Here is a 230,686-nt window from a genome sequence, read left to right as displayed (position 1 = left end):
TACATACTTCTTTAGCCGTCATGCTTTCTTTAAAAGAATCTGGTGCCAGCACAAACGTTTTCTCTCTCATCTTCTCACCCCATCGTGAATATTAAAGTAAAAATCCATACATGATTGTCGCTACAATTGCCATCGTTCCACCCACAATAGCTTCGTAAGGAATCAAGCCCATCCGTTGTTTAATGCTCATTTTCATGCTGTCTGCCGTGACGTGAAAATAGTTGCCCTGCGGCAAGGAATCAATGACTGTAGCTCCTGTATGCACCATCACAGCTGCAGCGAGTGGGGCCGTTCCCATGTTCAGAATGGCTTCCCCAAACGAGCCTGTCGCCAAAATAACGCCCGTCGAGGTGGACGCCGTAGCAGCTGCCATCAGAATGCCTGCAAGCGGTGCCAAAAATGTACCGGAAACTCCCGAAGCTTCAATCAGGCCAACCACCTGAGCAGACAAGTTGGAAGCAGAGATCAGACCCGCAATCCCGCCCGCACCGATCAAAATCAGCACAGTCGCCGTCATTTTATTTAAACCGGAGGCCGAATACTTTAAGATATTGCGCCCTTGCCCCATGGCCAGCATACCCACAATCCCAGCGATCGGCAAAATGTACATCGCATCCACCTTGAAACTCGAAAGTGCTTCAATACCGGAAATAGAACCAATCGGGTTAATCATCAGCAAAATAACAGCTACCAGCGGGGCTACAATCGCCCGTCCCAACGCTGGATATTTCGATGTATCGACGTCACTGTCCATGATATCCTGATCAGACACCTTCACACCTTTGGTTTTCAACATAGACGCCACCAAAACAGTCATGATTAAACCACATATCGCAGGAACCACACCCGCCAACATCACGTGGCTTAAATCCAGATTAAATCCGCGCGCCGCTGCAATCGTATTAGGATTGGGAGAGATGATGTTCCCCGCTTTTCCGCCTCCAGACAAAGCCAACAGGAGCGCCAGCTTGGAAATCCCCATTTTGTTACCGACCGACAATGCAATAGGTGCCACAATCAACACGGCAACGGGAATAAATACACCTACCGCCGTAATAATCATCGTCGCCAAGGCTAGTGCGAGTATCGCTTTACTGCCGCCGAACTTCTTTACAATAGCCTGCGCAATCGTCTCCGCTGCCCCGGATTCCATCATTACACCTGCCAATACACCTGCGGCAAGCACACGAATGACCGTCCCCATCACACTTTGCGTACCGCTTATTAACACGCTGATCGTCTGCTCCAGATTGGCTCCGCCCAATAAAGCGCCTACAATAGCTCCCAAAAATAAAGCGTAAACCGGATTCAGCTTTCTTAATATCAGAATAATTGCAATAGCCAGCCCTGCCAGAGCTCCTATCCAACTGATCGTCAATCCTTCCATCTGTCTAACCCCCCGGGTAATTTTTGATTACGCTTTCATTATATCGATTGCCGCACGTTAAAAATATTGAAGAACAGACGAAATTGATTGTGCATTTGAACAAAAAATCCGAACTTCAATTGGAACCTATAGATGAAATCAGTATTGAGTCTAGCATTATATATGAGAAGATCCGAACAGGATCTATGTCTTAAAATGCAATTTTCATTTTATGTATCGAGGCGTTACAAAACAAATTTAATGTATACGCTTGCAAATTTAAAATTTCAGATTATAATACCTGTATACAAGTATACTTGATTAATTGAGAAGGTGAAATGATGGTCGAATCAGAATTCCTATATCCCTCCAAATGGCTTTTAAAAGCCTCTGCTGGTGATCGCGTAACATCCGAGCTTAGAATGCGCATTATTTCTGGCGGGATTGAAAGCGGTACCATATTATCCGAAAATAAACTAGCTGCTGATTTCACTGTAAGTCGCTCACCCATTCGTGAAGCGTTAAAAATACTGGCATCCGAAAATATCATTCGATTAGAAAGAATGGGAGCCGTTGTTATTGGCCTATCAGAAAAAGAAATAGAAGAAATTTATGATGTCCGTCTGCTCATAGAATCCTTCGTATTTGAGCGTCTTGTAAAGATGGATACTAATGATTTGGCGAAGGAACTTAGTAAAATACTCGAAATGATGAAAGTCGCCGTTAAATATAGTGATGCTGATGAGTTTTCATATCAAGATGTCTTGTTCCATGAAACGATTATTCGTGCAGTCAATCATTCGCATATTCTGATGATCTGGAATAATTTAAAGCCTGTTATGGAAAGTCTCATTCTTTTGTCGATGCGTATGCGTTTCACTGAAAAGTATGAAGATTTTACACGGATTATAAACAATCACGAACTTTATATTGAAGCAATCAAAGTAAAAGATAGAGACCTCATGATCAAGTCTTTACATGAAAACTTTGATGATGTTCAAGGTAAAGTAGAAGACCTGTGGATGTCACAACAAATGCTATCTAAAGGAGTCGTGCAACAAAATGACTAACTATATGTTAGGTGTAGATATCGGAACCACAAGTACGAAAGCCGTTCTATTTAGCGAAAAAGGCGAAGTCATCCAACAAGAGAATATTGGATACCCGCTTTATACCCCGGATATAGCGACAGCTGAACAAAACCCAGAAGAGATTTTTCAGGCTGTTCTGCAAGCCACTTCAAATATCATGAAACATCACTCACAAAAAAAGCTATCGTTTGTTTCATTTAGCAGTGCCATGCATAGTGTCATTGCGATGGATGAAAATGACCGCCCACTGACGCCTTGTATTACATGGGCAGATAATCGCAGTGAAGCGTGGGCACATAAAATAAAAGATGAGCTGAATGGCCATGAAGTCTATAAACGAACAGGAACACCCATTCACCCCATGTCACCATTAACAAAAATAGCTTGGATTGTGAATGACCTTCCTGAAACCGCTGTCAAGGTTAAAAAGTATATCGGAATTAAAGAATATATTTTTAAAAAGTTCTTTGATCAATATGTAGTGGATTATTCCCTAGCTTCTGCCATGGGTATGATGAATCTAGAAAAATTAGATTGGGATGAAGAGGCATTAAAAATTGCTGGTATAACCCCTTCTCAATTATCTGAGCTCGTGCCAACAACCAGAATATTTACCAACTGTGATTCAGATTTAGCAAAAAAGATGGGGCTCGATCCACAAACATCGTTTGTCATTGGAGCTAGCGATGGAGTCCTTTCTAATCTAGGTGTAAATGCGATACGAAAAGGCGAAGTTGCCGTCACAATCGGGACAAGCGGTGCCATTCGAACCATTTTAGACAAGCCTCAAACAGACGAAAAGGGAAGAATATTTTGTTATGCCTTAACAGAAAAGCACTGGGTTATTGGGGGGCCGGTGAACAATGGCGGGATGGTCCTTCGCTGGATCCGCGACGAACTTGCCTCATCAGAAGTGGAAACAGCGAAAAGGCTAGGAATTGATCCATATGATGTACTAACCAAGATTGCTGAACGTGTAAGACCAGGATCTGACGGATTGTTATTCCATCCATACCTGGCTGGTGAACGTGCGCCATTATGGAACCCAGACGTACGTGGCTCATTCTTCGGTTTAACGATGTCACATAAGAAAGAACATATGATTCGCGCAGCCCTAGAAGGAGTCATTTACAATTTGTACACCGTATTTTTAGCATTAACCGAATGTATGGACGGTCCTGTGACCCGAATTCAAGCTACTGGAGGCTTCGCAAGATCAGATGTTTGGCGGCAAATGATGTCTGACATATTCTCATCTGAAGTCGTCGTTCCAGAAAGCTACGAAAGTTCTTGTCTAGGAGCTTGTATTTTAGGCTTGTATGCCACTGGACAAATCCAGTCCTTTGAAGTCGTTTCTGAAATGGTTGGCAGTACCAACAAACATACACCAAAAGAAGAAGCGACCAAGGAATATAGGAAATTGCTGCCGATTTTCATTAATCTATCCAGAGTATTAGAAGACGATTATACACGGATTTCCAATTATCAAAGAAGCTTAATTAAACACTAAAAAGATAAAAAGCAGGGGGTAATTACAATGCCATTAGTTATCGTAGCGATTGGAATTTTAGCATTATTAGTTTTAATAATGGGCTTCAAATTGAACACCTTTATTTCATTAATCATTGTATCGTTCGGCGTCGCTTTAGCACTTGGAATGCCATTAGAGGAAATTGTCAAAACCATCGAAGCCGGATTAGGCGGAACCCTTGGTCACTTAGCGTTAATCTTTGGACTTGGAGCGATGTTAGGTAAGTTGATCGCTGATTCTGGCGGTGCTCAACGAATTGCCATGACCCTCGTAGACAAATTTGGTGAAAAAAATATCCAATGGGCAGTCGTAGCTGCTTCATTCATTATCGGTGTGGCGTTATTTTTTGAAGTAGGATTAGTATTGTTAATTCCAATCATATTTGCCATTTCAAAAGAATTAAAGGTTTCTATCTTATATCTCGGGATTCCGATGGTTGCAGCTTTATCCGTAACACATGGTTTCTTACCTCCACATCCAGGACCAACAGTTATTGCTGGTGAATATGGCGCGAACCTTGGTGAGGTTTTACTTTACGGTTTCATTATTGCCATTCCAACCGTTATTTTAGCTGGACCTGTATTTACTAAGCTTGCCAAAAAACTCGTACCTGCATCATTTACGAAAACCGGTAATATTGCCTCTTTAGGTGAACAAAAAGTATTTAAATCCGAGGAAACTCCGGGATTTGGTATCAGTGTATTTACTGCAATGCTTCCTGTTATTTTAATGTCTATTGCTACGGTTATTACTTTGCTTCAAAAAACAATGGGATTTGAAGATAGCAGTTTACTAGCAGCGATCCGTTTTATTGGTGATGCATCAACTTCCATGTTAATTTCCTTACTGGTAGCTGTCTACACCATGGGAATAGCACGGAAAATTCCAATCAAAAATGTAATGGCATCTTGTACAACGGCTATTACTCATATTGGGATGATGCTCTTAATCATTGGGGGTGGCGGAGCCTTCAAACAAGTACTGATTAATGGCGGCGTAGGTGACTATGTAGCTGAATTATTCAATGGAACTACATTATCACCCATCTTACTTGCCTGGATTATCGCTGCAATATTACGAATTTCCTTAGGTTCTGCAACTGTTGCAGCTTTAACAACCGCTGGTTTAGTTATTCCGATGTTAGGACAATCCGACGTTAATCTTGCTTTAGTTGTGCTTGCAACGGGAGCGGGTAGTTTAATAGCTTCACATGTTAACGATGCTGGTTTCTGGATGTTTAAAGAATATTTTGGTTTAAGTATGAAAGAAACATTTGCAACATGGACATTGCTTGAGACTATCATTTCTGTAGCTGGATTAGGATTTATTTTAGTACTAAGTTTATTCGTATAAACCATGATTCCCGGGCGGTAGATCCCCCACTTATTTTCCTTAGAATTTTCTAAGCCTATAAGTGAGGATCTACGGCCTATTCATTTCAAATAAAAGGAGCAGAAAAAATGTCCAACACAATTGGTGTCATTGGTTTAGGGGTAATGGGCCGTAATATCGCCTTAAACATGGCTGGTAAGGGTGAGCAAGTCGCTGTCTATAACTATACGAGGGATTTAACGGATGATCTTGTTAAAAAAAGTGAAGGTCACTCTATTCATCCCTACTACGAAATTCAAGATTTTGTTTACTCCTTAAAAACTCCAAGAAAAATCTTCCTTATGGTAACAGCGGGCAAACCGGTCGATTCGGTAATAGGTACATTAGTACCCTTCCTTGAAGCAGGCGATGTGATTATGGACGGTGGTAACTCCCATTACAAAGATACGGAACGTAGATATGATGAATTGAAGTCAAAAGGAATCGGTTATTTAGGAATCGGTATTTCCGGCGGCGAAGTCGGGGCTTTAAATGGACCTTCGATCATGCCTGGTGGAGATAAAAACGTATATGAAAAAGCAGCTCCTATTCTAACAAAAATAGCAGCCCAAGTGGACGCAGACCCTTGCTGTGTTTATATGGGTCCAAAAGGGTCCGGTCACTTTGTAAAAATGGTACATAACGGAATCGAGTATGCAGATATGCAATTAATCGCAGAAACCTATACATTTTTAAGAAAAAGGTTACGTTTATCTGTGAATGAAATTGCTGATATCTTTGAAATATGGAATCAAGGGGAGCTGAAAAGTTATTTAATCCAAATCACAGCAGAGATTTTACGGAAAAAGGATGATGTAACAGGCTTACCACTAATCGATGTGATTCTTGATAAAACAGGGCAAAAGGGCACAGGTAAATGGACAAGCATTCAAGCAATTGACAATGGGATCCCATCATCCATTATTACAGAGTCATTGTTTGCCCGTTACATCTCCTCTTTAAAAGAAGAACGAGTTTATGCAGAAAATATTCTAACAGGACCAGGGATTGATCAGCGAAGTTTAAATAAAGATTTGTGGATTGAGTACATTAGACAAGCTTTTTATATGGGTAAAATTTGTGCCTACGCGCAAGGATTTATACAATATAAAATGACTTCTGAACTTTACGGATGGAATTTACCTTTAAAGGATATTGCCCTTATTTTCCGTGGTGGTTGCATCATTCGTGCCGAATTCTTAAACGTAATAAGCGAAACATATCAAGAACAGCCGAATTTGGCTAATCTATTAATCGCCCCGTATTTTGCCGAAAAGGTTAAAGAGTATCAAAAAGGATTACGAAAAGTTGTCTGTGAGGGTATTAATTCTGGCACTTCGTTTCCATGTTTAAGTGCTTCACTTACTTATTACGATAGTTACCGGACAGGCATTTCGAATGCTAACCTTTTGCAAGCACAAAGGGATTATTTTGGTGCCCATACTTATGAACGAAGTGATGTAGCAGGATTCTTTCACACAAACTGGCAGTGATCCATAGCCGTAGTAAATCTCCAGAGCCCTAATGAAGTGGTTCTTCCCTTCATTAGGGCTCTTATTTTGAATACATTTTCCCCACAATGCTCTTGTGTCTATATTATGTAACAGACGTTGAGATTCTGAAGGGCAAGGGGAATAAATAGAAGCTACATGACAAAACGATTAATACATGTGGTGATTCTTTATACGGACCAGAACTTTACCAAAGCGTCCTCCTTGCTGAACAGGAATTCTCTTTCCTGCGTACGTCCTTCTTAAATAAGTTTCGGCCTTCTGTAATGACTGTTCATCTGTCGGCATCCCGAAGAATGAGAACCAGCCTAATGTATGTTTTACCGCCTCGTCCACCGACATCATTACCGTTTGGGTTTCACGAGTAATCAGGGTTTGAAAAGAATAGCCATATATATTTAATAGTTGGATGATATATGCCATATCTGACGTTTGTACTAGGTCCTCTTTTATTCCGACTACAGGGCGCAATTCCTGAATCAGACTATGCTCCTTAGGCCCAGCACTCGTACTGATGTAACAAAACTGGCTGGCACAGGCGAGCGCCTTCTCTACCATTTCCCAACCGAAAATGGCTGGACACATGGATGCAAACACCAGATTAAATTTGTTTTGCCATCCGTTCGTCTCAATAGATAACTCCTCAAATTGTTCCCGCACGATTTTAATGTTTTCCTTTATCGATGGCTTAATACTCTCTTCCATTAAGGCTGTCAACGGTCCTGAAGGCTCAACGGCAGTAACATTTGCCCCTTCCTCTGCAAAAGGAATACTGAAGACACCCGAGGCAGCACCAATATCCAGGATAGAGGAGTCTTTAATGGTAAGTCCCTGTGTCCTTAGCCATCCCATAATTCTGGCTGTTCTCTTTATTCCCTCTTCATTAAATGCCTGCTTGTGGAAGCTTCTTGCCCTTGCCATATCATCAAACGAATGAGCCGGTACCGTTCCCGCTCTAAGCATTCGATTTACACCAGCTTCCGGATCGTTTATCCAAGCAGCCTTCCATACTTCGGGATCAAATAAAGACTGGGTCATTAATTAGACTTCCCTTCTACTAATTAGATTTTAAAGTCTACTAATATCTACACCTTGCTTCCGTATGGTGGTAAATATGAAACACCCTACAATCGACATTATAGACTTATTATATCTGCAATTCAATCAAAAAAATTTAAATGACTAAAAATTCATACCCTCACGCCGTGCGGCACAAGAACTTTCTCGACGAATGCCCTTATGCCTTCAAGCGTGTTTATATCCTCGGTCCGAAAATCTTTATCTCATTTTTGAACGATTGGACTAGTTGCTTCTGTTGTAGCTTTTGCCTCACCATGTCCTGCACCAAATAGGTTCAGTACCACCACGCCAATAACAATTAAAGCAATACCTGCGATACTTCCTGTATTGATTTTTTCTTTCCAAATCAATACTGAAATAAGCGTTGTAGCAACAGCCCCTACACCTGACCAGATGGCATAAGTCATATTTAAAGGAAGCGTCTTAAGGGATAGAGAGATAAAGAAGAAAGAGATCACAAACGCAACAATTGTGAATAGAGTCGGATACAATCTGGTAAAACCTTCTGAAGCTTTAAGCATTGAAGTTCCAATAAGTTCACCAACAATAGAGATTGCCAAGAAAAGATAAGCCATTATTCATTCTCCTTTATATATGTCTTCAATTCTTCCATCATTTTTTGCCTCATTTCCTCATTAGGAGGAGCAAGCCCAAACATTTCGGCAAACCACAAACCGTCTATAGCTAATCGGACTATCGTGGAACGAACGGGATCCAATTCGTCGTTTTCAATTTTGTTTTGGATATTCTCATACTCGTCCTGAAGTAACTTTAGCATTTGAGGGTTCGTAAACTGTGCTGCTGAAAGAGCGGTATACAGGTCACTTGCATTCCGATCGCCAGAAAATGATGTATTCATATAAGCGCGAGTCCATCTTCCTTTGGAATGCATATCGTTTTCTGCTCTCTCATTAAATTCGGAGACAAAGCTGGTCGATAGTTGCTCAACCATTCCCAAAACCAATTCATCCTTATTCGGAAAATGGTAAAGCAATCCTCCTTTACTTATTCCCGCTTTCTTAGCCACCGCTTCTAACGTTAACTTCTCTACTCCTTCTTCGTGCACAATCATGGAGGCCGCTTTAAGAATTAATTCTCTTTTTAATGTTTTTTTAGTTGTACTCATATTGATCACCCCTCTTTACTATACCGTCCAGACGGTTTTATTTCAAGTGGGTTAAAGTTATGGATTGGGTATGTAAGCCTAATTGAGTTGGATTAGGTTTTGATACGTTAGGTTTAAGCTAAATAAAAAGAAGCCTTGGGCGTATAACATTTCAGCCAAGACTTCGTCAAATAAACATCTACCCAGCCCAGACATTTGGGAAAATTTCGCATCTGTTGGGTTTTAAGTGCCACCTATAGCTTAACTCTGCACATATTGTCTCAGCCATTGGAGCGCGGGGCGTTCCGTGCCGTTCGAGTTCAGCAGATGTGTATTCGATATCCAGGTTTGCCCCTGAATGTATCCCCAGAGCGTAACTCCCTTCACCGCGGAATGCTTCCATAATACCGGAAATTTCTCCTTGTATCTGGCAAGCTGGGTGTTGTCGTCGCCAGTTATATCCAGTTCCGACACATAGATTGGCAATCCTGTTGCCGCCAGTTTGTTCAGTACAGTGTTCATCGTGTTAACTGAAACAGTGTCCATGCTAAACTGGTGGCATTGAATACCAATTCCGTCAATCAGGCCTCTGCTCTTGAGCTGATTAATAATATTGACATATTGGTCGGTTAACGAGGGATCGTTGATAATTCCATATTCATTAATCATCAGCTTGGCATTTGGAAAGGCTTGTCTTGCCTGTTGGAACGACCATATGACCCAATCCCATCCGGTCGATCCGTCACCGCCTATGGCATTGCGGAAGGATGGCTTCTGATGCAGGGGCTCATTCACCACATCTATAAACTCCGCATTCGGATAGCGTTGGCCTGCTGCTTTAATCCACTGGGTCACTTCCGCCTTCTGATCAGCAGCCGACAGTCCGCTAATCCAACCTGGCTCCTGAGCACCCCATACCAATGTATGGAACTTGAACGGGAAGCCATTGTTACGGGCATAATTGTAGGCGGTATCCGCCTGCGACCAGTTCATGTTGTTACGACTGCCTTCAACCGACCCCCATTTGGTCGAATTCTCTGGCGTCACCTGGTTCCAGTATGTTCCGAAACTTGCAGGGACACTTCCAGCAATGATATTCCCGAGGAATTTGTCACCGTTCGCCATACTGGCACTAGCCGGGTTTATCAGAACTGATGATAACAACACACCCGCCAACGCCAAGCTGCTTACCAACTTGCCCACTTTAAATTTCGACATACAATCTCCTCCTCATACGTATAGTTTTTTAATATCCTCGACTCTAAATAAATCGCTTACATTTACAATTATAAGAATGAAAGGTTATTATCCGCTACATGTAAAAGTAAAGATTTTACCCGAAAAACTTTACATCATTGCGGGGCGACTGAACACCTGATGCTCCTTTAACACATCGTTTCGGTTAAAATCTAGCCTCGTATCAAACGACAAAAAAGATTACTGCAAAAAGTGATATGCTCCCCTTACAGTAGCAAGTTTTATTATTTAACCTGTCTACTTTTTTGGAAGCATATCACTTTGGAGACTGCCCATTTAATAGTTTAAGAATTAAGGGCTCGTGCAATTGCATCTACATAACTTTGGCTAGCACGTTGGCTTACTTCTGCTTGCGGAACCATCCCCTCAAAGTTGTGGAATGTGCCGGGATACAGATGGAATTCAACGTCTACCCCAGCTTGGGCAAGGCGTGTCACATATTCAATCGTCTCATCTCGGAACAGATCGAGCTGGCCAATGCACGTATAGGTCGGCGGTAGCCCAGCCAAGCATTCCGCTCTCGACGGCACAGCGTATAGGGACACCTCGGTGTCTTCAGTACGATCCCCCAAGTACATGTTCCAAGCCGCCAAGTTGTTCTTCCGGTTCCATGGTGCGTTATCGGCCGTAATCTCATGACTTGACGCCGTAATACTACGGTCATCGATCATCGGATACAGCGGCATTTGGAAAATGAGGGCTGGCCCGCCTTTGTCACGGGCCATTAAAGCAAGTGCTGCGGTCAGACCGCCGCCCCCACTTGCTCCGGCAATTGCGACTCGATCTAAGTCGATGCCCAGCAGCTCAGCTTCATCGGTCATCCACGTCAAAGCGGCATAACAGTCATCGATGGCAGCTGGGTAGGGATGCTCGGGAGCAAGTCGGTAATCGACCGATACGACGACGCATTTGGCCGCCTGCACGAAGCGTTCGCACAAAGCATCGTCCATATCAGGATGCCCCATCACATAGCCTCCCCCGTGAATCCACAGCATGGCCGGAAGCCTAACGTCAGTTCGCTGGGCAGGTTCGTAGATTTTAACTAATATCTCGCCTGCTACGCTCGGAATCATCCGGCTTGTCGTGCGTACGTGCTTCGACTGCTCAATGGGAGGACTCGACAAATAGCTTCTACTCAGTTCTAAATTTTCTTCCAATTGAAATCCAGGAAATTGTGCAATTACCGACCTAAATTCTGGGTACAAACGATTTTCAAAATCCATGTGAATCACTCCTATGTTTGGTTTTTATAATCTTTTTTCCGTCTCCGCTTCCCACTGGGCTATTTCCTTCCGAACTCGGGGTGCTACCTCTGTTCCCAGCAGCTCAATGGCTCTCATCACCTCGGCATGCGGCATTGTACTTAACGGAACATACAGCATAAAGCGTGTAACACCTACATGTTTGCGAAGGTGAATGATCTTCTGGGCAACAGTCTCAGGATCGCCAACATACAGCGCACCTTCAAAGCTGCGCGCGGCATCGTAGCTAGAACGATCATAATGCGCCCAGCCCCGCTCCCTGCCTAATCTATTCATACCTGCCATCGTAGAAGGGAAATATGTATCTGCAGCTCGTTCATTATTCTCTCCAACAAATCCTATCGAGTGCGATCCAACCTTAAGCTGCGATTCGTCATGACCAGCGTGCGCTGCTGCCTTCTTATAAAGCTGTACAAGCGGTGCAAAATTCATCGGATTTCCACCAATGATCGCCAACATCAAGGGCAGCCCTAACAGACCTGCACGGATAGCAGAATCCTGCCTGCCCCCGCTGCCAACCCATATCGGTAAAGGATTCTGAACCGGCCGTGGATACACACCCAAATTGTTAATCGCTGGCCGATGTCCGCCTTTCCAGGTTACTTTTTCGGACTCCCGTATTTTAAGAAGCAATTCCAAATGTTGTTCAAACAGCTCATCATAGTCTTCCAAGTCATAGCCAAACAGTGGAAAAGATTCAATAAAGGAACCTCGGCCCGCCATAATCTCCGCACGTCCATTCGAAATACCATCCAGCGTAGCAAAATCCTGAAAAACGCGAACGGGATCAGCTGAAGAAAGCACTGTGACTGCACTGGTCAGCCGAATCCGTTTCGTCTGCGCTGCAGCCGCTGACAGCACAATTGCTGGTGAAGATGCCGAATAATCCTTCCGATGATGCTCACCTACCCCAAACACATCAAGTCCCACTTGATCAGCAAGGATAATTTCCTCGACAACTTCGCGCAATCGCTGTGCGTGACTTATCACTTCACCTGTCTGAACGTCAGGCTTTGTTTCTACAAACGAAGTAATACCTATCTCCATGGTCCATCTCTCCTATTCTAATAGCTTTCTTTGTATGACAATCAAATACCGATAAAATATCATACCGATCGGTAATATATTTTTCCCAGTAAATATAACTCATTAAAAAGAATACTGTCAATAAATATAGTAAAAATACTTTGTTTTATCCTCATACTGATATCTCCTTGGTGCGATAAACCAATCTGCATTTGACAATATAACAGGCTAATTATAAGATAATAACATACTAATTGGTACGCAAATAAAAAACTCTGACAATTATGATCAGAGCTATTGAGTTAAGAATAAAATTACGAGCAATGAGAGGTATTGATTATGGGACGAATCCGCGAATTTGACGAAGATAAAGTATTAGATGCAGCAATGCAAATATTTTGGGAGAAGGGATATGAAGCTACCTCGCTGAGTGATTTAACTTCCAGAATGGAAATTCAACGACCTAGTATATACTCCACTTTTGGAGGCAAAAAAGAATTGTTCGAAGCTGCGCTGCGCAAATACATGATGTCCCGTGCTTCTCTGATCCGAGCCAAGCTTCAAAGCAAACCATCTGTAAAAGAAGCATTTCGAGCTTTTTTTGAAGGTGTGGTCGATGAGGAATATACAGAAAACCCTAGAAAAGGATGCTTTTGCATCAATACAATGGTTGAACTTGCACCCCATGATGAGAAGTTTGAAATTCTTACAAGGGAACATCAAATGTACCTATCGGTTATATTTCAAGAAACCATTGAACGAGGTATACAATCAGGTGAGCTTGAGATCGGGCTCAATGCGAAGGCTGTATCACAGGCGCTAGTCGTATCGTTAATTGGACTAACCGTAATGATAAAGTCTCGTCCAGAACGATCATTTATTGATAACACGATAGAGGTGACACTTACACTTCTTAAGTAATTCGGAGTGAATTCAATTTTACCGAATGGGTGTATTCTCGACGCACATGTCCCTCAGCGCAACAAAGGCTGCCGGATACATTTTCTCGGCAGCCTTTGTTGCGCCCATATTACATACTTCTTCGCATTTACATGAGTTCAAAAGATTCTTTCACTGATCTTAATTTTGAATATATATACTTTATGATATATATTAATTCAAAACTAATGAAAAGGGAGTACATCTAATGTCATTTTTAATAAGAAACGCTAAGCCTGATGATTTAAACAATTTAACCGAGTTAATGTATGAATACATCGTTGGTTTTTATCAAAACCCTAGGCCACCTATCGAAAAAATTCATAATTTGATTCAAACCCTTTTTGAGCAGCAAAACGGTATACAATTTGTGGCGGAACAAAATGGAGAATTAATCGGCTTTGCTACATTATTCTTTACCTTTAGCACGATGAAAGCAGACAAAATCACCGTTATGAACGACCTATTTGTATTGGAACCATTTAGAGATACAGAAGTAGAATCACAGCTTTTTTTAGAATGTCAAAAGTACTCACAAAATCATGGGTATGCTCATATGACCTGGATAACTTCTACTGAGAATAAACGCGCTCAAATTTTCTTTAAAAAGATGGATGCTGTCCAAGGGAGAAATTGGGTTCACTTTTCATCGTAACAATACTTTTGATACGGTTTTCCGCGCTAACGGCAGTTCAAAGGGCACCCGATTGGGTGCCCTTTGTTCGTAACACATGTTTTCACGCATGCGGATATGGAAATGCCGATACAATTGAAGATAAGTAATTCTCCATGAAATTGTTCAACGTAGATCCATATGGGGTAAAGTTTGTTGGTCGTTAAATTGCGAAATAGCTCAGTCGACCAACACATCAGATGCCATACACAAGAAAATGGACGAGCCCTTCGTTAAACGCTCCAAGGATACGATTAGACAAACAGTAACATGGATATGTATTAGAGTAAGCCTGGATATAGAGTATACTAGATGAGTATAAGTTCGATACACGATGACATTATATATGTATTGGTATTCAAATACAGCGCAGAAGAGGTTGAAAATGAGTCAGAAGCATTTTACAGATTACGCATTAAGTGAAGAAATTGTAAGAGCGCTCAATAGCTTGGGCTATGAGACGCCAACAGAGATTCAAACGGAAGTTATTCCTGTTGCGCTTGAGAAGAAGGATCTTGTCGCCAAATCGCAAACAGGTAGCGGCAAAACAGCAGCATATGGTATTCCAATTTGTGAGCTAGTAGATTGGAATGAGAATAAGCCCCAAGCTTTAATCCTGACGCCAACCCGTGAACTCGCGTTACAGGTCACCGAAGACATCACGAATATTGGACGCTTTAAGCGGATAAAAGCAACACCCCTTTATGGAAAACATCCTTTTCATATCCAAAAGGCTGAGTTAAAACAAAGAACGCATGTGGCTGTAGGTACGCCAGGACGTGTACTGGACCATATCGAACGAGGCACGCTATCGTTAGATCGGATTGCCTACCTCGTGATTGATGAAGCTGACGAGATGCTGAATATGGGCTTTATCGAGCAAGTCCAGTCGATTATTCAAGCGCTGCCTAGTGACCGGGTTACAATGCTATTCTCCGCTACCTTCCCTGAGGATGTAGCCACACTGTCACGTAAATATATGAAAGATCCTGTTAGAATTGAGATTAAAGCGACTGGTATAACGACCGCCACAATTGATCACTCTCTTATTCAGGTGAAGGAGTCAGACAAGCTGGCACTACTGCAAGATCTGCTCATTGTTGAGAATCCTGACAGCTGCATTATTTTCTGTCGTACGCAGGAGAATGTAGATACATTATTCAGAGCATTGGCTGATCTCGAATATCCATGTGATCGCATTCATGGTGGCATGGAGCAAGACGAGCGATTTGAGGTAATGAATGCATTCAGAAGGGGTCAATTCCGTTACTTGATTGCGACAGATGTCGCCGCCAGAGGGATTGATATCACGAATATCACCCATGTCATTAACTACGATATTCCCCTTGAGAAGGAAAGCTATGTTCACCGCACAGGACGTACGGGACGTGCTGGAAAAACAGGGAAAGCCATTTCCCTCATCACTCCTAAGGATGGCAGAAGATTAGTTGATATTGAAGCATATATTGGATTCGCGATTCCGCAGGTAAAGGCCCCCTCAGAAGAGGCTGTTGATCTCCGTAGAGAAGATTTTGAGCAGAAACTGCATGTAAAAACCGCACTCAAAAAAGATAAGCGCGAGCAATTAAACCAACAGATTATGAAGCTGAACTTTAACGGCGGTAAGAAGAAAAAACTCAGAGCTGTCGACTTCGTGGGGACCATCGCTAAGCTTGACGGAGTCACCGCAGATGATATCGGAATCATTACGATTCTGGATTATGCGACAGATGTTGAGATTCTGAATGGTAAAGGTCCACTGGTGCTTGAAATTATGAAGAATACGACCGTAAAGGGTAAGCTGTTAAAGGTACGCAAAGGGAATAAGTAGAAGATACGCTGCATTAAAGAGGGTGAGGCAATCCCGCCCAGCATAGCCGATGGTTTTCGTTAGCTATACGGGCGGGATTGCCGAGTTTATCTCTTGATCATTTAATTCATCTTTCCATTTTTTCTGCAATGCAATTAATGCCCTTCTTCTGACATATTCGTGCTCATCATTCGAGAGCTTAGACAAAAGACTATTTACTTCATCCCTCATTCCTTTTACTTCACCTAATCCATAGGCTATTTGCCATCTGGCTTCGTAATCAGAGTATGTAATTGCACTGTAGGCTAAAGACAAAAATATTTTGGGTTGTACAATTAACAACTGCAATACATTCTCAACTTCATTATCCCTTGCCAGTGTATATAAGATCAGTTCATAAACTTCTGTCTGCCATTCAGCTAATGAAGTATGTTCTAACACTTCCTCAACAGCATTATAAAGCTTATCCCAATAAAGATAATTCGTTTCCCATTCTCCATGTTTTTCAGCTATGCTAGCTCCCCATTGTTTGAATGTTATGACTTGCTCTTGAAGAGTGCGGAATAAAGCATTTTCTCTATTATCATAAAACCCCATTTTCCATCTCCTTTTTTCTTTACAATCTATTTCCACTTTTTTGATAGGTATATTTCATCATTCTATTTATTTCCACAATAAAAATTCAAGCTCTATGAAATCAACAACGTTGGTGATAATTGTTCTGCTTTATCGTATTCTCTTAGAGAGTTGATTAATACTTAAAAAATTTTAGAAAAGGTGTCCCTTTCGGTCCTCTTCATTTGTTATACAGATATAGTTTTCTTTTTAATCAGAGGGGGTGCCTAAATCTTTGAATGAGGAAATCGAATATAGAATTAAACGGGTCCAAGCTGGCGAGATCCAGGATTACGCCTACATTGTAAAGGAGTATCAGCGTCAGATTTTTGTGTACTGCTGGCGGATATTAGGAAGTGAGCAAGAAGCGGAAGAGGCTGTACAGGATATTTTCGTTAGTGCTTTCGAGAAAATCAGTATGTACAAGCCCACAGTGGGCTTCTCCTCCTGGCTGTATAAAATGGCTTATCATCACTGCCTGAACCTGATTCGCAGGAAGAAATTACAGCGCAAATTTAAAATGACCCTGTTCACCTCAACTAACATGACTTCAGACAGTGCTGCGCAGGTTATGGAACGTCAGCTTTTCAGTGAACCGCTGAGCCGGGCATTGGACCAACTGAATGCAGAGGAGCGAAACCTGTTGGTGCTGCGCATCTTTGAAGAAAAATCGTTTGGAGAAATCAGGGAAATTATGAACAAAAGCGAGGAAGCGATCAAGAAAAAATACGGCAGAACAAAAACAAAGCTCAAAAAAATGATGGAGCCCATAGAGGAGGACCCAAAATGCGTGAATTACAAGACAGAACTCAGGAACAAGGCCTGAAATACACCGATCTAAAAGACAGAGGCTTAAAAAACATGGACATGCTGACAGAACCAGAGAGTGTCCTAAAAATCCAAGCTTTTGACGTCTCTGATAAAGTGATGGAACAGGTCTACCAAAAGGCGAAATCCAAAAAGGGACTCATTGTAAAAATGCGTCTTCAGCCGCGCATCACCGCTCCTATCATGATCTTGCTTTTTGTATTGAGCGCCTCTGTGACTGGATACGCCGCTTCGCAATATCTGGAATTCCGTAACAGTAAAGGCGATGTCGTATTAAATACCGCCAAAACACCAGCCGAAACGGACGCTTCCAAAACGTATACAACCACCTACACACAGTGGAACGAAGAGGTGACAGACCGTCTACAGCCTGGAGAGTATGCCGCCTATTACGTTAAGGACGATTCTATGAATCAACAAAATTCGTCTAATCCCGTCCTGTTTGCCTACAAACCGACTGAACTTTCTAGCTTCAGCAGTCTGCAGGATGAAATCAAGCGGACAGAAGCTCCGCTGTTGCATAGTCCCACTCATCTGCCGAATGGCTACCGGTTTGATTTCGGATACGTCTACCCAGTCGCTGCATATCCTGGGATGATGAACAAAGAGGAATATCGGGCTTTAACGGATAAACTGACGCAACAGGCTAAAGCTGCACCGAAAGGTGAAAATCTGTTTATTCAAAAGCTGAGCTGGGACAAGTCAGACTTCACCCTCGCCCGGTATGCGAGAGGAAATGACTATGTAAATATCGCCGTCACCAAATACGCTCCCGAAGTCACAAAGACGACCGTGATGCAAAATGAACAGGATTCGGCTGAGGAACTGATGATTAAAGGAACCAAGGCCTATTACATCAGAGCAAGCGAAACAAGCAAGCCCTTGGAGGTAGGAAAAAATCGACTGGGATGGCTCGATGAAAAAAGACGGTTACACTACAACATATCTGATAACCAGGACAGCCCGCTGAGCAAAGAAGACCTGGTAAAAATAGCTGAAGATTTGCTTAACGGTTCACCGCAATAGCTATAAAAGAAAAATTTTGAAGAGAGACCATCCCTTTTTTAAGGGTGGTCTCTCTTTGAAGAATAGTCCTTATACCTTTTCCTCACAAACTATTACGGCATGTTCCACAATCTTTTTACCTCAACTAATTCCTGATCATTGAATTCCATTCTGTATACGTCTGGTTTGGATGTGTGTAGTAAAAAATTCAAATCATACTGCTTGTCATAATACTCCATCATTAAAGTCATTACAGCTCCATGAGTGCCTAATGCGACTTTCTGTCCTCGGTAGATTTTTAGCAATTCCTTTAAGACTGTTATACTTCGGTTCTGACAAACTGCATTAGACTCTCCTCCCGTTAAAGCAAAGTTGGGATCAGAAAATGACTTATCTAACAAAGGGAATAATTCATCATCGGGGATTCGGTTATCTTCACTAGAAAAAATTCTTTCTTTAAGATCCTCGAATATTAAAACTTCTTGTCCTGAGCATTGAGCTAATTCTTGAATGGTTAGGATTGCCCGTTGATATGGACTTGAAACGAAAACCTCGATCCCCTCTCCTCTCAATAATTCAGTTATTTGAAAAGCATCTGACTTGCCTTTATCAGTCAAACCTCTTGTTCTTTCATTTCCTTCCGTCTTCGGTGATTCGCCATGTCTCACCATGTAAATGAAAGTTTTCATAGTAGCCTCCATGAAGAGCTGATGAATTTTTATTACATGATATTCGTGACTAACTGCCAAGTTACCTTTTGCTAGGGTGGTTTTCTCTTGTTTCTTATTGCATAAATTTTTCTTGAAGGTGACGTTACGTCATTTGCTATACTGACTGAGAACGACATGCTAGAGCAATCAATTGGATGTGAGCAATGGATGGACAAAGAGAACTATCTGACGACAGGACAGCTTGCCAAACGTACAGGGATAACGGTCAGGACACTGCGATATTACGACCAAATTGGACTTCTGAGTCCAGGAGGTCATCGCACTGGATCCATAAGACTGTACAACATGAAAGATATGGAAAGACTACAGCGAATTCAGATGTTGAAGTATCTAGGGTTATCGCTTCAAACAATAATGGACATTTTAGATGCAGAGTCGCCATCCAACGGAGAGATCAGACACTCGTTGCAAGCACAACTCGATGTTTTACAAAAGAAAATTGCTCATACAGAGCACGTAGTACATGCAATACGAGATGCTATGGAAATGTCGGCTTATGGCTCCGATTGGAACCATTTGGCGGATGTTATTCAAACCGTGCAGAGTGAGCAAAATTGGGGGGAGCAATATCGGACGGCGAACCGCCTGCAAACGCGGATACATCTTTACGACAAGTACAGTACAAATCCCCAAGGCTGGCATCGTTGGATCTTTGAACAACTGGAGGTCCAACCGGGAGCCCACATTCTCGAGTTGGGCTGCGGCGACGGGACCTTTTGGATAAGAAACGCCGAACGAATTCCAAGCAGCTGGCGTATCACGCTTACCGATATGTCAAGCGGGATGGTGGAAGAAGCACGTTGTCGCTTGGGAAGCAACAATCCGCAGTTTAAGTTTTTATCTGTTGACGCGCAACAGATCCCATTCCATGAAGAGCAATTCGATATGGTTATCGCTAACAACATGCTGTACCACGTGCCGGACATCCCTAGAGCAATCCGCGAGATGCACCGTATCTTAAAGCAAGGAGGTATAGTATGCACCTCTACAATGAGCACTCAACACCTACAAGAGGTCGAACACTTGGCGGTTTCGTTCGATCCTGAGCTTCATGTGTTGGATCATGCTATTAAACGGTTCCACCTGGATAACGGAGGGGACTTGCTGTCTTCTTGCTTTTCCGATCTTCGGTTGCTTCGATACGAGGACTGTCTGTTGGTCGACGAAGCGGAACCCCTGATCGAATATATAATCTCGACTCCGATGAACGCAAGAGAGCGACTTGTCGGAGCGGCTATTGACAAGTTTCGAGACCACGTCAATCGGCTTCTGCAGCAGAACGGAACTCTCGAAATGACTAAAGAGAACGGAATCTTTCTAGGGAGGAAATGAGATGAAGTCACTACAGTATCACCCAAGAGTACGGATTGTAAAAGAAGAGCTTCTATCGGATAACTGGTACATCTTAAATAAGGTCACATTCGAGTTTGAAAAAAATAATGGACAATGGGAGACACAATCCCGTGAAGTGTACGATCGCGGCAACGGCGCAACGATCCTGCTCTATAATCAGCACAAACAAACCGTTGTACTGACCAGACAGTTCCGGATGCCTACTTATAGGAACGGCAATGAAACTGGGATGCTTATCGAAACCTGTGCAGGACTACTCGATAAAGAAACACCGGAAGAAGGTATTCTTCGGGAGACGGAGGAGGAGACGGGATACCGTATCGACCGTGTGCAGAAAGTTGGCGAGGCCTATATGTCACCGGGCTCCGTAACCGAAATCCTGCACTTCTATGTAGCCGAGTATAGTGAAGATATGACAACGGGTGGCGGTGGTGGCCTTGAGGAGGAGCAGGAAAACATTGAAGTGATGGAACTCCCGTTTGCTCAAGTGCTAAACATGGTCGAAAGCGGTGAGATTCGTGACGCCAAGACGATAATGCTGCTCCAATACGCTCAGATCCAAGGTCTCTTGAAAGTGAAATCGAAACCGCTTCATATCCTTATCGCAGGCCCGTATCGATCTGGAACGAATGATGATCATGTATTAATTGAGAAGAACGTCAACTACATGAATGAAATTGCTCTTCAAGTTTACGAGGCTGGTCATATGCCGGTGCTGGGGGAGTGGTATGCTTTGCCCCTTATCGCGACAGCTGGTTCCACTGCTTTAGGAGACGAGACTTTTAACAGAATCTTTCATCCGTCTTCCATTCGCCTGCTTGATTGCTGTAACGCCGTGCTTCGGGTTGGAGGACCCTCTCAGGGTGCCGATGAAATGGTAAGGGTGGCGAAAGAGAAAGGATTGTTGATTTACGAACGGCTCGACGAACTTCCGTTGGTGTGATATATCCTCTTTGACCAGACCAAAGACAACTTGCCTCTGGGCATCCTCCACGGATCACCCGAAGAAACTCTCAATCAACTGAGACACTAAGGGAATTACGCAAATGTGTAACATCACTCATCGGCGGACGTCCAAACATGCGTCCATATTCCCGGCTGAACTGTGATGGGCTCTCATAGCCAACGCGAAAGCCTGCAGTGGCGGCTTCCAATCCCTCCGAGAGCAGTAAGCGGCGTGCAGTCTGCAATCGAATGGCCTTCTGATACTGCAGAGGACTTATAGCCGTTACCTTTTTAAAATGCTTGTGTAAGGAAGAGGCGCTCATGTTTACTTCCTTCGCCAATTCTTCGATCACAAGAGGCTTAGAGTAATCGCGGGTTATCAGATGGATCGCTTTGGAGATGCTATGTGCATAGCTACCAACTACGGCAAATTGCCTGATTAAAGCCCCCTGCTCACCTTGTAATACACGATAAAGGATCTCGTGCGTGATAAGCGGCGCAAGAAACTGAATATCCGCAGGCGTATCCGAAAGTCTGACAAGCCGAAGTAGCGCATCAAGCAGCAGAGGGTCAAATTGGCTCACCAGTATGCCGCGTCCAGTCTTTACGGTACATTGAGGAGGACTCTTCTTGATAATGTCCAGGATGACGTCTGGACTAATGGATAATTGAAGACTTAGATAAGGGAGCTCCGACGAGGCCTGAGTTATTTTACCAGTTACGGGAAGCTGAACTGATGTGACCATGTAAGTTGTTGGATCGTACACATAGTTTTCTCCAGCCAGCATTGCTGTCTTTGAGCCTTGTGCAACCACGTACAGGGAGGGCATATGGACCGTATGATTCAGCTCGGACACATCGCTTGCACGTCTGAAATAAAGTCCTGGCACAGACGAGACAAACGTACCATCCGAAGACGCATGTTGATGAATTAAATGAATCAGTTCTTGTAGATTCGTAGAAATATCAGAGGGGGGAGGAGACGAAATCATTCATGCTTCACCGTCCTTTCCGTTGAACGCTAATATTGATGTGCTAATTATATGCACGCCGAATAGGATTAGGCAAGAATTGGACTTGATCGGTCTACCTGTCTCAATCGAATTCTACTTAAAATTTACTTGCAAGGCCAACAAAGGGCCTAAGGCAAATCGATTAGAGGAAGAGGGATTGGGCTATGCATTTGGAAGGAAGAATAGAGAACAAAGTCGTCGTGATTACAGGTGCAAGCAGCGGAATTGGAGAAGCAACAGCACTGTTGCTTGCCGAGCGTGGGGCAAAAGTCGTGCTTGGAGCGCGCGGAGCGGATCGCCTTGAAGCGCTGGCGACACGCATTTCAAATGGAGGTGGCGAAGCTGTTTATGCACGCACTGACGTGAGACGGCGCGAGGATCTGTGCAACCTCGTTAATTTGGCTTGCGAACGGTACGGGAAGCTGGATGTTCTCGTCAGCAACGCTGGCGTTATGCCCATTTCCCCTCTCGAAGATCTGTGTGTCGAGGACTGGGAGGACATGATTGACGTCAACATTAAAGGCGTTTTGTACGGTATAGCCGCAGCGTTGCCTATCTTTCATAAGCAGGGTTCCGGACACTTCGTGAACATCGCTTCTGTAGCAGGACATAAGACTGTGCCGAACCAGTCGGTCTACTCCGGTACGAAGTTCGCTGTGCGCGCCATCTCAGAAGGGTTGCGCCAGGAGGCTGGTGACAAGCTGCGCGTGACCATCATTTCGCCTGGTATTGTGCAGACGAATTTCACGGAGGGTATGACCAATCCCGCATTGAGAGATCAACTCGCTGCCATCCGGGATAAACTAGCCATGACACCGGACGCGGTAGCCCGCGCAATTGGATTCGCAATTGAACAACCGGCCGATATTGATGTGAACGAAATCGTAATCCGTCCAACCGCACAAATGTAACATAAGTGCTTTACCCTGGAAGCTGATCATCCATGTAATAGAATCTGCCCGTTGGACCATCCTCCGGCAGGGTCGCCAGTCGGACCGCCATTTTCGCTACATCCTCCACCGACAGCTCTGTCTTTTCTCCGCCCATCTGCGTTTTAACCAAGCCGGGGTAGCAATCCGCTGCACCAGTTTATTGGACAACTGGAACTGAATAGAGCCTATAGCGGTCTACATAATTACTGTGATCACTGTAGCAGACACCGAAAATGCAGAAGGATTGCAAAATTTTGTATTGTTAAGCAAGCATTTTAGCGGTGGGGAATTCCTTCCCACCGCTTGGTGTTGTTATTTATTCAACTTTAAAATATATCGTAAGATTACTGCACATTTTATTAAAGAGTAGTGGGATGATCCAGTTACCAGCCATGCAAAAATTAACGATGAAGCGGTTCTTTTTCGCCCAGTCCCAGCACCTCCGTTGTGGAATCGTAAATTTCTTGGTAAAGCTCTGGGTTTTCCGCTAGTGACACCCCATAAGAAGGAATCATCTCTTTTATTTTTGGTTCCCACTCTTCCATATGTTGTGGGAAGCATTTTTCCAATACTTCCAGCATAACGTGAACAGCAGTAGAAGCACCCGGAGAAGCGCCGAGCAGTGCAGCTACCGAACCATCAGCGGCACTAACCACCTCCGTACCAAATTGAAGTGTTCCTTTACCGCCCTCCGTATCTTTGATCACCTGCACACGTTGACCCGCTACCACAATCCCCCAGTCCTCGATTTTGGCGTTCGGAATAAACTCGCGTAATTCTTCCAGACGCTTTTCATTCGATAACATTACTTGCTGGATCAGATATTTGGTCAATGCCATCTCTTTTGCGCCTGCGGCCAACATCGTGATGAGATTATTGGGTTTTACAGAACCGATCAAATCCAAATTTGAGCCCGTTTTCAAGAACTTCGGTGAGAAGCCAGCAAACGGCCCAAATAGCAGTGCTTTTTGGTTACCGATGTATCTTGTATCCAGATGCGGAACAGACATGGGAGGAGCACCAACCTTAGCTTTACCGTATACTTTTGCATGATGCTGGGCGACAATCTTAGGATTGTTACATACCATAAATAGTCCACTTACCGGGAATCCCCCGATATATTTGGACTCAGGAATACCAGTTCGTTGTAGCAAAGGTAGACTTCCACCCCCACCACCGATAAAGACAAATTTGGCATTATGGTATTCGATTTTACCGTTGTCCAGATTATGGACTTTGACTTTCCACGAGCCGTCGCTCGCACGTTTAATATCCTTAACACTATGTTTGTAATTGATCTCGACGTTTTTACTTTTTAAATGCTCAAACAACATGCGTGTTAAAGCACCAAAGTTGACATCTGTTCCAGAGTCGATTTTGGTTGCCGCGATTGGTTCATTCAATGTACGGCCTTCCATAATCAACGGAATCCATTCCTTCAGCTTTTCAGGGTCGTCGGAAAATTCCATGCCTTGAAACAGAGAAATAGTTGAAAGCGCTTTAAACCTTTTTTTCAAAAAAGATACATTTTTCTCTCCTGTTACCAAACTCATATGAGGTATTGGTTTGATAAAGTCCTGTGGATTACGAATCAAATTGCTGTTTACAAGAAAAGACCAAAACTGTCTTGAAAGCTGAAACTGCTCATTAATGTCTACAGCTTTACGAATATCTATAGATCCATCAGCTTTCTCGGATGTATAGTTCAGTTCGCACAGTGCAGCATGGCCTGTACCTGCATTATTCCATTCGTTAGAGCTTTCTTCTCCCGCGTTTGCGAGTTTCTCAAACACTTGAATTTCCCACTCCGGTGCTAACTCTTTCAGCAATGATCCCAGAGTCGCGCTCATGACTCCGGCACCAATTAAGATAATGTCTGTTTTTTTCTGAATGCTATTCATAAAAACCTTCCTTATCTCTTATATTTGCAAAAAAGAGCAGGCCCTCCTGCTTAGATGATACAAGAAGCAAGGCTCCACTCAGGAACATATCTTTTCTGTCTCTATTATAACTAAAATATAATCTTTTAAAAATTATATTGTCTATTATCTGATAATTATAAATCATTTCTGCTAAAAAGTGAGAATTTTCTTTGCAGAAATAATAAGAATTGATCACGCTGTATTATTTGAGCTTCACTTACTAGCAGTAATAACAGACACCAAAAAAGCGTTTAGAAGCAAATGATGTAGAGTACAGATTTCCAATGATCGAATCAACAGTCCATGTATATGAATAATTCGGTAAAATATGTCTTTACGGGATAGGCCCTTTCTAATTGCACTAACGTTTTCTGGAATGAGCTTCACGGTTTATAAATACTTCATCATAATATTCAAAACGGTCTGTTGTTGATTCTCCCAAACATAATCGGAGTTATCCATAATAAATGATTGAAAAGGGAGTTGCTCAATGATTTGCAATTCTAGCTCACGTCGATGTTCAAGGAACTGAATATATCCTTCGTACCCGTGCAAACCCTTCCTCTTTCCATAATCTTGATCCGTATGGTACCAAATCGCGAAATCTAACCATTCTTGAGATCTCATTGTTTTAACTCGCTCAATCGTCTCACGCACATTTGGTTGCTTCAAATAGAACAAAATTGGATTTAACTCCTGAATTTGCTCCGCAATCTGTAATACATGCTGAATAAAACGGTCTTCTCCAGCATCATGCCGGGCGAGTAATGCACACCCTGGATTCTGTAAAAAACAGCATTCGAGTATCATCAACTTTTCTTTTTCTCGCTGATCTTTAACAAAAGACTTCCAACGTTGAATCATCAACTCGCAATACTTTTCTACGGGTACTCCATCGTAGATTTCATAACGCCGGATTTCCTCATACAAACTAGAGGGAATTTCATTTTGGGCTGATTGCTGCGCAAGCGCATAGGCGATTAAAGCGTCGTTGCCATTCAAAGATACAAACGGATCAATGTAATGAAACACCTCGGAATAGATAGATCGGAGCCGATCAAGTTCTTCGTTTGGCATACATGCAACCGATTCATAATCAGCGGGATGTCGTAAGCCCCCTTCTAAAAATAGCTCCGATTCTATTTGATGTGTGTTCAACATGTCATGTATGTATCTAGATAATGTAGATTTGCCAGAGCCAGGTATACCTTCAACGATAACCAATTTCGTTTTCGTAGCTGGTAAATTGGCCATAGTATCACATCCTTATGAATTAAATGATTACCTTAAGGAGAATCCTATTGTCTCGTTATATCGGCCGACATTATATTTAACGGATCGGTGTATATTCCCCACTGAAATGAAAATGATAGCCGTTGTCTATGCGGATATATCCGAGAATACAATGACCTCTATCCCTGTATAAAACACTGGAGTAGTTCTTATTGTCTTTGTTACCTTCTGCGACCAAAATTTTGTTGTCATCACAACCTAGAACAATTCCGATATGATCGTGGGAATCATCCGATAGAAGCTTCTCATAAACGACAATATCACCACGTGCTGGCTCAAATCCATCTTGCTTATCGTGATAAAAAAATTCTGTTTCAGGCAGCTGGGCCCAATCCAACCACGCACCAACCCCAGCTAATCGATACATACAGTTCGGATATCGAATGGGCAGTAGAATTCCAACCTGCATACAACAGTAGTATACAAATGCAGCGCACCAATTTCCTTCCAGTACTTTATAAATATCAGAATCCGGCCAATACTTGCAAATTTCCCGATAACGTTCATCTTCCGGGACGCCAATAATGTTTTGTCCTGCAAACATTTCTGCAAAATCAGCCAGCATAAGACGACTGTCTTCAGCGTTACTGTTTATCGTTTCCGTATCAACGTTGAATCCCGCTTCCACATGTTCGACCGAAATCCCTAATTCAACAAACACATTTTGTAGTCTATGTATAGCCGCCTTAGATAAATTGTCACCAGTATTCTGTAAGTACATCTGCAATAAAATAGCATCTTTAATAATTTCTTCGCATGGTCCATGGACTTGATGCCTATCTTCTTGATAAAAGATCGACCTTAGAATGACAAGCTGCTCTTCGTCGGTAAAGAGTTGGGTGCTACGTATAATAGGTCTTACAGCATCTGCACTGTTGGGACCAGGGAAGTCCTTAATTCCGGTTTTATAAAAATAGAAACCGTGCAGCACCCCCGCGATTGCAGCGATCTCCACATCTTGTTCCCTTCTCATAGCAAGCATTGAAGCAAAATTGGATACCCCAGAAAGATGAACCCAAGCTTCCTGTTTCATGGAAGTATTCTCTGTAGTAACAAGCATTTCATGAACAAGACTACGAACACTTTCAAGCCGCTTAAACTTACTCTCATGAATCAAACTTTCGCCTCCCTACCCTGCCCACTTCAACTTCCCTTATCCCGACATCCTTAGAAAACTAATAAAAAGCACTGGGTCCTGAGGACTGACCCAATGCTTTTAGTAGATGACTATCTTCTAGTTACTTAATAATTACGTATTCCAGGTTAACCAGTTTTGCATAAGTAACAATTTGGTCTGTGGTTAGATTCAAGGAAACCACGGTATGGTGACCACCGCCGTTCTCAATCCATGCTTTAACCCCATCTTGGAAGTTTGGCTTCACGTTCCACAGTACACGGGCCACTGGAAGATTTGGAGCAGGAACTGTCGGTTCAAATGCAGTAACCTCATTGATCAGCAGTTTATAATGCGTGCCAAAGTCAGCCATGGAAACAACTACACCGTCTCCTGCCTTGCCGTCAAACACCAGACGGGCTGGATCTTCACGATCGCCGATACCTAACGGTGAAACGATGATTTTAGGCTTGTTGCTTGCCAACGTTGGGTCAACTTCAAGCATATGGGATTGAAGGATCGATTCCTGACCAGCCGCCAATTCATAGGTGTAGTCTTCCATAAAGCCAGTGGATTGGTTATGGCTCATTACTTTAAGCAGGCGATCGAGCGCTGCCGTCTTCCAGTCCCCTTCACCGGCGAAGCCGTATCCTTGTGCCATCAAACGTTGAACGGCAAGACCAGGAAGCTGTTTCATACCATAGAGGTCTTCGAAGTTCGTAGTGAAGGCAGTATAGCCGCCATGATCCAGGAACCGTTTAAGGGCAATTTCATAGCTTGCTTGCACTCTTACGCTGGCTTCCCAAGCTTCCTTGCTGTAAGTACCATAATCAAATTCATAGAGTTCGGAGTATTCTGCAAACAAAGCATCAATCTCTTCTTCTTTCACAGCATTGACGTACTGAACAAGGTCGCCAATTCCGAAGTAGTCAACGGTCCATCCAAATTGAATTTGAGCTTCGACCTTATCGCCTTCCGTAACGCCAACGTTACGCATGTTGTCGCCAAAACGGGCAACTTTGATATTGAAGCTTTCGTTATAAGCAACCGCTACATCCATCCACTCTGCGATTTGCTTCTGCACTTCTGCGCGTTCCCAGTAACCTACAACCACTTTATTCTGTTTCTTCAAGCGGGCATTGATAAATCCATATTCACGGTCACCGTGAGCTGCCTGATTGAGGTTCATGAAGTCCATGTCAATCGTAGCCCAAGGAATACTTTCATTGAACTGTGTAGCAAGATGAAGCAGCGGCTTTTGCAGCAATTTAGTACCACGAATCCACATTTTTGCAGGTGAGAAGGTATGCATCCACGTGATGACACCGGCAACCTCGTCGCGATAGTTGACTTCTTTCATAAGGCTAGTAATTTTGTCTGCACTAACCGCCAGATCCTGCAATACAAGCGGATAAGGCAGAACGCCACTCTTATTTAAGGCATCGGTCATTTCTTGTGCGTGTGCTTTAACTTCTGCTAATGCTTCTTCGCCATACAGATGTTGTGAACCTACGACAAACCAGAACTGTTTTGTACCTACTGTTGACATCATTCATCCTCTTTTCATAATTTTTTAGTTTATATTACTTTTGCCCGTAGTACGCGTCTTTCCCATGTTTGCGTAAATAGTGTTTATCTAGAATGCGTTGCGGCAATTCTTCAGCAAAATGATTCAATTCTCGTGCGAATAAATTCATTTTCGAAACTTCTTCCAACACGACGCTATTCATGACTGCCGATTTCGCATCTTTGCCCCAAGTAAAAGGAGCATGCCCCTTAAGAAGAACACCCGGCACTGCTAAAATATCCAGCCCGCGCTGCTCAAAAGTTTCGATGATGACACGGCCAGTTTCCGCTTCGTAACCACGATCAATCTCCTCTTGTGTCAAGAAACGGGCACAAGGAACAGAACCATAGAAGGTGTCTGCGTGAGTAGTCCCCATTACAGGTACATCCAGGCCTGCTTGAGCCCAAATCGTTGCCCAAGTCGAATGCGTGTGTACAATACCGCCGATCTCTGCATAATGCTTATAAAGTACGGCGTGAGTCGGTGTATCTGATGAAGGTCTCATTTCTCCTTCAACAACATTGCCATCAAAATCAACAACCACCATATCGCTAGGTTTCATCGTGTCATAACTAACACCACTAGGTTTGATAACGAATAAGCCGCTCTCACGATCAACAGCGCTTACGTTACCCCAGGTGTATTTCACGAGTCCATGTTTAGGCAAATCCAGATTGGCTTGATATACTTCTTCTTTCAGTTGCTCTAACACATCAATCCCTCCAGTTTTCCACTAGATTATCTACAGCAGCCTGTTCAATCGCTAGACCTTGTGTATAGCGTTCCATGAATGCTTCGAATCCCTTAACGTCGGAACTGTCAGGAGAAATTTCTTGCCCCTCAGCATCTCTAAATACTTTTTGGTCGAGGAAGTCTTCCAGACTTTCTTGTTGAGCCTTGTTCATCATGTAAGAAGCCAGAATAGCAATACCCCACGCCCCGCCTTCTCCAGCTGTTGACATCACTGATACCGGGACATTCATGGCAGCCGCAACGATTTTTTGTCCGACGATAGGGGTTTTAAATAAACCACCGTGAGCCAGTATGCTATCAATTGCGACATTTTCTTTCTTTGTCAAAATATCCATTCCGATTTTCAAAGCAGCAAACGCAGTGAAAAGATGAGTCCGCATGAAATTGGGCAAATTGAAACGGCTCTCAGGGGAGCGGACAAACAATGGCCGGCCTTTCTCTATTCCGGTGATATTCTCTCCTGACAAATATCCGTAGCTAAGTAAGCCGCCGCCATCTGGATCTGCTTCCAAAGCCTTGTTCAGCAACACACTGAATAATTGGTTTGGATCGGCCTTTTGCCCCATTGCCTCATAGAACTCACGGAACAATCCCAGCCAAGCATTGAGATCACTTGAACAGTTGTTGGCATGAACCATTCCGACCGGATTACCATTCGGTGTAGTCACCAGATCAATTTCCGGATATACCGCTGAAAGATCCTTCTCTAATACAAGCATAGCAAAAACCGAGGTTCCCACAGAGACGTTGCCAGTCCGTTTCCTCACACTATTCGTAGCGACCATCCCTGTTCCCGCATCACCTTCTGGAGGACAAAGCGGAATACCTGGTTGTAAATCTTCGGATTTATCTAAGATTTTGGCTCCCGCGGCGGTTAGTACACCTGCCTGCTCGCCTGAAATATAAACTTTAGGGAGAATTCCTTCTAACTTCCAATCGTAACCTTTGGCTGCAATGAGTTCATCGAACTGCTTAACCATCGATTCGTTATAATCATGTGTAGTCTCATCAATTGGGAATATGCCCGAAGCATCTCCGATGCCAATGGACTTATTGCCAGTCAGCAGCCAGTGAATATATCCAGCTAACGTCGTCATAAAATCAATCTGAGGGACATGTTGCTCTTCGTTCAATATAGCTTGATACAGGTGAGCAATACTCCATCGCTCAGGGATGTTGAATTGGAATTTATCAGTTAACACTTTTGCCGCAACACCGGTTGTCGCATTCCGCCAAGTTCGGAACGGAACAAGCAACTCACCTTTGCTGTCAAAAGCCATATATCCGTGCATCATTGCAGAGAATCCTATAGAACCAACGGTACGAAGAGTGATTCCATATTTTCGCTCAACTTCTTGCTTCATTTCACTATAAGCCTCTTGTAGACCCGTAATAATACTCTCTAAGTTGTACGTCCAATATCCGTCTACCAAGAGATTTTCCCACTCATAGCTTCCAGATGCGATTGTTTCAAAATGATGATCAATCAGCACTGCCTTGATACGTGTGGATCCAAATTCGATACCAAGTGAGGTTTCTCCCTTAGTAATCGCTTGTTTAATGTCTTGATCCATGCTCACGTGACTCCTCTCTCTGAACAACTGTTATAATCGCAATAATTGAAAGAAGGCGCTTTCTTTAATTTACAACCTTAGTATATTTTTTGTTCGTACATTTGTCAACACGAATACATAGTTATACCTACAAATATTCTTACGAATTGAATGTTTCTCTATTTTTCCTTTAGTATTACTGCATGTTGGGCAATGGATTATAATAAGTTCATAATTATGCTAAAATATGTACATACAAATATTATGGGTGGGTAAATTGGTATTAGTACAACCAGGAAAGAAGGAATAAAGTGAAACCAAAGTATCAGGTCATCCTTGAGGATATAAAAAGCAACATTCTATCAGGAGCATACAGCGTAGGAGAACAAATTCCAACAGAATCGGCTTTGCAGGATATGTATAAAGTTAGTCGCCAGACGGTACGAAAGGCAATTTTAGAACTATCCAACGAGGGCTTTTTAAGAAGTGAAAAAGGATCGGGCACCTATGTCAGCAACCAATTCCGATCAAAAACCGGCGGGAATTCCAGTAATAAAACCATCGGAGTCATCACGACCTATATTTCCGATTACATCTTCCCTTCTATTATTCGCGGGATTGAAGCTAGATTGAATGAAGATAATTATTCATTGCTATTAGCTAGTACAAATAATGATGTCGCACAGGAAAAGAAAGCTTTGGAGATGATGTTGTCCTTTGGTGTGGATGGCTTGATCATTGAGCCTACGAAGAGCAATCTATATAATCCCAATATCTCTTACTATTTGACGTTCAAGGAGCAGGATGTTCCGTTCATCATGATTAATGCTTATTATGAAGAGTTGGAAGTTCCCTTCTTTTGTCTCGATGACGTACAATCCAGCTATCTGGCAACAAAAGAATTGATTGCTAACGGACACACACACATTGGTATCATTGCCAAAATGGATGATTTACAAGGAAAGCATCGAATGAAGGGCTATATCAAAGCGCTTGGAGAAGCCAAATTACGGTTTCACCCAGAGCAAGTGCTCTCATTCTATACAGAGACGAAGCAGGACCTGTCCGCCAACTTAAAAAAATTCCTTACCGAACAAAGAGACGGGTTAACCGCAATTGTCTGCTATAACGACGAGGTAGGATTAGAAGTTGTACATGTATGCAGACAACTTGGGATATCTGTTCCCGAAGACATATCCATTATTGGTCAAGATAATTCCTATATTTCCAAAAATGCAAACATCAAGCTAACGACATTAACACACCCACAGGAACAAATGGGACGTGATGCCGCCGATTGGGTTATTAAGAAACTGCAAGGAAAGAAGGATCTACGCAACCACACCTATTATCAGCCCGTGTTAATTGAAGGGGAGACGGTAAAGAAGAAACTGAAGTAGATGGTGCTCACATTACCTCCAAATTATGAACCGCCAGTTTGCCATTAACATTAGGGTATGCTGGCTTGAATTTATGGCGGGAACGTAAGTTTTAATAAATTTCATACAATTGGAGGTAAACATGAATCTAAAAAGGATAAAATATTTTATAGATCTCGTTGAATGTAGAAACTTCACAGAAACAGCAAAGAAGAATTTTGTATCGCAAACTACGATTAGCCAACAAATTGCCTCACTTGAGAATGAGTTCAACATTCAGTTAATTGATAGAAAACAAATTCCGATTGAGCCCACCAAAGCGGGATGGCTGTTTTATGCAGAGGCCGTCGTGCTCTGGAAGCAATATAATCATATGAAAACAAGCATGGAAAATTTTCAAAAATATAATACCCAGCTATTGAGTATCGAATATGCTACAATCACAGATATCCAAAGCTTGTTAAAATTTATCCCTTCATTTAAAGAAAATCATCCAAAGATTAAACTTGAATTAAATAAAGTATTGCTAAAGGATATCGCTGAGTATCTGCAAAAAGGAATACATGACATAGCCATTGCCTTTGACTCAGAGTTTAAAGGGAAAGAGGAAATCCTAACCCATACATTATATAGCGGACGATACTGCGCGGCCGTAAGTAAACAACATCCCCTCTTCAGTTTTGAGTCCATCTCAAAGGAAGAATTATATAAGTATCCGCTTGTCATGCTGAATCCAATGGTTATTGGAGACTCCTATTATTTAATGATTCAACATGCCATGGAAGATGGTTACCAGCCCAACATCCTTAGAACCGCAGACGATGTCGAAACAAAGCTGTTTTATATCATCACAGAGAATTTAATTGGCTTTTTCCCAGATAACTATGATCTTGCTGACCTGAAAGAAGAGGTCCGACTCATTCCCATACAAGGTTCACACCATACTTTTAAAATCGAAATAGGCTACTTAAAAGATAATTCAAATCCGGTATTATACTCATTCCTACAACAAATACAAAATTCGTTTTAGCAATAGCCCATAAGTTTTTTGTATTATACTTTGTTATTTTTTTCACATAATATATAAGTATAGTTCATTTCAGCAAGGAGTGACGACAAACATGGGTAAGTTATTATTAACGGGTGTGGATGGCAATCTGGGCAGACAAGCGGCTGAATTTTTATTGAAATTAGTAGAAAAAGACCAAATTATTTTTTGTGCATATGATCCAGCATCTTTACAAGGGTATGCAGAACAAGGTATTGAAACGCATGTGACCAATTTCAATACAATAGACGGTCTTGCAGAAGCTTTTGCTAATGCAGATAAAATTGCTTTAATCTCCATGCCTTTTGTGGGGGTAAAACGCCAAAATGCACACAAAAACGTGGTCGATGCGGCGAAAGAAGCTGGAGTAAAACAAATCATCTATACTTCATTGGTTAACGCGGCGGATGAATCCAATCCAAGTGTTGAAAAACTGGACCATGTCTATACGGAAGATTATATCAAAAGTGTCGGGTTAGATTATATTTTCCTGCGTAATTCGCAATATGCGGAAGCTATGGTTACCAATTACTTCACCTATGTGAAGTCTGACGGCGTGTTGAAAAACAACCAGGGTGACGGCAAGATGGCCTATATCTCACGGAAAGATTGTGCAAAAGCTGTCGCTTATGCATTAGCAGCAAGCAATTATCATGAGGCGATATTAAATATAAATGGTCCTGAATTAATAACAATGTCCGACTTTATCGAGATTGGAAATAAAGTAACGGGTCATCATATTACCTACAAGCAGATCACGGATGAAGAAAACTACGCCATATTTGATGCCATGGGTGTTCCCAGAACAACGGATGGCAAATTTGCAGAGGACTCCGAAGCCCCCTTCTCTTCTGAAGGTATGGTTACCTTTGGACAAGCTATTCGCTTAGGAAAAATGGATATATTTACGGACGACTTTAAGAAGCTGACGGGCCAAGATCCCGTAACAGTGAAATATATGTTTGTACATGCGAATGAGTACCAAGTGGGTGAACGACACTCCAAAGATAATTAATCCAAGTCATAATCATGTTACGGAGAGATCGGAAGCTGATGTATGACCGAAGAGTAGGGCCGCGCGGCTCCCTGCATACTATCAACAAAGCGAAACTCTGGGTACCTGCACCAAGGAACCCAGAGTGTTTTGTAATCTAATTGGTCAAGTCTTTATGCAGTCTTGGATTAATGCCGGGAGCACCTTTAGTTCCCCATAGTCCAGCTATCATACAAACCAACCAATTCTAACTGAAAGAAGCTCTCTATATCTTGTTTTACTCTATAAGGTAAACTATTATCTGCACTGTAGAACTTAGCATCCCACTGAGGAAGTCAGTATTTTAATCATAAATACATCTTATATCGCAATGCTTCGCTCTCCTATCACTTATGGTACGGTTCACCGTAACTTATTAATTAGTTAAGCGATTCCCTCACTAATGAAAATTATCTTCGATTCTCGGCCACCTATGGATTTAGTTTTTCTTGCGACTGGACTATCGCTCCGATAAAAATTCCTAGGACATGGTTTATATTGTTCAACGAGTCTGTGTAGTTTAAATTTGTCTCTTTGTACACTTTATCGCTTTTCATGTGTTCAGCCTCCTGAATTCATCCGTTTTCTTAGTATCAAATGATATCTGGAATGGAAAAATCCTGTTAATATATTTTCATTACGAATCATCGTAATCTCTTCAATAGCAAAGTTGCTGCCGATCAGGTCCAGAATTTTTGAGTAATTGTAATACATTTGCACAGTTCCTTGTTCGTGCCCTGTACCGGAAATTTCTTCGCCAGTGAATTCCCTCGAATGGTTCGAATCATCTCCAGAGATTAAATCACAATAAAATAACCCCTCTTTTTCTAACACCCTTGCAGTCTCTCGTATACCCTCTTTAGCAATTTCGAAGTTCATGCTATCGAATACACCGTTACTGCCCGCAAATTGAAAAAAACCATCGTTCCAAGGCATCTTGGTAATACTGCCTGCTACAATTTTACTCTCTATATGATCAATGCCAGCGCTTGAAGCCCATTCGCGAGCTTTCGTTATCGCTTCATCCGACAAGTCAATTCCATAGGAATCCAAACCCATCTGCTTGCTGAAAATAATATGTCTTCCTATACCACAACCTACATCTAGGAATCTTGGTTGTGCTTGGTGAGTGTGGATGGTCTTGTAATCTTGGAGTCCCACTCGTTTTGTAATATATTTCGCAAAAAAACGTACCACTTCTTCATGGGGAAAAAAAACGTGATTTTCCCCGTTTTTATAAGAATTTTGCCATTCTTGTTTCTTGTTATCCACTTTAAATCTCCTCCGCTTTGATATGTAAGGTATTAATTGAATCACAAAATGCTCGGTGAGCTTTGAGTTCCTATTCCAAACAACTATCTAAATTTGATTATCGGAAAAAAGAGTGATATTCATAATACTGATAATTACTACTAACTCTTTCCACGTTCAATAACTCAGTCCAGACTGTTCTATATGAGAACTGGCTGCTACGCCAACAGCAACCTCCATCGAATGAGCTGTATGAGCTCGCATGACTTCTCCGATTGAACCTTATTAATTTGATGTAATTAATCAGCATGCCGCTAAGAATCATGAAAAAAACGTTATACTTACTTAATGATAAGGTAAGGTTTACCTATCCTTCATAACGGCGAAATGATAAAGAAGCCGGGGACAAGCTCGTTTATTATATAAATATAGGGTGTACTTGGCTTCCCGATCATTAACAAGCTGACGAAAGCGGATGATCACCGTCTGCGGCGAGGTTCAGGATGTAGTGGTGTTACTCCGGTCAATACGGTCTTCCCACATTAAATTCACCCTATTTATAATACAGTTCACCGCACTGTCTGAAACAGCAACGAAAAGACTGGATGTCAAAGACGACCAGTCCTTCGAGGTCACGTTAGTTTCCTTTTTAGAAAAGGATAGCTGCTGAATAACGCCCCCATATGCCCCCCTTCTACCAAATGTTGATCCCCATCTAGTACAAAAACACTGCTCGCCATGACATTGCCATCTCCCGCTTGACTATTGATTGTGCTCCAGGAGGTGTTAGTATCCCATAATTGTGTCAAAGAACTGCGATCCTTCTGTAGATACTGAATCGTGCTTTTTCCAATCCCTGCAATAAGGGCCACTTCAATACTTCTAGATTTTATGAGGTCTTGACACCTATTCAATTCATCTAGAAACAAATTCACAAAAAAAACTTGCTGTTACTTGTGGTACGGTTCGGCTCGTTGGTTGTAACGGCAACAAGAAAAGACTGAGTATCCTCTCAGTCTGCATTGTATCTATAATGATTTAAAAATCTCACCCTGCTTGACTGGCAGAGTAAAACGGGCAAGCCAACGTCGTCGGAGAAATATATCAGACGGCTTACGGGCGCTTGCCGACGCGAACGGCAACATTATCGACATTTTCTATGTCGGGACCCCGCAAAGGCTCATTCAGGTCTTCATCTCTTCCTGCGCCCGTCAATTCGTCCCCATCATGGTGCTGGGTGATTCTGCTCTCGACGGCGGTGATGGTCCTCTTTATCCGCTGATGACGGCCAGAATACGCGCCATTTCCTCGGCGCTACGGCAGACCGGGTCGCCCGCTCCTCGGAATCGATCCTGGACATCACAGGGCGGTCGCGCCGCCATTATCCCTTGATCCGCGCAGAATATGCGTCCGCACCTATCGTGAATAGCCCCCCTTTGACAGATATACGATTATTCGTTATCCGGGGAGGCCGGACCGGCCGGGGTCATCAAGCCTTGAACGGCGCCGAAGAACGGACGAATGGACTTGATCATGCCGTAGCCCATCCTCACGACCGGGACAAATTTCTGGATCATGCCGAACAGCCGCAGGCCGCCGAGCAGCGAGCCCATCATCGGCAGGAATGCCGACACCTTGGCGTCCGGCTTGCGGGAGCGCGAACGGACGGACGGTTTGCGCGCGCCGCTTCTCCGATTGCCGAGACGGACGCCCGGAGCATGCGAACCGGCTCTGCGTTTGGGAGATCGGGAGCCTTGCTTCCCGGAAGAAGCGCGTGGGGGGGGGCTCCAGCGCTGGCAAGTACCAACCCGCCGCAATTAACGTCGGTGATGTAGCCGACGTAAGTCTCTCCGCTGTGCAGGGTGACGCAGACCGGATGGCCCTGAAGCTTCTTAGCCCGTGCGCGCATCTCATTCGATTGTGCCATGGAAGTTCACCTCGCTCACTGATTATAATTCAGTTTACGCCAGGGGCGGGCTGCATGCTTGTGCAAATGGGGCATGCGCATGCCGAAAATCGCTTGATGGGCTCGCCGTCACCGGGGCATTAGTCTGCTCCAAACGTTGGAAGCAAAACTAGCCGGACCGTTAGTTCGACCGGTTATTGTGTTCTTTTACCCATTCATGCAACACTTCAAAGATCAAACTCAGTGTCATTCCATATTCCGTAGTCTTATAACAGACTTTAGGCGGTATTTCTGGATATACCGTCCGTTCAACAAGACTGTCAGTAACCAATTCCTTCAACGCTTCTGACAGCACCTTTTGAGAAGTGCCGCTTATTTTCCTATGGAGCTCATAATTAGAGCTCATAATAACGCTATTCGGTTTCCAGAGCCGCTCTCAATAAGGTGCTTTCTTATTGCTTCTCTAAGACGACGTATACTTTGAGTAACGGTAAGGTAACCATTAGCTAATCATCGAAAACAATATATGGGATAAGGCAAATGCTAATCTTGATAGACAATCGACAGGAACGCCCCATCAGTACGCAGGGCCATTTCCACTGATTGGAAATATAAAGTGCCTCCTTTTGCGGGATGGCCCATTCTTTGATCTCGCATCTTTTTTTGCAAATAGAACAAGTGGATCGATCCCTCCAAATTGCACTTTTGCTTACTTTAATATTCTCTTTTAATTACAAAAAACGAACCCCGAATTGTTCCAGCTAGTTTTGACTTCTGCCTAGCAAACTTAAACTTCCCTTCTAGCTCCTTTGGTACCTCCATCCCCTCAGAAAGCTTAAACCCAACGGCCCGCTTCTTAGTGTCATCAACCGTATACATAACGTTGACCTCAAGACCATCCTCATAAAAGACGTAAGCAAATTTAATATTTTCCACTTGAAAACGTGACGTTTCTAAAGGTTTGGCCGCAAACTCAATATCACGCTCTTTCAGAACTCGGTTCACATAATCAAGGGTCTCCTGACTTTCACTAGCTGGCACAACCGTAAATTCATGCTTGTATTTGTTCATAAAGTAACGGGCTTCATTAGCACGCAAACCAGCAAGCGCTTCTACTACAGGTGAAGACTCTAAACCAACCGTAGACACATTATTAAAATCAACGATATAGGACATTTCCACATCTCCTTTTATCTCATTATTCCCCAAAAAACTTGCCGCTATTTCTGTTACGGTTCTGGCGCTCACAACTTACTGGTACACATAAATCGTCACCGATCCAAAGGAATATTCTCTCCAACTTCCTTCTGTCTGAGGGAACATTGGGCGTTGGGAAGCATGTCAACTTGAACTCAGTTAGGGTATAATCGGCAGCAACAAATAAGAATCAAATTCATCCCCTGTATATAGGGTAATGTCTGCATCCCATACCCTGTCATCCCCCGTCTGAGTCAGCAGTGCGCAGCCACTTTGATTCTGACTTCCAATTTCCAGGAGCAATCGGTTCCCTTTAGCTACAACAATTGCACTATCCCATATCTCAATATCCAAGCAATAGACTTCTCCTGGAACCAGCTTTTGAAACTCATCGAAGGTGTAATAAGGCTTATACTCCGTAGATAATTCATCATCAGTTTTACGTAAGGAAGCGCGCAGCCAGCCCTGGCTAATTGGAAATTTCTCTGTTAGTGCTCCTGAGTTAACGACCTCATTGCCTAGTGAGTCAAAATTTCGCAAAGATACGAAAATGTCCATATCATCTGTAGTTGACGATGCCCACAAACGGAGTTTGATAGGCCCGAGAATTTCTGTTTCGTTATCAAACGGATCGGTTTCAAACAGAACACGCTTTGAATTGTTTTCCTCTCTCGAGAATTCTTTCACCATAAAAGGCTTCGCCCAGTGCTTTGACTCGCACTCCTTATCGCCTTCATAGCAAAGCTGGGCCTTGGCTTGCGGAGGCTCTTGCGAAAGCAAATTCGAGCTTGCATCAAGGTAAAAGCGGGTCCATTGGGTGCGCTTAAGCGGATACTCGTTCTCGTAGCGCCATGTGTAGTTATTGCCTCCGCGAGGAATGGCAAGCTTTACTTTCGGTTCTCTCATTATGCCAGTATCGATTCCTTTAAGCCAATAATCCAGAAATTTTTTCTGCAGTTCCCGACCCTGAGCGGTGTAAAATGCACCAACATGGCTCCCGATATGTACTTCAAGCCACTTGTGCTCTGATACCGCATTCTGAAAACCCAGGAAATTTCCACGGGTATGCATTCCGGCGCTAAACCAGTTGCTTGCGGATAATAAAGGCACCTCTACTTTACTCAAATCAGAAAATCGATTCGTCCACGATTGATCACGTAATGGATTGTTTTTTACCATCTCCGGGAAATCAGTGCGATTGGCTTGCAATTGTTCTTCCGAGAATTTTCCATCGGGATTGTATTGATGCGCCAAAACTCCGTTCTTCCACCAGAATGAAAGAAAACCGTTCGCCTGGATTCCGCCCGGATAACAGAATTCTGCATAATAATCTACTGTACCTTCCCAAGGTATGATACAAGCTAAATGAGGAGGTTGTTCGGATGCCACGGCCCATTGACTCATAGCCAAATAGGAGATGCCCAGCAGTCCTATCTTTCCATTGCTCCATGGTTGCGTTCCAGCCCATTCGATTGCATCATAATAATCCTTCTTCAAAGAATTTGATAATATATCCAGCTTTCCTGGAGAATTACCGATACCACGTTCATCTACTCGCAAGACAGTATAGCCTTGCGGCACCCAAAATTCAGGATTTGGTGTTTCCCAACTAATTAAGGGCCCTTTATCCTGCGAGTGTGTATATTCTATTGCGATTGTTGGATTAGCAGGAGCAAATTGAGAGAAATGAAGATCCTTTCCATAAGGACACATCGTCATGATTACTGGAAAACTCCCATCCACATTAGGCTGATAAAGATTTGCGGCGAGATAATTCCCGTCTCTCATAGGAATCTGTACTTCTTTCCAAGTAAGTTCATAAAAGTGATTACTTCTTTCGTTAATGTCGATAGGTAATGGATTCATAGCTTGCCTCCATTTGATAGTTTTTCTTCAAACCAGTCAATCAATAAGCAGCGTGCTTCTGTATCCTGTTCAATCGCATTGTGAACTTTAGGTCTCTTTCTGATTTCTTGCAAGGGGTTCACTCCCTTCAATAATTATTCAGAAAAGTTTTAGTACACGTGTACTAAAATCAGTATATTCCTGCAAATACAGCAACTCAACTCTGGTCTTTATTGGGAATGGCACTCTTGGCTGAGGATTTTCGCAAATTATCTCTCGAATTCTTCCGTATTCTTAATCAAGCTACTTATTTCGGCTTGAAGGAACAATTTATGATATAATGCTTTTGATTTCAAGTGCATAGCACAAACGCTCTAAAGGAGATAGAAATGGATATTAATTTAAGGGATAAGATCCTTGAGACTTCAATTGAATTATTTAATAAAAAAGGATATGCATATGTAACATTGAGGGATATTTCCGATGCGTTAAATATAAGTCCTGGTAATTTGACATACTATTTCAAAAAAAAACATGATCTTATGATTGGTGTTATGGCAATGCAGTATGAAGAATACCAAAACTTAAATTTCTCAGCGGAGGTTTCTATCGAAGGGCTGAATCAGCAGTTTTTAATTCTTAATGCATTCCGTAAAAAATATTTCTTTTATTTCTCCAGTTTTACAGAATTGCCTAAGTTGTATCCGGAGATAGCTAAAATGCAAATTAAGGTTGTTAATGATTTCTATACGCTTTTTACCAACATATTTAAGGGGTTTGTTAATAAAGGAATTATGAAAGAAGAATTATATGCTGGGCAATATGAAGATTTGTCTATTTCTTTACTATCGATAAATATGTATGGTACACAGGAAATAATTCTTCTCCAAAAATTTCTTCCAAATCCAAAAAACATCTTGTCCATCCTATGGAGCCTTATACTGCCTCATCTAACCAAAGAAGGAATGGCCATGTATTGTCGGATAACGCAGGTTGATAAAACTATCCCCCCCAAGCTATGCTACAAGCCAGATCAATCGGATGGAAGCTTGGAAGGCTCAACATGAGGCCGCCAAGGCATCTACTTGTAGTGGCAAGTTTTTGAATAAGGACCATCCCGATAAAAGGATGGCCTTTAGGACCGCTAATCTACTATTTTAATTGCCTCGATATAAAGTTCGATTCTCACTTCATTCCCGACAACAATCCCGCCTTTTTCCAGATGCGAGTTGAATGTCAAGCCAAATTCATTGCGTTCGATACTGGCTGTTGAATGAAATCCTACACGTTCCCGGCCACGAGGGTCTTTATTTAGTCCTTCAAAAACGGTATGAAAAGTGATGGGTTTTGTTACTCCATGCAAAGTTAGATTGCCCGTAAGCTCATATTGCCTTTCGCCAGCAAGGACGCAGCTGGTGCTTTGAAACGTAATGGTTGGATACTTGGCTGCATGAAGGAAGTCGTCGCTCTTCAGGTGTTCATCTCGTTGCGATTGGCGAGTTGTGATACTATTTGCGTCTATGGAAGCTTGAATACCCATGGTTGTTAAATCATTGGGGTCAAAATTCAAGCTCGCTTGGAAATGCTCGAATACTCCTTTGATTCTATTAATCATTAAATGCGTTACCGAAAACTCAACGGAGCTGTGGTCCGCATCCACTTCCCAATTGATATTGCTCATAAATAAATTCCACCTCTATGATAAGATTTGAGAAAGGTCGCCCTATCTCCAAAACACTGCGCTATTCGCATGCTCCTAATATACAAAAACGCTACTGACAACGGGATGTCAGTAGCGTTTTAGCATTTTTTCGGCTTCCTCGTAAATCCGATTTCGGACTGTACAAGAAGCATGGGGCTGTCTCATAAGGGGCGGCCTTTTATTTCGTTGCACCTTAGAAGCTAACTATAAGGAGAGTTGATTTCTGCCTAAAAGTTTATTTCCGAGAATCAAGAATAAACATAGATGCATCTTGTCCCATGAATATTTTACTTCCATTATAAAAAGTTTTGGATTGAATATCTCTATACCCTATTTTAGTCATAATGTCAGCCAGCTCTTCTTGATGAAACCCGTTGTGAACTATATCTGAAACTACTTTTTCATTTTTATTAAAATCTACGATTAGTAAATGTCCTCCCTCATTTAGAACATCAAATAATCTGGATAAAACGAATTCAACATCATGAATATGGAGCAGAACCTGAGCCATAAAAATATAGTCCGCATGAAGATCCGATAGACCTTCCTTTTCAAAATCAAAGCATATTGTATCTGCATTATGAATATGAAGATCAGTAATTTTTTGCTTTATTTGATTAATCATGTTTTGTGAAGTATCCAGAAAAAGCATAGAATTAAAATCGTTTAACAAGTTCATTCCGACAAGACCCGTTCCACACCCAAAATCAATAGCATTCTTACTATTAGCGTCAACTACATATTCACGAATGGCATCAGATGATGCCTTTGCAATTTGAATTCTTTCCGAAGTGTCATATATATTCGCTATCATTTCAAACTTATCCGTATTTCCCATAATTACCTCCCCAATCCGCCTTAATAAAATCCTGAATACAACCATATAGAATGATATTCTATCAAGCATTAGCATTTAGTCCACATTCTTATTCATGCTTATGGAAAAACAAAACCTCTGTATGAATGGAGGAGACAACCTTGGGGTGGTTCATGTACACCTTCTTCACGATTCGTCTTTGTCGAAATAATCATCTGGCAAATGTAGTTCTCGCAAACAGCCGATAAATTTTTCTCTGAAATTCGGATTTCTTCTATATTCCGGCCATACCGCCTTATAGTAAGGTAGCAACTTCTCATGTGGAATAATGTCCCAGTATAAAATCAAGTTATTCAGAACCTGCGGGCCGCCCCCCATCAGCATCTGTTCAATGATCTGCCAGCTTCCCAGCTTGTTTTCGCAATTGCGCGCGGCATAGATGGCAGTAGTTTGCATTGTGGGGTCCGCGTGACACAAGAAAGGCGCAAAGTTCTGGAGCGTAATCGCACCGTAATCTTCCAAGATATACCCTGCATAACGCAACGTTTCCGGGTCGCGAATCCTGTCAAGCCTTTGCAAGATCACTAGAATAAACTCCGTTAAATCCTCAGTTTTACTGGAAGCGTGCAGAATCTGTAAAGCTTGCAGAAAATCCTCATGTTCATCCGATTGCAACAGCTCCAGAAGATATTTTCTACCCGTGTCAAAGGAAGTTTTGCAGATGAGCCAAATGGCTGTGGTCCGATTTTTGGGGCTTTGCTCCGCAATATTTTTCAAAAAAGCAAGGGTTAGCTGAGAGACCTTCTTAAACTTGAACATTCCATCAAGCGCTTTGACTTGGATTTCTTCGTTTGGAGCGCTCTGATAAATCTGGATCAGTGCATTCTCATCACCCGGCATTCGACTGCCAAACCACCCGATATCATAATCCAGAATAATTTCATCCAGCCAGCGCTCGTACCAATCCAGAAAGCTGCCTTCATAGACAAAGAAAAAAGGATGATCGGGATGAAAATCGGAGGTGTACACAATCCTCCCCCTATATTTCCCTTCAAGTACGAGATACATGTCGTATTCGCAGCCTTGGGTACCTATGCACAACATGCCGCCCAACACCTGATTACAGGTATCGTCGTATTCCTCATCGGGAATGTGCTCGTCCCTGGTCAGGGGCTCAATCAGATGGTTCCATTCCTCTTTGGTCATCCCGGGATGCAGAACGGATTTGGCAAGGAGTGCCTGGCGCTCGGTATAGGAAGCTGCCTTTTCAATCGGATAAATCCCATAATAGGGGCCGGCGCCTCCGTTGCCGATTTTCGTTAAAAACAGCGCGTAAGGCTCAGGAAGTGTGACATGATTGTGGACTTGCCAGTCCGCCAGCTCTTTTGCTGTAAGCTTCTCTTTAACCCTATATTGATGTGAGGATGCTCCAAACACCGAGAAATCCGCGTCTTTGCGCATGGCTTGACTCAGTTTGTTTTTTATTCGATCCAGTTGCGTTTCTTTCTTCCCAAACCACATATTTGAACCCTCCTGTTGACCATGGCCAGGTTTCCTTTGTTTGCTTATCCAGCAATTTTATTATTTTTTCTATGGGTCGTACCTCTTTAAAATGATATGTATCTTTAATTAATCTTTCATTGTAGCTTCTATTAAGGTCCCCTGGACCACCTTAGATTACCATACAAAAAATGCATATGAAAGGAATCCATATGGGGGCCAACACGAATTTGTTAGGATACGGAAACTTGGCAAATTTAATGACAAAGAACGTGATCATTTTTATTCTTGTTAGAAAGTGATGGTGTGGGCTAGCCCCCTTTGACCACTCAATGGGGGCTTAAAGTTCACAGGGACACGATTATTCGTTATCTGGCGTGGCCGGACTGGCCGGGGGCATCAAGCCTTTAACGGCGCCGAGAAACGGACGAATGGACTTGATCATACCGTAGCCCATCTTCACGACCGGGACAAATTTCTGGATCATGCCGAACAGCCGCAGGCCGCCGCCGAGCATACTGCCAAGCCCTCCTGCGCCTGCAGTGGAGCCGCCAAGGCCGCCTAACAGCGAGCCCATCATCGGCAGGAATGCCGACACCTTGGCGTCCGGCTTGCGGGATCGCGAACGGCCAGACGGCTTACGCGCGCCGCTTTTCCGGTTGCCGAGACGGACGCCCGGGGCATGCGCACCAGCTCTGCGTTTGAGAGATCGGGAGTCTTGCTTCCCGGAAGAAGCGCGTGGGGGGACTCCGGCGCTGGCAAGTACTAACCCGCCATAATTAGCGTCGGTGATGTAGCCGACGTAAGTCTCTCCGCTGTGCAGGGTGACACAGACCGGACGGCCCTGAAACTTCTTAGCCCGTGCACGCATCTCTTTCGATTGTGCCATGGAAGTTCACCTCGCTCACTGATTATAATTCAGTTTACGCCAGGGGCGGGCTGCGTGCTTGTGCGAATGGGACATACGCACGCCAAAAACCGCTTGATGATTAGGCATTTTACAACTCTCCCTCAAGAAACGCGAACGCCCTTACTCCGCCGCTTCCGCCAGCCATGCTCGCATAGCCGGAGACTCCGCCCGATTCAAACGTAGGGCGATTTCGGTATTGATCTCATCCGGCGGCATAACCTCGACAAGGACACATACAGACTCTCGCGGTTGATTCAAGGCAAACGCGCCTTCATCATCGAGCATTTGCATCGCCAGCTCCATGGCCTTCAGCCTCGAATCAAATTCACGCTTCCATTCATCAGCTTCAAGCTCCGCAATAGAAGGACGCCTCATAAACAATTGTTTAACATCATCGAAGTCCTCATCCCTGAAACAACAATAGGGTGAATCGGTATAGGACCATTTGATGAGTTCCGCAATCGTTGACCCCGGCGTGTCACTTTCGTCTCCTTGCCTGGCCGCTTCCCTCTCCAAGGCCTCCCATGACCAGGCGGAGATGCTTGGCGCATGTCCCTCTCCAGAAGTGAATAGCGTGCAGTAATAGTAACGTTCACCATTTTCAAAAAGAGTGCGAAAGGACGTCCTAGCCACATCAGCAATTTCTGCCGCCAGCGCCTGTATTTCATGCGTCGGTTCCATGACAATCGCCCCTTAGCCCTATAAAATATATATCTTATTTCCATTATAAAAATTGTTCGTCCTAAATCTACCTACTTTTCGCCTGAATCCTGGAAATGTGTGCGATTAAGGTTCTAATTCAAGGTGCATCTTGGCTTCCGCCTCATCCCATGGCACCGAGTAACCCGCCCCTTTGGCGCAAAAGATAGAGGAGGATGTATACAGTGGGTCTGCCTCTTTGCGGTAGCCCATCCGCTCTATGACTTCCTCCGTATTATGGCAGCGGTCGTAGCCGCTGAACACGCAGCGGATACTGCCTCGTCCATGCGTAAAGGATGCAAATTCGGCACTGTAGTTCATGAAAGTCGATACAGGCACCCTGCCCGTGACCACCGCTTGCGTTCCGGTTGTCTGCGGCGGATTAAAAGTACCTGAAGCACGCTGAATATCGGACAGCACCCTGCCCATTTCATCGATAGCGACCTTGATTTTAAAATCGTAAAAGGGCTCCAGCAGCACGTTGTCCGCCTTCTCCAGACCCTGCCGTAGTGCTCGAAAGGCAGCCTCACGAAAATCGCCGCCATGGGTATGTTCTTTGTGCGCGCGGCCCCTCAGCAGCGTAATGTTCACGTCGGTGACCGGCATGCCGGTCAGCAGTCCGTGATGCTCCCGTTCATAGAGGTGATTCCGAATCAGATTCTGATAGCTGATATTCAGTTCATCGGCATGACACCTGCTATCGAACATGATGCCGTTGCCCCTTGCTCCCGGTTCAATCAGCAAATGCACTTCCGCATAATGCCTGAGCGGTTCGAAGTGGCCGTACCCTTTCACAGCCGATTGAATCGTTTCCTTATACAGGATTTCCGGTTGTCCAAAAGAGATAGCAAAGCCAAACCGCTCTCTAACAAGCTGCTCTAGCACTTCCAGTTGAATCAATCCCATGACGCGGATAGAAATCTCCTGCAATTTCTCATCCCAAACGACGTTCAGGGACGGCTCCTCCGCCTCCAGCGTGCGAAAAGTACCGAGCACCTTCTGTACATGTATCGAATTGTCGAATAATACCTTCGATTGTAACGTCGGCTCCGAGTCGTAAGCTAACTTGTCTGATATCGACCCAAGGCCTTGTCCGGCTTCGGCGGCGGACAAGCCGGCAACCGCAAACAAATCGCCAGCTTCCACTTGTTCCACCGGCTGCGACTTAAGGCCGTTAAACAAGAAGAGCCGCGTAACTTTTTCGTCATATTGAACCCCGCCGCTCTCGTAACTAAGCTGTTCTCTCACCTTCAGCCGACCACCCAGCGCCTTAATGAACGTGAGTCTCGCTCCGCCTGCATCGTGCCGAATTTTATAAACCCGCCCCTGGAACGAAGCATTCCCATCATAAGTGGTTGTCGTCAGCAGATGCAGCTGATCCAGAAATTCAATGACGCCTGTATCCTGAAGCGCAGAGCCGTAAGCACAGGGGAAGAGAAGACCCGCCGCTATCATCCTCTGCAAAGCCTCCAGCCAGAAGCCGCAATCCTCTCTCCCCTCTAGGAATGCTTCCAGCAAAGCTTCGTCCCGCTCCGCCATGTCCTCCCGCAGCGGCTCGCCGACTATGCCGTCAGCGAAGCTCTGTGTAATGCAGCATACTTCCCCCGTCAACTGCTGACGGATATCCGCCTCGGTTCTGCCTACATCCGCGCCGATCCGATCCGTCTTGTTGATAAAGAAGAACGTCGGAATCCGATGCTTGCGCAGCAGCTGCCAGACCGTCTCAGTATGGCCCTGAACACCTTCAACTGCGCTTACAATCAGGATGGCATAATCAATGACCTGAATCGCCCGCTCCATCTCCGGGGAGAAATCGACGTGTCCGGGTGTGTCTATTAAATAATAGCTGTCTCCTTTATATTCTATTACCGCCTGATCTGCGAACACCGTAATACCCCTTGCCCGCTCGATGTCGTGGCTGTCCAGAAACGCATCCTGATGATCCACCCGCCCCCGCGACCGGATACTGTTCGTATGGTACAGCAGCTGTTCCGCAAAAGTTGTCTTACCTGCGTCCACATGGGCGAACAGGCCAATCGTTAGTCGCTTCATAGAATCCCACTTTCAACGCTTCTTGTTAATACTGCTCATTTTATTAAAGCATAGAAATCGGGAGAGTGGGTAGGAGTTGGTTTTGAGATAGGATCTTTTTTCATAGACAGAGGATAAAGGCAACGAGTTACATTTATGTTGAGTGATTTCTCCAGATTATAAAATATAATTAATATACTATTAAAGGAAACTCCCTTCGAATCTACTCCAACTTGGAGAACTTCGCCTAACCATCATTCCCGACCTTATTATTGTTATAATCGTAAATAATTGACATCGTTTTATTTGCCACTTCACTACCGAGTGAGGCATACAATTTCTTATCGCCAATCACATAAAATTCTTCTTTAGCTCGCGTCGCTGCAACATTCATCATATTGGGATCAGAGACAGCCCATCTTGCTGCCCCACTGCTATCAGAGTCCGCTCCAAGAACAAAGTAGACGACTTTGGCTTCTTTCCCTTGAAAAGTATGAACTGTACCAATATTCGTTGTCTTCCCGTTTTCTCGTTTTGTGAATTTAATTTCATCTAAAACCTGGGCAAGCTTATAAGCCACATTTCTAAATGGGGTGATCACATAGATTTCATCCGCTAAATCCGGATCTTCCTGCAAACGTTTATCAATCATTCTTTTCAATAAGTCAGCTTGTTCCTTAACAAATTTATCATTTGCTTTACCGGTTGAATCATACCATTGTGATTTCCCTTGTGCCTCATCTGCTGATTTACCTTGTACCATCAACCCCTCATACGAAATTTCATTTGAAATCGTAAACATCGGATAGTTCGAGCGTCTGTGTACCCAAAGGGGTATGCCAATCCATTCATCCTCATTTTTTTGGAAACCATACTGACTTGTGGCATCCACAATGGTTTGAGTAGACGCATCAGCAGAAACAAATTTCTCATCGACTTCATAGTGTCTTCCAATTAAGGTTAAAACATTTGAACCTAGCGTCATTACGGGTTTTATTTGTGATGGATCCCCAACGACCATAACCTTTTTACTTCTAAAAATGGCACCAACACTAGCTTGTGGCAGTGCTTGACCCGCCTCGTCTATAAACAGATTACCTATTGAATCTTCATTAAGATTTTTAAACATTCGACCAAAACTAGCAAAAGTAGTGCTGACAACGGGGATCGTGAAATTCAACCAATTCCATGATTCTGAAATTAGCTGCTGTCCATTCTCTTTTCCCAAGTGTTCAGACTGCCTATTCCAAATAATTCTCGCGGCTTTTAAATTCCTTCTGTTTTCATACAGGAATTGCTTTCTAGCTTTTAAAGCTGAAATAAATAGCTCTGATTGTAATTTACGGAATTTCACTGTAAACCATGGATTAGACTTTTGCAGCTCATCATACGATTGTGAAAAATCTGGTACCTTAATGCCACTTTGATACTTGAGTTTTTCTAACAATACAATTTCTCGTTCCACTTTTTTAAAACCATTTTGTTGTTTGATCATCCATCGATCGAAGTTAGCTCTTGTGTCCTGAGTTTGTTTTTGAACATACTCACTTTTCGCAACATTTTCCCTTGACCTATTTTCGAGTCGCCTACGGTCATTTAACCATTTCGTTTTTTGTTTAGATAGATCATTTAAATGATCATTCGCATTATTCAGATCTTTGAAGTACTGCTCAACTTTTGCCTTATTAAATATTTTCTGAAGCCACAAAAAACTTGGCTTTTGAGAAGTAACTACGTCACAATTCCTTTTAGCTTGAGCTTGTAGATCAATTAGGTTTTCTATCTCAACAGAAGCATTTGACCAATCCTCTTGGAGATTTTCAATTTCTTGTCCCAGTCTTTCTAGTTCACGTCTCGCTTCTTCTTCCTGTGAGATTAAATCTGTTCGTTTCTTTTTTTCTTCTTGTTCAAATGCACACATTTGCTCTTTATGCTTGGTTTTTAATTTTCGAAGAGCATACATTTTCTCGCTATAGTCTTGCATTTTATCTCTTTCGATTTTTAATTCAGCATACAGACGGGAGAATTCTTGATATACACTTTCACCTGTATTCGCTTGATCATGATCCTCTAAATCTTTTTCGATTGCTTCAATGGTTAAAAGTAACTTGTTCATGTTTGTTGACGCGCCGCCCTCTAACGAGAACACACCCCAATTTTCCTCATGTAAAAACTCACTTTTAATCTCGCGATTCTGTCCAAAACCTTCACTGGTTAATTTAGAATTGGAAACCTCTTTAAAATAATCTGCTTCATCTAGTAGCTTTTGAAAATCGCCCGCAATCGTTTCTTTCTTTGGTAACTCCTTAACAATATTTTGGACCGCCCCATTGTTTGAACTTGCAACAACAATGTTTTTATCTGAAATGGAATGTGGTAAAACACCAAGCTTAAAATCTTTCCAATAAACCAGACTCCCTTTAATCCTTTTATCAGAAAGCTGCATAATTTCCGTTGCCTGTTGTACGACTAAATCAGCAAAAATATCTTTTAACAGTGTTGTTTTCCCTGTTCCTGGCGGGCCATTGACACTACGAATATCATTTTTATCATTTAAAGCAAGATTCACCGCAACCTGCTGCATAAATGAAAGCGCGAAACCAGGATTACTTGGGAACCGCCCGAGCGGATAGAACCTAGGTTGTAAAATAGTTGTCTCGAAAATTCGGGGGTTAAAATGAACGGACTCTTTATTGCCATCCAGATTGTGCCTATGTCCCGAAAAGCCATTAAAATATCGATCCAAATTTTTATTAGTGATTGTCTTTGCTTTGTTCAGATCTTCAATAAAGAACGAATGTAGATTTACATCTCCGTTATCCAGGTTTTTCACAAATGCATAGCGGAAATTTTCTGCGGAAATATGATATTTATGAAAAAGCTCAGAGATGGTGGTATGAAAACCTTCTTCAAATTTGCTGTTTAAATCTTCTCTAAATACGTTTTCAACTTTCAAAAAATCTTTCGGTAATTCACCATGTTGGCGGATATAACCACTCATTGTATAAAACAATTTGTCTGCTAGAAAATTCAATTCGTTATCAAAATAGATAGAGAAGGTGAATTTGTCAGATTTACTAACTTCCTCGTAGGTTTTAGCAATCTTGTATTTCTCCCTCAATAGTTCAACAACTTCTTGAAAATCAAAAATATCGAAATATAATGCTAAGCCCGATTTCTTAAAGAACTTATCTGATACATCTTGTTGTTCTTTTTGCTTCATTAAAAAGTCTGAAAAGAACTGATTCCAATCCTCTTCCATTGTATGTATGAGCTTTAGCGATTTGTCTTTTTTATTAATAGAACCTTCGGATAACTGCTCGATCGTAATCCAAGCATTTAAAATATCTTGCCGTTTATTCATGAGTCTCCCCCCATTATCATCTGTAATTACTATTATAAAGCTCTCACCCTGTCATCTAAAGACAAAAAGAAAAGCTCCCCAACTTAGAGAGCTTACCAATGTACCATTCAATTATATAAGATTTCACTGCTTTTAACAGTGTATTGTATTCCATTCTTATTCCAGCTCTGTCTTTGAGTTAATCTTAATGACATTGTGCATGTGCAGGTTTACTAAATGCTTGTCATTTCCTGTTGTTATTATTTTTCAGAACGCCCAACGAAGCGCTGAATATCTTCCCCAATCAAGGCCAGCGCATCTCTCCAGAACTCTGGTGAACGCACATCGATACCCATTAACTGCCCGGCATCTGCAACCATGGTGGTGCTGCTGGCGGCCAAGAAGGCTTGAAATTGCTCGGCGAATCCGCCTTCACGTTTCTTATACTGCGCGAATAGCCCTTTAGAGAACAACAGCCCAAACGAATACGGGAAATTCAGAAACTCATTGCCTGTCATATAATAACCAGCCTTGCTAACCCACTGGTAGGAATGAATAGAATCCGGGTCAATACTGCTTCCATAGGCCGCAGACATGGCATCCTGCATCAGGCTGTTCAGTTCTTCCACCGTTAGCGAGCCTGATTTCCTATGCTCATAAAGCTGGCTTTCAAACAGATAACGGGCATAGAAATCAACGATATAATAACCGGCATCCGAGAGGCTCCGCTCCAGGATCGGCAAGACTTCTCCTTCCGATGCACTCAGCAGTAACTCTTGATTAATCAGACCCTCACAAAAGATCGACGCCGTCTCGGCAATCGGAATCGGATAATCTATATTGACCATAGTCTTTCCGGCAAGACAGCTGCTATGGTAGGCATGACCAATCTCATGCGCCAGTACACCAACATCCATATAGCTCCCGGTGAAGCTGGTTATAATCCGGCTCTCTTGGATTGGTGCGATATCAATGCACATGCCAAAGTTCCCTTTTCCTGCCCGTGACTCCGCATCGATCCATCTGGAGATGAACACCTTGCGGGCGAACGCACCCAGTTCTGTACTGAACGAGTTAAACCCGGCAACAATAAGCTCTTGTGCCTCCGGGTAGCTAATTTTGACGGAAGAATCCTCGCCAACCGGAGCAAAGATATCATGGAAAGGGAGCGGTCCTGCGTGTCCCAGAAGCTTTGCTTTGTGAAGATAATACTGATGAAAGGCAGGCAGGCTCTCCTTAATCGCTTGCAGCATTGCTTCCAGCGTCTCCTGATCCATACGTGAGGTCTCCAGTACTTTATGCAGCGGCGATTTGTACCCTCTTAGCTCATAGATTCCTATCGCCTCTCCACACACCGCATTAAGACAAGCTGCACTCTGTTCGGCAACACTGCGGCAAGCCTTGGCTTCCGCTTCATATGCCGCCTGCCTAACCTGAGAATCATGGTCGTACACCAGATTGCGCAGCTCCGTCAAAAACAGCTGATGCGCTGCCCCTTTCATCTCCACCTCTACACGCAAGGTAGACTGTATCTTCATGTACAGCCTCTCCCACGCTTTGGCGCCGGTAAGCTGCATCCGGGCAATGACTGCCTCAGCTTCTTCACTGAGCAAATACCTTGACTGCTGCTGCAGCTGACGCAAATAAAAAGCATGCCGACCCACATACTCACCCGAACCAATAATAGTATCAAGCTCTTCCCCACTCATGCTTGCCAGCCATTTGCTGAAACTTGCTAGAGCTTCTTCGGAACCCGCGGCCATTTCTTCCAATACATCCATCTGATTTGCAGCTTCTGTATTCCCGTTGTCAATGCTGAATACCAGCTCTGCATAGCTGAATAAGCACAGATACACGCTCCTGAATGCATTATATTGCCTAAGAAAATCTTCCGTTAGAATCGCAGCCTTCTCTTGAGTGTGTAAATGAAGCTTTGCCCTCGCACCAAGTTTATCTGCAAGCTCTGCTGCATGTTTATAATCCTTTTGATATTTCTCCGACTGGAATGAGGAATACAGACTCTCCAAGTCCCATGTTAAGTTCATCGCCGTTAATCTCCTTATCGTAAACACAAGCGATGCTATACGTATCCCGGCAACCGGCCATATCGGACGTATAGCAGGCTGCGTTATATTTTATTGGGATAATTCGAATATTGTATTCTGCGGCTAAGACTTACATGTTTCCACCTCTTCCGGTACTATGTTAAGCAAAGTTAATGTCAAGTATAACACGCCCACTTATTCCCTAATATGTGATAAGTCGCTGACCAATCTTCTTCTTCACTCACACCAAAAAGCCCCGCATCCGCAGGACTCGTCTCATTTTATCTTATTCATACCCCTATGCGGTGATGGTCAGACCATCAGGTACTCCGCATTCTTTTCGCATTCTCGTCGCATTCAGCGCACTTGGTCGGCGGCCCCAATCCGAGAATTCGTAAGCGTACATCCTCTTTTCTGTTCAAGCTTACTGCAATAGCTTACGCAATAGGAGTACCATTAGGTATTTCAATATCCGGCTTCAATAGAATGACATCTCCTTTTTCCGGAACGCCTCCCAAAACTAATACCTCCGATTTGAATCCTGCAATACGCCGAGGAGGAAAATTAACGATCGCTATAATTTGCTTCCCTACCAATTCTTCAGCCTTATACCGCTTAGTTATTTGTGCGCTTGAGGATTTCATCCCGATCTCCGGTCCAAAATCAATCTTAAGCTTTATCGCAGGAATCTTTGCTTCTTCAAAAAACTCCGCTTCCTTAATCGTTCCGACACGAATATCTAGTGCTGCAAAATCATCGATCGTTGCCAACGTTTTGCCTCCTCCACTAAAGTCTTTAACCGCTCACGAAAATATCTCTCACGCTTTCCGGCAGAACTTAATGAGTTCCGCTCGGTGTTGCGTTTTACTGCGCTGGGCGGAACGGCTGCAGGAGTCGAATCCCTTCCTCAATGGATCCCTCCATCAGTTCTAAGAGCTGGGGCACCAGTTCCTGCATCCGGGGGGCGCTCAGGTGCCGATCGAGGGCATCCCGGTTTTCCCAGCGCTCGTAGATGATGAATGTGCCAGGCTGGCCTTCTACCTCGTGAGCCTCGTAGTCAATGTTGCCCAGGTCGTTGCGCGACGGGGTGACAGCAGCAGTCATGAATGCCTTCATCTCGGCTTCTCTCCCTGCCTTAGCTCTCGCCTCCCAGAGTACAGTAACGTAAGGGTTCTTTGTATCGTTCATACTAATTCCTCCTAATTTATAAATACTTCGTATTTTTTGCTTTACCGTTTTCTCAAATGGGGGAATTCCCCGTTTATGCTTGAAATTCCAGTGTATCAATGGCTTAGTTTAATGCTGTTATAATCGTCCAAAAGAACGATTAAAGCCTTGGCCCCCAAGAACATCTTGACGAACCACATCTAAACGACGTGTTTGGTATTCACCCAAAGCTTTTGTTATCGAATTCGGATACTGTTTAATGGAGTCCATAATGGCAACCGTATCATCAAGTGAGTCATTAAAGCCTGCGCCAGTCATTGGTGACATGGTATGAGCTGCATCGCCGATGATGGCTATTCTTCCTTTTGACAATATATTAGGGATGTATTCATTAACAGGTGCCCCGATTAAACTGCGGTCCTTAATCGCGATTTGCAAAATTGCATCATCTTCTTTATTCCAATTTGCTTGGCTGGTTTGTGATAGTTCTTCCAGTAGCGAATCCGGAATATCTCCACCGTATAAGGAATGCTGGGCAACCCCGTCCTTTAACACCCCTAACTCAGACAGCAATTGATTATGCGAATGATCAAACCAGCAAAAACCTATCCATCGCTGGCCAGGATTGGTCCCCCCCTCTATACCTGGCATCACCGCAGTTGTCAGTGTACCGGCAGCACTATTGTTGAAATAAGCGCTCGAAAGTTGCCGTTTTTTCCAGTCTTTCTTTGGCAGCAGCTCTTCGCCCACCTTCCCTACCCAAACCAGATAGCCAGCATAATCTGCAAATGGTTTATCAGGGTCTAAATAGCGGCGGACAATACTGCGATATCCATCTGCGCCAATTAAAAAATCACCTTTAAACGTCTTCTCCTCTTCACTGGTAGCCCAAGCAGATGATTCATTTTGCCCAACACTAACAATTCGTGTATTGTGCTGAAGGGTAATACCACGTTCTTTAGCAACCGCATTGCGCAAACGTTCTTGAATGGCTGACCAAGCTTCAACATTGTTGTTACCATTGGATGCCAAGTGTCTTAATTCTCGTTCAATTTCACTATTACTATAAGGCTTTGTGTGTAAACGAATAAAAGCACCATTTCTTAATGATGAATCTGCACGTTCAAGAATGGTAACTGTATAACCAGAACGAGATAACGCAAGCCCCATCATTAGACCACCTAAAGATCCACCTACAATAATGGCATGTTCAAACTTGTTTTGTGGCATATTTCATTCCCCCATTTTAGCTTTCTGTGCAAGAGGATTCGTTAAAATGCCCGTTACTGCAGTTTCATCTGGCTGCGGAGCATCCGGTCGAGGAGTTTGTCTGGGAGAATACGGACCAGTCGGGTCAGCAGTGCCGAATCGCGACCGACCGTATAGCGGGTGCGTGGCTTTCTTTCGTGGATTGCGCGTGATATCACTGCTGCCACTTTCTCAGGGCGGATACCGTCCTTTGCCCACGTTTCAGCCTGAGCCTTCACGGCGTCAAAAAGACGATCATGGCGTCGGTGCTGGTCCGGCGTCATCAACTTGGCCAGCCGCTCCGCTGTTGTAATCCCTTGCTCCGACAGGCCAGTGCTGACACCACCCGGAGTGATCATGATAACCTTGAATCCAAACGAGGACATCTCCCTGCGAAGACTGTCATTGATCGCTTCCATCGCATACTTCGCAGCCGAGTAAATTCCGAATCCGGGCATGGAGACCTTGCCGCCAACGGAGCCGATATTGACCACGCGTCCGCCGCTGTTCAATAACGCCGGGGTGAGTGCCTGAATAACCGCGACCTGTCCGATCACGCTGACTTCGATCTGGCGGCGCAATTCATCAAGCGGAACCATCTCGAGAGGCGCATTAACGGCGATGCCGGCATTGTTAACCACTGCCCGCAAAGGGCGACCAAGCGGATCTTTCTCCACCCGTTCGGCCAGCGTCTTTAGTGTGTCGATATTGGTAACATCGACGATCACCGGCTCGATATTTTTGCGTTTGATTTTGTCGGCGTCTTCCTGACGACGAACCCCCGCCAAAACGTGAAATCCTTCAGCGGCGAGCTGCTCCGCGGTAGCCCTACCGATACCGCTGGACGTACCTGTGACGACGACCAGTTCTTGAGTTTTGAATGACATAGTAACCCTCCTAGGTTTGATAAGATATGGATCACGATATAGCACCGCTATACTGGTATTATAGCACCGCTATACAAAGTTGTATATAGCGGTGCTATATATTTTCTAAAGTGTTGCCCTGCGGTCTGAACATCGTTTTAGTGGGTGTTGCGTGATGCACTCGGCGTACCACATTTCACTTATCACACAACACAATCCAAGAGAACTAATGCTCGCATCCTCCAAACATAAAAAGATCGCCATCCTCTGGAGGTCCAGGTTGGATAGGCGATCTTTCTTATGCGTCTTCTAAATTGGGGCTTTGCCTGGAGTCTCCAGGCTCTGTCATCGAATCCCTCATTTTGAATCGGCGTTCGGCCTTTGGATCAAAATGATCTGCATTACGCTTTCCCGAATGAGGTCAACGACGTCGGGTTGGGGTGGGGGTGCCTTACGAATCTGGGCCGTCACATAGAGCCAAGAGGCCGTATTGGCGGAAGCCCAGACCAGATCTGCCGCAGCCTTGGCTGACACAGCCAGTTTGCCTTCGGCGGCGACTCCCTGAATATTTTGCACTAGTGCTTGGTACGAATGATCTGCCGCCTCGATATGGGCGCCCTCGAGCAACCGCCCCATCATCGCCGCATAAATCCGAGGACGGGCTGCCGCGAAGCGGACATAGTCATCCCATCCTTGACGAAGAGCCATCTCTGGAATGGTGGACTCCACTGCGGCAATCTTGCTTTCAAATAACTGTTTGAATGCTTCCACTATAGCTGCACTTAGAAGTCCATCGGCATTTCCAAAATGGTGGTAGAGTGTAGGAGCCGTAACCTGCGCGATCGCAGTTACGGCTCGCGTCGAAAATTGGGCTCCACCCTCCTCTTCGAGTACCTTAAGAGCAGCTGCCAATATTTTGTCATATGTGTTCATACGTCCATTATAGCAGTGCTATATTCGTATGTCCATGACGAAGGTTGTACGTCTGTGACCATTATCCCTGTAGCCAAAAAAGGTACTGAGCATTTTTCTTTCAGATTAACTTCCTCATTGTACAGAAGAGATGGAGCTACTGTTGTGGATATTTTAGGTTTGGCAGAGCCAAACCTAGTAGTGAAATCGCAATAATATAGTTCGCCCTACTTGTGATAAGGTTCACCCCGATTAATCTTCACCGCCCGGTAAATCTGCTCTACCAGAACCAATCGCATCAGTTGATGCGGCAAGGTCATCCTTCCGAAGCTCAGCTTCTGCTGGGCACGGCGGAGGACTTCGTCAGAAAGGCCGTGACTGCCGCCAATGACGAAGACAACATGGCTTGTACCGTAGGTGCCGAGCTTGTCCAGTTCCTCTGCGAGTTCTTCCGAGCTCCACAGTTTGCCGTCGATGGCGAGTACAATGACGTGTGCTTCGCTTTTCACATGGGCTAGGATACGCTCGCCCTCTCGCTCCTTGACCTGTCGAACCTCCGCCTCGCTCAGTGTATCGGGAGCCTTTTCGTCCGCTACCTCGATCATTTGGAACTTGATGTATGGCCCTAGCCGTTTAGCATATTCCTGAATGCCCATGACCAAATACTTCTCTTTTAACTTGCCAACACCTATAAGCTGAATAAACAAATTCCATACCCCTATCTATGTCGAATGATAATGTAAAATCGCATTTACGATCCCTAACATGAAAAAATACCTTTAACATAGTTATTTTAGCACCTGATGCGCCTCTTACCTATCTATTTCCTCTCCACTACGAGCCTATTCCCTGTTCAGGTCATAGCGGATTATCCATTACGCTCTTCACAATGAAATGCCTATCCGTTTCGTATTCATCAAGACTCTGCATTAGCATCTGTCGATATTGGCTGATTTGTTCCGCTGTCGCTGACTCCCGTAATGATTCAAACAATGCTGTACATTTCTTGAAATTACGATCGTTACCCGACTGATCGGCTAGTTGCATCGCCCGCACAGTAAGTCCCACTGCATCCTGTAATCTATCGTACTCCCGATAGTACAAAGCCAAGTGATAGCAGTAGCTATAATAGTAAGATATGTTCTCTGCGTCTTCATAACTCCCGAATTCATCAATCTGCTCTGCAAACGTATGTAAAATATCCCCTACATCCAAATGATACATAAGCGCTGCCTGTAATATGGTATTCAGCCCCGGTAATATTTCCTCTAGATTATCCTGCAAAAAGGCTACGTATTCCTCGACAAGCTCTATATTTCCAGACAAAATATCTACTGCATATAAATTAGTTTTGGCTAAAAACCTGAATTCCTCGACAACCTGAATGTCTTCTTCCTCTAAATCCTCCATCCACCCCAGCTCAGCATACTTATAGATGCACTCCCTTGCCTGCTCATATGCACCCTGGTTCTGGTGAGCCATTCCACACATCAGGTGACTGAAACCAAAATAGTATATCAACGGACGTTCTAAATTGACATGCGGGATGGATAATTTCATTGCTTTATGATACTGCCGTTCTTCATAGATACGCTGTACACATTGGTACAAAATATCCGCCGTCTCCATCACCTTTTTCCAATTTTCAAAAGCCACAGCCATCTCTAACATTTCAACAATGATGTCCGGTTTAAGTGATTTCAGGATAGAAGTTCTCAAGAGTAGCCCCTCCTTGTATTTCCATTCATAACCAATTGTATAGAAAGTGAAAAAGGAGGTCAATATAAATAGTACTTAAAAGTACAGTTTTATATGTATTTATTTTGTATAAGATGGTCTGTAACGATATTCTCTCCTCTTCTAACCTTAAGTGGAGGTGATTACATGAGTTTACCAGAAAGTGTCGGAAACCGAATACGGGAGCTAAGAAAAGCTAAAGGATGGACACAGGAACAACTGGCAGAAGCAGCAGGACTTCATTACAGTTACATTGGTGGAGTAGAACGTGGAGATCGAAATATTTCATTGGAGACGTTGGAAAAAATAATTCTAGCATTAAACGTTCCAGCCTTTGAACTTTTTCAATTCGATGAAAATACGGATCGAAAACAGATCATAAATGAACTTATGTTACTCATAAATTCAAGAGAAACAACAGAGCTCGAAATTCTTACTACTATAACAAAAAATATTGTTGCTTTAGTTGAGTTACAACAAAAAAGAATTGAATAATTCTTTTCTACCTGACTTTTACACTTCATCTTCCATAAGCTTGTTATGAGGTGGTTAATATGACAAAATTACGGAATTCGGTTGGAGAAAGAATTAGAACGATTCGGAAGGCTAAGGGACTAACACAGCAACAACTTGCGGAACTTTCAGGATTAGATGATGCATATATTGGATCGGTAGAGCGTGGCGAAAGAAACTTTTCGATTGATACCTTGGAGAAAGTGTTAACTGCCTTAAACGTGTCTATCAGTGAATTAATGTTTTCCAAAGAACATATGACTGAAGACGAAACTATTCGGCAAGAGGCGATAGATGAGTTTGTTGCGTTGACCAGCAGATTGAATGAGGAGCAAATCGGCATTCTCAGACGGGTTAGTAAAGAAGTTTCACGTGCGTTTGAGTAAGGCCATATCATCTCAGAAAAGCTTAATTACAACCAAAAAAGAGCACCGCACAGGTGCCCTCCATAAATCTTCACAAAAATACTCAAGCGTACAACATAGAAAAGCTCACTTCATGTCCCAGTTGCTTTAGATAATTATAAATCTGCGAACGATGATGGAATACATGGGTCACGGTCTCAATCTGCCATTGGACCTGCAAATGTCCATGCTCCATATAGAAAGCTTTCGTCGAACGGTTCAGATAATCGTCTTCGCTAAGCGAAAGAATGTAAGCCTTATAAGCCTCGAAGTTTTCCCTGAAAGCCGCAGCTAAGCGCTCGGGATCTTCCACCCCGGACAGGCTGGTTTCAATGCTTCCCACTTCACCCTCAGACTTCTCCTGCATTATCGCAAGATCCGAAGCAGGAATAAGCACAAAGTGATGCACTAACTCCAGCAGCGAACGGAAATTATCCTGTGGACGAAAGCTCCAATCCTCTGGACGTATTTTACGGATTAAGGCTTCCCCTGTCCGTACTCCGGTCTCCAGCTCATTCAGCAAATGATCGCGAACTTGCAGTGTTCCACTCATATTCACATCTCTCCTTTGCCATTCTTATTCATATTTTGAGTATAGCCGAAGCCTCTGGGCGTGTATTGTAAAAATCGGACAACTTCCGTAAATCCTTAGCCGCGGTAAGCGGGGAATCTCCATAAAACCTGCGAAAATCACGGATTAGATGCGCTTGATCGAAAAAGCTGTGCTTCAATGCCAGCTCCGTCCAATCCAGACCCCCGCCGCCTTTGATACTGTGCAGAACGCTCTGGAAGCGGACGACTTCACTGAACTTTTTGGGGCTGATTCCGATCCACTGCCCAAACTTGCGGTTAAGCTGTCTTTCACTGATCGCCTCACACTCCGCAAGCTCCTTAACCCCCACACTCCCGCCGCTCACAAAGATGCGATGCAGCAAGTTTTTCATCAGGTCACAATCGCTTATCCTACGGCGCAGCAGAAGCTGGTTAAGATACTCATCCATTATGCGCACCCGTTCATTGAAATTCTGCGCTTCCATAATGCGCTCACCTATCACAGCGATGCTTTCGGGCCAGAGATCTTCCAAGCGATAATTACCACCTGTAAACAAATGAGTCGGCATACCGTGAAAATAATGTGCCCCACCGGGAAAAAATCGCACCGCAAAAATGCGTGTCTCGGACCCTGCTTGTCTGGCAGACACAAACGGTTGCGTAAATGTCCCACAGTACGAGAGTTCCTGACGCTTACTCACCGGGTCGTATTCAAATAGAATATCCGTACAGCCGTCAGGTAATACCCGCTCCATGGTTTCTTCATGCGGCAAGCTTAACAAAGCGGTGTCTTCGCACGAAGCTGCTAGATTCTCTTCTACCACCCTATTAGCCGGACCGGACTCCCAATAACAGGCCACGTAAGCTTTTAGCACAGCAGACGGCTTTTGTTCGATATAATACGTGGAGAGATCACTTCCATTGACTTGAAGCGGACGAAATAGTGAATGCAGCAAAGGGTCCATCCATCGTTCACTCCTGTCTCAGTACGTGGTGGGAATAAATATAGCTCTATGTATGGGGTATTTTTGCAAAAATTCTGGTATACAAAAAGGACGTTTCTGCCCGAAACGCCCGTGCTTGTTTTTAGACGACCAAAAACTCTGCTTTGTTCTCACATTCCTTGCACTTCACTGGAGGGTCCCAATCCGAAAATTTCGTTTCCTTGAGATCGACGACATCCGGTGCATCCTCGTATTCATCGACGAACATATCAATTGCCAGTTCCACATGCTCTTTACATACCACGTACATTCCAATTGCATCCCTTTCTGTTTGAAGCTCTTCCTGTTGTAAGTGTGCCAAAACTGCCTTCTTTTGTTCTACCACACTTGACGCGGAAAGGAAAGGGCTTGCTTTTTACCCCAAACGTCTGGTTGTAAAAATAAGAAAATTAGTGACATTAAGGTCCTCGTGAAAATGGGGATATTTCTCCAACATTTCGGCAGAAGGCTTGGGTTCGATCATCCCTTCCAACAGCAAACCCGCCTCAATAATGGTCTGTACATAGCTGCTCAGCGTACGGTGAAAGTACAAAATTTTTTCTTCCTGATCATAAGGGATCGCTTGCTCCAATGGGCCTTCGTTGAAATATTGATCCACTTTCCAATACAGCTTTTTTCCAGTCTCATCCTTCACCCAACCACTCTGCGGCGTCTGAAAGCACGGATGCAGAATAGAAAAAATAAAGCGGCCCCCTGGAACTAATAATCGCTGCATTTCGGCAATCGCCTGCTCATAATGGGCCAAGTCCTGTATGACCATATTGGACACGATCAGATCAAAGCTCTGGTCCCCGAACATCTCCAGCTTTTCCAGATTGCCATGGTGATATGTAATTCCCAACGCTGACGGCGTCCGCTCTTTGGCTAGCCTCAGCATCTCTGTCGAGTAATCGACAGCCTCTACCAACGCACCCGCCCTGGCCATTTTACGGCTTAGATAGCCTTCGCCACAGCCGGCATCCAGCACTTTTTTGCCCCCGAGAGGTCCCATACAGGCTTGTAATGCCGGGTTTAGCAGTACTTCGCGAGATCGATCTCCTTCCTCCGTGTACTTGGCAGTAAAGTTTCCTGCATGCATATCCCAGCGTCGAATGGCCTCTTCCGTGTCCCACTTATTCATATTCATCTCCTTCTTTCTTTTGTATTTACAAATCCGATGCTATACTACAATCCACGTAGGGCCATAGATTCTACACTCATTTCTGTATTTTTTCAATAATAACGCTTACAAAATTAAAATATCTAATTAACACATGATTTTTACATGAATTATACAGGTATTCCATATTCAAATAGTGTGGTAGTGTTTTATTGGAAAGCGCTTTCAAAAATAACTTTGTAAAGGGGCCTGTTATGTTAAAACGAAGACCCGTTTCATTGCTGTCGTTGACGCTTGCCATTACCCTGTTGTTATCTACGTTCGCATCCGTTGCCGCTGCTGCCGAATCTGACGGACAAGCACCACAAGCTGCGGCTGCGAGCAGCATGCAATCGTATGTGGAAGCCATGCAGCCTGGATGGAATTTAGGAAATTCTCTGGATGCTGTGGGGGCGGATGAGACAGCCTGGGGCAATCCGCGCATTACCCAGGCGTTGATCCAGCAAATTGCCGCCCAAGGATACAAAAGTATTCGTATTCCCGTCACCTGGGATAAGCACATTGGAGCAGCACCAAACTATACCGTTGAGTCTGCCTACATGAACCGTGTGGAAGAGGTTGTTCGCTGGGCACTGGATGCTAATCTGTACGTCATGATCAATGTCCATCATGATTCATGGACGTGGGTAAGCAATATGGAGCCCAAACATGATGAGGTGCTGGCTCGCTATAACGCATTATGGACACAAATTGCCCCACGCTTTAAAGACCAGCCTAACAAGCTGATGTTCGAAAGTATTAACGAACCCCGTTTCTCCGAAGGAGGGACTACGGATGAAGCGAAAATGAATCAGATGCTCCAAGAACTGAATGTATCCTTCCACAAAATTGTCCGCGCCTCTGGCGGTAAGAATGCCACTCGTCCCCTTGTTCTGCCTGGCTTGGACACCTCACCTGCTCAGGCCAAAATCAACGAGCTGTACAACACGATAACCAAGCTGAATGATCCCAATCTGATTGCCACCGTCCACTATTATGGTTATTGGCCTTTCAGTGTAAATATTGCGGGCCATACTACTTTTGATAAAGATACTAAAAACGATATCATCCAAACCTTTGATAACGTCTATAACACCTTTGTAGCCAAAGGTATTCCGGTTATTGTAGGTGAATTCGGTCTACTCGGCTTCGATAAAAATACAGGCGTTATTGAACAAGGCGAAAAGCTGAAATTCTTCGAGTATTTAACCTATTACATGAAAGAGAAGAAAATAACAGGTATGCTCTGGGATAATGGCCAGCATTTTAACCGCACAACGTACAAATGGTCTGATCCTGAACTCTTTAATGTTATTAAAGCCAGTCTAAAAGGGCGTTCCTCCAATGCAGACCGTGATCTCATTCACTTGAAGAAAGGCACCTCTGCTCAGGACACCAAGGTCACCTTAAACCTGAATGGCAATCAGCTGAAAACACTCAGTGTGGGCAGTAAGCAACTAACACAGAGCACCGACTATACGCTGAGCGGAGATACATTAACCTTAAAAGCCAGCTTGCTCACCAGCCTGACCACTTCCGGTAAATATGGGGAGAATGCCGTCATTACCGCTAAGTTTAACAAGGGGGCAGACTGGAACTTCAAAGTAGTCGTGTATGATACCCCAAAATTAAGCGCTGTCGAAGGGACTACACAAGCCTTTACCATTCCAACAGAATTCCACGGTAGCCAGCTCGCCACGATGGAAGCCGTTTATACCAATGGTGGCAATGCCGGTCCACAGGATTGGACGCCTTATAAAGAGTTTGGCAATACTTTTGCCCCTGCCTATGATGCCAATGGCATCAAGCTGCTACCTGAATTTTTTAATAGTGTAAAAGATGGTGAAGTCACGCTGAAGTTCCATTTTTGGAGCGGCGATGTGGTGACATACAAGATCACCAAGAGCGGAACCCGTGTAACGGGAACGACATCCTAATCAAAGGCTCAGCAGAAGATCGAAAAAAGGCGTTCCCGGAAATGAGCCGGTGAACGCCTTTTTTTATAGTTAAGCCTATAAGTTACCTTAGCCTTCCGGCTTATCTGTTAATTTTAACATCACCGTTTCTTCCTTGCCTGCCCGGTAAAAAGTAACTTTCAGCTCATCGCCAATCTTCTTGTTATCGTACAAGTAGCGACGTAAATCAAGGGTAGAGTTAATCGGTTCGCTATCAAACGCTGTAATGACATCGTTCAGCTTCAAGCCACCCTCCTTGGCAGGACCATGGGCCTCCAGAACGACTGCCCCATTTTTCACGCTGTCCGGCAACTTGAGCTCCTTGCGCTGAGTTTCATCCAGCGGTGCATATTCATTGTTGAGGTCCACCGTGTATACCCCCAGATAAGGGCGGGTGATCTTGCCGTCCTCAACCAGTTCATTCACCGTCTTCATTACCTCATTGGCGGGAATGGCGAAACCAAGTCCCTCAACACCAGTATCAGCGATTTTCATCGTATTGATGCCAATCACACGTCCGTCCAGATCGACCAGCGCTCCGCCGCTGTTTCCCTCATTAATCGCCGCATCGGTCTGGATCACATGCTGCTCCCAGTCATATACGCCATCCTGGTTAATGGAAATCGGAATGATGCGATTCGTATAACTCACAATACCGGAGGTAAGCGTGTCTCCCAGGCCAAGCGGATTGCCAATAGCAATGACCGTCTCACCCAGACGAAGTTTACTGGAGTCGCCGATATCCGCTACCGTGCTAATGCCTTTATCGTCAACTGCGAGTACAGCGATATCACTAATGCGATCCTTTCCGATCAGCTTTGCCTCTTTTCTGACACCGTCTACCGTTACAATATCCAGATCATCTGATCCTTCGACCACATGGTTATTCGTCATAATGAAGGCTTTGCCCGAACTCACTCGGAAAATGACACCCGATCCAAGTGCGGATTGTTCCGTGCTTTTACCATCTTCCTCTTTCAGATTCACGATGCTGACGACGGCTGGGCGCACCTTGGCTGCCGCCTGCACAATCCGATCATACGGATCACCCGCTGCTTGCCGCAAGGGATAGTGACTGGCTCCGGTTACCGCCGTAGTGGAGGGCAGGCCTGTAATAAAGCTGAACAGAAGCACAGCAACCACTGCACTGACTGCACCGCTAATGACAGCAGCTTGCACCGGACTTACTCCACGCTTCCTGTGTGGCCAACGTCCACGTCCTCCACGGCGCGCCTTAAATGCCATTTTTTTAGCCGCACGTGTGGATACCTTTGTTGAATAAAAATCGTCCTCAAACAAGCCCATGCTAATCCTCTCCCCTTCGTTGTCATGCACCGACACTCACTAAAAAATTAGGGCTATTCGGGCTTGCGCCAACCTATGCTACAGAGAACCTGCTCCGTTGAACATCTCAAATGGATTGAATATCCCTTATCATCGGAATCCAGCAACCAATCGTTCCGGCCTACTTATTAATCACCACAAATGGTGCCTTCCTAAGCAACCGAATCTCATAAATTAGCATACACGCCGAATCTGACCCCGAATAGAGGAAAAAAGAGGAATGATTTCCAAACCAATGGACTACAATAGTAACAAGTCTTCTATTCTATTACAAAATGATCGTCTCATAGAGACGTTCTGGCCTGTTCCCGTCCGCTTAAAGCTGCCTATACTTTCGATGAGAGCCTTCCTTCAGAAGGCTTTCCGTTGTTAGCTTTATTGTATCACAGCACCCAACAAAACCACAGGCAGAACCAAGCTCATTGCACGCCATTTCTAAAATATTTTTACAGGAGGAATATATGATGAATTCACATCGTTCGGCTATGGATGAAGTTCGCATGGCTGCCAAGCTTGCGGATTTGAAAGACGAGCATTACCGCAATACACTGGCGCTAAGTACATTGATTGAACTACTGGTGGACAAAGGCGTAGTGACCCGTGAAGAGGTAGAACGCAAAGCCGCCGAGCTGGACAGCTTTATGACTCACTTACCTTATCCCAAGGTGTAGGACGATCATAGTACGTATCGCACAATCGAAATTCACTGTCCTTGTAAAAACAGCCGCGGTCTTCCATCGCCCCACGTACAGTCAACTTCGCAAGTTCCATCATATTGTGGTCGCGGCTCAAATGTGCCAAATACGTTCGCTTCGTACGTCCTGTCAATAGCTCGCTAAGAATCGCGCCCGCCATCTCATTGGATAAATGACCGATATCACTGAGAATACGGCGCTTGATGTTCCACGGATAACGACCCATACGCAGCATTTCCACATCATGATTAGACTCCAGCACCAATACATCCGCGTCTGATATCGCCTGTTTCACTTTGTCGCTGACATAGCCAAGATCGGTCGCTACACTGAGCTTCTCTGCCCCATCATAAAAGCTATATCCTACAGGCTCAGCCGCATCATGGGATATGCCAAAAGACTCCACGCGTAATGACTCAAATTCCCGCGTTGCGCCTGTCTCCAATATTCTGCGGTTATCGTCTGCAATTTGCCCAACAGCATTGCTGATGGCAAACCATGTCTTCTCGTTAGCATATATAGGTAAATTATATTTACGCGCCATGGCGCCTAGTCCTTTAACATGATCGGAATGCTCATGCGTGACCAAAATACCATCCAACTCTTCTCCGCTCAGATCGCGTTCTTTCAGCAATTCGTCAATACGCTTCGCGCTGAGACCTGCGTCGATGAGCAATGTCGTGTCTTCGTTCCGCACAACGGTAGCGTTGCCGGTCGAACCGCTCGACAGCACGGTAAATGAAATCCCCATATCTGTTCAAGACCCTTCTGTATGTTCTGTCTTTGGACTAATGACATCTCCGTTCATCTGCACATAGTACACACCTTTCCCGTTGTCCATCATAAACCGCCACACGGGGGCAGCCACCTGGCTATCGGAGTTAAAGGTCTGTCCGTAATAACCGAGCCGGATATCCTTCACAATCGAGTCGCGCGGCAAATAACCGTCAATCAGCCTTGCCAGTGCTTTGGACGCAGGCAGCATTTTCTTTGCCTCATCCGAAGGCTGGAGATCGACCTTAATTTTGCGATACCCTGTAATTTTCTGATTGCTGTAAAACAGAGCCAGCTTCACATTAAATAGCGGCCACTTGCCCTGAACCAACGGATGGAGCACAAAAGCATCTGCTTGTCCGGATGCCAACTCCTCCTGAACATCCAGCGGATCATACTGAAAGTTATCGATATCCTTGATTTGTGGCTCCAATGCCTCAACTAGCGCGTCATGGGTGAATACCAGTTTGCTGTCCACCGGCTTCACCAGCTGCACACGATCATCCTTTTCTCCACTATGAACGTATGTGTAAGAAAGTTTAGGCAGCTGCGGGGTATCACCGGGAATCGGAGCCAGCACCTGAATGCTTTTCTCTTCCATTAAACGCTGCGTATTTTCATCCAATGAAGTAAAATCCAAATTCGGCCCTGCCGTTTCCTGCGCATCATGCCACAATTGGTAACCCAATACCACATTGAGCAGCAAAAATGTACAAATCAATACGTTTTTGGCGCGGCTCCAATCCATTCCCGTTCCCCCTTCCTGTCACCTCTTTGTCTCCCGGTCTGGCTTCGTTTGTGTTGCGTTGGATGCTATCGTTACAGGAACAGCATGAATCTCAGCAACAGAACCGTCACTGAGCGTAACGCGCCACTCAGGAGAAAGCTTCAATCCATCATTAATCAGCTCCGGCTGATATACAGGAGTCAGTTCTCTAATCGTCTTCCCTTTGCCTACAGTCTCCAGTTGCTTTTTCAAGGGCTCGCCGCCCGGCAGCATAACCTTCTTTGAGGATTGTTCTCCTCCCTTGAGATACAGCAACGAACGTTCATAGACAGAAGCCGTTTCCTGCTGGATTTGCAGCGAAATCGTACCAAAGCGGAACGATGGTGTGTCCAGCACTGGATAAGCACCATAATACTGCTGAAACATCACAGTTGTACGATTTTCATCACTGCTCTTCAATTTCAGCTGATACGAAGCATCCCAACCACCATGCTGATTCACAAAATCAACCGCGGCCAGCACATCCCTAATCGGACTGCTTCCACCCGCCCCCGGCGCACTGGGATCGGTATAGCTCATCCATCGTTGCTCCTGCTTGATTTGCAGACTACGCTTGCTGTCCGTATAAATTTGGGAGCCGTCCTTTTCCTGAATATTGCGCGTAATCCCCGGATCGAAAAACAAATTCCGCTGCATTTGCTCCGTCGTAAACAACCCGGCATACACCACAGGCTGTGTAGTTTCCAGGTCATTCACGGGAATGTAGTACTGATTATCCACCAGCTCGTACAACGGGGCATTTTTACCGAAATTCACATGCTGCCGGATGTCCTCTACCGTCATATCGAACTGGTTCGCCTCATACACCACATCGCCTCTGGCACTGAAAAAGAGCGCGTGCGGCTTGGCATTCTTTTCATCTATATAGATCCAGATGCGGTTAATCGTCTCTCCCTGAAACACCGAATCCGGCGTCAGACGCATGACCCGCTCCAGTAATGAAACCGGGACCCCGCCTGAAAAAGATAATTCGATGCCTTCATTTTCGCTGCGAATCCGCGCCCAGTCTGCCGATTGAATACTTCGACGTTGAAAGTTGTTAAAGCTTCGGCTTTCCAGCCGTGTATAAATTAAATCGTAAAAAGTAACACCCGGATAAAAAACGGTATGCTTCTTCTCACCTTGGTGAATGAGCATTTTATCAGGAAACACGAGGTTCTCAATCTTTTTCTCCTGTCCCATGCTTTCGGTTTTGACATAGTTCGTTTCTGAAGTGAGTACAGAATCACTGCCCGGAAGGCGGTAAATCAAAAAATAAGTCTGTATCAGGCTGGAAGCAACCAGCAAAATAAGCGTCCAGGACTTCAAACGTTCCTTCACTGTGCTTCCCTCCCTTCACTCGACATGGGTAGCGTAAAGGTCGTACAGGTTCCCTGACCATATTCCGACTCCAGAAAAATCTGGCCCCCATGCGCCTTTACAATTTCCCGGGCAATCGAAAGTCCCAACCCCGTGCCGCCCATATTGCGCGATCTCGCCTTGTCTACACGATAAAACCGTTCAAAAATCCGGTCCAGATCTTTTTTGGGAATACCAATCCCGGTGTCCTGTACCGAAATGGATAGCATCCCCTCACTATTGCGGCGAGCTTCAATCCGAATACTCCCGCCATCTGGCGTATATTTCAGCGCATTGGACATCAGGTTGTCCAACACCTGCTCAATTTGGTCCCGGTCGATCACGACCTTACCGATTCCCTGCTCTACGAACATCCCTGAGCGAATGTGCTTTTGCTTCATTTGAAAAGAAAACCGATCTGCGACCTCGTCCAGCATCTCCATCACATCTGCAGGCTGCATCCGCAAAGGTGCCTCATTGGAATCGAGCCGTGACAGATGCAGCAAATCCGTAACCAACCGGATCATACGCTCTGTCTCGTTGCGGATCACGCCCACGAAACGCTCCGCGAGCTGCGGTTCAGCCATCGCGCCGTCATCCAGCGCCTCAGCATAGCTGCGGATGGTCGTCAACGGAGTGCGCAGCTCATGTGATACATTCGCTACGAATTCCCGCCGTGTCGTCTCCATCTCCTCCTGCTCCGTCACGTCTTGGAGTACGGCAATCGTTCCCGTAATGCCAAATTCCCGCCGATGAATCGGCGTGAATGTCACACGGATGACGATGGGTTCATCCTGACCGGCTGGCTCCAGCTGCAAGAGCGTGGAGGCCGAAGAGCCGCTATACAGGGCCTCGGTTTCCTCCGGGTCGATCCCCAGCAGTACCGCGATATGCCTGCCGGTCATTTCGTTTTCGTTTACGCCCAGCATGGCGCTGGCCCGACGGTTGACCAGAATGACCCGGCCATTGTCATCAGTAGCGACCACACCGTCGCTCATATTGGTCAAGATGGAGGAGAGCTTCTCCTTCTCCTCTTCATTTTGGGACAGCGCCTCACGCAGACGGCCTGTCATATAGTTAAAGGCCACGCTGAGCCTGCCGATCTCGTCATCACCAAATACAGGCATCTGCTGGTCGAATTTGCCCTCGGCAACCTCCGTTGCATGACGTGTCATCACCTTAATCGGGTGCGTAATCGTGTGGGCCAATACCACGCCCAGCACAGCCGTCAACGCGAGCGCAATGAGCATACCTGAAAGAAACACATTGTTAATGCGTTTCATCGTATCGTAGAGCTCGCTCATCGAAGCGGCGATGTACACCGCGCCGACAATCTTGCCTTGGCTGATAACAGGCTTGGCGACGACCTTCTTGCGGACATTATCCTCGTCCACCATGTATTCCTCGTTATCACGGATACCTTGGAGTGCGCGGCTGACCACTGTCTGCGTGTTTTTGCGTCCGACATAATCGGCGTGTGAACCCTGAGAAGTAATTAACACTTTACCGCTGGCATCCAGCACCTGAATTTCCGCGCCGCTGAAATCAAACAAATTATTCACGCGTGCACGCAGGCTTTCCACGCTGTCTTCTTCCATTTTGCCGTCACTGCCACTCAGATCCTGCTCCGCCAGCACGGACAGCATCTCCGCCCGTGCTTGCAAATCCTGCGTAAAATTACTCGTGAGAGAGTTCTTCATCGAGCTGACAAAGTAGACCCCAATCAGCTGCATAGCCACCAAGATAAGCAGCACATAGATAATAATCAGCTTTGCATGAATGGTACGAAAGAAAGACAGCCATCTCATGCCCGCAGGCCACCTTTGCCCCCGCTCACAATATATCCAAGACCACGGCGTGTCAGGATGGTCTCCGGCTTGCTCGGGTTCTCCTCAATCTTCTCGCGCAACCTCCGAATGGTCACATCCACTGTCCGCACATCCCCGTAGTATTCGAAGCCCCACACCGCCTGGAGTAAATGCTCCCGCGTCATGACTTTTCCGGCATTCTTCGCCATGTAGTGCAATAGCTCATACTCACGGTGCGTCAGGTCAAGCGGTGTTCCGTTTTTGTAAGCTGTATACATATCCGTATCAAAAAAGAGGTCGCCCACGCGCAGCCCCTGCTTATCCTCCTGCGGTCGGCTTTCCGACGCGCCTGCCCCGCCGCGTTGCTGTCTGCGCATCTGTGCCTTCACCCGTGCCAGCAATTCCCGTGTGCTGAACGGTTTTGTCACATAATCGTCCGCGCCCAGCTCCAGCCCCAGCACTTTGTCGATTTCGCCGTCCTTGGCGGTCAGCATAATAATCGGCGTCTGGAGCTGATGCCCACGTACCTCGCGGCATACGTCCATGCCATCCATGCCCGGTAGCATCAGATCCAGCAGAATCAGGTCAGGCTGCTGCTTGACCGCGATATCCACCGCGCTGATTCCATCGAAGGCGCAAATCACCTGGTAGCCCTCTTTTTCCAAATTAAATTTTAAAATATCAGCGATTGGCTGTTCATCATCCACTACCAGAATCGTTCCCTGCATATAGCGTTCACCTCTCTTCACGGATCATAATTTATAATTAACTTACGTTTGTCAGTACCTATAAGATGTTTATTCTATTCTATCATACCCGTAAGCCATTCCATTACTTCTCTAGACCCTTTTCTTTAAGCAGAAAAAAACCATGCCTGCACCTAATGTTAAGCATGCAGAAAAACATGGCCTTTCCCTTTGATTCTCATAAATCATGTAACTCTCGATATAAACATCCAATCTATCTTAAATACGTCATTGGATTGCGTGGCGTATTATCTTTACGAATTTCAAAATGCAGATGCGTTCCGGTCGAGCGTCCTGTGTTCCCCATGACTCCAATCGATTCGCCTTGCTGAACCACCTGTCCTACATGAACGCCAATGCTGCTCAAATGCCCGTACACGGTTTGGTAGCCGTTGCCATGATCGATCATAATAACATTGCCGTATCCATTCTGCTGACCTGCAAATGATACCACGCCTTCATCTGATGCGTGAATGTCAGCACTACCGACCAAGTCCACACCCTCATGCATACGTCCCCAACGTGCGCCAAAGCTACTCGACATCGATGCGCCGGACACCGGCCAAGCGAACTGTCCTGAGCCTTCTCCCACGACCTTCGTTCCTCTAAGAACCACCTCAGTAACAGACGGCTGCAGCACCTTTTGACCGAGCCATTCCTCTTGCACGACCTCACCGTTCTCCTTGGTCAAACGATAGTCCATCTCTTTAAGACCTGCTTGTCCCGGTCTGACCACTTTGGTAACTCCTGCCTTCAGTTCATCGCTCTGGCGAATCTCAACCTCAGGCTCGATGGCAATCTGTTCGACGACCTTCTCTACTGTTCGCACCGTAACCGGAGCCTTCGGAGCAGTAAGCTTCAATTCGTCCCCAATTTGCAAATACAGCTCACGCGAGCCAGGGTTGTTCTGCTTAATCTCCCAAGCGGTCATATTAAATTTAGTTGCAATCGACGACAAAGAATCGCCTTCTTGCACTGTATACGTGATAGGAGCCTCACGCCCCTCAGTCAACACTTTGACTGCTTCTGCCTCCGTCAGCACCTTGTTCGGGTCTGCTTTCACAGGCTCGTACGCGATTTTCTCACGGATACCGGCAGACTCCAGCCATGCTTTAGGGGTTTTAGTACTAGCACTCGCATGGCTGCTGCCCACGGATGTTTTGCGAACCAGCCCCTTGATGCCTGTAGATGTACCCTCACCCACAGGTGTGTACTTCTTCTGTACTTGTTTTAAAGCCGCTTGTGCAGTCGCTTTGTCCTTTACAATGCCAACCGTCTGACCGTTGACCTTCACTTCTACCCCTTTGGCATACGCTGTCAGCATACCGTCCAGCTTCTTCAGCGTGGCCGCGCTGTCGATATCCGCTTTATATGCCTTCTCAATGCCTGTCGTTACCGCGCTCGTATTGAGCACCATATCGACGCCGGGATACTTGTCCTTATATTGTTTGCTCTTCGTTGCGTACAGCTGTTTAAGTTGTTGCTCATTCAAGATATTCCCGACCTCGACGCCTTTTACATACACTTTATAATAAGGAACTGTGTTAGCCCCGACATACTGATTACTCGCAAAAATAAGACTGCCTGCAATCACCACACCGCCTGCCGTCCAGCTCAACCATTTTCTCCGACCGCTCCACCACTTTGCTATTTTCCCCGCTTCCACAGCAGGCTTGTCTGCAACGTTTGAGTCTGCATTCCTGCTGTCTGGTGAATCCTGCTCCCTCAAAACCTTCATGACTCTCTCCTTTTCAGCATATCTTATCTCTATATAAATGCGTTCGTTATTGGTCTTTCACATTATGAACCTAGCCTGTATTCACAAGCATCTATGATATTAGTCGCTATCTACCATTGCATAGTTGCGTAAAAGGTTTCAAAAATTTAACCTTTTCACAACACTGTTTACTTTAACATAGCCTTTACAAAGAATTCAACTACACTCCAATTCCTTCCTGACACGCAAAAAAATCCGCGCATGGCGCGGATTCTATAGTCCTATTTTGAGCATAAACATTTCCCATGAATTCATCGTTTATTATTCAAGATTTTGCAAAATACTCATTTAAGCAAATCCATCAGCTTGTTATATTCCTCTTTGGTCAAATACTTCGCAAGCACCTGCTGAATATCCTGAAGCTCCTGCTCGGTGAGACCGCCTTCCATCGCAGCTGATATTTTCTGCATCTCCTCCGGCGGCAGCTTATTCATCAGAATCGCAAAAATTTCCTGCTTCTGTGCCGCTGGTAAGTTGTTCTTCTTCTCCGTCAAATGGTCGGGCGTAATCACTAAATCATGGCCTTCAATACTCGTTTCGGGTGTAGCTGTACCTTCTGCCTGCTTCCGTGACTCGTTGCCTGATGTTCCGGCCGACGTGGCCCCCTCCTGAGATACCTTGCCATTGGCTACGCCACCAGCCTCACTCCCGCTTTCTTCTAAGCCCTGTCCCATGACAGGCAACGCATCATCAGGCGGTGTTACACTTCCCGAGCCACTTCCCGTCGTCTTGTTCTTCCCCGTGTTTGTGCTTTGGTCCGTACCCGCACTGCCTTTTAGCCAACCCAATCCCCATATGGGCTGATGATCGAGCTGAATGTTAAACTGCCGCAGCAGCGATTGAACATAAGCATTAACGACTACACCTGTCACTGCCAGCGTTAGTGCGCTAACCAACACCACCGTCATTCCTTTTTTGAGCAGCCATCCAAGCCACCTCATATCCCGTTACCTCCTTATACGCATCCTGCCATGTGTGTATCATCATGAAGTGCATATAGATCAGTATTGACGAGATATGACGATTTTTAACCCATGGAATATGTAAAACTAGCACAATTCAATAGAAGATGCCACATTCTGATTGAATCAGCGCGTACGACGCACCCAGAAACGGAAAATGTCACTGCGGACATAATCCAGAGAATACAGCACCTGCCTGTTCATTTCATCATAGTGAAGCTGCTTCAATAGTAATACCGTGGCGTGCGGATGCTTCAGCAGACGTGTCATATGTGCGTCGTCATAGTTTGGAACGGTAAGCTCGGAATACGCTCCGACGATTCGCACCCCCGCCTTGAACTCAAGACTCTGAAAAAGCGAGCCTGAAAAAGAGTCACCTTCCAGAATGGGACCGGCTAATTTCTCTGGCATCCAGTTTATAGAGTGGGCTACAGCCTCTCCGTTGGCAGTTCGTGTACGCTCTAGGGCAATCATGGGCTCATTTTCGGAAAATCTCATCTGTTCGGCAATATCAGGAGGGCAAACCGAAATTCTCTGAATGGATTCCAGCTGCTCGTCTTCCCGTAACCCTGCCGAACGAATCATGTCCCCGATGCTGTACAGGCGGTCCAGCGAGCTTGGAATACTCGGCAGCGGACAAGTAGCAAACGTGCCACTCCCGTGTTTTACTAGTAGCTTACCTTCCGATTCCAGTTGGCGAATAGCTCCCCTTAGCGTCGTACGCGAGACACGAAACGATTGGGAAAGTGCAGTTTCCGACGGCAGCCGATCCCCCGGACCCATTTGATTAACCTTCATATATTCTTCTATAAGCTGCTTTATGTTCTCTTGTTTTGTTGACACCGTCCGAAGCCCAGCCTTTCTATTGTGTTAAGCCATATAAATCGGATTCGTAAAAGCAATCATCATCACGCAGTCTTCCATGCAGCCGTAAAGCTCGGCTCTTATCCAGCCCTTTCCTAGCGGATCTTGCAATGACAGCGTATATTCTCCTGTGTGAGCAGGGACCTGGATCTCGGAGCATATTCCATGACTACTTGTCAGCAGAAGACGAAGATTCTGAGGCTTGAGGTTATAATGGGATGCTCTTGCTTCCACATCCAATTGAACCGTCACCGATAGTGAATCCTCTACAGTCAGCTCTATACATTCGCCGATGTGATAACGATTTTCTTTGCCCTTAATCTGTGCCCACATCGTCAGTAACGGTCCCATCGTAACTGACACTGAACCGTGGCGAATCGCATCAACTGCCCGGCCTGCTAAACCTTCTCGCTCTTCTGCTTCATCATGAACACCCAAATACGTAACAGCCGGAAGCGCATCATCTGGTTTAGATACATGCCAGTCCCGACCGCTTACCGCAGTGATGCGATACCCCTGATTCAACAAATCGGTCCACATGGCAAACGCCCGCTGGCTATCCCGCTTAATAGATGGCATAAGCGTTGACCAGACCTCTATATAATCCACCTCATGCCAATCCTGAATCGTGTATTCCCAAAAGCACCCCGTGCAGATCGGACTTCCGATCCTGAACGGATGGGCAATCCCTGCAATGCCTCCCTGCTCATGCACCTGCCGAATCCCCTCATGGATGTCATCTGGTCCCAGCACACGCCAGTCGATAAAGCGGTCAACCCCAAGCGTCAGCATGTGCCCGTAAAAGGTCGTCCACTCCATCCCTGAAATGATGGGGAGACCGAACTGCCGCTGAACCCGTTCCTGATCCGCAAGTGCCGATTGCGTGTTGTGATCCGTCATAGCGATACATTCAAGCCCGAGATTGGCTGCACTTTGGGCCAGCTCCTCCAGTGTTTGCTTGCCGTCGCTGTGAAGCGTATGGGTGTGAAGCTCAGCTGGAATCCATTTAAGCATATGCTGCTTCCTCCCCCAATACATGAATTTGGTAGGCAAGCGTCTCGGTCACAACGGCATGCAGACTGACCGTAATCCGCCACATGCCTGGCGGATGATCTCCTGCAAGGAATCCGGGGGAAGCCGCAGACGAACCGAGCCAATGCTCCTGCTGCATCTCGGGACGGTGCGCATTTCCGCGGTGACGGAGAGGATCATCGACAGACAGCGTTAATAAATTTTGCAGCGGTATATACTTCTTCCATAGATCGGATGAATGCCCCGGCTCGTCGTATCCGTATTTGCTCATGCTTTCCTCAATGATTTCTCGTGCTTGCTCTTGATCCTCCAATAACTTGGGCGTGTAAGAGAAGTGAATACGGATCGTTTCAGTCGGCTGTGGAATATGAAAAGAGTACGTAATATGGCTCTGGGTGCAGGTTCTGTCGACCGTTCCTTCCACATACAGTAGTCTGCTCATGACTCCCCATCCTGGCTAGACGGTTCATCCACAACATGTCTCACCATATCATTCACAGTATGTACTTCATCACCCGACATGTCTTTGTCTGCCGCCCACAAAACACCCACGGGTTGAAGCCGCGTCAGCTCAATCACCCGGTCTGTACGAATACCTGGAAACTGCGGGAGATTATCTTCGTTTAACGTAAAAGCACACAGTCCGACCACTTCCATGCTGTCCGCACCGCCTTCCAGCAATACGGCTCTGATTTCAGCTATATCCTCAAGCACAGCCTCTCCAGACAGCTTGATCGTGGTGGAAAAGTGTGACTCTGCCCCCTCATAAGCGGCTCTAAAATCCCCGAGTCTCAGATCATGATGGCACGATGAATACCACTGCTCCGAGCCGTGAAGACGAAGCTGAACATCGACACAGGCATCCTCCTCACGCCGATTGAAGCCAGGCTTGAACCCTGGAGACAATTCTCTGCCTGAATCCCGCAAGGGACGTTTTGAAGTCTGGATAAACACATAGCTACGCTGGTGTGCAAGTGTAATGGAAGACGCTTGTGATGGCATTTCCAGCTCCTGCTGACGTTCCATCTCCCACCCAGTGACCTGATAGGCAAAAGGAAAACGGCTCATGACAGCCTCACGCGGCTCTTCCTCTGGTTTCCAATGGAAAGCAGGCGGCAGCATAAAACGATAGTCCGATGAAATGTCATCCTTAAAGTTTCCGTTGGTTGTTGCGGATTGGAGAACAGGATGCCCGCCCAGATCATAATTGCCATTAAACGCAGTCGTAATATGATGTGCCCCCTGGAAAACAGCTTCCAGAACATTGCCCTCTGCATCTAGCTCGACGCGGTACATCCATTCGATATCGGTGGTTCTTCCCCATTTGCTCATAAGCAGCGGCGCGGGCGTTCCCTCATCTTCATGGCTGAACATCATCTGGTATTCGATGACCGTCTTCCCCTCGTTCACTTCTATGGAATAGAACAAAACAAGCGGTGTATCCGTAAAGCGATTCTCATAAGGATGTGACAGATTACGGCCATATAAAAGCGGGGTATGGCGATAAATCAGCGATCTTGGAGAGGAATCAGCCACGCAGCGCAGTTCAACCCCGTCGATCCATGCTCGAGATACAAGCGGAGCCGATTCCAGTTCGCGGAATTCGGCATAGACCTCATAATCGCCTTCTTTTAGATATCCCAACAAACGGGTGTACACTCCCTGACTGCTACCATAGTACAAAATGACATCTTGATTATAGGCTTCATTCAGGTAGAGACGTACGAAGGCAGATTCTCGATCTGTCGCAGCCCAGTCACTGTCTGATCTGGCGAACAGATCAAGCTCCGCGTATCCGTCTTCTGGCATGGAAAATGTAAACCGGAATCCGTTTCCCGGACTGAGCTCAACCTCCGCCTTGTGTAAGGCAATCCGATAACCGCAATCCAGCAGATCCTTTTCCCACACTCGCCCACTAAACCCGGTAATTTGCACCTCTGCTTGGCTGTTCATCCCTGTAACCTCCTTAGTGTATAACGGCGGTCTAGCTGGCATCCGCATCCTTCACCATTGTCCGAATATAAAAGTAGCCCATAAAAGAACACAGTAGAAACATAAACACTGCCATTGCGCTGGCCGTATGCGTCTCCTGATAGCTGGAAAACACCTGCTGCATCGCAACACCCAGCACTTGTGGTGAGTTGGCACCGATCAGGAAGGGAGCCGTAAAGCTTCCCATGATTCCCATGAAAATGAAGGTCACCGCAACCCACATCGTTTTGTAGGAAAGGGGTAAAATAAAGCGCCCAAACAGCTGCATCGTGCTGGCTCCGGCATCTCTGGCACTTTCGACGACAGCGTTTGGAATGCTGGCAAGTGCCGAGCTGAGCAGCATGGTTGCGAACGGAATGTTGAACCACAAATTAGCCAGCACCAGCCCTTTGTAGTCATAAATAATCCTCGGAATCGTCTCAATGCCAAGCGGCAGCAAAAGACGTGTAGCCCAACCGTGATTACCATACATAGTAATGATCGCATACGTTGCAATTACACCGGGAACAAACATCGGAATAAAATACAACCGACCTATCCACTTCACGACAACCCCTTTACCGAATCTCAGATAAACCGCCAAAGCATAGCTGATGACCAGAGTAAGGGCCGTCGAGACTAACGTGACATTAATGGTATACATGATATTTCTACGCATGGCAGGTTCCGTGAACAGCCGAATATAGTTGGCCAGACCGTAGCCCGTTCCATATTGATCAATCAAGCTTTCCTTTACGGCATAGAGAATCGGAATAATAACGACGACCAGCAAAATGAGAAAAGACGGGATGACCAGGGCAAGCCCCAGCATCCCCCTTTTGGACAATGAACTCATGATCAACCGCCCGCTACTTCACTTTGCCAGCGTTTGTAGATTTCCTGCTGAAGCTCTCCGCTGTTAAAGCTGCGGTATCCAGAAGATACACTGTTAAATTTCTCTTGCAGCTCCGTTGGCATCAGATTCCACTTAATCCCCGGATAGCCGTACATTTTATTAATAACCACCGTTTGCGCTTCGGGCGTCAGTATATAATTCAAGAATTCCTGAGTTGCTTCTTTTTTGGAGGAAAGCGAAGGAACCATCAGATAAGAGGGTCCACCTGTAAAGGCAGGGTCGATCTGTGTCAGCTTCACCGTGTCTGGAAGCAGCCCTTTAGCCAGTTGCTCGAGCGCCATATCAGACCAGGCTGGAACCATGTCAACCTCTCCACTTGCTAAAATATCAAGCGTGCCTTGGTTCTTCTTAGGATAGACTCCTTTTTGGTACATTGAAGGGCCCAGTTCCTTGAGCAGTGAGAAGCCTTGATCCCATTTCTTCATATTTGCCGGATCATCACTGTTCATCGCCTCTGGTGGAAGGAAATTATAGATAACCGTGTTCACAAACGAGCTGCCTGACCCACCAGTGGACGGATCATTATAGGCAAACTTACCCGGATGCTGACGAATCCACGTGTACAGCTCGTCGGCTGTTTTCGGAGGTGTTGCTACTTTTGCACTGTTATAGGCAAGGACAACCGAAGAGGCACGGTATGGAATGGCCTGATTGTTGACTTGCTTGAGATACGTTTCATCAACATTCTTCAAATTTGGAACCTTGGCAGCATCCACCGTTTCCCACAGTTTCTCGCCTACCCCTTTGGTGATGTCATCCAGACTGCCTTCGTACAGGTCGATATCTGCATCGGTTTGTCCGCTTTTCTTGGCTGCGATCAGACGATCCAGTGTAGATGCGCCTCCGGTCCCTGCTGGCAAATACACCAGTTTGACCTTAACGTGATCATTTTTAGCTTCAAAGTCCTTGATTAACGTTTCCCACAGCTCTTTGACGTTCAGGGACCCTCCAGTGTACAAGGAAATTTCCGTCGTTCCCGTAGCCGCTCCCGCTTTTGTAGACTTGGCTTCCCCTGTAGCCGTGGCGGCATTACCGCCGTTTCCACAGCCAGCCAACAACGATAAACTAAGTACCCCTGCCAAAACCAGACCCATATTCTTTTTCCCAAACACGTTGTTGCCTCCTTTAGATAGTTGCACAAGTTCGCAGCATCACCAGATGATGCGTTCGTGATGGACATTGATGCGATATAGAGGTTGATCGTGAATCTTCACTGTGCTGATGGAAAAGTAACAATTTTACTGAAGCTGAAGCTGATGTGCTCTCCACTGCGCAGCTCGGCCGCTCGTTCACGCGGCACAAACATTTTCAGATGATGGGTACCGCTATCCAGCGAAACTTCCGCATAATGCCCGAGAATCATCACTTGTCTGATCGTTCCGGCTAGAGAACCATTTTCTTCCGTCGTCAGAACAATATCCTCTGGTCTTACACCAACCATGGATTCACCTGTGTATTCATGCTCTTGTGCAAACGGTATTCCGCTCACAGAGACACTGCGACCTGTGCTCACCCCCTTTAATAAATTAATACGGCCAATAAAACCCGCTACAAAAAGTGACTGTGGCTTGTCATAAATCTCCTGCGGTGAAGAGAGCTGCTCAATTCGGCCCGCATTCATAACGACGATTCGGTCAGAAATAGACAGCGCCTCCTCCTGATCATGGGTGACGAACACCATCGTCATCCCTGTCTGGGTCTGGATATCGCGCAGCTCCTCTCTCATCTCCATGCGCAATTTGGCATCAAGCGCGGAAAAAGGCTCGTCCAGCAGCAATACATCAGGCTTTAGCAGCAAAGCCCGAGCGAGTGCTACCCGCTGCTGCTGACCGCCCGAGAGCTGTCCCGGCGTTTTACGCTCTGCGCTCTCTAGCCGAACCAGCGCTAGCGCTTCCTTCACCTGACGGTCAATTTCTGTCTTCTTCACCTTTCGAATCTTCAACCCGAAAGCCAGGTTGTCATACACGGTCATATGCGGCCACAAATTATAACTTTGGAACACCATAGCCGTCGGACGCTTTTCGGGCGGCAGTTTGAGTACGCTTTTACCCTGAATCTGAATGTCGCCACTGTCCGGGTCCAAAAAGCCGCCAATGGAGCGAAGCACGGTTGTTTTACCACAGCCGGAAGGTCCCAGCAGTGTCACCAGCTCTCCCTTCATCACGTCAAGTGAAATGCCTTTGACTCCGTCTCCTGTCTTGAAGCGCTTAGTTAACTCTTGAATGGATAATTGAATGGGCATTAGCTTAGGCTCCTTTTTCAGGATTTTGCAAACTCCTCTTTTGACCAATTACGTTATTTCACCTGAAATCCGCCTGCCAGTACATCCGCACTTACAAAACGCTTGGCTGCCAATAGCAGAATGATCGTTGGCAGGGTAAGAATGACAGAGAAAACAGCGCCCGTTGTGCTCGGATAATCAGCAATGATGGAATACATGATGACTGGCATTGTTTTATAGTCCGGTGTTCCGACAAGGAGTGTCCCCTGTGCTTCATCTAGTGAAGCAAGAAAGGTAAAGATGGAGGCGACCACAATGCCGGGCAGCGCCATAGGAAAGGTGATTTTCCAAAACACCCGAAATGGTCCGGCTCCGGCATCCCGCGCTGACTCCTCCTGTGCACGATGTACGCTGCGGAAGGCAGAGGAAGGAATCCAGGTCATATACATGAGCGTGTTTACCATATGGATAAGCACAATGCCTGCAAAGGTGTTCATCAACCCGAATTGGTAGAATAGTACGGCAATGGACACATACAAACCCATTTTCGGAAAAGCATGCGTAAGCAGGAATGAGAAAAGAAACCACTTACTGAGCGGGAAAGAAATTCGTGCAAAGGCATAAGCAGCAGGAATACATACGATAATGGAGCAGACCGTAACGGTAATCGCAATCAGGAAGGATAGGGAAATCGAGCTGAGTACATCATCCTGGGTAAGTACAAACTTCCACCATTCCAGTGACAAGCTCTGCGGGAGCGGTGCAGGATACTGCCATTTTCCCGAAACCGCCAAAAGGAGAAGATTGGTCAGAGGCCCTAGGAAAAAAATGACGAAAATGACAAGCACGATGAATTCCACAATTTTGCGTGTGCCGAGTGAGCGAAGATACCAGTTCATAATTCATCCCTCTCAAGACGTCTAGACGTCCGAATCTCTTTTCTATTTGGATTATAGAGAGGGTTTGTTATCACAAATCGACAAGGAAGATAAGATTATGTAAAGGGGAAGATACCATTTAACACTTCACAGAATAAAAAAAGAGAGAGGCTGCTAACAGCCTCTCTCTTTGAACGTGTATCAATAGCTATATCATTCTTGTCCTACAAATAAATCGGAAGCACCTGATTTGTTTGATCGCGATTACGCCCAACCGAGAAAATAGCAATTGGGATACCTGTCAGATCAGACACGCGTTGTACGTAATTGCGTGTAGTCTCAGGCAGTTCCTCCAGCGTTTTCACACCAGTGATGTCTTCGCTCCAACCTGGCATTTCTTCATATACCGCTTCGCATTCCGCCAGCATTTTTAGGCTAGCCGGATAATGCGTAATCACCTCACCGCGGTACTTGTAACCTGTACAAATTTTCACTGTTTTCAGGCCAGTCAATACATCCAGCGAGTTCAGGGAAAGACCCGTTAACCCACTGACACGACGGGCATGACGCACAACAACGCTGTCAAACCAGCCAACACGACGAGCACGACCTGTAACCGTACCGTACTCATGACCTGTTTCACGAATGTAATCGCCGACTTCATCGTTCAGCTCAGTTGGGAAGGGTCCATCACCTACACGAGTGGTGTACGATTTAGCCACACCGATGACTTGTTGAATCTTGGACGGGCCTACACCGGAACCAATACATACGCCGCCAGCCGACGGGTTGGAGGACGTAACGTACGGATACGTACCTTGGTCGATATCGAGCATAACGCCTTGCGCACCCTCGAACAGTACCTTTTGATTTGCGTCAATCGCATCATTCAACACGACAGACGTATCTCCTACATAAGGACGGATAAATTCAGCATACTCCAGATACTGTTTCAGTATTTCTTCTACGTCCAATGGCTCGCCGCCGTATACTTGTTCAATCACTTGATTTTTTTCTTTCGTTTGGTGGCGCAGCTTCTTTTCGAATTCCTCTGCATCCAGCAAATCAGCAATACGAATACCGTTACGTGCAGCTTTATCCATATAAGCAGGGCCGATCCCTTTACGGGTAGTACCAATTTTGTTAGGACCTTTGCGGTCTTCTTCCAGCACATCCAGCGTCATATGGTACGGCATAATCACATGTGCACGGTCACTAATGACCAGATTTTTTGTGGAAAAGCCATTATCATGAATGTAAGTAATTTCTTCAATAAGAGCGGCTGGATTTACTACCATGCCGTTGCCAATAACACACTTTTTATCTTCATAAAAAACGCCGGATGGAATCAGGCTCAGCTTGTACTTTTTACCGTCAATGAGAATCGTATGACCAGCATTGTTTCCGCCTTGGTAACGGGCCACCACTTCAGCGCTTTCCGCCAGATAGTCCGTGATTTTACCTTTGCCTTCGTCTCCCCATTGTGTTCCCACAACGACTACAGTTGACATGTTTCATTCCTCCGTGGAGTGCCCACAGACACTCTGATTTTGAGCTGACACACTACGCATATCCGACTTCAATCGCCTGAGCGAGCAGATATGGAGCGTTCTCGGACAGCAGGAAAAAACGTCCGTCGCAGACATTCCGTAGGTTCGGAAAGCCCCGGGCGTATTGTTCTCCCCACTGCGTTGAAGCAGCACTATAAGTGTAACAGCACCATTTTTTAAAGTCAAATAAAAAGCGAACATTATATTACATGAAAATAGTATTGTTCGTAATTGAGAGTTTCATTCCTTATATGAAAATACGTGAACCCTATAAAAAAGGACCCTTTCGAGATCGCGAAATCCGCGTCGAAAGAGCCTTTTCTTATGATACTAATATGTTATCCGGCGAACGCATCCGAATGGGCACGCTCGTAATTAGCGAATTTATTATAATTTTTGAGAAAGACCAATTCTACCGTACCGACCGGGCCGTTACGCTGCTTGGCAATGATAATCTCAATAATATTCTTCTTTTCTGTTTCCTGATTATAGTAATCATCCCGGTACAGAAACGCCACGATATCAGCATCCTGCTCGATAGAACCCGATTCCCGCAAGTCACTCATCATCGGCCGCTTGTCTTGACGCTGCTCCACACCCCGACTCAGCTGGGAGAGGGCAATTACAGGCACTTCAAGCTCACGGGCGATTTGCTTCAATGTCCGTGAAATTTCGGATACCTCCTGTTGCCGGTTCTCGCCTGCTTTGCCTCGTCCGTGAATAAGCTGCAAGTAGTCGATTACGATCATGCCAAGTCCCTTTTCCGTCTTGAGACGGCGGCACTTGGCACGGATATCAGCCACAGTGATGCCGGGCGTATCATCGATATAGATTTCCGCCTCTGACAAGGCTGCAATGCCCATCGTCAGCTTCGCCCAATCGTCGTCGCCTTTAAATTCACCTGTCCGCATGACGTTCGCGTCCAGATTGGCCTCGGCGCAAATCATCCGCTGCACGAGCTGAGCGGCCGACATCTCCAGACTGAAGATGGCTACTGTCTCTTTTGCCCGAACTGCAACGTTTTGCGCAATATTCAGAGCGAACGCTGTTTTACCTACGGATGGACGGGCGGCCACAATGATCAAGTCATTGCGCTGGAAACCCGCCGTCATCTTGTCCAAATCAACAAACCCGGACGGAATCCCGGTCGTATTGCCCTTGTTCTGATGCAGCAATTCAACGCGGTCAAACACTTCCATCACGACATCGCGGATGGCAATAAAGCCACTACCTGAGCGCCCGTTGGATATCTCCATAATCTTGCGCTCAGCATCGCTCAGCATACCAGCGACATCTTCGCCACTGCTATAGCCTTCGCTCACAATCTGTGTAGCTGCACGAATCAAGCGACGAAGCATCGCTTTTTCTTCAATGATCTGGGCATAGTAATCCACGTTAGCCGCTGTTGGCACCCCGTGAGCCAGCTTCGCCAGATAACTGACACCGCCGATATCCTCTAGCTGTCCCTTGTCCTGAATTTTCGAGGTCAGCGTAACCAAGTCAATCGGCTGTCCGGATTCACCCAGCTCAATCATTGCTTCGTAAATCATCTGATGAGCCTTATCATAAAAGTCCTCGGTTTGCACCCGCTCCATTGCGGTAATCAGTGCTTCAGACTGGAGCAAAATAGACCCGATAACCGCCTGTTCAGCCTCCAGATTTTGCGGAGGAATCCGATCAAAAAATTCGCCGCCCATAATTATTCTTCAGTCACCTGTACTTTCAGCGTAGCTTTGACCTCAGGATGAAGCTTAACGGTCATTTGAGTCACGCCCAACGTACGAATCGGTTCTTCCAGCTCAATTTTGCGTTTGTCCAGCTTGATGCCAGTTTTAGCTACTGCCTCCGCGATTTGCTTGCTTGTAATCGCGCCGAACAGCCGTCCACCTTCACCAGCCTTCGCCTTGAGCTGAATCGTTGTCTCTTCCAGCTTTTTGCCGAGCGCTTGAGCCTCTTCCTTTTCCTCTTGCTTGCGCTTTTCCTCAGCAGCATTCTGATTTTCCAGCGTCTTCATATTTCCTTCTGTCGCTGGACGGGCAACACCACGCGGCAACAGGAAATTCGCTGCATAACCGTCCGACACTTCCTTAATTTGCCCCTTCTTGCCTTGGCCCTTCATATCTTTAATGAATATCACTTTCATTCAAATAACCCCTCTTCCCCATCAATTTCGGCCAGCACGTCGACCACTCTGCGCTTAGCTTCCTCCAGCGGGCAATCCAGCTGAACCGCCGCATTCGTCAGATGTCCTCCGCCGCCTAGCCGTTCCATGACGACCTGTACGTTCATGCGTCCGAGTGAACGGGCGCTGATCCCCACCAGGCCGTCAGGACGTTCACTGACCACAAAGGAGGCCAGTACATCCGTCATATTGAGTAATGAATCCGCCACCTGAGCAATCAGGAGCTGCGGTATTTTCTGTCCGGGCTCAGTTACCGCAATTGCGATATGCCCATATATCATTTTAGCATGCTTAATAATTTCCGCCTTAGCAATATATTCATCCAGGTCCTCTTTTAACATGCGCTGGATCATTACTGTATCTGCCCCACTACGCCGTAAAAAGCCGGCTGCCTCGAATGTACGCGAGCCTGTATGCAGGGAAAAATGCTTGGTATCCACCGTAATCCCCGCCAGCAGTGATGTTGCCTCCAGCGGTGTCAGTTGGACCTTCTCATGGATATATTGTAGCAGCTCGGTCACCAGCTCACAGGCCGATGACGCATATGGCTCCAAGTAGATCAGAACCGAATCGTTAATAAATTCCTCGCCCCGACGATGATGGTCGACAACCACCACCCGGCTGGCCGTTTGCACCAGACGCGGCTCAATCGTCATTGAGGCCTTATGCGTGTCCACCACGACCAGCAGACTGTGCTCAGTCATCAGCTGGAGCGACTGCTCTGGCGTCATGAGCGCTTGCGATAACTTCTCATCCTTGTTTACCTGCTCCATCATTCGGTCGATAGACGGATTGGATTTATCCAGTACGATATGTGCCTCTACATTGTAAAGTGCCGCAGCCTTCCACACACCGATGGCCGCTCCCAATGCATCCATGTCCGGTATTTTGTGTCCCATGATCAGGACGCGGTCGCTCTCCTGCATCAGGTCACGCAGCGCATGTGCAATGACTCGGGCACGCACCCTGGTACGCTTCTCGACAGCATTGGACTTGCCTCCATAAAAGGACAGGCGCTGTCCCGCCTTCACTGCTGCCTGATCGCCCCCACGTCCAAGCGCCATATCTAGACTGGATTGGGCCAGCTCGCCTAGCTCCTTGATGCTCTCTGCACCGAAGGACAAGCCAATACTCAGTGTCATTGGTACTTTTAAATCCGCCGTCATTTCCCTTACGGTATCCAGAATGACGAATCGACTTTGCTCCAGCTCCTGAAGCGCTTTATGATTTAGCATAATGAGATAACGCTCAGAAGATAATCGACGCAAATAAATATTGTACTGATTAGCCCAAGATGTAATCTCGCTTGACACCTTTGCAATAAGCGCGGTGCGTTGCTGATCGTCCATTCCCTGAGCAGCCTCGTCCATATTATCGAGCATGACGATACCGAGCGCCAACCGCTCGTTTTCATACTGCTTGCGTAGCACCGCCAACTCCGTGACTTCATACAAATATATCAGACGCTCATCGGGCACGATCAAAAACTGATAATGACGCTCATCATGCTGTAGCTCCACCTTCAGCTCACGAGCAGGCTCCTTTGTTTCCTTCTTGGTGCTTAGAGCACCTGCGAGTTGAGGAAACAAATCTTGAAGAGACTCACCAATCAGTGATTGCTCCTCGAACATCTCCCCGGCAAACCGATTGTGCCATTCTACCGTTCGATTTTCACTGTATAAAATGATGCCGAACGGCAATGCACTAATCGCTTCCCCTTCCACCCGCTTGATCCGGAAGGAAAGACCGCTGATATATTGATTCAGTTCCCGACGAAAATCCAATTCCGTCTTCAGCATCAGCCCGCCGAGCAAGAATGACAGCAGCAGTCCTATCACACCCAGTTCCCAGTTGTACATGGAAATACATATGACAAGCACCAGCAGCAGTAAAAACGCCCAGACCGTCTGATAGCCGTGCCAGCGTTTTTGTAGAAATTTAGGCATGACTGTTCACCCTATTTCTTTGATCTTGTAATAGCTTCACGCAGCGGAAAGGCCAAATCAATAATACCTATAATGCGGAGCGGCTGGAACACCAGAACGACGAGCGACAGCAGCAACGCAATCACCGGGCTCATTTTACGGCTATGCGTCCAGAAGTATACAAAACCAATCGTCTGGATAATAAAACATGCATGAATCAGCGGTAGCATACTAATGGAAACCATTTGAATCCAGCTGCTATCGGAAGACCCTGCTATCCATTCAATTACAATTGCCAGCAGATAATACCAGATCAGCGCGCGCGGTAGCCTCCACTCGCGAGCAGGCTTCATTTTGCGTACCGGTACATCGAGACTGCTCAATGCCGGACGTGCCAAAGCATGCGTAATCACCGCCAATATGAACGAGGTCATGATCAGCACATACGGAATTTTTCCAATCAGCATTGTACTGAGTTTCTGCGTATCCTCCGCTGTCCAATTCATGTTCGAAAACATCGGATTAGCACTCAAAACCTGCTGTACTATACTTGCCGATATCGCGGCCTGATCACGAAGGTACTGCGAAAGATCAAACCCAAAAGAATACGTAGCGATAAACAGAACAACCAACAACTCGGCTAAAATAATGCCCATTCCGGTCATCAACGCCTGAAAAGCAGGTCCTCCCTTTTTATAAATCCGTCCCATCATTATTGAAGGAATCAGAAAATAAATCGCAGGGAGCAGCGAATACACATCGAGTAGCGCTATAATTAACAGCACCGGTATGACGTGAACCAGAAATCCTTTGAAAGGCAGCGATGAAAACAATACAGCGCCAGGCACAATCAGCAAAAATACGGTAATGATTCTTAATGGTGTCAATAGAGTCAGCAGCAGAAGCAAATAAATGACGCTCCATGCTACAGTTGCCAAGCGGAATTTCAACGTTTTCACCTCTTACGCATATGTTCTTCCAGTGCGGAAATGTCCTGATACCAATCCTCCAGCTGGTGTCCTTCTTTTCTGTGCTTTCTTAGCTTGTCGATGAGTAGATCATCCAATTCACGGTAAGACACTCCAAGGCGCCTCCCCAAAATATAACTGCTCATCACCAAACTCGCCAAACAATCACCAATGCGGGCTGTACTGCCTTCCCACATCGCCTTAAACAGACGGGAGACTTGGTCAAGCACCTCTGTTTTAAGCCATTCAATAACCTTGGCTCGTTTAACTACATCCATTTCTTTAGGCATATGATGAAGAGTCACACCCCTCTGAAAAAGCTTTATTCTCCATTATAGCATATCCTATTCTGAAAATAACTGTTACCCCATAAGGTAAATCGTTATTTTCGGACCAGCTTTGCTGCTTATTTTAGCTTGAAGTATTAAGCGATTCCCTGGACACAAATTTTTCACAATACTCAATAATCTGGCTGCGACGTACAATGCCAATAAACCGTTCCATATCATCTACGACGGGCACAAAATTCTGTACCTTCGCCAAATTAATTAAATCCTCCATGTTCGCGTCAATGGATACGGGCTTCATCGTAACCCGCAACGGAACGTCCTTAAGCATAAACTTAGAAGCGTTTTCAAAGGTGATTTTCCCCTCGGACTCTTTCATATGCCACAACAGATCACCTTCTGTAACTGTACCTGTATATCTACCTTCTTTATCCAAAATAGGAACCGCTGTAAAACGGTGATATTCCATCCGTTCCAACGTTTGCCGTAAAGTAGCATCCGCCGTTACACAAGCAACTTCCTGTTTGGGAAGCAAGAAAAAAGCGATGTTCATGAGAAACGAATCCCCCTCAAAATCAAATATAAATCAATTGATTATTCACTGAATGTCCTGCTTGTCGGGAAGCCTCAGCGTCTGCGGGGTTGTATCGGAATCTAGCCAGTTCGCAATCATAAGTCTGGCATATTCAAGTTCCTGTTCATTAGCCCGGTCATAATACAGGCCCTTCTTCTTGAACCCTTCCCCCGTAATCGTAAAACTTGAAATTTGTGGATTCCCCTGCGAAATAGCCTGCTTGCCAAGCCCAGTAATAAAAGTAGGTTCCATATCGGTTTTGAAATTGGCTCCCATAATATCGAGCAGCTCCGGGATTTTGGTAATTCCGTTGATATTCAGCAGCTTATCGGCCATAGCGTTCAAGAAAATTTGCTGCCGTTTTGTACGGTTGAAGTCGCTATCTTCCCGATATCTAACATAATACATGGCTTCCTCACCATTATAAAGCGGCTTGCCCGCCTCAATACGGAACTTGATATGCAGCGGATTCTTATTCTCAATGGGCTTGTCGATGGGAAGCACAACTCCACCCACTGCGTTCACCGCCTCCTGAATACCCTGGAAATTAATCGTAGCATAATAATCGGCCTTATGCTCCATCAACTTCTCTACTGTAGCCATGGACATATCTGCGCCTCCGAACGCATAAGCATGCCCCAACTTATCAAAATCATCCTCGCCATCGCGATTCGGATCATGTCCGACAATTTGTACGTACGTATCCCTTGGAATGGAAATCAAAAGCACACGCGATTCTGCGGGCCGTACTACTGCATACATAACCGTATCCGAACGACCACGCGCCTTTTCATTTGGCCTTTCATCTGTACCCAGTAACAGCACCGAAAAGGGCTCCTTACGGTAAGCTACTGTCTCTTGCTGCTGCTGTTCACCGGATTGTCGCGGCTGATAGGATTTCTCCAGCTTGCTCTCCAACGTCGGTGATACAAACCAATCAAAAGCCACCAGTGTCAGCTGTTTGCGGAATAGGTAGCCTCCCACTGCAATCAAAAATAAAACAATACATGAAATATATAGAGCGGTAAACCTCTTTTTCTTTTTGGGCTTTCCACTGGTCCTTCTCTTATGTCTTCTCTCCATAACAGGTACCTTCCTTCTTTCCGTCACAAATCCCATCTCTTCATTAAACCGAATTGGTCCCACATGAAGCGAAAACTTCCCCTCAAAGCATAAAAGGTCTGCTACCCTGTTGTCAAAAGTATCATGGCGTGGTCAGCTTCTCAAATTCATGCCAAAAAAGGCTTCGACCTCACGGTCAAAGCCCCAATTCATGTTTATATTCGTATCCTATGTAGCTTTTCAAAATCATTTTCCCCCTTAATGCGGGGCCAGTTTCACCAAATTTTGCAGTCGCACCGGGAAAGAAGTCGACAGGGCAAAACCATAATCGAACAACCTCCGTGTCTGCTCAAAACGCTCCTCCTTGCTCGGTGCACCCAGCACCACAGCAACTAGCCGTCTTCCATGCTGCTCAGCTGTACCCGTGAAGCAGTATCCAGCATCGCTTGTGTATCCTGCTTTCAGTCCGTCCGTTCCCGCGTAAGAGTACGGTCCAGCCAAGGAAGGCAGCATCCAGTTCGTATTACTAATGTAGATGCCTTTATCCTTCAACTCCATCTGCGTACGGCTGGACGTTCTCAAAATCTCCGGGTGTGACGTAATCAAATAGGAGGCCAACTTCGCCGTGTCGCTTGCTGTCATTTTCGTTTCTCCCCGAATATCCTCAGGGTGATTCGGCCCCAATTCACTCTGCCCTGCTCCAGAGGCATTGCTGAAGCGACTATCGGATGACAACCCGATTTGGGCAGCTTTTCCATTCATACGCTTCACAAAAGCTGATTCATTCCCTGCTGAACGCTCCGCTAACGCGACAGCGGCATCATTCGCTGAATACACAACCATACTCTGGAACAATTCGGATACGGTCATCCTTTCACCATACCGGAGGGACAAATTCACACCGCCCACCGTACTCGCGTAACGGCTAATTCGCACTTCATCATTCCAGCCTAACCGTCCGGCCCGAATATCCTCCAGCACCAATAGCTCAGTCATGAGCTTGGACATATTTGCGGAAGGCATAGGCGTATCGCCGTTCACATCCATCAGTAATTCCCCAGTATGCATGTCCATCAGCACCGCAGCCTCTGCATCCACATTCGGCTTTCCGATCAACAGGCGGGGTCCAAGCGTAATAAAAATCAATATAATAAGTACCGGGACGACAATAGCCCAACGTAACCAATGTTTTTTCATCATCGTAATAACCTCCATACTTTATTAGACGATGAAAAATCCATTTTGTCTGCAATTTTTCGAAAAAAAGATACAATTTTTTTACCTTTTGTATTCCACGCCAAAATATCCGTCAATTCTGCTTTCAGGATGACGGATATTTTGCTTCCTAATTATATATTTTAGGCAAAGTGACAGGCTACAAAATGCTGATCGCCCGCATCGCGGTATACCGGAATCTCTGTTTTACAACGTGCTTCTGCCATAGGACAACGTGTATGAAACTTGCATCCTGAAGGCGGATTGGCCGGAGATGGGATGTCTCCTTTCAACACAATCCGTTGTCTCTTGATCGTGGGATCGGGAATCGGTACTGCCGATAGCAGCGCCTTTGTGTACGGATGAAGCGGATTACTGAACAGTTCCTCCTTGGAGGAAAGCTCTACCATTGAACCCAGATACATCACACCAATCCGGCTACACAGATGCTCGACTACACTTAGATCATGCGAGATGAACAGATAGGTCAATTGGCGTTCCTGCTGCAAATCACTTAACAAGTTAATAATCTGGGCCTGAATAGACACATCTAGAGCAGATACCGGCTCATCAGCCACAATAAAATCAGGATTCAAAATCAAAGCCCTTGCAATCCCGATCCGCTGACGCTGGCCGCCAGAGAACTCATGCGGATACCGATCATAATGATACGAGGATAGCCCACAAATATTCAGCGTTTCATTGACCTTCTTCCGCAGCTCACTACGATCAATCAGCCCGTGATCCAGCAACGCCTCACCAATGGCTTCACCGACCTTAATTCTCGGATTCAGTGAGCTAAAAGGGTCCTGAAAGACGATTTGCAACTTCGGACGAAGCGCACGAATCTGCTCTTTGTTTAACGCGTGCAAGTCTTCACCTTTGTATCGTACCGATCCCTCTGTCTTATCCATCAATCTAAGAATCGTGCGTCCAATCGTACTTTTGCCACAACCCGATTCTCCTACCAGACCGAAGGATTCACCCTTATGAATGTTAAAGGATACATCATCGACTGCTTTCACATGTCCGACAGTACGCTGAAAAATCCCGCCTGTGATCGGGAAATACTTTTTCAGCCCTTCCACTTGAATCAAAGGCTCGCTCATATCCGTTGCCCTCCTTCTTTCTCATATAGCCAGCAGGCAACCTTATGACCATTCTCCTTTTCATTCAAAGGAGGAGCCTGATCCTTGCAGATTTGCATACAGTGGAAGCACCGATCATGGAAATGACAATTTTCCCCCAACTCAATTGGGTTTGGAACCTGTCCTGGGATGGAATACAGTCGATCCATTTTCTGATTAATGACGGGCTTCGCCTTTAATAAGCCTTGAGTATATGGATGCTGCGGATTTTTAAACAGCTCAATGACAGGCGCCTCTTCAATGACGTTTCCAGCATACATAACGACCACATAATCAGCCATTTCTGCCACGACACCCAAGTCGTGCGTAATGAGCATAATGGACGTTTTAAGCTTATCCTTCAAATCCCGCATTAAATCCAGAATCTGTGCCTGAATCGTAACATCCAGTGCCGTTGTTGGTTCATCCGCAATCAATAACTTCGGATTACAGCTTAATGCGATGGCAATCATGATCCGCTGGCGCATACCGCCACTCAATTCATGAGGATAGGAATGAAATATTTCCTCTGAACGTGAAATCCCCACCAAATTAATCAGCTCAATTGCCCGAGCATGTGCTTCTCTTTTACTCATTAATGTATGCATCAGCAACGGCTCCGTGATCTGTTCCCCAATCGTAAGCACGGGATTCAGAGAAGACATCGGCTCCTGAAAAATAATCGAGATGTCATTGCCGCGAATTTGCTGCATTTGACCTTTATTGAGTTTTAGGAGGTCTTTGCCCTCAAACCAGATTTGTCCGTCTGAGGTGTGGGGAGAATCAATCAACCGCATCATCGTCATCGCAGTTACACTCTTACCGCAACCAGATTCTCCTACCACACAGAGCGTTTCACCCTCACGAATTTTAAAACTGACGTCATTGACCGCTTTGACAGTTCCGTTAGAGGTATGAAAGTGGGTTTTCAGGTTACGAAATTCAATCAAAGCATTTTCCATAAACGTTCGTCTCCTACTTCTTCATTTTAGGGTCCAGCGCATCACGCAAACCGTCGCCAATCAGGTTAATCGCTACAACTGTAATTAGAATACACATTCCCGGTGGGACCCATATCCAAGGCCGTTTGCGGAAGTCAATTAGGTTATTTGCAGCCGATATCATATTCCCCCACGAAGGTGTGGGCGGCACAACGCCGATTCCCAAGTAACTGAGCGCAGATTCTGTAATAATCGCACCCGCTACTCCAAGCGTAGCCGTAACAATAATGGTAGGAATGGTGTTCGGCAGCAAATGTCGGAATATTTTGCGACGGTCTCTCAAGCCTAGCGCTTCCGTCGCCTGCATGAACTCCTGTTCACGCAGCGTAAGAATCTGCCCCCTGACCAGACGGGACAAGCTAGTCCAGCTCAAGACCCCGATAATGAGCATCAGAAAATAAATGCGATTCGACGGATCGACTTTCAAATCCGACAGAACAGCACCTAAAATAATAAGCAGCGGTAATGTAGGGAGTGCCATGAAAATATCGGCAATCCGCATAATAACCGTATCCACGCCTTTACGATAAAACCCTGCCAGCGCACCCAACGTCGCTCCGATCATGACCGAAATAAACGTGGCGACCAGCCCCACCGTCAAGGAAATACGGCCTGCCAGCATTGTACGCAACAAAATATCTCTACCAAACTTATCTGTACCAAGCCAGTACTTAGCATTAGGCGATAAATTTTTGTCAGCTAGCTTGTAATCATCTAAATGATAAGGTGAAATCATCGGTCCAAAACTACAAATGATAACCATCAGAATTAATATAACGAGACCAGCCAAAGCCAGACGGTTTTGGTTAAAACGGCGAACGGCGATTCTCCATGGAGACGCTTCAGGACGGATCGCCGCCTTTTGATTCGTTTCAATCGTGACTGTTTCTGCGGACAATAGTATCCCTCCTACTTCAAGCGAATTCTTGGATCTGCCATGCCATACAATACATCAGAGAGCAAATTACCGATAAGCGTAAGTAACGCTAAGAAAATCGTGAAGCCCAACATAAACGGATAATCCCGCATACTAATCGACTCCAGATAGACCTGACCCACACCCGGCCACACAAATACTTTCTCCAGAATCATCGCCCCACCAAATAAGGCCGGAAGCTCGAAGCCGAGTAGTGTGATGGCTGGAATCAGTGCATTGCGCAGTGCGTGCTTGAAAATAACCGTACGTTCCTTCAAGCCTTTGGCGCGTGCGGTACGAATATAATCCTGACGAATGACCTCCAACATGCCTGTACGGAAATACCGGGTCAGACTTCCTGTGCTCAGCATCGTAAGTACGAGTGTCGGCAGGAACATATGCTTGAGAACATCCACCATATAAGCCCACGAGCCTGGCTCCATCCCTGCTGTGGTCATGCCCCCAACCGGGAGAATCCCCCACTCTAGGGCAAATATTTTGATGACCAATAGACCAATAAAAAATGAAGGCAGCGACATACATAAGAAAATGAATAATGTGACAAACTTATCGAATAACGAATATTGAAACTTGGCTGAAAATACTCCTGCAATAACCGCAATCAGCCAGCTAAAAATAAGACTAAAAAAAGCGATAATAAATGAGTTCCATACATAATTGCCAATGACCTTCGTTACCGGCTGCTTATGCTGTAATGAATCCCCCATATTCCCCTTTAACATATTACCGGCCCATATAAAATAGCGTTGGTACTCCGGTTTATCCAGCCCGTAGATATGTCGTAGCTGCTGCGCCTTTTCGGCCGTCATATTCGGGTTCTGCTTGGCTGTAATATAATCACCCGGCACCATGGCTGAAATCGCAAATACGATAATGGATATGCCAATAAGTGTGGGGATGAGTTGCAGCAGTCTTCGAATAATGTACTGCTTCATATTCATTCCTCCAGACGAATAAAGTGATATGCCCAGCTCGTGAGAGCTGAGCATACGATTGGCAACCCTTATTGAGCGATCTGAGCGTTATGCAGAGTGAACTCAAAATCTTTGTATGGCGTAATTTCTAAGCCAGATACACGTCCATTAACTGGCCACATATCTCTGCGTTGGTACATAAAAATAGTTGGTAGATCTTTGTTCAGCTCTTGATAGAGCTGTTTGTAAATCAATTTGCGTTTCTCTTGATCCAGTTCATGCTTACCAGCAAGCGTTAGTTCATCGACCTTCTTATTGGAATAGCCGATATCATTTTGTGCACCATTCGAAATAAAAGTCGTTGTATCCGGGTCTGGTGTTAAGCCCCAAGCCGCGAAGAACATATCAAACTTGCCTGTGTCCTTTTTATCCATAATGGCGTTAAAATCTAAAGTTTCGGAAGTCAGCTTGATGCCTAGCTCCTTATAGTTATTGGACATGATCGGTAGCAAGGCCTCTACTACTGGGTTATCAGCAGTCGCAGAGAAGTTAATGGTCAACTTTTCTCCGTCCTTTTCGCGAATTCCGTCAGCACCAACCTTCCAGCCTGCCTCATCCAGCAAAGCCTTCGCCTTAGCTGTATCAAATTCATATTTGTTGATACCTTCATCCGTATAAGACCAAGATTCTGTAGATTGTGGAATGTTAATAACATTCGCATATGGACCATACACGCCCTGCACAATCTCCTTACGGTTTAAGCCAATCGTTAGAGCCTGACGTACTTTAGGGTCCTTAAATTTCTTTTCCTTATGATTAAACGCAATATATCCATAGCCGTTTGTCGGCATAATATTCACGTCCAAGAAGCCCAACGCCTTTAATTCCTCTACATTGTCTTCAGTAACTGTGATGTTGTCCATGTCCGTTTCACCTGTTTGCAGCATAGACAGGTTTGTTTCTTCTGTTGTTGTTTTGAAAATAACTGACTTCACTTTTGGTGCGCCTTTGAAGTAGTTTGGATTCGCATCAAATACGACTTGTTGACCCGGGGAGAAGCTCTTCAGTACATACTGACCAGAGCCGATTGGCTTATTATTAAGCGCCTTGATGCTGTCCAGGTTACCCTTTTTGAATCCTTTTCCATAATAAGCTTCTGGCATGAAGTATTGCTCACCCAGAAAATCCTTTGTATACGCTGTTGCTTCTGTAACGGTTACCTCTACTGTGTTATCATCAATGACTTTGATACCAGAGATATCATTCGCCTTGCCATCGTGGTACTCTTTACCGCCTTTAATCTTAAAAGATAATACATCTGTTTCTCCGTCATAATTTGGATCATGCAGTACCTTGAGGACAAAAGCATAATCCTTCACTGTTACTGGGGTACCGTCACTATACTTCACGCCTGGTTTCAGATGGAATGTATATTTTAGACCATCCGGCGATACATCAACCTTGTCAGCCAAACTATTTTCATATGTACCATCCGCCTTCACCTGTAAGAAGGAATCAAATACTGTTCTGACTACATATAAATCGTAAGTCGTTTGCCAGAATAGCGGGTTAAATACCCCTTTAGGTGATGTCATACCTACTACAATGTTATCTTTCCGATTAGTGGCTCCCGGAGGATTTTGCGTGAGATCAGTCGCTTTGATAACGCCCTCCGTAACGGGTGCAGTTCCTTCATTTCCCTCTGTTTTATTATCCGCATTGCCTTGCTGTGGCTGTGCCTCATTAGCACCCCCGCTACATCCTGCAAACAGAACACCAACGATCGTAAGCACCATAAGCAAAGAAACCCATTTCTTCGTCTGCATCATCCTGTTAATCCCCCTTAGTCGGTTCTTTATTTAACAGCCTGTCTCATTCCTGCGGTGATTCGTTAAAGCTTGAGGTTTGAAAATGAAGTTTGCACATCCTCCTCACTGTCTTAATAGCGTAAACACGTGTTTTAGACCTCTGGTCAATTTCGTGCGCTAACAACCATTACATTTTTATTAAGATTTATCTTAAGTGTAAAATAATATCACGTCAATATCTTTTTTTATGTAATATAAAAATGCAAAATATCTATTTATGTAAAGTTTATGAATTTTACTTGTGGAAAATGACAAAAAAACAGGATTTCATGTAATATAAAATAACATTTCAGAAGGCCGAAATGTTTACTCTGGCGAGTTGGGGAGCTTGCAATTTCACAAGCCATTAAAAGGTATACTATGGTTTATGGGTAAACATGGATTGTATTATTAGTAAGTTACAATAGATGGCACTTGTTGTCAATATAAAAAATCACGAAAAAAGACGCTCCCGGGATCGGGAACGTCTCTTTTTTCCACCCACTACTATTCAGTAGTGTAAGGAAGCAATGCGATTTGACGGGAACGTTTAACAGCGATTGTCAACATACGTTGATATTTCGCACTTGTTCCAGTCACACGACGAGGAAGAATTTTTCCACGTTCGCTAATGAATTTTTTAAGCAGGTCTGTATCTTTATAGTCAATGTGAGTAATTTTGTTCACAGTGAAGAAACATACTTTACGACGTTTGTTGCGACCACCACGACGAGCTGGTCTTTTGTTATCGTCTCCGCCTTCTCTTTGTCTGAAGCCCATTCTTTGTCAGTCCTTTCCCAATTAAAATGGTAAATCATCATCCGAAATATCGATCGGTTTTCCGTCATCGGAAAAAGGATCCTGATTGTTTCGCGAGTTATTATTCCCGCGTCCACTATTGCTGTTACCGCCTCCGAAAGGAGACTCCTCACGCGCAGCTCCACCGCTATTGCCGCCACCGTTACCGCCATCGCGGTTAGATTCCAAGAAACGCACATTATCAGCTACAATTTCAGTCACGTATACACGTTTTCCTTCATTGTTCTCATAATTACGCACCTGAACACGGCCTTCAACAGCCGTTAAACGACCTTTGCGAAGATAGTTAGCGCATGTTTCAGCAAGCTGACGCCAGGTTACGATCGGCAAGAAATCCGCTTCCCGTTCGCCGCCTTGACTCGTAAACGGACGGTCTACAGCCAGGGTGAACTGGGTTACTGCTACACCAGATGGTGTATAGCGCAGCTCTGGATCTTTGGTCAAACGACCGATCAGAATGACACGGTTCAACAATCCAATCCCCTCCTTTGAGCGTTGTTCATTACATAATCACGTACAATAATTAAGCTACGTCGTTCGTAATGAGATAACGAATTACTTCGTCAGAAATTTTCATGATACGCTCAAGCTCAGTAACAACAGCAGGTTCTGCTGTGAAGTTTACCAGAACGAAAGAACCATCACGGAATTTCTTGATCTCATACGCAAGACGGCGTTTAGTTACATCGTGACTCGTAATTTCGCCACCGCCGTTAGAGATGATACCTTGGAATTTATCGACTGTCGCTTGAACAGCTTCTTGTTCAATGTCAGGACGAATAATATACATCGCTTCATATTTGCGCATTCTTTACACCTCCTTATGGACATAAGGCCCTCAATCTCAGTTGAGAGCAAGGAACGAGCCTAAGCTCGCACTAAAACAGTTTACCAAATCCAACAACTGAATGCAACCTACAAATTCAATACACAAGCCTAAAACGGCTAAAAACACTGCATATCATTAGCTTTATACAATTTTATAGAACATCAAAAATTTCGCATATATAAAGGAAATAATTTGATTCACTCACTATCTGTATACACGGTTTCGCATGTTTCTGTTCAAGACAGCGCACAATAACCGTTGCAGTCCAAATTCATTTATCTAAGGAGGCACCACCGTATGGGTGAAAAGACTGAGTTCGAACCAGGGGATAAGGTCCCAAACGACGGCGTATACATGGAGGTCGGAGAAAAGAGCTTCCATACTGAAATCCAAAACCCACAGCAAGTAACGCTGGAAAGAGGCGATTCTTTTCCCGAAACCGCCAACCATAATCGCAAATGGAAGAAAAAAACGAAAGCTCGTGTCCACTAATGTATATTTCCTCGGAATCCTGGCCATATTATGATTAGGCGGTACAACAGAGAGGTGTGGTTCCGTTGGACGACGTAGCCGGACAAACTGTTAGGAGATCCATACCGGGCATTAGAAGCGTTAGGTTTGTGTAAAAGGACACTGTCTTTTCAACACTGGTATTGCTGGTCAGTACACCGAGTTTCATGATGTGATTGGACAGATCGTATCCTGTTAAAAATGTATCGCCTACGATGGAGGACCTTTGTGGTCCTCCTTTGTTGCATTATCGGACTTTTTGCATATCCTGGTAAAATGCAGATTAATTCAGCTCCTTCTGCTAGAATATATCCAAGTACAAAGACCTACTATCTACGGAGGTTTAAAGATGAGCTATTCTCGAATATTAAAGTGGATATCAGGTATATTCGAATTGGTGCTTGCCGTACCGATTGTGGGGGGAGCTATTGTCATGGGGACCGGCTACTCGGCTCTGGGATTTATGCTTGTCCTGCATGCAGTAACACTTATCCTGTCGTTACGCAATCAGGAGGCGATCTACGGCTCTGTATGGGGAGTACTCACTTCTTTGCTGGCCTGGATACCCTTTGTAGGCTGGGCTCTCCATTTGATTGCAGCGATCCTTCTGATGATCTCTGGCTCAAAAAAAACAAAACGCTATCATTACCCGCCTAACCAGCTATAACAAAAGAGTGCTCCTACCGGCAATGTTTCTCTGCTGTCAGGAGCATTTTTTGCTGTAACGATATCTCTCAGAAGGAACAAACTAACCCTTGTCTTTTACAAGGTCGAGCTGTATGTCTCCCCTTTCTCGCAGACACAGCAATTCATCGAACAGGAAAGTAAGTCCGCTTTTGTCTCTCCAGTTTCTGATGATGTCCGATACTACCTCCATCAAATCACGCCGAATCCCCTCTGCCAGTTGTAATCCTGCACTGTCACCATCAATGAACAAATGTGTGTGTGCCAGCTGCTCCAACTTGCGTACCTGACGCAGACATAGCACACCATTGTCCAGATAGAAGAAGTAGCATCCTTTATATAGAACCCCTTCGAATATCTCATACATATGCGGCAAATCATACGGCCCGTATACCATCGAAGCCCACTCCAATGCCAACGATTTACTCATACATCGTTTCCCCTTTCCTAATGAAAATAAAGTTATCCTTCTTTCCAAGTAATATGGAGCAAAAGTATGTAAACCTAAAACCAATAAAACTTAATAAGTACTACTTTATTAGTAATATAATATAAAAAATAGTACTACTCGGTGAGTAGTATGTCAATAGGATATACGAAAAAAGTTTTACGATATAGGTAGTGTAGGATATAATACAAATAACTAATTTAGTAATTTTGTAACCCACAATATTTTCTTAAGGAGGCTCATTAACGTGAGTCAAATTCATTTTAAATTGAGTGAAACACTAGAAATGATTGGAGCTACACGTAACAAGATCGCGGTGGAGTCGAAAACAAGACCTGCTACAATTCTTGATTTAGCAAGTGGCGATACAAAAACCATTAAGTTGGAAACCTTGGTTAATATCTTAAATGCGATAAACGAAATCGCCCGTAGCCACGGCTTGGAACAAACATTTGGTATTGAAGATATCATTCAGTACGTCCCTCAAAGCACAGAAAATACGCGCTAATCCACTTTGGGATAGCGCGTACTTTTTTTAAAAATATGATTCTTACCTTTCAAAAAGCATAAATCCCTTCTAAGTTCTTTACTTCGTGGACACGTTAGCCGCATATATACCTTCAAAATATCTCCCATAAACAAAAAATCTCCTACGTCACAGACGTAAGAGATTGGTTTATTAAATGAAGTTAGTGGCGGAAAGAGTGGGAGTCGAACCCACGCACGCCTTGCGACGCCTAACTGATTTCGAGTCAGCCCCCTTAGACCTCTTGGGTACCTTTCCGCAGCAAGGATAATTATATCATCATTGCAACTGTGACGCAAGCTGATTCTGGTTCATCGCCATGCATCTTTCTTGGCTCAATTCGCTTCCGTGTTTTAATCGTCGGCGTTGGCCTTTGATCGCAGCACTTTCTTCATATTCTTTTCGAACTTGGCACGCGGAATCAGCACACTATGCTGGCAACCGACACATTTGATTCGAATATCCATCCCCATGCGGATAATTTCCATTTCATTCGTTCCACACGGATGAGGCTTCTTCATCTGTACAATGTCCCCTAGTTCAAATGACTTACGCTCCACCCTTCTCTCCCCCTTTTATTCCTTGCTCATCTTCTTTTTCTAGGGTTATCGCCGTCTCCAAGGCGGCCTGACGATGTTCCTCATCCTCTAGGGCCTTCTTGATGTTATTCTGAATATCGCGCTCTACCACGGCCCCTGTATTTGGCATACATTCTGCCACAACACGCACAATATACTCTGAGGTAGTCATGGACTGAACCCCTAACACATCTGGTATATTAAGTATCTGTACATTGGACTCCTCAATGCCTTCGATTGCCTGTTTTACCAAACCAACTGCTTCCTCCAGACTACGCTCGGCCTTCATTGGCACATCCACTACCGCCAACGCGTTGGACATGGAGAAGTTTGTTACCGTTGTAATTGAGCCGTTCGGTAAAATGTACACCTCACCTTTCCAGCTCACCAGTCTGGTTGTGCGCAGCCCGATCATTTCCACCGTACCCTTGAAAGTACCTGTCTGAATGACGTCTCCTACGGCAAATTGATCTTCAAAAATAATGAAGAATCCAGTAATTACATCCTTAACCAGGCTCTGTGCCCCAAAACCAACGGCCAATCCAAGCACTCCAGCTCCAGCAATCAGAGGACCAAGATTAATGCCCATTTGAGAAAGCACCAGCATAATCAAGATGAAATTGAATACAATATTGGTTACATTTTTTAGCAATTCCCCAACGGTCGTTAACCGCCTTGTATTCAATCGGAATCTGCCGTTATCTCCCTTTTGTTGCATTGACTTATCTATAATTTTATTAATAACTCGAATAAAGATACGTGTAATAATGAAAATAATTGCAATTTTCAAAATCACAAACAAAAAGGTCGACCACATCTCACCATCTGTAATGAATTTCCATACGATATCCTTCAAGTGGATAGCACCCTTCACTACCTCTTCTGTGCCTGAATCGCCCTCCAGCCAATGCATAAAGGTCATCCTGTACTCCTCCTTAAAAAAGGGAACTACTCTTCCTGCTTCCCGAATTCTATTTCCTAACTATATAAGCTTATCTACTGACTTCAAACATATGGCTATGAATAATCTACTTCCTTCGAGTATAAAAGCACAAGTTTATCCATATACTAGCTACTATCTTGAGAATAAATGTTACCCGCAGGCTAATTGTTATTCTCCAAGGTACAGCGAGCGCAACCTTCACACTCCATTACAGAGCGAAAGGAAGATTCCATGACTCATCCATCTGACTTCATTCCGGAGCAAGAACCCCTAAGCTTAAAAATATCACACACAGACCCCGGGATCCAATCAGCCATCATCCATCGTCTGCTGTTCCATCTGCATCAGGCGCCGAGTCTGCAAAATATCGTCATTATTTGCATCGGCACCGACCGTTCTACTGGAGATTGCCTGGGTCCGCTCGTAGGTACGCATTTATCACGCTACAAAAGCCCTCTGTTTAACCTATACGGTACATTAGAGGAGCCTGTACATGCTATGAACCTGCAAACGACGCTGAATGGCATACAAGCCCGATATGAACAGCCTTATATCATTGGTATAGATGCATGTCTTGGACAAACCTCCAGCGTTGGATGCATTCAGGTTTCAGATGGTCCTCTCAAGCCTGGAGCAGGTGTAAATAAAGAATTACCGCCGGTCGGCGATATCCATTTAACTGGTATCGTTAACGTCGGCGGCTTCATGGAATACTTCGTGCTGCAAAATACGAGACTAAATTTGGTAATGAAATTATCAGATATCATTGCTGGCAGCCTATACTCCGCAATTAAGGAGTGGCATTACCGTTCTGTCCTGCTTGCTGCGCAAGAGTAACGGCTTCTTTTTCTTCAGGTGATAAGGAATAGGTGGATTGTCCCGCTTCTAGAGGCTTGGCATACACATATGAGCCATCTCGGTTATAAATGCCGGTTAATACCATACCATCCTGATTGTCGTCTACAATAGCCAGGGAAAAGCTTAAATCGCTTCCTCTCTCACCAAAGGCATTATAGCGTTTGATACCTATATGTCCCTTCAAGCCAGCCAGTTTACTACGTAATGATTTCATACTTGCACGATGGGTTTCCTGCTCATCCTCAATCGTATCCATCTGTACCTTCAAATCAATCAGCAGCGTTTCCAAATTCTCGACACCGCTGCCTGCCATCATGGTTTCATACTTTCGCCGCATCTTCTTCAGCTTTGCACCCTGCACGATAATAACAATCAACAGGATGAGCAAAATAAGCACGATCCCTGCAACGATTCCGGCAAGCTGTTCCATGATTAGTCCATTCAATTCAGCCATATGCTTGCTTCTACTCCTCTACCTCAAAAATCATGTTACTGCATACTTATATTTTATACGTTTGAGAACAGCGAAACAAATAACACAAGGCTATTAGTTTATCCATCAAAACCATTCTAATTCCTGCAATTCCAGACAAAGCAAAGACATATCTCACTTTCCATTTTACTCAAGGAGACATGTCCATATTTCAACAAACTACTGTAATAGCTCCAGTAATCTTTCCAAATCCTGCTGGCTGTAATAATTCAATTCAATTTTGCCTTTATCCTTATTGTGCTTGATCTTTACAGTTGTTTTAAAGCGTTCACGCAGGGACTCTTCCATATGGTCAATATAGGGGTCCTTTTTTCGTACCTTTGTTTTGGCTTTCGCCTCACCAGGCTTATGATCCAACTGCTGTACAGCTTCCTCCAGTTCGCGAACACTCCACTGCTGTTCAATACATTGCTGTGCTAACTGTTTCACCATGTCTGGATCTTTGAGCCCAACAATAGCTCTAGCATGTCCCATAGACAATGTTCCACGTGAAACATGATCTTTAACTTCTTCAGGCAATGCGAGCAAGCGAAGGAAATTGGCAATATGAGAACGTGATTTTCCCACTTTCATGGACAACTCTTCCTGAGTTAAAGAAAACTGATCCATTAATCCCTGATAAGCTACTGCCACTTCCATTGCATTCAAATTCTCACGCTGTAAATTCTCAATCAGGGCAATCTCCATCACCTGCTGATCCGTAAAATTGCGAACAACTACAGGTATAGTCGGATTCCCACAAAATTGAGAAGCCCGAAAACGTCTTTCCCCGGCTATGATTTCATATCCTCGCAATACACTACGTGCAATAATAGGTTGGATAACACCGTGCTGACGAATGGATTCGGCTAATTCCTTAATGGACTCTTCATCAAACGTTTTTCGAGGCTGGTACGGATTCGCACGCAACTGGCTGAGCGGAATGTCAACAACCTTATCCTCTTCATTGACTGTAAGGGAGGGAATGAGTGCATCAAGTCCTTTTCCCAACCGTTTACTCATAAGATACCACTTCCTTTGCCAACTCAATATATACCTCTGCCCCACGGGAACGGGGATCATACGTAATAATGGACTGGCCATGTGATGGTGCTTCGCTGAGTCTCACATTGCGTGGAATAATCGTCTGATAAACCTTGCTTTGAAAATACTTTTTCACTTCTTCAATCACCTGAATACCCAAGTTCGTGCGAGCATCAAACATGGTTAACAGCACACCTTCAATTTGCAATGAGGTGTTCAGATGTTTTTGCACTAATCGCACGGTATTCAACAATTGACTTAATCCTTCCAATGCGTAATATTCACACTGGATTGGAATAATGACTGAATCGGAAGCCGTCAATGAATTGAGCGTCAAAATACCCAGCGATGGCGGGCAATCAATTAATATATAATCATAATTATGCTTAACGAGTTGAAGCGATCTTTTTAATCTCAATTCACGAGAAATGGTCGGTACCAGTTCAATTTCCGCGCCTGCTAACTGAATGGTTGCCGGAATAATATCTAATCCTTCAACCTGTGTACTGACAATAGCTTCGCTAGGATCAACCTCGTTAATGAGTACATCATAAATGCAATTTGCCACATCCGCCTTATTGATACCCACACCGCTGGTTGTATTACCTTGCGGGTCGATATCCACGAGCAATACCCTTTTGCCGAGGGAAGCAAGTCCGGCGCCCAAATTAACGGAAGTAGTTGTTTTGCCTACTCCGCCCTTTTGATTGGCTACGGCTATTATTTTTGACACTTCATTCACCTCATAATTTAATCGGAATCCTGCTACACTCCATGATTGCTAAATGCTCTATGGAGACGTTACTTAGTCCTTAACTTACGGATAACGGCAATTTCAGAATAGAATTGAGTATGCTGCGGTTTTATTCGGCGTTAGACAGAAAAAGCGGCAATTGCTGCCGCCTGTACGCTTCATCCCTTACTTACGTTTGGGAATTTGAATGACAATCTCATAGTGATCCTCATGATCAGATTCCTTGGTTTTGATATCCAAGCCTGAGCCAGACACCATATCAATGGATTGACGTATCGTATTCAGCGCAAGCCGGACATCCTTGGTAAAGGAAATCCGCTTCGATTTCTTATTGGTGGATACTTGTTTATAAAAGGCAACTCGTGCCTCTGTCTGCTTCACATTGAGTTCTTTGGCAATGACTTCATCTAAAACCTTGTACTGTAGTTCTTCGGTCTCTAATGACAATAATGCACGAGCATGACGCTCGGACACCTTCCGTTCCATTAGAGCCTCTTTCACTCTCTCCGGCAGATGAAGCAGCCGTATCTTGTTAGCAATAGTGGATTGGCTTTTACCAAGTCGTTGAGCGAGGCTTTCCTGGGTGAGCTGATGTAGATCAATCAGCTTTTGGTAAGCTACAGCCTCTTCAATCGCAGTTAATCCTTCCCGTTGAAGATTCTCAATCAACGCGATGGATGCAGCTTGTGAATCATTAAACTCACGAACAATGGCTGGAATAGTTTCCATACCCAGCTTGGTGACAGCTCTCCAACGACGTTCCCCTGCTATAATCTCATATTGTCCATTACGGAAACGAACGACAATCGGTTGAATTACACCATGCGTCTTAATGGTCTGGCATAGCTCATCAATCTTCTCGTCGTCAAATATGGTACGGGGCTGATAAGGACTGCTGACAATATCCCGAACTGGAATTTGTTTTATTTCGTCCCCAGTAGATCGCTCCGTCAAACCAAATAGCTTGGAAAATTGTTCTTTCATTCCGTATAATACCACCTAATTTCATAATAGCACCATACTAACAGCGCTTCGTGAAAAACAGTTCCTTACGCGGATCGTAGACCCTTTTATATGAAACAGCACCGTAAGCGGGTACACTCCACGTACTCCCCTGACATTTGTTGTCCCACTCCCCTATATGTATATCTGAATTCATGGGTACAGGAGCAGTCAACTTACATTAAAACGATTATCTCTATTCTATCACTTTTCCAGCCATAATCCTATCGTCTCTACCAGCTTTTCGGAAGGATAAGAGAATAAATTGTGCATCCTCTTTGATAACTATCATCCATCTTCCTCCCCAAATGTAAACAAGGACGCAGTTAGCAAAGAGTCTTTTATGGAAAGAGTCTATCAGCCATAAAAAAAGTGAATGTTTCACGTGAAACATTCACTTTCTTTCAAACATTTACACTAACGGCGTCTTCAAAGGAGTACCCGGCTTACGTGGATATCTTCGTGGTGTCGCCGCTCTTTTTTCAATAATAATCATATGTCTGGCTGCATCTTCAACAGGTAGCTGGAAGGCCTGAACATGTTTGATTTTTCCCTTTAGCTCTTTCAAGCTGTAGGAAGCTTCCTTGATTTCCTCTGTAGGATCACTGCCCTTCATCGCGGCAAAGTGTCCTCCTTCACGGACAAACGGCAAACAAAATTCATTCAATACTGCGAGACGAGCAACCGCTCTGGCTGTCACTAGATCATAACTATCGCGGTATCCTGGTTTACGCCCCAATTCCTCTGCCCTGCTATGAATCAGTTCAACATTTTCCAGACCCAACTGTTCTACCACATGTGCCAAGAATTGTATACGTTTATTCAACGAGTCTACAATAGTCAACTGAATCTGCGGAAAGCATATTTTCAAAGGAATGCCCGGAAAACCTGCACCTGATCCAATATCAGCTAGGCTTTCCACGTCTTTTAACGGTACATAAAAGGCCAGGGAAAGAGAATCATAAAAATGCTTGGTGTACACTGCATCACGCTCAGTAATACCCGTCAGGTTCATTTTTTCATTCCACTCAACCAGCACACGGTAATATGTTTCAAACTGCTCTAACTGACTGTCATTAATCACAATACTATGCTCTGCCAGCCGCTGCTTAAATTGCTGTTGTATCGCGTCCATTATGATCCCCTTGCTGCCGTTACGCGGTTATAATGCTCCAGATAAACCAGCAAAATGGAAATATCCGCAGGAGTTACACCCGAAATACGGGATGCTTGGCCAATCGACATCGGACGGATCTTTTCAAGTTTCTGCTTGGCTTCAATGGCCAGTCCTTGAACTTCACTGTATACAATATCCTCTGGGAGCTTCTTCTTCTCCATCTTTTGCAGACGCTCAACATGCATCAATTGCTTTTCAATGTAGCCCGCATACTTAATTTGGATTTCCACCTGCTCCTGTTCTTCCTCAGTTAGAGCTATAGGTGAAGGTGAGATTTGTGCTACTTGCGCATAACTGATCTCTGGTCGACGCAGCACCGTTAACAGATTACTGCCATCCTGTATTGGTGCAGATCCGCCTTGCTCCAGCATCTCATTTATATCAACCGGACGAACCTTCGCCAAGCGTAAACGTTCAATCTCTTGCTCTACCTTTTGCTTTTTATCCAAAAAGCGCTCGTATCGTTCATCCGTAATTAGGCCAATATCATGCCCGATCGGAGTCAATCGCAGGTCGGCGTTATCATGACGCAACAACAGACGATATTCTGCACGTGACGTCAGCAAGCGATACGGCTCATTCGTACCCTTCGTCACGAGATCGTCAATCAGAACCCCAATGTAGCCTTGCGAACGGTCCAATACGACAGGCTCTTTGCCCTGCACCTTGCGAGCTGCGTTAATACCTGCCATAATCCCTTGACCTGCAGCTTCTTCGTAACCGGAGGTACCGTTAATCTGACCTGCTGTGAACAAGCCTGGGACTTTCTTCGTTTCCAAAGTAGGCCATAACTGCGTAGGTACCATTGCATCATATTCGATAGCATAGCCATTGCGCATCATCTCTACCTTTTCCATCCCCGGAATCGAACGCAGCACAGCTAATTGCACATCCTCTGGCAAGCTGGTGGACAAGCCCTGAACATAATATTCAGATGTGTTTTTACCTTCAGGCTCCAAAAAGATTTGGTGCTTAGGCTTATCACTGAAACGTACCACCTTATCTTCAATAGATGGGCAATAACGTGGTCCCGTTCCTTCAATCAGACCAGAGAACATGGGTGCACGGTGCAAATTATCATTAATAATCTGATGCGTTTCTATTGAAGTATATGTCAGCCAGCAAGGAAGCTGTTCATTATCCGATGACTTCGTTTCATAGGAAAAGAACTTCGGTTGATCATCACCCGGTTGTATTTCCGTTTTGCTAAAATCAATCGTGTCCTTATGCACACGTGGCGGCGTTCCTGTCTTAAATCGAACTAGATCAAAACCCAGCTCTCTCAAATGCTCAGACAATCTCAACGAAGGCTGTTGATTATTTGGACCACTCTCGTACATCAGCTCGCCCATAATGATTTTTCCGCGCAGATAAGTGCCTGTGGTCAGGACAACTGCTTTACTTCGATACTCTGTGCCCGTCTTCGTAATTACACCTACGCAATGGTCGTCTTCCATAATCAGCTCTTCAACCATACCTTGGCGTAAGGTCAGATTCGGTTCCTTTTCCATCGTTTCCTTCATCGTATGCTGATAAGAGAACTTGTCTGCTTGTGCACGCAATGCATGAACCGCGGGACCTTTACCAGTATTCAACATTCTCATTTGGATAAACGTCTTATCGATATTCCGACCCATTTCGCCGCCCAGTGCATCAATTTCTCGCACCACATGCCCTTTTGCAGGACCGCCAATAGACGGGTTGCAGGGCATGAAAGCGACCATATCCAGGTTAATTGTGATCATCAACGTGCGACAGCCCATCCGTGCTGCTGCCAAGGCTGATTCTACGCCCGCATGGCCCGCGCCTACGACAATTACGTCATAGTCGCCTCCTTGGTAACCCATACCTTTCTTACCTCCTTATACATTCCGGTCTTCACGCCGAATATGCTCTTGTATATATAACGATAGTAGGCTTATATCAGCCATGCTTGAAAGTTCTATTTGCCCAGACAAAATTGTGAAAATATTTGATCTATTAGCGCATCATGCGCAGTATCGCCTACAATCTCACCCAAATGCTCCCATGCCAGCCTTACATCAATCTGGATCATGTCGATCGGAACAAATTGATCAGCGGCTTCATAGGCATCTACCAGCGATTGCCGCGCCTTCTTCAACAAAGCAATATGCCGTACGTTGCTGACATATGTCATATCCGCTGATTCCAGCTTGCCGCTAAAGAATAAATTCGATATAGCCTGCTCCAGTCGGTCCGCTCCCTCATTTTCCTTCACAGACATCGGTACGATAAGCTCTTCGGGAACATAACGCAGCAACAAATCCCGGTCTACTTGGGCCGGTAAGTCCATTTTATTCATAATGACAATCGCTTGTCTACCGCGGATTTGTTCCATTAATGCCATTTCATCCTCATGCAGTGGTTCGTTGGCGTTAATGACGATGAGCAGCAGATCCGCTTCACTAACCGCCGTTCTCGAACGTTCTACTCCGATCCGTTCCACTACATCCATCGTTTCACGAATCCCGGCTGTATCCAGCAGCTTGAGCGGAATACTATTAATCGTCACATATTCCTCAATAACGTCACGGGTTGTACCCGGAATATCGGTCACAATTGCCCGCTCGCCCTGAGCCAATGTGTTCAGCAGTGATGATTTTCCCACATTTGGTCTTCCAACAATCGCTGTGGTCAGCCCTTCACGTAAAATCTTTCCCTGCTCCGCCGTATGCAACAGCCGATCAATTTCCGTCATGACCTGACTGCTTTTATCCTTGATTAAGTCAGATGTAAAAGATTCAACATCATGCTCAGGATAATCAATGTTCACTTCAATATGAGCAAGTGTCTCCACCAAAACATGACGCAAGCGACGAATATTCTGGGACAGTTGTCCATCCACCTGCTTCAAAGCCACCGAAAAAGCTTTATCTGATTTGGAACGAATCAAGTCAATGACACCCTCCGCCTGACTCAGGTCAATACGACCATTCAAAAAAGCACGTTTCGTAAATTCACCTGGCTCAGCCAGACGTATATTTTGCAGCAATAGTAAATCCATCACCCGTTTGACGGCTACGACCCCGCCATGAGTGCTGATTTCTACGACATCTTCTGTCGTAAAAGAGCGCGGGGCCCGCATCACTGTAACTAAAACTTCCTCCACCTTTTCCTGGCTTTGAGGATCTATTATATGTCCATAATGTACCGTGTGAGTTGGAGCCTTGCTTAGAGGCGTTTTACTACGGAACAATGCCTCCACTTCCATGACCGCTTCTGGACCGCTGATCCGTACAACCGCAATGCCGCCCTCGCCGACAGCCGTTGCAATGGCAGCTATAGTATCGCTCAGCATAAAGTTTCTACCTCCTATCAAGTAGAAACGACATTGCCGTCCTTCATCAAGGACGGCAGCCGTTTCAGCGAGAAATATAAGAAAAAAAGCAATGGCTTCTGCATCTTGCAGAGAGCCATTGCGTCGGATTATTTTTTAGCAATGACAACGCGCCGATTGGGCTCGTCCCCCTTGCTGTATGTTCTAACCAGCGCATGCTGTTGGAGCTTGGCGTGAATCAGCTTCCGCTCCTGTGACGGCATTGGCTCCAGTACCACTTCCTTGCCATAACGAATAGCCTGGTTTGCCAACCGATCTGCCAAATCCTCCAGCGTTTTTTGCCGACGTGCACGAAATTGCTCGGCATCCAGCACAATTCGGATGAATTTGTCAGAATGACGGTTGGCAACGATATTCGTCAGGTACTGTAATGCATCCAATGTCTGTCCTCTGCGGCCGATCAACATACCGAGTGACGGACCGGAGATATCCAGTATACTTTCATCCTTGCGGTGGCGGACATCAACTTTAACGTCCAGTCCCATTCCTGCTGCTGTTTCACGGATGAAACGCACCGCCTCTTCATAAGGGTCTATATGTCCCGAGGGTGCTTCCATGTTCATCTGTGCTTCCTGTGCAACAGGCCCAGTTTCCTCTGATAAAGCCTGTCCCACGCTAGAAGGTGCTTGAGCCGATACATGAGGTTCAGCCGCGTGTGTGGTTTCAGGAGACGGCTCAGAGAGCAGCGTAAGCTCCACCTTCGCCTTCTTGACCCCGAGCCACCCCAGGAATCCTTTTGACGGCTGTTCCAACACGCTTACGGTTACCCGTTCACGGCTTACTCCCAGCTGGGAGAGTCCTTGTCTTACAGCATCTTCAACGGTTTTTCCTGATGTCACGACTTTGGTCATCTCGACTTTTTAGCCCCCTTCGTGTTTTTGCCACTTTTTTTCTTACTATTGGAGGAACCTGTTTTCGCGAGACTGGCTGTTTTCACATTCGCCAGTGCTGCTTCTTTATCCTTATTCCGATAAAGGAAATAGTTTTGAATGATCGTGTAAATATTACTGTAGAACCAGTACAACGGCAAAGCGGATGGGAAGTTGTACGACATGAACAGAATCAGCACCGGATAGACGTACAGCAAAAATTGCATTGGTCCCTGCTGCGGCGTCGGATTCATTTTCATCATCATCCAGGTTTGGACAAAAGTCGTAATCGCTGCCAAAATCGGCAGGATAAACAAGTGATCCGGTTTACCTAACTGGAGCCACAAGAAGTCATGATCCCGCAATGCCGAGTTATAATAAATGGCATTATAAAGCGCGATGAAAATTGGCATCTGTACTACCAAAGGAAGACAGCCAGCCATCGGGTTGACCTTATTTTCCTGGAACAACTTCATCGTCTCTTGCTGGACTTTTTCAGGCGTATCCTTGTACTTCGCTTGAATTTCTTTTAATTGCGGCTGAATGGCCTGCATAGCTTTGGAACTACGTACTTGCTTGAGTGTAAGCGGCAAAATAATGGTTCGCACGATAATCACCAGAATCAGTACGGCCAGGCCATACTCTCCAGAGAACCATTGGGCAAATGTATCTAACGCATACGAAAACCAGTAAACGACATATCTTTGCCAAAACGATCCATTGGCCAAGTCTGCCGTCGTGTAAGAATTGTGGGCCGTCTGAGCACATCCGGACAGCACAGCAACAAGTGCCAATAAGGCAATCAGGAGGAACCATTTTCCTCGTTGAGTCTTCAAACGCGACACTTCATAACCCCTTTCTTAACCAATCCATTCCAACGTAAATCATACCATATCCTGTAGGACAAAGATACTGACTATCGGCGTGAAGACTTGAGCAGCGAGGCTTTGCGTAGAACGTGCAGCACGCTTTTCTCCAGCTCTTGATACGACATTGTAACCGCACCCTTACGAACGATAAAAATCAGGTCAATCTGCTCCACCAATTCATGCTCATGATGGCGCACAATTTCCTTAACGATTCTCCGCATCCGGTTGCGAACTACTGCGTTGCCGATCTTCTTGCTGGCCGAAATTCCGACGCGGAACTGCTCTACCTCTCTGCGGCGGAACCAGTACACCACAAACTGATGGTTGGCAAAAGATTTGCCATGGCGGTATACGCGCCCAAAGTCCGCCCGGTTTCGTAGACGCAATTTTTTTTGCACGGCGCTTCTCCTTGCTCATCTCTTTTACACATGTCGGTAAGCTAACCTTTACCTTTTATATAGTAAGAAGTATGGACAACATTCCAACATGGTAATCTCGCTTATTTTATATCCGTTTTCAAAAGCTTCATCTAATATAGGACAGGATGCTGGACTTCTCCCTCTTCTTTCACTACATTTTTTACAACAATAAAAGAAGGAATCCGATCCCTGAATACCTCAATTATGAAAAAAAAGACCACCGTAGTGGTCTTTATGCACGCATTACGCACTCAATACTTTTCTACCTTTTTGGCGACGAGCTGCCAAAACTTTACGGCCATTCTTCGTGCTCATTCTTTTACGGAAGCCGTGAACTTTTTTACGTTTGCTGACATTCGGTCTGAAAGTCGGTCTCATTGTGCTGCACCTCCTTACAAGGAATACGTTTTATATGGAATATACCTAACGTAGCAATCTCCACAAAAAACACCTTTGTACATTTAACCACAAATAGCGGCCAAAGTCAATGTACTTGTGAATCCTCTCCCTCTTTTTCGCATTCAGGAAGCCTCTCCCCTTCCTCCCGCTCACTCACTTCACTCTTTTATCCCCTTACTTCATAAAACTTCTTTCACCTCTCCCTCCATCATCAGCATTCTATTTGTAGCTTTCGCTCCTCCAAAAACGTTTTTTTACATTTATTCATTCTGTAACTTGAATCCATCCTATTTTCAGATCGACGTTATCAGGTTCGTTCAAAAATAATGTCGGAAACGTTACCGGAAATTTTCAACAGAAAAATAAGCCTCTGTGACCAAAAGGCAACGGCTGTTATACACAGATCCACAAAAAGAACTGAATTGTGATTTAAATGGTCATAACCTGTGCATAACATTTTAGAGTAAAAAAGAGTTATTGTCGAAAACTGAACAAATTATAAACAATATCTTGTGTTGTGAATAAAAATTGTACACAACAGATTGAATTTGTGGATAAATAACCACCAGTCATTGAAATACAAGGCTTCTTTTGCTATGATGATATTACTTTTGAATGTGAATATGTTGTTTTACCCTCCATATTATCAACACCCTGTGGATAAAGTTGTGAACAAGTTCAATTTATCCATCTTTTTATTTTTGTGCGGATTCGGGATTCTGGGGATATATTCTACATTTTTCATTTGATTTCGACATATTGCAGTCCCGTTTTGGCCTGCGGGATCAAGAGAACGGATCGTGCCGCACATTCCCTCCTGAGAAATATCGCCTTTCTTCTGCTGATCAGCAGCGGAATTTCCATTAGCTATTTTTCAGGGTCATTTTGTGCTGCGTTCTCTCACCACACTGCCGCATGATTTAGGCGGCGGTATGTCTTTTTATGGCCTTCAACAACATTTTTGGGATTTAGGCGTTTTGCCGAAGCGCCGAGAGCAGCTCTCTGCAGCTTAATTCGGTAAAATGTCAGGATTTAAAAGGAGTGACGTCTGTGGACAGCCATACCTCTGAACTATGGCAGCAAATTCTATCCATCATACAAACCAAGCTGAGTAAGCCGAGTTACGACACTTGGTTTAAGGCTACCAAGGCAGCGAAACTAAATGACCACTCCATTGTGATTTCTGCACCGACAACTTTTGCCGTGGAATGGCTTGAAAGCCGCTATACCAAGCTAGTCGGAGCAACGGTTTATGAAATTTTGGGCAAACAACTAGAGGTCAAGTTCGTTATTGAAGAGAACAAGCCCGCCGAGGTCGACCTTCAGCAACAACCTCAGCAGCAGCCGGTCGTTCATGAAGAAGCTGTGTCCCATATGCTGAATCCCAAATATACATTCGATACATTCGTCATCGGATCGGGGAACCGTTTTGCCCATGCGGCATCGCTGGCCGTCGCCGAGGCGCCGGCAAAAGCTTACAATCCGCTGTTTTTATACGGTGGTGTGGGGCTGGGGAAAACGCATCTGATGCACGCTATCGGACACTATATTTTGGAGCACAATCCGACCAGCAAGGTCGTTTATTTATCGTCGGAGAAGTTTACGAATGAATTCATTAATGCCATCCGGGACAACCGCGGGGAAAGTTTCCGGAATAAATATCGCAACATTGATATTTTGCTCATTGATGATATTCAATTCATTGCGGGCAAGGAATCGACGCAGGAGGAATTTTTCCACACGTTCAACGCCCTTCATGAGGAACGCAAGCAGATTATAATCTCAAGCGATCGGCCGCCTAAAGAAATTCCAACGCTGGAAGAACGGCTGCGCTCTCGCTTTGAGTGGGGACTTATTACGGATATTCAACCGCCGGATCTGGAGACGAGAATTGCTATTCTTCGGAAAAAGGCGCGGGCGGAGAACCTGGATATTCCTAATGAGGCCATGATGTATATCGCTAATCAAATTGATACAAACATCCGTGAGCTGGAAGGGGCGCTTATTCGCGTTGTCGCTTATTCCTCCTTAACCAATCAGGATGTCACAAGTCATCTCGCGGCTGAGGCGTTGAAAGATATTATCCCGTCCAGTCGTCCAAAAATGATCACGATTCAGGATATACAGCATCAAGTCGGGGAATTTTACAACCTACGGCTGGAGGATTTTAAAGCGCGTAAGCGGACGAAGGCTGTAGCTTTTCCACGACAGATTGCCATGTACCTGTCTCGTGAGCTAACCGACTATTCTTTGCCAAAAATCGGCGAAGCCTTCGGTGGGCGTGATCATACGACTGTCATTCATGCGCACGAAAAAATCTCCAAATCCATTCAAGTGGATCAGGATCTGTTTAAAGTTATCAACAGCCTAATAGAAAAAATCAAAAATCCAACCTGAATAAGTTCAGAGCCTATACACAATTTATACACATGTGGATAGGCTTGATTTTATTAGGGTTACAGTGACTTATCCACATATTCAGTGCGCCTATTACTATTACTAATATATTTTAAAGATATACATCACCTAAATAAGGCCCGCGTCAACGCGTGCTTGAAGGATTAAAACCCGTAGGAGGAACTTATGAAGATCAGCATTCTGAAAAACGTTTTGAACGAGGCTATACAACATGTATCCAAAGCGATATCAAGTCGGACTACGATTCCAATTCTGAGTGGTATTAAGCTGGATGTGAATCACCAGGGAGTAACGCTGACCGCCAGCGATACAGACATCTCCATTCAATCCTTTATTCCGATGGAGGATGGTGACCAAACTGTTGTTCAGGTCGTACAACCCGGCAGTGTTGTGCTGCCTGCCAAATTCTTTGTCGAAATTATCAAAAAGTTGCCGTCGCAGGAGATCCATATGGAGGTAAAAGACCAATTTCAAACCTTTATCTCGTCTGGCGCAACTGAAATTCAGATTGTTGGCTTGGACCCTGAAGAATTCCCGGTGCTTCCCAACATTGAAGAAAATCAAGTCATCTCTGTTCCAGGAGATTTACTTAAAAATATGATTAAACAGACGGTATTCTCCATCTCCACCCACGAAACGACACCGATTTTAACTGGCGTGTTGTGGAATCTGGCTGAGGGTGAATTGAAGTTTGTGGCAACGGACCGCCACCGCCTTGCCACCCGTAGCGCTCATTTGGAGACGTCTGAAGGCTTGCGTTTTAGCAATGTTGTCATTGCGGGCAAAACGCTGAATGAGCTGAGCAGAATTATTCCAGATCAAAATATGCTTGTGGATATCGTAGTAGCGGACAATCAGGTATTATTCAAAGTAGATCGGGTGCTATTTTATTCCCGCATCTTGGACGGCACCTATCCTGATACTTCTAGAATTATTCCGACCTCCTACAAAACAGAACTGATTGTGGATACAAAAAGTTTAAGTGAGTCAATTGACCGTGCTTATTTGCTGTCCCGTGAGGAAAAAACGAATATTGTAAAAATGCAGTCGCTGGAAAATGGCGGTTTGGAGATTTCCTCTAGTTCCTCTGAGCTTGGCAAAGTGCGTGAGGAAGTAACTGTGTCCAAATTTGAGGGAGAGCCGCTCAAAATTTCGTTCAACTCTAAATACATGCTCGACGTGCTGAAGGTGATTGACAGCGAGCAACTGACGATTGCTTTTACCGGCATTATGAGCCCCATTATTTTAAAACCGGCTGATTCCAGCAATGCGCTGTATATCATCCTGCCATATCGCACAACCAACTGACGTTTAGCGTTAACCCACCCGAGGACAAGCGAAAGGATGAACAAGCCTTGAAACAGATATCTATACAAACTGAATACATTAAGCTCGATCAATTTTTAAAATTAGCCGATTGTGTATCCACAGGAGGCATGGCTAAAGCCCTGCTGCAAGAGGGACAAGTCCGTGTGAATGGTGAACCGGAAGAACGTCGTGGAAGAAAACTGTACCCGGGTGATACCGTAGAAGTAGAGGACAACGGAAGTTTCGAAGTTACAGCAGGAGCATGATCGCCTGGGTGGCAAGGACTCCTTTTAGGTACGGAGTAACAAGGGGGACCCTATGTGTTTGTGAACAACATTGTTTTGCAGCAGTATCGGAACTATGAACAGCTGGAGCTGAATGAATTTGGGCCCGTTAATTTGCTGATCGGACAAAATGCGCAGGGCAAAACGAATCTGGTAGAGGCGATTTTTGTACTGGCTTTAACCAAAAGTCATCGAACGTCCCGCGACAAGGAGTTAATCTCTTTCGGGGCTACTTCCACTCACCTAGCTGCGGATGTGGATAAAAAATACGGGAAAATCAGACTGGATCTCGCGTTATCCACACAAGGCAAAAAAGCAAAGATCAACGGACTGGAGCAGCGCAAACTGAGCGATTTTATCGGTTCGTTAAATGTGGTCATGTTTGCACCTGAGGATCTGGAAATTGTGAAAGGAACACCGGGGGTTCGCCGCCGGTTTCTTGACATGGAAATCGGACAGGTTGCGCCAGGATATCTGTATCATTTGCAGCAATATCAGAAAGTATTGGTTCAGCGAAACAACCTGCTCAAGCAAGCTTGGGGTAAGGATATGGCGTCAGTGCAGCTGATGCTGGAGGTATGGAATGAGCAACTTGTTGAGCATGGTGTTAAAATTGTTAAAAAGCGGAAACAATTTATAACAAAGCTACAAAAGTGGGCTCAGGCCATTCATGAAGGGATCGCAGGTGGGACAGAAGAGTTAAAATTAACCTATGTTCCCTCCTTCAGTGAGCCAGAGGAAGAAGATGAAGCTGTCTTATTGGAGCGATTTATGATAAAGTTATCCCAAATGAGGGAACAGGAAATCCGCCGTGGCATGACTTTGGCGGGACCCCATCGTGACGATTTGGCCTTTGCCATTAACGGCAGAGAAGTGCATACGTATGGCTCTCAGGGGCAGCAGCGGACGACGGCCCTGTCCTTGAAGTTGGCCGAAATAGAGTTAATTCATGAGGAAATTGGTGAATATCCTGTCTTGCTGCTGGATGATGTTTTGTCCGAGCTGGACCCCTATCGTCAGACCCAGCTGATCGAGACTTTCCAAAGCAAGGTACAGACCTTTATCACGGCAACCGGGGTTGAGACTTTGAACGCAGAACGACTCAAGGATGCCAATATTTATCACGTCCACGACGGGCATGTGGAACACTAAGGAGTGAGTGACCGCTATGTATATTCATCTGGGTGGAGAAAAAATCATCCGCTCGTCAGAGCTTGTGGCTATTTTCGATATCTCGATTGAAAAATCCTCTAAAATCTCCAAGCAATATGTGAACCACGCCCAACAGCAAAAGCATGTCGAGATGATTGGCGAAGAGGAAGCCAAGTCCATCGTAGTGACTCAGAATACGGTGTATTATTCCCCCATCTCCTCAACAACACTCAAAAAGCGGGCAAACCAGTTTGTTGCCAATGCTTAACCATAGAATCTATAGAAGTAGGTGAAAGGCATGTCTATGAATCAACCGTCTTATGATGCGGGCGAGATTCAGGTCCTCGAGGGCCTGGAAGCGGTTCGGAAACGTCCCGGGATGTATATTGGCTCCACGAGCGCCAAAGGTCTCCATCATCTGGTCTGGGAAGTTGTGGACAACAGCATTGACGAAGCGCTGGCGGGTTATTGTGACAGCATTCAAGTTGTGGTTCACGAAGATAACAGCGTTACCGTTACAGATAACGGACGCGGTATTCCGGTAAGCGAACACGCCAAAATGAAAAAATCTGCGCTGGAAGTCGTTATGACTGTACTTCACGCAGGTGGTAAATTCGGAGGCGGAGGGTACAAGGTATCCGGTGGTCTGCACGGGGTTGGTGTATCGGTAGTGAACGCTCTCTCCAGCAAAATGATTGTTCATGTTAAACGGGACGGACATCTGTATGAGCAGGAATATCACCGTGGTGCTCCGCAGTATGATGTCAGAGTCATCGGTGATACAGACGAGACGGGTACCCAAACGACCTTCTATCCGGACGATCAAATCTTTACAGAAACGACTGTATACGATTATGATACGCTCCAAACGCGGATTCGTGAGTTGGCTTTCCTGAACAAAGGCATTGCAATCAGCTTGACTGATGAACGGACGGGCGCCAGCGATACATTCCATTACGAGGGCGGAATCAGTGAATATGTACAATTCTTGAATCAAAAAAGAGAAGCGTTACATGAACAGCCGATTTATGTCGAAGGCTCGCGTGATATGATTCAAGTCGAGGTTGCTTTGCAATATAACGACAGCTATACCGAGAATATTTATTCTTTTGCTAACAACATCAATACCCATGAGGGCGGAACTCACGAATCAGGCTTCAAGAGTGCATTAACCCGGATTATTAACGATTATGCACGTAAAAATGGCTTGATTAAGGACAACAATGCCAACTTGACTGGTGATGATGTGCGTGAAGGATTGACGGCGATTATCTCCGTCAAAATTCCAGAACCACAGTTTGAGGGTCAGACCAAGACAAAGCTGGGGAACAGTGAGGTGCGAGGGATTGTCGAATCCCTATTCGCAGAGAAACTCCAGGAATTCCTAGAGGAAAATCCGTCTGTTTCCCGCCGTGTGGTTGACAAATCATTACAAGCAGCACGTGCCCGGGAAGCAGCGCGTAAAGCGCGTGAGCTTACACGTCGTAAAAGCGCGCTGGAAATCAGTTCGCTCCCAGGCAAGCTGGCGGATTGCTCCTCTAAGGATGCTTCGATTAGTGAACTGTACATCGTCGAAGGTGACTCAGCGGGGGGTTCGGCCAAGCAGGGTCGTGATCGTCACTTTCAAGCTATTTTGCCGATTCGCGGTAAAATCCTGAATGTCGAAAAGGCACGCTTGGACCGTATTTTGTCCAGTGATGAAATCCGGTCGATGGTAACAGCAATGGGCACAGGGATCGGAGACGACTTTGACATCGCCAAAGCCCGTTATCACAAGGTCATTATCATGACAGATGCGGATGTCGATGGTGCCCATATTCGTACGTTGTTGCTGACGTTCTTCTATCGGTACATGCGTAAAATCATTGATGCAGGCTATATTTATATTGCTCAGCCACCACTATTCAAAGTAGAGCGTAACAAAGTTGTACGTTATGCGAACTCCGAGGCGGAACGTGATGAGATCATCAGGGAATTTGGAGAAAACGCGAAGTACAATGTACAGCGCTATAAAGGTTTGGGTGAGATGAATGCGACCCAACTTTGGGAAACTACGATGGACCCTGAGAGTCGTACCATGCTTCAGGTAACTGTCAGTGACGCGATGCTGGCTGATACACTGTTCAATACCTTGATGGGTGATAATGTAGAACCTCGTCGTGACTTTATCCAAGAACATGCGAAGTACGTGAAAAATCTCGATTTTTAATGTGTGATGTTCTTTCCTAGTGGCTGTATTACGTGCTCATTAGGTAGTATTTTGTAGGAGTTCACAAGGGGCGCCCAAAGGGGCGTCCCTTTTCTTGTCATTAACCAGCCCGGGTGTATTTGAATATTTAATCTCATTGTTTTAGGCTTTTTTCTTAGAGCGTACGGCTTTACCCGTGGATGGAGAGTACCGTCCGTAGCCTACTGCATATCTGAATATTTTATGATAGAGGCTTTTGTTTGGAAGGGAAGAGAATACCTTGATTGCTGGTCTCGTGTTAACCTCCAGAATCCACGGATAATTTTGCTGATCCAGTCCCACATCTAATCCTATTTCCCTTAAACGTGGGTATCTTTTTTGCAACTGCCAGGCTACCCGTTCGCCCATTTTTGATAATTTTTGCTCCAGTCGTACAGATTCCTTTACATCCATGTATGGAGCGACCAGCTCATTGAAAAAGCGCGTTGTCCCACCGCTGTGATGATTGGTGACGACTTTGTCAGGAGCAGCTACGCGTCCTACAATAAGCGTTGTTTCCCATTGGTGTCTTAAGTTCATCTGGGTTAATACCCTCAGATCGAAAGGGCGTGCTTCATGCTGAAGAAGTGGAATTCCACGCTGGATCAGATATGGACGTTTTCGTATGCGGGAAGAAACCACTCTATGCAGATCTTCTAGACTTTCGAAGGTGAAGGTATCTACTTCATAGCGAAGCACATACCAAGTTCTCTCTTCGATGATTCCTTCTTCTGTCGGCGGAAGCGGTTCTGTCAGCCTCTCTGCCCGCATAACCCCTTTTCCATAAGTACCGTTATCAGGCTTAATATAGACAGTACCATACACGGCCAACATTTCGTTCAAGTGATCAAATGTGTACAACCGTGTTTCCGGTACATAAGCGGCCAATGTCGGATTGGGGAGAATGGCATTTGTTTTAGTCCACTTACTGGATACTCGCTGAATAGACAAGTAATCTCATCCCTTTCTTTTCGAAATATGAGTCATGTACTTGGAATCCGCAACACTTTGACAAAACAAGGGAAACTAAAGGACAAGTGCGTAAAACAATGATATAATAGAGAAATACGGCGTTTTTCGGAATTTTGCTAAGTGAACCCTGACCGTATACGTATTGTATGTGGAAAAGGCCCTTAGGGTGGGGGCTAATCCCCAGCTCTGGGGAATTTGTTATAATCAGGGCTTGTGAGTTGTACAAGAGAATAGCGATCTGCTACAGGCAGAGAGAGAATGACGAGGGATTTACGCTGTAAAGAGGACAGATGTGTTTAATTGTGCTCTTTTTGTGAAAGTAATATAATTATACAGATGAGGATTTCAGCCAAAATCCTGCGCAGAGAGCGGAGTGTATAGGCAGTATCTTGTTAGGCTTTTCACATAGAGAGCATTGTATTGAAGGATAAGAAGGAGGACCAGCATGGCGGATCAAAATAACTCGCAAATCATCAATAGGGATATCGGAGTGGAAATGCGCGAATCCTTTATGGATTATGCCATGAGTATTATTGTTAGCCGTGCCTTGCCTGATGTGCGGGACGGACTGAAGCCGGTACACCGTCGTATTTTGTACGCGATGTCCGAGCTGGGCATGTCGCCAGATAAGCCTTACAAAAAATCGGCAAGAATCGTCGGCGAAGTTATCGGTAAATATCACCCTCATGGTGATACGGCTGTATATGATACGATGGTGCGGATGGCGCAGGATTTTTCTTTGCGTTATATGTTGGTGGATGGACACGGTAACTTTGGCTCCGTGGATGGAGATATGGCGGCTGCGATGCGTTACACCGAAGCACGGTTGTCCAAGATTGCCATGGAAATGCTACGTGATTTGAACAAAGAGACCGTTGATTTTATGCCGAACTACGATGGTGAAGAGAGCGAGCCCGTCGTATTACCTGCACGTTATCCTAACTTGCTGGTGAATGGTGTCGGCGGAATTGCAGTCGGAATGGCTACCAATATTCCTCCGCATAACTTGGGAGAGGTTATCGATGGTGTACAAGCATTGATCGAAAACCCCGACATTACGCCGATGGAACTTATGGATTATATTCAAGGGCCCGATTTCCCGACAGCAGGTTATATTTTAGGACGCTCTGGTATCCGTCAGGCGTACCAGACTGGCCGCGGATCTGTGACCATGCGTGCGAAGACCACCATAGAAGAGATTGGCAATAAAGCACGGATTATCGTGCATGAGTTGCCTTACCAAGTGAATAAGGCTCGTCTGGTTGAGAAAATTGCCGAATTAGTACGTGACAAACGTATTGAAGGCATTACGGATCTTCGGGATGAATCGGACCGTACAGGTATGCGTGTCGTTATCGAGTTGCGTAGGGACGTGAACCCGAACGTCGTTCTGAATAATTTGTTTAAACATACGGCTATGCAGTCGAATTTCGGTATTAATATGCTTGCCATTGTAAACAACGAACCGAAGATTTTGAACCTGAAGGATGTCTTGTATCATTATCTCAAACATCAGGTCGAGGTTATTCGTCGCCGGACAGAATTTGATCTGAAAAAAGCCGAAGCCAGAGCACACATTCTGGAAGGCTTGCGCATTGCCCTTGACCATCTGGACGAAGTTATTGCTTTGATTCGTTCTTCCCAAACTGCAGAAGCAGCTCGTGAAGGACTGATTGAGCGTTTCTCGCTCACTCTTGAGCAGTCTCAGGCTATTCTCGATATGCGTCTGCAACGCTTAACCGGTTTGGAACGTGAGAAGATCGAGAACGAATATAACGAGCTAATACAAAAGATTGCGGAATACCGTGAGATTTTGGCGAACGAGCATCTGGTACTCAACATCATTAGCGAAGAGCTGAATGAACTTAAGGAACGCTTCGCTGATGACCGTCGCACTGAAATTACAGTGGGTGAAGAGAGTATTCTGGATGAGGATCTCATTCCGCGTGAAGATGTTATTATTACTGTAACCCATACGGGATATATCAAACGCCTTCCTGTTACTACCTATCGCAGTCAAAAACGCGGTGGTCGTGGTGTAGTGGGTATGGATACCAAAGATGAGGATTTCGTAGAGCATCTGTTCATTACGAATTCACATCATCATTTGTTATTCTTTACCGACAAGGGCAAGGTATATCGGATTAAGGCCTATGAGATTCCTGACCTTAGCCGGACAGCCCGGGGAACACCGATTATTAACCTGATTCAGATTGAACAGGGTGAGTCGATCAATGCGGTAATTCCAATCGAGGAATTTGTGGAGGATAGCTATCTATTCTTTGCGACCCAGCATGGAATCATAAAGAAGACACCACTTGACGACTATGCAAATATCCGCAAAGGTGGCTTGATTGCCATTAACTTGCGTGAAGATGACGCCCTGATCGAAGTGAAGCTGACGGACGGACAACAGGAAATGATTATTGGTACAGCACAAGGCATGTCTATCCGTTTCCCTGAAAGTGATGTACGGTCTATGGGCCGTAGCGCTACAGGGGTTAAAGGGATCAACCTTGATGAGAGTGATGCTGTAATTGGTATGGACATCGTAGATACCAGCCTGGATATCCTGATTGTAACGGCCAAAGGTTATGGCAAGCGTACCCCTGTTGTGGATTATCGTATCCAAAGCCGTGGAGGTAAGGGGATCAAGACGATTAATGTTACGGATAAAAATGGTCCGGTTGTCGGTCTCAAGGTTGTAAAAACCGAAGAGGATCTGATGATCATTACAGCTAGTGGCACCTTGATTCGGACTAGCATGGGGGAAATCTCCACGATGGGTCGGAATACACAAGGGGTAAGGCTGATTAATATTCGCGATGATGATTCGGTTGCAACTGTTTGTCGAGCGAACAAGAATGAGGAGCAGGATGAACTGCTTGAAGAATTATTAGAGGGTGGGGAAGCTGGAGAGGGCTCATCTCTATCATCTGTTGAACCAACTCTCGAAACGAATACAGAAGGTGCGGAAGGTAACGACCCAGAATCTTCTGAGGGCGAATAAGAGCCTGAATATATAAACAACAGTAGTTATTAAATTTCAGATGGAACAGACTCTCTGACTATTTGGTCGGGGAGTCTTTTTCTTTTTCTGGCTAACGAATTCAGACAAGTATGCTTTAAATGGCATAAAATGAATGTACAGGATCATTCCCAAGTAATATAATGACATCATAACTGGCAGCTGGAGCAGCTGTTGTGAGAACAGAGAGGTTGACCATGACAACTGTACCCGTATCCGAATTAAAAGCAGGACTTAGATTGCAAAGCGATGTATTTACAGAAATGGGAAGCTTGCTGCTACCGAAAGGGCGCATTCTGCTACCGCGTGACTTGGAGATTTTACAGGCGTTCCTGATCCAGCAAGTTGAGGTAGGGACGGATGATCTTACAAAATCCAGTAGCGAGTCTACGACTGTTCGATCTGGAACATCTGAATCGCAAGGACCTTCGTTAGATGGACGAGATGAATCTGAACAATTTCAGGATGAGTATGACAAAATGGTGATGCTCGTTAAGAATGCATTTCAATCGGTGCTCGTCTCTAATTTATCTATATATGAACTGCGAGGACAATTGGAGTCCTTACTGGTGCACATTCAGCGCTATAATGTAATGACCTATACTCCGCCCGCCATGATCGAAGTGGACTATATTTTTCACAACGCCGTGCTAACCTCCCTTACTTCCTATTCCATTGCACAATGGATCGGATTACCTCAAAAGGATTGGATGCAAGTGGCTTTTGCTGGATTGCTTCATGACATAGGGAACGCTAAAATGGACCCGGTCATTCTGTATAAGCCCTCCAAACTAACGTGGGAAGAGCAAGAAGAAATACGTCGCCATACATCATTAGGATACCAGTTGCTTAAAAATGTGAAAGCTATTAACGAAGGTGTGCGTTTGGCAGCTCTTCAGCATCATGAGAAAGTGGACGGTACTGGATATCCACTGCGTCTTAAAGGGGAACAAATCCACATCTACGCTAAAATCGTTGGAGTGGCTGATGTATTCCATGCTATGACTCTAGAGAAAACATACCGACCTGCCCAATCACCGTATCTGGTTCTAGAGCAAATCAAGTCAGAATCATTTGGAAAGCTGGACCCAAGTGTCGTACAAGTTTTTATTCATAAGTTAACCCAATTCAATAATGGAACCAAGGTGCGCCTCAATGATAACCGTACAGGGGAAATTATTTTCGCTGATCGAGATCATCCGACTCGGCCGTTGATTCAAGTAGATGGGGAAATCATTAACTTAATGCTGCAAAGAGAGCTTTATATCGAGTGTATTGTTACTTAACTAAGTATTTTTAAAATAACAGTTGCACAATATAAAGAAAGTATGATATATTATTTCTTGTCGCTTCAAGTGTTATCAAGAAGAGCGAAAAACACTTTTGAAAAAAGTGTTGACATAACTCTAGAAAATATGATACACTATAAAAGTTGCTGAGGGGTTGAAAGAAACGCCGATGCGGACATTGAATGTTTGATCTTTGAAAACTGAACAACGAGTGAGTAAAACGATTTTGTTCGCAAAATCAAACAAGAGATATTTTATCTCGTCAGTTTCAAAATGAGCTCATCGCTCTTTCTATAAACCAACTTCGGTTGGTCTTTAATGGAGAGTTTGATCCTGGCTCAGGACGAACGCTGGCGGCGTGCCTAATACATGCAAGTCGAGCGGGGTTGTTTAGAAGCTTGCTTCTAAACAACCTAGCGGCGGACGGGTGAGTAACACGTAGGCAACCTGCCCACAAGACAGGGATAACTACCGGAAACGGTAGCTAATACCCGATACATCCTTTTCCTGCATGGGAGAAGGAGGAAAGACGGAGCAATCTGTCACTTGTGGATGGGCCTGCGGCGCATTAGCTAGTTGGTGGGGTAAAGGCCTACCAAGGCGACGATGCGTAGCCGACCTGAGAGGGTGATCGGCCACACTGGGACTGAGACACGGCCCAGACTCCTACGGGAGGCAGCAGTAGGGAATCTTCCGCAATGGGCGAAAGCCTGACGGAGCAACGCCGCGTGAGTGATGAAGGTTTTCGGATCGTAAAGCTCTGTTGCCAGGGAAGAACGTCTTGTAGAGTAACTGCTACAAGAGTGACGGTACCTGAGAAGAAAGCCCCGGCTAACTACGTGCCAGCAGCCGCGGTAATACGTAGGGGGCAAGCGTTGTCCGGAATTATTGGGCGTAAAGCGCGCGCAGGCGGCTCTTTAAGTCTGGTGTTTAATCCCGAGGCTCAACTTCGGGTCGCACTGGAAACTGGGGAGCTTGAGTGCAGAAGAGGAGAGTGGAATTCCACGTGTAGCGGTGAAATGCGTAGATATGTGGAGGAACACCAGTGGCGAAGGCGACTCTCTGGGCTGTAACTGACGCTGAGGCGCGAAAGCGTGGGGAGCAAACAGGATTAGATACCCTGGTAGTCCACGCCGTAAACGATGAATGCTAGGTGTTAGGGGTTTCGATACCCTTGGTGCCGAAGTTAACACATTAAGCATTCCGCCTGGGGAGTACGGTCGCAAGACTGAAACTCAAAGGAATTGACGGGGACCCGCACAAGCAGTGGAGTATGTGGTTTAATTCGAAGCAACGCGAAGAACCTTACCAGGTCTTGACATCCCTCTGACCGGTCTAGAGATAGACCTTTCCTTCGGGACAGAGGAGACAGGTGGTGCATGGTTGTCGTCAGCTCGTGTCGTGAGATGTTGGGTTAAGTCCCGCAACGAGCGCAACCCTTATGCTTAGTTGCCAGCAGGTCAAGCTGGGCACTCTAAGCAGACTGCCGGTGACAAACCGGAGGAAGGTGGGGATGACGTCAAATCATCATGCCCCTTATGACCTGGGCTACACACGTACTACAATGGCCGGTACAACGGGAAGCGAAATCGCGAGGTGGAGCCAATCCTAGAAAAGCCGGTCTCAGTTCGGATTGTAGGCTGCAACTCGCCTACATGAAGTCGGAATTGCTAGTAATCGCGGATCAGCATGCCGCGGTGAATACGTTCCCGGGTCTTGTACACACCGCCCGTCACACCACGAGAGTTTACAACACCCGAAGTCGGTGGGGTAACCCGCAAGGGAGCCAGCCGCCGAAGGTGGGGTAGATGATTGGGGTGAAGTCGTAACAAGGTAGCCGTATCGGAAGGTGCGGCTGGATCACCTCCTTTCTATGGAGAATCGTTTCCTGCAATGGAAACATTCAAATAAGCAGGTACAATGTACCTGCGACCGGATATTCAATTCGGTTCATCACGTTCGTGTGAATGAAATGAATATCCTTAAATTACTCACTCGTTGCTCAGTTTTGAGAGCTCAAACTCTCAAGCTTCGACGAATGTTTCATTCACACATCTGTGTGGAACCGAAATATTCATCGGGTTTCGCTTCAATGAAGCGAATTGCACCTTGAAAACTGGATACCGAAACGAAATTGCGTTTTAGAATATTCCTTTAAGCTGATCTTGTGTAAACAAGTGAAATAAAGGTAGCTGCCTTGAATTTTATTCACACATTTGTGTTGAACCGAAATTCAAAGCAAATCGTATTTACCATGTAAATACTAGGTTAAGCTACAAAGAGCACACGGAGGATGCCTAGGCGCCAGGAGCCGACGAAGGACGTGGCGAACAACGATAAAGCCTCGGGGAGCTGTAAGCAAGCTTTGATCCGGGGATGTCCGAATGGGGAAACCCGGCTGTCTTCATCGACAGTCACTTTCTGCTGAATACATAGGCAGAATAGAGGCAGACCAGGGGAACTGAAACATCTAAGTACCCTGAGGAAGAGAAAACAATAGTGATTCCGTCAGTAGCGGCGAGCGAACGCGGATTAGCCCAAACCAAGGAGCTTGCTCCTTGGGGTTGTGGGACGTCTCACATGGAGTTACAAAGGAACCGGTTAGATGAAGAGGTCTGGAAAGGCCCGCCAGAGAAGGTAAAAGCCCTGTAGTTCAAAACTTGTTCTCTCCGAGACGGATCCCGAGTAGTGCGGGGCACGTGAAACCCCGTATGAATCCGGCAGGACCATCTGCCAAGGCTAAATACTCCCTGGCGACCGATAGTGAAGCAGTACCGTGAGGGAAAGGTGAAAAGCACCCCGGAAGGGGAGTGAAATAGATCCTGAAACCGTGTGCTTACAAGAAGTCAGAGCCCTATTTATGGGTGATGGCGTGCCTTTTGTAGAATGAACCGGCGAGTTACGTTCCCGTGCAAGGTTAAGGTGAAGAGCTGAAGCCGCAGCGAAAGCGAGTCTGAATAGGGCGATCTTGAGTACGTGGACGTAGACCCGAAACCGGGTGATCTACCCCTGTCCAGGGTGAAGGTGCGGTAACACGCACTGGAGGCCCGAACCCACGCATGTTGAAAAATGCGGGGATGAGGTGGGGGTAGCGGAGAAATTCCAATCGAACCCGGAGATAGCTGGTTCTCCCCGAAATAGCTTTAGGGCTAGCCTCGGAAAAAAGAATCGTGGAGGTAGAGCACTGATTGGGTGCGGGGCCCGCAAGGGTTACCAAGCTCAGTCAAACTCCGAATGCCATAGATTTAGTTCCGGGAGTCAGACAGTGAGTGCTAAGATCCATTGTCGAAAGGGAAACAGCCCAGACCATCAGCTAAGGTCCCCAAGTGTGTGTTAAGTGGGAAAGGATGTGGAGTTGCACAGACAACCAGGATGTTGGCTTAGAAGCAGCCACCATTGAAAGAGTGCGTAATAGCTCACTGGTCGAGTGACTCTGCGCCGAAAATGTAACGGGGCTAAACACACCACCGAAGCTATGGCTTGATGCTTGCATCAGGGGTAGGGGAGCGTTGAATGCGGGTTGAAGGTGTACCGTAAGGAGCGCTGGACTGCATTCAAGTGAGAATGCCGGTATGAGTAACGAAAAGATCTGTGAGAATCAGATCCGCCGAAAGCCTAAGGGTTCCTGAGGAAGGTTCGTCCGCTCAGGGTAAGTCGGGACCTAAGGCGAGGCCGATAGGCGTAGTCGAAGGACAACAGGTCGAAATTCCTGTACCACCGTAATCCGTTATGAGCGATGGGGTGACGCAGTAGGGTAGTGACGCGGACTGATGGATGTCCGTCTAAGCAGTGAGGCTGGTGTGTAGGCAAATCCGCACATCGTAAGGCTGGGCTGTGATGGGGAGCGAAAATTGTAGTAGCGAAGGTCATGATCTCAGACTGCCAAGAAAAGCCTCTAGCCAGGAGAAGGTGCCCGTACCGCAAACCGACACAGGTAGGCGAGAAGAGAATTCTAAGGCGCGCGGAAGAACTCTCGTTAAGGAACTCGGCAAAATGACCCCGTAACTTCGGGAGAAGGGGTGCCTCGGTAGGGTGAATAGCCCGAGGGGGCCGCAGTGAAAAGGCCCAAGCGACTGTTTAGCAAAAACACAGGTCTGTGCGAAGCCGCAAGGCGAAGTATACGGGCTGACGCCTGCCCGGTGCTGGAAGGTTAAGGGGAGTGGTAAGCCTTCGGGCGAAGCTATGAACCGAAGCCCCAGTAAACGGCGGCCGTAACTATAACGGTCCTAAGGTAGCGAAATTCCTTGTCAGGTAAATTCTGACCCGCACGAATGGCGTAACGACTTGGGCGCTGTCTCAACGAGAGATCCGGTGAAATTTTAATACCTGTGAAGATGCAGGTTACCCGCGACAAGACGGAAAGACCCCATGGAGCTTTACTGCAGCTTGATATTGAATTTGGGTACGATCTGTACAGGATAGGTGGGAGCCGTTGAATCTTGAGCGCCAGCTTGAGAGGAGGCATCCTTGGGATACCACCCTGATCGTATCTAGGTTCTAACTTGGTACCGTGATCCGGTGCGAGGACAGTGTCAGGTGGGCAGTTTGACTGGGGCGGTCGCCTCCTAAAGAGTAACGGAGGCGCCCCAAGGTTCCCTCAGAATGGTTGGAAATCATTCGAAGAGTGCAAAGGCAGAAGGGAGCTTGACTGCGAGACCTACAAGTCGAGCAGGGACGAAAGTCGGGCTTAGTGATCCGGTGGTACCGCATGGAAGGGCCATCGCTCAACGGATAAAAGCTACCCTGGGGATAACAGGCTTATCTCCCCCAAGAGTCCACATCGACGGGGAGGTTTGGCACCTCGATGTCGGCTCATCGCATCCTGGGGCTGAAGTAGGTCCCAAGGGTTGGGCTGTTCGCCCATTAAAGCGGTACGCGAGCTGGGTTCAGAACGTCGTGAGACAGTTCGGTCCCTATCTGTCGTGGGCGTAGGAAATTTGAGAGGAGCTGTCCTTAGTACGAGAGGACCGGGATGGACGTACCGCTGGTGTACCAGTTGTTCCGCCAGGAGCACCGCTGGGTAGCTATGTACGGAAGGGATAAGCGCTGAAAGCATCTAAGCGTGAAGCCCCCCTCAAGATGAGATTTCCCAATTAGTAAGACCCCTTGAAGACGACGAGGTAGATAGGTTGGGGGTGGAAGTGCAGTAATGCATGGAGCTGACCAATACTAATCGGTCGAGGGCTTATCCTAAAAATAAAACGCAAATAAGTTTCGGATCCAGTTTTCAGGGTGTAAGTTTTGTATTGTATAAGCTCAAGTAGCTTATATGAAACAAGCGAACACACAGCATTTGGCGATGCTGATTCCTGAAAAAGAATTTACGATGTAAATTCATGTTTGGTGGCGATAGCGGAGGGGTTCCACACGTACCCATCCCGAACACGACCGTTAAGCCCTCCAGCGCCGATGGTACTTGGACCGCAGGGTCCTGGGAGAGTAGGACGTCGCCAAGCAACAAGTAAAGAGGATCATGATCTCATTGAGATTATGGTTCTTTTTTGCATATACGTATACTTTAGAAATATCCTTACAAAAGGAAGGTAACATTTTTGTTACGGAATGTAAGAGTAAACCCTGTATAATATAGGTATTGAATCCCATACACACACGCTGCATTATTGCAGAATTATGCAAACTCCATCATAGGATTTTGTATAGTCAATCAGGCTGGTAAGGAGGGAAGATCATGCGGCGAAATAAATGGCTTGCTCTATTGGTGCTATTCAGTGTCGCTGTCGCGATTCTTACCGGGTGCGTGGAGGAGGAGCCTTCTTGGACATCGTTTGAGGGTGCTGCCAATGAGAAGACGTTTCCGGTTCCCAAAGAAGCTAGTAAAACCGATCGGGCCAGCAGTAATTCGGACATGGACTATGTTCGCTATGCACTGCCAGCATTGAAGGAAAGTGATAGTCTACCTGCTCCTTATCTAGAGGAGATTGCAGCTTGGGGCTGGACTGAGGAACCGAATTTATCCACCTCGAATCAGAAGGTGTTTCAGAAAAATAAACACATGGTGCATTTATCTGTGCATGATGGTTCTTTTACTGTATTGGTTCCAAAAGACAGAAAGGCTGTTGTGAAGAGCAAAAGCGTGGATCTTAATTAGGGACACGGTTTTCAACCGAGTAAGCAGCATAGGATTTATTGTAGATCATATTTTTAGTAAACTCATAGCGTATTGTATGCTGTGTATAATGATGAATGAAGAGATCGGATATGGGGAAGCACTCAGAACTGCAGTTGAGTAGGGGGTGGCTTCCTTTTATATATTTGCATGTTGATCAAATGCTCTACATGAATAACGAGGATAATGATGAGGAAAAGTTTACTTGATAAGCGAATATAACGATTACAGTTGTTAAGTCACAAAAAAAGGAGTAACCGGTTGAGGTTGCTCCTTTTTTATTGCTTCGGTCTATATGGGTGTAGGTTAGTTCAGACCTGAATTTTCTATCTGTACGGATAATGAGTGGTTAGATTTACTGTTGATAATATGAGGCATCTTCATCGGTAAACTTCAACATGCCGTCTTTTCTCTCGCCTGTAAGCCGACTGAGGATGTATAGACGCGGTGCAATAAGCCATAGATGCCAGAAGAGTAAGGATACAGTAAAGGCTGGTGGAGACCAGAGAATGAATACGGCTGATAAGCAGATACCGATCCAGAGGGTATGTATGTGCACACGACGAAAGATGCTATAGCCTATATACTGGTCTGTCATATAGCCTAGCCAAGGTAATTTACGATGGAATGCCCAGCGTTTGCGGAAGGATGTTCCGCCACCGATGTATAGGACAGATCGTGAGATTACGAAGTGTACCCATAAGGTTAGGAAAAAGGCAAGAGCAAACAAAAACACGCTAGTCCAGGAAAAGGCAAGAAGCAGAAAGAGAAGCATAATAATAGGTAATGTGATGTGACTCCATATTAGTTGACGCGGTATACTGATTTTTTTAATGAGCTTGTAGTGATAGTAGGTAGCTTTGGTTCCGGTTTCCTCTGTCATGCGAACAGTCCTTTCATTAATCTACTGCATCACAAGTGGCTTCCCGTCCACAGCCGGAAAAAGGGACGGTACTTCGCTCATGCCGCTTTAAATAAGCATTTAATCGTTTTTGTAGAAATACAGAATGATCAACATCCAGTGTTAGCTAGCCTACTCTATAATTACTGGAAAAGCTATCACTGATGAAGTGTTCAAGGGCTCCGATGAAAGGGTATCCATACATAAGAGCTTTTCTTATTATATCGGCATAGACGGCTGTTTTTTAAACATACGGGGTACAAACACCATAATGGCCCAGAAGGAATATATATAGAGTATATCGTCGAACTGGGCTATGAAAAGGTTTAAAATAGTAGAAAGTGCCCCATACTAATAGTAAAAGAAACAAGGTGGGATGGATATGCATGATCAAGGCGGCCACCGCTGCATTATATGCGGGCAGCACAAGCATGAAGGCATTTTTATCGTTTCCGAGTTTATCTGTGATACGTGTGAAGCTGAAATGGTGCACACGGATGCAACTGATGCCAAATATCATTTTTTTATTGATCAATTAAAGCAAATCTGGGTACAGAAAAATGCATAATATCCTTTGCTAATTAGTCTTTGAAGGATTGGCATTCCAAGGTCTGTCGATACGGGCCTTTTTTTCTGTGAGTAAAAGTAGGATTCCGCTTGATTTTACGATAAAATAAGGTAGATATAAAGCTTTGTTTGGAAGGATTGCAGAATGATGGGGAAAAAGGCGGTACATGCACCATTAATGGAAGCTCTAATACGTTACCGGACTCAGGGCAATGCTTCTTTCCATGTACCCGGTCATAAAAATGGACAAGTATATGAGCATGAAAATATTGCGTCTCTGTTGCAAGAAGTGATGTCTATTGATGCGACAGAAATTTCTGGACTGGATGATTTGCATCACCCAGAAGATGTGATTCGTGAAGGGCAGGGACTGGCTGCAAAGTGCTTTGGTGCTGAAGAGAGCTTTTGGCTAATTGGAGGAAGCACGGTCGGTAATTTGGCTATGATTTTAACTGTATGTACGGAGCCGGGAGATCTACTGCTGGTACAGAGAAATGTACACAAATCTGTCCTGAACGGTCTCATGCTGTCAGGGGCTAACGCGGTATTCCTGGATCCGGAAATAGATACACTAAGCGGACTGGCGGTTGCCCCAACGACGGATACAATAAAGGCTGCACTGAAGGCCTATCCTTCGGCTAAAGGGGTGTTACTTACACTACCTAATTACTATGGGATGGGGCATGACCTGACGGCAACGGCTAAGGCCTGTCATGCAGCCCATGTGCCGCTATTGGTAGATGAGGCACACGGTGCCCATTTTGGGTTGCATCCTCGTTTGCCAGCCTCTGCGCTGTCCTGCGGGGCTGATGTAGTCGTCCAGTCGACACATAAAATGCTTCCAGCCATGACCATGGGTGCCATGTTACATGTGCAGGGAGAGAGAATCCATCGGGAACTGCTTCGTCAGCGGTTGGCGATGGTGCAGAGCTCTAGCCCTTCTTATCCGTTAATGGCTTCACTGGATTTGGCAAGATGGTATATAGAGGCGTATGGAGCGGATGCTTTTACAGTGGGCTTAGCGGCGGCAGATGCTTTTAGAAAGGGGCTGGAGCAGCTCCCACGCTTTCGCTTGCTAGAACCTACACAGCAGGAACTAGAGGGGAAAGACGCTCACAGGGGAATCTCTGAGGTCCTAGAAAGGGATGAGGAGGGAATAAGCGGATATTCAACCCAGGACCCTTTTAAATTGGTGCTGTATGATACATGGGGGATACTGGATGGGTTTGGACTCAAGCATGAGTTGGAGACTTATGGATGTACTCCAGAGATGAGCGACGAAAAACATGTTGTTTTATTGTTTACGTTAGGCTCTACGCCTAAGGATGCGAGTCACCTGTTGCAGGCTCTTGTGCATATAGATAATGATATAAGATTTAAGGAGACGGCTGGTGAGCCGAGGGCAACGGAAAAAGAGCTGCAAAGACTCGAATTAGATTTTTCCACGTGGAACAATGATAGAATGAAGGGATACTCTAGTCCGGTGCTTTTTGGGCTTCGACCGATTAGCCCGGATCAGATAGAGAACGTGTCTGTAGACGATTCCGCTGGCAGGGTAGTGGCTGAAATGATTATCCCGTATCCTCCAGGTATTCCGCTGTTATATACAGGAGAAACGATCACAGAAGCGATTGCACTGCGGATGAGTCGTCTACGTGAGCTGGGAGCCAAGTGGCATGGGATAGCAGATGAAAGTATGCTTACAATTCGGGTATTCCGTTTACAATAAAGATTAGATACTAGAGACTTAACAAATACAGAAGACTGAATAAAAGAAGCATACGTAGCCTGTGGGTGACTTTTATTTTTCAGGCAGGAAAGCAGGGAATAACATGAATCGCAAAGGCATTTTTATCACACTGGAGGGGGGAGACGGCTCCGGTAAAACAACTATGATTCAACGGCTGGCGAAGTTTATGGAGGAAGAAGGCTATCCAGTCATCACGACGAGGGAGCCGGGTGGCATCGAAATTTCCGAAAAGATTCGCTCTATCATTTTGGACCCTGCTCATACCAGTATGGATGCTCGAACAGAGGCACTTTTATACGCGGCGGCGCGGCGTCAGCATTTGGTGGAGAAGGTAAAGCCGGCTATTGAACAGGGAGCTATCGTATTATGTGATCGTTTTGTGGATAGTAGCTTGGTCTATCAAGGATTTGCAAGAGGGATCGGAATTGAAGAGGTAGCTTCAATTAATCGCTTCGCGGTGGATGATTGGGAGCCGGATGCCACATTTTATCTGGATATTGAGCCCGAATTGGGATTGGCAAGAATTAATGCGTCACGAGGAGCAGAAATGGACCGTCTCGACATGGAGAGTATATCGTTTCACCATAAGGTGCGAGAGGCATATTTGGAGTTGGCTCGCAAATTTCCGGAGCGAATTACAATTGTTGATGCCTCTCCGGCGCCAGAGCAGGTAGAGCAAGTATTGAGGGATTTGCTGAAAAAGCGGTTTGTTCAGAATTTTAGCATATAATTGTCGAAGGATATACGGTAAAATTGAGCTAGGGACAAGGTTGTCTCTAATATGACTTGAAGGAGGAATACAGGATGAAGCTGATTATTGCGATTGTACAGGATAAGGACAGTAATAGATTATCCAGCGGACTGGTGAAAGCTAATTTCCGTGCTACCAAATTGGCGAGCACAGGAGGATTTCTGCGTGCAGGTAATACGACATTTATGATCGGTGTTGATGACAATCAGGTGGACTCATTAATGAACGTCATTCGCAGCAGTTGCAAGGTTCGTGAACAGCTGGTCACACCCGTTACCCCTATGAGCGGGACGACGGATTCCTATTTACCGTTACCTGTTGAAGTGCAGGTGGGTGGAGCGACGGTATTCGTGATGCCTGTAGACCGTTTCGAGCATTTCTGAATCTACACAATAGGGCCTATTCTGCCGATATGATAGGGGAATCGCCTGTATCTTCTCACATGATGGGAGTGAGGGCAGATCCACTAAAACGGCAGCGCTACAGCGTAGTCCCCGGAAAGCCGAAGAAACCCCGAGTTCTAGTTTGAACTGTTCATGAAGGGGGAAAGTGGAAGCATCCGGGGAGAAAGCAGGTTTATATGAAAATAAATCCGGGCTATCGCCCTTTACAAAGTACATTGTCTACAAATGAAATGAGTGCAAAGCCAATTCAGCCCAAGAGCTTCTCCGACGTTATGCAGCAAAATGGGGAGCAGGCTTCGCAGGAGGAATTGAATCGACGCTTTAAGGAAATACAAATGCAGGGAGATCGTCTTGCACGTTCAATGACGATTCGTGAGTTGAAGGCTTATAAGATGCTGGTTAAACGGTTTTTGGAAGATACAGTTCGGCGAGGCGTGTCCATGAAGGACACAAAGGGTTGGGATCGCCGGGGACGCAGCAAACGTTATAAGCTGATTGATGAAGTGGATGAGCTGTTGCTCAAAATGGCGGATGAGCTGCTTGAAACTGAACAAGGCAAGATTGAGCTTTTGCAAGGGGTCGGTGAGATCAGAGGATTGCTGATTAATCTCTCATTTTAATGCAGACTTATGTTATAAATGAATACAGACGGGCTGTTGCCACGAAGAAATAATCTGCTTGCTGATCATGCTGGCAGATTATTTTTGACTATGTATATGTGGGCAGACGTGATACGGAAATAGCAGCAGTTGCCCCGAAAAACGAGGATTTGAAGTTGGAATCATGAAAATAGCAACAAAGTTTGCCCGGAAGAACAACGGTTTGCTGAGGGATCACAGTTGTTTTCAGTGGAGAAAGTGAGGAAATATGTCTTTTCAACATATAATGGGCCAGGATGTAGCCAAAAAAATGCTGCAAAGTGCACTACGGAATCATACGGTCAACCATGCCTATGTTTTTAGCGGGCCGCCGGGAAGCGGGCAGATGAACATGGCGCAGATCTTTGCTAAGGCTTTATTTTGTGAGCGACAGACGGATGATGCATGTGGGGAGTGCTTGTCGTGCCGTAAGGTAGAGCACGGGAATCATCCAGATTTGCACATTGTAGAGCCGGATGGAGCTACGATTAAAATTGATCAGATTCGCGGGCTTCAACGTATATTTTCTTACAAATCTGAAAGCTCCAATCCGAAGGTATATATTATTCGACAGGCGGATACCATGACAGTGCAAGCTGCTAATAGCCTACTTAAATTTTTGGAGGAGCCCCAGATTCCAGTGGTCGGTATACTCATTTCTGAAAATGGACAGGCGTTGCTACCTACGATTCAATCACGGACGCAGCAGGTTCCTTTCCACGCTTTACAGCCGGAAGTGATGATGCAGGCGTTAATTGGGGAAGGCTATACGGCAGGGCTTGTCCGGTCGGTCGTTCATATTGCTTCAGGACTGGAATCATGTAGAGAAATTCTCCAGCAGAATTGGTTTGCAGAAATTAGAAACGTAGTGTTACAATTAGTGAAGGAGTCCATGAGTCGGGGGAGCTCGTCTATTATTCTGGCTCAACAGAAGATTTTTAAAACTGGACTTTCTGAACACCTGGATATTCTGTTTCATCTGTTTCATTTGTGGTTTAAGGATATGCTTCATTTCCGTTACGGAAGGCACGAAAGCATTGTTTTCATAGATCATTTGGAGTCCGTCTCCAAATTGGCAATCACCCGCAGCACGGAACAATGGGTCTCTTATATGGATTTGGCCGCGAATTGCAGGAAGAAGCTCCGTTTTCACGTCAACGGGCAATTATGCGTGGAGCAGCTTCTGATTGGGTTGTCCGATACAAGCGGTTCTATCACCGGCTAACAGGAAGGCGCGCTTGTTCCACTCTGCACAATCCGCGACGCCAGGTTCCCGGTTTGTGCGACAGTGAGACTTCAATTGCGGCCATTCGTACAATGTCGGCTTCAAATGAGGTTTAGTGGCATACAAGGGGGTTAATTTTTGTATAGTGTAGTGGGTGTCCGTTTCAAGAAGGCGGGCAAGACTTATTATTTTGATCCGTTGGACCTTCCAGTGGAGAAAGAAAACTGTGTCATTGTAGAGACCGCGCGCGGTATTGAATATGGCAAGGTTGTAGTGGGCAAAAAAGAGGTAAATGATTCGGATGTTGTCCTGCCCTTAAAAAAAGTCATTCGTATTGCTGGGGATGATGATGCTCTTGTTGTAGAAGAGAATAAATTGGCGGCCAAGGATGCATTCGGCACGTGTTTAAATAAAATTAAAGACCATGGCCTTAAAATGAAGCTGGTAGATGTAGAATTTACATTTGACCGCAATAAGATCATTTTTTATTTTACGGCAGAGGGTCGGGTGGATTTTCGAGAGCTTGTAAAGGACTTGGCCAGTATTTTTCGTACACGGATCGAGCTGCGGCAGATCGGCGTACGGGATGAGGCTAAAATGCTTGGCGGAATCGGACCTTGTGGACGTATTCTGTGTTGCTCCTCATGGCTGGGGGATTTTGAGCCGGTATCTATTAAGATGGCGAAGGATCAGAGTTTGTCGCTGAATCCGACGAAGATTTCCGGGTTGTGCGGGAGATTGATGTGCTGCCTCAAGTTTGAACATGATAACTACGAAAGCATGCGAGAAGAGCTACCTCAGGTGGGTAAGATGGTTATCACCTCTTTGGGAGAAGGTAAAGTCGTAGGTGTGAATGCAGGTCATCGCACGGTGCATGTTCAACTGTTTGAGATCAGTAAGGTCAAGGAACTTCCAATGGACGATGTAGTCGTCAAGTAAACCATTAGGTTGCTTCGGGGTGGAAACTTGGATAAATTAAATGTTTTTGCGCGTATTCACGAAATGGAAACCCAAATGGGACAGTTGCATAGCGATCTGGGTGAATTGAAACTGGCAGTAAAAGAGCTGCTGGAGGAAAATCAACGACTAACGATTGAAAACGAACAGGTGCGCAAGATGCTCAAACGTGAAACCTCTGGAGAAGAAAAGACGGCAAACAAGCCGAAGCTTCCTCCTCCGATCGTCATTAAGGATGAAGGGCAAACGGGTGAGGTCGTGGGCGAAGGCTACGACAATCTAGCAAGGCTGTATCATGAAGGATTTCATATATGCAACGTGTATTACGGACATTTGCGAACGGAAGGCGATTGCCTCTTCTGTCTGTCATTTTTGAATAAATAAAAACAAGCCGTAGGAGCAAGATGCCTACGGCTTTTTTGTAAGGAAGTATGAGTGAAAAGCGATTTTGGTTATAAAAGATGGGAGAGCATTATGGACGAAAATGAAAAGAAGTCTGAACGAATTGATGATTTACTTTCACATAATTTGCGCATTATCCAAAGTGATGAAGTATTCAGCTTCTCGATGGACGCGGTCTTGCTGGCACGTTTTGCTGGTATTCCACAGCGTGGAAAGATCCTGGATCTGTGTACTGGCAATGGGGTTGTCCCGCTGTTGCTAACGACACGAACAAAAGCGTCTATTGAAGGAATTGAGATTCAACCACGCTTGGCAGATATGGCTAGACGCAGTGTCAGCTTGAATGGATTAGAAGCAGCAATTCAGATTCGGGAAGGGGACCTACGTGAGCTGGTTCACATCACGGGACATGGTGTTTATGATGCGATTACCGTGAATCCCCCCTATATGCCGCTAAATGGTAGCGATATCAAGCTGAATCCTCACCAGGCAATTGCCCGTCATGAAGTGAACTGTACACTGGAAGAAGTCATTCAGGCATCCACCCGGCTTGTCCGTAATGGGGGAAAAGTATCCATGGTTCATCGCCCGCAGCGATTGGGTGAGATTATAACCTTAATGCGTAATCATAGTCTGGAACCCAAACGAATACGTTTTGTACACCCACGAGTTCATATGGAAGCCAATATGGTACTGGTTGAAGCATTACGTGACGGCAAACCAGAGGTTCGTCTGTTGCCTCCGCTCATTGTATATCAGGAAAATGGGAATTATACTCAGGAAATAAGAGATATTTATGGAGAAGTAAGCAAGGGGGATTCTGTGTGAAAGCAGCTGTACAAAAAAGCTTTAGTACCAGCGAAGAAGAACGGGGAAAGTTGTATCTTGTTGCAACACCCATTGGGAATCTGGACGATATGACCTTTAGGGCGATTAACACCTTAAAATCATGTAGTATTATCGCTGCCGAAGATACGCGGCAGACACGCAAACTGCTCACCCATTTCGAAATTACACCGGATATGCTCTTCAGTTATCATGAACATAATAAGGCTGCCAGTGGGCCTGAACTGATACGTTATATAATAGAAGGAAAAAATTTGGCACTGGTTAGCGATGCAGGTCTACCGGCCATTTCTGACCCTGGTTCGGATCTGGTCAAGCTGGCACTGGAAGCGGAAATTAGCGTCATTCCTATCCCAGGAGCAAATGCGGCACTATCGGCTTTAATTGCCTCAGGACTGGATACAGAAAGGTTCACCTTCGCTGGCTTTCCACCACGGGAGAAAAAGGATCTAGAGAAGCTGTTGCTATCGTTTCAGGTATCTCACGGCACAATTATTTTTTATGAATCGCCTCATCGCATTGTGAAGACATTGATGGTGTTGAAGGAAACATTAGGTTCACGCAAAGTGGTGCTTGCGCGTGAGCTGACCAAGCTGCATGAGGAATGGGTTCGGGGAACCGTGGAGCAATGCCTTGCTAGACTAGAGGGAAATCCACCGATTGGTGAATATTGCCTGGTGGTTGAAGGAAAAGACGAAGAGGAAGAGGAACAGGAACGTCAGGCGTGGTGGCAGTCCTTATCTTTGGAGTCCCACGTCGCACATTACGAGGCAGAGGGACTTACACGCAAGGATGCAATGAAGCGTACAGCCACAGATCGTTCAATCTCCAAGAGAGATGTTTACAACGCACTCTTATGAATATCTGTCTAAACAAAAAAGGGCCTTCCAACGGTTGGGTTCAAACCGTGGAAGGCAACAAGGAGTATATATGAAAAAGGTTAGAATTAACAATATCTGATAAGTCTATTATATACTAAAATTCTCAGTTTGTCACAGGTGTTGGGATTTCAGAAATGCAATCTTGGCAAACAATTTTCCCTTTGAAGTAAATTACGTTCTCAGCATTGCCGCAGAAGATACAAGCAGGCTCGTATTTTTTAAGCATGATGCGTTCGCCATCAACATAAATTTCCAAAGCGTCTTTCTCTCCGATTCCCAGGGTACGACGCAATTCGATTGGAATAACAACACGTCCGAGCTCGTCAACTTTTCTTACAATACCAGTGGATTTCATCATAATAAATCAGGCTCCTCTCGCCGTTTAAAATAATATAAGTGTCATGATTCGACAAAATTTTCTCTTTTCTGATATTTACTATACCAACGATTCCCAAAACAGTCAACCTTAAAAATGTAGTAACAGTCTGATTATGCAAAAGTATTTAGATTAAAGACCTTTACTCATGTGTATTGCCTTATCTTATTGATGATTTATTCAGTTTGTCGATTTGGAAATGTCGAAAAACTATAATTCGACATATTACGACAAAGAATGTCGAATGAGGGAAAACATTTAGGATTTTATTGTATTTTAATCCATTATTCCGAATATTAAAGGAGCTGATATCTTGCACCAGCCACTCAGTGAAGAAAAAGTTTTTAAAGACCCGGTACATAATTACATCCATGTTCAGGATACTGTGATATGGCGGTTGATCAACACGCCGGAGTTCCAACGTTTACGGCGCATACGGCAGTTAGGCACATCGTATCTTACGTTTCATGGAGCGGAGCATAGCCGTTTTTCACATTCATTGGGCGTATATGAGATTACGAGACGTATTATTTCTCAATTTGAACGTGGAGATTTCCCAGATTGGCCGAAGGAGGAAAGGCTGGTTGCTCTGTGTGCGGCCCTATTGCATGATGTGGGGCATGGCCCATTTTCTCATTCAATTGAGGAAGCCTTTCATATGAACCATGAGGATTGGACATGCCGCATTGTACTGGGAGACACGAAGATCAACGCCGTGCTACGGCAAGTCGACGACAAGCTTCCACAAAAGGTGGCTGCGGTTATAGCCAAAACGTATGATAAGCCAATCGTTGTCAACTTGGTAACCAGTCCGCTAGATGCTGACCGTATGGATTATTTGTTGCGGGATGCTCATTCGACAGGTGTCAACTACGGCACAATTGATTTGGATCGTATTTTACGACTGCTACGTCCTCATAATGGGAGAATTGTTGTGAAGGAATCAGGCATGCATGCAGTAGAAGATTATTTAATGTCACGCTACCAGATGTATTGGCAAATTTATTTTCATCCTGTAACACGCAGCTCGGAAATCCTTTTACGTAAAATTTTCAAGCGAGCAAAGGAATTGTTTAAAAACGGATATGAGTTTGGTTTTCTGCTGGACCCGCTGCCGGATCTGTTGAAAGGAGAGCTTACAGTAGAGCAATATCTGATGCTCGACGAGTCATTAATCCAGACCGTATTTAGCCAGTGGAAACGAGAAAAGGACGAGATTTTAAGTGATTTGAGCAGCCGTTTTATGGACCGTAGATTGTATAAATATGTAGAGATTGAAAATATGGATACAGATACCATTGACAGTATTAGAGAAGCTTTGAAAGAGGCTGGTTTGCACCCTGAATATGATTTTGAAATTGATTTTCCGACAGATCTTCCTTATGATGTGTTTCGGCAGGGTGGCTCGACGGACAACCAGATTTTACTGCTTGGACGTCAGGGCGAGGTGAGTGAAATATCCGAAGTTTCGGAAATTGTGCGCTCAATAAGTGGTATTCACCGAGGAAAATATCATATGTATTTTCCCCAGAATAAATTGAACGCGGTAAAAGACAGGCTTCCTGCCGAAATAAGGAATTATTTTGTCAAAGAATAGACAACTATATAGAAATGTAAGTAAAAAAAGGAGATGTAAACCTTGGATTTATTCGACACTCATACTCACTTGGATGCGCCACAATTTGACGAAGATCGTGAAGAAGTTATAGCACGTGCTGTCGAATCAGGAGTAACACGGATGATCAATATCGGATTTAATCGTGAGACCATTCCATCCACTATGAAATTGGCCGAGACGTATGATTTTATTTATGCGGCAGTTGGATGGCATCCGCAGGATGCTATTACAATGCAGGAGGGCGATCTAGAATGGATTGCATCGTTATGCAGTCATAAAAAGGTTGTAGCCATCGGAGAGATCGGTCTGGATTATTATTGGGATACATCACCGAAGGATGTGCAGCATCGGGTGTTTCGAAATCAAATTGGTCTGGCTCGTGAGCTCAAAATGCCCATTGTTATCCATAACCGGGATGCACATGAAGATATTGTTAAGATTTTGCGCGAGGAAAAAGCGAGTGAGATTGGCGGAGTCATGCACTCCTTTTCGGGTAGCTGGGAAACTGCCAAAATGGTGCTGGATATGGGATTTCACCTTTCCTTCGGTGGTCCAATAACGTTCAAAAATGCCAAGCAGCCAAAAGAGGTGCTCGCACAGGTGCCGCTGGACCGTCTGCTCATTGAAACTGATGCTCCCTATCTGACGCCTCATCCGTTTCGTGGGAAGCGAAATGAGTCTGCACATGTGAGACTGGTAGCAGAGGCTGCAGCCCAAATCAAAGGGATTACAGTGGAGGAATTAGTGTCAATAACGACCCAAAATGCCCTGGAACGATTTGACATTCAATGAAAAAGTGAAGAAATCGATCAAAATAAAGAGATAGACGAAGCTAATCATGAATTTGTTGCAGGAAACTCGAGAATATTACAATATTTTAACCGAATATTTTAAAAAATGTACTTGAAACCTGCTTTACAACATGCATAGAAACAGGATATCATCTTTTCAGTGAATTGTTGTTTGAATGTAAACATCAACAAGTCATTTCATGAACCAGTCTCGCTGAGTCCCTTTTACAGGGAACGGGGGAACCGATATGGCTTACAGTACGTCCGGCATATGTGCAAGAAGGGAACGTCTCTTCCGCCAGCCGGCTCGACCGAAATTCTTTCCCCGGATGGGATTGAATAGGTGGAGGAGCCGTATTTCGATTTCTTTCTGGGTCTTCGGGGTGAATGTGAAGGCGACCGCCATGAGCGGTTGACCCAAGCTAGGGCGACTCTCTACGTCCGAACCCGACAGCTAACCCCGTAAGCGTAACAAGAGAGAAGCCATCTCGTGCATGAGTTTTCCCGCATATTCACACATGCCGGAAGCCACGAAAGAGCTCTCTAGTCTCTTTCTCTGGCTTTTTTTGTTGTGAATAAAAGAAAATCTGTCATCATACTGTGGTTAAACAGGGGAGGACAGCATGCCGCGAAGACGGGTACATGGTGCAGGACAGTCGCAGTTTGGGCTTGTCTTGTAGAAAATCTGTTATAGTCACGTCAAATCTCAACTATGTCTTACTCCAGACGGCGGGCTATGTAAGGAGGACGGAGGAAATGGGCATTTTCCAAAAAAAGGATACCCATGAGTCACGCTCATCCAGCATGTCTTACGTATTGCGTTGGAAGCAAGAGAATGTGCGCCAGGCTGCTTTGGTTGCTATTTTTCTAATCGCGCTAACGATTATGATTTCAATTCTGATGTACACGCAATCTAAAAAACAAGTCTTTTTTGTCATCGATGGCAAGGCGTCTGCGGTAGAAACCCGGGAATCCAAGCTTCAAGATTTGCTGAGCGAGCATTCCATTTCACTTCAGCCGCATGATACAGTTTCCATGCCGCTAAATGGAGCAATACAGGATGGCGATCGCGTAGTCATTAAACGTGCCAATCAAGTCAAAGTATCTTCAGGCAATGAGACGAAAAAGCTGTACACAACAGAAAATACAGTAGAAGGTGCCATTCGTACCTCGGGCTATAAATTATCATCAACGGATAAAGTTTATCCTGCGTTGGATGCCTCTGTTTCGTCTAACATGGACATAAAAATCGTCCGTGTGAAGAAACAGCAGGTCGAACAGAAAAAACAGGTGCCTTATCAGGTCATCAAAACGGCCGATCCGAGTCTTTATAAAGGCGATAATCGGGTCATTCAAAGCGGCAAATCGGGTGTGGTCGTCCAGCACGTTCAAAAGGTATATCATGATGGAAAGTTGGTATCCAAACAGCTGGTTAACAAGGAAGTTGCACAGAACCGTGTGGATAAAGTCATTGCAGTAGGAACGAAGAAAAAACCGGTCGTTCTGGCTGCTTCCGTCGGTCCCAATGATGCCGTTAAGGCAACAACGGTTAGTTCGGGCAGTGCTGTCCGTAAAGCAGGCGTCAATTTTAAATATAGCAAAGTTTTACAAAATGTCTCCATGACGGCGTATTCCTCACAGGAGCCAGGTATCGGTACACGTACTGCATCCGGCGCACGTGTCACGGAAGGACGCACCATCGCGGTCGATCCGAGTGTAATTCCAATCGGCTGGTGGGTGTATATCGAAGGGGTGGGCTTCCGCCGTGCGGAGGATACCGGTGGCGCGATTAAAGGCCACAAAATCGATGTGTATTATGAGAGTTTGAGCCGAGCCAACCAATTTGGTCGTAAGCACGGTAAAACCGTTTATGTTATCGGACCGGTAAAGCCTGAAATCAACTAAAACAGGTTGTGTATGTTGAGGGCAATGCGATAGTATTAACAACATAGTTATGCCATGCTAAGAAGAGGATATCCTCTTCTTATTTTGTTTTCAAAAGCAGGGAAAGATAAATATAGCTTGCTGTGTAGCAGTGGAGGGAAACGCAAATGATCAAGGAAGTGATCGTGGTAGAGGGCCGGGATGATACGGTGGCCATTCGCCGCGCTGTTGAAGCGGATACGATAGAAACTGGCGGCTCAGCCATTAATAAAATGACGCTGCGTAAAATTGCATTGGCGCAGGAGCGGCGGGGGGTCATCATTTTAACCGATCCCGATCATGCAGGGGAGCGCATCCGTAAGATTATCGCTTCCAAGGTACCCGGCTGCAAGCAGGCCTTTATACCCGAGGCAGAAGCGACGCGTAAAGGAGATATTGGCGTGGAGAATGCCTCACCAGAAGCGATCAGACACGCTCTTGCACGGGTCCATACGACAGTGGAAGGCGCCGACCCGCTGATTGAGTGGGCGGACCTGATTGATGCTGGACTCATCACCCACCCCAATGCTGCTGCACGCCGTATGGCCTTAGGGAATGTGCTGGGTATTGGTTATTGTAACGGAAAGCAGCTACATAAACGGCTCTCTGTATTTCAGATCAGCCGCGAGGAATTTGCCGGGGCGCTGGCACAAATTGAAAGTGAAGGATTGTGATATCCGTATGACAGGGATTCAAGATATAGCAACACCGCGGCGTACGAAGGACATTATTCAACGGCACGGTTTTTCGTTCAAAAAGAGTTTGGGACAAAATTTCCTGATTGATCAGAATATTCTCAATAAGATTGTAAATGCTGCCGGATTGGATGAGACGAAGGGCGCACTTGAGATCGGTCCTGGGATTGGTGCTTTGACCGAGAAGCTGGCCCAATCGGCCAAGGCAGTTACCGCTGTCGAGATTGACCAGCGGCTACTGCCAATTCTCGAAGAAGTGTTGGCCCCTTACGAGCATGTGAAGGTACGTCATGGAGATGTGTTGAAGCTGGATTTGCGCGAGGTGTTCGCAACCGATTTTGCAGACGTGAGCAAAGTAAGTGTCGTGGCTAATCTGCCGTACTACGTTACTACACCGATTCTGATGAGGCTGCTGGAGGACAAGCTCCCTTTGGAGAATATCGTCGTTATGATCCAAAAAGAAGTGGCTGAGCGTATGGCTGCGTCTCCTGGAACGAAGGATTACGGCAGCCTGAGCATTGCGGTGCAATATTACAGCGAACCTGAATTAGTCTGTATTGTGCCGAATACAGTATTTATTCCCCAGCCGAATGTGGAGTCTGCAGTCATCCGGTTGCGTGTACGGGAAGCCCCTCCAGTGGAAGTGGTGGATGAGAAGCATTTTTTTGAAGTGGTTCATGCTGCTTTTGCCCAGCGTCGTAAAACCATTTCCAATAACTTAAAAAGCCGTTTCTTCACCAAAGAGAACAGGGACACGCTGGAGCCGTTGTTGCAACAAGCTGGTATTGAACCCTCCCGTCGAGGAGAAACGCTAAGTATTGAGGAATTTGCGCGTCTCAGCGCTGTGCTGTTGGAGGCAGGTATATCCTAAGCTGGAACCAAACTGTGCATTCACCCATACGATATAGGAGGGGTGATACAGTGTGATGAGTTTAGGAGACTTGGTCGTTCGGAAATCGTACGGCGGAGATGTCACGTTTCGTGTTGAGGACATCCAGCGGGATAAAGCGATCATTAAGGGAATAGAATTTCGGCTGCTGGCCGATTCCCCAGTGAACGATCTGGTCAGAGTGCCTGCAGACCAGATTAGCGGTAAGACTCAGCAGGCCCATATTAAGGCTGGTGAGTCTCTTAATCTGTTGCAACGGGCACGCCAGCAGCAAGCTGCTCGTAGTCAGGCAGCTCTGGTTGGGGACTGGAGTGATCCGGTCGAGTCAACGTATTTTGAAATGCCGGGAAAGGTTCTTCATCTGGATGGAGATCCCGGCTATTTGAAAAAATGTCTCAGTTTATATGAACAGCTCCGTGTTCCTGCAGAGGGACATCACGTTCACGAATCGGCAATGGCGGACACGTTGTACCGACTGCTTCCCCGTATCCGTCCGGATATCGTGGTCATTACCGGACATGACGGTGTGCTGAAGCAGCCACAGCCTTATGATTTGTACAGCTTGAAAAGTTATAAAAATTCGCAAAATTTTGTGGCGGCGATTCAGGTAGCAAGACAATATGAACGTCATCTGGATTCGCTGACGATTGTAGCGGGGGCGTGCCAGTCCCATTTTGAAGCGTTGCTACGTGCGGGAGCGAACTTTGCCAGCTCACCAGGGCGTATCCTGATTCACGCGCTGGACCCCGTTTACGTGGCTGCCAAGGCGGCCTTTACTTCGATCCGTGATACGGTCAACATGGGGGACCTGTTTCACCAGACAATCAGTGGCAGCCGCGGAGTGGGTGGAATTGAAACTAGGGGAAGCTATCGCATCGGCCTGCCGAAGCTTGAAAATTTGTCTACGCTTAAAGTAACGCCTTCCGCAATCTAGGATTCAAATGTGCCAATAGGATTAATCTGAACAAAAAGCCTCTGCTTTCAGAGGCTTTTTGTCATTTTTTATATAAATTATTCCTGTTCGCAAAAAATTAAATTGACAACTTATTTTTCGTGTTGTTATAATATTTAGCTTGATTTGACAATCCCTCTAAAATTCGTTATAATGGACAAGGAAAGAGGTGGTCGTTAGGCAATGGCTAAAAATACGCTGTTGGAAATCAAACGCAGTCTCGACGCACATGTAGGGCAAAAAATTTTGCTGCGGGCTAACGGCGGACGCCGTAAGACCGTCGAACGAACTGGTGTCTTGGAAGAAACGTACCCTTCTGTTTTTATCGTCAAGCTGGATCAGGAGCAACAGACGTTTAAACGTGTCTCCTACAGCTATGCTGACATTCTTACCGAGTCGGTGGAAGTCAGCGTATATGATCCCGACTCCCATACAAGTGTAGTCGAATATTTTGAAACACCTTAATTAATTTCGTGATTTATACCAGCTTCGCAGGTTTAACGACGGCTTCGTCATTTCAAATGACGGGGCCGTTTTGTATATACAGAGCAGGATGAAGCATGACATCTCTGCACATACTAAGCCGGGAATGATCTTCCTTATTCCATTGCCGAAGGAGGCGTATGTATGAGCCGAAGAAGACGGAGTGTCATGTCGGAGGAGCTAAAGTACGAGCTGGCCAAAGATCTTGGATTTTACGACACGGTCAAGGAAGAAGGCTGGGGAGGCATTAAAGCCAAGGATGCGGGCAATATGGTCAAGCGGGCTATCCAACTTGCCGAGCAGGCAGCTTCCCGCAAATCGTAGCCATCGGTGGTGCTGATGAAAAGCGGGGATATCCGGGATTAGACCGGGTCATCTCCGCTTTTTTGAACCTCATGACTTGACACGCTGAGTCTGATATAATATGTTAAGCTGTCTTGAGGGAAAAGTTGAAGGTGGGTGAACGCCTTGAAAATATATGAAAAAGCACCGGCGAAAATCAATTTAATGCTTGATGTTCTACGTAAGCGGGACGATGGTTATCACGAGGTCGAAATGATTATGACCATGGTCGATCTGTCTGACCGATTGACAATGTCCGAGTTACCGCGTGATACCATTATTATTTCAAGTCAAGCCGGGTACATACCATTGGATGAAAAGAACTTGGCTTTTCAGGCTGCGCGTCTGATCAAAGAACGTTATAACGTGTCTACGGGCGTCCACATCCATCTGGATAAGCATATCCCAGTGGCGGCAGGGTTGGCAGGTGGAAGTAGTGATGCTGCCGCAGCGCTGCGTGGACTGAACAAGCTATGGAAGCTTGGCATCTCGGATGCAGAGTTAAGGGTGCTGGGTGCTGAGCTGGGCTCAGATGTACCTTTCTGTATTACAGGGGGTACAGCTTTAGCGAGCGGACGCGGAGAACTGCTCAAGCCACTTCCGAATCCGCCACAATGCTGGGTGATCCTTGCGAAGCCGCCGATTAATGTGTCGACGGCTGAAGTGTATGGTCGTGTCAAAGCAGATCAGATTACGCACCACCCGTCTGCCCGCCAGATGGAGCATGCGATCCGTAACGCTTCTTTTACCGATGTATGCAACGCGCTGGGGAATGTACTGGAGGATGTAACACTAAAGCTGTATCCAGAGGTAGAGCATCTTAAAAGCTCCATGATCCGCTTAGGAGCAGACGGTGTGCTGATGTCAGGTAGTGGACCTACGGTGTTCGGACTGGTATCGAAGGAAGCCAAAGTGCCACGGATTTACAATGGACTAAGAGGGTTCTGTAAAGATGTGTATGCAGTACGACTTTTGACCTGATTTTAGATAATTTTTTCTTATTATAGTGGTAATTGTTGTACAAATACGTACGAAGATGATATATTTACTATTAAATATTCGGATTTTACTATATCACTTACATTCCGCCAGCAACCGGCCAGTCCGCCGGTGCTTTACTGTACAAAGCGGGCGGCAGGAGAATAGATCGCGAGGAATTGTTGTGAAAAAACTTAAAAGAAGCTCACGATTGGTGGAAATGACGCAATTTTTGTTGTCACGGCCGCATACGCTGGTGCCTCTTACTCATTTTGCGGATCGCTACGGGGCAGCTAAGTCGTCCATAAGCGAGGATCTGGCCATCATCAAGGAAGTATTTGAGGATGAGGGCACTGGCGAGCTTCTGACGCTGGCGGGAGCGGCAGGGGGCGTCAAACTGATCCCAAGGCTTTCCAAGCAGCATGCGCTTGCGTTTGCGAACGACCTGTGTGCACAACTGGAGCAGCCTGACCGCATATTACCAGGAGGATACCTGTATTTGTCCGATTTGCTGGGCCAACCTGCGATGATGAACGAAGCTGGTAAAATATTCGCGACCGCTTTTGCCAATCGTCAGATTGATGTGGTTATGACGGTGGAGACCAAGGGTATTCCACTTGCCTATGCAACCGGAGCACAGCTGAATTTGCCAGTCGTTCTCGTACGGCGTGATCATCAGGTGACAGAAGGCTCGGCTGTAAGTATTAATTATGTTTCAGGATCACAAAAGAGCCTGCATACGATGTCTTTATCCAGACGTGCAATGCGTGAGAAATCGCGTGTGCTCATTGTAGATGATTTTATGAAGGCCGGTGGCACGATTCAGGGGATGGTCGACTTGTTGGCTGAGTTCGATGCTGAGGTGGCCGGTGTAGGTGTGCTGGTAGAATCAGGCGAGGTGGAGAACGAAGAGCGCCTGCTGCACGATTATATTTCACTGGCGAATCTGACCGCAGTCGATTCTCGAAGCAAGCAAATTACAGTCAAGCTGGGCAATTATTTTGATGAGTGAACAGGGCAGTAAATTGTCACAATCCATCATAAAATACCTAAATATGTCGAAAAGAAATCTTTTCAAAAAAATTACCTGAATTTAGGATACGAATTGCCGAAAAAAAGAAGGATTTCGAACTGCTGTGTGGAATGTATACACCAAGTCCTATTTGGAAAAAGGTGGTGAAACACACATGCAGATTACGGATGTTAGACTCCGCCGAGTGAACTCAGAAGGAAGAATGAAGGCGATTGCATCCATTACGATTGATAATGAGTTTGTTGTTCATGACATCCGAGTTATCGACGGTAATAACGGGATGTTCGTAGCTATGCCAAGCAAACGAACTCCAGACGGAGAGTTTCGCGATATCGCTCACCCGATATCTTCAGGAACCCGTGAGAAGATCCAAGCTGCTGTATTGACTGAGTACGAACGTGCAGCTGTGGATGAAGAAGTTGCTATTGAAGAAGGCGCTTAATTCGCCTAAAGCAGGATTGGGGTACAAAAGAAAAAGAGAGCCACTAACTGTGGCTCTCTTTTCTTTTTGTCTGGAATGAGATATATTCTTTAGTGAGTTAACAGTCAGTTTTAAGGCAACTTGGAGCCATCCGGGCTGCCGAAGCGGCTTTTTCATAAGACAGGGACTAGGCAGCGATGCGTCCCGGGGATGAATGTCCAGCACAAGCTGGCCTGAAAAAATAGCCATTAACCAAAGGTTCGCCGTTATTTTTCAGGAGGATTGTGAAAAGTTAAGCAAAATCTGATCTGGGAATTAACGTTTTAGCCAAGGGGTAACTGTTATTTTCAGGATAGGAGGTTGGACTTGTTGGAAAGGTTGGCAGTCATTCTTGCCGCAGGGCAGGGAAAACGTATGAAATCCAAATTATATAAAGTTCTGCATCCGGTGTGCGGAAAACCGATGGTCGGGCATGTGCTCGACACGGTTCGTGAAATCGGTGTGTCCCGAAGTGTAGTCGTCGTGGGTCATGGAGCAGAGGCGGTACAGTCTTATTTGGGACCGTCGGCAGAATATGCGCTTCAGGCAGAGCAGTTGGGAACGGGCCATGCTGTCAAGCAAGCCAAGGACTTGCTCGGTCAGGAAAAAGGTACAACCATTGTCATTTGTGGGGATACTCCTTTGATCACAGCGGAAACGCTAGAGGGCTTGGTGCAACTGCACGAGAGCCGTGGGGCGGCTGCGACGATTCTGACCGCTGAGTTGGACGACCCGAAAGGATATGGACGAGTTATCCGTGATGCTTCCGGGGCCGTGCTCAAGATCGTGGAACAGAAAGATTGTTCACCTGAGGAAGATGCTGTCCGGGAGATCAATACGGGAACGTACTGCTTTGACAATGCCAAGCTGTTTGCAGCGCTGGACAAGGTAACGAACACCAATGCACAGCAGGAATATTATCTGACAGATGTCATTGGTATTTTGCATGGTGAAGGTGAGCAGGTTGAAGCGTATTTGACAGATGATGTGTCTGAATCCATCGGTGTTAACGACAGAGTCGCTTTGTCGGTAGCTGAGGGCTATATGCGTGAGCGCATCGTCCGCAAGCATATGCTGAATGGTGTCACTGTCATTGATCCGTCTTCTACCTATATCGGGAGCGAGGTTGTTATTGGTTCCGATACGGTACTGTACCCGAACACATGGCTGCATGGTCAAACACAAATCGGAGAAGATTGTGTGATTGGTCCACAGGCTGAGATTCAGAATACGATTATCCATTCAGGCGCAACGGTAAAACATTCGGTGTTGAACGAAGCGGAAGTGGGAAGCAGTACATCTGTGGGGCCGTTTGCTTATCTGCGTCCAGGCGCGAAGCTTGGCGAACATGTGAAAATTGGTGATTTTGTTGAGGTGAAAAATGCGACCATTGGAGATCATTCCAAGGTGTCTCATTTGAGCTATGTCGGTGATGCCAAGGTGGGTACAAACGTAAATATTGGCTGCGGGGCAATAACGGTCAATTATGATGGATATAATAAATCTATTACAGAAATTGAAGACGATGCCTTTATTGGCAGCAACGTGAATCTGATCGCCCCGATTAAGATTGGAAAAGGTGCTTATGTTGTAGCAGGCTCCACTGTAACACATGCTGTCCCTGATAACGATCTGGCCATTGCCAGACCACGTCAAGAGAACAAAGCCGGATATGCGGACAAAATCCGCGCACGTGCCAAAGCGAAGAAGAAAAGATCGGAATGATCTTAATCAGCAAGCTGTTGAATCTGTAATGAATGAACCAGCACGGAGGGTTTCTATTAATGACTTATTGCGATTCCAAACTCAAAATATTTACTTGTAACTCCAATCCGAAGTTAGCCCACCAGATTGCGGACTACATCGGCATCCCAATGGGGGAATCCCATACCACATCGTTTAGTGACGGTGAAATCCAGGTTAAGCTGTCGGAAAGCGTACGCGGCTGCCATGTGTATATTGTGCAGTCAACTTGTCTGCCGGTTAACGACAACTTGATGGAGTTATTGGTTATGATTGATGCACTTAAACGCGCTTCTGCCAAAAGTATCAATGTCGTTATGCCATATTACGGTTACGCTCGTCAGGATCGTAAAGCTCGTTCACGCGATCCGATTACAGCGAAACTTGTCGCTAACTTGATTGAAAAAGCGGGAGCTCACCGCGTGATCAGCATGGATTTGCATGCGATGCAGATTCAGGGATTCTTTGATATTCCAGTGGACCATATGCTGGGAGCGCCAATTCTGGCCCAATATTTCCGTTCCAAGCAAATTGAGAACCCGATTGTCGTTTCACCCGATCATGGCGGGGTTGTTCGTGCGCGTAAGCTGGCGGACTTCCTGAGTGCGCCGCTCGCTATTATTGATAAGCGTCGTCCAGAGCCAAATGTCAGTGAAGTGATGAACATCATCGGGAACATTGAGGGTAAAACGGCTATTTTAATTGATGATATCATTGATACAGCCGGAACGATTGTATTAGGGGCAAATGCGCTTAAAGAAGGCGGCGTAAAAGATGTGTATGCATGTTGTACACATGCTGTGCTTTCTGGTCCTGCGATGGAAAGACTGGAGAATTCGCCATTAAAAGAGGTGGTTGTGACGGATACGATCCCGATCGTTCACCCGAATCCGACAAGCAAGCTGAAGGTGTTGTCTGTGGCTCCATTAATGGGAGAAGCTATCATCCGTGTGCATGAAGAATTGTCGATCAGCAAACTGTTTGAAATCGAATAAGCGCTGGCTCATTAAAAAAGGGGTTGCCTTTTCCATATGGAAAAGGTAACCCCTATCAGCATGTCAGGCTAAAAGCCTGGGCGAGATATGAATGTGAAGCGTTGACGATTGTATAGTGTGTCCTCTATTTCGACGAAATGCTCATTAAAACGCGCAACGATGCCAATCTGAATATGTACATTCCCGTCATATATCTGGACAGGAACGGAATGTTTTAAATGATATAGAAAATGGCTGTCATATAAGAGGATATCACCTTGATTGAGCATACCGGCACGCACCTTCCTATTCAATACAACTATTTTACCAAAAAATACAGACTGCGAAAGAGGGTGTCAAGGTTATGAAGTGGATTGTAGGATTGGGCAACCCCGGTCCCCAATACGAGAAAACGAGACATAATGTCGGATTTATGGCATTGGATGCTCTTGCCTCACGTCATAACATCCAGATTAACCAAAGCAAATGCAAGGCGTTGATTGGAGAAGGCCACATTGGTGGCGTAAAAACCGTACTGATTAAGCCAATGACCTATATGAATCTATCAGGCGAGTCTCTACGTGCTTATATGGACTACTATAAGGCCGATATGGAAGATCTGGTTGTCGTGTACGATGATCTGGATACTGAAGTCGGTAAAATAAGATTGCGTTATCAAGGTAGCGCAGGCGGTCATAACGGCATTAAATCGATCATTCAGCATACCGGCACGCAGTCCTTCAATCGGATACGTATGGGCATTTCCCGCCCGGAACCTGGACATGCTATTGTCGATTATGTTCTGGGTACCTTTCCCAAGAAGGAAAAAGAATTACTGGCCGGAATGATCGAGGACACGTGCAACGCCTTAGAGCATAGCTTGAGTCATCCGTTTGAACGGACGATGGCTGAATTCAACAAGTAAGTTCAGACGCAGGCAGACGGGCTTAAATGGAAGATTGTTGGACATACTGAAAGGTATAGAAAACTTTCAGGAGGCATATACATTACATGATTGTTAATTATGTATGCAGACATTGTCGAACTTTCTTGGGACGAATTGATTCCGCGGCAATAACCGAAGAAAGGTTGGGCTTCCATTCCTTGACCCCTGCCGAACGTAGAGATATAATAGCGTATAATTCGGGTGGTGAAGTGACCGTCAAAGTCATTTGCGAGCATTGCAGTCAGGCATTGGAGAATAATCCTGAGCTGAGTCTGCTCGTTAATCCGCTCCAATAACAGGTATTCAACTGGTAGGATGTACCAGCTTGAGAGGTGAAGCGGCAATTCCGCTTATGGAGCCTTGGCAGCATTGCTGAGGCTTCTTTTTCGGTTTACATGTAACTATTTATAAGCATAAAGGGGTGCCTTTTTTGTTACAAGCACTTATTCAGGCTTTTACGAAGGATGCTGATTATGCATCCATTGCAGCAGGTATATCATCAGGAATGAAGGAACAACTGATATCAGGTTTATCAGGCTCTTCCCGACAGGTACTGATGGCCGCGCTTGCCGAAGATACCGGACGACCGTTAATGGTCATGACGCACAATATGTTTGCCGCTCAAAAAATAGCAGATGACTTACAGGAAGCGCTTTCTCCTGATCAGGTTTTATTGTATCCTGCTAATGAGCTGGTAGCTGCTGAAGCAGCAATATCCAGTCCAGAGACATTGTCCCAACGAATTGATGTATTGATACGCTGCGCCCAGGGTTTTCGTGGGATTGTTGTCGTGCCGTTTTCTGGTGTCCGACGTTTACTGCCAATTCCGGAAACATGGCGTGAGGCTCGTATTGAGCTGAAAGAAGGCGAAACGATTCAGCTGGAAGCGTTTTTGCTACATATGGTCGAGATGGGCTACCAGCGTGTAGAGCGTGTGGAATCACGTGGAGAGATGAGCGTACGCGGAGGAATTATTGATTTTTATCCAATGACAACCCGTTGGGGTTATCGTGTGGAGCTGTTTGACGATGAAATTGATTCGATCCGTAAGTTTGATCCGCAAGATCAGCGTTCGGTGGAGAAGGTTCAGGACGTTACCGTAACACCGTGTAAGGAAGTTATTGCGAATAACCAGCGTATGGACCAGGCGGCGGATGCCGCTGCTATTTTGTTGGAGGAACAACTGGGCAAAATGACGGATCGTCAAGCTAAGCAGCATCTGAAAGAAGAGATCCATCGTGAAATTGAGTTGCTGCGAGAGCATGTGTATTTTGACGAAATCTATAAATATATCTCCCTGCTGTATCCTGAACGTAAAACCCTAGCAGACTATATGCCGGAAGATACGATTCTGATTATTGATGAACCGGCACGTATGCTGGAAACAGCCAAGCAACTGGAACGAGATGAGTCAGAATGGAATCTGCATTTGCTTCAAAACGGTAAAACGTTACCGCAGCTAGAACTGTCAGATGACGCGGACAATCTGCTGTACAACCGGAGATTTCAGACGTTGTTTCTGTCGATTTTCCTCCGTCAGGTTCCTCATACCCAGCCACAAAATATTTTGAACTTCATCTGCCGAGGCATGCAGGATTTCCATGGCCAAATGAATGTGCTCAAGGCGGAGATGGATCGTTGGCGCAAAGCAGGCACACAGGTTATGATGCTGGCGAGTGGAGATGAACGTCTGGACCGGATGCGCAGAGTGCTTGAAGATTACGGTATTGATGAGCCGACGATGGCTATAGGCAATCTGCAAAGCGGTTTTGAAATGCCGTCTATTCATCTGGCAGTCATTACCGAGGGTGAAATGTTTTCCCAGAAGCAGCGGAAAGCTCGTAAGCAGGGTCGGCATGTGGACAATGCAGAACGGATTAAGAGCTATAGCGAGCTGAAGGTGGGCGACTACGTCGTACACCAAAATCACGGGATCGGGAAGTACATGGGGATCGGCACGCTGGAGGTTGGCGGTATCCATAAGGATTACATGCATGTCCTCTATGCGGGTGGAGATAAGCTGTCTGTGCCGATTGAACAAATTGATCTGATTCAGAAATATGTCGGCTCAGAGGACAAGGAACCCAAGATTTATAAACTGGGTGGCAATGAGTGGACACGGGTTAAAAGTAAGGTGCGCAGCTCGGTTCAGGATATTGCGGATGACTTGATCAAGCTATATGCAGAACGACAGTCGGCACCAGGGTTTGCTTTTGAAAAGGATTCACCTGAGCAACAAGAGTTTGAAGATATGTTCCCGTATGATGAGACACGTGACCAGATTCGGGCCATTGAAGAGATTAAGAAGGACATGGAGCAGAGTCGCCCGATGGATCGTTTGCTATGCGGTGATGTAGGTTACGGCAAAACTGAAGTTGCTATTCGTGCTGCTTTTAAGTCTGCTATTGAAGGTAAACAAGTAGCGGTGCTGGTACCGACGACAATTTTGGCACAACAACACTATGAGACGTTCCGTGAACGTTTTTCAGGGTATCCGTTCAATATTCAGGTATTGAGCCGTTTCCGCTCGCGCAAAGAGCAGAATGAGACGATTAAAGGGGTCCGGCAAGGCACGGTCGATATTGTCATTGGTACCCATCGTCTGTTGTCGCAGGATCTGGTGTTTAAGGACTTGGGAATGCTGATTGTCGATGAAGAACAGCGATTTGGCGTAACCCATAAGGAAAAGCTGAAGAAGCTGAAAACGAACGTAGATGTGCTGACGTTAACGGCAACACCTATTCCGCGTACGTTGCATATGTCCATGCTGGGTGTACGTGACTTGTCAGTCATTGAGACGCCACCGGAAAACCGTTTTCCAGTGCAAACCTATGTGGTTGAGCACAGCCAGACTCTAGTTCGTGAGGCCATTGAACGCGAGATGGCACGCGGAGGGCAGGTGTACTATCTGTATAATCGCGTGCAGGGCATTCAGGAGATGGCTGCAGAGATCAATGCGCTCGTACCGGAGGCCAAGGTGGGCGTGGGTCACGGACAGATGTCCGAAACCGAACTGGAGAAAACTATTTTGGATTTCCTGGATGGCGAATATGATGTACTGGTCAGCACGAGCATAATCGAAACCGGTGTGGATATTCCAAATGTGAATACACTCATTGTGCATGATGCCGATAAAATGGGGCTATCCCAGCTTTATCAGCTACGTGGGCGTGTAGGTCGTTCCAATCGGATTGCCTATGCTTACTTCACGTACCAGCGGGATAAGGTGCTCACGGAAGTGGCAGAGAAGCGCCTTCAGTCGATTAAAGAATTTACGGAGCTGGGCTCCGGGTTCAAGATTGCAATGCGCGATTTGTCCATCCGTGGAGCGGGTAACTTGCTTGGCGCTGAGCAGCATGGATTCATCGCATCCGTCGGTTTTGATCTTTACTCGCAGATGCTAGCTGAGGAAATTAATAAACGTAAAGTCAGCGTACTTGGAGAAGAGGATCAGTCCAATCGGAATTGGAGTACGTCGATTGATTTAGGCGTCGATGCTTACTTGCCGGGAGACTATATTTATGACAGCATCCAGAAGATTGAGATTTATAAAAAGGTTGCAGCGGTCAGCACCTTTGACGAGGCTTCTGAACTGGAAGATGAACTGGTCGACCGATTTGGCGATCTGCCAGAGGCTGTGCTTCATTTGCTAGCCGTGGCTCGTCTCAAGGTATATGGACGCATGTATGGCATCGAGTCCATAGTGCAACGGGATGACAATATAGTGCTGAAATTCCATGAAGGGCGTCAGCAGGCGGTACAGACTGCTAAACTTGCCGAGATTGGCAATCGCTTTGAAAGACGTGTACAATTTGAACAGGGCACTTCTATGAGCGCACGCATAAAGGGCAAAGGTCTAAATGATCCACAGTTGCTAGAACTGCTGGAACAATTTTTGAGTGCATTGAAAGAAGCATTCACATTGAAGGAGGAACTGCAAAATGCCACAACTAAATAAAAGAAAACCTTGGAGAATGCTCTCCTTGGGAATGGCAGCGCTGCTAGCTATATCCGTGCTGGCAGCATGTACGAAGCAAGCGGATGAGAACAAGGTCAAGGATGAACCGAAGGACAACAGCAAGGTTGTCGTGACCTATAAGGGTGGAACCATTACCGAAAATGAGTTCAACCAAGAAATCAGCATGATGAAATTCCTTTACCCGGAATATGAGGCTGCGTTAGCTTCGGATCAGGTACGGGAGCAAATTGTAAAGCAGGAAGTGGTGTACAAGCTTCTGGCGGCCAAAGCGGACGACAAAGCCAAGGAGCAGGGTGCCAAAGAAGGGAACGAACAGCTGGAGCAGTATAAAAAGTCAGTCGGAGAAGATAAGTTCAAGACATTTCTGAGTGATAAAAAACTGACCGAACAAGGTGTGAAAGATTACTTCACGCGTGTAATGACGGTAATCAACAGCGAAACCAACAAAGTAACAGATGATCAGCTAAAACAGGAATTTGAGAAAAATAAAGATCAATTCACAACAGCAACCGTGCGTCATGTATTAATTAACTTCGAAGATCCTAAAACGAAGAAACAGCGCAAAAAAGAGGATACCCTCAAGCTGGCCAAAGAAGTGAAGGCGAAGCTGGACGGAGGAGCGGATTTTGCGACGATTGCCAAGAAGTATTCAGAAGACCCAGGTTCTGCGTCTAACGGAGGCCTGTATGAGAATGCATCCGTAGCGCAATGGGTACCTGCATTTAAAGAGGCCGCTGAGACTCAGCCGATTAACAAAATCGGGGAGCCAGTGGAAACGGAATACGGATATCACGTGATCAAAGTGGAGTCCCGCAATGAGCCAACGTTTGATAAATTGAAAGACAACGAAAAGGCTGCCCTGAAAAATAAATTGGCCGGGGAAAGTATCCAAAACTTTACCGAAAATGATTTGACGAAGCTTGATTTGAAAATCAATCTGCCGAAGGTACCAGCTACGCAAGAGAAAAGCGGTGCAACTTCCGGTGCTGGTAGCACAACTACACCGGGCGCAGCAACAAACGGTACGGGCGATACCAATGCAGGAACAGCCAAAGATGGAGCTACAAACGAAGGTAAATAACTGAACATGCATAAGGAATTGGGAACAGATGAATACTATGGTCAGATATCACCATAAACACCATGACCGTGACGTTCTTCGTGACCGCTTCTGGGGGAGTGGAAGCGTCTTTCGATACCGTCAGTAGTTTACTAAATTCTTCTTGAGAAAGTGGGGCAACATGTGAAATGAAAGCTACTGGTATAGTTCGCCGTATTGATGACCTTGGGCGGGTAGTTATTCCAAAGGAAATTCGCCGCACCTTGAGAATTCGTGAAGGAGATCCGCTTGAGATTTTTGTGGATCGTGACGGAGAAGTCATTTTGAAAAAGTATTCACCTATTGGTGAACTTGGTGATTTCGCCAAAGAATATGCTGAGTCCCTGTTTGAAAGCACGGGCCATATTACAATGATTACCGATCGGGACACCATTATTACGGTGGCTGGAGGCTCTAAAAAAGAGTTTCTGGACAAGCCAATCGGTAGCATTATCGAAGGTAGTATGGATAATCGCAAAACTGTGCTGGAGACAGCCAGCGGCTCCTATGAGCTAACGCGAGACCACGAAGAAACACTCTCGTCCTTTGTGGCGGCTCCCATTGTTTCCGGTGGTGATCCCATTGGTTCCGTTGTATTGTTGAACAAGGACGAAAATGTAAAAATGTCCGAAATGGAGATCAAAATGGCTGAAACAGCCGCTGGCTTCCTGGGCAAACAAATGGAACAGTAACATCCCGTTTTACCCCTGTATGACGTACAGAATGGCGAAAGCCGTCCTGCGTTGTACAGGGTTTTTTTTCTTTCCGGGAGAAGAGGCGGTATAATAGGACTCGTGAAAGATGCATATTTCAGGTGGGAGTGAAGACGGAGAATGCAGGAAAATCGCGCCGCTTCGCGGCTGCTACGGGGTGCTGTCATTTTGACACTGGCAGCAGTAGCGAGCAAGCTGATCGGCACAGTGCAAAAAATCCCGCTGCAGAATATCGGCGGCGACGGCGTGTTTGGCATTTATAATACGGTTTATCCTTTTTATACGCTGTTCATTACCATTGCAGCTGCTGGATTTCCGGCTGCAATATCCAAATTTGTAGCTGAGTTTGAGGCAGTGGGAAACCGGGCAGCGGGGCAACGTGTTGCTCGGCTATCTTCGCTTGTCTTGGGTGTCTTTGGATTGATCTTGGGCGTGCTGATGTATACATGCGCGCCGCTCATTGGTCAATGGATCGACAATGCTCACGTTATTCCGTCGGTGAGGGCGGCGGCGTTTGCCTTTTTGTTCGTACCGGTTATGGCGGGATTGAGAGGATATTTTCAAGGTTTGCAAAATATGCTTCCGACTGCTATCTCCCAAGTGACGGAGCAGGCGATACGGGTAAGCGTGATGATTATGCTGTTGCTGCTCATGCTGTCGCAAGGAGCGGGGGCGGATATGATTGCCGCCGGAGCAGTGTTTGGTTCAGCAGCAGGTGGAGCAGCGGGATTGGTCGTCATGTTGCTATATTGGCGAAATCACAGGAAGAGGCTTAGAAGGCAAGGGACGGTCATGGCGACAGTGCAAGCACAAACTGGAGAGCTACACCCGGCGGAAAGCAACGGTGCCTTGCTAAAGGCGCTGCTGCGTTATGCCTTGCCTGTTTGCCTTGGAGCGCTAGCCGTTCCGTTAATTAGCCTGGTAGACACTTTTACCGTACCTCGCTTGTTAAAGCAGGAGGGTTTGGACGATACTGCGGTTATGGTGGCCTTTGGCGTGTATAACCGAGGTCTGCCGCTGGTACAGCTAGTCATGATGTTTGCTACCACACTGTCGGCATTATTCATTCCATCGCTGGCTGAGGCGCGGGTGACCGGCGGTACGGAGCTGGCACGTCGCCAGTGCGAGCAATCGCTGCGCTGGTTTTGGTTGCTGGGACTAGCCGCTGCGACAGGCCTGATCGTGCTGGCTGTGCCCGTCAATGTGATGCTGTATGCGGACGACACCGGCAGCGAGGTCATGCGCTGGATGGCGCTAACCGCCGTAGGCGGTACGCTCAGCATCATCTCGGCTGCGCTGCTGCAAGGGCTTGGCGCGGTTCGCGCGCCGGCTCTGGCGATGCTCGCGGCCGCAGTAGCCAAGGCGCTGCTAAACTGGCTGCTCGTGCCGCAGCTAGGCACGGCTGGAGCCGCCATTGCGGGGGCTGTCGCCTATCTGCTGGCGGCGGTGATCAACATCGTGCTGCTGGCTCGCTTGGTAGGCCTGCGTGGGAGCTGGTCCGCCAGCGTGCTCAAGCCGGCGGCACTGCTTATCGCCCTGGCTGGTGCGGCCGGGGCGGCGATGTGGGGCACCAGCGCTGTGCTGGGTGCCTTGGGATGGGCTGCCGGAGGTCGCGCCACGGCAGCCGCGGAGAGCCTGCTGGGCGTAGCAGCAGGCGCCGTTGTGTTCGTGATCGGCCTCGCACGCTTGAGGCTGATCACGGAAGCCGAGCTTGTGGCGGTGCCCAAGCTCGGACGCCCGCTGGCAGCCGTGCTGCGCAGGCTGCGTGTACTGGCTTAGCCCAGGCATAGGGCTTAGGGCGCGAAAGTGGCACAGCCATTTTATGAGCCTATACAACTTTGTGGTATAGTAAGTCCCAAAGCAAAGGAAGCGGAAGCGGGGGTAGGCCGTATATTTTTTCGAGCATGAACCTTGTTTCTGCGAAACGGAGGATTGGATATGAGCGTAACATTAACGGTCGTAGGTTTGGGCTCGGGAGATCCGGATCAGCTTACGATAGGGATATTGAACAAAATGCGGGGCGCTTCAGCGCTGTATCTGCGGACCAAGGAGCATCCTGCGGTTCAAGTGCTGAATGAGTTTGAAGTGGCTTTTGAGTCGTTTGACGAGGTATATGAGACAAAGGAGTCTTTTCCAGAGGTATACGAGGAAATTACCAGCCAATTGATTACGATGGTTGCTAAGGCGGTAGACGGAAGCGAAATCGTATATGCGGTTCCCGGTCATCCGATGGTGGCAGAAGCAGCGGTGCAGTTGCTTAAGGAGCGTTGTCCTGCGCAAGGGATTGAACTGAACATTCTGGGTGGCGAAAGTTTCCTGGATGAAGCTTTTGTGCGTCTTGGTTTTGATCCGATCGAGGGTTTCCAACTGTTGGATGCAGGTACACTGGATGCCAGCTGGCTCCAGCCTCAGTTGCATACGCTGATCGGACAGGTGTATGACACCTTCACGGCTTCTGATGTGAAGCTGTGCCTGATGGAGCGGTATCCTGACGATTATGAGGTGTACGTCGGTCACGCTCTTGGGGTGGAAGGCGAGGAAGCGGTGCACAAGGTGCCGCTGTACGAGCTAGATCGAGTAGAGGGCTACGGGAACCTATCCTTGGTATACATACCTCGCAGTGAAGATGAGGCACTGAAACGGCGTTCTTTTGACCGTTTACACGAGATTGTCGATATTTTACGCAGTCCGGAAGGCTGTCCATGGGATCGTGAACAGACACATCAGTCGATCCGCAAAAATCTGATCGAAGAAACGTATGAAGTCATTGAAACGATAGATGAGGACGACCCTGAGCATATGAAGGAAGAGCTGGGCGATCTGTTGTTGCAAATTTTACTGCATGCCCAAATGGAAGAGGAAGTCGGAACCTTCAATGTGTATGATGTTATCCAGGGGCTGAATGATAAGCTTATTTTCCGTCATCCACATGTATTTGGTGACAATCAAGCGAATGATGCGGAAGAAGCGCTGCAAAACTGGGAGCAGATGAAGGCTGAGGAAAAACGGCTTAAAGGCACGACGGCAGCAGACCCTTCCGTACTGGATGGGGTTCCACGTGATCTGCCTGCTCTTATGAAATCGTACAAGCTCCAGAAGAAAGCAGCTAAAGTAGGCTTTAACTGGGATAGCATTGAGGGCGTATTCGATAAATTGGACGAAGAAGTGGCTGAGCTGAAGGAAGCGGTTCGTGAAGGGCATGCCGTGGAAGCCCAGTTGCTGGAGTTAGGCGATGTATTATTTGTTGCAGTGAATGCAGCCCGGTTCATGGGAGTAGATCCGGAAGAGGCATTGTCCGCCACCAATCGCAAATTTGTCGACCGTTTCCAGTATATTGAGCAGAAATTACGCGAGCAGGGACGCCGTCCCGAAGACAGCAGCGTAGATGAAATGGAGGCTTACTGGCAGGAAGCGAAAAAGCTCCTTGGCAAAGCGTGATTCCACATATTCGCTTTTGGCTGCACAGAACAGTAAAATGAGACATATGCAGGGTTGAAAGAAGGCCCAGTTTGTGAAGACTTGCCAATGGGCAGAGTTTTGTAGTAGGATGTTGGCTTAACTGGGGTCGAATAAAAAAACGCCTGTCATTGCAGGATTTTTACGGACAAGCCAGAATAACTTGTAGTAATTCTGAAAATAACTGTAGCTTATAGTTAAGCGTGTTACAGTGACATTCAGGAGGGCTTCGGCCACAGTTGGACCTCACGTCTGCTCCATAAATGGACATGCAGCGTGATGATTATTTTTTGACATTTGGGAGGCTTTTATCTTATGAACAAGACAGATCTGATCAACAATATTTCCAGCAAAAGCGGTTTGAGCAAACGTGACGTTGAAGCTGTATTGAATGGCGTTCTTGGTGAAATTACAGATGCACTTGCTAGCGGTGACAAAGTGCAACTGATCGGCTTTGGTACTTTCGAAACACGCAAGCGTTCCAGCCGTACAGGCCGCAATCCACAAACCGGTAACACGATTGAAATTCCAGAATCGACCGTTCCTGCTTTTAAAGCCGGTAATAAGCTTAAAGAAGCCGTTAACTAATGCGTCTTGATAAATTCTTGAAAGTCTCGCGGCTGATTAAGCGGCGTACGGTAGCCAAGGACGTCTCCGAACAAGGGAGAGTGCTGGTGAACGGACGCGAAGCCAAGCCGAGCAGTGCGGTCAAAGTAGGCGATGAAATTACCGTCCAGTTTGGCCAGAAGCTGGTGACCGTGCGAGTGGAACGGCTCGCCGACACTACACGCAAGGACGAGGCTGCAAGTATGTACACTTTGGTAAAGGAAGAGCCTATTGCCAGGGACAATGGTTTGAACTGGTAAGCAGACATCTGATTTTCTCACAACTGTACATGAAAGCATTCCTTCATTATTTTATGAAGGAGTGCTTTTTTTTCTTTAGATGACGAGGTTTCGTCCATCATATGCTGATTAACAGCAAAAGCGGTTCTAAATCATACGGCCCCCTTCATAAGCTAAGAACAGAAGGAGGGGTACATGCCATGATTGAACAAGGGAAGTCCAAGCACCATGATCTGCGCATGCAAAGCCGCAAGCAACTCGATATTTCAGGCGTCAGCAATGTGGAGAGCTTTGACAGTGAAGAATTTTTGCTTCAGACCGAGCTGGGCCATCTCACCATTCGCGGACAACATTTACATATCAAAAACCTCAGTCTAGAAGAGGGGCTGTTGTCCATTGAAGGTTTGATTACTTCCCTCGTCTACCTGGAGCCCGGGGCCCCGGCCAAAAACGGAAAAAGCCTATTCGGCAAGCTCTTCAAATGAACCCTTACACACAATGGCTGACATTGACATGGATGCTGTTGTCGGGCATAGCCATGGGAGTGGTGTTTGACAGCTACCGGGTGCTGTCCATCCGCTTTCATTTTGCCCGCTGGAGCGTTCATATGTTGGACGTGCTGTACTGGGTGGCCTCGGCTTTGTTTATTTTCCGTGTGCTATACGCGAGTAATCGCGGTGAGCTGCGGTTTTATGTCTTTTTAGGACTACTTTTGGGGGTTTGGCTCTATTTTTGGGCCTTTAGTGTTACAACCCAACGTTTTGTGGTAATGTTATTAGAGATAGTTCGCAGACTGACGTTGATCGTGAACAGCATACTGCGCATCCTGATTGTTCTTCCGGTGTTAGCGCTGTATCGGCTGTTACGCAAGCTGGTCGGATGGACATGGACACTTATTGTGTTCCTGGGAAGGATGCTGATATACATCCTGATGCCGGTTTGGAAGCCGATCCTATGGCTGATCGGTCCGCTTAAAGCGCGCTGGAAGACTCCAGAGTTGCTCGTAAAGCTGGGTATCAGACTGAAAAACACAGCGAAAAGATGGTTTGGAAGGAGGTAGTATCATGCGTAATTCGTCTGTAGATCGCCATTCATCTTCTACGTCCAAGTCCAACGCGGGCGGGCGCAGGCGAATCATGATTTGGTTGCTATCGCTTGCCGCCTTTGGTAGTTGGGCAATTTTTACCTTTTTTTCTCAAGGCATGATTATGGCCGATCGAAGTGAACAGCTCACCCAGAAGGAAAAGCAGAAGCAAGCTGCTACACAAACGGAACAACAGCTTCAAACCGAAGTGAATCGTCTCAAGGACCCTGAGTACATTGGCGAGATTGCCAGAAGCAAGTACGGTCTTTACAAACCGGAAGAGACGCCAATCATCGAAGATCAGAAATAGGAACATTATCGGGCCAATGCTTAGTTGACCTTGGTTCCGCCATTTTGTATAATCAAATCACCACAGCGGGATTTTTTTGCAAAAAAATCGGTTGTATATTTTAAGGGAGGATCATTTTATTCTATGGCAATTGAAGTGGGCACCAAGTTAGAGGGCAAAGTGACAGGCATCACGCATTTTGGAGCATTTGTGGATTTGTCTGGAGGTGTCACGGGTCTCGTTCACATCTCGGAAATCGCCGATAACTATGTTAAGGATGTTAACGACCACCTGAAGATTAATGATGTTGTGACGGTGAAAGTCATTAATGTTGACAAAGATGGCAAAATCGGACTTTCCATTAAGCAAACGATTGACAAGCCGGCAAGTGAAGCCCGTCCCCCAAGAGCTCCAAGACCGGAGCGTACAGGAGGACCAGGCGGAGGCGACCGTTTCGGCGGTGGAGGTTCAGGTCCAAGTCAAGGACGCGGTGGTGGTGGCGGTGGTTTCAACCGCGATCGTGGAGGCCGTTCTTTCAAGCCTGCACCGGGTAAACCTTCATTTGAGGATAAAATGTCACGCTTCCTGAAAGATAGTGAGGAACGCATTTCGTCGCTGAAAAAGAACACCGAAGGTAAACGCGGAGGACGCGGCGCGAAGCGTGTTTAATTCACTTTGACAACCGTATCAATCATACACGGAAAACCGTACAGTCGAGAGACTGCTACGGTTTTTTTGCGTTCTACCGACAACAGATGCGATAAGCAGCGGCTGTCGGCGCTGAATCCAGTGGTTAGTCGTACGGGCATTTATGAGATTCGCAATTTTGGCGAAGAAGATAAGAGCTACGATGCTGGAAAGTGGATGTTTTTTTTGTCGTGAGGACATAATCGTCCGACAAACTCCAACGGTTTTCCGTCTATCTTCTGTGCAAATCGCTAGTCTGGGCATCAGGACGAACGACATCGAGAGGTCATGTAAAGAGTAGCGGGACGCTTCCTCCATCGGCTTCCATACGGGCGTAGCTTGATGTTCAGAGTGATGCTCTGTCCTTTCGCGCAGAACGTTTTTTTGTCGGAAATTTCTTGGAATAAGACGTGAGGTTCTGACAAACTTTCTCAGTCGTTCCGGTTTAAGATGGGAACATCAAATTGATGAATGGGGTGCCTGACGCATGATGGAGAAATGGAACGTGGTACATTTTCCGGGGTTAAAATCTAGAAAGTCCAAATCCAAAGAGCGTACGGAAGGGTGGTCTTCCAGACTCAAGAAACGGCTGGATTCACATAAAGTGGTGCAATGGGTAACGGCGCAAAGATGGATGCTGCTATTGTCAGCTATGGGAGTTCTACTAGGACGCGCCACTATTTTGGACGAGCTTTCTCCCTTTGCCCTCGCTTATTTTGCGGTCATAACGTTTCTTCGGCGTGATCTGATGCTGCCTGTAGCTGTATCAGTTGTGTTAGGCAGCCTGCTAGCTCCTTACCCATCGTTATTTATGATTGGTGGTGAGTTACTGGTATTTTATCTCCTGTATCGCGGGCTACGAACCTTCGACCGTCTGGAATTATCCTATGCCCCGCTTATGGTTTTCTTGTCTGTGTTTATGGTCAATTTATTTAACGCCGTGATGGCTCCAACTTTCACATGGTATGAACTTATCATTGTGGGAACGGATGCGGTTCTCAGCTTTATGCTTACGCTGGTGTTCACGCAGGCCATACCGTTGTTTACGTACCGCAAGAAGACAAGCCAGCTCAAGAATGAGGAAATTTTATGTCTTATTATTTTATTAGCCTCTGTGATGACGGGAGCAGTAGGATGGACTGTTCATTCATTGTCTGTCGATCATGTACTGTCGCGATATTTGGTCTTGGTGTTTGCTTTGGTGGGAGGTGCTTCGCTGGGGGCATCGGTCGGTGTAATTACTGGCTTAATTTTAAGCTTGGCCAATATGTCTGCAATTGTGCAGATGAGTTTACTCGCTTTTGCAGGTTTGCTGGCAGGAATGCTGCGTGAAGGAAAAAAAGGTGCTGTTGCGCTTGGGATGCTGCTAGGCTCCTCAATCCTGACAATCTATTTGGACGGGACCGGAGACGTGCTGACGTCAACCTGGGAGAGCTGTGCGGCGATTCTATTATTCTTAATGACCCCAAAAAGTTTCTTTAAAGCGGTTTCTACCTATGTTCCCGGTACGCAGGACCACGCCAAATCTCAGCATGAATATGCCAAAAGGGTCCGCGATCTCACCGCAGAGCGGGTAACGAAGTTTTCTCGTGTATTCAGTCAGCTATCCCGCAGCTTTCATCAGATATCTGCGAGTGAGAGCACGAAGTCGGATGGTGAAATCGAACACTTTATGAATGCGGTGGCGGAAGGGACATGTGCCTCCTGCTTCAAGTGTGAGCAGTGCTGGGACGGCAAGTTTATGCAAACTCATCAGTATATGACGGAAATGATGAGCGCCATTGAGGATAACCCGGATTTGGAACCAGAGCAGATACCGCCGCAATGGAGCAAGGCATGTGCTAAAACGGGCGCTGTCCTGCAAGTGATGAAGCAGCAGTATAGCCTCTACCAACATAATATGCAGTGGAAGCGCCAAGTATACGATAGTCGTCAGCTTGTTGCTGACCAGCTATCGGGTGTATCACAAATTATGGAGGATTTAGCGCGAGAAATTCAGCGGGAAGGGCAGACCATGCATCGGCAGGAGGAGCAAATACGGGAGGCTCTTGATAGACTGGGCTTGTCCATTCAATCTATTGAGATCATAAACCTGGATGCAGGTCAGGTAGAAATTGAGATTGTCCATGCCTATACAAGGGGATTTGATGAATGTCGGAAAATCATTGCTCCACTTCTGTCGGACATACTGGACGAGCATATAGCTGTGATGCGCGAAACGGAGGCAGATCGCCGCCAAGGCTTAGCTACAGTCATGTTCGGCTCTGCTAAAACGTATGAGATTGCTACAGGAGTAGCTAGTGCCGCCAAAGGAGGCGATTTTTTCTCAGGTGACAGCTACAGCATGATGGAGCTAGGGAACGGGACTTTTGCAGTCTCTTTAAGTGATGGTATGGGGAACGGAGAGCGCGCGCAGCAAGAGAGCAGTGCAGCACTTAACATTTTGGAGGAATTACTCCAATCGGGTATGGACGAAAAATTGGCGATCAAGTCGGTTAACTCTGTCTTGATGCTGCGATCACCTGAGGAAATGTATGCTACGGTCGATATGGCGCTGATTGATCAGTACACGGCCCAGACAACCTTTATGAAGATTGGGTCTACGCCGAGCTTTATTAAAAGAGGGGAGGAGGTCATTCCCGTATCTGCCAGCAACTTGCCGATTGGCATTATACAGGATATTGAAGTTGATTTGGTATCACTGCAGCTCCAGCCGGGTGATATTCTCATTATGATTACAGACGGTATATACGACTCACCGGGTTATGCGGTTAATAAGGAAATATGGATGAAACGCATGATTCAGGAAATTGAAAGCGAAGATCCACAGCAGTTGGCCGACTGCTTACTAGAAAGGGTTATTCGATACCAACAAAATCAAATCTATGATGATATGACAGTAGTCGTTAGTAAAATAGATCACTTCCGCCCAGAATGGGCAACTCTCCATGTACCTGGCATGAGGTGGTTGGAACGTCCACGGACGGTGAGCTAATCCGACATTGCCCGGGAAATTCCTTATTCGTTTTTAAAAATCCGCATCCTTCGTTTGAATCGTTCCGGATTAGGCAAAGATAGAATCTATCGGGATAGATTAAGAGGAAGCGGAGGTCAAAAAACAATGAAGCAAATTTTGATCATTACAGACGGATGCTCAAATGTAGGTGTTAGTCCAGTCATGGCGGCTGCCCAAGCTTTACGAGAAGGTATTACAGTGAACGTCGCCGGAGTCATAGATTATGGAACTATTGGCGAGCTTGGCAGCGCGGAGATTCAAGAAATTGCTAAAGCAGGGGGAGGGTTTAGCCAAATCGTTGGGACGAAGCAGTTGGCTCAGACCATGCAGATGATGACGCGCAAAACGGTGGTTCAAACCATTCAGCAGGCGGTTAATAGAGAGTTAACGCACATTCTGGGTGAGGGTGGCGCCAAACATATCGGTGAACTTCCTCCGGCAAAACGAGCCCAAGTGGTTGAGGTGATGGATGAGCTGACAGAAACAAGCACCCTGGAGATTGCTTTGCTCATTGATGCAAGTGCGAGCATGAAGCCCAAGCTGCCTGCTGTAGAGGACAGCATTCGTGATTTGCTGCTCAGTTTACAGTCCAGAAGCGGACACAGCCGTATATCTGTATTTCATTTTCCGGGCGGAAAAATGGGAGAAGACGCAGTCATGGATATCGGTTGGACCTCTGAGCTTAACCAGATCAAATCGATATTTGGACGCTTGCGGATGAAAGGGGCAACACCGACAGGTCCTGCCATTTTACAAGTGATTGATTATTACCGATATGTTACACTAGGAGAACAGAAAGATCTGGAAGAATCCTATGGCAAAGGAGAAGGGATGCTCGGTGACTACGTCGTCTGATCCCGTTCTTGCACCCGGAACGGTCATCAAGGGCAAGTGGAAGCGGAGCAGCTATGTCATCCAGCGCTTGCTGGGCCGGGGAGCGAACGGAACTGTATATTTGGTAAAAGAAGCACAGGCCGATCGGCAATTTGCTCTGAAAATGGGGAAGAACACGCTTGATCTGCAATCAGAGATTAATGTGCTAACCACATTGCAGTCTCAGGGGACTCAGGCCGCCCTTCAGCGAAATGGAAGTCCTTCCTTTTTGTTTGAGGTGGATGATGTAGTGTTACGCAGCGGAGAAATCCCCTTTTATGTTATGCGATATGTTAAAGGTGATCCGCTTCATCGTTTTGTGGCAGCCAAAGGGTCGGAATGGTATGGTGTGGCTGGAACCGGTATACTGAATCGTCTGGCGGATCTCCATCAGGCAGGATGGGTGTTTGGCGACCTGAAGCCGCAGAATATTTTGGTCAATGCCTATGGAGAGGCTGAATTAATTGACTACGGTGGGGTGTCTCTTGCTGGTCGGAGTGTTAAACAATTTACAGAATGGTATGACAGGGGATTCTGGAATGCTGGCAGCCGAAATGCCGATTCCCAGTATGATCTGTTTGCCTTCGCTCTTCTAACGATTCATATATTGGAGAGCGAATCGTTAAAGGCGGCTGCGAGCAGGCTGCCACAGTTGCGTAATACGGCAGAATTGACGGTCATCATTCGCCGCAGCCGTGTATTACGCCCCTATGCCGAATGGCTACTGGGTGCAGTGCGTGGAGAATATTCCGATACTCGTGCAGCGGCCCGATCTTGGTCACGTTTGGCTTCCGCACATGTCAGGCAATCGTCGGTCAAAAGAGGGAACCCACGCTGGCTGGGATATGCTTTCACGGTATCGCTTTTGCTGCTTGCCGGAGCGCTCTGGATTGCGTTAAGGTAGCAGCATGACTTACATAAGATAACAGATGATCATCATTTTTACGGTCGGGAGAAAAGAGGGTCGTGAATGGGAACAACAAAACCGACCGGTGTTGTACAGGAAGTGCTCGCCTTGGCGCGAGATCATTCACTGTGGAGCCCCGGAGACCGCATTGTGGTTGCTGTATCCGGTGGGCCGGATTCGGTGGCCCTTTTGCACATTTTACATGAAATATCCGTTATACATATGCCTTTACAACTCGTCTGCGCTCACGTTCATCATGGCTTCAGACCAGAGGAATCGGATGCGGAGGCTGAAGAGGTACGCAATATTGCCCGAAAGCTTGAACTTCCATTTGAAATGACTCGGGTGGATGTACCCGCTTATATGAAGGAGAGCGGGAAGGGGCCACAGGAAGCAGCCCGCGAGCTGCGCTACAGCTTTTTACATGATATGGCTACAAAGTGGGAAGCGCAGCATATTGCAATGGCCCACCACGGCGACGATCAAGCCGAAACGGTTCTCTTGCACTTGCTGCGTGGTAGCGGCCCAGCAGGTTTGGTGGGTATGCGTTTGGCGCGCAGGGAAAAAAATGTGCAACTCATTCGCCCGCTACTACGTATGTACAAGGCTGACCTGATTGAGTTTTGTAACTTTTATGGTCTTTCCTATGTGATAGACAGCACTAATTCATCTTCCAAATACCGTCGTAACGCCATTCGCATGGATGTGCTTCCTTTTTTGGGGCAATATAATGAGCGACTGACACCGTCCCTAAACCGGCTGGCCGAAACGATGGCTGACGAAAATGACTTTATGGAGGCATCCACACTGTCGGCATACGAGAAAATGGTGCGCTTGGATAATGGCAGGTACATGTTTCCCATCGCTTCATACCGTAAGCTATCCGTTGCTTTACAACGGAGGTTGATTAAACTAATATTAAATTATCTGCCTTCGGACAGTGAAAATTTTGATTTTCGTAAAATTGAGACCGTTCGACTAAGACTTCTCCAAGAGGCATCGTCTACATGGAGTTTGGATTTGGGAGGCGGTGCGGTTGGAGTCCGCGAATATGACCAGGCGGTTTTGTTTGACCGTACGCAAGTCGTTATGGGCGAATGGTGCTATGGACTAAGTGTATTGCCTATTTCCGGTGAGCTAGAGTTGCCTGAGGCAGGTGGTATACTTCGGTGGCGAAGGGCTTCCTATTCGGATGCGGACCATCCGGTGAATAAGGAGGAAGCGTGGTTCGACGCAGATCAATTGAGTCTGCCTTTGACTGTACGCTCGCGATTACCTGGAGATACCATGTATGTAATGGGATTAAACGGAAGAAAAAAGGTTAAAGATATTTTTATTGATGAAAAAATACCTCCTTCAATGCGTTCCGTTATTCCCATCGTCTGCGACCACTCTGGGGCTATTCTCTGGATTCCGGGCGTACGACGTTCTGTACATGCCGCGGTGCAAAAGCACACGTCTTCGGTTATATATATGTCATGGCAAAGACGAGAGAGTCCGGGGCACCGGTAATTGCGCAGGAACGGCTTTCATAGTATAAACTTAGGAGGTTTACACCGTTGCAGAATGATATTCAGGAAATATTGATCAGCGAAGAAGAAATTCAGAGTAAAATTAAGGAATTGGGTGCACAGCTCAGCGTAAAATATGAAGGAAAAAATCCATTGGTGATTTGCGTGCTGAAAGGTGCGTTTATCTTTATGGCTGATTTGGTTAAATCCATTACAGTGCCGTTGGAGCTTGATTTCATGGCTGTATCAAGTTATGGAGCGTCTACAAAATCCTCAGGTATCATCAAAATCATTAAAGATTTGGACGCATCTGTGGAAGGACGCGACGTTCTGATTGTCGAAGATATTATCGACAGCGGCCTGACGCTGACGCATTTGATTGAATTGCTTAAGAATCGTAATGCCAATTCGGTATGTGTCGTAACCTTGTTCGACAAGCCTGCACGCCGGACAGTTAATCTTGAAGCAGATTATACTGGATTTACGCTTCCAGATGCGTTTGTTGTCGGCTACGGTCTGGACTATGCCGAGCACTACCGGAACCTCCCATACATAGGGATTTTAAAGCCGGAAATCTACACCAGCTAATCTCAGCCTCCAGTCCTAGGACTAAATAAGGCCCTTTGTTGAGAAGGACTTACAGGCTATGGTAAAATAACTTAAGTGTCTCGAGAGGAGGTAGGGGATGAATCGGTTCATCCGGAATTCTGGTTTTTATTTGATTCTTTTTTTAGTTGTGGTGGGTATCGTTCAGTTTGTTAGCAACAGTAACGAAGCCTCCGATCTCCCTAGATATGACCAATTACGGCAAGAGGTTAAAGCTAATAACATCTCTAAAGTAACGGTCCAATTTGACGGTTACGCCTATCTTGTAACCGGTGCATATAAGAAGCAGCCGGCTAATGCTAAATCGACCAATTTTTCCGTATATGTTCCACCAACGGATCAAGCACTAAGTGAATTGGTGAATGCCAGCGAAACGAACGGGTTTGAATACGTGCAGAAGAAAATGGAAGGCGAAAGCATTTGGCTGACGTTTTTGACTTCTATCATTCCTTTGGTGATCATGTTCCTGTTATTCTTCTTCCTGTTTAATCAGGCACAGGGCGGTGGCGGCAAAGTTATGAACTTCGGCAAGAGCAAAGCTCGTCTGTATAACGAAGAGAAGAAGAAGGTTACGTTCGAGGACGTGGCAGGGGCTGACGAAGAGAAGCAGGAGCTTGTCGAAGTCGTAGAATTCTTGAAGGACCCACGCAAGTTTGCAGCTGTGGGCGCTCGTATTCCAAAAGGTGTTCTGTTAGTGGGCCCTCCAGGTACGGGTAAAACACTCTTGGCGAGAGCTGTTGCAGGCGAGGCCGGAGTACCGTTTTTCAGCATCTCGGGTTCTGATTTTGTAGAAATGTTTGTCGGGGTCGGTGCTTCCCGTGTTCGTGATTTGTTCGAGAACGCGAAGAAGAACGCACCTTGTATCATTTTCATTGATGAGATTGATGCCGTTGGACGTCAACGTGGCGCCGGATTGGGTGGCGGACATGATGAACGTGAGCAGACGCTCAACCAATTGCTCGTAGAGATGGATGGATTCGGCGCAAACGAAGGGATCATCATCGTAGCCGCTACAAACCGTCCGGATATTTTGGACCCGGCGTTGCTTCGTCCAGGACGTTTTGACCGTCAAATTACGGTTGACCGTCCAGATGTTAAAGGCCGTGAAGCAGTATTGTATGTACATGCTCGCAACAAGCCATTAACGAAGGATGTTAAACTGGACGTAATTGCGAAACGTACAACAGGCTTTACGGGCGCTGATCTGGAAAATCTGTTGAACGAAGCTGCCTTGTTGGCGGCTCGTCGTAACCGCAGAGATATTTCGATGCGAGAAGTAGATGAAGCCATCGACCGTGTTATCGTAGGTACAGAAAAACGCAGCCGCGTAATCAGTGACCGCGAGAAACGAATTGTTGCTTATCATGAAGCAGGCCATACGATTATTGGTTTCTTCTTGGAAAATGCCGACATGGTTCACAAGGTAACGATTATTCCACGTGGACGTGCAGGCGGATATGTCATCATGCTTCCGAAGGAAGACCGCATGCTGACTACCAAGCAGGAATTGCTGGACAAAATCACTGGATTGTTGGGTGGACGCGTATCCGAGGAACTGTTCATTGGTGAGATCGGAACGGGAGCCTATAGCGACTTCCAGCAAGCGACAAGCATTGCACGCAGCATGATCGTAGAATATGGTATGAGTGAGAAGCTTGGTCCAATGCAGTTCGGTACTTCACAAGGCCAAGTATTCCTTGGACGCGATATCGGTCATGAGCAGAACTACAGTGATCAGATCGCTTATCAGATTGACCAGGAGATGAATCGCTTCATCACTGAATCTTATGAGCGTGCTAGAGAACTCCTGACCAAGTATTCCAAAGAGGTTCATTTGATTGCTCAAACCTTGCTGGTAGAAGAAACCTTGGAACTTGAACAAATCAAACGTTTGATCGAGACAGGTTCTTTGGATGGTGGCACGACTGAGGGAGAAGGAACACCGGAAAATGGTGAGCCTGTGATCGACAACATTGGAGACGTCCGTGTACGTATTCAAGGTAAGGATGACGAGCCTAAGAATACAACGGATCAACCGAATGATATCCCTAATCTGCAAAAGCCAGAGGATGATAACAATTCGGGCAACTCCGGTGGTACTCCACCGACAACAACCTAATCATCCGATGGATAGTTGAATAAGCGTATATGTAAGCTCCGGGGAACCAGGTATTATGGGTTTTCCGGAGCTTTTTAAATGGAAGATTATTGCTAACGTGATTTGACAGACACCGGAACGTTGTGTACATTTATTGTTAAATAAACGGCTGTCGTCTTCTTAGCTTATAAAAGCCAACAGCCGCTGCAATCGACTTTCTATCATTTTGAACATATACGTGAGCGCATACTGTAGAACCTATGGTGTGCGCTATTCTTCTGTGAAATCAGGTGAAGGCATGATTCCAAGGTATCTAGTTGATTTTGATGTAGCGGAATTGACCCGATTGGAGGCCGACGTGTTAATAATCGGCTCGGGCATTGCGGGCTTATATACGGCGATTAAGGCTGCGGAGAATCGGAAAGTGTTGCTGATTACCAAGAAGACTTTGATGGAAAGCAACACGCGTTATGCTCAAGGCGGCATCGCTGCTGTCACATCGGACGAGGATACACCAGCTTATCATATGGAAGATACCCTGATTGCTGGTGCAGGTCTGTGTGAATCTGAGGCGGTCAGTACGCTTGTCCATGAAGGTCCAGTTGGCATTCAGGAGTTAATACGTTTGGGAACGGCTTTTGATCGTGTGGATGGTGAACTAGCGTTGACACGGGAAGGAGCGCATAGTCATCGGCGTATTTTGCATGCAAATGGAGATGCTACGGGTTATGAAATTGTTCGTGCGTTGTCAAAGCAGGTTGCTGCCCATCCCGGTATCGAAGTATGGGAAGAGTGCATGGTAATTGATCTGCTGACGGAGCATGGTGAGTGTATTGGGGCCCTCGTCCAAAAGCCAGGTGGGGAAAGGTCGTATATAACCGCTAATGCAACGATTTTGTGCTCAGGAGGTAGCGGGCAATTATACCGTTATACGACCAATCCGGATATTGCAACCGGGGATGGTATCGCTATGGCATATCGTGCTGGGGCGATTGTACGGGATATGGAATTCATACAGTTTCATCCTACGGCGTTGTGCCATCCGGGCGCTCCAAGGTTTCTAATTTCCGAAGCCGTACGGGGAGAAGGAGCCGTGTTACGCAATATTCACGGAGAACGCTTCATGGACAAGTATGATTCCCGGCAGGAGCTTGCACCCAGAGACATCGTAGCTCGTGCTATCATTCATGAGATGGAGCGCACCCAAGTTGCGTTTGTATACCTGGATATTACACACGAGCCGCCAGAGCGGGTGATGCAACGTTTTCCAACAATTTATCGGACATGTCTCTCATTTGGTTTGGATATGACGACAGACTGGATCCCCATTGCGCCTGCTGCCCATTATATGATGGGTGGTGTCCAGACCAATTTACACGGGGAAAGCTCCATTGCGCGTTTGTTCGCCTGCGGGGAGACCTCTTCTACAGGAGTTCACGGAGCTAATCGTCTGGCGAGCAATTCGTTATCTGAAGCTATTGTATTTGCCAGCAGGATTATTGAGCGACTGCATTCATTGCCACCGCTGGTCGGCCATACATTGATATCTTATAGCGATAACCGTACAGAGTTCCCGGCTTCATCCGTCACGGAGCAGCGGCATAAGCTGCAAGAAGCAATGGTTCGTTATGCTGGAGTTCGTCGGCACGGCGAGGGGCTGCAAGCAGCATTAGACGAGCTGCAAGGGCAAATGCCTATTTTTGAGGCTGTGATCGCTAGCCAGGAAGAGATCGAATTTGCCAATTTGCTCACCTGTGCTTTATTAGTAACAGATGGTGCGCTGCTGCGTGAGGAGAGCCGGGGAGCGCATTATCGCGAGGATTTTCCTGAGACAGATGATAGCGTCTGGCGAAAGCATGTTCAGCAGAGACGTGAGCAAGGGATAACGGAGGAGTACGTTCATGACATCTAACAGCGAGCTTTATGGAGAGTTTAGTGGATATCAGGAAGAACTGACAGCACAAATTCGCAGCTGGCTGCGAGAAGATACGGGCTCTGGCGATGTGACCACGCGCTGGACGATTGAGCAGGGCCACCAATCCAAGGCTGTCATTCATGCCAAGGAGAGCGGCGTGGTTGCCGGTTTACCCGTGGCTGCCCTTGTATTTCAGGTAGTGGACCCTTCCTTGTCGTTCACTCCGCTGGTGACGGACGGACAGTGGATTGAAAAGGGAAGCGTTTTGGCGGAAGTGAATGGAAGTACTCATGCAATTCTGACCGGAGAACGACTGGCGTTAAATTTGCTCCAACGGATGTCTGGCATTGCCACGCGGACTCGGGCTTTTATAGATCAATTGCATGGTTTGTCCACTCGCTTGGTGGATACACGTAAAACAACACCGGGACATCGGTTGCTGGAGAAGTATGCTGTGCGTGTAGGCGGTGGCTCGAATCATCGCTTTGGCCTGTACGATGCTGTTATGATTAAGGATAATCATATTAAGGGTGCAGGTGGGATTGAACAGGCTGTAAGTCGAGCGCGCGCTAATATACCGCATACGATGACGATTGAAGTAGAGACGGAAAACATGAAACAAGTTCAGGAAGCCCTGGAAGCTGGGGCGGATATCATTATGCTGGATAACATGTCTGCCCCAGATATGAAGGAAGCCGTTCGGTTCATTCGGGAACGGGCACCACATGTCAAAACAGAAGCCTCGGGCAATGTATCGCTGGATACAGTGCGTGAGATGGCTGAGAGTGGCGTAGATGTGATCTCTGTAGGCAGGCTGACATACTCTTTTCATAACCTGGATATCAGCCTTGACCTTAACGCAAAGAAAGATAGGTGACACCCATTGATTCTTGTAGTGGATGTAGGTAATACCAATATTGTTCTGGGGATATACGAAGGGCGGGAGCTGTTACACCATTACCGGATCAGTACCTCCAGACAGGCAACCGCAGATGAATACGGCGTACTCATACATAATCTTTTTAGTATGGGTGGCGTATTAAAGGATGACATCCAGGGAGTTATTATTTCCTCTGTCGTTCCGCCGTTGGTCCGTGTATTAGAAGAAATGTGCGATAAATACATAGGCAAAACGCCGTTAATCGTCGGACCGGGAATCAAGACTGGTCTTAACCTGCGTTATGAGAATCCGCGTGAAGTAGGTGCGGATCGGATCGTGAACGCTGTTGCGGCTGTAGAACGGTTCGGCGGGCCGCTGGTTGTGGTGGATTTTGGGACAGCGACGACGTTTGATTGTATTGACGATAAGGGAAACTACTTGGGCGGTGTCATTGTGCCGGGTATCGGGATTTCGACGGAGGCACTGTATCAACGGGCTTCCAAGCTACCCCGCATCGAGTTGGAGAAACCCAAAAAGGTTATTGGTCGTAATACGGTTCATGCCATGCAAGCTGGGATTATCTTCGGTTATGCTGGGCAAGTGGATGGCATTGTGCGGCGCATTAAGGAAGAAATGCAGGCGGAGCCTACAGTTATTGCTACCGGAGGTCTTGCAGAGCTAATCGCATCAGAGGCGGAGAGCATTCAGAAAGTGTTGCCGATGTTGACGCTCGAAGGATTGCGCATCATTTACCAACGTAACGCCGAATAAAAAAGTGGGTATAAGCTGCCGCTGAGTCCAACCGAATGATTTTATCGGTTTGGATTAGCGGCGTTTTTCGTCTATACTGAAATATGTTACGTTTTTGAACAATTCGCGTGATCTGTAGATGCAGGTTGTTTATATAGTAGGAAATTATGCTTCAATGATAAGCAATACTAACGAAAATAAGCAGCATAGCTGTCCTGGTGAATAGGGGAGGATATCAATATGGAAAATAAGCAGGATCGACTTATTCGTGGCACAGCCATGAATGGGAGGGTTAGAGCTTTTGCTGTTCGGACAACTCAATTGGTAGAGGAATTGCGGAGAAGACACGATACGTATCCAACGGCTACCGCTGCTTTGGGGCGAACCCTCACAGCAGGTGCTATTATGGGTTCTATGCTAAAAGGAAAAGAGCGATTGACCATTCAAGTTAGAGGTGATGGACCGATTGGGCAAATCGTCGTTGATGCCAATGCTGTAGGGGAAGTGCGAGGTTATGTTACTGAACCGCATGTGCATTTGCCGAGCAATAGTATGGGCAAACTGGATGTAGCGGGTGCCGTAGGTACAGAGGGGTTCATTCATATCATCAAGGATTTGGGGTTAAAAGAACCGTATCGCGGCAGTACTCCGATTATTTCCGGTGAACTGGGTGAGGATTTTACCTATTATTTTGCCAAATCGGAACAGACCCCGTCAGCGGTGGGCTTGGGTGTGCTGGTAGATACGGATAACACGGTTATTGTGGCCGGTGGATTTATTATTCAGTTGCTTCCAGGCTTGAATGATGATGAGATTACTGCGATCGAAAATGCAGTCAGCTCCATTCCACCCGTTACTGCTTTGCTGGATCAAGGGTTGGAACTTGATGAAATGCTGCGCTGGATGCTGCCGGACGTTCGGATTCTCGATGAATTGGATATCCATTTTCAATGTGAGTGTTCACGTGAGCGCGTGGAAAAAACATTGATCAGTTTGGGAGAAAGCGAATTAGAGCAGCTAATTGAGGAAGAAGGACAGGCTGAGGTCGTATGTCACTTTTGTAATGAGGCTTATCAGTTTAATAAGGATGAATTGCAAAATCTGTTAGATCAAGCCAAATCCTAACCGGATGGGCGGTGCAAGCGATGACTACACGGGAAAAAGGATTATGGACAGCTGTCATTATTCTGACCGTTAGCGTCGCCGCCTTGGGTGGTCTTATCATGCTTCGGGGGCTGTCAAAGCCGGGTGATGTAAGCAAGGATGACGGCGATCATACTGTGGCGGAGATGGGTCAGGAAGGCATATCGGAGGAACAGTGGGTAGCGGAACTGAAAAAGCGATATGGAACCAATACGCTGTTGCAAATGTTGAATCGTAAAGCCGTGCAGGCTGAAACCAAGCGTCTCGGTATCAAGATCACCCAAGAGGATTTACAGCAGGTGCTGGAGCAGGATAGTAAAGGGTATGACTCAGATCATGCCTACTTTGATGAAATGCAGCGACAGTTTGGCTTAGATCCGGTTGACTTGCGGAATGAAGCGGAATACCGGATTGGTTTGGAGAAAATAGCCACGCAGGGTATTCAAGTTCAGGAAGCTGAGATTGACGAGTATTGGGAACAGCACCCTGAGGAATTTGCCGTCGGTAAGCAGATCCAATTGGCAGCTCTTTATGTGGATAATGCGGAGGAAGCAGAAGCGTTGCTAGATCGGGTCAAGCAGGGGGAGAGCTTCGATGTGCTGATTCAAGAGTATTCAGGTAAGCCTTTTGGCAAGGATAGCAGCGGGCATTTGGGATGGGTGGATGAATATGATCCATTGCAACCGGAGGCGATCATGAAGGCGGCGAGAGAGCTAAGCTCCGGGGATGTTGCAGGTCCGATCTCTGTTAACGATGGCTATGCTGTCATTTATGTACAGGATGTCCGGTTGAAGAATTCTCCGGATAAGCAGCAGATCCGGCAGCAAATTCGCCGATCTCTTGCGCTTGCACAGGCCGCTCCTTTGGAAGAGGTCGAGAAGAGTCTACGTGATAAATATGGAGCGCGTATTTTATCTGGAAAAGATGCATCCTCCGCTGCTCTGTAACGTAGTGAAAGAATATTGGTTTGAAGGAAGCACGATGCTGATAACGCGGGTTGACAGCATCGCGGCTTACTCACTCGTATTGACATTGGAATTGAAGATTGTTATGATTAGCGTATAAAACCCACTATTTTTATCGGAAATTAAATGAACGGTACAGAATTAAAGTGATTGACTAAGATTGATCTACAATATGATTTCGCAATTTTTAATACATCATCTACAGTCAGGGAGGAATTATCATGGCTAAAGTTGTTAATAACATCACCGAACTTATCGGGGAAACTCCCCTCGTTCGGCTCAACCGGATCGTACCGGAAGATAGCGCCGAAATTTATTTGAAACTGGAATATCAGAACCCAGGCTCCAGTGTAAAAGATCGTATTGCGATTAGCATGGTAGAAGAAGCTGAACGTGAAGGTTTGCTTAAGCCAGGCGGTACGATTATTGAAGCAACTAGCGGTAATACAGGAATCGGCTTGGCTATGGTTGCTGCTGCGAAGGGCTATAAGGCAGTGATCGTTATGCCAGAAACGATGAGCATAGAGCGTCGTAATTTGTTGCGTGCTTATGGAGCCGAACTTGTGCTAACACCAGGATCAGAAGGCATGAACGGGTCCGTTAAGAAAATGGAAGAATTGCTGAGTGAAAATCCGGAATATTTTGCTGCTGAGCAGTTCAAGAACAAAGCTAATATCAAAATTCACCGTGAAACGACCGGTCCTGAGATTGTGGAAGCCATTCGTTCCATTGGCGGAACTCTGGACGCTTTTATAGCTGGAATAGGTACTGGCGGAACCATTTCTGGTGCCGGAGAAGTGCTTAAGAAAGAATTCCCTGATATTAAAGTTGTGGCTGTAGAGCCTGCCTCTTCCCCACTGTTAGCAGGCGGTAAGCCAGGACCCCACAAAATTCAAGGACTTGGTGCCAACTTTATTCCTGAAATTTTAAACCGCGATATCTATGATGAAATTATTCATGTAGAAAACGATGAAGCTTTCGAGGTAGCACGTAGAGTGGCCAAGGAAGAGGGCATTTTGTCCGGTATTTCATCTGGCGCGGCTGTTCATGCGGCTTTGAAACTTGCTAAGCAATTGGGCAAGGGTAAACGGATCGTTGTCATTGTTCCAAGTAATGGAGAACGTTACCTGAGCACACCACTATACAATTTCGAGCTGTAATTATGTCGTAATTGTGTATACTATACGTAAGGATTCCCTCATTTCCCTGTTGCAGGGGGGTGGGGGTTTCTTTTTAAGGAGAGAATATAGACTTATTGAAAAGTAGGGAAGGGGAAGCACACACGGATGAAATCGACAGCTAGAGTGACGGAGACGCAGTGGCAGGTTTGGCAGGAGGAAGGCTGGAGCATACTTCCCTATATTGCTGAGTACCCATTACCCGTGGGGGGGCTACCGTCATCGTGGCGGAAGGCTTGGGAGGATTCGTCTCCATATGCCTTTTTGCTGGAGAGCGCTAAAGGTGGGAGGTACACCTATCTGGCCTTAAATCCGGTTGCTATATTGGAGGGCAAGGGAGAACATGCAGTTTGGACTGATTTGCAAAGCGGGAAACATGGAGAAATGCATGGTCAACCTTTGAAAGTCATGAGCAACTGGATCGCTCCTTACCGTGCGCCGCGTGTACCTGGCATGCCTTTTTTCTCTGGAGGATTTGCGGGTTATCTTGGCTACGATGTAGCTCGCTCGTTGGAGCGTTTGCCATCTCAAGCTGCAGACGATACAGACATACCTGATTATGTATGGATGAGGGTGGATGAGCTATGGATTTATGATCACGAAAAATCCTCCATATATTGTGCTGTTCATATGCCCGCTCCTGCGCATTCCGATAAAGTCAGCAGTGATACCGATTTGACCAGTCACGTTATGCTGGATGGGCCAAATCCTATACTTTGCGAGCATTACGCGGAAGCTGCCCAACGTGCAGAACGTATGCTGACTCAGTGGAATAACATCATAAATGCAGGAGAGATTGATTCTGCGTACCCTCGTCGTTGTGCTAGGCTCGCCGAAGAAGGGTTAGAGGCTGCTCATTTTGAATCTGAAGGCTGGACAGCGGCATTCAACCAACAAGATTTTGAACAAGCCGTGAAACGTGTGCAGGAATACATTGCCCAAGGGGATGTATTCCAGGTTAACTTATCGATTCGTCAGCAACGTGCGCTTACAGCCCTCCCTGAAAATATATATGAATGGCTTCGTCTGCTGAATCCTTCCCCTTATATGGGTATGCTGCGTATGCCAGATTTACGGATCGTTAGTGGCTCGCCGGAATTGTTGGTGAAGCTGGAGGATGGACGTGTGAGCGCCCGACCAATTGCAGGTACGAGAAGAAGAGGGCTAACACCGGATGAAGATGCCGCTATGGCAGCAGAGCTTCTATCAAGCGAAAAAGAACGCGCCGAGCATATTATGCTCGTCGATCTGGAGCGTAACGATATCGGACGGATTGCCGAATACGGATCGGTGCATGTGCCTGAACTGCTGACGGTCGAATACTATTCGCACGTTATGCACCTGGTTTCTCAGGTTGAAGGAAAATTAGCCTCGGGTCGTACAGCTATAGATGTAATTGCTGCTACCTTTCCAGGCGGAACCATTACCGGGGCACCCAAGGTGCGCACCATGGAAATTATTGAAGAATTAGAGCCCGTTCGTCGGGGGCCTTATACAGGGTCCCTTGGATGGATTGACTATAACGGCAATATGGAATTAAATATTATAATAAGAACACTAGCTGTTAAAGGCAGCACTGCCTATTTACAGACAGGTGCGGGGATCGTCATTGATTCAGACCCGTACAGGGAATATCGGGAATGTCGGAACAAGGCTAGAGCTGTCATGAAGGCGGTACAATGTGGTGAAGAAGAAGCCGCTTTGAGCAGAAGCGGTATCACAGGAGGGTGAGTCGTATGATTTTGGTGATTGATAATTATGATTCGTTTACGTACAATCTTGTTCAATATTTAGGTGAACTTGGCGAAGAAGTAACCGTAAAACGGAACGATGAGATTGATGTGAAAGGCATAGAAGAGCTGGCACCAGAGCATATTTTGATCTCGCCGGGTCCATGCACGCCGAATGAGGCAGGGATATCACTGGATGTGATCAGCCATTTTAAAGGTCGCATTCCGATTTTTGGCGTTTGCCTCGGCCACCAGGCCATCGGACAGGCTTTTGGCGGTAAGGTTATCCGGGCTGAACGACTCATGCACGGTAAAACATCACCGATTCTTCATCACAATACGTCAGTATTTGAAGGCTTGCCTTCTCCGTTCACAGCAACCCGGTATCACTCATTGCTGGTGGAGCGCGAGAGTCTGCCTGAGTGTCTAGAGATTACCGCGGAAACCGCAGAAGGTGAAATTATGGGTTTGCGGCATAAAGAATTTGCCGTAGAAGGAGTTCAGTTCCATCCAGAATCCATTATTACGGATTATGGGCATCAACTGTTACGCAATTTCCTAAAACGCAAGGTAGGCGTCTGATTCATGAAATATATCGGAGTCAACGGCGTCCTCACGGAAGCCGCAAAAGCCGTGATTCACGTAAGTGATCACGGCTTTTTATACGGAATGGGCTTGTTTGAAACATTCCGCACCTACAAGGGTGTCCCATTCTTGCTGGATCGGCATCTACATCGACTGCAGGAAGGTTGCCGAATGCTCGGCATTCCTTTTCAACCGGATGAGGAGCAACTTACGAGACACATCCAACATCTGATGGTGGCGAATGGACTGGATGAAGCCTATATCCGTTACACCGTATCAGCGGGCGAAGAGGTGCTAGGATTGCCGACAGGGGACTATACGCGTCCTAATCATATTCTGTTCGCTAAACCGTTGCCCTCTACCAATACACAAACCGGGCAATCCACTTCCCCATCGGCGCTTCAGTTGTTGCGAACTCCCAGAAATACTCCAGAGGGTGAGGTTCGCTTAAAGTCGCTCCATTATATGAATAATATTCTTGCAAAGCGGGAACTTCAGCAGTATGCCGAGGCTGTCCGTTATAAGGCTGAAGGAATGATGCTTACGGCGGATGGTTTTCTGGCAGAAGGAATGGTCAGCAATCTGTTCTTTGTGCGGAACAATACGTTGTATACCCCTGACTTGTCTACAGGGATTCTGCCAGGCATTACGCGTGAGTTCATTTTGGAGCTGGCGCATCTGCGAGACATTCCTTGTGAGCAAGGCCTGTACCGCTGGGACGAGCTGAAACAGGCTGATGAAATTTTTATGACCAACTCTATACAAGAAATACGGCCCGTGGATTTGTTGTTGGAGCCGGGAGGAGCAACGAACCATTTATCGGTTCCCTTGACACAGCCCAGGTCCATAACAGCTTTGCTGTTGCACGATTATAGACAGAAAGCAGGGATCAAGTGAACATACCGACCCTTTATCAACGTAGTTACCGAATGGGGGATGCCGAGCTTACGCTCGGACATTCCACACAGATCATGGGTATACTGAATGTGACCCCGGATTCATTTTCCGATGGAGGATTACATTATAGTCCCGAGATTGCTGTTTTACATGCATTGAAGCTGGTGGAAGATGGAGCGGATATCATTGACATTGGTGGGGAGTCTACTCGCCCGGGTCATGATCCAGTAGGTGTGGAAGAGGAGCTGGCTCGGGTCATTCCGGTCGTTCAGGCTATCCATCGTATCGCACCGCACATTCCGTTATCTGTAGATACTTACAAAGCCGAGGTAGCCAGGCAGGCACTTGAGGCTGGCGCACATATCATTAATGATGTGTGGGGGTTTAAGGCAGACCCCGATATGGCACGTGTAGCTTCGGAATTCGATTGCCCGGTCATTTTGATGCATAATCGTCATGACCGTAACTATAGTGATTTGGTTTCTGATATGCTGTCCGATTTAAAAGAAAGTATCCGATTAGCGCTGGATGCGGGGGTACGTGAGGAACAGATCATTTTAGACCCAGGTATCGGTTTTGCCAAGGATTACGATGAAAATATTCATGCCATGACTTCTCTCGATACATTGAGTCAGCTGGGCTTTCCGCTGTTATTGGCTACGTCGCGCAAAAGGTTTATTCGTACAGCACTGGATTTGCCTGTGAATGATGTGGTGGAGGGCACGGCGGCTACCGTTGCCTTTGGCATTGCTCAAGGGTGCCAGATTGTGCGTGTACACGATGTGGCGCAAATCAAGCGCACCGTACGTATGTGTGATGCGATGGTGTACGGGTCTAAAAATGCACTGAGTTATGGTGGTTAGAAGACGCTTCATGAATGATTTGATCCTGCGATCGCTGTTGCAACGGGATTCTTTTGAATTGGTAAACATATGACTGTTAGAATCCCGTTGCAAAGGCGAGCGCTTCGCTTCTCCGGATTCAAATCCTTCATTCCGCTACAACGCGCCATAAAGTCACTGTATTTTTAGGGAGTTATTTATTGTGTAAGGTGAACAGAAGAATAGATCAAGTAGAACGAGAACGGAGTAGGCGGAATGGTGCTGTACAAGCAAAGCGGTCGCTTTAAAAGCTTTCCGTAGGAAAGCTCGCTTCGGAAGCATCACTTCCCCGAATTTCTACCTTTATTATAGGTTTTATTCAAGAAATCTGGGGCAGTGGCGATGGGGAGCACCATCCGACTGCGCAGTGGCACGATACGAAACTTTTAAGTTGAGCTTATTGAGAAAATCTAATAAAAAACAGGGGGGGATACCCACGATGGATAAAATGGTTTTGCATCGTATGGAGTATTACGGATATCATGGCGTTTTTCCAGAGGAGCGCAAGCTGGGACAACGTTTCTATATTGATTTGGAACTGGAGCTTGATCTGCGTGAAGCGGGTGAGCAGGATGCCTTGGACAAAACGGTTAATTACGCCGAGGTGCATTACACCGTTAAAGATATTGTAGAAAAGGAATCTTACCAATTGATTGAAGCTTTGGGCGAACGTATTGCATCTTCCCTACTGGACACTTATACTAGTGTCAATGCACTGACTGTCAAAGTCACAAAGCCGCATCCGCCGTTTGATATTCATTTTCAAGGCGTGACGGTTGAGCTTTATCGCGCAAGAAAGTAGGAACGATACATGAATGCACATTCGACCTCTGAGGCATCAGAGGCTTATATTGCTTTAGGGGCTAATTTGGGGGAGCGCGAGCATACCCTGTATGAAGCCATTACGGCGCTGGACGAACATCCGGGTATACGGGTGCTTCGGTGCTCCAGCCTGTACGAAACAGAGCCTGTTGGGTATCTGGATCAACCTTCTTTTTTGAACATGACGGTAGCCGTATCTACAACACTTGCTCCAGAGGAGCTTCTGGTATATATGCTGGAGGTGGAGAGTCGTCTGGGGAGAGTAAGACACATTCCTAATGGGCCACGAACCATTGATCTGGATTTGTTATGGATGGAAGCGGCGCAACTGGCTACACCGGATTTGGAGCTTCCTCACCCTCGTATGTTGGAGCGTGCTTTTGTGCTGGTTCCTTTGGCTGATATCGTTCCGAACCAAGATCCGTCCGGTCTGTACAGTATCGTGCATACTGCATTGAATTCTGTGGATGGAAAGGACGGCATACAGCTTTGGAAAACATGCAGCTGGCGCAACGACTCCGCGCCTTTCGGAAGCTAAAAGGGTTCACACAGCAGGAGTTGGCAGAACGTACTGGTATATCTTTGACTGTATTAGGTGCTGTGGAGCGAGGCAATCGTAGAGTAGACCCAGACATGCTGAACATCATCGCCCAAACGCTAGAAATTGAAGTCCGGGAACTGACGGAATGACGATAAGTATACGATATAAAAGAAGGAATAAAGGGGTGAACAGATATGTTGAAAATCGGCGATATTGAAATGAAAAACCAAGTCGTCTTGGCACCCATGGCAGGCGTGTGCAATCCTGCTTTTCGCTTGATCGCCAAGGAGTTCGGTACAGGCTTGGTATGTGCAGAGATGGTTAGTGATAAGGCCATCATTCACGGCAACAAGCGTACACGTGAGATGCTGTTTGTAGATGAGCGCGAGAAGCCGCTTAGCTTGCAAATTTTTGGAGGCGACCGCGAATCTTTGGTGGAAGCAGCGAAGGTGGTAGATCAGGAAACGAATGCAGATATTATTGATATCAATATGGGCTGCCCGGTTCCCAAAGTGACCAAATGTGATGCAGGTGCTCGTTGGCTGCTCGATCCAAACAAGATTTATGAAATGGTATCGGCGGTAGTGGAATCGGTAAGCAAGCCGGTTACCGTGAAAATGCGTATTGGTTGGGATAGCGAGCATATTTATGCCGTAGAGAACGCTCGCGCTGTTGAACGTGCCGGAGGTCAGGCCGTTAGCGTACATGGCCGTACACGGGAGCAACTGTATACGGGACATGCGAATTGGGATATTATAAAAGAAGTTAAAGAAGCAGTTTCCATTCCTGTAATTGGAAACGGTGATGTGGCATCACCGGAAGATGCCCGCCGCATGCTGGATCTGACCAATTGTGATGGCGTTATGATCGGACGCGGTGCGCTGGGGAATCCGTGGATGCTCTACCGTACGATTGAGTACTTGCAATCAGGTGAGCTGTTGCCCGATCCTTCACCGGAAGAAAAAATCCGCATTGCCATTCTGCATATGGATCGTCTGGTTGCATTGAAGGGTGAAGCGGTAGCTGTCCGTGAAATGCGCAAGCATCTGGCTTGGTACCTCAAGGGGTTTAAAGGTTCTGCACGTATTAAGGATGTCATTATGGAAGAAACAAAGCGCGACGATATGGTACGTATTTTGGATCAATTTGTATCTCAATTGCACATGGTAGAAAACGATGAGCCTTCTACAAGTGCTGCTTCTCCTGCTGCTGTTGCGCAATAAGGAAGCTGTTCCGGCCTGCGCACGCGATTGACTTTTCCAATTGCTTGCCCTATAATCGTTCAGTATAAAATCTTGATGTATGCTACAAATTGTGTGCAGCTCTCAAGACAACAGCAGGAAATGTTCTCATTCCCTCAGAGTGGCATATTATGTTTTGAAAGCGTGCATTCCGATGCACTTTTAAACTTTTCCCATGACAGGAGAATCGGTTAAGATGAGCGATAAAGAAGTCATTCTGACACAGGAAGGTCTTAGAAAGCTCGAAGATGAGCTTGAGAACTTAAAGTCTGTCAAACGCCGCGAAGTGGCTGAACGGATTAAGGTAGCCATCGGATACGGAGATATTAGTGAAAACTCCGAATATGAGGATGCGAAGAATGAGCAGGCCTTTATTGAAGGCCGTGTAATTACGTTGGAAAAGATGCTACGCAATGCCCGCATTATCAATAGTGATGAAATTGACACCGATGTTGTGGGAGTAGGTGCAACTGTGACCGTTGAAGATTTGGAATTCGGAGATATTACAGAGTATGCTATCGTAGGTTCCGCCGAATCCGACCCGCTACAGAATAAGATTTCGAATGAAAGTCCGGTTGGCAAGGCAATTCTCGGTAAGAAAAAGGGAACTGTTGTGGATGTCACCGTTCCAGCAGGCGTTATTCAATATAAAATCGTGGATATCAAGAAATAAGACACGGACTTTGGAATTTAATGTAAAAGCTTCCTTGTGGAAGCTTTTTTTCTCTACACCCGGACGGACCCCGGCCCGTCTATTCATATTGAAGGAGCTGATTTAGCACCATGTCGGATGAAACTACTAACCAGGAAACACAAGAAAATCGCGAGGAATTAAGTGAACTATTACAAATTCGTCGTGCCAAATTGGACGAGCTTCGCGCATTGGGCATTGATCCTTTTGGACGCAAATACATACGCACGGCTGAAGCGGGCGTACTACTGAGCAAGTATGACAGTTTGACTAAGGAAGAACTGGAAGAAAAGAATATTGAAGTTAGCATAGCAGGCCGTATTATGGCTAAACGTGTGATGGGAAAAGCCAGCTTTGCTCATATACAGGATCTTAGCGGACGTATTCAAATTTATGTTCGTCAAGACACGGTACCTGAATCCAAATATAAAGCATTTGGTATTTTGGATCTGGGTGATATTGTTGGTGTTAAGGGTGTGCTCTTCAAGACCAAAACGGGCGAAACGACAATCAAAGTGCTGGATATTGAGGTCTTGTCCAAATCCTTGTATCCATTACCAGAGAAATATCATGGCCTGAAGGATGTTGAATTGCGTTACCGTCAGCGGTATGTCGATTTGGTTATGAACCCTGAAGTACAAAAAACGTTCATTACACGGTCCCGTATTATTCAATCCATGCGTCGTTATCTCGATTCGCTCGGCTATTTGGAAGTTGAAACCCCAACATTACATTCCATTGCTGGCGGGGCGGCGGCGAAGCCATTTGTTACGCACCATAATGCATTGGACATGCAGCTTTATATGCGTATTGCTATTGAACTCCATTTGAAACGACTAATTGTCGGCGGAATGGAGAAAGTATATGAGATCGGTCGTGTTTACCGTAATGAAGGTATTTCGACCCGCCATAACCCTGAGTTTACGATGATTGAGCTGTATGAAGCGTATGCTGATTATAAAGATATCATGCAATTGACGGAAAACATGGTTGCACATATTGCGCAGGAAGTACTGGGCACACAACACATTCAATATCAAGGCCAGGAAGTGGATCTGACGCCGCAATGGCGCAGAGTCTCCATGGTTGATGCTGTTAAAGAAGTAACAGGTGTAGACTTTAGCGTGCAGATGAGTAATGAAGAAGCTCATCGCCTTGCGAAAGAGCATAAAGTTTCGGTTGAACCGCATATGACATTTGGCCATATCCTGAATGCATTCTTTGAGCAGTTCGTAGAGGAAACGCTTATTCAACCGACCTTTATTACTGGACATCCGGTTGAAATTTCGCCGTTGGCCAAGAAAAACGAACAAGATCCGCGGTTTACGGATCGCTTCGAGCTGTTCGTGGTTGCTCGTGAGCATGCGAATGCGTTCACTGAGCTGAATGATCCAATCGACCAGCGCCAACGTTTTGAAGCACAATTGCTGGAACGTGAGCACGGTAACGACGAGGCGCATGAAATGGATGATGACTTTATCCGCGCCTTGGAATACGGGATGCCACCAACAGGTGGACTGGGCATCGGCATCGATCGTTTGGTTATGTTGCTGACAGATGCGCCTTCCATTCGCGATGTGCTGCTTTTCCCGCATATGCGTAACCAACAGTAGAATAACATAACATTATGAATATAGAGGATCAGCCGGGCTTCCCGTGTCTTGTTCCTCTTTTTCATAAGAACGGATGGAGAGAATACTCTAATGAAACGCAGCGTCAAGCTTAGTCGGTTCGCATCGCCTCCTTTTATATTGGTCATCGGATATTTATTGATTATTGCATTGGGTACTTTGCTACTGATGCTTCCTGTTGCCAATCATAGTGGTCATGCTCCGCATTGGATTGATTCGCTTTTTACGTCCGTCTCAGCCGCTTGTGTCACAGGACTGGTCGTTGTTGACGTCGATTCAACGTATACGATGTTTGGCGAAACCGTCATTCTGGTGCTGATGCAGCTAGGCGGGCTGGGGTTTATGACCTTAGCGACCTTGTTTGCGCTGTTGTTGGGGCGGCGATTATCGTTAAAGGATCGGTTGCTGCTTAAGGAGGCTATTAATGCCGATAGCATGGAAGGGATCGTACGTATTATTCGCAAGGTGCTGATCTTTTCCTTTACCATTGAGGCGATAGCTGCCGTCGTCTTAGCTTTGCGGTGGATGCGAGAGATGCCTGTCGGACAAGCGATATATTATGGAATATTCCATTCCGTATCCCTCTTTAATAACGGGGGATTCGATCTGTTCGGGACTAGCTTCCAACAGTACGCTGGAGATTTTGTTTTCAATATGATTGCATCTGTGCTCGTTATATCAGGAGGCTTGGGTTTCCTTGTACTTAGCGATCTGTTCGATTTTCGCCGTACCCGGAGACTGTCTCTACACTCCAAAATGGTGCTTAGCGTGTCGGGAGTGCTCATTGTGGTTGGTGCGCTGGTTTTATTTGTTTTTGAGTTTACCAATGCACGAACCTTGGGTGCGCTGAACTGGGAAGGCAAAGTATATGGAGCTGTCTTTCAATCGGTCTCCACGAGATCATCAGGTACGAGCACAGTCGATATCAGCGGGTTAAGGCAGGCAAGTCAGTTTTTTATTATGTTGCTGATGATTATCGGTGCTTCTCCGGGCTCCACGGGAGGAGGAATTAAAACGACTACGTTTCTGCTTATGGTAGGTGCGCTAATCGCCGTCATGCGAGGACAGAAGGAAATTGTGTTTTTCCGTCATAGGGTCCCCAAAGATATCATGATGCGGGCGCTGACCATTATTGTACTGGCCCTATTTATATTCTCGATTGTGGTTATACTGCTCTTAATGACAGAGGATGCGCCATTTCTCTCCCTTGCATTTGAGGCTGCTTCCGCAATTGGAACGGTAGGGTTGTCTGTAGGAGTGACGCCAGGATTGTCTGACGCAGGCAAGCTGATTATTTGTGTGACTATGTTTATTGGTCGGATTGGTCCTCTTACGATTGCCTATGCCATTCGTCCACGCTCGACCAAGACATTGTACCGTCGTCCAGAAGGTCATATTGTAATTGGATAGTGTATCTGTAAAAAAAGATGTACCCGTGCTGATTAGCATAGGTACATCTTTTTTCATTTCAGATCATCATAATTCTTTATGGGTAGCATATCATGTAAAATGCCCATTTTGAGAACAAGACGAAATGGGCTGAACAGATACTGATTTTCGCAGAAAAAACGGCTATTTGTTTCCTTTTATGTAATTATAGACAAAATACTAGGAATATTATGTATAATATTGTATGATAGTGGGCATGAAAGGGGGATAGTTGAGGTGAATACCAATTTCTAATTTGAAAGGAATCATCTATTATGTATTTATTTATTATTAGTGCTGAAGTTTTATTTTGGGTTTTTGTTGTTGCAGGCTTGATCGCAAGGTATATGTTTGGCTTGAAGAAATTAGGCGGTCTTCTTTTACTATTTACCCCCATTATTGATATCCTGCTACTGATTGCGGTGTTCATCACGGTGAAAAGTGGCATGGAGATTACGACTGCTACTGGCTTGGCGGCCTGTTATTTTGGTATTACAGTAGCATTTGGTCATAGGTTAATTAAGTGGGCGGATGTACGGTTCTCCCATTGGTTTGGTAAGGGACCCAAGCCTGAACGCAAGTATGGTGCTGCTCATGCAAAAGAGGAACGGATAGGTTGGTTGCTTCACCTTTTGGGTTGGGCTATAGGTAATGCTTTGTTGCTTGCCATCATTATGTATGTTGATGATCCGCAGCGTACGGTGTCTTTGGAGGGCATTATGCAAACATGGGCGATCGTTCTGGCAATCGACTTTGTTGTCTCCTTTAGCTATACTTTAGCTCCCAAAAAACAAAAGCGTAGTCTATAGAGGTTAAGGCTTTACACTTAGATTAGATAAAATCTGGCTGGTCACTCAGGATGTTCAAATCGGAAGACTCATTGTTGGTGAAAATGAAGTGGTTACTTCCGGTAGTGGGGTGAGTCCGTCGTCGGAATGTAAATATTTACAAAAATATGAGGATTTTATGTTTAACTCGCTTTGACAGTCACCTTATTTTTGCCTCGCTACCTTTTTTCACACATGTATCCCTTTCGATTTGAACACAGACCAACGGAAGCAACACAACTATTTTTTGTGAGATGACAGACAGCATACAAGATGTGTTCCACCAATTTTAAAATAAATTTTGTGATTTGCCTAAAACGTCGCCTATCCAAGTTTGGCAATTAACGCGATAATATTCCAGGAAAGATTACATATGTCTATAAATGTAGACATACGCAGTTAAGTTGTTATTTTGTTTAAAAATGTAAAAAAAGAAAGGTGGTTTCTGTGGCAGTACTACTGAGCGGTAAGAACATTTTGATTATGGGCGTGGCTAATAACAGGAGTATTGCCTGGGGGACAGCTCAATCTTTAGCTGCTGAAGGAGCACAGCTCATTTTTACTTACGAAAATGAGAGGGTTGCAGAGCGGGTACTAAAGCTCGTTGAAACCATTCCAGGAGCACTGGTCTGTCCTTGTAATGTTCAAAGCAATGAAGAGCTTGATGCATTGGCGGATTTTCTAAAAGAAAAAGTAGGCGTATTACATGGTTATTTTCACAGTGTCGCCTATGCTAAGGCTGAGGATTTGGATGGCTTGTTCGTTGACACTTCTCGTGAGGGATTCGCCGTTGCACAAGAAATCAGTGCCTATTCTCTGGCTGCTGTCTCCCGTCGAGTATACCCACTGATGACAGAGGGTGGAAGTATCGTCACCATGACGTATATTGGCGCAGAACGAGCGATCAAAAATTACAACGTTATGGGTGTGGCGAAGGCTTCACTGGAAGCCAGCATGCGCTATCTGTCGAATGATCTGGGCACATATGGCATTCGCGTAAATGCGATTTCCGCTGGTCCGATACGGACCTTGGCTGCCTATGGCATTAAAGATTTTAACACAATGCTCAAACATATTGAAGAAACTACGCCCCTACGCAAGACGGTTGATACGTCGGAAGTCGGAGATACGGCGTTATTCCTATTTTCCCATTTATCGAGAGGCATTACGGGTGAAGTTATCCATGTAGATGCTGGATACCATATTACGGGGATGTAAGGAGGGAACGTTGTGCTTATTACGCATACGGATTGCCGTATTATCTCACCTGAAGGAGTTATGACTAGGGAGCGTCTGGAGCGAGACGTTACGATCTTCTCCCGGATGTTGACGCTCAGAGGAATTCCCGAAGACGGTAGAGTGATTCTGAAAGCGGCCAATTCCTATTGGTTTGTTGTGTCTCTGTTCTCCCTGTGCAATATTGCTGTTTCGGTGACTGTGGTGGACGAGCAGACTGTGCTCGATGAGGTGGCTCAAATCTATGATGAAGCGGGTGCCTGTTGCATCCTTACGGATTCCGATTTAGAACTTCCTCATGCTCTCATTATTCTGATTCAAGATCTGATTCAAGAAGAAGCAGTACACCCGGATTGGGTGGGAGAGCCAAAGCTTGAAGCCCTCGACTTTAACAAGTGGTGCGAGAGGACAGATGCGCTCATTCTGTATTCTTCAGGTACGACGGGAAAACCCAAGGGAATCGTGAAAGCTGGTTCAGCTTTTATGGAGAATATCAGGCATTCCATACACGCCATGAACTACCTACCGTCTGACCATATGCTCCCCGTTGTGCCGTTCTCTCATTTTTATGGAATCTCACTTATCTTCTCCTGGTGGTTAACCTCATGTTCTCTCATCATCTGCAATCCAAAAAACCTCTGGAGCGTCATTGCAAGTATTACGAAAGACCGGGCGACGGTCGTAGACGCTAACCCCTCTGCTTTTTACACCTTGTTGCGTATGCTAAACCGAAAACCCGAACAACTGGAAATGGTCAAGGAAGCTCCGGTGCGCATGTGGTGCGTAGGCGGTTCCCCACTTACCCAAGACCTTGAAGAGAAATTTAACAACATATTTGGACAGCCCCTCCTGAATGGTTACGGCCTTTCTGAACTGGGCAACGTTACACTGGGGACGCTAGAATGTCCGAAGGGTTGTGGTCTACCATTACCTGGTGTGGAGCTGAAAATACTAGATTCTACAGGCAACCAGCAGGCGGACGGTATCGTAGGCGAAGTGTGGATACATAGTGCTGGACGCATGGAAGGTTACTTGAATCGTCCAGACTTAACGCAATCGGTTCTACAGGACGGCTGGTTCAAGACGGGGGATCTGGGCTATCTGGATGACGGAATGCTGTATGTCATTGGTCGCAGCGGTAAGACGGTCAACCGGATGGGCTATATGGTATCTCCTGTCTATATTGAGGATCGGATTGGTTCGCTAGGTTACCGATCCTGCGTGATCACCTTGGAGGATGAGGCTAAAGGGACATTGCTTGTTGCATTCATCGAAGGCGAATCCTCGCAAGCCTTGTCTGTACTCCGTAAAGAAATAAATCGTGTACTTCCTTCATACATGTTTCCCGATCTTTTGCTTCCGCTCGACCACTTTCCTTTAAATCGCAATGGAAAAGTGGATCGTCTGGAGATGGAGCGTATTGCCCTGGAGAAAGTTGCTTCTCGCAAAGTATAGCAAAATATTTACCAAAACCGCATATAGGAAAGGGAGAATGTGCCATGAGTATAAATCCAGAATTGGCAGAAAACACACTGTTTTTGGAAAGGCATGAATCTATTCTGAAGTGCCTCAATTATTTGATTGAAAATCGGCAGGAAGTGATGGATATTCTCACGCAATTTTCATCCTATCGGGCCGCCAATGCAGAAATTGACTCCACGATCCTCACACTTCAAGGTGCTCTGCAAGAAGTGCAGACCTATCAGCCAAGCTGGCAACGATCTATGGCTGTATTCATGCCTTCCAACGTCATTTTGTACTCCTATGCATTATACCTCTTGATTCCGTCCCTGTACGTTGAAAATATAGACTTTCGCCCTTCTTCTCACGTAAACGAGTACGTCAACATGCTGCATGAAAAGCTTCAGGCTGTACACGGATTACCCATCTATATTCGTAAGGTCAGTCAAAGGGTTTTTATGGAAAATTCGGTTATGCCAGCTGATATTGTGGTGTTCACCGGGAGCTATGTCAATGCGGAGAAGATCAAAAAACAAATCCGAAAAGACCAACTCTACATCTTCTATGGACAAGGGATCAATCCTTTCGTCATCGGACCCGATGCTGATCTGGAACTGGCGGTTACCGATGTAATCCGAATGAGACTGTTCAACTCAGGACAGGACTGCCTGGGACCCGACATCATTCTGGTACATCAAGATGTGACAGAGAGCTTCAAAAACCTGCTGATTATGCGGCTTGACCAACTTGTGTTTGGAGCCAACGATGATCCGAACGCAAACTATTCCCCTATTTTCTATAAAGATGCGCTGAACTCGGTTTCTGAATATTTTAATACGAACGATAAGTTTATTATTTACGGCGGTGGCATTGATTTCCGTACGAAAAAGATGGAGCCAACGGTTGTATATAGCGAGCTAGATCAGGATTTGGAGATTATTGAGTATTTTTCACCGGTCTTCAACGTGGTTAGCTACCGAGACGACGAGCAGCTGATCAAGCGTATTTCCTCCAGTTATTTCAGTGAACGAGCAATGGGTTGCAGCTTATACGGGTCTAGTCACCTGGCGGACGTTCTGCGAAAGAAGCACACGCTGACCATTAATCAGACGCTTGAGGATGTGGATCAAGGCAATAAGCCTTTTGGTGGCTATGGCACGATGTCGAACTATATTTTTTACGATTTCAAGCTCATTTCGAAGCCGATCTTGATTTCAGAAATTGTCGCAGAATATTTGTCGGAAAAGAGGAGTTTGGTATGACTGCGAGTTTATTCCCTTGGGATGCCATCATTGGCTACTTAAAATCGGCTGGGGTTCAGCATCTCTTTGGATTACCAAGTGATGATCTCAAAATCGTATCGTCACTCCCCTCATCCGGTATGGATTTTATTCTGTGCAAAGATCAACGTAATGCTGTGTTCATGGCAGCAGGTTATGCGCTCACCACCAACCAGATGTCCGTATGCGTTGTGGGGAAAGGCCCTGCGCTCAGTAATACACTTACAGGGCTACTGGAGGCCAAGAACCTGGGCGCTCCGCTCCTGCTTTTGGCGCTTGGCACTGGCGGAGACAAGCTGGGTACCCGATCCTTTCAGGAAGCCGATCAAATCTCACTCGTGAAGCCGCTCGTAAAATGGGCTTATCGTGTCGAGCATGTGGATCGGCTTGTATGGGCGATGGAGCGGGCTGCCTTTTTGGCTATCAATGGAGCACCGGGTCCTGTCTATATCGAACTCCCTGAAAACCTGATGGACCAGCCTGTGCCAACAGGGCTTCAGTTTACCCCACCAGAAAAGCTGTCGTGCTCTCCGTCTCGTCGGGAGTTGGATGCATCGTGGGGAATTATTGAGAACGCCCGCAGACCACTCATTCTAGTCGGAGGCGGAATGAAGTCAGGTACAGGTGATGTGATTGAGCGGTTCGCTAACCAACATGGAGCGGCCTTGTTCGCAACCGCCTCGGGACGGGGTGTAGTTGATGAAGACCACGAACTCTTCTGTGGTGTTGCGGGACTCTATACAGATCTCAGTCTAAGACAAATCTGGAAGGAATCTGATGTGGTGATCACACTGGGCAGTCGATTGGAAGAAACGGCTACTTTCGAGTGGGATATTTTGCTACAGGATACACCTTTGATTCAGGTCAATGTAAATCTGGAGGATTTTGCACACGAATACAAGGGTATCAAGGTGCTCGGTGATGGATATGCAGCGGTGGAGCAGTGGCTTGAACGACGTGGGCAGGAGCCTGATGGAGTGTGGCTTGAAACGATTGGGAGTTGTAAACAGGAGGCTTTTTCTCACAGGGCTATTTATCTGGAAGAGCTGAAAAAGACCCCTGGAATCCACGTTCCTGAGCTGTTGGACATGATTCAGACGGAGTTCCCTGAAAATCTAGTGCTTCTTCAAGAGAATGGATTGCAGGATATGTGGTCCTATTTTTATCCATATTTTCGCTTTGCCCACGGTTCTCTTTCGATTGTTCCTAGTGATCAAACGAGTCTTGGATTCGGTGCGGCGGCTGCTCTGGGAGCAAGCGTGGCGACACAACGTCCAGTAGTGGCACTTGTAGGTGACGGTGCGTTCAATCTCTTCTGTTCGGATTTTATGACGGCGGTGGAGTATCAAATACCGTTAATCTATATCGTACTAAATAATGGTGGCTATGGTTGGTTGCAGAATCAGATGAATTATAAACAACTCACAGGGCAGTCCCTCCCGTTTGTTTCTGAGGCGGCCAAGACAGGAATTCAAATTCCTCAGTATGAGTTTGTGGAAAGCCTTGCAATTCGGAGTAAGGGAGAGGCACGGGAACAGCTTCAGCTTGCTTGGCAAAAGTATCAGGAGAACAAGCTTGTGGTCGTCGAGGTATATGCTGATCTTGCGGATGTGCATGAAAAAATCAGTCATGTGTATGGCGACTTTCCTCTCTACGAGCAACAGGCTTCCAAGAATTAATTTCAACGAAGGACGTGGATACAGTGAGAAGACGTGTTGTAGTGACTGGACAGGGAGTCGTAACGCCGGTCGGGCTTAATCTTACGGATTTCTGGAATTCACTGTTGGAAGGAAAAAGCGGAATCGGACCTGTCACTGCTTTCGATACAGCGGACATTCCGACAAAGATCGGTGCACAGGTTACGGGCTTTGACCCATTGCAATATATGAGCAAGAAGGAAGCTAATAAAGTCGCACAGTTCACTCAGTTTGCTTTGGCGGCTGCCCGGCAGGCAGTGGAGCAATCAAAATTAGTGATTGATGAGCGGAATGCAAGTCGCGTGGGGGTTATTGTCGGTTCTGGAGCAGGCGGCCTCGACGTTATAGAGGAGAACTATGGGAAATTAACAAAGCTTGGTCCCAAAAGAGTTTCTCCTTATTTTGTTTCCTCGATGATGATTAATTCAGCACCTGGTGAAATCTCCATTGCTATTGGAGCCAAGGGGCCTTCTTTTGCTGTGGTTACGGCTTGTGCCACAGGAAGTAATGCCATTGGTGAGGCATTACGTACGATCCAGTACGGCACGGCTGATGTCGTGGTTGCTGGTGGAGCAGAAGCCAATTTTAGTCAGCTTGATCTGGCATCTTTTGCGAATATCCATGCTCTCTCCAGACGTAATGAAGAGCCGCAGAAGGCTAGTCGTCCGTTTGATGTGGATCGTGATGGATTCGTCATCGGTGGAGGAGCAGGAGTTTTGGTGCTGGAGGAGTTGGAGTATGCTTTGAACCGCGGAGCCACCATTCTGGCCGAAGTTGTGGGTTACGGATGCACAACTGATGCGTATCATATCACGGCTCCAGATCCCTCTGGCTCCGGCCCGGCAGAAGCGATCAACATCGCACTGCAGGATGGCGGCTTGACACCGCAGGAAATCGACTATGTCAATGCCCACGGTACGAGTACGCCATTTAATGATCGTATGGAGATTAACGCTATTCAAAAAGTATTCGGGGAGCATGCCCCCCAATTGGCGATATCGTCTATTAAATCCATGACTGGCCATTTAATGGGCGGTGCAGGGGCAGTCGAATTAATTGCGACTGTGCAGAGTATGATTCACAGCAAAGTACCACCGACACTCAATTGCGACAATCCTGAAGCTCCTGAATTGAATTTTGTGCCGCATGTATATCAGGAACGCGAGGTCCGCGCGGCGATTAGCAATTCATTTGGTTTCGGAGGGCACAACGTCTGCCTTGCTGTTCGCAAGTGGGAAGGGGAATAAGCCTGTGAGCGAAGAGCTAATCCATATCCCGGATGTGCTTCCGCACCGGTACCCATTTCTTCTGTTGGATGGCGTGACCGGGTACGAAACGTCGCAATGGGCGAAGGGATACAAGCTTGTCACCTGGAGTGAGTGGTTCATTACTGACACTAACCCATACATGCCTCCTATGTTGATTGTGGAGTCGCTTGCACAATTAGCGGCATTCGCTGCGATTGATAAAAAAGGCATTTCATACCTGACTAACCTCAATGGAATTCGATTCCACAGCTTGGCCAAGCCTGGGGACCGAATTGATCTCTATTTTGAAGTGATCAAGCGTCGGCGGGGCTATATTCTTGGTAGCGGTCGGGCTTCCGTGGACGATCGATTGGTGGTTGAGGCGGAAGAAATTGTTTCACTGGATCAATGACGGGGTGGAAGCGCACGTTAAACTGTCCTTTTGTCCTCCTGACTGCCAGGTGCAGCGGGAGGATATTCACATCATGGAATAGGAGTGAATGAGATGAATGACATGCAGTTATATGATTTAACAAATGCGCAGAAGCGTATATGGTATACCGAATTACTCTACCCAGATACGTCAGTGTCACAGCTTTCCGGTACAGCTAAGATGAAGGGGCATATCAATATTGCTGCCTTTATGCAGTCCATTAATTTGATTATCAAACAGTATGATGCGTTCCGCATCCGTATTACCTCAGTGGATGGAGTGCCTCAGCAGTACGTCGTTCCTTATGAAGAGAGACAGCTGGAGTGCCTGGATCTTAGCCACTATGAAAGTGTATCTGAGGTGGAAGCCTTACTTGAGCAACACAAAAGCAAACCTTTGCCCCTGCTGGATTCTGAGCTCTTCCAGTTTTTAATTGTGAAGATTAGCGAGGAAGAGTATTGGATTAATATCAAGATGCACCATATTATTTCTGACGGAATATCAATGGTGGTCTATGGCAATCAGCTGACAACATTTTACATGGAGTTAATTCAAGGAAATGAACCGAAGCTGGGCGACGATTGCTCGTATATTCAATATATTGCAGATGAGAATGCATACGAACTTTCTGACAGATACCAAAAGGATAAGGCTTACTGGCTGGATAAATTTTCTGATTTGCCTGAGCTTACGGGTTGGAAGTCATATAATCCGTTATCTTTAAGCACCCACGCCGTTCGGGAGCATTTTACCGTACCAGAAGTGCTATATCACGAGCTGCAAGCATTTTGCCAACAGAACAGGATTTCTTTGTTCCAGTTCTTCATGGGTGCGATGTATATCTACATACACAAAATGACGAATCAGCCGGATGTGGTGATTGGCACTTCGTTCGCTAACCGGGGGAACAAAAAAGAGAAGCAAAAGATAGGTATGTTTGTCAGCACCGCTGCTGCCAGAACATACGTCAAAAAGGATATGGATGTGTTGAGCTTCCTGCAGGATGTAGCCAGAGATCAGATGTCAGTCCTGCGGCATCAGAAGTATCCGTACAATCAGTTAATTCAGGATCTTAGAGAAATGCATGGTAACAAGGATATTCAGCGGCTTTTTGGCGTTTCAATGGAATATCGTCTTATCAATTGGGTTGATTTGGATGATGTGCGCATTTTGACGGATTATGATTTCTGCGGGGACGAAGTGAACGATTTCGTGCTTCATATCGTGGAGATCCTGGATGAAGGCGAACTGGTACTGGATGTCGATTATCGGACGGAGCTGTTTGAACGCAGTGAAGTTAAGGACATGGTTTCCCAGTTGCTTACGATCGCCGAGCAGATCATTCATTCACCTCAGCTTTCTATCGCAGAGGTAAACTTATTGGGTGAACCAGAAGAGCAGTCCATTTTGGCTCTTTCGGAAGGCGCTGCAGTCGATTATCCACGTGAGAAGACCATCCATGGCTTATTCGAGGAACAAGCCGAGCGCACGCCAGATCACGTAGCCGTTCAGATGGACGAACAGAGCATTACATACCTAGCTCTAAACGAGCAGGCTAACCAGCTTGCGAGATATTTGCGCTCCGAGGGAGTAGTTGCAGATACGCTCGTAGGGATTATGGCTGACCGTTCCTTGGAGATGGTCATTGGGATGTTGGCCATTTTGAAAGCAGGTGGTGCCTATGTACCGATTGACCCCGATTATCCCGAGGAACGTATCCATTATATGCTGGAGGATTCAGGGGTCCGTCTGTTGCTCACCCAAAGTCATCTATGGGAGAGCACCACTTTTGACGGAAAGCTTGTGAGTTTGGACGAAGCTACAACGTATACAGGAGATGCTTCCAATCTGGAGAGTATTTCGGGACCAAGCCATCTAGCCTATGTTATCTACACGTCGGGTACGACCGGCAAGCCGAAGGGCACGCTGATTGAACACAAAAATGTGGTTCGACTGCTCTTTAACGATAAAAATCTATTTGATTTCAGCTCTCAGGATACGTGGACGCTATTCCATTCGTTCTGCTTCGATTTCTCCGTTTGGGAGATGTACGGAGCGCTTCTTTACGGAGGGAAATTGGTGATTGTTCCATCTCTCACAGCCAAGAGCCCAGCAGCTTTCCTGGAGTTGTTGAAAGACAACCAAGTCACCATTTTAAATCAGACGCCGACGTATTTTTATCAGGTGCTACAGGAAGAGTTAACGCACTCTTCGACAGAGCTTGGCCTTAGAAAAATCATTTTTGGTGGAGAGGCCTTAAGTCCATCTCTTCTGAGAAACTGGCGGGTCAAGTATCCTGATGTGCAGCTGATTAATATGTACGGAATTACGGAAACAACGGTCCATGTCACCTACAAGGAAATCACGGAACATGAGATTGAAGCGGGGAAAAGCAATATTGGCAGAACGATCCCCACACTTAGCGCTTATATTCTCGATGAGCAAAGACGGCTGCAGCCTGTTGGGGTTCCGGGAGAGCTATACATTGCAGGGGACGGTCTTGCCCGTGGGTATTTGAATCGGCCGGATTTGACGTCTGAGAAATTCGTTGAGCATCCGTATCGGGCGGGAGAGCGGCTGTACCGAACTGGGGATCTTGCTCGTTGGTTGCCTGATGGCAATATTGAATATTTGGGACGGATCGACCATCAGGTCAAAATTCGCGGCTACCGAATTGAGCTTGGCGAGGTAGAAGCCCAAATTCTCAAGGCTCCGAACGTACGAGAAACGATTGTCCTCGCACGGGATGACGAACAGGGCCAAAAATTGCTGTGCGCCTACTATGTAGCCTCCAGTGATCTTTCGCCGGGGGAATTGCGGTCTCAGCTGGCAGCGGAACTCCCCGCTTACATGATTCCTTCTTATTTTGTCCGGCTGGAGCAAATGCCGCTTACGCCAAATGGCAAACTGGATCGCCGTGCGTTGCCGGCTCCTGAAAGCAGCGTACAATCCGGCGAGGCTTATTTGGCTCCGAGAACTGCTGTGGAAGCTCAGATGGTACTCATCTGGCAAGATATCTTGGGAGTTGCCCGCGTCGGTGTCAGAGATAATTTCTTTGAAATTGGTGGTCACTCTTTGCGGGCAACAGTGCTCGTTTCACGGATTCACAAAGAATTGGGATGTAGCATTTCGCTGCGTGAGGTGTTTCAGTCACCTACGGTCGAATCCTTGGCGCAACTTGTGAAAAAACACATTCCGACCCTGTACGAATCCATCCCACAGGCAACGGAAAGCGAAGCTTACCCAGTGTCCTCAGCGCAAAAGCGGTTATACGTGCTGAGACAGATGGATGGGGGAGAGCTTAGCTACAATATGCCAGGGGCCTTCACAGTGGATGGACCGTTGGATCGCACGCGGCTGGAGTCCGCGTTCCAGGGACTGATCCAGCGTCATGAATCCCTAAGAACCGGCTTTTATATGCAGGATGGAGAGCTTGTTCAGCGTGTGCATAGGAATGTGCCGTTCGCGTTGAACTATACAGAGGCTTCGGTGGAGGAGACGGATACGCTCATTCACAACTTTATTCGTGCCTTTGATCTGAGCCAGGCTCCATTACTGCGTGTTAGCTTGGTGAAGCTCCAGGAGGAGCGTCATCTGTTGCTGTTTGATATGCATCACATCATTTCAGATGGGGTTTCTATTCAAATATTGATACAGGAACTTACTCATTTGTATCAAGGAGAACAGCTACCAGAACTGCACATCCAATACAAGGATTATGCCGTATGGCAACGAGAACAGTCAGAGAACCAATGGCAAGATCTTGAGAAATATTGGCTGCAATCCTTTGAAGGAGAGTTGCCGGTATTGGATTTGCCTACAGACTTCCAACGACCTTCAGTTCGGAGCTTCGAGGGTAGCCGAATTGATTTTACATTGGATGAGTCTGGAAATAAGGCGATACAAGAGCTTGCATCCCGTACAGGTACTACACTGTATATGGTATTGCTGGCCGCTTATTCGGTACTACTGCACAAATATACAGGACAGGAGGACATCGTCGTAGGTTCTCCAGTAGCCGGAAGACCGCAGGCTGAGCTTGAGGGCATCATCGGAATGTTTGTCAACACACTGGCCTTGCGCAGCTACCCGGCAGGAGATAAAACCTTTCAGGATTATCTTCTGGAAATCAAGGAAACGGCGCTCAAGGCGTTTGAGCATCAGGATTACCCTTTTGAAAAATTGGTCGAAAAGCTGGGCGTAGGACGTGATGTCAGCCGCAATCCGCTCTTTGACACCTTATTGGTATTACAAAATACCGAGCAGGAAGAGCAGGATATGGACGGAGTGCACTTTACTCCTTACTTGATGGACACCGTCACAGCCAAATTTGACCTGTCCCTCAATGTAGAGGAGAAGGGATCAAAATTAGCCTTTGGCCTCGAGTATAGTACGGCTTTATATCGGCGTGAAAGTGTAGAGCGACTTGCAACGCACTTGCTCCGGGTTCTGCATGCAGTCTCGGCCAATCCTCAGTTGCAACTGGCCGAGATTGAAATGATCACACCGGAGGAGAAAGTACAGATCGTTGAAGTATTTAACGCGACATCGGCCCCTTATCCAAGGGACAAGACCATTCATGATCTGTTCGCGGAACAAGTCAAGCGTACACCGGAGCAGACGGCGCTTGTATTCGGCGATGTCCAGCTAACGTACCTTGAATTGGAAGACAAGGCGAGCCGACTGGCCCAAACACTGCGTCGTTTGGGAACGTTGAGGGAGCAGCCTGTGGCCGTGATGGGCGGACGAAGCATTGAGATGGTCATTGGTATGCTCGCGGTGCTTCAGGCAGGTGGAGCCTATGTGCCGATTGATCCTGATTACCCGGAAGATCGGGTTCGTTATATGCTTGATGATTCCGACGCCAAGCTATTATTGGTGCAAAAGGGCGAGCTTATAAGTGTAGACTACGGTATACCGATTGTCGATCTTAGCAGTGAAGAGGCTTATGCTGCTGAGCCTGCCCAGCCGGAGACGGCTCAGGGATCGCAGGGGCTTGCTTATGTCATCTATACATCGGGTACGACGGGTAGACCGAAGGGCGTTATGGTTGAACACCGGAACGTGGTCCGTCTGGTCAAAGAGACCAACTATGTGGAGCTGAATGAATCCACACGAATTTTGCAAACAGGAGCCGTGGCCTTTGATGCTTCTACATTTGAGATATGGGGAGCGTTGCTTAACGGTGGGCAGCTCTATTTTGTAGAGAATGACGACATTCTGATTGCTGATAGGCTCAAAGCGGCTATTGCCAAGTACGGGATTACAACATTGTGGCTTACTTCACCCCTTTTCAATCAGCTTTCTCTGCAGGATGAGTACCTGTTCAGAGGGCTAAAAGCATTGTTAGTCGGCGGTGACGTACTGTCTCTATCTCATATGAATCGTGTAATCGAGGCTAATCCTGATCTTGTCCCTATCAATTGCTATGGTCCGACAGAGAATACGACCTTCTCCACCACCTACAAGATTCCAGGTTGTGCCGAAGGGGGTGTGCCGATTGGTCGCCCAATTAGTAATTCGACCGCTTATGTGGTCAATGGATCGCTGCAATTACAGCCTATTGGTGCTTGGGGTGAACTCATTGTCGGCGGTGAAGGTGTAGCACGCGGATATCTCAATCGTCCTGATCTCACAGCAGAGAAATTTGTTCCTAGTCCTGTGAAGGACGGAGAACCCTGCTACCGAACTGGGGATTTGGTACGCTGGCTTCCAGATGGGAATTTGGAGTTTAAAGGAAGAATTGATGAGCAGGTCAAAATACGTGGTTACCGCATCGAACTCCCTGAAATCGAGGCCCAACTGGCCAAGGTGGAGTCGGTAATCGACGCCGTAGTGGTCGTTCGCGCGGACGAGCTTGGCGAGAAGCAGCTTTGCGCTTATTATGTGGCGGATCGTACGCTCACGGCAGGCGAAGTACGTCTTTCCCTATCGCAGGTACTTCCAGGCTATATGATTCCATCCTACTTTATCCAGATGGATCGTATGCCATTAACATCAAACGGAAAGGTGGACCGCAGGTCTCTGCCGGCTCCTCAAGTAGGCGCGCATACAGGACGGAAGTATACAGCTCCTCGTACACCGGCTGAGGAAGCTTTGGCATCTGTCTGGCAAGGGGTGCTGGGTGCCGAACAGGTGGGTATCCATGATAATTTCTTTGAATTGGGTGGAGACTCCATAAAAGCTATCCAGGTGTCGTCACGGTTACTACAGGCCGGCTATCGGTTAGAGATGAAGCAGCTGTTCAAATCGCCAACCATTGCCGAGCTAGGAGCGGAAATACAAACGGCTGTGCATATGGCTGAACAGGGAGTTGTGCGTGGAGCGACTCGCTTGACTCCAGTCCAACAGTGGTTCTTTGGACGGAAGCAGGCAGAGCCTCATCACTTCAATCAAGCGGTTATGCTGTATCGTGAACAGGGATTTGAGGAAAAGGCCTTGCATCAGGTGCTAAGAAAACTCGCTGAGCATCATGACGCCCTTCGCATGGTTTTCCGTCAGACAGAGCATGGTTACGAAGCTTGGAATCGTGATCTTGAAGAAGGAGAGCTTTATAGCCTGTTCACCGCTGATTTACGGAATGAATCCGATCCGGCTGCAGCCATTACATCGCTGTCGGATGACATTCAGCGCAGTATCAATCTGGCAGAAGGCCCGCTGCTGAAGTTAGGACTTTTCCATTGTCAGGATGGAGACCACCTTCTGATCGTGATCCACCATTTGGTGGTGGACGGAGTATCCTGGCGGATTTTGTTCGAGGATATTGCAGCAGGCTATGAGCAGGTGATTCAAGGACAAGCGCTGACATTCCCGCAGAAGACGAATTCCTTCCGTGACTGGGGAGACGCCCTTGCTCGTTATTCGGAAGGTCCTGAAATGGAGACTCATCGGGCGTATTGGAGGGAGCTGGAGAATCAGCCACTCGAACAGTTGCCGAAGGATGAGGCTGTGGAAAGCCTTCTTTTACAGGATAGCAAAGTAATAACAGCACAATGGACTATAGAAGAAACCGACCAATTGTTGAGAAAAGCCCATCGTGCTTATCAAACAGAGACGAATGATCTGCTATTGACTGCTCTGGGCATGGCGGTATCCAAATGGTCTGGCATCGGAAAGGTTGCTGTGAATCTGGAAGGACACGGTCGTGAGCCGATTATACCGAATATCGACATCACCCGTACCGTCGGCTGGTTTACAAGTCAATACCCGGTGATTTTAGACTTGGGGGATGACCCAGAAGTGGCCTCCTTGATCAAGTCTGTGAAAGAAGGGCTGCGCCGAATTCCGAACAAAGGTATTGGCTACGGGTTGCTTAAAACGATGGCAAGTCAGTTGGATGAAGACAGCTTCAGCTTGCAGCCTGAGATTTCTTTTAACTATTTGGGGCAATTTGATCAGGATTTGCAAGGCAGCTCGTTGCAGATTTCTCCTTATCCGACCGGAAGCGCCCAAAGCTTGTTGGAGGAACCAGCCTATACGCTAGATATCAATGGCATGGTGACGGACGGAGCCCTGACTCTGACGATTACTTATAACGGAAAACAGTATAAGTTATCTACGATGGAACAGCTCGCTGGATATATTGAAGAAAGCCTGCGAGAGCTTCTCCAGCATTGCGTAACCCAAGAAAAAACCGTATTGACACCAAGCGACGTGCTTGCGAAGGGTCTAAGCATTGCCGATCTGGAGGAGCTTTCTAAGCAGATCAGCCACATAGGCGATATTGAGAATGTATATAGTCTGACGCCGATGCAGAAGGGCATGCTGTTCCATGATATGTTTGAGCCGCATACAGGTGCTTATTTTGAGCAGGCTGCCTTTGACTTTAAGGGTAGCTTTGATCCGACTGCATTCGGACACAGTCTGGATGCCGTGGTGGAGCGTCATGCCATCCTGCGCACGAACTTTTACAGCGGATGGGGCAGCGAGCCTTTGCAGGTTGTATTTCGACACAGAGGCGCTAAATTGGTGTACGAAGACCTGCGTGAGATGAATGCATCGCAGCGCGAAGCTTACCTGAAGACATTTGGTGCTAAGGACAAAGCACAGGGCTTCAACCTAGCTGAAGACGAGCTTCTCCGTGTATCAATTTTACAAACAGATGAAGAGAGCTTCCGACTCTTATGGAGCTTTCACCACATCGTCATGGATGGCTGGTGTGTTCCGTTAATTACGCAGGAGGTATTTGAACACTATTTTGCCCTCCTGGAAGGAAGAGAGCCGCAGCTGGCAGAGGTCCATCCGTACAGTCGATATATCGAATGGCTGGAACAGCAGGATGAAGCAGTTGCGTCCAACTATTGGAGCCGATATCTGGCCGGTTACGAGCAGCAGACGCTTTTACCTCAAGTCGGTGGAGCAAGTAAGGGAGAAGGCTATGTAGCAGAAAAGCTGAATTATCCTCTCAGCAGGGAATTGACTGAGCGCCTTGAAAAGGTGGCCAGGGATGCTCATGTCACGATGAATATATTGCTGCAGTCCCTCTGGGGCATTGCGCTTCAACGCTACAACGGTAGCCGGGATGTCGTGTACGGAAGTGTAGTATCAGGCCGACCAGCAGAAATTCCGGGCATTGACCGGATGATCGGTTTGTTCATCAATACGATTCCCGTTCGTGTGAAGACAGAGGAGAATCTCCCCTTCACCGTTCTGATGAAGCAGCAGCAGGAACAATATATGGCTTCTCATATGTATGACACCTACCCGTTGTTTGAGATTCAGGCTCAGACGGATCAGAAGCAGGATCTAATCTCCCATATTATGGTGTTTGAGAACTATCCTGTGGAGGAGGAGGTAGAGCGTCTGGGTGGTGGCGAGGCTGCCTTTGAGATTGAGGAAGCGGAGCTTCTTGAGCAAACGAATTATGATTTTAATTTAATTGTCCTCCCTGGCGAAGAGATGAGATTGCTGTTCCAGTACAATGCACTTGTTTATGACCAAGTGACAATTGGGCAAATCAAGGGCCATCTGGTTCACCTTATGGAACAAATTGTAGAGAACCCTGCTATTTCCGTGGATGCTCTAGAATTAGTCACGCCGCAGGAGAGAGAACAGATTCTGAACGTATGGGGAAATATGAAAGGCATTTACGAGCACTGTAACACGTTCCACGGGCTATTGGAGGAACAGGCGGGACGAACGCCGGATGCGACTGCCATTTGGTTCGAGGACGAGAGTCTGACCTATGCCGAGCTTAATGCAAAAGCCAATGGACTGGCCAGAAGGCTCCGTACTCAGGGAATCAAGACGGGAGATCTGGTGGGACTGATTGCTGAACGGTCGCTCGAAATGATCGTTGGGATCTACGGCATTATGAAAGCCGGGGGTGCCTATGTTCCAATCGACCCAGAGTATCCGAAAGAACGAATCAGTTATATGCTTGAAGATTCCGGAGCGAAGCTGATCCTTACACAGGCCCATCTCTTGGAACATCTCGGATGGACGGAAAATGTTTTGCTGCTGGATGAATCATCGACCTATGATGCCGACACCTCGAATTTGGAGGATACTGCTGGCCCGGATGATCTGGCTTACGTGATCTATACTTCAGGTACGACCGGTCAGCCTAAGGGCGTATTAGTCGAGCATCGGGGACTACCAAATCTTTCAAACGTATATGGGGCACACTTCGAAGTTACACCGCAGGATCGGATCGTTCAGTTTGCAAGCCTGTCGTTTGATGCATCGGTTTCGGAAATTTTAACGGCGCTGAGCCATGGGGGTGTTCTGTGCATCCCTTCTACAGAAGATATTTTAGATCATGCCCTGTTCGAGCAGTTCATGAACGATAAGGGGATTACGGTAGCGACTTTGCCACCCGCTTACGCTATCCACCTTGATCCAGAGCGTTTGCCAACACTGCGGTGCCTGCTAACCGCTGGATCGGCCGCATCGGTCGAGTTGATCGAAGAGTGGAGGAAGCATGTACGTTACTCTAATGGCTATGGCCCAACGGAGGACTCCGTATGCACCACAATCTGGTCTGTCCCGGACAGTGAGGAAGCAACGGATATTGTATCTATTGGACGACCTATTGCTAACCATAGTGTGTACATCTTGGATGACCATTTTAGATTGCAACCTGTCGGTGTAGCTGGAGAGCTATGCATTTCGAGTATCGGATTAGCACGGGGGTATCATAACCGGCCTGAGTTAATGGATGAGAAGTTCGTGGACAATCCGTTTGCTCCAGGAGAGCGTATGTATCGGACGGGTGACCTGGTTCGCTGGTTACCGAATGGAACCATCGAGTACTTAGGCCGAATAGATCATCAAGTCAAAATCCGCGGCTACCGTATCGAGCTAGGCGAGGTAGAAGCACAAATGCTCAGAGTGCCGTCCGTTCAGGAAGTCGTAGCCATGGCTGTAGAGGGCGATGACGGCTACAAAGATCTAGTCGCTTATTTCGTAGCTGCTCAGAAACTTGAGGTATCCGAGCTTCGGGCCGTCCTGTCGGAGATATTACCTGGATATATGATCCCTTCCCGCTTCATACAACTGGAGGATATGCCTCTGACGTCGAACGGAAAAATCGATCGAAAAGCGCTGCAGGGCGAGCGTGGATGGGCAGCGGCTTCATCTGAGGCTCCAAGGACACCTGTGGAAATTCAATTAGCCGAAATCTGGCAAGAGGTGCTGGGTGTAGAGAGCGCGGGAGTGAAGGATAATTTCTTCCATTTTGGAGGTCATTCACTGCGTGCAGCCCTGCTAGTCTCACGAATTCGCAAGGAAATGAATCGCGAGATTAGTCTGAGAGCAGTGTTCGAGTCTCCTACTATTGAAGGATTGGCTCGTGCCATTGAGGGCTATACACCGCTGAATTTCGAAGAAATTCCTACAGCGGGAGCGAGAGAGCATTATCCATTGTCCTCGGCCCAAAAACGACTGTTTATTCTAAGTCAGCTGGAAGGTGGAGAGCTGAGCTACAATATGCCGGGTATCCTTACCGTTGAGGGAGCTTTGGATCGGGAACGGCTAGAGCAGGCATTCCGTCGTCTAATTCATCGTCATGGTTCGCTGCGTACTCGTTTTGTGACCGTGAACGGTGAACCTGTACAGCAGCTCCTGACGGATGTTCCGTTTACTGTGGAATATGCGGAGTTGAGCGAGGAAGAGGCAGGAGCTACCCTTCAGCAGTTTGTCCGTCCTTTTGATTTAGGTGTAGCTCCATTGCTGCGGGTCGGCCTTATTCGAATTGCACATGAGCGCCATTTACTATTGTTTGACATGCATCATATTGTCTCAGATGGGGTTTCTATGAATATTCTCATAGAAGAGTTTCTCCGCTTCTACCAAGAGGAGGACGTATTCCCTGAACTACAGATCCAGTACACAGACTATGCTGTATGGCAGCAAGAGCAGCTCGGAAGCGAGCGTCTTAAGGCCCAGGAAGCTTACTGGCTGGATGCTTTCCGCGGAAGCTTGCCAGTGCTGGATTTGCCAGGAGATGAAGTTCGTCCTGCGGTGCGAAGCTTTGCGGGCGATCGAATCGACTTCCAAATTGATTCTTCTCTGAGTGCTTCACTTCAGGAGCTGGCTACCCGAACGGGTTCCACTCTGTTCATGGTACTGCTGGCAGCCTATACGGCGCTCTTACACAAGTACACAGGTCAGGAAGATGTCATTGTCGGTTCACCTGTGGCAGGAAGATCCCATGCGACACTCGAAGGCCTCATCGGTATGTTCGTCGGCACAGTGGCACTTCGTACTTATCCAGAAGGGGAAAAGCCTTTCGAGGCTTATCTGCAGGAAGTGAAGGAAACAGCGCTGCGGGCCTATGAAAACCAGGATTACCCGTTCGAGGAGCTGGTAGAAAAGCTGGAGCTTCAGCGTGATTTGAGCCGTAACCCGCTATTTGATACCATGTTTGTCCTGCAAAATATCGAGCAGGGAGAACAAGAAATAGAAGGATTGCGCTTCACTCCTTACGATAATGTACATCCGGCTGCCAAGTTCGATCTCACGCTGACCGTGAGTGAAGCAGACGGGGTATTGAACTGCACGCTTGAGTACGCGACTGCGATCTACAAGCAAGAGACTGCCCAGCGGATGGCAGGACACTTTGTACAGCTTATTCGGGAAGCCGTCTCCAATCCGGGAATGCCGTTGTCATCCCTTGATATCGTGACACCTCAGGAAAAATCAAGGCTGATGAAAGCGCCGGACGAAGCCAAGGCAGATTATCCTCGTGACAAGACGATCCATGCGCTGTTCGAGGAACAGGCTGCACGTACTCCGAATGCGGTGGCAGTCGTATGTGAAAATGCAGCCCTGTCCTACAGCGAGCTGAACGAGCGGGCCAATGGACTTGCCAGAACGCTGAGGGAACGTGGTTTGCAACCAGACGGTTTGGCTGGAATCATGGCGGATCGGTCCCTTGAAATGGTGGTTGGAATTTTAGCCATCTTGAAGGCAGGCGGGGCCTATGTCCCTGTAGACCCTGAATATCCAGAGGACCGCATTCGCTTTATGCTTGAGGATTCGGGAGCCAAGCTACTGCTGACACAAGCGCATCTGGAGCAACGTGTCTCCTTCGCTGGGGACATCGTGAGTCTGGATAAAATGGCTTCCTATAAGGAAGATGTCTCAAACCTGCAGCCTGCAGCCGGACCGGAGCATCTTGCCTACGTCATCTACACATCGGGCACGACAGGCAAGCCAAAGGGAACGCTGATTGAGCATAAAAATGTAGTTCGCTTGCTCTTTAATGATAAAAATATGTTTGACTTTGGTCCTCAGGATACGTGGACACTGTTCCATTCATTCTGTTTTGACTTCTCTGTATGGGAAATGTACGGAGCATTGCTGAACGGAGGACGGTTGGTCATCGTTCCATCGCTTACCGCGAAGAGTCCAGATCGTTTCTTGCAATTGCTTAAGGATCAGAAGGTCACCGTTTTGAACCAGACACCGACGTACTTCTATCAGTTGCTACAGGAAGAGCTTGGTCATCAGGCGGCAGAACTGAGCCTCCGTTTGATTATCTTCGGTGGAGAGGCATTAGCCCCGGCCCTGCTCAAGGACTGGAGAACGAAGTATCCGCAAGTGCAGCTCATTAACATGTACGGCATTACCGAAACGACCGTGCATGTAACCTACAAGGAAATTACAGAGTTGGAAATTGAACAGGGTCGCAGCAATATCGGCACCACGATTCCGACGCTGCGGGCGTACATTTTGGATGAACAACGTCGTCCACAGCCGATTGGCATTCCGGGTGAACTCTATGTGGCGGGCGTAGGCCTGGCGCGAGGTTATCTGAACCGACCGGAATTGACGGAAGAGAAGTTTGTCGCTCATCCGTTTGAAGCGGGCGAGCGTATGTACCGCTCGGGTGACTTGGCACGCTGGTTGCCGGATGGAAGCATGGAGTATTTGGGACGCATTGACCATCAGGTTAAAATCCGTGGTTACCGTATCGAGCTGGGCGAAGTGGAAGCGAAGCTGCTCCATGCTCCGTCTGTAAGGGAGGCCGTTGTGCTCGCCCGGGAGGATGGAAGTGGACAAAAAGTGCTTGTCGGCTATTTCACTGCCGATCAGATGCTGACGGTAGGCGAGTTGAGAAAAGACTTGGCTGCCGAACTGCCGACTTATATGATTCCATCTTACTTTATGCAATTGGAACAGATGCCTTTGACGCCAAATGGCAAGCTGGATCGCAAAGCGCTTCCGGCTCCTGAGGCCAATGTGCAGACTGGGGCGGTTTATGAACCGCCAAGGACGAAGGCTGAGGAAGCTTTAGTTTCCGTATGGCAAGGTGTGCTGGGAGCGCAGCAGGTCGGCATCCATGATCATTTCTTCGATCTGGGTGGTGACTCCATCAAGGCGATCCAAGTGTCCTCGAGATTGTTCCAAGCTGGATATAAATTAGAGATGAAGGATCTCTTCAAATATCCGACAATTGCCGAGCTAAGCCCGTATCTTCAGGCAGCTGGACGTATAGCGGAACAGGGTGAAATTAAAGGTGCAGCAGAGTTAATGCCAATTCAGCGTTGGTTCTTTGAACGCCATACAGCGGAGCCGCACCATTATAATCATGCCGTCATGCTCTATCGGAAAGACGGCTTTGATGAGGCTGCACTCCGGTTGACAATGGACCAAATTGCGATCCATCATGACGCGCTGCGCATGGTTTTCCGGCCTACAGAAGCTGGATACGCAGCTTGGAATCGGGGAACGGACGAAGGCGAGCTCTACACATTGGACATTGCCGATATGCGGCAGGCGGAAGACCAGACAGCTGCGGTTCAGGCCCAAGCCGATGCCATTCAGGCAAGCTTTGACTTGGAAGGTGGCCCACTGTTCAAGCTAGGCCTGTTCCATTGTGACGATGGCGATCATTTGTTGATTGTCATTCATCACCTCTTGGTTGACGGCGTATCCTGGCGCATCCTGTTTGAGGACATTGCAGCGGGGTACGAGCAGGCATGGAATGGACAAGCAATCGTCCTTCCACAAAAGACCGATTCGTATCTTGTATGGTCTGAGCAAGCGACGAAGTATGCAGCAGGGCCTGCTCTGGACAAGGAGCGTGCATACTGGCAGCTGATCGAGGAGGCGATTTTGGCTCCACTGCCGAAGGATGAGGATCAGAAGCCGGGCACCATTCGGGATACTGAATCGGTTACGGTAACGTGGTCTGCGCAGGAAACTGACCTGCTGTTGCGACAAGCGAACCGGGCGTATCATACGGAGACGAATGACTTGCTCTTGACTGCTCTGGGGGCAGCCATTCAGCGCTGGACAGGCATGGAGCAGATTTTGGTCAATCTTGAAGGACATGGACGGGAAATAATCGTACCAGACCTGGATATTACCCGTACCGTGGGTTGGTTCACAACCCAGTATCCAGTTCTGCTGAACCTGCAAGGCAGACAGGAAGTATCTGCGCGAATCAAGCGCATCAAGGAGAATTTGCGAGAGGTTCCGCATAAAGGAATCGGCTACGGTCTTCTGAAGTATATGGCACCGGAGAAAAGTGTCGGACTCGGCGTGGAGCCGGAAATTTCCTTCAATTATCTTGGGCAGTTTGATCAGGATTTGGAGGGTAATGCCCTTAGCCTATCCACACATTCAGTTGGTAAAGCGCTCAGCGATCTCACACCACAGCAATATGCTCTGGATGTGAATGGCATGATTGCCGAAGGCCAGCTATCACTGACGATTACGTACAGCAGCAGGCAGTATCGTAAGGAGACGGTGAGTCATTTTGCTGAATTATTACAGTCAAGCCTTAGTGAGGTCATCCGTCATTGTGTGGCTCAGGAGCGTTCACAGCTTACACCAAGTGATGTTCTGTTCCAAGGATTAACATTGGAGCAGCTTGATCGACTCACGGCGCAGACGGCTCACATCGGAGAGATTGAGGATGTGTACAAGCTGACGCCGATGCAGAAGGGAATGCTGTTTCACAGCCTACTGGAGCCGGGCTCCTCTTCATACTTCGAACAGGCAACGTTTGAGCTGCGTGGCAGCTTCGATGTAGATACCTTCTTCGAGAGCTTCCAGGCTCTGGTGCAACGACATGCCATACTACGTACCGGCTTTTACAACAACATTGCTGATGTACCGCTGCAAGTTGTCTTTAAGCAACGGTTAATCCCTCTGCACTACGTAGATTTGCGCGACGCATCTACGCAGGAACAAGAAGCCCGAATCAAGGCTTATATTGCTGAAGATATGGTTAAGGGGTTCGGCCTGTCAGAAGATCCGCTGATGCGGGTGACCGTCTTGCAGAAGGATCAAAGCTGTCTTGTATTGTGGAGCTTCCACCATATTGTCATGGATGGCTGGTGTATCCCGATCATTACACAGGAGCTGTTCGATTATTATTCTGCCAAGAAACAGCAAGTACAGCCTGTCCTACCGCCAGCTCAGCCCTATAGTCGTTATATCGAGTGGCTTGATGCACAGGATGATCAAGAAGCTTCAACGTATTGGAGCCAATATCTCGAAGATTATGACGGGAATACTGTATTGCCGGAAGGTAAAACGAAATCTCAAGCCAAAGAGGCGGGCTATGTTCTAAAAGAGCATGTTCTCCATCTGGGTGTATCTTTGACAGGTAAAATGGATGTTGTCGCGAAGCGCAATCACGTGACCGTCAACACACTCATGCAGACAGCTTGGGGACTGATTCTTCAACGTTATAATGCCAGCTCGGATGTCGTTTTCGGCGGCGTTGTGTCGGGTAGACCCGCTGAGATTGCAGGGATCGAAAATATGGTGGGTCTGTTCATTAATACAGTACCTATCCGTGTACAGTCATCCAAAGACGAAGCCTTTGTCGAAGTGATGAAACGTACACAGGCACAGTCATTGGCTGGTCGTGCCTACGACACCTATCCACTGTATGAGATTCAGGGGAAAACAACCCAAAAGCAGGACCTGATTTCTCATATTATGATCTTTGAAAATTACCCGCTCGACGAACAGGTGGAGCAATCGGGTAATCAAACGGAGGACAATCTCGAAGTTGCCAACTTCACCATGTTTGAACAAACCAACTATGACTTTAACCTGGTTGTAATTCCAGGCGAAGACATCAAGGTCTGCATTCGCTATAATGCTTCGGTTTACGAGCAAGAAAGCATTGCACGAATCGGAGGACACTTGTTGCAGATGCTCGACCAGGTGGCTGCTCGTCCGCAGGCGACGATACAGGAACTGGAGATTGTAACATCTGAGGAACGGATGAACCTGCTTGACTGGGGCGGCAAGGCCCATACCTATCCAAGTGATCAGGGGCTGCACACCTTGTTTGAGGAACAGGTGGTCCGTACGCCGGATAAGATTGCGGCAGTAAACGGCGACATCCAGATCACGTATCGGGAGCTGAACGAGCAGGCGAACAGACTAGCTTCCACCTTGATAGACCAAGGACTACGGAGTGAACAAGTGGTAGGTCTGTTGGCAGATCGGTCTGTAGAGCTGCTTGTCGCCATCATGGGTGTACTCAAAGCGGGTGGAGCCTATGTACCTATTGATCCTGAATATCCGCAGGAGCGGATTCAGTATATTCTGAAGGATTCTGGCGCTGAAATTCTGCTCACACAGAGCCACCTGACTAAGTTGGCCTCTTTTGAGGGAACGGTTATGGAATTGGATTCCCCGCACATCTACGGAACCGAGGTGGATAATCCCAATATTCCTGTTGGAGGAAACGATCTGGTGTACTTAATCTATACCTCGGGTACAACCGGAAATCCGAAGGGAACCATGATTAACCACAAAGGGATCGTGAACTACATCTGGTGGGCCAATAAGGTCTATTGTGCTGGGAAACCAACGGATTTCCCGTTGTATTCATCCATTTCGTTTGACTTGACGATGACATCAATGTTTACTCCGTTAATAAACGGAGGAATAGTGCGGATTTATGATGGTATAGATAAAGCGGAGGTTGTTCAGCATATTTTGCGCGAAAATGCGGTCGATATTCTCAAGCTGACGCCAACGCATCTCAGTCTGATAAAAGACATGACCATTCCAGCGGAAAGTCGTATTCAGCAACTCATTGTGGGCGGAGAAAATCTGACCACACATTTGTCCAAAACGATTACCGACCTCTTTGGTGGCAACATCAAAATCTACAATGAATACGGTCCGACCGAAACCGTCGTCGGCTGCATGATTCACCTGTACGATCCTGCGAAGGATACACGGGAATCCGTACCGATTGGGTTGCCGTCCGACAACATATTCATCCATATTCTGGATGATCAGCTTCGTCTCGTACCGTTAGGCGTGGAGGGCGAAATGTACATCGCCGGGGACGGGGTAGCCCGTGGATATCTGAACCGTCCTGAGCTTACCGCAGATAAATTCATTAGAAATCCGTTCGCTTCGGAAGGAAATATGTATCGCACTGGGGATTTGGCTCGTCGCCTTCCTAATGGAGACATTGAGTACATTGGACGCATTGACCATCAAGTTAAAATACGGGGCTATCGTATTGAGCTTGGTGAGATTGAGGCCAAGCTGCTGGACATTCCACTTGTCGAGGAAGCTCTCGTTGTTGCGTGGGCAGATGCTCATGGGCAGAAATCGCTGTGTGCTTACTTCGTAGCTGATCGCGAAATGTCTGTCAGCGAGCTGAGAGACGAACTGTCTGCCGGACTGCCTGCATATATGATTCCGTCTTACTTCGTCCAACTGGACGTGATGCCTCTGACACCGAATGGCAAGCTGGATCGCAAGGCACTGCCTGAACCGAACTCGGGTATAAAGGCGGGAGCAGACTTTACCGCTCCGCGGACGGATGTGGAGAACATTTTGGCTTCAATCTGGCAAGGTGTACTCGGCGTGCCGCTTGTCGGCATACATGATAATTTCTTTGAGCTTGGAGGTGACTCGATCAAATCCATTCAAGTATCCTCAAGGCTTCTCCAAGCAGGCTATAAGCTTGAAATGAAGGATTTGTTCGGTTATCCGACAATTGCAGAGTTGGCGCAGCGCGTTAGTGTGGTCAGCCGAATTGCGGATCAAAGCGAGGTACACGGAGCGGTAAGACTGGGGCCTGCCCAGCACAGATTCTTCCATGAACAGTCTATGGATCTGCATCACTTTAATCAGTCGGTCATGTTGTACCGACGGGATGGCTTCAATACCGATGCGCTCGCCGAGGTTGTTCGGAAAATTGCAGAGCATCATGATGCTTTACGACTGGTGCTCCGCCAAGGAGAGCAGGGGTTGGAGGCCTGGAACCGGAGCGTGGGTGAGGGAGAACTCTATAGTCTCCAAATCCATGACCTGCGGGATGAAACAGACCCCGCTTCAGCGATAGAAGCAGGTGCGGAAGCCATTCAGCGTAGCATCTCTCTGGAGGATGGACCTCTCTTTAGACTGGGTCTGTTCCGCTGTGTGGAAGGCGAACATCTGTTGATCGTTATTCATCATCTGGCTGTGGATGGCGTATCCTGGCGTATTCTCTTTGAGGACCTGCAGGAAGGCTACGAGCAGGCAGTACGTGGAGAAGCGGTCAAGCTTCCACAGAAGACGGATTCGTACCGTGCATGGGTTGAGGGAATCACACAATTTGCAAACAGCCCGGCGGCTGAACAAGAACTCAGCTATTGGGCAGAGGTAGAGGGAGATGGCTTTGCCCCTCTTCCAAAAGACAAGGTAGACGGCGCTCTTCTCATCAAAGACAGTGAGGCTGTCACGGTGAGATGGTCACCAGAAGAGACAGAGCAGTTCCTGAAAGAAGCGAACCGCACTTACAATACGGAGGTTAACGATCTGCTCCTGACGGCTCTGGGTATGGCTGTTCACGAGTGGACGGGAATCGAACGTGTAGGCATCCTTCTGGAGGGACATGGGCGGGAGCCTATTGTGCCGGAACTGGATATTACTCGCACAATAGGCTGGTTTACAAGTCAATACCCTGTCGCCCTTGAGATGGGAGGGGAATTGGAGATCGGCGCCAGAATCAAGCACATTAAGGAAGGCTTGCGTCGTATCCCGAACAAAGGTGTCGGATATGGTATTTTGAAATATTTAAGCGGCGGTTCTGGTGTCTCCTCCTTCTCGGCTGAACCTGAGATTACCTTCAACTACTTGGGACAGTTCGACCAGGATCTTGCAGGAGGGACGATGGAAGTATCGCCTTACTCAGTAGGACCTGAGGTCAGTGAGCAGATGGTGCAGCATCAGACATTGAACATTAATGGACTGATTGCCGAAGGACAGCTTCAACTTTCGGTCAGCTATAACCGTCATCAGTTCCACGGGGAGTCTGTGGCTAAGTTTGTTGACATTCTGAAGAACCGTCTCAGCGAAGTCATTGGACATTGCGTAAGTAAGAAAAGAACAGAACTTACACCAAGCGATGTACTCCTCAAAGATATCAGCTTGGAAAAAATCGAGGAGTTAGAAGAGCAGACACGGCATATCGGCAGTATTGAAAATATGTATAAACTGACGCCGATGCAAAAAGGAATGTTGTTCCACAGCTTGCTGGAGCCTCATTCGGAAGTCTACTTTGAGCAGGCCAAGTTTGAAATTCAGGGAGCATTCTATCCTGAGGATTTCAAACGCAGCTTAAAATATCTGATGAAACGGCATGCCATATTGAGAACCAATTTCCATGCCGGGTGGGGCGATTTCCCTATTCAGATTGTGTTCAAAGAAAGAGCATGTGACTTCGTATACGAGGATCTGCACGAGCTGGAAGCCGATGAAATTCAAGCGCGTCTTGCAGCTTATACTGCTCAGGACAAAGCAAGAGGCTTTAATCTTGCTGAAGAAGCATTGCTGCGTGTTGCTATTCTACGTACAGCAGAAGAGGCTTACCATTTGCTGTGGAGCTCTCATCACATCATTTTGGATGGCTGGTGTATGCCGCTTGTGCTCCAGGAAGTGTTTGAGACGTATGGGGTTCTGCGTGAGCAAAGGGAACCTGAGCTTCCTGCAGCTGTATCGTACAGCCAGTATATTCAATGGTTGGAGAAGCAAGGCGAGGAAGAGGCATCCTCTTACTGGAGAGGGTACCTGGAAGGCTACGAGCAGCAGACGAAGCTGCCACAAGCCATCACACAGCCATCGGCAAAAGCAGAAGCCTACGTGTCGGAGAAGCTGGTATTCACGTTGGATGCGGAACTGACCGATCGCCTGGAACAGGTGGCCAAACAGCATCAGGTGACGATGAATACGCTGATGCAAGCAGCCTGGGGAATCGTGTTGCAGCGTTACAATAGAAGCCAGGATATCGTCTTCGGAAGTGTGGTATCGGGAAGACCTGCCGAGATTCCGGGTATCGAAAGCATGATCGGTCTCTTCATTAATACAGTTCCGGTTCGGGTACAGGCCGAGGGAAGCGATTCGTTCTCCCATGTGATGAAAAGACAGCAGGAATTATATTTGGCAGGACATGCTTATGATTCCTATCCGCTCTATGAGATTCAAGCACAGAGCGAACAAAAGCAAGATTTGATTTCTCATATTATGGTGTTCGAAAATTACCCAGTAGAAGAGCATTTGGAAGAGAAAATTGCCAGTGAAGAGGCTGAATACAAAATTACGGATGTTCAGATGTTTGAACAGACGAATTATGATTTTAACCTCATTGTGCTGCCGGGTCGTAATCTGGAGTTCTTGTACCGTTACAATGCCCGCGTCTATGATCGGGAGAGCGTGGAACGAATTCAAGGACACTTGACGAGAATTCTGACAAGCGTTGCTGTTCAACCTGCTATCCGTATTGATGAGCTGGAGCTGATCACGCCAGAAGAGAAATCGCAGATTATAGAGGTGTGGGGCGATACAGCAGCTCCTTATCCGCGTGAGCAGACCCTTCACGGTATATTTGAGGAAAAAGCAGCACTCACACCGGATTGTACAGCACTTATTTACGGTGAAACGGAGCTTACCTATGGAGAACTTCATCAGCAGGCGAACCGCCTTGCACGTACGCTGCGTGCCCAAGGGGTCAGACCGGACCAACCAGTCGGCATCATGGTCGAGCGTTCGCTTGAGATGATCATTGGCATTCATGCCATTCTAAAAGCTGGCGGGGCCTATGTACCGATTGATCCGGAGTTCCCAGAAGATCGTATTCGCCACATGCTGGAGGATTCGGGAGCGAAGCTTCTGCTGACGAAGAACCATCTCAAAGATCGTTTTCCGTTCACTGGCACGATCCTGGCACTTGATGATCCGCAGGCGTATCATGCGGATAGCTCGAATCTGGAGCCAATTGCGGGGCCGGAGCATCTGGCGTATATCATTTACACGTCAGGTTCAACCGGCAAGCCGAAAGGGGTAATGATTGAACATCGCGCTGCCGTCCATACGCTGAGTCAGTTGGAAGCTGAATATCCGATGTTGGCAGGCGACCGTTTCCTGCTCAAAACGACATTTACCTTTGACTTCTCCGTGCCGGAGCTGTTCTGCTGGTTCTTTGGAGAGGGGACTCTCGTGATCCTGCCACAAGGCGTGGACAAAGACCCGATGGCACTGCTAGGGGCCGTGGATACGAACCGTATCACGCATCTCAATTTGGTGCCGTCGATGCTCAGTGTGCTCGTTCAATACTTGAAAGAAAGCGGCACCCAAGGATTCCTTACTCTGAAATATCTGTTTGCCTGCGGCGAGACGCTGCCTGCCAAACTTGTGGAAGAGTATTATAAAGTATCTCCTTACGCAGTACTGGAAAACATCTACGGTCCTACGGAAGCAGCCGTATATGCGACTCGGTATACAACGAGCCTTGAGACTGCGGCTCTAACGCATGTGCCAATCGGCAAACCGTACGCTAACGTCCAAGTATGGATGATGGACAGCGCTTCTCAGGTATCACCTGTGGGGGTACCGGGAGAACTCTGCATTGCGGGCGAAGGGGTAGCGCGGGGGTATTTCAACCAGCCGGACCTGACGGCAGAGAAGTTCATTCCTCACCCGTACAAACCGGGAGCACGGATTTACCGAACGGGCGATTTAGCCCGATGGCTGCCGGACGGGAATATTGAGTATTTGGGACGGATCGATCACCAGGTAAAAATCCGGGGTTACCGCATTGAGCTGGGAGAAGTGGAAGCACAAATTTTGAAAGTGCCATCTGTGCAGGAAGCGGTTGTTCTTGCACTGGCTGATTCTACTGGAAGTACTCAGCTTTGTGCATACTTTGTGGCCGAAGAGGGGCTTACAGCGGGCATACTACGCGAGGCACTGGCCAGCGAGCTGCCAAGCTACATGATTCCGACTGCTTTCGTACAGTTGGCACAAATGCCGCTGAATCCGAATGGCAAATTGGATCGCAAAGCGCTACCGGCACCGGAAACACTTCTGCGGAGCACAGCGGAGTATATCGCGCCGCGTACGCAGACAGAAGTAGAGCTCGCTCAGATTTGGTCCGAGGTGCTCGGCGTACAGGAAATCGGGATCAGGGATCATTTCTTTGAACTTGGGGGCCATTCCCTGAAAGTATTGGGCTTGATCCAAAGGATCTCGTCCGGTATGGGCGTCCAGCTCCCACTCCAAGTCGTGTTTAATCTGCCGACTGTGGAAGAAATGGCGCATGAAATTTCCAAGCTGCAGGCAACAACTGCTGCTAATGAAGAGGAAATGGAAATTATCCGCTTCCCAGGGAAAGGAACGCTCAAAGTGTTTTGCTTCCCTCCACGGGTGGGCCACTCTCTGGGATACTATGAGATGGCCAAGGAGCTGGAAGGGCTTTGCGAGGTGTACGGGATGGAATTTATCGGCGATCGTTTCCAGGGTCAAGATATGCTGGATCGATACATCGATGCCATCGTGGATATTCAAGCAGAGGGTCCGTATATATTCCTGGGATACTCACTTGGAGGAAACCTCGCCTTCGAGGTAGCTAAAGCCATGGAAAGCCGAGGTCACCATGTTAGCGACCTTATTATGGTAGATGCTATGAGAAAGATGTCCAAGGATGAATCGACACCGGAGGAGCTTGAAGAGATTGTCGAGATGGTACTGGACAGCATTAGGGACCAGTACAAAGCGTTCCTTGCCGATCCAGTGGACAGGGAGCGAGTCATGGACAAAATGTTGGTTTACTCCGTCTACCGCGATGAGCTTATTAACTCAGGTGAAGTTCATGCGAATATCCATGCTCTAATTGCAGAGGATGATAGTATTGGTCCGGATACATCATTAGATAAATTGTTATGGCAACAGGCGACACTTGGTCAATACAAAGAATACGAAGTCATCGGAACGCATGATGTGCTGCTTGATTCCGGTTTTATTGGGGAAAATGCTAAAGTACTGAGACAGATACTTGGCAAGGTCACAGAGGCCTCATCTAAAAACAAGCCCATTTTGTCCTAAGCTCAATCAAGCATAATAAGTGTTAGGCAGCAAAGACGCCCGAATTCCTTTATATAGAAGGAACTCGGGCGTCTTTTATTTTTTTATGCTGTTTAACATATAAAGTCCCTAATCATCTGTGTATGCTTTAGACATGGTTGACTGAAAGTGTCTTGTGTCGGTGATGAGTTCACGGATGACTTGGATGACAAGCTCCGGTTGATCATGGATGATCATATGCTCGCTCTTCTTGGCAACAATAAATTTGCTGTTTGTAGAGATGTTAAGCATCTCGCGCTGTCCCATTTGCCAGCTTTGTTCGATCTGATCATTTCCGCGTTTACTAATACCGAACTGAGTCAAATCTTGTTGAATGCCCCGGGCAATTACACGTACAGGGAGATTACCCAGATGCTGTCCCCGTATGGCATCTTCGGTAGTGCTTGCTAGATCACCCTCCTCCGCAACAGATCGAAAGTATTTAGAGGAAGCGACAATATTCACAAAAGATTTTCTATCTTGATATTCGACCCGACCCGTTAGCATTAAATTGGGGAACAGGCGAAAAGCCCCTGACTTTTCTAGGAGAATGGATATTAACGGGGAGGGATTGACTTTAGGCCGTTCCTTGGCATAGATCTCATTTGTCCGGCGAGCGTCATTTTCAGGCCTGGCATCCACCAGAACCAATCCTGCCACTTCGTCTTTGTATGTCTGCGCGTACAGTCTTGAGTACATCCCTCCAAGGGAATGGCCTACCAGAATATAAGGAGCTTGGATGTCTGCGTTTTTTAAGGCGACATGAAGCTCTCGAACGATGTTTTCCCCGGTTCGTGGAGTAGCAGCCTCCTCGCTCCAGGCATAGCCTGCCCGGTCATAGGATACAACAGTGGCGAATGATGACAGTTTTTCGGGAATATCTCTCCATGACAGGCTACTTTCCCCGCTCCCTGATTCAAGCAATATTGTTGGAGAGCCGTTACCGAGTTTACGAATATGGAGTCGATAACCCCCGGCATCGACCAATTCCCCCGGAGGTGGGTATTGTGATTTATCCTTTTTGGATGCAATCCACTCATACACAAATCCTGAGATCACGAAAAGCAGTAAGCAAGAGATGATAAGAAACACAATTCTCGTCCATGTTCGCCTTCGTTGCTTCATTAGTAAATCTACTCCTCTATACAGTTATAATTAATCATTACCTAAAGTTGCGTGAAACAAAGCTGCTATCGCATGGTTTGTTGCTAGCTCCTTATCTTTTTTACCCATCCTTTCTTTGTCAAATCATCAATATTAAAGAAAAAGCAGAATATGCACTTGAGTTGTAATGAGCAACACGCGTATTCGAGATCATTGAATGGATCTCACGTCGTTCTTGGATGCAGATAACTAAGTCCATTTAGCAAAAGTACAGAGTACACAGGATGTCATTACAACAATAATGATAGTAAAAACAATTTATTAAAAAACGGTTGCATTTAAATATGCGGAGTGGTATACTCTAATTCCGGCCAAGAAATACAATATTGCGAGCGAGTGTTACAAAAAAAGATTTAAAAAAGTGCTTGCAAAGTTGGTTCGGACATGATATGATATAAGAGTTGATGAAGCGACAAGCTAAATCAACTAAAAAGAATGTTTGATCTTTGAAAACTGAACAACGAGTGAGTAAAACGATTTTGTTCGCGAAATCAAACAAGAGATATTTTTATCTCGTCAGTTTCAAAATGAGCTTATCGCTCTTTCTATAAACCAGCTTCGGTTGGTCTTTAAATGGAGAGTTTGATCCTGGCTCAGGACGAACGCTGGCGGCGTGCCTAATACATGCAAGTCGAGCGGGGTTGA

The 230,686-nt window shown here is 46.3% G+C and carries 195 protein-coding genes, 1 tRNA gene, 4 rRNA genes, 1 pseudogene and 1 riboswitch (1 of these 202 cut by a window edge); of the genes and pseudogenes, 105 read left to right on the top strand and 96 right to left on the bottom strand.

The window, feature by feature from the left end; genetic code table 11:
• Both MKX59_RS01000 and MKX59_RS00995 read right to left on the bottom strand, forming a co-directional pair.
• Positions 1-70, bottom strand: partial view of a glycerate kinase family protein gene (locus MKX59_RS01000; protein ID WP_340857352.1) — the beginning only. The gene continues 1,076 nt to the left of window position 1, outside the view; the window shows 70 of its 1,146 coding nt (coding positions 1-70); its start codon is at positions 68-70; its stop codon lies off the left edge, out of view.
• 21 nt (positions 71-91) lie between these two features.
• On the bottom strand, positions 92-1,387 hold the full coding sequence (locus MKX59_RS00995) for a GntP family permease (RefSeq protein WP_023991056.1): 1,296 nt from the start codon (positions 1,385-1,387) through the stop codon (positions 92-94).
• Positions 1,388-1,704: 317 nt separating this feature from the next.
• Between MKX59_RS00995 and MKX59_RS00990 the strand changes: the two genes are divergently transcribed.
• The 4 genes from MKX59_RS00990 (at position 1,705) to gnd (ending at position 6,852) form a co-directional block, all read left to right on the top strand.
• Positions 1,705-2,436: a GntR family transcriptional regulator gene (locus tag MKX59_RS00990; RefSeq protein WP_053326458.1), complete on the top strand. Its 732-nt coding sequence runs from the start codon at positions 1,705-1,707 to the stop codon at positions 2,434-2,436.
• Positions 2,429-3,967, top strand: a complete 1,539-nt coding sequence (gene gntK / locus MKX59_RS00985; RefSeq protein WP_340857351.1) for a gluconokinase — start codon at positions 2,429-2,431, stop codon at positions 3,965-3,967. The genes MKX59_RS00990 and gntK overlap by 8 nt, the downstream gene beginning before the upstream one ends.
• 27 nt (positions 3,968-3,994) lie before the next feature.
• Positions 3,995-5,341 carry a GntP family permease gene (locus MKX59_RS00980; protein ID WP_023991059.1) on the top strand — a complete coding sequence of 449 codons (1,347 nt, stop codon included), beginning with the start codon at positions 3,995-3,997 and terminating at the stop codon, positions 5,339-5,341.
• A gap of 107 nt (positions 5,342-5,448) precedes the next feature.
• Positions 5,449-6,852 (top strand): decarboxylating NADP(+)-dependent phosphogluconate dehydrogenase, encoded by a 1,404-nt coding sequence (gene gnd / locus MKX59_RS00975; protein WP_071558018.1) that lies wholly within the window; start codon positions 5,449-5,451, stop codon positions 6,850-6,852.
• 168 nt (positions 6,853-7,020) lie between these two features.
• Here the strand turns inward: gnd and MKX59_RS00970 are convergent, their stop codons facing one another.
• The 6 genes from MKX59_RS00970 to MKX59_RS00945 form a co-directional block, all read right to left on the bottom strand.
• The gene (locus tag MKX59_RS00970; RefSeq protein WP_340857349.1) at positions 7,021-7,908 is read right to left on the bottom strand and encodes a class I SAM-dependent methyltransferase; all 888 of its coding nucleotides are present in this window, start codon (positions 7,906-7,908) and stop codon (positions 7,021-7,023) included.
• A gap of 245 nt (positions 7,909-8,153) precedes the next feature.
• Positions 8,154-8,525 carry a DMT family transporter gene (locus MKX59_RS00965; RefSeq protein WP_071558016.1) on the bottom strand — a complete coding sequence of 124 codons (372 nt, stop codon included), beginning with the start codon at positions 8,523-8,525 and terminating at the stop codon, positions 8,154-8,156.
• The gene (locus MKX59_RS00960; protein WP_340857347.1) at positions 8,525-9,076 is read right to left on the bottom strand and encodes a TetR/AcrR family transcriptional regulator; all 552 of its coding nucleotides are present in this window, start codon (positions 9,074-9,076) and stop codon (positions 8,525-8,527) included. The genes MKX59_RS00965 and MKX59_RS00960 overlap by 1 nt, the downstream gene beginning before the upstream one ends.
• Before the next feature lie 240 nt (positions 9,077-9,316).
• A complete protein-coding gene (locus MKX59_RS00955; RefSeq protein ID WP_071558015.1) occupies positions 9,317-10,273 on the bottom strand; it encodes an endo-1,4-beta-xylanase in 957 nt (318 codons plus the stop codon).
• A 323-nt stretch (positions 10,274-10,596) separates the two neighbouring features.
• Positions 10,597-11,535: an alpha/beta hydrolase gene (locus MKX59_RS00950; RefSeq protein WP_071558014.1), complete on the bottom strand. Its 939-nt coding sequence runs from the start codon at positions 11,533-11,535 to the stop codon at positions 10,597-10,599.
• Between the two features lie 24 nt (positions 11,536-11,559).
• Positions 11,560-12,621 carry an LLM class flavin-dependent oxidoreductase gene (locus MKX59_RS00945; protein WP_071558013.1) on the bottom strand — a complete coding sequence of 354 codons (1,062 nt, stop codon included), beginning with the start codon at positions 12,619-12,621 and terminating at the stop codon, positions 11,560-11,562.
• A gap of 318 nt (positions 12,622-12,939) precedes the next feature.
• Between MKX59_RS00945 and MKX59_RS00940 the strand changes: the two genes are divergently transcribed.
• The 3 genes from MKX59_RS00940 to MKX59_RS00930 all read left to right on the top strand — a co-directional run bounded on the left by MKX59_RS00940 (position 12,940) and on the right by MKX59_RS00930 (position 16,043).
• Positions 12,940-13,521: a TetR/AcrR family transcriptional regulator gene (locus MKX59_RS00940; protein ID WP_023991067.1), complete on the top strand. Its 582-nt coding sequence runs from the start codon at positions 12,940-12,942 to the stop codon at positions 13,519-13,521.
• Between the two features lie 226 nt (positions 13,522-13,747).
• A complete protein-coding gene (locus MKX59_RS00935) occupies positions 13,748-14,194 on the top strand; it encodes a GNAT family N-acetyltransferase (protein ID WP_023991068.1) in 447 nt (148 codons plus the stop codon).
• A 403-nt stretch (positions 14,195-14,597) separates the two neighbouring features.
• Positions 14,598-16,043, top strand: coding sequence for a DEAD/DEAH box helicase (locus MKX59_RS00930; RefSeq protein WP_340857342.1), 1,446 nt, complete (start codon positions 14,598-14,600; stop codon positions 16,041-16,043).
• A 63-nt stretch (positions 16,044-16,106) separates the two neighbouring features.
• Here the strand turns inward: MKX59_RS00930 and MKX59_RS00925 are convergent, their stop codons facing one another.
• Complete coding sequence (locus MKX59_RS00925) at positions 16,107-16,619, bottom strand: HEAT repeat domain-containing protein (protein WP_028540941.1); 513 nt, start codon at positions 16,617-16,619, stop codon at positions 16,107-16,109.
• A 253-nt stretch (positions 16,620-16,872) separates the two neighbouring features.
• Here MKX59_RS00925 and MKX59_RS00920 point away from each other — a divergent pair, with 253 nt between their 5' ends.
• Positions 16,873-17,463, top strand: a complete 591-nt coding sequence (locus MKX59_RS00920; protein WP_076295173.1) for an RNA polymerase sigma factor — start codon at positions 16,873-16,875, stop codon at positions 17,461-17,463.
• Positions 17,424-18,491 (top strand): DUF4367 domain-containing protein, encoded by a 1,068-nt coding sequence (locus MKX59_RS00915; RefSeq protein ID WP_023991072.1) that lies wholly within the window; start codon positions 17,424-17,426, stop codon positions 18,489-18,491. Before MKX59_RS00920 ends, MKX59_RS00915 begins: the two co-directional genes overlap by 40 nt.
• Positions 18,492-18,583: 92 nt before the next feature.
• Here MKX59_RS00915 and MKX59_RS00910 read toward each other — a convergent pair whose 3' ends face one another.
• The gene (locus MKX59_RS00910; protein ID WP_023991073.1) at positions 18,584-19,159 is read right to left on the bottom strand and encodes a histidine phosphatase family protein; all 576 of its coding nucleotides are present in this window, start codon (positions 19,157-19,159) and stop codon (positions 18,584-18,586) included.
• A 189-nt stretch (positions 19,160-19,348) separates the two neighbouring features.
• Here MKX59_RS00910 and MKX59_RS00905 point away from each other — a divergent pair, with 189 nt between their 5' ends.
• Entirely contained in the window at positions 19,349-20,533 is a 1,185-nt protein-coding gene (locus MKX59_RS00905; protein ID WP_023991074.1) for a MerR family transcriptional regulator, read from the top strand.
• A 1-nt stretch (position 20,534) separates the two neighbouring features.
• Entirely contained in the window at positions 20,535-21,497 is a 963-nt protein-coding gene (gene nudK, locus MKX59_RS00900) for a GDP-mannose pyrophosphatase NudK (RefSeq protein WP_340857339.1), read from the top strand.
• Positions 21,498-21,567: 70 nt separating this feature from the next.
• Here nudK and MKX59_RS00895 read toward each other — a convergent pair whose 3' ends face one another.
• Entirely contained in the window at positions 21,568-22,491 is a 924-nt protein-coding gene (locus tag MKX59_RS00895) for an AraC family transcriptional regulator (RefSeq protein ID WP_028540945.1), read from the bottom strand.
• Positions 22,492-22,682: 191 nt separating this feature from the next.
• Here MKX59_RS00895 and MKX59_RS00890 point away from each other — a divergent pair, with 191 nt between their 5' ends.
• Positions 22,683-23,423 carry an SDR family oxidoreductase gene (locus MKX59_RS00890; protein ID WP_245240384.1) on the top strand — a complete coding sequence of 247 codons (741 nt, stop codon included), beginning with the start codon at positions 22,683-22,685 and terminating at the stop codon, positions 23,421-23,423.
• 10 nt (positions 23,424-23,433) lie between these two features.
• On the opposite strand, the gene MKX59_RS00885 is transcribed toward MKX59_RS00890, so the two are convergent.
• From MKX59_RS00885 to MKX59_RS00855, 7 genes are all read right to left on the bottom strand, one after another.
• On the bottom strand, positions 23,434-23,574 hold the full coding sequence (locus tag MKX59_RS00885; RefSeq protein ID WP_233903811.1) for a hypothetical protein: 141 nt from the start codon (positions 23,572-23,574) through the stop codon (positions 23,434-23,436).
• A gap of 271 nt (positions 23,575-23,845) precedes the next feature.
• Positions 23,846-25,345, bottom strand: coding sequence for a malate:quinone oxidoreductase (locus MKX59_RS00880; protein ID WP_028540946.1), 1,500 nt, complete (start codon positions 25,343-25,345; stop codon positions 23,846-23,848).
• Positions 25,346-25,756: 411 nt separating this feature from the next.
• Positions 25,757-26,620: a hypothetical protein gene (locus MKX59_RS00875; RefSeq protein ID WP_340857336.1), complete on the bottom strand. Its 864-nt coding sequence runs from the start codon at positions 26,618-26,620 to the stop codon at positions 25,757-25,759.
• 76 nt (positions 26,621-26,696) lie between these two features.
• Positions 26,697-27,776: a CHAP domain-containing protein gene (locus MKX59_RS00870; RefSeq protein ID WP_254348284.1), complete on the bottom strand. Its 1,080-nt coding sequence runs from the start codon at positions 27,774-27,776 to the stop codon at positions 26,697-26,699.
• A gap of 121 nt (positions 27,777-27,897) precedes the next feature.
• Positions 27,898-29,322: an L-arabinose isomerase gene (gene araA, locus MKX59_RS00865; RefSeq protein WP_160788403.1), complete on the bottom strand. Its 1,425-nt coding sequence runs from the start codon at positions 29,320-29,322 to the stop codon at positions 27,898-27,900.
• A 34-nt stretch (positions 29,323-29,356) separates the two neighbouring features.
• Positions 29,357-30,052 (bottom strand): L-ribulose-5-phosphate 4-epimerase, encoded by a 696-nt coding sequence (locus MKX59_RS00860; RefSeq protein WP_023991082.1) that lies wholly within the window; start codon positions 30,050-30,052, stop codon positions 29,357-29,359.
• Between the two features lies 1 nt (position 30,053).
• Positions 30,054-31,667: a xylulokinase gene (locus tag MKX59_RS00855; RefSeq protein WP_023991083.1), complete on the bottom strand. Its 1,614-nt coding sequence runs from the start codon at positions 31,665-31,667 to the stop codon at positions 30,054-30,056.
• Between the two features lie 290 nt (positions 31,668-31,957).
• Between MKX59_RS00855 and MKX59_RS00850 the strand changes: the two genes are divergently transcribed.
• The 3 genes from MKX59_RS00850 (at position 31,958) to MKX59_RS00840 (ending at position 35,088) form a co-directional block, all read left to right on the top strand.
• The gene (locus tag MKX59_RS00850; RefSeq protein ID WP_023991084.1) at positions 31,958-33,046 is read left to right on the top strand and encodes a GntR family transcriptional regulator; all 1,089 of its coding nucleotides are present in this window, start codon (positions 31,958-31,960) and stop codon (positions 33,044-33,046) included.
• 121 nt (positions 33,047-33,167) lie between these two features.
• Positions 33,168-34,055 (top strand): LysR family transcriptional regulator, encoded by an 888-nt coding sequence (locus MKX59_RS00845; protein ID WP_340857333.1) that lies wholly within the window; start codon positions 33,168-33,170, stop codon positions 34,053-34,055.
• A gap of 91 nt (positions 34,056-34,146) precedes the next feature.
• Positions 34,147-35,088 (top strand): NmrA family NAD(P)-binding protein, encoded by a 942-nt coding sequence (locus MKX59_RS00840; RefSeq protein ID WP_340857332.1) that lies wholly within the window; start codon positions 34,147-34,149, stop codon positions 35,086-35,088.
• Positions 35,089-35,667: 579 nt separating this feature from the next.
• On the opposite strand, the gene MKX59_RS00835 is transcribed toward MKX59_RS00840, so the two are convergent.
• The 6 genes and pseudogenes from MKX59_RS00835 to MKX59_RS00815 form a co-directional block, all read right to left on the bottom strand.
• Entirely contained in the window at positions 35,668-36,378 is a 711-nt protein-coding gene (locus tag MKX59_RS00835; RefSeq protein WP_053326477.1) for a class I SAM-dependent methyltransferase, read from the bottom strand.
• Positions 36,379-36,989: 611 nt separating this feature from the next.
• Positions 36,990-37,229: a hypothetical protein gene (locus tag MKX59_RS00830; RefSeq protein ID WP_068939262.1), complete on the bottom strand. Its 240-nt coding sequence runs from the start codon at positions 37,227-37,229 to the stop codon at positions 36,990-36,992.
• Positions 37,230-37,808: 579 nt separating this feature from the next.
• Positions 37,809-38,284, bottom strand: a pseudogene (locus MKX59_RS00825) (hypothetical protein).
• A gap of 160 nt (positions 38,285-38,444) precedes the next feature.
• A complete protein-coding gene (locus MKX59_RS27545) occupies positions 38,445-38,669 on the bottom strand; it encodes a winged helix-turn-helix transcriptional regulator (RefSeq protein WP_071558004.1) in 225 nt (74 codons plus the stop codon).
• A 308-nt stretch (positions 38,670-38,977) separates the two neighbouring features.
• A complete protein-coding gene (locus MKX59_RS00820; RefSeq protein WP_071558003.1) occupies positions 38,978-39,439 on the bottom strand; it encodes a phage tail protein in 462 nt (153 codons plus the stop codon).
• Between the two features lie 180 nt (positions 39,440-39,619).
• A complete protein-coding gene (locus MKX59_RS00815; protein WP_071558002.1) occupies positions 39,620-41,326 on the bottom strand; it encodes a CocE/NonD family hydrolase in 1,707 nt (568 codons plus the stop codon).
• A 368-nt stretch (positions 41,327-41,694) separates the two neighbouring features.
• Between MKX59_RS00815 and MKX59_RS00810 the strand changes: the two genes are divergently transcribed.
• Positions 41,695-42,372 (top strand): TetR/AcrR family transcriptional regulator, encoded by a 678-nt coding sequence (locus MKX59_RS00810; protein WP_068939268.1) that lies wholly within the window; start codon positions 41,695-41,697, stop codon positions 42,370-42,372.
• A gap of 77 nt (positions 42,373-42,449) precedes the next feature.
• On the opposite strand, the gene MKX59_RS00805 is transcribed toward MKX59_RS00810, so the two are convergent.
• The 15 genes from MKX59_RS00805 to MKX59_RS00735 form a co-directional block, all read right to left on the bottom strand.
• The gene (locus MKX59_RS00805) at positions 42,450-42,986 is read right to left on the bottom strand and encodes a YceI family protein (RefSeq protein WP_023991091.1); all 537 of its coding nucleotides are present in this window, start codon (positions 42,984-42,986) and stop codon (positions 42,450-42,452) included.
• A gap of 256 nt (positions 42,987-43,242) precedes the next feature.
• On the bottom strand, positions 43,243-43,845 hold the full coding sequence (locus MKX59_RS00800) for a class I SAM-dependent methyltransferase (protein WP_076264601.1): 603 nt from the start codon (positions 43,843-43,845) through the stop codon (positions 43,243-43,245).
• 165 nt (positions 43,846-44,010) lie between these two features.
• Positions 44,011-45,345 carry a hypothetical protein gene (locus MKX59_RS00795; RefSeq protein ID WP_076264602.1) on the bottom strand — a complete coding sequence of 445 codons (1,335 nt, stop codon included), beginning with the start codon at positions 45,343-45,345 and terminating at the stop codon, positions 44,011-44,013.
• A 340-nt stretch (positions 45,346-45,685) separates the two neighbouring features.
• On the bottom strand, positions 45,686-46,213 hold the full coding sequence (locus MKX59_RS00790; RefSeq protein WP_076264603.1) for a hypothetical protein: 528 nt from the start codon (positions 46,211-46,213) through the stop codon (positions 45,686-45,688).
• A gap of 141 nt (positions 46,214-46,354) precedes the next feature.
• On the bottom strand, positions 46,355-46,915 hold the full coding sequence (locus tag MKX59_RS00785) for a DUF4303 domain-containing protein (protein WP_075154994.1): 561 nt from the start codon (positions 46,913-46,915) through the stop codon (positions 46,355-46,357).
• Between the two features lie 105 nt (positions 46,916-47,020).
• Positions 47,021-48,985, bottom strand: coding sequence for an elongation factor G (locus MKX59_RS00780; protein WP_076264604.1), 1,965 nt, complete (start codon positions 48,983-48,985; stop codon positions 47,021-47,023).
• 226 nt (positions 48,986-49,211) lie between these two features.
• Positions 49,212-52,328 carry a DEAD/DEAH box helicase gene (locus MKX59_RS00775; RefSeq protein ID WP_340857326.1) on the bottom strand — a complete coding sequence of 1,039 codons (3,117 nt, stop codon included), beginning with the start codon at positions 52,326-52,328 and terminating at the stop codon, positions 49,212-49,214.
• A 239-nt stretch (positions 52,329-52,567) separates the two neighbouring features.
• The gene (locus MKX59_RS00770; protein WP_340857324.1) at positions 52,568-54,352 is read right to left on the bottom strand and encodes a M3 family oligoendopeptidase; all 1,785 of its coding nucleotides are present in this window, start codon (positions 54,350-54,352) and stop codon (positions 52,568-52,570) included.
• A gap of 437 nt (positions 54,353-54,789) precedes the next feature.
• On the bottom strand, positions 54,790-55,122 hold the full coding sequence (csaA, locus tag MKX59_RS00765; protein WP_025720754.1) for a chaperone CsaA: 333 nt from the start codon (positions 55,120-55,122) through the stop codon (positions 54,790-54,792).
• A 94-nt stretch (positions 55,123-55,216) separates the two neighbouring features.
• Positions 55,217-55,540, bottom strand: coding sequence for a putative quinol monooxygenase (locus tag MKX59_RS00760; protein WP_025720756.1), 324 nt, complete (start codon positions 55,538-55,540; stop codon positions 55,217-55,219).
• Positions 55,541-55,657: 117 nt separating this feature from the next.
• The gene (locus MKX59_RS00755; protein ID WP_340857319.1) at positions 55,658-56,749 is read right to left on the bottom strand and encodes an FAD-dependent monooxygenase; all 1,092 of its coding nucleotides are present in this window, start codon (positions 56,747-56,749) and stop codon (positions 55,658-55,660) included.
• A gap of 53 nt (positions 56,750-56,802) precedes the next feature.
• Positions 56,803-57,654: an SDR family oxidoreductase gene (locus tag MKX59_RS00750; RefSeq protein ID WP_025720760.1), complete on the bottom strand. Its 852-nt coding sequence runs from the start codon at positions 57,652-57,654 to the stop codon at positions 56,803-56,805.
• Between the two features lie 336 nt (positions 57,655-57,990).
• Positions 57,991-58,566: a TetR/AcrR family transcriptional regulator gene (locus MKX59_RS00745; RefSeq protein ID WP_068939278.1), complete on the bottom strand. Its 576-nt coding sequence runs from the start codon at positions 58,564-58,566 to the stop codon at positions 57,991-57,993.
• A gap of 206 nt (positions 58,567-58,772) precedes the next feature.
• Positions 58,773-59,252 (bottom strand): 23S rRNA (pseudouridine(1915)-N(3))-methyltransferase RlmH, encoded by a 480-nt coding sequence (rlmH, locus tag MKX59_RS00740; RefSeq protein WP_013312768.1) that lies wholly within the window; start codon positions 59,250-59,252, stop codon positions 58,773-58,775.
• 151 nt (positions 59,253-59,403) lie between these two features.
• Positions 59,404-60,264 (bottom strand): DNA-binding protein, encoded by an 861-nt coding sequence (locus tag MKX59_RS00735; RefSeq protein WP_076264608.1) that lies wholly within the window; start codon positions 60,262-60,264, stop codon positions 59,404-59,406.
• Positions 60,265-60,429: 165 nt separating this feature from the next.
• Between MKX59_RS00735 and MKX59_RS00730 the strand changes: the two genes are divergently transcribed.
• Both MKX59_RS00730 and MKX59_RS00725 read left to right on the top strand, forming a co-directional pair.
• On the top strand, positions 60,430-60,777 hold the full coding sequence (locus MKX59_RS00730) for a helix-turn-helix domain-containing protein (protein ID WP_023991113.1): 348 nt from the start codon (positions 60,430-60,432) through the stop codon (positions 60,775-60,777).
• A 59-nt stretch (positions 60,778-60,836) separates the two neighbouring features.
• Positions 60,837-61,181, top strand: a complete 345-nt coding sequence (locus MKX59_RS00725; RefSeq protein ID WP_076264609.1) for a helix-turn-helix domain-containing protein — start codon at positions 60,837-60,839, stop codon at positions 61,179-61,181.
• A gap of 82 nt (positions 61,182-61,263) precedes the next feature.
• Here MKX59_RS00725 and MKX59_RS00720 read toward each other — a convergent pair whose 3' ends face one another.
• The 4 genes from MKX59_RS00720 to MKX59_RS00705 all read right to left on the bottom strand — a co-directional run bounded on the left by MKX59_RS00720 (position 61,264) and on the right by MKX59_RS00705 (position 63,875).
• Entirely contained in the window at positions 61,264-61,752 is a 489-nt protein-coding gene (locus MKX59_RS00720; protein WP_340857315.1) for a DinB family protein, read from the bottom strand.
• Positions 61,753-61,780: 28 nt separating this feature from the next.
• Positions 61,781-62,716: an AraC family transcriptional regulator gene (locus tag MKX59_RS00715; protein ID WP_068939288.1), complete on the bottom strand. Its 936-nt coding sequence runs from the start codon at positions 62,714-62,716 to the stop codon at positions 61,781-61,783.
• Positions 62,717-62,837: 121 nt separating this feature from the next.
• Positions 62,838-63,005 (bottom strand): CxxH/CxxC protein, encoded by a 168-nt coding sequence (locus tag MKX59_RS00710; RefSeq protein WP_007433184.1) that lies wholly within the window; start codon positions 63,003-63,005, stop codon positions 62,838-62,840.
• A gap of 105 nt (positions 63,006-63,110) precedes the next feature.
• Positions 63,111-63,875 carry a class I SAM-dependent methyltransferase gene (locus MKX59_RS00705; RefSeq protein WP_340857314.1) on the bottom strand — a complete coding sequence of 255 codons (765 nt, stop codon included), beginning with the start codon at positions 63,873-63,875 and terminating at the stop codon, positions 63,111-63,113.
• Between the two features lie 233 nt (positions 63,876-64,108).
• On the opposite strand from MKX59_RS00705, the gene MKX59_RS00700 reads away from it, so the two are divergent.
• Positions 64,109-65,830 carry a cellulase family glycosylhydrolase gene (locus tag MKX59_RS00700; RefSeq protein ID WP_028540966.1) on the top strand — a complete coding sequence of 574 codons (1,722 nt, stop codon included), beginning with the start codon at positions 64,109-64,111 and terminating at the stop codon, positions 65,828-65,830.
• Between the two features lie 87 nt (positions 65,831-65,917).
• On the opposite strand, the gene MKX59_RS00695 is transcribed toward MKX59_RS00700, so the two are convergent.
• A complete protein-coding gene (locus tag MKX59_RS00695) occupies positions 65,918-67,153 on the bottom strand; it encodes a S1C family serine protease (RefSeq protein WP_023991119.1) in 1,236 nt (411 codons plus the stop codon).
• Between the two features lie 503 nt (positions 67,154-67,656).
• Between MKX59_RS00695 and MKX59_RS00690 the strand changes: the two genes are divergently transcribed.
• Positions 67,657-67,863 (top strand): hypothetical protein, encoded by a 207-nt coding sequence (locus tag MKX59_RS00690; RefSeq protein ID WP_007433188.1) that lies wholly within the window; start codon positions 67,657-67,659, stop codon positions 67,861-67,863.
• On the opposite strand, the gene MKX59_RS00685 is transcribed toward MKX59_RS00690, so the two are convergent.
• The 32 genes from MKX59_RS00685 to rpsF form a co-directional block, all read right to left on the bottom strand.
• Complete coding sequence (locus MKX59_RS00685) at positions 67,832-68,638, bottom strand: MBL fold metallo-hydrolase (protein WP_053326502.1); 807 nt, start codon at positions 68,636-68,638, stop codon at positions 67,832-67,834. The genes MKX59_RS00690 and MKX59_RS00685 overlap by 32 nt on opposite strands.
• A 6-nt stretch (positions 68,639-68,644) precedes the next feature.
• Positions 68,645-69,409 carry a two-component system regulatory protein YycI gene (gene yycI / locus MKX59_RS00680; protein ID WP_069080188.1) on the bottom strand — a complete coding sequence of 255 codons (765 nt, stop codon included), beginning with the start codon at positions 69,407-69,409 and terminating at the stop codon, positions 68,645-68,647.
• A gap of 18 nt (positions 69,410-69,427) precedes the next feature.
• Positions 69,428-70,768: a YycH family regulatory protein gene (locus MKX59_RS00675; protein WP_340857313.1), complete on the bottom strand. Its 1,341-nt coding sequence runs from the start codon at positions 70,766-70,768 to the stop codon at positions 69,428-69,430.
• Complete coding sequence (gene walK, locus MKX59_RS00670) at positions 70,765-72,519, bottom strand: cell wall metabolism sensor histidine kinase WalK (protein WP_371915913.1); 1,755 nt, start codon at positions 72,517-72,519, stop codon at positions 70,765-70,767. The genes MKX59_RS00675 and walK overlap by 4 nt, the downstream gene beginning before the upstream one ends.
• A gap of 71 nt (positions 72,520-72,590) precedes the next feature.
• A complete protein-coding gene (gene yycF, locus MKX59_RS00665) occupies positions 72,591-73,322 on the bottom strand; it encodes a response regulator YycF (protein WP_025723159.1) in 732 nt (243 codons plus the stop codon).
• 232 nt (positions 73,323-73,554) lie between these two features.
• Positions 73,555-75,078, bottom strand: coding sequence for a M23 family metallopeptidase (locus tag MKX59_RS00660; protein ID WP_023991125.1), 1,524 nt, complete (start codon positions 75,076-75,078; stop codon positions 73,555-73,557).
• A 323-nt stretch (positions 75,079-75,401) separates the two neighbouring features.
• On the bottom strand, positions 75,402-76,058 hold the full coding sequence (locus MKX59_RS00655; RefSeq protein WP_023991126.1) for a hypothetical protein: 657 nt from the start codon (positions 76,056-76,058) through the stop codon (positions 75,402-75,404).
• A gap of 147 nt (positions 76,059-76,205) precedes the next feature.
• Complete coding sequence (locus MKX59_RS00650) at positions 76,206-76,922, bottom strand: GntR family transcriptional regulator (RefSeq protein ID WP_053326505.1); 717 nt, start codon at positions 76,920-76,922, stop codon at positions 76,206-76,208.
• A gap of 27 nt (positions 76,923-76,949) precedes the next feature.
• Entirely contained in the window at positions 76,950-77,957 is a 1,008-nt protein-coding gene (locus MKX59_RS00645; RefSeq protein WP_076295145.1) for a CehA/McbA family metallohydrolase, read from the bottom strand.
• Positions 77,950-78,417, bottom strand: a complete 468-nt coding sequence (locus tag MKX59_RS00640; RefSeq protein WP_076295144.1) for a hypothetical protein — start codon at positions 78,415-78,417, stop codon at positions 77,950-77,952. Before MKX59_RS00640 ends, MKX59_RS00645 begins: the two co-directional genes overlap by 8 nt.
• On the bottom strand, positions 78,414-79,928 hold the full coding sequence (locus tag MKX59_RS00635) for a hypothetical protein (RefSeq protein WP_053326507.1): 1,515 nt from the start codon (positions 79,926-79,928) through the stop codon (positions 78,414-78,416). Before MKX59_RS00635 ends, MKX59_RS00640 begins: the two co-directional genes overlap by 4 nt.
• A 31-nt stretch (positions 79,929-79,959) precedes the next feature.
• Positions 79,960-80,802, bottom strand: coding sequence for an ABC transporter permease (locus tag MKX59_RS00630; RefSeq protein ID WP_076295142.1), 843 nt, complete (start codon positions 80,800-80,802; stop codon positions 79,960-79,962).
• 2 nt (positions 80,803-80,804) lie between these two features.
• Positions 80,805-81,974 carry an extracellular solute-binding protein gene (locus MKX59_RS00625; RefSeq protein ID WP_340857308.1) on the bottom strand — a complete coding sequence of 390 codons (1,170 nt, stop codon included), beginning with the start codon at positions 81,972-81,974 and terminating at the stop codon, positions 80,805-80,807.
• A gap of 98 nt (positions 81,975-82,072) precedes the next feature.
• Entirely contained in the window at positions 82,073-83,104 is a 1,032-nt protein-coding gene (locus tag MKX59_RS00620; RefSeq protein WP_034095133.1) for an ABC transporter ATP-binding protein, read from the bottom strand.
• A gap of 53 nt (positions 83,105-83,157) precedes the next feature.
• Positions 83,158-83,982 (bottom strand): ABC transporter permease, encoded by an 825-nt coding sequence (locus MKX59_RS00615; RefSeq protein WP_023991134.1) that lies wholly within the window; start codon positions 83,980-83,982, stop codon positions 83,158-83,160.
• Positions 83,983-84,185: 203 nt separating this feature from the next.
• Positions 84,186-85,472 carry an adenylosuccinate synthase gene (locus MKX59_RS00610; protein WP_025723148.1) on the bottom strand — a complete coding sequence of 429 codons (1,287 nt, stop codon included), beginning with the start codon at positions 85,470-85,472 and terminating at the stop codon, positions 84,186-84,188.
• Positions 85,473-85,849: 377 nt separating this feature from the next.
• The gene (gene dnaB / locus MKX59_RS00605; RefSeq protein ID WP_023991136.1) at positions 85,850-87,208 is read right to left on the bottom strand and encodes a replicative DNA helicase; all 1,359 of its coding nucleotides are present in this window, start codon (positions 87,206-87,208) and stop codon (positions 85,850-85,852) included.
• A gap of 2 nt (positions 87,209-87,210) precedes the next feature.
• On the bottom strand, positions 87,211-87,654 hold the full coding sequence (gene rplI, locus MKX59_RS00600; protein WP_023991137.1) for a 50S ribosomal protein L9: 444 nt from the start codon (positions 87,652-87,654) through the stop codon (positions 87,211-87,213).
• Complete coding sequence (locus MKX59_RS00595) at positions 87,651-89,639, bottom strand: DHH family phosphoesterase (protein ID WP_053326510.1); 1,989 nt, start codon at positions 89,637-89,639, stop codon at positions 87,651-87,653. Before MKX59_RS00595 ends, rplI begins: the two co-directional genes overlap by 4 nt.
• An 11-nt stretch (positions 89,640-89,650) precedes the next feature.
• The gene (locus MKX59_RS00590; RefSeq protein WP_053326511.1) at positions 89,651-90,568 is read right to left on the bottom strand and encodes a DUF2232 domain-containing protein; all 918 of its coding nucleotides are present in this window, start codon (positions 90,566-90,568) and stop codon (positions 89,651-89,653) included.
• Positions 90,569-90,573: 5 nt separating this feature from the next.
• The gene (locus MKX59_RS00585; RefSeq protein ID WP_013312791.1) at positions 90,574-90,876 is read right to left on the bottom strand and encodes a MazG-like family protein; all 303 of its coding nucleotides are present in this window, start codon (positions 90,874-90,876) and stop codon (positions 90,574-90,576) included.
• 121 nt (positions 90,877-90,997) lie between these two features.
• A complete protein-coding gene (locus tag MKX59_RS00580) occupies positions 90,998-91,426 on the bottom strand; it encodes a CBS domain-containing protein (protein WP_013312792.1) in 429 nt (142 codons plus the stop codon).
• Between the two features lie 45 nt (positions 91,427-91,471).
• Positions 91,472-92,530: an LCP family protein gene (locus MKX59_RS00575; protein WP_023991140.1), complete on the bottom strand. Its 1,059-nt coding sequence runs from the start codon at positions 92,528-92,530 to the stop codon at positions 91,472-91,474.
• A gap of 237 nt (positions 92,531-92,767) precedes the next feature.
• Positions 92,768-93,709 (bottom strand): D-alanyl-D-alanine carboxypeptidase family protein, encoded by a 942-nt coding sequence (locus tag MKX59_RS00570; RefSeq protein ID WP_023991141.1) that lies wholly within the window; start codon positions 93,707-93,709, stop codon positions 92,768-92,770.
• A gap of 158 nt (positions 93,710-93,867) precedes the next feature.
• A complete protein-coding gene (locus MKX59_RS00565; RefSeq protein ID WP_013312795.1) occupies positions 93,868-94,833 on the bottom strand; it encodes an ABC transporter ATP-binding protein in 966 nt (321 codons plus the stop codon).
• Positions 94,830-95,813: an ABC transporter ATP-binding protein gene (locus MKX59_RS00560; protein ID WP_340857302.1), complete on the bottom strand. Its 984-nt coding sequence runs from the start codon at positions 95,811-95,813 to the stop codon at positions 94,830-94,832. Before MKX59_RS00560 ends, MKX59_RS00565 begins: the two co-directional genes overlap by 4 nt.
• A gap of 13 nt (positions 95,814-95,826) precedes the next feature.
• Positions 95,827-96,750: an oligopeptide ABC transporter permease gene (gene opp4C / locus MKX59_RS00555; RefSeq protein WP_013312797.1), complete on the bottom strand. Its 924-nt coding sequence runs from the start codon at positions 96,748-96,750 to the stop codon at positions 95,827-95,829.
• 11 nt (positions 96,751-96,761) lie between these two features.
• Positions 96,762-97,724, bottom strand: coding sequence for an ABC transporter permease (locus tag MKX59_RS00550; protein ID WP_023991143.1), 963 nt, complete (start codon positions 97,722-97,724; stop codon positions 96,762-96,764).
• Positions 97,725-97,792: 68 nt separating this feature from the next.
• Positions 97,793-99,532 (bottom strand): ABC transporter substrate-binding protein, encoded by a 1,740-nt coding sequence (locus MKX59_RS00545; protein ID WP_053326513.1) that lies wholly within the window; start codon positions 99,530-99,532, stop codon positions 97,793-97,795.
• A gap of 525 nt (positions 99,533-100,057) precedes the next feature.
• Positions 100,058-100,330: a 30S ribosomal protein S18 gene (gene rpsR, locus MKX59_RS00540; protein WP_013312800.1), complete on the bottom strand. Its 273-nt coding sequence runs from the start codon at positions 100,328-100,330 to the stop codon at positions 100,058-100,060.
• Positions 100,331-100,351: 21 nt separating this feature from the next.
• Positions 100,352-100,843: a single-stranded DNA-binding protein gene (gene ssb / locus MKX59_RS00535; RefSeq protein WP_013312801.1), complete on the bottom strand. Its 492-nt coding sequence runs from the start codon at positions 100,841-100,843 to the stop codon at positions 100,352-100,354.
• A gap of 49 nt (positions 100,844-100,892) precedes the next feature.
• Positions 100,893-101,177 carry a 30S ribosomal protein S6 gene (gene rpsF, locus MKX59_RS00530; RefSeq protein WP_013312802.1) on the bottom strand — a complete coding sequence of 95 codons (285 nt, stop codon included), beginning with the start codon at positions 101,175-101,177 and terminating at the stop codon, positions 100,893-100,895.
• A 318-nt stretch (positions 101,178-101,495) separates the two neighbouring features.
• Here rpsF and MKX59_RS00525 point away from each other — a divergent pair, with 318 nt between their 5' ends.
• Together MKX59_RS00525 and MKX59_RS00520 are read left to right on the top strand one after the other, a co-directional pair.
• The gene (locus MKX59_RS00525) at positions 101,496-101,690 is read left to right on the top strand and encodes a YjzC family protein (protein ID WP_013312803.1); all 195 of its coding nucleotides are present in this window, start codon (positions 101,496-101,498) and stop codon (positions 101,688-101,690) included.
• A gap of 367 nt (positions 101,691-102,057) precedes the next feature.
• The gene (locus tag MKX59_RS00520; RefSeq protein WP_013312804.1) at positions 102,058-102,375 is read left to right on the top strand and encodes a hypothetical protein; all 318 of its coding nucleotides are present in this window, start codon (positions 102,058-102,060) and stop codon (positions 102,373-102,375) included.
• An 81-nt stretch (positions 102,376-102,456) separates the two neighbouring features.
• Here MKX59_RS00520 and MKX59_RS00515 read toward each other — a convergent pair whose 3' ends face one another.
• Positions 102,457-102,822, bottom strand: a complete 366-nt coding sequence (locus MKX59_RS00515) for a hypothetical protein (RefSeq protein ID WP_023991145.1) — start codon at positions 102,820-102,822, stop codon at positions 102,457-102,459.
• Between the two features lie 265 nt (positions 102,823-103,087).
• On the opposite strand from MKX59_RS00515, the gene MKX59_RS00510 reads away from it, so the two are divergent.
• Positions 103,088-103,348: a hypothetical protein gene (locus tag MKX59_RS00510; RefSeq protein ID WP_023991146.1), complete on the top strand. Its 261-nt coding sequence runs from the start codon at positions 103,088-103,090 to the stop codon at positions 103,346-103,348.
• A 185-nt stretch (positions 103,349-103,533) separates the two neighbouring features.
• On the opposite strand, the gene MKX59_RS00505 is transcribed toward MKX59_RS00510, so the two are convergent.
• The 3 genes from MKX59_RS00505 to MKX59_RS00495 form a co-directional block, all read right to left on the bottom strand.
• A tRNA-Ser gene (locus tag MKX59_RS00505) sits at positions 103,534-103,624 on the bottom strand.
• Positions 103,625-103,719: 95 nt separating this feature from the next.
• Positions 103,720-103,926 (bottom strand): DUF951 domain-containing protein, encoded by a 207-nt coding sequence (locus MKX59_RS00500; protein WP_023991148.1) that lies wholly within the window; start codon positions 103,924-103,926, stop codon positions 103,720-103,722.
• Positions 103,916-104,866 (bottom strand): mechanosensitive ion channel family protein, encoded by a 951-nt coding sequence (locus tag MKX59_RS00495; RefSeq protein WP_340857298.1) that lies wholly within the window; start codon positions 104,864-104,866, stop codon positions 103,916-103,918. Before MKX59_RS00495 ends, MKX59_RS00500 begins: the two co-directional genes overlap by 11 nt.
• Positions 104,867-105,118: 252 nt before the next feature.
• Between MKX59_RS00495 and yyaC the strand changes: the two genes are divergently transcribed.
• A complete protein-coding gene (yyaC, locus tag MKX59_RS00490; RefSeq protein WP_023991150.1) occupies positions 105,119-105,724 on the top strand; it encodes a spore protease YyaC in 606 nt (201 codons plus the stop codon).
• Here yyaC and MKX59_RS00485 read toward each other — a convergent pair.
• From MKX59_RS00485 to rpmH, 11 genes are all read right to left on the bottom strand, one after another.
• Positions 105,678-106,199 (bottom strand): DUF4446 family protein, encoded by a 522-nt coding sequence (locus MKX59_RS00485; RefSeq protein ID WP_023991151.1) that lies wholly within the window; start codon positions 106,197-106,199, stop codon positions 105,678-105,680. The two genes, yyaC and MKX59_RS00485, sit on opposite strands and share 47 nt — an antisense overlap.
• Positions 106,200-106,397: 198 nt before the next feature.
• On the bottom strand, positions 106,398-107,240 hold the full coding sequence (locus MKX59_RS00480) for a ParB/RepB/Spo0J family partition protein (protein WP_013312809.1): 843 nt from the start codon (positions 107,238-107,240) through the stop codon (positions 106,398-106,400).
• Complete coding sequence (locus tag MKX59_RS00475; RefSeq protein WP_023991152.1) at positions 107,233-107,994, bottom strand: ParA family protein; 762 nt, start codon at positions 107,992-107,994, stop codon at positions 107,233-107,235. The genes MKX59_RS00480 and MKX59_RS00475 overlap by 8 nt, the downstream gene beginning before the upstream one ends.
• 186 nt (positions 107,995-108,180) lie before the next feature.
• Positions 108,181-108,999: a nucleoid occlusion protein gene (gene noc, locus MKX59_RS00470; RefSeq protein WP_013312811.1), complete on the bottom strand. Its 819-nt coding sequence runs from the start codon at positions 108,997-108,999 to the stop codon at positions 108,181-108,183.
• A 430-nt stretch (positions 109,000-109,429) separates the two neighbouring features.
• Positions 109,430-110,152 carry a 16S rRNA (guanine(527)-N(7))-methyltransferase RsmG gene (gene rsmG / locus MKX59_RS00465; protein WP_340857295.1) on the bottom strand — a complete coding sequence of 241 codons (723 nt, stop codon included), beginning with the start codon at positions 110,150-110,152 and terminating at the stop codon, positions 109,430-109,432.
• Entirely contained in the window at positions 110,152-112,041 is a 1,890-nt protein-coding gene (gene mnmG, locus MKX59_RS00460; RefSeq protein WP_023991154.1) for a tRNA uridine-5-carboxymethylaminomethyl(34) synthesis enzyme MnmG, read from the bottom strand. The genes rsmG and mnmG overlap by 1 nt, the downstream gene beginning before the upstream one ends.
• A gap of 95 nt (positions 112,042-112,136) precedes the next feature.
• On the bottom strand, positions 112,137-113,513 hold the full coding sequence (mnmE, locus tag MKX59_RS00455; protein ID WP_023991155.1) for a tRNA uridine-5-carboxymethylaminomethyl(34) synthesis GTPase MnmE: 1,377 nt from the start codon (positions 113,511-113,513) through the stop codon (positions 112,137-112,139).
• A 128-nt stretch (positions 113,514-113,641) separates the two neighbouring features.
• A complete protein-coding gene (gene jag / locus MKX59_RS00450) occupies positions 113,642-114,403 on the bottom strand; it encodes an RNA-binding cell elongation regulator Jag/EloR (RefSeq protein ID WP_023991156.1) in 762 nt (253 codons plus the stop codon).
• Positions 114,400-115,266: a YidC/Oxa1 family membrane protein insertase gene (locus tag MKX59_RS00445; protein ID WP_023991157.1), complete on the bottom strand. Its 867-nt coding sequence runs from the start codon at positions 115,264-115,266 to the stop codon at positions 114,400-114,402. The genes jag and MKX59_RS00445 overlap by 4 nt, the downstream gene beginning before the upstream one ends.
• Before the next feature lie 71 nt (positions 115,267-115,337).
• The gene (gene rnpA, locus MKX59_RS00440) at positions 115,338-115,688 is read right to left on the bottom strand and encodes a ribonuclease P protein component (protein WP_013312817.1); all 351 of its coding nucleotides are present in this window, start codon (positions 115,686-115,688) and stop codon (positions 115,338-115,340) included.
• Positions 115,689-115,952: 264 nt separating this feature from the next.
• A complete protein-coding gene (gene rpmH / locus MKX59_RS00435; protein WP_007433250.1) occupies positions 115,953-116,087 on the bottom strand; it encodes a 50S ribosomal protein L34 in 135 nt (44 codons plus the stop codon).
• A 1,071-nt stretch (positions 116,088-117,158) separates the two neighbouring features.
• Here rpmH and dnaA point away from each other — a divergent pair.
• The 6 genes from dnaA to gyrB all read left to right on the top strand — a co-directional run bounded on the left by dnaA (position 117,159) and on the right by gyrB (position 123,479).
• Entirely contained in the window at positions 117,159-118,505 is a 1,347-nt protein-coding gene (gene dnaA / locus MKX59_RS00430) for a chromosomal replication initiator protein DnaA (protein ID WP_023986414.1), read from the top strand.
• 186 nt (positions 118,506-118,691) lie between these two features.
• Complete coding sequence (gene dnaN, locus MKX59_RS00425) at positions 118,692-119,834, top strand: DNA polymerase III subunit beta (protein WP_071559552.1); 1,143 nt, start codon at positions 118,692-118,694, stop codon at positions 119,832-119,834.
• 47 nt (positions 119,835-119,881) lie between these two features.
• Complete coding sequence (gene yaaA, locus MKX59_RS00420) at positions 119,882-120,100, top strand: S4 domain-containing protein YaaA (RefSeq protein ID WP_023986416.1); 219 nt, start codon at positions 119,882-119,884, stop codon at positions 120,098-120,100.
• 54 nt (positions 120,101-120,154) lie between these two features.
• Positions 120,155-121,270, top strand: a complete 1,116-nt coding sequence (gene recF, locus MKX59_RS00415) for a DNA replication/repair protein RecF (RefSeq protein WP_013308098.1) — start codon at positions 120,155-120,157, stop codon at positions 121,268-121,270.
• 16 nt (positions 121,271-121,286) lie between these two features.
• Complete coding sequence (gene remB, locus MKX59_RS00410; RefSeq protein ID WP_007433255.1) at positions 121,287-121,538, top strand: extracellular matrix regulator RemB; 252 nt, start codon at positions 121,287-121,289, stop codon at positions 121,536-121,538.
• 30 nt (positions 121,539-121,568) lie between these two features.
• A complete protein-coding gene (gene gyrB, locus MKX59_RS00405; RefSeq protein ID WP_013308100.1) occupies positions 121,569-123,479 on the top strand; it encodes a DNA topoisomerase (ATP-hydrolyzing) subunit B in 1,911 nt (636 codons plus the stop codon).
• A gap of 141 nt (positions 123,480-123,620) precedes the next feature.
• Here the strand turns inward: gyrB and MKX59_RS00400 are convergent, their stop codons facing one another.
• A complete protein-coding gene (locus MKX59_RS00400; RefSeq protein WP_025720769.1) occupies positions 123,621-124,448 on the bottom strand; it encodes a YheC/YheD family protein in 828 nt (275 codons plus the stop codon).
• Between the two features lie 466 nt (positions 124,449-124,914).
• Here MKX59_RS00400 and gyrA point away from each other — a divergent pair, with 466 nt between their 5' ends.
• The 6 genes from gyrA to MKX59_RS00370 all read left to right on the top strand — a co-directional run bounded on the left by gyrA (position 124,915) and on the right by MKX59_RS00370 (position 134,895).
• Positions 124,915-127,479, top strand: coding sequence for a DNA gyrase subunit A (gene gyrA, locus MKX59_RS00395; RefSeq protein WP_053324310.1), 2,565 nt, complete (start codon positions 124,915-124,917; stop codon positions 127,477-127,479).
• A gap of 215 nt (positions 127,480-127,694) precedes the next feature.
• Positions 127,695-128,783 (top strand): HD-GYP domain-containing protein, encoded by a 1,089-nt coding sequence (locus tag MKX59_RS00390; protein ID WP_028540988.1) that lies wholly within the window; start codon positions 127,695-127,697, stop codon positions 128,781-128,783.
• A gap of 318 nt (positions 128,784-129,101) precedes the next feature.
• Positions 129,102-130,657: ribosomal RNA gene (locus MKX59_RS00385) — 16S ribosomal RNA — on the top strand.
• Between the two features lie 395 nt (positions 130,658-131,052).
• Positions 131,053-133,979 (top strand): 23S ribosomal RNA (locus tag MKX59_RS00380).
• A 146-nt stretch (positions 133,980-134,125) separates the two neighbouring features.
• Positions 134,126-134,242 (top strand): 5S ribosomal RNA (rrf, locus tag MKX59_RS00375).
• Between the two features lie 233 nt (positions 134,243-134,475).
• Positions 134,476-134,895, top strand: coding sequence for a hypothetical protein (locus MKX59_RS00370; RefSeq protein ID WP_013308104.1), 420 nt, complete (start codon positions 134,476-134,478; stop codon positions 134,893-134,895).
• 373 nt (positions 134,896-135,268) lie between these two features.
• Here MKX59_RS00370 and MKX59_RS00365 read toward each other — a convergent pair whose 3' ends face one another.
• A complete protein-coding gene (locus tag MKX59_RS00365) occupies positions 135,269-135,796 on the bottom strand; it encodes a hypothetical protein (RefSeq protein ID WP_023986421.1) in 528 nt (175 codons plus the stop codon).
• 400 nt (positions 135,797-136,196) lie between these two features.
• Between MKX59_RS00365 and MKX59_RS00360 the strand changes: the two genes are divergently transcribed.
• The 10 genes from MKX59_RS00360 to rsmI all read left to right on the top strand — a co-directional run bounded on the left by MKX59_RS00360 (position 136,197) and on the right by rsmI (position 144,214).
• Entirely contained in the window at positions 136,197-136,382 is a 186-nt protein-coding gene (locus MKX59_RS00360; protein WP_023986422.1) for a sigma factor G inhibitor Gin, read from the top strand.
• A gap of 144 nt (positions 136,383-136,526) precedes the next feature.
• Complete coding sequence (locus tag MKX59_RS00355) at positions 136,527-138,110, top strand: aminotransferase class I/II-fold pyridoxal phosphate-dependent enzyme (RefSeq protein ID WP_340857285.1); 1,584 nt, start codon at positions 136,527-136,529, stop codon at positions 138,108-138,110.
• 103 nt (positions 138,111-138,213) lie between these two features.
• Entirely contained in the window at positions 138,214-138,861 is a 648-nt protein-coding gene (gene tmk / locus MKX59_RS00350) for a dTMP kinase (protein ID WP_068938708.1), read from the top strand.
• A 74-nt stretch (positions 138,862-138,935) separates the two neighbouring features.
• Positions 138,936-139,265 (top strand): cyclic-di-AMP receptor, encoded by a 330-nt coding sequence (locus MKX59_RS00345; RefSeq protein ID WP_007427998.1) that lies wholly within the window; start codon positions 138,936-138,938, stop codon positions 139,263-139,265.
• Between the two features lie 197 nt (positions 139,266-139,462).
• Positions 139,463-139,906 carry a YaaR family protein gene (locus tag MKX59_RS00340; protein ID WP_013308108.1) on the top strand — a complete coding sequence of 148 codons (444 nt, stop codon included), beginning with the start codon at positions 139,463-139,465 and terminating at the stop codon, positions 139,904-139,906.
• Between the two features lie 247 nt (positions 139,907-140,153).
• Positions 140,154-141,149, top strand: a complete 996-nt coding sequence (gene holB, locus MKX59_RS00335; protein WP_023986424.1) for a DNA polymerase III subunit delta' — start codon at positions 140,154-140,156, stop codon at positions 141,147-141,149.
• A gap of 138 nt (positions 141,150-141,287) precedes the next feature.
• The gene (locus MKX59_RS00330) at positions 141,288-142,088 is read left to right on the top strand and encodes a PSP1 domain-containing protein (RefSeq protein WP_013308110.1); all 801 of its coding nucleotides are present in this window, start codon (positions 141,288-141,290) and stop codon (positions 142,086-142,088) included.
• 27 nt (positions 142,089-142,115) lie between these two features.
• Complete coding sequence (gene yabA, locus MKX59_RS00325; protein WP_025722558.1) at positions 142,116-142,490, top strand: DNA replication initiation control protein YabA; 375 nt, start codon at positions 142,116-142,118, stop codon at positions 142,488-142,490.
• A gap of 90 nt (positions 142,491-142,580) precedes the next feature.
• Positions 142,581-143,336: a tRNA1(Val) (adenine(37)-N6)-methyltransferase gene (locus tag MKX59_RS00320; RefSeq protein WP_023986426.1), complete on the top strand. Its 756-nt coding sequence runs from the start codon at positions 142,581-142,583 to the stop codon at positions 143,334-143,336.
• Positions 143,333-144,214: a 16S rRNA (cytidine(1402)-2'-O)-methyltransferase gene (gene rsmI, locus MKX59_RS00315; RefSeq protein ID WP_023986427.1), complete on the top strand. Its 882-nt coding sequence runs from the start codon at positions 143,333-143,335 to the stop codon at positions 144,212-144,214. Before MKX59_RS00320 ends, rsmI begins: the two co-directional genes overlap by 4 nt.
• Positions 144,215-144,338: 124 nt before the next feature.
• Here the strand turns inward: rsmI and MKX59_RS00310 are convergent, their stop codons facing one another.
• The gene (locus tag MKX59_RS00310) at positions 144,339-144,593 is read right to left on the bottom strand and encodes an AbrB/MazE/SpoVT family DNA-binding domain-containing protein (protein ID WP_007428005.1); all 255 of its coding nucleotides are present in this window, start codon (positions 144,591-144,593) and stop codon (positions 144,339-144,341) included.
• Positions 144,594-144,924: 331 nt separating this feature from the next.
• Here MKX59_RS00310 and MKX59_RS00305 point away from each other — a divergent pair, with 331 nt between their 5' ends.
• The 13 genes from MKX59_RS00305 (at position 144,925) to MKX59_RS00245 (ending at position 157,513) form a co-directional block, all read left to right on the top strand.
• Complete coding sequence (locus MKX59_RS00305; protein ID WP_023986428.1) at positions 144,925-146,208, top strand: HD domain-containing protein; 1,284 nt, start codon at positions 144,925-144,927, stop codon at positions 146,206-146,208.
• A 42-nt stretch (positions 146,209-146,250) separates the two neighbouring features.
• Entirely contained in the window at positions 146,251-147,021 is a 771-nt protein-coding gene (locus tag MKX59_RS00300) for a TatD family hydrolase (RefSeq protein WP_023986429.1), read from the top strand.
• A gap of 201 nt (positions 147,022-147,222) precedes the next feature.
• Positions 147,223-147,505: riboswitch (cyclic di-AMP (ydaO/yuaA leader) on the top strand.
• A gap of 271 nt (positions 147,506-147,776) precedes the next feature.
• Positions 147,777-148,925, top strand: a complete 1,149-nt coding sequence (locus tag MKX59_RS00295) for a 3D domain-containing protein (protein ID WP_023986430.1) — start codon at positions 147,777-147,779, stop codon at positions 148,923-148,925.
• Between the two features lie 146 nt (positions 148,926-149,071).
• The gene (gene rnmV, locus MKX59_RS00290) at positions 149,072-149,617 is read left to right on the top strand and encodes a ribonuclease M5 (RefSeq protein WP_013308117.1); all 546 of its coding nucleotides are present in this window, start codon (positions 149,072-149,074) and stop codon (positions 149,615-149,617) included.
• 7 nt (positions 149,618-149,624) lie between these two features.
• Positions 149,625-150,509 carry a 16S rRNA (adenine(1518)-N(6)/adenine(1519)-N(6))-dimethyltransferase RsmA gene (gene rsmA, locus MKX59_RS00285; RefSeq protein ID WP_023986431.1) on the top strand — a complete coding sequence of 295 codons (885 nt, stop codon included), beginning with the start codon at positions 149,625-149,627 and terminating at the stop codon, positions 150,507-150,509.
• 55 nt (positions 150,510-150,564) lie between these two features.
• On the top strand, positions 150,565-151,461 hold the full coding sequence (gene yabG, locus MKX59_RS00280) for a sporulation peptidase YabG (RefSeq protein WP_023986432.1): 897 nt from the start codon (positions 150,565-150,567) through the stop codon (positions 151,459-151,461).
• Between the two features lie 201 nt (positions 151,462-151,662).
• Positions 151,663-151,944 carry a biofilm formation stimulator Veg gene (gene veg, locus MKX59_RS00275; protein ID WP_013308120.1) on the top strand — a complete coding sequence of 94 codons (282 nt, stop codon included), beginning with the start codon at positions 151,663-151,665 and terminating at the stop codon, positions 151,942-151,944.
• A 162-nt stretch (positions 151,945-152,106) separates the two neighbouring features.
• Positions 152,107-152,286 carry a small, acid-soluble spore protein, alpha/beta type gene (locus MKX59_RS00270; protein ID WP_007428013.1) on the top strand — a complete coding sequence of 60 codons (180 nt, stop codon included), beginning with the start codon at positions 152,107-152,109 and terminating at the stop codon, positions 152,284-152,286.
• Between the two features lie 144 nt (positions 152,287-152,430).
• Positions 152,431-153,285 carry a 4-(cytidine 5'-diphospho)-2-C-methyl-D-erythritol kinase gene (ispE, locus tag MKX59_RS00265; protein ID WP_013308121.1) on the top strand — a complete coding sequence of 285 codons (855 nt, stop codon included), beginning with the start codon at positions 152,431-152,433 and terminating at the stop codon, positions 153,283-153,285.
• A gap of 181 nt (positions 153,286-153,466) precedes the next feature.
• Positions 153,467-154,294 (top strand): pur operon repressor, encoded by an 828-nt coding sequence (gene purR, locus MKX59_RS00260; RefSeq protein ID WP_013308122.1) that lies wholly within the window; start codon positions 153,467-153,469, stop codon positions 154,292-154,294.
• 175 nt (positions 154,295-154,469) lie between these two features.
• Entirely contained in the window at positions 154,470-154,757 is a 288-nt protein-coding gene (gene spoVG, locus MKX59_RS00255) for a septation regulator SpoVG (RefSeq protein ID WP_007428016.1), read from the top strand.
• 345 nt (positions 154,758-155,102) lie between these two features.
• The gene (gene glmU / locus MKX59_RS00250; RefSeq protein WP_080658680.1) at positions 155,103-156,500 is read left to right on the top strand and encodes a bifunctional UDP-N-acetylglucosamine diphosphorylase/glucosamine-1-phosphate N-acetyltransferase GlmU; all 1,398 of its coding nucleotides are present in this window, start codon (positions 155,103-155,105) and stop codon (positions 156,498-156,500) included.
• A gap of 59 nt (positions 156,501-156,559) precedes the next feature.
• The gene (locus MKX59_RS00245; RefSeq protein WP_013308125.1) at positions 156,560-157,513 is read left to right on the top strand and encodes a ribose-phosphate diphosphokinase; all 954 of its coding nucleotides are present in this window, start codon (positions 156,560-156,562) and stop codon (positions 157,511-157,513) included.
• A gap of 68 nt (positions 157,514-157,581) precedes the next feature.
• On the opposite strand, the gene MKX59_RS00240 is transcribed toward MKX59_RS00245, so the two are convergent.
• Positions 157,582-157,782, bottom strand: coding sequence for a hypothetical protein (locus MKX59_RS00240; protein WP_023986434.1), 201 nt, complete (start codon positions 157,780-157,782; stop codon positions 157,582-157,584).
• Positions 157,783-157,856: 74 nt separating this feature from the next.
• On the opposite strand from MKX59_RS00240, the gene pth reads away from it, so the two are divergent.
• The 45 genes from pth to MKX59_RS00015 all read left to right on the top strand — a co-directional run bounded on the left by pth (position 157,857) and on the right by MKX59_RS00015 (position 228,859).
• Positions 157,857-158,417 carry an aminoacyl-tRNA hydrolase gene (pth, locus tag MKX59_RS00235; protein ID WP_023986435.1) on the top strand — a complete coding sequence of 187 codons (561 nt, stop codon included), beginning with the start codon at positions 157,857-157,859 and terminating at the stop codon, positions 158,415-158,417.
• A gap of 86 nt (positions 158,418-158,503) precedes the next feature.
• Complete coding sequence (locus MKX59_RS00230; protein WP_013308128.1) at positions 158,504-158,734, top strand: anti-sigma-F factor Fin family protein; 231 nt, start codon at positions 158,504-158,506, stop codon at positions 158,732-158,734.
• Between the two features lie 134 nt (positions 158,735-158,868).
• Positions 158,869-162,396, top strand: coding sequence for a transcription-repair coupling factor (mfd, locus tag MKX59_RS00225; protein ID WP_076295904.1), 3,528 nt, complete (start codon positions 158,869-158,871; stop codon positions 162,394-162,396).
• Positions 162,380-163,498 carry a peptidylprolyl isomerase gene (locus MKX59_RS00220; protein ID WP_023986437.1) on the top strand — a complete coding sequence of 373 codons (1,119 nt, stop codon included), beginning with the start codon at positions 162,380-162,382 and terminating at the stop codon, positions 163,496-163,498. Before mfd ends, MKX59_RS00220 begins: the two co-directional genes overlap by 17 nt.
• Before the next feature lie 167 nt (positions 163,499-163,665).
• Positions 163,666-164,208: a stage V sporulation protein T gene (gene spoVT / locus MKX59_RS00215; RefSeq protein WP_023986438.1), complete on the top strand. Its 543-nt coding sequence runs from the start codon at positions 163,666-163,668 to the stop codon at positions 164,206-164,208.
• 141 nt (positions 164,209-164,349) lie between these two features.
• Entirely contained in the window at positions 164,350-166,008 is a 1,659-nt protein-coding gene (locus MKX59_RS00210) for a putative polysaccharide biosynthesis protein (protein ID WP_068938702.1), read from the top strand.
• Positions 166,009-166,167: 159 nt separating this feature from the next.
• Positions 166,168-167,667, top strand: a complete 1,500-nt coding sequence (gene mazG / locus MKX59_RS00205) for a nucleoside triphosphate pyrophosphohydrolase (RefSeq protein ID WP_340857270.1) — start codon at positions 166,168-166,170, stop codon at positions 167,665-167,667.
• A 333-nt stretch (positions 167,668-168,000) separates the two neighbouring features.
• Positions 168,001-168,273, top strand: a complete 273-nt coding sequence (locus MKX59_RS00200; protein ID WP_007428028.1) for an HU family DNA-binding protein — start codon at positions 168,001-168,003, stop codon at positions 168,271-168,273.
• Positions 168,273-168,551 (top strand): RNA-binding S4 domain-containing protein, encoded by a 279-nt coding sequence (locus MKX59_RS00195; protein ID WP_016818913.1) that lies wholly within the window; start codon positions 168,273-168,275, stop codon positions 168,549-168,551. Before MKX59_RS00200 ends, MKX59_RS00195 begins: the two co-directional genes overlap by 1 nt.
• Before the next feature lie 179 nt (positions 168,552-168,730).
• Complete coding sequence (gene yabP / locus MKX59_RS00190) at positions 168,731-169,015, top strand: sporulation protein YabP (protein ID WP_013368685.1); 285 nt, start codon at positions 168,731-168,733, stop codon at positions 169,013-169,015.
• A complete protein-coding gene (gene yabQ / locus MKX59_RS00185; protein ID WP_023986441.1) occupies positions 169,012-169,590 on the top strand; it encodes a spore cortex biosynthesis protein YabQ in 579 nt (192 codons plus the stop codon). The genes yabP and yabQ overlap by 4 nt, the downstream gene beginning before the upstream one ends.
• A gap of 4 nt (positions 169,591-169,594) precedes the next feature.
• Positions 169,595-169,924: an FtsB family cell division protein gene (locus MKX59_RS00180; protein WP_160788579.1), complete on the top strand. Its 330-nt coding sequence runs from the start codon at positions 169,595-169,597 to the stop codon at positions 169,922-169,924.
• A 123-nt stretch (positions 169,925-170,047) separates the two neighbouring features.
• Positions 170,048-170,572, top strand: coding sequence for a S1 domain-containing RNA-binding protein (locus tag MKX59_RS00175; RefSeq protein ID WP_014279051.1), 525 nt, complete (start codon positions 170,048-170,050; stop codon positions 170,570-170,572).
• 6 nt (positions 170,573-170,578) lie between these two features.
• Positions 170,579-170,785: a hypothetical protein gene (locus MKX59_RS00170; RefSeq protein WP_023986442.1), complete on the top strand. Its 207-nt coding sequence runs from the start codon at positions 170,579-170,581 to the stop codon at positions 170,783-170,785.
• A gap of 292 nt (positions 170,786-171,077) precedes the next feature.
• The gene (gene spoIIE / locus MKX59_RS00165; protein WP_028542513.1) at positions 171,078-173,585 is read left to right on the top strand and encodes a stage II sporulation protein E; all 2,508 of its coding nucleotides are present in this window, start codon (positions 171,078-171,080) and stop codon (positions 173,583-173,585) included.
• 126 nt (positions 173,586-173,711) lie between these two features.
• The gene (locus MKX59_RS00160; RefSeq protein WP_023986444.1) at positions 173,712-174,461 is read left to right on the top strand and encodes a VWA domain-containing protein; all 750 of its coding nucleotides are present in this window, start codon (positions 173,712-173,714) and stop codon (positions 174,459-174,461) included.
• Positions 174,445-175,383, top strand: a complete 939-nt coding sequence (locus MKX59_RS00155) for a protein kinase domain-containing protein (RefSeq protein ID WP_076265352.1) — start codon at positions 174,445-174,447, stop codon at positions 175,381-175,383. Before MKX59_RS00160 ends, MKX59_RS00155 begins: the two co-directional genes overlap by 17 nt.
• 66 nt (positions 175,384-175,449) lie before the next feature.
• A complete protein-coding gene (gene tilS, locus MKX59_RS00150; RefSeq protein WP_076265353.1) occupies positions 175,450-176,898 on the top strand; it encodes a tRNA lysidine(34) synthetase TilS in 1,449 nt (482 codons plus the stop codon).
• A 47-nt stretch (positions 176,899-176,945) separates the two neighbouring features.
• Complete coding sequence (gene hpt, locus MKX59_RS00145) at positions 176,946-177,485, top strand: hypoxanthine phosphoribosyltransferase (RefSeq protein ID WP_023986447.1); 540 nt, start codon at positions 176,946-176,948, stop codon at positions 177,483-177,485.
• 97 nt (positions 177,486-177,582) lie between these two features.
• Positions 177,583-179,622, top strand: a complete 2,040-nt coding sequence (ftsH, locus tag MKX59_RS00140; RefSeq protein WP_028542511.1) for an ATP-dependent zinc metalloprotease FtsH — start codon at positions 177,583-177,585, stop codon at positions 179,620-179,622.
• 277 nt (positions 179,623-179,899) lie between these two features.
• Entirely contained in the window at positions 179,900-181,513 is a 1,614-nt protein-coding gene (nadB, locus tag MKX59_RS00135; protein ID WP_076265354.1) for an L-aspartate oxidase, read from the top strand.
• Positions 181,503-182,393, top strand: a complete 891-nt coding sequence (nadC, locus tag MKX59_RS00130; RefSeq protein ID WP_075153518.1) for a carboxylating nicotinate-nucleotide diphosphorylase — start codon at positions 181,503-181,505, stop codon at positions 182,391-182,393. Before nadB ends, nadC begins: the two co-directional genes overlap by 11 nt.
• A 6-nt stretch (positions 182,394-182,399) precedes the next feature.
• Positions 182,400-183,167: a type III pantothenate kinase gene (locus tag MKX59_RS00125; RefSeq protein ID WP_023986451.1), complete on the top strand. Its 768-nt coding sequence runs from the start codon at positions 182,400-182,402 to the stop codon at positions 183,165-183,167.
• Positions 183,168-183,386: 219 nt separating this feature from the next.
• Positions 183,387-184,271, top strand: a complete 885-nt coding sequence (hslO, locus tag MKX59_RS00120; RefSeq protein ID WP_076265355.1) for an Hsp33 family molecular chaperone HslO — start codon at positions 183,387-183,389, stop codon at positions 184,269-184,271.
• Between the two features lie 20 nt (positions 184,272-184,291).
• Positions 184,292-185,236 carry a peptidyl-prolyl cis-trans isomerase gene (locus MKX59_RS00115; RefSeq protein WP_023986453.1) on the top strand — a complete coding sequence of 315 codons (945 nt, stop codon included), beginning with the start codon at positions 184,292-184,294 and terminating at the stop codon, positions 185,234-185,236.
• A 239-nt stretch (positions 185,237-185,475) separates the two neighbouring features.
• Positions 185,476-186,414 (top strand): cysteine synthase A, encoded by a 939-nt coding sequence (cysK, locus tag MKX59_RS00110; RefSeq protein WP_028542507.1) that lies wholly within the window; start codon positions 185,476-185,478, stop codon positions 186,412-186,414.
• 126 nt (positions 186,415-186,540) lie between these two features.
• Positions 186,541-188,163 (top strand): anthranilate synthase component I family protein, encoded by a 1,623-nt coding sequence (locus MKX59_RS00105; RefSeq protein WP_340857256.1) that lies wholly within the window; start codon positions 186,541-186,543, stop codon positions 188,161-188,163.
• Between the two features lie 5 nt (positions 188,164-188,168).
• Positions 188,169-188,744 carry an aminodeoxychorismate/anthranilate synthase component II gene (gene pabA, locus MKX59_RS00100; protein ID WP_013308153.1) on the top strand — a complete coding sequence of 192 codons (576 nt, stop codon included), beginning with the start codon at positions 188,169-188,171 and terminating at the stop codon, positions 188,742-188,744.
• A gap of 3 nt (positions 188,745-188,747) precedes the next feature.
• Positions 188,748-189,644 (top strand): aminotransferase class IV, encoded by an 897-nt coding sequence (locus MKX59_RS00095; protein WP_023986455.1) that lies wholly within the window; start codon positions 188,748-188,750, stop codon positions 189,642-189,644.
• Positions 189,641-190,507 carry a dihydropteroate synthase gene (gene folP / locus MKX59_RS00090; RefSeq protein WP_023986456.1) on the top strand — a complete coding sequence of 289 codons (867 nt, stop codon included), beginning with the start codon at positions 189,641-189,643 and terminating at the stop codon, positions 190,505-190,507. Before MKX59_RS00095 ends, folP begins: the two co-directional genes overlap by 4 nt.
• A 457-nt stretch (positions 190,508-190,964) precedes the next feature.
• On the top strand, positions 190,965-191,327 hold the full coding sequence (gene folB, locus MKX59_RS00085) for a dihydroneopterin aldolase (RefSeq protein ID WP_023986457.1): 363 nt from the start codon (positions 190,965-190,967) through the stop codon (positions 191,325-191,327).
• Positions 191,328-191,336: 9 nt separating this feature from the next.
• Entirely contained in the window at positions 191,337-191,885 is a 549-nt protein-coding gene (folK, locus tag MKX59_RS00080; RefSeq protein WP_023986458.1) for a 2-amino-4-hydroxy-6-hydroxymethyldihydropteridine diphosphokinase, read from the top strand.
• Positions 191,837-192,037: a helix-turn-helix domain-containing protein gene (locus MKX59_RS00075; RefSeq protein ID WP_175405216.1), complete on the top strand. Its 201-nt coding sequence runs from the start codon at positions 191,837-191,839 to the stop codon at positions 192,035-192,037. The genes folK and MKX59_RS00075 overlap by 49 nt, the downstream gene beginning before the upstream one ends.
• A gap of 45 nt (positions 192,038-192,082) precedes the next feature.
• Positions 192,083-193,111, top strand: a complete 1,029-nt coding sequence (gene dusB, locus MKX59_RS00070; RefSeq protein WP_023986459.1) for a tRNA dihydrouridine synthase DusB — start codon at positions 192,083-192,085, stop codon at positions 193,109-193,111.
• A 214-nt stretch (positions 193,112-193,325) separates the two neighbouring features.
• Positions 193,326-193,802 carry a transcription elongation factor GreA gene (greA, locus tag MKX59_RS00065; protein WP_013308160.1) on the top strand — a complete coding sequence of 159 codons (477 nt, stop codon included), beginning with the start codon at positions 193,326-193,328 and terminating at the stop codon, positions 193,800-193,802.
• A 110-nt stretch (positions 193,803-193,912) separates the two neighbouring features.
• A complete protein-coding gene (gene lysS, locus MKX59_RS00060; RefSeq protein WP_023986460.1) occupies positions 193,913-195,433 on the top strand; it encodes a lysine--tRNA ligase in 1,521 nt (506 codons plus the stop codon).
• A 90-nt stretch (positions 195,434-195,523) separates the two neighbouring features.
• A complete protein-coding gene (locus tag MKX59_RS00055) occupies positions 195,524-196,861 on the top strand; it encodes a TrkH family potassium uptake protein (protein ID WP_023986461.1) in 1,338 nt (445 codons plus the stop codon).
• A 293-nt stretch (positions 196,862-197,154) separates the two neighbouring features.
• Entirely contained in the window at positions 197,155-197,688 is a 534-nt protein-coding gene (locus tag MKX59_RS00050; RefSeq protein ID WP_023986462.1) for a hypothetical protein, read from the top strand.
• Positions 197,689-198,153: 465 nt separating this feature from the next.
• Entirely contained in the window at positions 198,154-198,924 is a 771-nt protein-coding gene (gene fabI, locus MKX59_RS00045; protein WP_013308164.1) for an enoyl-ACP reductase FabI, read from the top strand.
• Positions 198,925-198,936: 12 nt separating this feature from the next.
• A complete protein-coding gene (locus MKX59_RS00040; protein WP_340857243.1) occupies positions 198,937-200,397 on the top strand; it encodes a class I adenylate-forming enzyme family protein in 1,461 nt (486 codons plus the stop codon).
• Positions 200,398-200,441: 44 nt separating this feature from the next.
• Positions 200,442-201,665: an aldehyde dehydrogenase family protein gene (locus tag MKX59_RS00035; RefSeq protein ID WP_075153521.1), complete on the top strand. Its 1,224-nt coding sequence runs from the start codon at positions 200,442-200,444 to the stop codon at positions 201,663-201,665.
• Complete coding sequence (locus tag MKX59_RS00030; protein WP_071559527.1) at positions 201,662-203,362, top strand: thiamine pyrophosphate-binding protein; 1,701 nt, start codon at positions 201,662-201,664, stop codon at positions 203,360-203,362. Before MKX59_RS00035 ends, MKX59_RS00030 begins: the two co-directional genes overlap by 4 nt.
• A 23-nt stretch (positions 203,363-203,385) precedes the next feature.
• Positions 203,386-204,627 (top strand): beta-ketoacyl-ACP synthase II, encoded by a 1,242-nt coding sequence (fabF, locus tag MKX59_RS00025; protein ID WP_068938691.1) that lies wholly within the window; start codon positions 203,386-203,388, stop codon positions 204,625-204,627.
• Between the two features lie 4 nt (positions 204,628-204,631).
• A complete protein-coding gene (locus MKX59_RS00020; RefSeq protein WP_071559525.1) occupies positions 204,632-205,039 on the top strand; it encodes a 3-hydroxyacyl-ACP dehydratase FabZ family protein in 408 nt (135 codons plus the stop codon).
• A gap of 93 nt (positions 205,040-205,132) precedes the next feature.
• Positions 205,133-228,859, top strand: a complete 23,727-nt coding sequence (locus tag MKX59_RS00015) for a non-ribosomal peptide synthase/polyketide synthase (RefSeq protein WP_340857238.1) — start codon at positions 205,133-205,135, stop codon at positions 228,857-228,859.
• A gap of 108 nt (positions 228,860-228,967) precedes the next feature.
• On the opposite strand, the gene MKX59_RS00010 is transcribed toward MKX59_RS00015, so the two are convergent.
• Complete coding sequence (locus MKX59_RS00010) at positions 228,968-230,002, bottom strand: alpha/beta hydrolase (protein ID WP_071559521.1); 1,035 nt, start codon at positions 230,000-230,002, stop codon at positions 228,968-228,970.
• A gap of 609 nt (positions 230,003-230,611) precedes the next feature.
• On the opposite strand from MKX59_RS00010, the gene MKX59_RS00005 reads away from it, so the two are divergent.
• Positions 230,612-230,686: ribosomal RNA gene (locus tag MKX59_RS00005) — 16S ribosomal RNA — on the top strand; the annotation flags it as partial.

The sequence above is a fragment of the Paenibacillus sp. FSL R7-0340 genome (assembly GCF_038002205.1).
GTDB classification, from domain to species: domain Bacteria; phylum Bacillota; class Bacilli; order Paenibacillales; family Paenibacillaceae; genus Paenibacillus; species Paenibacillus polymyxa_B.
This window is presented reverse-complemented; position numbering and strand designations above follow the sequence as displayed.

What these genes read in the sequence shown, in the direction of transcription:
- MKX59_RS00995 (WP_023991056.1), bottom strand. Translation starts at nt 1,387, where the DNA reads ATGGAAGGATTGACGATCAGTTGGATAGGAGCTCTGGCAGGGCTGGCT.
- MKX59_RS00990 (WP_053326458.1), top strand. Translation starts at nt 1,705, where the DNA reads ATGATGGTCGAATCAGAATTCCTATATCCCTCCAAATGGCTTTTAAAA.
- gntK (WP_340857351.1), top strand. Translation starts at nt 2,429, where the DNA reads ATGACTAACTATATGTTAGGTGTAGATATCGGAACCACAAGTACGAAA.
- MKX59_RS00980 (WP_023991059.1), top strand. Translation starts at nt 3,995, where the DNA reads ATGCCATTAGTTATCGTAGCGATTGGAATTTTAGCATTATTAGTTTTA.
- gnd (WP_071558018.1), top strand. Translation starts at nt 5,449, where the DNA reads ATGTCCAACACAATTGGTGTCATTGGTTTAGGGGTAATGGGCCGTAAT.
- MKX59_RS00970 (WP_340857349.1), bottom strand. Translation starts at nt 7,908, where the DNA reads ATGACCCAGTCTTTATTTGATCCCGAAGTATGGAAGGCTGCTTGGATA.
- MKX59_RS00965 (WP_071558016.1), bottom strand. Translation starts at nt 8,525, where the DNA reads ATGGCTTATCTTTTCTTGGCAATCTCTATTGTTGGTGAACTTATTGGA.
- MKX59_RS00960 (WP_340857347.1), bottom strand. Translation starts at nt 9,076, where the DNA reads ATGAGTACAACTAAAAAAACATTAAAAAGAGAATTAATTCTTAAAGCG.
- MKX59_RS00955 (WP_071558015.1), bottom strand. Translation starts at nt 10,273, where the DNA reads ATGTCGAAATTTAAAGTGGGCAAGTTGGTAAGCAGCTTGGCGTTGGCG.
- MKX59_RS00950 (WP_071558014.1), bottom strand. Translation starts at nt 11,535, where the DNA reads ATGGATTTTGAAAATCGTTTGTACCCAGAATTTAGGTCGGTAATTGCA.
- MKX59_RS00945 (WP_071558013.1), bottom strand. Translation starts at nt 12,621, where the DNA reads ATGGAGATAGGTATTACTTCGTTTGTAGAAACAAAGCCTGACGTTCAG.
- MKX59_RS00940 (WP_023991067.1), top strand. Translation starts at nt 12,940, where the DNA reads ATGGGACGAATCCGCGAATTTGACGAAGATAAAGTATTAGATGCAGCA.
- MKX59_RS00935 (WP_023991068.1), top strand. Translation starts at nt 13,748, where the DNA reads ATGTCATTTTTAATAAGAAACGCTAAGCCTGATGATTTAAACAATTTA.
- MKX59_RS00930 (WP_340857342.1), top strand. Translation starts at nt 14,598, where the DNA reads ATGAGTCAGAAGCATTTTACAGATTACGCATTAAGTGAAGAAATTGTA.
- MKX59_RS00925 (WP_028540941.1), bottom strand. Translation starts at nt 16,619, where the DNA reads ATGGGGTTTTATGATAATAGAGAAAATGCTTTATTCCGCACTCTTCAA.
- MKX59_RS00915 (WP_023991072.1), top strand. Translation starts at nt 17,424, where the DNA reads ATGCGTGAATTACAAGACAGAACTCAGGAACAAGGCCTGAAATACACC.
- MKX59_RS00910 (WP_023991073.1), bottom strand. Translation starts at nt 19,159, where the DNA reads ATGAAAACTTTCATTTACATGGTGAGACATGGCGAATCACCGAAGACG.
- MKX59_RS00905 (WP_023991074.1), top strand. Translation starts at nt 19,349, where the DNA reads ATGGACAAAGAGAACTATCTGACGACAGGACAGCTTGCCAAACGTACA.
- nudK (WP_340857339.1), top strand. Translation starts at nt 20,535, where the DNA reads ATGAAGTCACTACAGTATCACCCAAGAGTACGGATTGTAAAAGAAGAG.
- MKX59_RS00895 (WP_028540945.1), bottom strand. Translation starts at nt 22,491, where the DNA reads ATGATTTCGTCTCCTCCCCCCTCTGATATTTCTACGAATCTACAAGAA.
- MKX59_RS00880 (WP_028540946.1), bottom strand. Translation starts at nt 25,345, where the DNA reads ATGAATAGCATTCAGAAAAAAACAGACATTATCTTAATTGGTGCCGGA.
- MKX59_RS00875 (WP_340857336.1), bottom strand. Translation starts at nt 26,620, where the DNA reads ATGGCCAATTTACCAGCTACGAAAACGAAATTGGTTATCGTTGAAGGT.
- araA (WP_160788403.1), bottom strand. Translation starts at nt 29,322, where the DNA reads ATGTCAACAGTAGGTACAAAACAGTTCTGGTTTGTCGTAGGTTCACAA.
- MKX59_RS00855 (WP_023991083.1), bottom strand. Translation starts at nt 31,667, where the DNA reads ATGGATCAAGACATTAAACAAGCGATTACTAAGGGAGAAACCTCACTT.
- MKX59_RS00845 (WP_340857333.1), top strand. Translation starts at nt 33,168, where the DNA reads ATGAATCTAAAAAGGATAAAATATTTTATAGATCTCGTTGAATGTAGA.
- MKX59_RS00840 (WP_340857332.1), top strand. Translation starts at nt 34,147, where the DNA reads ATGGGTAAGTTATTATTAACGGGTGTGGATGGCAATCTGGGCAGACAA.
- MKX59_RS27545 (WP_071558004.1), bottom strand. Translation starts at nt 38,669, where the DNA reads ATGAGCTCTAATTATGAGCTCCATAGGAAAATAAGCGGCACTTCTCAA.
- MKX59_RS00820 (WP_071558003.1), bottom strand. Translation starts at nt 39,439, where the DNA reads ATGTCCTATATCGTTGATTTTAATAATGTGTCTACGGTTGGTTTAGAG.
- MKX59_RS00815 (WP_071558002.1), bottom strand. Translation starts at nt 41,326, where the DNA reads ATGAATCCATTACCTATCGACATTAACGAAAGAAGTAATCACTTTTAT.
- MKX59_RS00810 (WP_068939268.1), top strand. Translation starts at nt 41,695, where the DNA reads ATGGATATTAATTTAAGGGATAAGATCCTTGAGACTTCAATTGAATTA.
- MKX59_RS00805 (WP_023991091.1), bottom strand. Translation starts at nt 42,986, where the DNA reads ATGAGCAATATCAATTGGGAAGTGGATGCGGACCACAGCTCCGTTGAG.
- MKX59_RS00800 (WP_076264601.1), bottom strand. Translation starts at nt 43,845, where the DNA reads ATGGGAAATACGGATAAGTTTGAAATGATAGCGAATATATATGACACT.
- MKX59_RS00795 (WP_076264602.1), bottom strand. Translation starts at nt 45,345, where the DNA reads ATGTGGTTTGGGAAGAAAGAAACGCAACTGGATCGAATAAAAAACAAA.
- MKX59_RS00790 (WP_076264603.1), bottom strand. Translation starts at nt 46,213, where the DNA reads ATGGCACAATCGAAAGAGATGCGTGCACGGGCTAAGAAGTTTCAGGGC.
- MKX59_RS00785 (WP_075154994.1), bottom strand. Translation starts at nt 46,915, where the DNA reads ATGGAACCGACGCATGAAATACAGGCGCTGGCGGCAGAAATTGCTGAT.
- MKX59_RS00780 (WP_076264604.1), bottom strand. Translation starts at nt 48,985, where the DNA reads ATGAAGCGACTAACGATTGGCCTGTTCGCCCATGTGGACGCAGGTAAG.
- MKX59_RS00775 (WP_340857326.1), bottom strand. Translation starts at nt 52,328, where the DNA reads ATGAATAAACGGCAAGATATTTTAAATGCTTGGATTACGATCGAGCAG.
- MKX59_RS00770 (WP_340857324.1), bottom strand. Translation starts at nt 54,352, where the DNA reads ATGAACTTAACATGGGACTTGGAGAGTCTGTATTCCTCATTCCAGTCG.
- MKX59_RS00760 (WP_025720756.1), bottom strand. Translation starts at nt 55,540, where the DNA reads ATGAACGATACAAAGAACCCTTACGTTACTGTACTCTGGGAGGCGAGA.
- MKX59_RS00755 (WP_340857319.1), bottom strand. Translation starts at nt 56,749, where the DNA reads ATGCCACAAAACAAGTTTGAACATGCCATTATTGTAGGTGGATCTTTA.
- MKX59_RS00750 (WP_025720760.1), bottom strand. Translation starts at nt 57,654, where the DNA reads ATGTCATTCAAAACTCAAGAACTGGTCGTCGTCACAGGTACGTCCAGC.
- MKX59_RS00745 (WP_068939278.1), bottom strand. Translation starts at nt 58,566, where the DNA reads ATGAACACATATGACAAAATATTGGCAGCTGCTCTTAAGGTACTCGAA.
- MKX59_RS00730 (WP_023991113.1), top strand. Translation starts at nt 60,430, where the DNA reads ATGAGTTTACCAGAAAGTGTCGGAAACCGAATACGGGAGCTAAGAAAA.
- MKX59_RS00725 (WP_076264609.1), top strand. Translation starts at nt 60,837, where the DNA reads ATGACAAAATTACGGAATTCGGTTGGAGAAAGAATTAGAACGATTCGG.
- MKX59_RS00720 (WP_340857315.1), bottom strand. Translation starts at nt 61,752, where the DNA reads ATGAGTGGAACACTGCAAGTTCGCGATCATTTGCTGAATGAGCTGGAG.
- MKX59_RS00715 (WP_068939288.1), bottom strand. Translation starts at nt 62,716, where the DNA reads ATGGACCCTTTGCTGCATTCACTATTTCGTCCGCTTCAAGTCAATGGA.
- MKX59_RS00710 (WP_007433184.1), bottom strand. Translation starts at nt 63,005, where the DNA reads ATGTACGTGGTATGTAAAGAGCATGTGGAACTGGCAATTGATATGTTC.
- MKX59_RS00705 (WP_340857314.1), bottom strand. Translation starts at nt 63,875, where the DNA reads ATGAATAAGTGGGACACGGAAGAGGCCATTCGACGCTGGGATATGCAT.
- MKX59_RS00700 (WP_028540966.1), top strand. Translation starts at nt 64,109, where the DNA reads ATGTTAAAACGAAGACCCGTTTCATTGCTGTCGTTGACGCTTGCCATT.
- MKX59_RS00695 (WP_023991119.1), bottom strand. Translation starts at nt 67,153, where the DNA reads ATGGGCTTGTTTGAGGACGATTTTTATTCAACAAAGGTATCCACACGT.
- MKX59_RS00690 (WP_007433188.1), top strand. Translation starts at nt 67,657, where the DNA reads ATGAATTCACATCGTTCGGCTATGGATGAAGTTCGCATGGCTGCCAAG.
- MKX59_RS00685 (WP_053326502.1), bottom strand. Translation starts at nt 68,638, where the DNA reads ATGGGGATTTCATTTACCGTGCTGTCGAGCGGTTCGACCGGCAACGCT.
- yycI (WP_069080188.1), bottom strand. Translation starts at nt 69,409, where the DNA reads ATGGATTGGAGCCGCGCCAAAAACGTATTGATTTGTACATTTTTGCTG.
- walK (WP_371915913.1), bottom strand. Translation starts at nt 72,519, where the DNA reads ATGCAGCTGATTGGGGTCTACTTTGTCAGCTCGATGAAGAACTCTCTC.
- yycF (WP_025723159.1), bottom strand. Translation starts at nt 73,322, where the DNA reads ATGCAGGGAACGATTCTGGTAGTGGATGATGAACAGCCAATCGCTGAT.
- MKX59_RS00660 (WP_023991125.1), bottom strand. Translation starts at nt 75,078, where the DNA reads ATGAAGGTTTTGAGGGAGCAGGATTCACCAGACAGCAGGAATGCAGAC.
- MKX59_RS00655 (WP_023991126.1), bottom strand. Translation starts at nt 76,058, where the DNA reads ATGAGGTGGCTTGGATGGCTGCTCAAAAAAGGAATGACGGTGGTGTTG.
- MKX59_RS00645 (WP_076295145.1), bottom strand. Translation starts at nt 77,957, where the DNA reads ATGCTTAAATGGATTCCAGCTGAGCTTCACACCCATACGCTTCACAGC.
- MKX59_RS00640 (WP_076295144.1), bottom strand. Translation starts at nt 78,417, where the DNA reads ATGAGCAGACTACTGTATGTGGAAGGAACGGTCGACAGAACCTGCACC.
- MKX59_RS00635 (WP_053326507.1), bottom strand. Translation starts at nt 79,928, where the DNA reads ATGAACAGCCAAGCAGAGGTGCAAATTACCGGGTTTAGTGGGCGAGTG.
- MKX59_RS00630 (WP_076295142.1), bottom strand. Translation starts at nt 80,802, where the DNA reads ATGAGTTCATTGTCCAAAAGGGGGATGCTGGGGCTTGCCCTGGTCATC.
- MKX59_RS00620 (WP_034095133.1), bottom strand. Translation starts at nt 83,104, where the DNA reads ATGCCCATTCAATTATCCATTCAAGAGTTAACTAAGCGCTTCAAGACA.
- MKX59_RS00615 (WP_023991134.1), bottom strand. Translation starts at nt 83,982, where the DNA reads ATGAACTGGTATCTTCGCTCACTCGGCACACGCAAAATTGTGGAATTC.
- MKX59_RS00610 (WP_025723148.1), bottom strand. Translation starts at nt 85,472, where the DNA reads ATGTCAACTGTAGTCGTTGTGGGAACACAATGGGGAGACGAAGGCAAA.
- dnaB (WP_023991136.1), bottom strand. Translation starts at nt 87,208, where the DNA reads ATGGGCGGCGAATTTTTTGATCGGATTCCTCCGCAAAATCTGGAGGCT.
- rplI (WP_023991137.1), bottom strand. Translation starts at nt 87,654, where the DNA reads ATGAAAGTGATATTCATTAAAGATATGAAGGGCCAAGGCAAGAAGGGG.
- MKX59_RS00595 (WP_053326510.1), bottom strand. Translation starts at nt 89,639, where the DNA reads ATGCCTAAATTTCTACAAAAACGCTGGCACGGCTATCAGACGGTCTGG.
- MKX59_RS00585 (WP_013312791.1), bottom strand. Translation starts at nt 90,876, where the DNA reads ATGCCTAAAGAAATGGATGTAGTTAAACGAGCCAAGGTTATTGAATGG.
- MKX59_RS00580 (WP_013312792.1), bottom strand. Translation starts at nt 91,426, where the DNA reads ATGAACATCGCTTTTTTCTTGCTTCCCAAACAGGAAGTTGCTTGTGTA.
- MKX59_RS00575 (WP_023991140.1), bottom strand. Translation starts at nt 92,530, where the DNA reads ATGGAGAGAAGACATAAGAGAAGGACCAGTGGAAAGCCCAAAAAGAAA.
- MKX59_RS00570 (WP_023991141.1), bottom strand. Translation starts at nt 93,709, where the DNA reads ATGATGAAAAAACATTGGTTACGTTGGGCTATTGTCGTCCCGGTACTT.
- MKX59_RS00565 (WP_013312795.1), bottom strand. Translation starts at nt 94,833, where the DNA reads ATGAGCGAGCCTTTGATTCAAGTGGAAGGGCTGAAAAAGTATTTCCCG.
- MKX59_RS00560 (WP_340857302.1), bottom strand. Translation starts at nt 95,813, where the DNA reads ATGGAAAATGCTTTGATTGAATTTCGTAACCTGAAAACCCACTTTCAT.
- MKX59_RS00550 (WP_023991143.1), bottom strand. Translation starts at nt 97,724, where the DNA reads ATGAAGCAGTACATTATTCGAAGACTGCTGCAACTCATCCCCACACTT.
- MKX59_RS00545 (WP_053326513.1), bottom strand. Translation starts at nt 99,532, where the DNA reads ATGATGCAGACGAAGAAATGGGTTTCTTTGCTTATGGTGCTTACGATC.
- rpsR (WP_013312800.1), bottom strand. Translation starts at nt 100,330, where the DNA reads ATGGGCTTCAGACAAAGAGAAGGCGGAGACGATAACAAAAGACCAGCT.
- rpsF (WP_013312802.1), bottom strand. Translation starts at nt 101,177, where the DNA reads ATGCGCAAATATGAAGCGATGTATATTATTCGTCCTGACATTGAACAA.
- MKX59_RS00525 (WP_013312803.1), top strand. Translation starts at nt 101,496, where the DNA reads ATGGGTGAAAAGACTGAGTTCGAACCAGGGGATAAGGTCCCAAACGAC.
- MKX59_RS00520 (WP_013312804.1), top strand. Translation starts at nt 102,058, where the DNA reads ATGAGCTATTCTCGAATATTAAAGTGGATATCAGGTATATTCGAATTG.
- MKX59_RS00515 (WP_023991145.1), bottom strand. Translation starts at nt 102,822, where the DNA reads ATGAGTAAATCGTTGGCATTGGAGTGGGCTTCGATGGTATACGGGCCG.
- MKX59_RS00495 (WP_340857298.1), bottom strand. Translation starts at nt 104,866, where the DNA reads ATGACCTTTATGCATTGGCTGGAGGGCGATTCAGGCACAGAAGAGGTA.
- yyaC (WP_023991150.1), top strand. Translation starts at nt 105,119, where the DNA reads ATGACTCATCCATCTGACTTCATTCCGGAGCAAGAACCCCTAAGCTTA.
- MKX59_RS00485 (WP_023991151.1), bottom strand. Translation starts at nt 106,199, where the DNA reads ATGGCTGAATTGAATGGACTAATCATGGAACAGCTTGCCGGAATCGTT.
- MKX59_RS00480 (WP_013312809.1), bottom strand. Translation starts at nt 107,240, where the DNA reads ATGAGTAAACGGTTGGGAAAAGGACTTGATGCACTCATTCCCTCCCTT.
- noc (WP_013312811.1), bottom strand. Translation starts at nt 108,999, where the DNA reads ATGAAAGAACAATTTTCCAAGCTATTTGGTTTGACGGAGCGATCTACT.
- rsmG (WP_340857295.1), bottom strand. Translation starts at nt 110,152, where the DNA reads ATGGACGCGATACAACAGCAATTTAAGCAGCGGCTGGCAGAGCATAGT.
- mnmG (WP_023991154.1), bottom strand. Translation starts at nt 112,041, where the DNA reads ATGGGTTACCAAGGAGGCGACTATGACGTAATTGTCGTAGGCGCGGGC.
- mnmE (WP_023991155.1), bottom strand. Translation starts at nt 113,513, where the DNA reads ATGCTGAGCGATACTATAGCTGCCATTGCAACGGCTGTCGGCGAGGGC.
- jag (WP_023991156.1), bottom strand. Translation starts at nt 114,403, where the DNA reads ATGACCAAAGTCGTGACATCAGGAAAAACCGTTGAAGATGCTGTAAGA.
- rpmH (WP_007433250.1), bottom strand. Translation starts at nt 116,087, where the DNA reads ATGAGACCGACTTTCAGACCGAATGTCAGCAAACGTAAAAAAGTTCAC.
- dnaN (WP_071559552.1), top strand. Translation starts at nt 118,692, where the DNA reads ATGAAGATCAGCATTCTGAAAAACGTTTTGAACGAGGCTATACAACAT.
- remB (WP_007433255.1), top strand. Translation starts at nt 121,287, where the DNA reads ATGTATATTCATCTGGGTGGAGAAAAAATCATCCGCTCGTCAGAGCTT.
- gyrB (WP_013308100.1), top strand. Translation starts at nt 121,569, where the DNA reads ATGTCTATGAATCAACCGTCTTATGATGCGGGCGAGATTCAGGTCCTC.
- gyrA (WP_053324310.1), top strand. Translation starts at nt 124,915, where the DNA reads ATGGCGGATCAAAATAACTCGCAAATCATCAATAGGGATATCGGAGTG.
- MKX59_RS00390 (WP_028540988.1), top strand. Translation starts at nt 127,695, where the DNA reads ATGACAACTGTACCCGTATCCGAATTAAAAGCAGGACTTAGATTGCAA.
- MKX59_RS00370 (WP_013308104.1), top strand. Translation starts at nt 134,476, where the DNA reads ATGCGGCGAAATAAATGGCTTGCTCTATTGGTGCTATTCAGTGTCGCT.
- MKX59_RS00365 (WP_023986421.1), bottom strand. Translation starts at nt 135,796, where the DNA reads ATGACAGAGGAAACCGGAACCAAAGCTACCTACTATCACTACAAGCTC.
- MKX59_RS00360 (WP_023986422.1), top strand. Translation starts at nt 136,197, where the DNA reads ATGCATGATCAAGGCGGCCACCGCTGCATTATATGCGGGCAGCACAAG.
- MKX59_RS00355 (WP_340857285.1), top strand. Translation starts at nt 136,527, where the DNA reads ATGATGGGGAAAAAGGCGGTACATGCACCATTAATGGAAGCTCTAATA.
- tmk (WP_068938708.1), top strand. Translation starts at nt 138,214, where the DNA reads ATGAATCGCAAAGGCATTTTTATCACACTGGAGGGGGGAGACGGCTCC.
- MKX59_RS00345 (WP_007427998.1), top strand. Translation starts at nt 138,936, where the DNA reads ATGAAGCTGATTATTGCGATTGTACAGGATAAGGACAGTAATAGATTA.
- MKX59_RS00340 (WP_013308108.1), top strand. Translation starts at nt 139,463, where the DNA reads ATGAAAATAAATCCGGGCTATCGCCCTTTACAAAGTACATTGTCTACA.
- holB (WP_023986424.1), top strand. Translation starts at nt 140,154, where the DNA reads ATGTCTTTTCAACATATAATGGGCCAGGATGTAGCCAAAAAAATGCTG.
- MKX59_RS00320 (WP_023986426.1), top strand. Translation starts at nt 142,581, where the DNA reads ATGGACGAAAATGAAAAGAAGTCTGAACGAATTGATGATTTACTTTCA.
- MKX59_RS00310 (WP_007428005.1), bottom strand. Translation starts at nt 144,593, where the DNA reads ATGATGAAATCCACTGGTATTGTAAGAAAAGTTGACGAGCTCGGACGT.
- MKX59_RS00295 (WP_023986430.1), top strand. Translation starts at nt 147,777, where the DNA reads ATGGGCATTTTCCAAAAAAAGGATACCCATGAGTCACGCTCATCCAGC.
- rnmV (WP_013308117.1), top strand. Translation starts at nt 149,072, where the DNA reads ATGATCAAGGAAGTGATCGTGGTAGAGGGCCGGGATGATACGGTGGCC.
- rsmA (WP_023986431.1), top strand. Translation starts at nt 149,625, where the DNA reads ATGACAGGGATTCAAGATATAGCAACACCGCGGCGTACGAAGGACATT.
- yabG (WP_023986432.1), top strand. Translation starts at nt 150,565, where the DNA reads ATGAGTTTAGGAGACTTGGTCGTTCGGAAATCGTACGGCGGAGATGTC.
- veg (WP_013308120.1), top strand. Translation starts at nt 151,663, where the DNA reads ATGGCTAAAAATACGCTGTTGGAAATCAAACGCAGTCTCGACGCACAT.
- MKX59_RS00270 (WP_007428013.1), top strand. Translation starts at nt 152,107, where the DNA reads ATGAGCCGAAGAAGACGGAGTGTCATGTCGGAGGAGCTAAAGTACGAG.
- spoVG (WP_007428016.1), top strand. Translation starts at nt 154,470, where the DNA reads ATGCAGATTACGGATGTTAGACTCCGCCGAGTGAACTCAGAAGGAAGA.
- MKX59_RS00245 (WP_013308125.1), top strand. Translation starts at nt 156,560, where the DNA reads ATGACTTATTGCGATTCCAAACTCAAAATATTTACTTGTAACTCCAAT.
- MKX59_RS00240 (WP_023986434.1), bottom strand. Translation starts at nt 157,782, where the DNA reads ATGCTCAATCAAGGTGATATCCTCTTATATGACAGCCATTTTCTATAT.
- pth (WP_023986435.1), top strand. Translation starts at nt 157,857, where the DNA reads ATGAAGTGGATTGTAGGATTGGGCAACCCCGGTCCCCAATACGAGAAA.
- MKX59_RS00230 (WP_013308128.1), top strand. Translation starts at nt 158,504, where the DNA reads ATGATTGTTAATTATGTATGCAGACATTGTCGAACTTTCTTGGGACGA.
- MKX59_RS00220 (WP_023986437.1), top strand. Translation starts at nt 162,380, where the DNA reads ATGCCACAACTAAATAAAAGAAAACCTTGGAGAATGCTCTCCTTGGGA.
- spoVT (WP_023986438.1), top strand. Translation starts at nt 163,666, where the DNA reads ATGAAAGCTACTGGTATAGTTCGCCGTATTGATGACCTTGGGCGGGTA.
- MKX59_RS00210 (WP_068938702.1), top strand. Translation starts at nt 164,350, where the DNA reads ATGCAGGAAAATCGCGCCGCTTCGCGGCTGCTACGGGGTGCTGTCATT.
- mazG (WP_340857270.1), top strand. Translation starts at nt 166,168, where the DNA reads ATGAGCGTAACATTAACGGTCGTAGGTTTGGGCTCGGGAGATCCGGAT.
- MKX59_RS00200 (WP_007428028.1), top strand. Translation starts at nt 168,001, where the DNA reads ATGAACAAGACAGATCTGATCAACAATATTTCCAGCAAAAGCGGTTTG.
- MKX59_RS00195 (WP_016818913.1), top strand. Translation starts at nt 168,273, where the DNA reads ATGCGTCTTGATAAATTCTTGAAAGTCTCGCGGCTGATTAAGCGGCGT.
- yabP (WP_013368685.1), top strand. Translation starts at nt 168,731, where the DNA reads ATGATTGAACAAGGGAAGTCCAAGCACCATGATCTGCGCATGCAAAGC.
- yabQ (WP_023986441.1), top strand. Translation starts at nt 169,012, where the DNA reads ATGAACCCTTACACACAATGGCTGACATTGACATGGATGCTGTTGTCG.
- MKX59_RS00180 (WP_160788579.1), top strand. Translation starts at nt 169,595, where the DNA reads ATGCGTAATTCGTCTGTAGATCGCCATTCATCTTCTACGTCCAAGTCC.
- MKX59_RS00175 (WP_014279051.1), top strand. Translation starts at nt 170,048, where the DNA reads ATGGCAATTGAAGTGGGCACCAAGTTAGAGGGCAAAGTGACAGGCATC.
- spoIIE (WP_028542513.1), top strand. Translation starts at nt 171,078, where the DNA reads ATGATGGAGAAATGGAACGTGGTACATTTTCCGGGGTTAAAATCTAGA.
- MKX59_RS00160 (WP_023986444.1), top strand. Translation starts at nt 173,712, where the DNA reads ATGAAGCAAATTTTGATCATTACAGACGGATGCTCAAATGTAGGTGTT.
- tilS (WP_076265353.1), top strand. Translation starts at nt 175,450, where the DNA reads ATGGGAACAACAAAACCGACCGGTGTTGTACAGGAAGTGCTCGCCTTG.
- ftsH (WP_028542511.1), top strand. Translation starts at nt 177,583, where the DNA reads ATGAATCGGTTCATCCGGAATTCTGGTTTTTATTTGATTCTTTTTTTA.
- nadB (WP_076265354.1), top strand. Translation starts at nt 179,900, where the DNA reads ATGATTCCAAGGTATCTAGTTGATTTTGATGTAGCGGAATTGACCCGA.
- nadC (WP_075153518.1), top strand. Translation starts at nt 181,503, where the DNA reads ATGACATCTAACAGCGAGCTTTATGGAGAGTTTAGTGGATATCAGGAA.
- hslO (WP_076265355.1), top strand. Translation starts at nt 183,387, where the DNA reads ATGGAAAATAAGCAGGATCGACTTATTCGTGGCACAGCCATGAATGGG.
- MKX59_RS00115 (WP_023986453.1), top strand. Translation starts at nt 184,292, where the DNA reads ATGACTACACGGGAAAAAGGATTATGGACAGCTGTCATTATTCTGACC.
- cysK (WP_028542507.1), top strand. Translation starts at nt 185,476, where the DNA reads ATGGCTAAAGTTGTTAATAACATCACCGAACTTATCGGGGAAACTCCC.
- MKX59_RS00105 (WP_340857256.1), top strand. Translation starts at nt 186,541, where the DNA reads ATGAAATCGACAGCTAGAGTGACGGAGACGCAGTGGCAGGTTTGGCAG.
- pabA (WP_013308153.1), top strand. Translation starts at nt 188,169, where the DNA reads ATGATTTTGGTGATTGATAATTATGATTCGTTTACGTACAATCTTGTT.
- MKX59_RS00095 (WP_023986455.1), top strand. Translation starts at nt 188,748, where the DNA reads ATGAAATATATCGGAGTCAACGGCGTCCTCACGGAAGCCGCAAAAGCC.
- folB (WP_023986457.1), top strand. Translation starts at nt 190,965, where the DNA reads ATGGATAAAATGGTTTTGCATCGTATGGAGTATTACGGATATCATGGC.
- folK (WP_023986458.1), top strand. Translation starts at nt 191,337, where the DNA reads ATGAATGCACATTCGACCTCTGAGGCATCAGAGGCTTATATTGCTTTA.
- dusB (WP_023986459.1), top strand. Translation starts at nt 192,083, where the DNA reads ATGTTGAAAATCGGCGATATTGAAATGAAAAACCAAGTCGTCTTGGCA.
- greA (WP_013308160.1), top strand. Translation starts at nt 193,326, where the DNA reads ATGAGCGATAAAGAAGTCATTCTGACACAGGAAGGTCTTAGAAAGCTC.
- lysS (WP_023986460.1), top strand. Translation starts at nt 193,913, where the DNA reads ATGTCGGATGAAACTACTAACCAGGAAACACAAGAAAATCGCGAGGAA.
- MKX59_RS00055 (WP_023986461.1), top strand. Translation starts at nt 195,524, where the DNA reads ATGAAACGCAGCGTCAAGCTTAGTCGGTTCGCATCGCCTCCTTTTATA.
- MKX59_RS00050 (WP_023986462.1), top strand. Translation starts at nt 197,155, where the DNA reads ATGTATTTATTTATTATTAGTGCTGAAGTTTTATTTTGGGTTTTTGTT.
- MKX59_RS00035 (WP_075153521.1), top strand. Translation starts at nt 200,442, where the DNA reads ATGAGTATAAATCCAGAATTGGCAGAAAACACACTGTTTTTGGAAAGG.
- MKX59_RS00030 (WP_071559527.1), top strand. Translation starts at nt 201,662, where the DNA reads ATGACTGCGAGTTTATTCCCTTGGGATGCCATCATTGGCTACTTAAAA.
- MKX59_RS00015 (WP_340857238.1), top strand. Translation starts at nt 205,133, where the DNA reads ATGAATGACATGCAGTTATATGATTTAACAAATGCGCAGAAGCGTATA.
- MKX59_RS00010 (WP_071559521.1), bottom strand. Translation starts at nt 230,002, where the DNA reads ATGAAGCAACGAAGGCGAACATGGACGAGAATTGTGTTTCTTATCATC.